This is a genomic window from Arthrobacter sp. W4I7, from assembly GCF_030816215.1.
Lineage (GTDB): Bacteria > Actinomycetota > Actinomycetes > Actinomycetales > Micrococcaceae > Arthrobacter > Arthrobacter siccitolerans_A.
The window spans coordinates 4,524,616-4,755,301 of sequence record NZ_JAUSXU010000001.1 but is presented as its reverse complement, the minus strand read 5'-3'; the positions used below and the strand labels follow the sequence as shown (position 1 = coordinate 4,755,301).

Annotated in this window: 203 protein-coding genes, 3 tRNA genes and 6 pseudogenes (2 of these 212 running past the window's edge); 91 read left to right on the top strand and 121 right to left on the bottom strand. The window is 64.2% G+C overall.

From position 1 onward, the window contains the following. Both QF047_RS21610 and QF047_RS21605 read right to left on the bottom strand, forming a co-directional pair. Nucleotides 1–240 carry the 5' end (the start) of a shikimate dehydrogenase gene (locus QF047_RS21610; RefSeq protein WP_307281369.1) on the bottom strand. Its footprint begins 642 nt before the window's first position, so only the first 240 of its 882 coding nucleotides appear in the window; the start codon lies at nt 238–240; its stop codon lies off the left edge, out of view. A 173-nt stretch (nt 241–413) separates the two neighbouring features. Beyond that, nucleotides 414–1,241, bottom strand: a complete 828-nt coding sequence (locus QF047_RS21605; protein WP_307281366.1) for an IclR family transcriptional regulator — start codon at nt 1,239–1,241, stop codon at nt 414–416. Between the two features lie 232 nt (nt 1,242–1,473). Between QF047_RS21605 and QF047_RS21600 the strand changes: the two genes are divergently transcribed. Next, nucleotides 1,474–2,793, top strand: a complete 1,320-nt coding sequence (locus QF047_RS21600; RefSeq protein WP_306636784.1) for an MFS transporter — start codon at nt 1,474–1,476, stop codon at nt 2,791–2,793. Nucleotides 2,794–2,909: 116 nt separating this feature from the next. Here QF047_RS21600 and QF047_RS21595 read toward each other — a convergent pair whose 3' ends face one another. Both QF047_RS21595 and QF047_RS21590 read right to left on the bottom strand, forming a co-directional pair. Then, nucleotides 2,910–3,986, bottom strand: coding sequence for an ATP-dependent DNA ligase (locus QF047_RS21595; protein WP_307281362.1), 1,077 nt, complete (start codon nt 3,984–3,986; stop codon nt 2,910–2,912). A gap of 57 nt (nt 3,987–4,043) precedes the next feature. Further along, nucleotides 4,044–4,967 (bottom strand): AEC family transporter, encoded by a 924-nt coding sequence (locus QF047_RS21590; RefSeq protein ID WP_307281359.1) that lies wholly within the window; start codon nt 4,965–4,967, stop codon nt 4,044–4,046. A gap of 170 nt (nt 4,968–5,137) precedes the next feature. Here QF047_RS21590 and QF047_RS21585 point away from each other — a divergent pair, with 170 nt between their 5' ends. From QF047_RS21585 to QF047_RS21570, 4 genes are all read left to right on the top strand, one after another. Then, nucleotides 5,138–6,166: a TIGR03885 family FMN-dependent LLM class oxidoreductase gene (locus QF047_RS21585; protein ID WP_307281357.1), complete on the top strand. Its 1,029-nt coding sequence runs from the start codon at nt 5,138–5,140 to the stop codon at nt 6,164–6,166. Further along, nucleotides 6,163–7,857: an alpha-amylase family protein gene (locus QF047_RS21580; protein WP_307281354.1), complete on the top strand. Its 1,695-nt coding sequence runs from the start codon at nt 6,163–6,165 to the stop codon at nt 7,855–7,857. Before QF047_RS21585 ends, QF047_RS21580 begins: the two co-directional genes overlap by 4 nt. Nucleotides 7,858–7,896: 39 nt before the next feature. Continuing rightward, nucleotides 7,897–9,123 carry a pyridoxal phosphate-dependent aminotransferase gene (locus QF047_RS21575; protein ID WP_306636794.1) on the top strand — a complete coding sequence of 409 codons (1,227 nt, stop codon included), beginning with the start codon at nt 7,897–7,899 and terminating at the stop codon, nt 9,121–9,123. 184 nt (nt 9,124–9,307) lie between these two features. Next, on the top strand, nt 9,308–9,544 hold the full coding sequence (locus QF047_RS21570) for a hypothetical protein (RefSeq protein WP_306636796.1): 237 nt from the start codon (nt 9,308–9,310) through the stop codon (nt 9,542–9,544). Nucleotides 9,545–9,640: 96 nt separating this feature from the next. On the opposite strand, the gene QF047_RS21565 is transcribed toward QF047_RS21570, so the two are convergent. Genes QF047_RS21565 through QF047_RS21555 form a run of 3 tightly spaced genes read right to left on the bottom strand, consistent with a single transcriptional unit; the run spans nt 9,641 to nt 11,284 of the window. Then, nucleotides 9,641–9,961 carry a MoaD/ThiS family protein gene (locus QF047_RS21565; RefSeq protein ID WP_373427042.1) on the bottom strand — a complete coding sequence of 107 codons (321 nt, stop codon included), beginning with the start codon at nt 9,959–9,961 and terminating at the stop codon, nt 9,641–9,643. Beyond that, the gene (locus QF047_RS21560) at nt 9,921–11,027 is read right to left on the bottom strand and encodes an exo-alpha-sialidase (protein WP_307281345.1); all 1,107 of its coding nucleotides are present in this window, start codon (nt 11,025–11,027) and stop codon (nt 9,921–9,923) included. Before QF047_RS21560 ends, QF047_RS21565 begins: the two co-directional genes overlap by 41 nt. Nucleotides 11,028–11,083: 56 nt before the next feature. Further along, the gene (locus QF047_RS21555; RefSeq protein WP_306636800.1) at nt 11,084–11,284 is read right to left on the bottom strand and encodes a hypothetical protein; all 201 of its coding nucleotides are present in this window, start codon (nt 11,282–11,284) and stop codon (nt 11,084–11,086) included. Between the two features lie 276 nt (nt 11,285–11,560). Here QF047_RS21555 and QF047_RS21550 point away from each other — a divergent pair, with 276 nt between their 5' ends. The 6 genes from QF047_RS21550 to QF047_RS21525 all read left to right on the top strand — a co-directional run bounded on the left by QF047_RS21550 (nt 11,561) and on the right by QF047_RS21525 (nt 17,021). Beyond that, entirely contained in the window at nt 11,561–12,280 is a 720-nt protein-coding gene (locus QF047_RS21550; protein WP_307281342.1) for a hypothetical protein, read from the top strand. A 114-nt stretch (nt 12,281–12,394) separates the two neighbouring features. After that, nucleotides 12,395–13,150 carry a class F sortase gene (locus tag QF047_RS21545; RefSeq protein ID WP_307281339.1) on the top strand — a complete coding sequence of 252 codons (756 nt, stop codon included), beginning with the start codon at nt 12,395–12,397 and terminating at the stop codon, nt 13,148–13,150. Nucleotides 13,151–13,203: 53 nt separating this feature from the next. Then, complete coding sequence (locus tag QF047_RS21540) at nt 13,204–13,722, top strand: universal stress protein (RefSeq protein WP_306636806.1); 519 nt, start codon at nt 13,204–13,206, stop codon at nt 13,720–13,722. A gap of 305 nt (nt 13,723–14,027) precedes the next feature. Continuing rightward, nucleotides 14,028–14,387 carry a metal-sensitive transcriptional regulator gene (locus QF047_RS21535; RefSeq protein ID WP_306636808.1) on the top strand — a complete coding sequence of 120 codons (360 nt, stop codon included), beginning with the start codon at nt 14,028–14,030 and terminating at the stop codon, nt 14,385–14,387. A gap of 88 nt (nt 14,388–14,475) precedes the next feature. Continuing rightward, nucleotides 14,476–14,715 (top strand): heavy-metal-associated domain-containing protein, encoded by a 240-nt coding sequence (locus QF047_RS21530; RefSeq protein WP_306636810.1) that lies wholly within the window; start codon nt 14,476–14,478, stop codon nt 14,713–14,715. A gap of 35 nt (nt 14,716–14,750) precedes the next feature. Further along, nucleotides 14,751–17,021, top strand: a complete 2,271-nt coding sequence (locus QF047_RS21525; RefSeq protein WP_307281332.1) for a cation-translocating P-type ATPase — start codon at nt 14,751–14,753, stop codon at nt 17,019–17,021. Between the two features lie 10 nt (nt 17,022–17,031). Here the strand turns inward: QF047_RS21525 and QF047_RS21520 are convergent, their stop codons facing one another. After that, entirely contained in the window at nt 17,032–17,304 is a 273-nt protein-coding gene (locus QF047_RS21520; protein ID WP_306636814.1) for a DUF2277 domain-containing protein, read from the bottom strand. 213 nt (nt 17,305–17,517) lie between these two features. On the opposite strand from QF047_RS21520, the gene QF047_RS21515 reads away from it, so the two are divergent. After that, nucleotides 17,518–17,784, top strand: a complete 267-nt coding sequence (locus tag QF047_RS21515; RefSeq protein WP_307281328.1) for a WXG100 family type VII secretion target — start codon at nt 17,518–17,520, stop codon at nt 17,782–17,784. Nucleotides 17,785–17,884: 100 nt separating this feature from the next. Here the strand turns inward: QF047_RS21515 and QF047_RS21510 are convergent, their stop codons facing one another. Then, nucleotides 17,885–18,925: a DMT family transporter gene (locus tag QF047_RS21510; protein WP_307281326.1), complete on the bottom strand. Its 1,041-nt coding sequence runs from the start codon at nt 18,923–18,925 to the stop codon at nt 17,885–17,887. Nucleotides 18,926–18,996: 71 nt separating this feature from the next. Between QF047_RS21510 and QF047_RS21505 the strand changes: the two genes are divergently transcribed. Next, entirely contained in the window at nt 18,997–19,542 is a 546-nt protein-coding gene (locus QF047_RS21505) for a CGNR zinc finger domain-containing protein (RefSeq protein ID WP_306636817.1), read from the top strand. 7 nt (nt 19,543–19,549) lie between these two features. Here the strand turns inward: QF047_RS21505 and QF047_RS21500 are convergent, their stop codons facing one another. The 3 genes from QF047_RS21500 to QF047_RS21490 form a co-directional block, all read right to left on the bottom strand. Beyond that, a complete protein-coding gene (locus tag QF047_RS21500; RefSeq protein ID WP_307281322.1) occupies nt 19,550–19,909 on the bottom strand; it encodes a hypothetical protein in 360 nt (119 codons plus the stop codon). A gap of 105 nt (nt 19,910–20,014) precedes the next feature. After that, a complete protein-coding gene (locus tag QF047_RS21495; protein ID WP_307281320.1) occupies nt 20,015–20,605 on the bottom strand; it encodes a hypothetical protein in 591 nt (196 codons plus the stop codon). 25 nt (nt 20,606–20,630) lie between these two features. Further along, nucleotides 20,631–21,983, bottom strand: coding sequence for an MATE family efflux transporter (locus QF047_RS21490; protein WP_307281318.1), 1,353 nt, complete (start codon nt 21,981–21,983; stop codon nt 20,631–20,633). 109 nt (nt 21,984–22,092) lie between these two features. On the opposite strand from QF047_RS21490, the gene QF047_RS21485 reads away from it, so the two are divergent. The 3 genes from QF047_RS21485 (at nt 22,093) to QF047_RS21475 (ending at nt 28,524) form a co-directional block, all read left to right on the top strand. Next, on the top strand, nt 22,093–22,527 hold the full coding sequence (locus tag QF047_RS21485) for a DoxX family protein (RefSeq protein WP_142041690.1): 435 nt from the start codon (nt 22,093–22,095) through the stop codon (nt 22,525–22,527). Nucleotides 22,528–23,013: 486 nt separating this feature from the next. Next, nucleotides 23,014–27,408, top strand: a complete 4,395-nt coding sequence (locus QF047_RS21480; RefSeq protein ID WP_307281315.1) for an SGNH/GDSL hydrolase family protein — start codon at nt 23,014–23,016, stop codon at nt 27,406–27,408. A 144-nt stretch (nt 27,409–27,552) separates the two neighbouring features. Further along, on the top strand, nt 27,553–28,524 hold the full coding sequence (locus QF047_RS21475) for an acyl-CoA thioesterase (protein WP_307281313.1): 972 nt from the start codon (nt 27,553–27,555) through the stop codon (nt 28,522–28,524). 42 nt (nt 28,525–28,566) lie between these two features. Here the strand turns inward: QF047_RS21475 and dnaB are convergent, their stop codons facing one another. After that, nucleotides 28,567–29,958, bottom strand: coding sequence for a replicative DNA helicase (dnaB, locus tag QF047_RS21470; protein WP_306636825.1), 1,392 nt, complete (start codon nt 29,956–29,958; stop codon nt 28,567–28,569). Between the two features lie 663 nt (nt 29,959–30,621). Between dnaB and QF047_RS21465 the strand changes: the two genes are divergently transcribed. Together QF047_RS21465 and QF047_RS21460 are read left to right on the top strand one after the other, a co-directional pair. Then, complete coding sequence (locus tag QF047_RS21465; RefSeq protein WP_306636826.1) at nt 30,622–30,894, top strand: hypothetical protein; 273 nt, start codon at nt 30,622–30,624, stop codon at nt 30,892–30,894. A gap of 2 nt (nt 30,895–30,896) precedes the next feature. Next, nucleotides 30,897–31,469 carry a hypothetical protein gene (locus QF047_RS21460; RefSeq protein WP_307281307.1) on the top strand — a complete coding sequence of 191 codons (573 nt, stop codon included), beginning with the start codon at nt 30,897–30,899 and terminating at the stop codon, nt 31,467–31,469. 147 nt (nt 31,470–31,616) lie between these two features. On the opposite strand, the gene QF047_RS21455 is transcribed toward QF047_RS21460, so the two are convergent. The 6 genes from QF047_RS21455 to rpsF all read right to left on the bottom strand — a co-directional run bounded on the left by QF047_RS21455 (nt 31,617) and on the right by rpsF (nt 36,516). Further along, complete coding sequence (locus tag QF047_RS21455) at nt 31,617–33,275, bottom strand: DNRLRE domain-containing protein (RefSeq protein ID WP_307281302.1); 1,659 nt, start codon at nt 33,273–33,275, stop codon at nt 31,617–31,619. Nucleotides 33,276–33,752: 477 nt separating this feature from the next. Further along, nucleotides 33,753–34,379 carry an FMN reductase gene (locus tag QF047_RS21450; protein ID WP_307281299.1) on the bottom strand — a complete coding sequence of 209 codons (627 nt, stop codon included), beginning with the start codon at nt 34,377–34,379 and terminating at the stop codon, nt 33,753–33,755. A gap of 344 nt (nt 34,380–34,723) precedes the next feature. After that, on the bottom strand, nt 34,724–35,176 hold the full coding sequence (rplI, locus tag QF047_RS21445) for a 50S ribosomal protein L9 (RefSeq protein WP_306636830.1): 453 nt from the start codon (nt 35,174–35,176) through the stop codon (nt 34,724–34,726). A gap of 17 nt (nt 35,177–35,193) precedes the next feature. Then, nucleotides 35,194–35,433 carry a 30S ribosomal protein S18 gene (rpsR, locus tag QF047_RS21440; RefSeq protein WP_003800144.1) on the bottom strand — a complete coding sequence of 80 codons (240 nt, stop codon included), beginning with the start codon at nt 35,431–35,433 and terminating at the stop codon, nt 35,194–35,196. Between the two features lie 125 nt (nt 35,434–35,558). Beyond that, nucleotides 35,559–36,137 (bottom strand): single-stranded DNA-binding protein, encoded by a 579-nt coding sequence (locus QF047_RS21435; protein ID WP_306636831.1) that lies wholly within the window; start codon nt 36,135–36,137, stop codon nt 35,559–35,561. A gap of 73 nt (nt 36,138–36,210) precedes the next feature. Continuing rightward, a complete protein-coding gene (gene rpsF, locus QF047_RS21430) occupies nt 36,211–36,516 on the bottom strand; it encodes a 30S ribosomal protein S6 (protein ID WP_015939036.1) in 306 nt (101 codons plus the stop codon). Nucleotides 36,517–36,933: 417 nt separating this feature from the next. Between rpsF and QF047_RS21425 the strand changes: the two genes are divergently transcribed. Together QF047_RS21425 and QF047_RS21420 are read left to right on the top strand one after the other, a co-directional pair. Further along, the gene (locus QF047_RS21425) at nt 36,934–39,627 is read left to right on the top strand and encodes an AAA family ATPase (protein WP_307281293.1); all 2,694 of its coding nucleotides are present in this window, start codon (nt 36,934–36,936) and stop codon (nt 39,625–39,627) included. 222 nt (nt 39,628–39,849) lie between these two features. After that, complete coding sequence (locus tag QF047_RS21420) at nt 39,850–40,500, top strand: NeuD/PglB/VioB family sugar acetyltransferase (protein ID WP_307281290.1); 651 nt, start codon at nt 39,850–39,852, stop codon at nt 40,498–40,500. Nucleotides 40,501–40,513: 13 nt separating this feature from the next. Here the strand turns inward: QF047_RS21420 and QF047_RS21415 are convergent, their stop codons facing one another. The 12 genes from QF047_RS21415 to QF047_RS21360 all read right to left on the bottom strand — a co-directional run bounded on the left by QF047_RS21415 (nt 40,514) and on the right by QF047_RS21360 (nt 58,087). Continuing rightward, nucleotides 40,514–41,815 (bottom strand): M18 family aminopeptidase, encoded by a 1,302-nt coding sequence (locus QF047_RS21415; RefSeq protein ID WP_307281286.1) that lies wholly within the window; start codon nt 41,813–41,815, stop codon nt 40,514–40,516. Between the two features lie 10 nt (nt 41,816–41,825). Then, nucleotides 41,826–43,235, bottom strand: coding sequence for an amino acid permease (locus tag QF047_RS21410; RefSeq protein WP_307281284.1), 1,410 nt, complete (start codon nt 43,233–43,235; stop codon nt 41,826–41,828). Between the two features lie 260 nt (nt 43,236–43,495). Beyond that, nucleotides 43,496–44,383 carry an ABC transporter permease gene (locus QF047_RS21405; protein ID WP_307281281.1) on the bottom strand — a complete coding sequence of 296 codons (888 nt, stop codon included), beginning with the start codon at nt 44,381–44,383 and terminating at the stop codon, nt 43,496–43,498. A 14-nt stretch (nt 44,384–44,397) separates the two neighbouring features. After that, entirely contained in the window at nt 44,398–45,345 is a 948-nt protein-coding gene (locus QF047_RS21400; protein ID WP_307281278.1) for an ABC transporter ATP-binding protein, read from the bottom strand. Between the two features lie 166 nt (nt 45,346–45,511). Further along, nucleotides 45,512–47,008 carry a bifunctional phosphatase PAP2/diacylglycerol kinase family protein gene (locus tag QF047_RS21395; RefSeq protein WP_307281275.1) on the bottom strand — a complete coding sequence of 499 codons (1,497 nt, stop codon included), beginning with the start codon at nt 47,006–47,008 and terminating at the stop codon, nt 45,512–45,514. 63 nt (nt 47,009–47,071) lie between these two features. Beyond that, nucleotides 47,072–48,265 (bottom strand): MFS transporter, encoded by a 1,194-nt coding sequence (locus QF047_RS21390; RefSeq protein WP_307281273.1) that lies wholly within the window; start codon nt 48,263–48,265, stop codon nt 47,072–47,074. Nucleotides 48,266–48,511: 246 nt separating this feature from the next. Beyond that, nucleotides 48,512–50,194, bottom strand: coding sequence for an ABC-F family ATP-binding cassette domain-containing protein (locus tag QF047_RS21385; protein ID WP_306636840.1), 1,683 nt, complete (start codon nt 50,192–50,194; stop codon nt 48,512–48,514). 36 nt (nt 50,195–50,230) lie between these two features. Continuing rightward, complete coding sequence (locus QF047_RS21380; RefSeq protein ID WP_307281270.1) at nt 50,231–52,219, bottom strand: penicillin-binding transpeptidase domain-containing protein; 1,989 nt, start codon at nt 52,217–52,219, stop codon at nt 50,231–50,233. 65 nt (nt 52,220–52,284) lie between these two features. Then, entirely contained in the window at nt 52,285–53,733 is a 1,449-nt protein-coding gene (locus tag QF047_RS21375) for an NAD(P)/FAD-dependent oxidoreductase (protein ID WP_307281268.1), read from the bottom strand. Beyond that, nucleotides 53,726–55,186, bottom strand: coding sequence for a glycosyltransferase family 87 protein (locus tag QF047_RS21370; RefSeq protein ID WP_307281265.1), 1,461 nt, complete (start codon nt 55,184–55,186; stop codon nt 53,726–53,728). The genes QF047_RS21375 and QF047_RS21370 overlap by 8 nt, the downstream gene beginning before the upstream one ends. 814 nt (nt 55,187–56,000) lie before the next feature. Continuing rightward, nucleotides 56,001–56,585, bottom strand: a complete 585-nt coding sequence (locus QF047_RS21365) for a histidine phosphatase family protein (RefSeq protein WP_306636844.1) — start codon at nt 56,583–56,585, stop codon at nt 56,001–56,003. Next, on the bottom strand, nt 56,582–58,087 hold the full coding sequence (locus tag QF047_RS21360; protein WP_307281258.1) for a CCA tRNA nucleotidyltransferase: 1,506 nt from the start codon (nt 58,085–58,087) through the stop codon (nt 56,582–56,584). The genes QF047_RS21365 and QF047_RS21360 overlap by 4 nt, the downstream gene beginning before the upstream one ends. A gap of 207 nt (nt 58,088–58,294) precedes the next feature. On the opposite strand from QF047_RS21360, the gene QF047_RS21355 reads away from it, so the two are divergent. The 5 genes from QF047_RS21355 to trxA all read left to right on the top strand — a co-directional run bounded on the left by QF047_RS21355 (nt 58,295) and on the right by trxA (nt 64,290). Further along, on the top strand, nt 58,295–58,795 hold the full coding sequence (locus QF047_RS21355; RefSeq protein ID WP_050057127.1) for an NUDIX hydrolase: 501 nt from the start codon (nt 58,295–58,297) through the stop codon (nt 58,793–58,795). 61 nt (nt 58,796–58,856) lie between these two features. Beyond that, a complete protein-coding gene (gene murJ / locus QF047_RS21350; protein WP_307281257.1) occupies nt 58,857–60,995 on the top strand; it encodes a murein biosynthesis integral membrane protein MurJ in 2,139 nt (712 codons plus the stop codon). A 164-nt stretch (nt 60,996–61,159) separates the two neighbouring features. Then, nucleotides 61,160–62,719, top strand: coding sequence for an ABC transporter substrate-binding protein (locus QF047_RS21345; protein ID WP_307281254.1), 1,560 nt, complete (start codon nt 61,160–61,162; stop codon nt 62,717–62,719). A gap of 250 nt (nt 62,720–62,969) precedes the next feature. Continuing rightward, nucleotides 62,970–63,926: a thioredoxin-disulfide reductase gene (trxB, locus tag QF047_RS21340; protein ID WP_307281251.1), complete on the top strand. Its 957-nt coding sequence runs from the start codon at nt 62,970–62,972 to the stop codon at nt 63,924–63,926. Nucleotides 63,927–63,963: 37 nt separating this feature from the next. Beyond that, nucleotides 63,964–64,290, top strand: a complete 327-nt coding sequence (trxA, locus tag QF047_RS21335) for a thioredoxin (protein WP_104043843.1) — start codon at nt 63,964–63,966, stop codon at nt 64,288–64,290. Between the two features lie 4,750 nt (nt 64,291–69,040). Here trxA and QF047_RS21330 read toward each other — a convergent pair. From QF047_RS21330 to rpmH, 8 genes are all read right to left on the bottom strand, one after another. Beyond that, on the bottom strand, nt 69,041–70,378 hold the full coding sequence (locus tag QF047_RS21330; RefSeq protein WP_307281248.1) for a ParB/RepB/Spo0J family partition protein: 1,338 nt from the start codon (nt 70,376–70,378) through the stop codon (nt 69,041–69,043). Between the two features lie 66 nt (nt 70,379–70,444). Beyond that, complete coding sequence (locus tag QF047_RS21325; protein WP_307281246.1) at nt 70,445–71,512, bottom strand: ParA family protein; 1,068 nt, start codon at nt 71,510–71,512, stop codon at nt 70,445–70,447. 89 nt (nt 71,513–71,601) lie between these two features. Then, nucleotides 71,602–72,252: a 16S rRNA (guanine(527)-N(7))-methyltransferase RsmG gene (gene rsmG / locus QF047_RS21320; protein WP_307281244.1), complete on the bottom strand. Its 651-nt coding sequence runs from the start codon at nt 72,250–72,252 to the stop codon at nt 71,602–71,604. A gap of 21 nt (nt 72,253–72,273) precedes the next feature. Then, nucleotides 72,274–72,840, bottom strand: coding sequence for a R3H domain-containing nucleic acid-binding protein (locus QF047_RS21315; protein ID WP_306636857.1), 567 nt, complete (start codon nt 72,838–72,840; stop codon nt 72,274–72,276). Continuing rightward, nucleotides 72,840–73,808: a membrane protein insertase YidC gene (yidC, locus tag QF047_RS21310; RefSeq protein ID WP_307281241.1), complete on the bottom strand. Its 969-nt coding sequence runs from the start codon at nt 73,806–73,808 to the stop codon at nt 72,840–72,842. Before yidC ends, QF047_RS21315 begins: the two co-directional genes overlap by 1 nt. A 15-nt stretch (nt 73,809–73,823) precedes the next feature. Further along, complete coding sequence (yidD, locus tag QF047_RS21305) at nt 73,824–74,216, bottom strand: membrane protein insertion efficiency factor YidD (protein ID WP_307281238.1); 393 nt, start codon at nt 74,214–74,216, stop codon at nt 73,824–73,826. After that, nucleotides 74,209–74,616, bottom strand: coding sequence for a ribonuclease P protein component (gene rnpA, locus QF047_RS21300; protein ID WP_306636863.1), 408 nt, complete (start codon nt 74,614–74,616; stop codon nt 74,209–74,211). The genes yidD and rnpA overlap by 8 nt, the downstream gene beginning before the upstream one ends. A gap of 40 nt (nt 74,617–74,656) precedes the next feature. Beyond that, the gene (gene rpmH, locus QF047_RS21295) at nt 74,657–74,794 is read right to left on the bottom strand and encodes a 50S ribosomal protein L34 (protein WP_003800212.1); all 138 of its coding nucleotides are present in this window, start codon (nt 74,792–74,794) and stop codon (nt 74,657–74,659) included. A 468-nt stretch (nt 74,795–75,262) separates the two neighbouring features. Between rpmH and dnaA the strand changes: the two genes are divergently transcribed. The 12 genes from dnaA to QF047_RS21235 all read left to right on the top strand — a co-directional run bounded on the left by dnaA (nt 75,263) and on the right by QF047_RS21235 (nt 88,578). Continuing rightward, entirely contained in the window at nt 75,263–76,684 is a 1,422-nt protein-coding gene (dnaA, locus tag QF047_RS21290; protein ID WP_091419371.1) for a chromosomal replication initiator protein DnaA, read from the top strand. A 523-nt stretch (nt 76,685–77,207) separates the two neighbouring features. Beyond that, nucleotides 77,208–78,332 carry a DNA polymerase III subunit beta gene (dnaN, locus tag QF047_RS21285; RefSeq protein WP_091419638.1) on the top strand — a complete coding sequence of 375 codons (1,125 nt, stop codon included), beginning with the start codon at nt 77,208–77,210 and terminating at the stop codon, nt 78,330–78,332. A 126-nt stretch (nt 78,333–78,458) separates the two neighbouring features. After that, nucleotides 78,459–79,343: a phosphogluconate dehydrogenase (NAD(+)-dependent, decarboxylating) gene (gnd, locus tag QF047_RS21280; protein WP_306636866.1), complete on the top strand. Its 885-nt coding sequence runs from the start codon at nt 78,459–78,461 to the stop codon at nt 79,341–79,343. 45 nt (nt 79,344–79,388) lie between these two features. Continuing rightward, nucleotides 79,389–80,591, top strand: a complete 1,203-nt coding sequence (gene recF / locus QF047_RS21275) for a DNA replication/repair protein RecF (protein WP_307281229.1) — start codon at nt 79,389–79,391, stop codon at nt 80,589–80,591. Next, complete coding sequence (locus QF047_RS21270) at nt 80,584–81,141, top strand: DUF721 domain-containing protein (protein WP_306636870.1); 558 nt, start codon at nt 80,584–80,586, stop codon at nt 81,139–81,141. The genes recF and QF047_RS21270 overlap by 8 nt, the downstream gene beginning before the upstream one ends. 380 nt (nt 81,142–81,521) lie before the next feature. Beyond that, complete coding sequence (gene gyrB / locus QF047_RS21265; protein ID WP_306636872.1) at nt 81,522–83,612, top strand: DNA topoisomerase (ATP-hydrolyzing) subunit B; 2,091 nt, start codon at nt 81,522–81,524, stop codon at nt 83,610–83,612. A gap of 54 nt (nt 83,613–83,666) precedes the next feature. Next, nucleotides 83,667–86,345, top strand: coding sequence for a DNA gyrase subunit A (gene gyrA / locus QF047_RS21260; RefSeq protein WP_306636873.1), 2,679 nt, complete (start codon nt 83,667–83,669; stop codon nt 86,343–86,345). After that, entirely contained in the window at nt 86,338–87,039 is a 702-nt protein-coding gene (locus QF047_RS21255) for a DUF3566 domain-containing protein (protein WP_307281223.1), read from the top strand. The genes gyrA and QF047_RS21255 overlap by 8 nt, the downstream gene beginning before the upstream one ends. Nucleotides 87,040–87,136: 97 nt before the next feature. Continuing rightward, nucleotides 87,137–87,210, top strand: a tRNA-Ile gene (locus tag QF047_RS21250). A gap of 8 nt (nt 87,211–87,218) precedes the next feature. After that, complete coding sequence (locus QF047_RS21245) at nt 87,219–87,395, top strand: DLW-39 family protein (RefSeq protein WP_373427786.1); 177 nt, start codon at nt 87,219–87,221, stop codon at nt 87,393–87,395. Nucleotides 87,396–87,467: 72 nt separating this feature from the next. Further along, a tRNA-Ala gene (locus QF047_RS21240) sits at nt 87,468–87,543 on the top strand. A gap of 87 nt (nt 87,544–87,630) precedes the next feature. After that, nucleotides 87,631–88,578: a DMT family transporter gene (locus QF047_RS21235; protein WP_306636878.1), complete on the top strand. Its 948-nt coding sequence runs from the start codon at nt 87,631–87,633 to the stop codon at nt 88,576–88,578. Nucleotides 88,579–88,610: 32 nt separating this feature from the next. Here QF047_RS21235 and QF047_RS21230 read toward each other — a convergent pair. Together QF047_RS21230 and QF047_RS21225 are read right to left on the bottom strand one after the other, a co-directional pair. Next, a pseudogene (locus QF047_RS21230) lies at nt 88,611–89,487 on the bottom strand (glycosyltransferase family 2 protein). A 124-nt stretch (nt 89,488–89,611) separates the two neighbouring features. After that, nucleotides 89,612–90,562 carry a hypothetical protein gene (locus QF047_RS21225; protein WP_307281217.1) on the bottom strand — a complete coding sequence of 317 codons (951 nt, stop codon included), beginning with the start codon at nt 90,560–90,562 and terminating at the stop codon, nt 89,612–89,614. A 155-nt stretch (nt 90,563–90,717) separates the two neighbouring features. Here QF047_RS21225 and QF047_RS21220 point away from each other — a divergent pair, with 155 nt between their 5' ends. From QF047_RS21220 to QF047_RS21210, 3 genes are all read left to right on the top strand, one after another. Beyond that, nucleotides 90,718–91,263, top strand: coding sequence for a peptidylprolyl isomerase (locus tag QF047_RS21220; protein WP_306636884.1), 546 nt, complete (start codon nt 90,718–90,720; stop codon nt 91,261–91,263). Nucleotides 91,264–91,272: 9 nt separating this feature from the next. Beyond that, nucleotides 91,273–92,151 (top strand): rhomboid family intramembrane serine protease, encoded by an 879-nt coding sequence (locus QF047_RS21215; protein ID WP_307281212.1) that lies wholly within the window; start codon nt 91,273–91,275, stop codon nt 92,149–92,151. Nucleotides 92,152–92,745: 594 nt separating this feature from the next. Further along, nucleotides 92,746–93,213, top strand: coding sequence for a carboxymuconolactone decarboxylase family protein (locus QF047_RS21210; RefSeq protein ID WP_307281211.1), 468 nt, complete (start codon nt 92,746–92,748; stop codon nt 93,211–93,213). 186 nt (nt 93,214–93,399) lie between these two features. Here the strand turns inward: QF047_RS21210 and QF047_RS21205 are convergent, their stop codons facing one another. Continuing rightward, nucleotides 93,400–94,011, bottom strand: a complete 612-nt coding sequence (locus QF047_RS21205) for a DNA-3-methyladenine glycosylase I (protein ID WP_307282115.1) — start codon at nt 94,009–94,011, stop codon at nt 93,400–93,402. Beyond that, nucleotides 94,008–94,259 (bottom strand): cell division protein CrgA, encoded by a 252-nt coding sequence (locus QF047_RS21200; RefSeq protein WP_306636890.1) that lies wholly within the window; start codon nt 94,257–94,259, stop codon nt 94,008–94,010. The genes QF047_RS21205 and QF047_RS21200 overlap by 4 nt, the downstream gene beginning before the upstream one ends. 174 nt (nt 94,260–94,433) lie before the next feature. On the opposite strand from QF047_RS21200, the gene QF047_RS21195 reads away from it, so the two are divergent. Genes QF047_RS21195 through QF047_RS21185 form a run of 3 tightly spaced genes read left to right on the top strand, consistent with a single transcriptional unit; the run spans nt 94,434 to nt 96,033 of the window. Beyond that, a complete protein-coding gene (locus QF047_RS21195; RefSeq protein ID WP_307281208.1) occupies nt 94,434–95,222 on the top strand; it encodes a class E sortase in 789 nt (262 codons plus the stop codon). Nucleotides 95,223–95,224: 2 nt separating this feature from the next. Then, nucleotides 95,225–95,395, top strand: a complete 171-nt coding sequence (locus QF047_RS21190) for a hypothetical protein (RefSeq protein ID WP_307281204.1) — start codon at nt 95,225–95,227, stop codon at nt 95,393–95,395. After that, the gene (locus tag QF047_RS21185; protein WP_306636896.1) at nt 95,392–96,033 is read left to right on the top strand and encodes an aminodeoxychorismate/anthranilate synthase component II; all 642 of its coding nucleotides are present in this window, start codon (nt 95,392–95,394) and stop codon (nt 96,031–96,033) included. The genes QF047_RS21190 and QF047_RS21185 overlap by 4 nt, the downstream gene beginning before the upstream one ends. A 29-nt stretch (nt 96,034–96,062) precedes the next feature. Here QF047_RS21185 and pknB read toward each other — a convergent pair whose 3' ends face one another. The 7 genes and pseudogenes from pknB to QF047_RS21150 all read right to left on the bottom strand — a co-directional run bounded on the left by pknB (nt 96,063) and on the right by QF047_RS21150 (nt 105,572). Then, entirely contained in the window at nt 96,063–97,961 is a 1,899-nt protein-coding gene (gene pknB / locus QF047_RS21180; RefSeq protein WP_307281200.1) for a Stk1 family PASTA domain-containing Ser/Thr kinase, read from the bottom strand. Nucleotides 97,962–98,024: 63 nt separating this feature from the next. Continuing rightward, nucleotides 98,025–99,743 carry a serine/threonine-protein kinase gene (locus QF047_RS21175; RefSeq protein ID WP_307281198.1) on the bottom strand — a complete coding sequence of 573 codons (1,719 nt, stop codon included), beginning with the start codon at nt 99,741–99,743 and terminating at the stop codon, nt 98,025–98,027. After that, a complete protein-coding gene (locus tag QF047_RS21170; RefSeq protein WP_306636902.1) occupies nt 99,740–101,200 on the bottom strand; it encodes a penicillin-binding protein 2 in 1,461 nt (486 codons plus the stop codon). The genes QF047_RS21175 and QF047_RS21170 overlap by 4 nt, the downstream gene beginning before the upstream one ends. Further along, nucleotides 101,197–102,587: pseudogene (locus tag QF047_RS21165) on the bottom strand (FtsW/RodA/SpoVE family cell cycle protein). The gene QF047_RS21170 and the pseudogene QF047_RS21165 overlap by 4 nt, the downstream one beginning before the upstream one ends. After that, nucleotides 102,584–104,347, bottom strand: coding sequence for a PP2C family serine/threonine-protein phosphatase (locus tag QF047_RS21160; RefSeq protein ID WP_373427785.1), 1,764 nt, complete (start codon nt 104,345–104,347; stop codon nt 102,584–102,586). The pseudogene QF047_RS21165 and the gene QF047_RS21160 overlap by 4 nt, the downstream one beginning before the upstream one ends. A gap of 2 nt (nt 104,348–104,349) precedes the next feature. Continuing rightward, nucleotides 104,350–104,832 (bottom strand): FHA domain-containing protein, encoded by a 483-nt coding sequence (locus QF047_RS21155; protein WP_306636906.1) that lies wholly within the window; start codon nt 104,830–104,832, stop codon nt 104,350–104,352. After that, on the bottom strand, nt 104,829–105,572 hold the full coding sequence (locus tag QF047_RS21150) for a DUF3662 and FHA domain-containing protein (RefSeq protein ID WP_307281189.1): 744 nt from the start codon (nt 105,570–105,572) through the stop codon (nt 104,829–104,831). Before QF047_RS21150 ends, QF047_RS21155 begins: the two co-directional genes overlap by 4 nt. Before the next feature lie 375 nt (nt 105,573–105,947). Between QF047_RS21150 and QF047_RS21145 the strand changes: the two genes are divergently transcribed. After that, a tRNA-Leu gene (locus QF047_RS21145) sits at nt 105,948–106,030 on the top strand. A 163-nt stretch (nt 106,031–106,193) separates the two neighbouring features. Here the strand turns inward: QF047_RS21145 and QF047_RS21140 are convergent. From QF047_RS21140 to QF047_RS21085, 12 genes and pseudogenes are all read right to left on the bottom strand, one after another. Then, on the bottom strand, nt 106,194–106,892 hold the full coding sequence (locus tag QF047_RS21140; protein WP_307281186.1) for a FadR/GntR family transcriptional regulator: 699 nt from the start codon (nt 106,890–106,892) through the stop codon (nt 106,194–106,196). Nucleotides 106,893–106,902: 10 nt separating this feature from the next. Further along, on the bottom strand, nt 106,903–108,030 hold the full coding sequence (locus QF047_RS21135) for a mandelate racemase/muconate lactonizing enzyme family protein (RefSeq protein ID WP_307281183.1): 1,128 nt from the start codon (nt 108,028–108,030) through the stop codon (nt 106,903–106,905). 193 nt (nt 108,031–108,223) lie between these two features. Further along, complete coding sequence (locus QF047_RS21130) at nt 108,224–109,432, bottom strand: DUF3604 domain-containing protein (RefSeq protein ID WP_307281181.1); 1,209 nt, start codon at nt 109,430–109,432, stop codon at nt 108,224–108,226. 480 nt (nt 109,433–109,912) lie between these two features. After that, nucleotides 109,913–111,283 carry a sulfatase gene (locus QF047_RS21125; RefSeq protein ID WP_307281178.1) on the bottom strand — a complete coding sequence of 457 codons (1,371 nt, stop codon included), beginning with the start codon at nt 111,281–111,283 and terminating at the stop codon, nt 109,913–109,915. A 186-nt stretch (nt 111,284–111,469) separates the two neighbouring features. Next, nucleotides 111,470–112,846 (bottom strand): extracellular solute-binding protein, encoded by a 1,377-nt coding sequence (locus QF047_RS21120; RefSeq protein ID WP_307281175.1) that lies wholly within the window; start codon nt 112,844–112,846, stop codon nt 111,470–111,472. 42 nt (nt 112,847–112,888) lie between these two features. After that, complete coding sequence (locus tag QF047_RS21115) at nt 112,889–113,725, bottom strand: carbohydrate ABC transporter permease (protein WP_307281174.1); 837 nt, start codon at nt 113,723–113,725, stop codon at nt 112,889–112,891. Continuing rightward, complete coding sequence (locus QF047_RS21110) at nt 113,722–114,498, bottom strand: carbohydrate ABC transporter permease (RefSeq protein ID WP_307281171.1); 777 nt, start codon at nt 114,496–114,498, stop codon at nt 113,722–113,724. The genes QF047_RS21115 and QF047_RS21110 overlap by 4 nt, the downstream gene beginning before the upstream one ends. A gap of 350 nt (nt 114,499–114,848) precedes the next feature. Further along, nucleotides 114,849–115,865: a LacI family DNA-binding transcriptional regulator gene (locus QF047_RS21105; protein ID WP_307281169.1), complete on the bottom strand. Its 1,017-nt coding sequence runs from the start codon at nt 115,863–115,865 to the stop codon at nt 114,849–114,851. Between the two features lie 124 nt (nt 115,866–115,989). Continuing rightward, nucleotides 115,990–117,025, bottom strand: a pseudogene (locus tag QF047_RS21100) (formylglycine-generating enzyme family protein). A 200-nt stretch (nt 117,026–117,225) separates the two neighbouring features. Next, entirely contained in the window at nt 117,226–117,630 is a 405-nt protein-coding gene (locus tag QF047_RS21095) for a YidH family protein (RefSeq protein ID WP_307281168.1), read from the bottom strand. Nucleotides 117,631–118,202: 572 nt separating this feature from the next. After that, a complete protein-coding gene (locus QF047_RS21090; protein ID WP_307281166.1) occupies nt 118,203–119,159 on the bottom strand; it encodes a fumarylacetoacetate hydrolase family protein in 957 nt (318 codons plus the stop codon). 282 nt (nt 119,160–119,441) lie between these two features. Further along, a complete protein-coding gene (locus tag QF047_RS21085) occupies nt 119,442–120,914 on the bottom strand; it encodes an aldehyde dehydrogenase (NADP(+)) (RefSeq protein ID WP_307281163.1) in 1,473 nt (490 codons plus the stop codon). A 163-nt stretch (nt 120,915–121,077) separates the two neighbouring features. Here QF047_RS21085 and QF047_RS21080 point away from each other — a divergent pair, with 163 nt between their 5' ends. Beyond that, nucleotides 121,078–121,833 (top strand): IclR family transcriptional regulator, encoded by a 756-nt coding sequence (locus QF047_RS21080; RefSeq protein ID WP_306636918.1) that lies wholly within the window; start codon nt 121,078–121,080, stop codon nt 121,831–121,833. A 31-nt stretch (nt 121,834–121,864) separates the two neighbouring features. Here the strand turns inward: QF047_RS21080 and QF047_RS21075 are convergent, their stop codons facing one another. Further along, nucleotides 121,865–123,079, bottom strand: coding sequence for an alpha-hydroxy acid oxidase (locus QF047_RS21075; RefSeq protein ID WP_306636920.1), 1,215 nt, complete (start codon nt 123,077–123,079; stop codon nt 121,865–121,867). A gap of 291 nt (nt 123,080–123,370) precedes the next feature. On the opposite strand from QF047_RS21075, the gene QF047_RS21070 reads away from it, so the two are divergent. The 4 genes from QF047_RS21070 to QF047_RS21055 all read left to right on the top strand — a co-directional run bounded on the left by QF047_RS21070 (nt 123,371) and on the right by QF047_RS21055 (nt 128,562). Beyond that, the gene (locus QF047_RS21070; RefSeq protein WP_306636922.1) at nt 123,371–124,852 is read left to right on the top strand and encodes an MFS transporter; all 1,482 of its coding nucleotides are present in this window, start codon (nt 123,371–123,373) and stop codon (nt 124,850–124,852) included. Between the two features lie 45 nt (nt 124,853–124,897). Beyond that, on the top strand, nt 124,898–125,809 hold the full coding sequence (locus QF047_RS21065; protein WP_307281156.1) for a dihydrodipicolinate synthase family protein: 912 nt from the start codon (nt 124,898–124,900) through the stop codon (nt 125,807–125,809). A 152-nt stretch (nt 125,810–125,961) separates the two neighbouring features. Beyond that, nucleotides 125,962–126,927, top strand: coding sequence for a C-terminal binding protein (locus QF047_RS21060; protein WP_307281155.1), 966 nt, complete (start codon nt 125,962–125,964; stop codon nt 126,925–126,927). A gap of 60 nt (nt 126,928–126,987) precedes the next feature. Beyond that, on the top strand, nt 126,988–128,562 hold the full coding sequence (locus tag QF047_RS21055; protein WP_307281152.1) for a UxaA family hydrolase: 1,575 nt from the start codon (nt 126,988–126,990) through the stop codon (nt 128,560–128,562). Here the strand turns inward: QF047_RS21055 and QF047_RS21050 are convergent. Continuing rightward, entirely contained in the window at nt 128,559–129,614 is a 1,056-nt protein-coding gene (locus tag QF047_RS21050; protein ID WP_307281150.1) for an LLM class flavin-dependent oxidoreductase, read from the bottom strand. The genes QF047_RS21055 and QF047_RS21050 overlap by 4 nt on opposite strands. A 63-nt stretch (nt 129,615–129,677) precedes the next feature. Then, nucleotides 129,678–130,433 (bottom strand): TetR/AcrR family transcriptional regulator, encoded by a 756-nt coding sequence (locus tag QF047_RS21045; RefSeq protein WP_307281146.1) that lies wholly within the window; start codon nt 130,431–130,433, stop codon nt 129,678–129,680. 139 nt (nt 130,434–130,572) lie between these two features. Between QF047_RS21045 and QF047_RS21040 the strand changes: the two genes are divergently transcribed. Both QF047_RS21040 and QF047_RS21035 read left to right on the top strand, forming a co-directional pair. Next, the gene (locus QF047_RS21040; protein ID WP_307281143.1) at nt 130,573–131,958 is read left to right on the top strand and encodes an NAD(P)/FAD-dependent oxidoreductase; all 1,386 of its coding nucleotides are present in this window, start codon (nt 130,573–130,575) and stop codon (nt 131,956–131,958) included. A 91-nt stretch (nt 131,959–132,049) separates the two neighbouring features. Further along, the gene (locus QF047_RS21035) at nt 132,050–132,532 is read left to right on the top strand and encodes a pyridoxamine 5'-phosphate oxidase family protein (protein ID WP_307281141.1); all 483 of its coding nucleotides are present in this window, start codon (nt 132,050–132,052) and stop codon (nt 132,530–132,532) included. A gap of 18 nt (nt 132,533–132,550) precedes the next feature. Here QF047_RS21035 and QF047_RS21030 read toward each other — a convergent pair whose 3' ends face one another. Both QF047_RS21030 and QF047_RS21025 read right to left on the bottom strand, forming a co-directional pair. After that, a complete protein-coding gene (locus QF047_RS21030) occupies nt 132,551–133,150 on the bottom strand; it encodes a hypothetical protein (protein ID WP_306636938.1) in 600 nt (199 codons plus the stop codon). Nucleotides 133,151–133,223: 73 nt separating this feature from the next. Then, on the bottom strand, nt 133,224–133,823 hold the full coding sequence (locus QF047_RS21025; protein WP_307281137.1) for a hypothetical protein: 600 nt from the start codon (nt 133,821–133,823) through the stop codon (nt 133,224–133,226). Between the two features lie 165 nt (nt 133,824–133,988). On the opposite strand from QF047_RS21025, the gene QF047_RS21020 reads away from it, so the two are divergent. Beyond that, nucleotides 133,989–134,369 (top strand): VOC family protein, encoded by a 381-nt coding sequence (locus QF047_RS21020; RefSeq protein WP_307281135.1) that lies wholly within the window; start codon nt 133,989–133,991, stop codon nt 134,367–134,369. A 94-nt stretch (nt 134,370–134,463) separates the two neighbouring features. Here the strand turns inward: QF047_RS21020 and QF047_RS21015 are convergent, their stop codons facing one another. Then, nucleotides 134,464–134,859 (bottom strand): DUF5997 family protein, encoded by a 396-nt coding sequence (locus QF047_RS21015; RefSeq protein ID WP_306636944.1) that lies wholly within the window; start codon nt 134,857–134,859, stop codon nt 134,464–134,466. Here QF047_RS21015 and QF047_RS21010 point away from each other — a divergent pair. After that, nucleotides 134,822–135,658 (top strand): LysR substrate-binding domain-containing protein, encoded by an 837-nt coding sequence (locus tag QF047_RS21010; protein ID WP_307281130.1) that lies wholly within the window; start codon nt 134,822–134,824, stop codon nt 135,656–135,658. The genes QF047_RS21015 and QF047_RS21010 overlap by 38 nt on opposite strands. Nucleotides 135,659–135,767: 109 nt before the next feature. Here QF047_RS21010 and QF047_RS21005 read toward each other — a convergent pair whose 3' ends face one another. The 3 genes from QF047_RS21005 to QF047_RS20995 are packed head-to-tail and all read right to left on the bottom strand — an operon-like array spanning nt 135,768 to nt 137,712. Then, the gene (locus tag QF047_RS21005; RefSeq protein WP_307281127.1) at nt 135,768–136,430 is read right to left on the bottom strand and encodes a DUF3618 domain-containing protein; all 663 of its coding nucleotides are present in this window, start codon (nt 136,428–136,430) and stop codon (nt 135,768–135,770) included. Beyond that, entirely contained in the window at nt 136,427–136,858 is a 432-nt protein-coding gene (locus tag QF047_RS21000; protein ID WP_306636949.1) for a phage holin family protein, read from the bottom strand. Before QF047_RS21000 ends, QF047_RS21005 begins: the two co-directional genes overlap by 4 nt. Continuing rightward, nucleotides 136,855–137,712 carry a hypothetical protein gene (locus QF047_RS20995; protein ID WP_307281123.1) on the bottom strand — a complete coding sequence of 286 codons (858 nt, stop codon included), beginning with the start codon at nt 137,710–137,712 and terminating at the stop codon, nt 136,855–136,857. Before QF047_RS20995 ends, QF047_RS21000 begins: the two co-directional genes overlap by 4 nt. Nucleotides 137,713–137,983: 271 nt before the next feature. On the opposite strand from QF047_RS20995, the gene QF047_RS20990 reads away from it, so the two are divergent. Continuing rightward, a complete protein-coding gene (locus tag QF047_RS20990; RefSeq protein WP_306636953.1) occupies nt 137,984–138,517 on the top strand; it encodes a MarR family winged helix-turn-helix transcriptional regulator in 534 nt (177 codons plus the stop codon). A 111-nt stretch (nt 138,518–138,628) separates the two neighbouring features. Here the strand turns inward: QF047_RS20990 and QF047_RS20985 are convergent, their stop codons facing one another. From QF047_RS20985 to QF047_RS20965, 5 genes are all read right to left on the bottom strand, one after another. Then, nucleotides 138,629–138,943, bottom strand: coding sequence for a hypothetical protein (locus QF047_RS20985; RefSeq protein WP_307281118.1), 315 nt, complete (start codon nt 138,941–138,943; stop codon nt 138,629–138,631). Between the two features lie 45 nt (nt 138,944–138,988). Then, entirely contained in the window at nt 138,989–140,125 is a 1,137-nt protein-coding gene (locus QF047_RS20980) for a Vms1/Ankzf1 family peptidyl-tRNA hydrolase (protein ID WP_307281116.1), read from the bottom strand. After that, nucleotides 140,122–140,337: a hypothetical protein gene (locus QF047_RS20975; protein ID WP_306636959.1), complete on the bottom strand. Its 216-nt coding sequence runs from the start codon at nt 140,335–140,337 to the stop codon at nt 140,122–140,124. The genes QF047_RS20980 and QF047_RS20975 overlap by 4 nt, the downstream gene beginning before the upstream one ends. A gap of 107 nt (nt 140,338–140,444) precedes the next feature. Then, the gene (locus tag QF047_RS20970; RefSeq protein WP_306636961.1) at nt 140,445–140,780 is read right to left on the bottom strand and encodes a hypothetical protein; all 336 of its coding nucleotides are present in this window, start codon (nt 140,778–140,780) and stop codon (nt 140,445–140,447) included. Nucleotides 140,781–140,814: 34 nt separating this feature from the next. Further along, nucleotides 140,815–142,071 (bottom strand): D-arabinono-1,4-lactone oxidase, encoded by a 1,257-nt coding sequence (locus tag QF047_RS20965; RefSeq protein WP_307281111.1) that lies wholly within the window; start codon nt 142,069–142,071, stop codon nt 140,815–140,817. A 189-nt stretch (nt 142,072–142,260) separates the two neighbouring features. Here QF047_RS20965 and QF047_RS20960 point away from each other — a divergent pair, with 189 nt between their 5' ends. Together QF047_RS20960 and treS are read left to right on the top strand one after the other, a co-directional pair. Then, nucleotides 142,261–142,422: a hypothetical protein gene (locus QF047_RS20960; RefSeq protein WP_307281109.1), complete on the top strand. Its 162-nt coding sequence runs from the start codon at nt 142,261–142,263 to the stop codon at nt 142,420–142,422. Between the two features lie 228 nt (nt 142,423–142,650). Continuing rightward, a complete protein-coding gene (gene treS, locus QF047_RS20955) occupies nt 142,651–144,897 on the top strand; it encodes a maltose alpha-D-glucosyltransferase (RefSeq protein WP_306639198.1) in 2,247 nt (748 codons plus the stop codon). A gap of 55 nt (nt 144,898–144,952) precedes the next feature. Here treS and QF047_RS20950 read toward each other — a convergent pair. Next, nucleotides 144,953–145,781 (bottom strand): annotated as a pseudogene (locus tag QF047_RS20950) (DUF4113 domain-containing protein); the annotation flags it as partial. 226 nt (nt 145,782–146,007) lie between these two features. Between QF047_RS20950 and QF047_RS20945 the strand changes: the two are divergent. Then, complete coding sequence (locus QF047_RS20945; protein ID WP_307281107.1) at nt 146,008–146,355, top strand: hypothetical protein; 348 nt, start codon at nt 146,008–146,010, stop codon at nt 146,353–146,355. Here the strand turns inward: QF047_RS20945 and QF047_RS22420 are convergent. From QF047_RS22420 to QF047_RS20920, 6 genes are all read right to left on the bottom strand, one after another. Then, nucleotides 146,315–146,614, bottom strand: a complete 300-nt coding sequence (locus tag QF047_RS22420) for a LexA family protein (RefSeq protein WP_373427825.1) — start codon at nt 146,612–146,614, stop codon at nt 146,315–146,317. The genes QF047_RS20945 and QF047_RS22420 overlap by 41 nt on opposite strands. An 11-nt stretch (nt 146,615–146,625) precedes the next feature. Continuing rightward, a complete protein-coding gene (locus QF047_RS22415) occupies nt 146,626–146,805 on the bottom strand; it encodes a hypothetical protein (RefSeq protein ID WP_373427784.1) in 180 nt (59 codons plus the stop codon). 74 nt (nt 146,806–146,879) lie between these two features. After that, nucleotides 146,880–147,584 (bottom strand): alpha/beta fold hydrolase, encoded by a 705-nt coding sequence (locus QF047_RS20935; RefSeq protein ID WP_307281105.1) that lies wholly within the window; start codon nt 147,582–147,584, stop codon nt 146,880–146,882. A 163-nt stretch (nt 147,585–147,747) separates the two neighbouring features. Beyond that, nucleotides 147,748–148,935 (bottom strand): ribosome small subunit-dependent GTPase A, encoded by a 1,188-nt coding sequence (rsgA, locus tag QF047_RS20930; protein WP_307281102.1) that lies wholly within the window; start codon nt 148,933–148,935, stop codon nt 147,748–147,750. Between the two features lie 337 nt (nt 148,936–149,272). Beyond that, nucleotides 149,273–149,965, bottom strand: a complete 693-nt coding sequence (locus QF047_RS20925) for a DUF4386 domain-containing protein (RefSeq protein ID WP_307281101.1) — start codon at nt 149,963–149,965, stop codon at nt 149,273–149,275. Next, entirely contained in the window at nt 149,962–150,612 is a 651-nt protein-coding gene (locus tag QF047_RS20920; RefSeq protein ID WP_307281098.1) for a hypothetical protein, read from the bottom strand. Before QF047_RS20920 ends, QF047_RS20925 begins: the two co-directional genes overlap by 4 nt. 91 nt (nt 150,613–150,703) lie before the next feature. On the opposite strand from QF047_RS20920, the gene QF047_RS20915 reads away from it, so the two are divergent. After that, entirely contained in the window at nt 150,704–151,354 is a 651-nt protein-coding gene (locus QF047_RS20915; RefSeq protein ID WP_307281096.1) for a TetR/AcrR family transcriptional regulator, read from the top strand. Here QF047_RS20915 and QF047_RS20910 read toward each other — a convergent pair. Further along, nucleotides 151,351–151,587: a zinc-ribbon domain-containing protein gene (locus tag QF047_RS20910; protein WP_306636973.1), complete on the bottom strand. Its 237-nt coding sequence runs from the start codon at nt 151,585–151,587 to the stop codon at nt 151,351–151,353. The genes QF047_RS20915 and QF047_RS20910 overlap by 4 nt on opposite strands. A gap of 138 nt (nt 151,588–151,725) precedes the next feature. Between QF047_RS20910 and QF047_RS20905 the strand changes: the two genes are divergently transcribed. Beyond that, nucleotides 151,726–152,877 carry a GGDEF domain-containing protein gene (locus QF047_RS20905; RefSeq protein ID WP_307281089.1) on the top strand — a complete coding sequence of 384 codons (1,152 nt, stop codon included), beginning with the start codon at nt 151,726–151,728 and terminating at the stop codon, nt 152,875–152,877. Between the two features lie 64 nt (nt 152,878–152,941). On the opposite strand, the gene QF047_RS20900 is transcribed toward QF047_RS20905, so the two are convergent. Next, a complete protein-coding gene (locus tag QF047_RS20900; protein WP_307281087.1) occupies nt 152,942–154,342 on the bottom strand; it encodes a SulP family inorganic anion transporter in 1,401 nt (466 codons plus the stop codon). Nucleotides 154,343–154,715: 373 nt separating this feature from the next. Here QF047_RS20900 and mptB point away from each other — a divergent pair, with 373 nt between their 5' ends. Continuing rightward, a complete protein-coding gene (mptB, locus tag QF047_RS20895) occupies nt 154,716–156,299 on the top strand; it encodes a polyprenol phosphomannose-dependent alpha 1,6 mannosyltransferase MptB (protein ID WP_307281086.1) in 1,584 nt (527 codons plus the stop codon). A 71-nt stretch (nt 156,300–156,370) separates the two neighbouring features. On the opposite strand, the gene QF047_RS20890 is transcribed toward mptB, so the two are convergent. After that, nucleotides 156,371–157,594 (bottom strand): glycosyltransferase 87 family protein, encoded by a 1,224-nt coding sequence (locus QF047_RS20890; RefSeq protein WP_307282108.1) that lies wholly within the window; start codon nt 157,592–157,594, stop codon nt 156,371–156,373. A 61-nt stretch (nt 157,595–157,655) separates the two neighbouring features. Further along, nucleotides 157,656–158,990 carry a glycosyltransferase family 87 protein gene (locus QF047_RS20885; protein ID WP_307281084.1) on the bottom strand — a complete coding sequence of 445 codons (1,335 nt, stop codon included), beginning with the start codon at nt 158,988–158,990 and terminating at the stop codon, nt 157,656–157,658. 312 nt (nt 158,991–159,302) lie between these two features. On the opposite strand from QF047_RS20885, the gene QF047_RS20880 reads away from it, so the two are divergent. Continuing rightward, nucleotides 159,303–159,506 carry a hypothetical protein gene (locus QF047_RS20880; protein ID WP_050057060.1) on the top strand — a complete coding sequence of 68 codons (204 nt, stop codon included), beginning with the start codon at nt 159,303–159,305 and terminating at the stop codon, nt 159,504–159,506. 6 nt (nt 159,507–159,512) lie between these two features. On the opposite strand, the gene QF047_RS20875 is transcribed toward QF047_RS20880, so the two are convergent. The 4 genes from QF047_RS20875 to QF047_RS20860 form a co-directional block, all read right to left on the bottom strand. Next, the gene (locus QF047_RS20875; protein ID WP_307281078.1) at nt 159,513–160,694 is read right to left on the bottom strand and encodes a glycerate kinase; all 1,182 of its coding nucleotides are present in this window, start codon (nt 160,692–160,694) and stop codon (nt 159,513–159,515) included. A 1-nt stretch (nt 160,695) separates the two neighbouring features. Continuing rightward, nucleotides 160,696–162,186: a C4-dicarboxylate transporter DctA gene (gene dctA, locus QF047_RS20870; RefSeq protein WP_307281076.1), complete on the bottom strand. Its 1,491-nt coding sequence runs from the start codon at nt 162,184–162,186 to the stop codon at nt 160,696–160,698. A 214-nt stretch (nt 162,187–162,400) separates the two neighbouring features. Next, complete coding sequence (locus QF047_RS20865; RefSeq protein WP_306636989.1) at nt 162,401–163,498, bottom strand: tartrate dehydrogenase; 1,098 nt, start codon at nt 163,496–163,498, stop codon at nt 162,401–162,403. Nucleotides 163,499–163,708: 210 nt separating this feature from the next. Then, nucleotides 163,709–164,605, bottom strand: a complete 897-nt coding sequence (locus QF047_RS20860) for a LysR family transcriptional regulator (protein WP_307281070.1) — start codon at nt 164,603–164,605, stop codon at nt 163,709–163,711. A gap of 169 nt (nt 164,606–164,774) precedes the next feature. Between QF047_RS20860 and QF047_RS20855 the strand changes: the two genes are divergently transcribed. Then, nucleotides 164,775–166,274, top strand: coding sequence for an FAD-dependent monooxygenase (locus QF047_RS20855; RefSeq protein ID WP_307281067.1), 1,500 nt, complete (start codon nt 164,775–164,777; stop codon nt 166,272–166,274). A gap of 29 nt (nt 166,275–166,303) precedes the next feature. On the opposite strand, the gene QF047_RS20850 is transcribed toward QF047_RS20855, so the two are convergent. From QF047_RS20850 to QF047_RS20840, 3 genes are all read right to left on the bottom strand, one after another. Continuing rightward, nucleotides 166,304–166,762 carry an SRPBCC family protein gene (locus QF047_RS20850; protein WP_307281066.1) on the bottom strand — a complete coding sequence of 153 codons (459 nt, stop codon included), beginning with the start codon at nt 166,760–166,762 and terminating at the stop codon, nt 166,304–166,306. A gap of 70 nt (nt 166,763–166,832) precedes the next feature. Then, nucleotides 166,833–167,222 carry a VOC family protein gene (locus QF047_RS20845; protein WP_306636997.1) on the bottom strand — a complete coding sequence of 130 codons (390 nt, stop codon included), beginning with the start codon at nt 167,220–167,222 and terminating at the stop codon, nt 166,833–166,835. Between the two features lie 75 nt (nt 167,223–167,297). Next, nucleotides 167,298–167,873 carry a GNAT family N-acetyltransferase gene (locus QF047_RS20840; RefSeq protein ID WP_307281063.1) on the bottom strand — a complete coding sequence of 192 codons (576 nt, stop codon included), beginning with the start codon at nt 167,871–167,873 and terminating at the stop codon, nt 167,298–167,300. 243 nt (nt 167,874–168,116) lie between these two features. Here QF047_RS20840 and QF047_RS20835 point away from each other — a divergent pair, with 243 nt between their 5' ends. From QF047_RS20835 to QF047_RS20815, 5 genes are all read left to right on the top strand, one after another. Next, a complete protein-coding gene (locus QF047_RS20835; RefSeq protein ID WP_307281061.1) occupies nt 168,117–168,635 on the top strand; it encodes a flavin reductase family protein in 519 nt (172 codons plus the stop codon). A gap of 289 nt (nt 168,636–168,924) precedes the next feature. Next, on the top strand, nt 168,925–169,362 hold the full coding sequence (locus tag QF047_RS20830; protein WP_307281059.1) for a hypothetical protein: 438 nt from the start codon (nt 168,925–168,927) through the stop codon (nt 169,360–169,362). 500 nt (nt 169,363–169,862) lie between these two features. Next, nucleotides 169,863–170,456, top strand: coding sequence for a hypothetical protein (locus tag QF047_RS20825; RefSeq protein ID WP_307281057.1), 594 nt, complete (start codon nt 169,863–169,865; stop codon nt 170,454–170,456). 148 nt (nt 170,457–170,604) lie between these two features. Then, nucleotides 170,605–170,910, top strand: a complete 306-nt coding sequence (locus tag QF047_RS20820) for a hypothetical protein (protein WP_307281054.1) — start codon at nt 170,605–170,607, stop codon at nt 170,908–170,910. Between the two features lie 73 nt (nt 170,911–170,983). Then, a complete protein-coding gene (locus QF047_RS20815; RefSeq protein WP_307281051.1) occupies nt 170,984–172,351 on the top strand; it encodes a ferredoxin reductase family protein in 1,368 nt (455 codons plus the stop codon). Between the two features lie 57 nt (nt 172,352–172,408). Here QF047_RS20815 and QF047_RS20810 read toward each other — a convergent pair whose 3' ends face one another. The 12 genes and pseudogenes from QF047_RS20810 to QF047_RS20755 all read right to left on the bottom strand — a co-directional run bounded on the left by QF047_RS20810 (nt 172,409) and on the right by QF047_RS20755 (nt 184,506). Next, nucleotides 172,409–173,134 (bottom strand): SDR family NAD(P)-dependent oxidoreductase, encoded by a 726-nt coding sequence (locus QF047_RS20810; RefSeq protein WP_307282105.1) that lies wholly within the window; start codon nt 173,132–173,134, stop codon nt 172,409–172,411. 28 nt (nt 173,135–173,162) lie between these two features. Next, the gene (locus QF047_RS20805) at nt 173,163–173,735 is read right to left on the bottom strand and encodes an MOSC domain-containing protein (protein WP_307281047.1); all 573 of its coding nucleotides are present in this window, start codon (nt 173,733–173,735) and stop codon (nt 173,163–173,165) included. 5 nt (nt 173,736–173,740) lie between these two features. After that, nucleotides 173,741–176,135 (bottom strand): annotated as a pseudogene (locus QF047_RS20800) (ATP-binding cassette domain-containing protein). A 92-nt stretch (nt 176,136–176,227) separates the two neighbouring features. Next, the gene (locus QF047_RS20795; RefSeq protein ID WP_306637017.1) at nt 176,228–176,650 is read right to left on the bottom strand and encodes a VOC family protein; all 423 of its coding nucleotides are present in this window, start codon (nt 176,648–176,650) and stop codon (nt 176,228–176,230) included. Further along, a complete protein-coding gene (locus QF047_RS20790) occupies nt 176,647–177,096 on the bottom strand; it encodes a helix-turn-helix transcriptional regulator (protein WP_307281042.1) in 450 nt (149 codons plus the stop codon). The genes QF047_RS20795 and QF047_RS20790 overlap by 4 nt, the downstream gene beginning before the upstream one ends. A gap of 149 nt (nt 177,097–177,245) precedes the next feature. Continuing rightward, complete coding sequence (locus tag QF047_RS20785; RefSeq protein ID WP_307281039.1) at nt 177,246–178,373, bottom strand: Gfo/Idh/MocA family protein; 1,128 nt, start codon at nt 178,371–178,373, stop codon at nt 177,246–177,248. Continuing rightward, entirely contained in the window at nt 178,358–179,056 is a 699-nt protein-coding gene (locus QF047_RS20780; RefSeq protein WP_307281037.1) for a ThuA domain-containing protein, read from the bottom strand. The genes QF047_RS20785 and QF047_RS20780 overlap by 16 nt, the downstream gene beginning before the upstream one ends. A gap of 33 nt (nt 179,057–179,089) precedes the next feature. Further along, nucleotides 179,090–180,094, bottom strand: a complete 1,005-nt coding sequence (locus QF047_RS20775) for a sugar phosphate isomerase/epimerase (protein ID WP_307281035.1) — start codon at nt 180,092–180,094, stop codon at nt 179,090–179,092. 38 nt (nt 180,095–180,132) lie between these two features. Further along, nucleotides 180,133–181,326: a Gfo/Idh/MocA family protein gene (locus QF047_RS20770; protein WP_307281034.1), complete on the bottom strand. Its 1,194-nt coding sequence runs from the start codon at nt 181,324–181,326 to the stop codon at nt 180,133–180,135. Between the two features lie 12 nt (nt 181,327–181,338). Then, nucleotides 181,339–182,244 carry a carbohydrate ABC transporter permease gene (locus QF047_RS20765; RefSeq protein WP_306637023.1) on the bottom strand — a complete coding sequence of 302 codons (906 nt, stop codon included), beginning with the start codon at nt 182,242–182,244 and terminating at the stop codon, nt 181,339–181,341. 1 nt (nt 182,245) lies between these two features. After that, complete coding sequence (locus QF047_RS20760; protein ID WP_306637024.1) at nt 182,246–183,181, bottom strand: carbohydrate ABC transporter permease; 936 nt, start codon at nt 183,179–183,181, stop codon at nt 182,246–182,248. After that, entirely contained in the window at nt 183,178–184,506 is a 1,329-nt protein-coding gene (locus tag QF047_RS20755) for an extracellular solute-binding protein (protein WP_307281030.1), read from the bottom strand. Before QF047_RS20755 ends, QF047_RS20760 begins: the two co-directional genes overlap by 4 nt. Nucleotides 184,507–184,744: 238 nt before the next feature. Between QF047_RS20755 and QF047_RS20750 the strand changes: the two genes are divergently transcribed. From QF047_RS20750 to QF047_RS22410, 3 genes and pseudogenes are all read left to right on the top strand, one after another. Beyond that, the gene (locus QF047_RS20750; protein WP_306637026.1) at nt 184,745–185,788 is read left to right on the top strand and encodes a LacI family DNA-binding transcriptional regulator; all 1,044 of its coding nucleotides are present in this window, start codon (nt 184,745–184,747) and stop codon (nt 185,786–185,788) included. A 191-nt stretch (nt 185,789–185,979) separates the two neighbouring features. Beyond that, nucleotides 185,980–187,167: a mandelate racemase/muconate lactonizing enzyme family protein gene (locus QF047_RS20745; RefSeq protein WP_307281026.1), complete on the top strand. Its 1,188-nt coding sequence runs from the start codon at nt 185,980–185,982 to the stop codon at nt 187,165–187,167. 15 nt (nt 187,168–187,182) lie between these two features. Next, nucleotides 187,183–187,858 (top strand): annotated as a pseudogene (locus tag QF047_RS22410) (fumarylacetoacetate hydrolase); the annotation flags it as partial. Here QF047_RS22410 and QF047_RS22405 read toward each other — a convergent pair. The 5 genes from QF047_RS22405 to QF047_RS20715 form a co-directional block, all read right to left on the bottom strand. Next, nucleotides 187,783–188,034 (bottom strand): hypothetical protein, encoded by a 252-nt coding sequence (locus tag QF047_RS22405; protein ID WP_306637029.1) that lies wholly within the window; start codon nt 188,032–188,034, stop codon nt 187,783–187,785. The pseudogene QF047_RS22410 and the gene QF047_RS22405 overlap by 76 nt on opposite strands. Before the next feature lie 62 nt (nt 188,035–188,096). After that, nucleotides 188,097–190,460, bottom strand: a complete 2,364-nt coding sequence (locus tag QF047_RS20730) for a glycoside hydrolase family 3 N-terminal domain-containing protein (RefSeq protein WP_307281018.1) — start codon at nt 190,458–190,460, stop codon at nt 188,097–188,099. 2 nt (nt 190,461–190,462) lie between these two features. After that, complete coding sequence (locus tag QF047_RS20725; RefSeq protein ID WP_306637033.1) at nt 190,463–191,281, bottom strand: carbohydrate ABC transporter permease; 819 nt, start codon at nt 191,279–191,281, stop codon at nt 190,463–190,465. After that, entirely contained in the window at nt 191,282–192,235 is a 954-nt protein-coding gene (locus QF047_RS20720) for a carbohydrate ABC transporter permease (protein WP_306637035.1), read from the bottom strand. It abuts the gene before it with no gap. A 10-nt stretch (nt 192,236–192,245) separates the two neighbouring features. Beyond that, nucleotides 192,246–193,544, bottom strand: a complete 1,299-nt coding sequence (locus QF047_RS20715; RefSeq protein ID WP_307281013.1) for an extracellular solute-binding protein — start codon at nt 193,542–193,544, stop codon at nt 192,246–192,248. A 139-nt stretch (nt 193,545–193,683) separates the two neighbouring features. Here QF047_RS20715 and QF047_RS20710 point away from each other — a divergent pair, with 139 nt between their 5' ends. After that, a complete protein-coding gene (locus QF047_RS20710) occupies nt 193,684–194,706 on the top strand; it encodes a LacI family DNA-binding transcriptional regulator (RefSeq protein WP_306637038.1) in 1,023 nt (340 codons plus the stop codon). Nucleotides 194,707–194,908: 202 nt separating this feature from the next. Then, nucleotides 194,909–195,652, top strand: a complete 744-nt coding sequence (locus tag QF047_RS20705; RefSeq protein ID WP_307281008.1) for an aldose-1-epimerase — start codon at nt 194,909–194,911, stop codon at nt 195,650–195,652. A gap of 78 nt (nt 195,653–195,730) precedes the next feature. On the opposite strand, the gene QF047_RS20700 is transcribed toward QF047_RS20705, so the two are convergent. Then, on the bottom strand, nt 195,731–196,897 hold the full coding sequence (locus QF047_RS20700) for an endo-1,4-beta-xylanase (protein ID WP_306637040.1): 1,167 nt from the start codon (nt 196,895–196,897) through the stop codon (nt 195,731–195,733). A gap of 186 nt (nt 196,898–197,083) precedes the next feature. Here QF047_RS20700 and QF047_RS20695 point away from each other — a divergent pair, with 186 nt between their 5' ends. The 4 genes from QF047_RS20695 to QF047_RS20680 all read left to right on the top strand — a co-directional run bounded on the left by QF047_RS20695 (nt 197,084) and on the right by QF047_RS20680 (nt 200,972). Continuing rightward, the gene (locus tag QF047_RS20695) at nt 197,084–198,112 is read left to right on the top strand and encodes a LacI family DNA-binding transcriptional regulator (RefSeq protein ID WP_307281005.1); all 1,029 of its coding nucleotides are present in this window, start codon (nt 197,084–197,086) and stop codon (nt 198,110–198,112) included. Nucleotides 198,113–198,249: 137 nt separating this feature from the next. Next, nucleotides 198,250–198,945, top strand: coding sequence for a polysaccharide deacetylase family protein (locus QF047_RS20690; protein ID WP_306637043.1), 696 nt, complete (start codon nt 198,250–198,252; stop codon nt 198,943–198,945). 112 nt (nt 198,946–199,057) lie between these two features. Then, a complete protein-coding gene (xylA, locus tag QF047_RS20685) occupies nt 199,058–200,245 on the top strand; it encodes a xylose isomerase (RefSeq protein ID WP_307281001.1) in 1,188 nt (395 codons plus the stop codon). Nucleotides 200,246–200,558: 313 nt separating this feature from the next. Then, a complete protein-coding gene (locus tag QF047_RS20680) occupies nt 200,559–200,972 on the top strand; it encodes a hypothetical protein (protein ID WP_307280996.1) in 414 nt (137 codons plus the stop codon). Here QF047_RS20680 and QF047_RS20675 read toward each other — a convergent pair. Next, nucleotides 200,947–202,233 carry a glycoside hydrolase family 1 protein gene (locus QF047_RS20675; protein ID WP_307280993.1) on the bottom strand — a complete coding sequence of 429 codons (1,287 nt, stop codon included), beginning with the start codon at nt 202,231–202,233 and terminating at the stop codon, nt 200,947–200,949. The two genes, QF047_RS20680 and QF047_RS20675, sit on opposite strands and share 26 nt — an antisense overlap. Nucleotides 202,234–202,452: 219 nt before the next feature. Here QF047_RS20675 and QF047_RS20670 point away from each other — a divergent pair, with 219 nt between their 5' ends. From QF047_RS20670 to QF047_RS20645, 6 genes are all read left to right on the top strand, one after another. Next, a complete protein-coding gene (locus QF047_RS20670; RefSeq protein ID WP_306637050.1) occupies nt 202,453–204,009 on the top strand; it encodes an ABC transporter substrate-binding protein in 1,557 nt (518 codons plus the stop codon). Between the two features lie 65 nt (nt 204,010–204,074). After that, nucleotides 204,075–205,028, top strand: a complete 954-nt coding sequence (locus QF047_RS20665; protein ID WP_306637052.1) for an ABC transporter permease — start codon at nt 204,075–204,077, stop codon at nt 205,026–205,028. After that, nucleotides 205,025–207,100, top strand: coding sequence for a dipeptide/oligopeptide/nickel ABC transporter permease/ATP-binding protein (locus QF047_RS20660; protein WP_307280988.1), 2,076 nt, complete (start codon nt 205,025–205,027; stop codon nt 207,098–207,100). The genes QF047_RS20665 and QF047_RS20660 overlap by 4 nt, the downstream gene beginning before the upstream one ends. Then, entirely contained in the window at nt 207,097–208,107 is a 1,011-nt protein-coding gene (locus QF047_RS20655; protein WP_307280986.1) for an ABC transporter ATP-binding protein, read from the top strand. Before QF047_RS20660 ends, QF047_RS20655 begins: the two co-directional genes overlap by 4 nt. 65 nt (nt 208,108–208,172) lie before the next feature. After that, nucleotides 208,173–210,464 carry an alpha-L-rhamnosidase gene (locus QF047_RS20650; protein ID WP_307280984.1) on the top strand — a complete coding sequence of 764 codons (2,292 nt, stop codon included), beginning with the start codon at nt 208,173–208,175 and terminating at the stop codon, nt 210,462–210,464. Between the two features lie 129 nt (nt 210,465–210,593). After that, nucleotides 210,594–211,172: a hemerythrin domain-containing protein gene (locus QF047_RS20645; RefSeq protein ID WP_307280982.1), complete on the top strand. Its 579-nt coding sequence runs from the start codon at nt 210,594–210,596 to the stop codon at nt 211,170–211,172. A gap of 27 nt (nt 211,173–211,199) precedes the next feature. Here QF047_RS20645 and QF047_RS20640 read toward each other — a convergent pair whose 3' ends face one another. Further along, nucleotides 211,200–212,039: a helix-turn-helix transcriptional regulator gene (locus QF047_RS20640; protein WP_307280980.1), complete on the bottom strand. Its 840-nt coding sequence runs from the start codon at nt 212,037–212,039 to the stop codon at nt 211,200–211,202. A gap of 87 nt (nt 212,040–212,126) precedes the next feature. Here QF047_RS20640 and ilvD point away from each other — a divergent pair, with 87 nt between their 5' ends. Then, nucleotides 212,127–213,992, top strand: coding sequence for a dihydroxy-acid dehydratase (ilvD, locus tag QF047_RS20635; RefSeq protein ID WP_307280977.1), 1,866 nt, complete (start codon nt 212,127–212,129; stop codon nt 213,990–213,992). A gap of 123 nt (nt 213,993–214,115) precedes the next feature. Continuing rightward, nucleotides 214,116–214,580 (top strand): phage tail protein, encoded by a 465-nt coding sequence (locus QF047_RS20630; RefSeq protein WP_307280976.1) that lies wholly within the window; start codon nt 214,116–214,118, stop codon nt 214,578–214,580. Between the two features lie 232 nt (nt 214,581–214,812). On the opposite strand, the gene QF047_RS20625 is transcribed toward QF047_RS20630, so the two are convergent. The 4 genes from QF047_RS20625 to QF047_RS20610 form a co-directional block, all read right to left on the bottom strand. After that, nucleotides 214,813–215,124: a hypothetical protein gene (locus tag QF047_RS20625; protein WP_307280974.1), complete on the bottom strand. Its 312-nt coding sequence runs from the start codon at nt 215,122–215,124 to the stop codon at nt 214,813–214,815. A gap of 93 nt (nt 215,125–215,217) precedes the next feature. Further along, nucleotides 215,218–215,859, bottom strand: coding sequence for an RraA family protein (locus QF047_RS20620; RefSeq protein WP_307280972.1), 642 nt, complete (start codon nt 215,857–215,859; stop codon nt 215,218–215,220). A 30-nt stretch (nt 215,860–215,889) separates the two neighbouring features. After that, a complete protein-coding gene (locus tag QF047_RS20615) occupies nt 215,890–216,879 on the bottom strand; it encodes a hydroxyacid dehydrogenase (RefSeq protein WP_307280971.1) in 990 nt (329 codons plus the stop codon). Between the two features lie 10 nt (nt 216,880–216,889). Then, nucleotides 216,890–218,206 carry an MFS transporter gene (locus tag QF047_RS20610; RefSeq protein WP_307280969.1) on the bottom strand — a complete coding sequence of 439 codons (1,317 nt, stop codon included), beginning with the start codon at nt 218,204–218,206 and terminating at the stop codon, nt 216,890–216,892. Between the two features lie 157 nt (nt 218,207–218,363). Between QF047_RS20610 and QF047_RS20605 the strand changes: the two genes are divergently transcribed. After that, nucleotides 218,364–219,959, top strand: coding sequence for an IclR family transcriptional regulator (locus QF047_RS20605; protein WP_307280967.1), 1,596 nt, complete (start codon nt 218,364–218,366; stop codon nt 219,957–219,959). A gap of 12 nt (nt 219,960–219,971) precedes the next feature. Here the strand turns inward: QF047_RS20605 and QF047_RS20600 are convergent, their stop codons facing one another. Beyond that, nucleotides 219,972–220,706 (bottom strand): AraC family transcriptional regulator, encoded by a 735-nt coding sequence (locus QF047_RS20600; RefSeq protein WP_307280965.1) that lies wholly within the window; start codon nt 220,704–220,706, stop codon nt 219,972–219,974. A 314-nt stretch (nt 220,707–221,020) separates the two neighbouring features. Between QF047_RS20600 and QF047_RS20595 the strand changes: the two genes are divergently transcribed. Continuing rightward, a complete protein-coding gene (locus tag QF047_RS20595) occupies nt 221,021–221,341 on the top strand; it encodes a hypothetical protein (RefSeq protein ID WP_307280963.1) in 321 nt (106 codons plus the stop codon). 759 nt (nt 221,342–222,100) lie between these two features. Here the strand turns inward: QF047_RS20595 and QF047_RS20585 are convergent. Then, nucleotides 222,101–222,628, bottom strand: a complete 528-nt coding sequence (locus QF047_RS20585) for an RNA polymerase sigma factor (RefSeq protein ID WP_307280962.1) — start codon at nt 222,626–222,628, stop codon at nt 222,101–222,103. A 383-nt stretch (nt 222,629–223,011) separates the two neighbouring features. Between QF047_RS20585 and QF047_RS20580 the strand changes: the two genes are divergently transcribed. Continuing rightward, nucleotides 223,012–224,724 carry an Hsp70 family protein gene (locus QF047_RS20580; RefSeq protein WP_307280959.1) on the top strand — a complete coding sequence of 571 codons (1,713 nt, stop codon included), beginning with the start codon at nt 223,012–223,014 and terminating at the stop codon, nt 224,722–224,724. Between the two features lie 1,955 nt (nt 224,725–226,679). Continuing rightward, nucleotides 226,680–227,297, top strand: a complete 618-nt coding sequence (locus QF047_RS20575; RefSeq protein WP_307280956.1) for a neutral zinc metallopeptidase — start codon at nt 226,680–226,682, stop codon at nt 227,295–227,297. Between the two features lie 346 nt (nt 227,298–227,643). On the opposite strand, the gene QF047_RS20570 is transcribed toward QF047_RS20575, so the two are convergent. Beyond that, nucleotides 227,644–228,171, bottom strand: coding sequence for a sigma-70 family RNA polymerase sigma factor (locus QF047_RS20570; protein ID WP_307280954.1), 528 nt, complete (start codon nt 228,169–228,171; stop codon nt 227,644–227,646). A gap of 107 nt (nt 228,172–228,278) precedes the next feature. Between QF047_RS20570 and QF047_RS20565 the strand changes: the two genes are divergently transcribed. The 3 genes in view from QF047_RS20565 to QF047_RS20555 are tightly spaced (at most 35 nt apart) and all read left to right on the top strand, a layout consistent with a single transcriptional unit that may run on beyond the window. Beyond that, on the top strand, nt 228,279–228,569 hold the full coding sequence (locus tag QF047_RS20565) for a hypothetical protein (protein ID WP_307280952.1): 291 nt from the start codon (nt 228,279–228,281) through the stop codon (nt 228,567–228,569). Further along, complete coding sequence (locus QF047_RS20560) at nt 228,451–230,418, top strand: dynamin family protein (RefSeq protein WP_307280950.1); 1,968 nt, start codon at nt 228,451–228,453, stop codon at nt 230,416–230,418. The genes QF047_RS20565 and QF047_RS20560 overlap by 119 nt, the downstream gene beginning before the upstream one ends. A 35-nt stretch (nt 230,419–230,453) precedes the next feature. Continuing rightward, nucleotides 230,454–230,686, top strand: partial view of a C39 family peptidase gene (locus tag QF047_RS20555; protein WP_307280948.1) — the 5' portion only. 985 nt of this gene lie beyond the right edge of the window; the window shows 233 of its 1,218 coding nt (coding positions 1–233); its start codon is at nt 230,454–230,456; its stop codon lies off the right edge, out of view.

The window sequence follows — 230,686 nt, the reverse complement described above, 5'->3', positions numbered from 1 at the left end:
CAGCACCAGCTGCTTGCAGGGGTGCGTGATGTTCAAGCCGTTGAAGCCCAGGCTGCGGGCGCTGTGAAGCAGCTGGCCGACGGACTCGCCGGGAAGGCCCAGCTCCAGGAGGTCAATGGGGCGGTAAAGGTAGCGCAGGCCCTGCACGTCCCCTTCGCGTTCGTGCATGGGCGGGGTGAGTGACGGCATCACACCATCGCCGACCAGTCCCACCAGGTAGGACTCAGTTCGATTGCTCATCCGTGCAGCTCCTTTGATACGGCACCGGCCGGGCGGCGCAGCCTTGGCATACGCAACGGGACCGGTGATAGGGATTACAGTACAACACTTGTTCACATCTTGCACTCTTGTTCTAGATACGAACAGGAGCCCGAAAGCGGCCTCCCACAGCCGCCGAACTTCAGCCCGTTCCGCTAACGCAGTGGAAGCCTGGCCGAGAGTTCGGCGGCAGCTTCCTGCAGCAGCGGCACATGGGCAACCAGCGCCTCGACGCTAAGGCGGAAGACGGGGACGGCGGTGGCCAGTGAGGCGAAAGCGTGGCCCTGGGAGTTGAAGACGGGCACGGCAACAGCGCGCATGCCGAGTTCGTTCTCCTCATCCATCAAGGCGTAGCCGCGGCTGCGGACCTGCTCGATTTCCGCCCGGAAGGCGTCCCGGTCCGTGATGGAATACTCCGTCAGCGGCTCCAGCTCCAGCTCCTCCACCAGGCGCTGGCGCTCGGCGTCGTCAGCGAAGGCCACCAGCGCCTTGCCCACCGAGGTGGTATGCAGCGCACCCAGGTGCCCGGGGTCGCTGGTCACCCGGAAAGTGCGGGGCCCGTCCACCTTGTTGACGGTGAGGTGGTGGTGGCCGTCGCGGACGCTAAGGATGGTGGCCTCACCGGTCTGCTCGGTGACGCGGCGCAGCACGGGCAGGGCGGCGCCGGCGAAACCGTGATGGTTGGAGACGCGCTGGCCCAGCTGGAAGATCCGCAGCCCCAGGTGGTAGCGGCGACCGTCGGGCTCGTAGTCGACGAAGCCGTCCCGGGTCAGCGAACCCAGGAGGCGGTAGGTGGTGCTGAAGGGCAGCTCCGCCCTGCGCGAGATCTCCGCGGCACTGGCGCCCCGGGGCTCGTCGCCCAGGAGGACGAGCAGGCCCAGGGCCTTGCCCACCATGTCCGTGCGGTCCGCCTTCGCAGCCTTGGAGTCCATCTTGGGGTCAGCAGAAACGCCATTGTCCGCTGTGGCTTGATTCACACTCATGCCGTCCATGTTGCCACATGGTGGGAACTATTTCTAGATGGTGATTATTTTCTTGACAGGTGACTCCACTCACAGTCATCATTGCTGTATTGCACAAGTAGCTCCCACCATGTGGCTACTGTCCGGGTCCTCCCGCCCCTGCAGCCGTGCCGACCAAAGCCAACACCCAGGCCGTGCCGGCTGAAGCTCCCCCGATCCATCCGCGACAAAGTCGTCACATCTAAGGAACTCCATGAGCCAGATACTTCCGTCCGCCGAGCCAGGCATCGCTGCCCCGGCCGGGACGCCGAAGAAGGCAGCCCTCGCCAGCTTCCTGGGCAGCGCCGTCGAATACTACGACTTCTTCATCTTCGGTTCCGCCGCCGCCCTCATCTTCCCCAAGGTCTTCTTCCCGGATGCTGACGCGAACGCGGCCATCATGTCCTTCGCCACCTTCGGGTTCGCCTACGTCGCCCGTCCGATCGGCGCCGTCATTCTGGGCCACTTTGGCGACAGGGTGGGCCGGCGGAAGGTCCTCATGTTCACCCTTCTTCTGATGGGTGCCTCAACCTTCATCATCGGCTGCCTGCCGGACTTCAACACCGTCGGCTGGTGGGCTCCCGCCCTGCTGGTGCTGGCCCGCCTTTGCCAGGGACTCTCCGCCGCCGGAGAGCAGGCCGGCGCCTCCTCCATGACGCTGGAACACGCCCCGGACAACCGCCGCTCCTTCTTCACTTCTTGGACCCTCACCGGCACCCAGGGGGGCCAGATCCTCGCCGCGCTCGTCTTCATCCCCGTCCTGGCCCTCCCGGACGAGATTAAGTACGGCATCGGCTGGCGCATCCCGTTCTGGCTCAGCGCGGTCGTTGTTGTGGTGGCGTTCTTCATCCGCCGCACCCTGCACGAACCGCCGGCCTTCGAGGAAGCCCAGAAGTCGGCCCAGATCTCCAAGCTCCCCGTCGCAGACCTGCTCAAGGGCCACTGGCGCGACGTCCTGCGCGTCATCTGCTGTGCCTTCATCGCCGCAGTCTCCACAGTTTTCGGCACCCTTGCCATCAGCTACGCCAAGACCGTTGCCGGCGTTGACGGCACCACCACACTCTGGCTCGTGGTGGGCGCCAACCTCGTAGCCCTGGGCACCCAGCCGCTGTTCGGCATGCTGGCGGACAAGATCGGCCGCAAGCCCGTCTTCATCTACGGCGCCCTCGCCAGCGCCGCCCTGACGCCCGTGTTCCTGCTCAGCCTGGAATCCGGCAGCGTGCCGCTGATGTTCCTGGCCGCCATCGGCTTCTTCTCCTGCGGCTACGCCGCCTCCAACGCCGTCTGGCCGTCCTTCTACGCCGAGATGTTCAGCACCAAGGTGCGCTTCTCCGGCCTGGCCATCGGCACCCAGCTCGGCTTCCTGATGGCAGGTTTCGCCCCGGCCATCGTTGCAGCCATGGGCGGTATCAAGCCGGGCGGCTGGGTCCAGATCAGCATCTTCACCGCCATCATCTGCGCAGTGGCAGCCATCTCCGCGCTGACCGCCAAGGAATCCTTCAAGGTTCCCACCAAGCAGCTCGGCCTGAAGTAACCTTCCGCCGGACCGGAAGCACATTCCAGCCCGGTTTTCAGACCGGAAAGCCCGCCATTCCCCCAAATGGCGGGCTTTCCTTTTCCAAAACCAGGCTGTTCCGGCACCCCGCGCCCCTAAGGCCGCCCGGTCTCCAGCACCGACGCCAGGTCGAAGCTGACAGGTTCCTCCAGCTGCGCGTAGGTGCACGATTCCGGATCCCGGTCCGGGCGCCAGCGGTTGAACTGGGCGGTGTGCCGGAACCGGTCGCCCTCCATGTGGTCATAGCGGACCTCCACCACGAGGTCGGGCCGGAGCGGCACGAAGGACAGGTCCTTGCCGGCGCTCCAGCGGCTGCCTTCGGAGTTCCGCGGCGTCCGTTCGCCTTCCTCCTGCTTGGCCCAGGCCCACGGATGGTCCTCGAAGTCGGTGACGAGCGGCTGCAGCTGCTCGAACAGCTCCTGGCGGCGCTTCATCGGGAAGGCGCCGATCACGCCCACGCTGGCCAGGCCGCCGTCGTCCTTGTACAGGCCGAGCAGGAGCGAACCGATGGCGTCCGGCCCGCTCTTGTGCAGCCGGTAGCCGGCCACCACGCAGTCCGCGGTGCGCTCGTGCTTGGTTTTGAACATCACCCGTTTGTCCGGCTCGTACCGTCCGTCCAGGCGTTTGGCCACCACCCCGTCCAGCCCGGCGCCTTCAAACTGCTCAAACCACTGCCCGGCCGTGTCCTTGTCCGTGGTGGCCGCGGTGAGGTGGACGGGGGCTTTGCTGGCGGCGAGCGCCTTCTCAAGTGCCGCCCGCCGCTCCGTGAAGGGCCTGTCCCTGTAGTCGTCTTCGCCCAGGGCCAGCAAGTCAAACGCCACGAACGAGGCCGGGGTCTGCGCCGCGAGCAGCTTCACCCGGCTGGCCGCCGGGTGAATCCGCTGCTGGAGGGCGTCGAAATCCAGCCGGTCGCCGGACGGGCCGATCAGGATAATCTCGCCGTCCACCACGCACCGGGGCGGCAGGTTTTCCCTTAAGGCTTCCACGAGTTCAGGAAAGTAGCGGGTCATGGGCTTTTCGTTGCGGCTGCCGATCTCCAACTCGTCGCCGTCGCGGAAGATGATGGACCGGAAGCCGTCCCACTTGGGCTCGTAGCTGAGATCGCCTTCCGGGATGCCGCTGACGGCCTTGGCGAGCATGGGCGGGACGGGCGGCATCACGGGAAGTTCCATGCTGCCCATTCTTGCCCGGCGACCGCCCCTGGCGGAAGACCAGCGGAAGACCGGTGCTCAGCCGGCCAGCAGCCAGACGATCAGGATCAGCGCCGGGGCTGCTGCCGCCGTCGAAAGGAGGATGGTTTCCCGGGCCACCGCCACCCCGCGGCCGTACTTGCCCGCGAACAGGAACACGTTCTGGGCCGAGGGGAGCGCTGCCATCAGCACCACGCCCAGGAGCATGTGCTGGTCCAGGTTGAACAGGAAGCGTCCGACGACGAAAGCCACCATGGGCATCACCGCCGACTTCAGTGCGGTGGCAGTCAGGATTTCCGCGGTATGCCCGCCGCTTTGCAGCATGCGCGAGCCGTGCAGGGACATGCCAAAGGCCAGCAGCACCACCGGAACGGCCGCCCCGCCCAGGAGCGTCAGCGGCGCCATCACCGGGCCGGGAAGCTCCACCTTGAACGCCGCCAGGACAACGCCCAGTAGAGAGGCGATGATCATGGGGTTCCGGAACGGTTGGGTCAGCAGCAGGCGCGGAGAAAACCGGCCGGCGGCGGAAAGGTCCAGGAGAGTGAGGACCAGCGGCGCGAACAGGAGCAGCTGGACCAGCAGGACCGGCGCCACCGGGGTTGCGTCGCCCAGCGCGTACAGCGTGATGGGGATGCCGATGTTGTTGGCGTTGACGTAGGAACTGGCCATGGCCCCAACGGCGGTTTCGGCCAATGGCCGCCGGAACCACAGCCGGCTCGCCGCCACATACAGCAAAGCAGTCGCGGCAGCCGTGATCATGGCCAGCGGAACGTAGGCGGAAAAGACCACAGTGAGGTCGGATTCGAGGACCACCGTGAACAGCAGCACCGGGTTGGTGATAAAAAAGGCGGTGCGGGTCAGCGCCGAAACGGTCGGCTCTCCGCCCAGTCCGCACCGCGCGGCAATGTAGCCCACCGCAATGACGACGCCGATCACCGCCAGCCCGATCAGCACACCGCCCACAAGAGGTACTTCCTTCCAGTTCCGCCAGCTGCGCAGGACCGCAGCGGGCGCAGTGTTACAAGTTACAAACTTATCTGACAAGTGGCAGGCCGGCTGCACCGGTGCCGCATTCCGCCAACCGCCCGGCCGAAACCCTCGACAGGGCACGCGCCGGACGGTAGAGGTTAACGATGGTTACTGTCGGCTTCCACGCTTCACACGAACAGATCAGCCCCGCCCGGCTCCTCAGGGACGTCCAGCACGCGGAGCGGGCGGGCTTTGACGCGGCTATGTGCTCGGACCACATCGAGCCGTGGTCCGCCCGGCAGGGACACTCCGGCTTCGCCTGGTCCTGGCTGGGAGCAGCGCTGGCCACCACCAATCTCCGGTTCGGGGTGGTCACGGCGCCCGGCCAGCGGTACCACCCGGCCATCATCGCCCATGCCTCGGCCACCCTGGCCGGCATGTTCCCGGGCCGGTTCTGGATGGCCACCGGCAGCGGGGAGAACATGAACGAGCACATCACCGGGGATCCCTGGCCGCCCAAGGACATCCGCCAGCGCCGGCTGGAGGAAAGCGTGGAGGTGATACGGCGCCTGCATCGCGGCGAGGAGGTCACCCACCGCGGCCTGGTCACCGTGGAACAGGCGAGGATCTGGGACGTTCCGGACAATCCCCCGCCGCTCATTGCTCCCGCGGTCAGCGTGGACACCGCCCGGCGTGCCGCAGCCTGGGCGGATGGCCTGGTCACCGTGAACCAGCCGGCCGACAAGCTCAAGGACATGGTGGCGGCCTACCGGGACAACGGCGGGCAGGGGAAGGCTGTCCTGCAGGTCCACCTTTCCTGGGCCGGGAACGAAGAGGAAGCTGTTGCCGTTGCGCTCGACCAGTGGCGCACCAACACCTATGATCCGCCCATCCCTTGGGATTTGCCCACCGCCGGACACTTCGACCTGGTGGGCGAACACGTGACAGCGGAGCAGGTCCGCAAAACCGTGAACGTCTCGGCGGACCTGGACCAGCATACGGAGTGGCTGGCCGAATACGCAGACTTGGGCTTCGACGAGCTCTACCTGCACTTTGTGGGCCAGGAGCAGGCTCCCTTCATCGACGCGTTCGCGGCGGAGGTCCTCCCGCAGCTGCGCATGCCGGGCAGCACCCCGGCGGTCCCGCAGCTTTCTGCGGCCGGTGCCGAACCGGCGTCGGGCGCTTCGGCATGAGGATCGCCGAAACCTCCGACCTCTGGTGGAAAAACGCCGTGATCTACTGCCTGGACGTCGAGACATTCTTTGACGACGACGGCGACGGTTGCGGCGACTTCGCCGGCCTCACCCAGCGTGTGGACTACCTGGCCGCCCTCGGCGTGACCTGTATCTGGCTGATGCCGTTCTATCCCTCCCCGGACCGGGATGACGGCTACGACGTGACCGATTTCTTCACCGTTGATCCCCGGCTTGGGACCTTGGGTGATCTGGTGGAGTTCGTCCGCGCCGCCCGGGACCGGGGCATGCGCGTAATCGCGGACTTCGTGGTGAACCATACCTCGGACCAGCACCCGTGGTTCGTGGAGGCCCGGCAGTCAAAGGACAACCGGTACCGGGACTACTACGTGTGGCGGACCGACACACCACCGGACACGTCCTCGGAGGTGGTGTTCCCCGGCGAGGAAACGTCCTTGTGGAACAAGGATGAGACCACCGGCGAGTGGTACCTGCACATGTTCGCCAAGTACCAGCCGGACCTGAACGTGACCAACCCCGGCGTACGGAACGAGATCGCCAAGGCGATGGGCCTGTGGCTGGAACTCGGGTTGGACGGTTTCCGGCTGGACGCCGTGCCCTTCTTCCTCGAAACCCGCGGCCAGCCCAAGGACGAGGCCGCCAACCTGGATCCGCACGGCTACCTCGAGGCCCTGCGGAGCTTCGTGAACCGCCGCAACGGCAGCGCGGTGCTGCTCGGAGAGGTAAACCTGCCGTACAAGGAACAACTGGAGTACTTCGGCGGCCCCGACGGCAACGAACTCAACATGCAGTTCGACTTCCTGTCCATGCAGCACCTCTACCTGTCGCTCGCGCGGCAGGATGCCCGGCCCCTGGCGGAAAACCTGAAGAGCCGTCCGCCGCTGCATCCGGACAACCAGTGGGCCATGTTCGTGCGCAACCATGACGAACTCACCCTGGACAAACTCACGGACGGCGAACGCGGCGAGGTCTTTGCCGCTTTCGGGCCCGAGAAGAACATGCAGGTGTACGGGCGGGGCCTGCGCCGCCGGCTTCCCCCGATGCTGGACGGCGATCCGGAACGCCTCCGGATGGTGTACTCGCTGATGTTCTCCCTGCCCGGCACCCCGGTGCTGTTCTATGGGGAGGAGATCGGCATGGGTGAGGACCTTCGGCTCAAGAGCAGGGCCGCCGTGCGCACCCCCATGCAGTGGAGCGACGGGAAAAACGGGGGCTTTTCCACGGCCAAGGCTGCGGACCTGGCTGTCCCGCTGACAAGGGGAGAGTACGGCCCGGACCACGTCAACGCGGCAGCCGCCAGGCGGGACCCCGATTCACTCTTCAACTTCATGGCAACCCTGATCCTGCGCTACCGGGAGAACGCGGAGCTGGGGTGGGGCGGCTTCGCCCTTATCGACCAGCCGGAGCGTGCGGTGTTCGCACACACCTGCAGCTCCGACGGCGGCATGCTGGTGCTCCTGCACAATCTGGGCGAGGATCCGGTGACGATCAGCGCCAACGCCGCCCGGGAGGATAGCCCGCCGCAAGCCTTCAAGGACGCCGTCCTGCTGGACGTGTTCGACGGCGGGAGCGTGCCTTTGGAGCCCGACGGCGGCTTCACCGTGGAGCTGGGCCGTTACGGTTTCCGGTGGTTTCGGCTGCACCGGAAGGGCGACCGGCTGGCACCCTGACAGGGACGCCCGGCGCCGTCCTTTATGAAAAGATCAACCATGCGCGCCATGCAGCATTCCAGCAAACTCCAGAACGTCCGGTACGAACTCCGCGGGCCGATCCTCCAGGCAGCCAAGAACATGGAGGCCGAGGGGCACCGGATCCTGAAGATGAACCTGGGCGATACGGCCCCGTTCGGCCTGGAAACCCCGGAATCGGTGGTGGTGGATATGATCCACCACCTGCGGGGCGCGCAGGGCTACAGCGACTCCAAGGGAATCTTTTCCGCCCGGACCGCCATCTCGCAGTACTACCAGACCCGCGGCCTGATGCAGATCGGCGTGGAGGACATTTTCATTGGCAACGGGGTCAGCGAATTGATTTCCATGTGCCTGCAGGCCTTTATGGAAAACGGCGACGAGATCCTGGTCCCGGCACCGGACTACCCGTTGTGGACGGCGGCTGTGACCCTGACCGGGGGCACGCCTGTCCATTACCTGTGCGACGAGGAGGAAAACTGGTGGCCGGACATGGCCGACGTCGAGGCAAAAATCACCAGCCGGACCAAGGGCATCGTGATCATCAACCCGAACAACCCCACCGGCGCCGTTTACCCCCGCTACATCCTGGAACAGTTCACCGCCCTGGCCCGGAAGCACAACCTGGTCCTCTTCTCGGACGAGATCTACGAGAAGGTGCTGTACGGGGAAGCCGTGCATATCCACACGGCCGCCGTGGCTGAGGACGTCTGCTGCCTGACGTTCAGCGGCCTGTCCAAGGCCTACCGGATGCCCGGCTACCGTGCCGGCTGGGTCGCAGTCACCGGGCCGCTGGCCGCCACCGCCGCGTACCGGGAGGGGCTGGAGCTGCTGGCGTCCCTGAGGCTGTGCCCCAACGTTCCTGCCCAGCATGCCATCCAGACATGCCTGGGCGGCTACCAGAGCATCGAGGCACTGGTGCGCCCCGGCGGCCGGCTCCGGGAACAACGGGACCTCGCGCACAAGCTGCTGACCGCCATTCCGGGCATCACCTGCGTGCCGGCAGAGGGCGCCATGTACCTGTTCCCGCGCCTGGACCCGGAACTCTACCCGATCGCCAGCGACGAACAGTTCGTCCTGGACCTGTTGAAGGACCAGAAAATCCTGGTGTCCCACGGCTCGGCGTTCAACTGGCCCACGCCTGACCACTTCCGCTTTGTGATCCTCCCGTCTGTCCTGGACATCGAGGAAGCCGTCCGCAGGATCGCAACGTTCCTCGCCGCCTACCGCAACCGCGAGGCAGCGTAGCCAGCGGCTGCCCAGGAAGACCTCTGCCTTGGGTGCCACGCCGCCGGCAGACCCTTGGCGGGAAACAGTTCCGGCTCAAAGAACTAACCGGCGCCTAACCATCAGGAAACCAAGGCGCAACATTGCCACTCCACACTGGTAGTGCAGGCAAGAGCCGGCACCAGCTCCAGCCAGGAGGCCCCCCATGTTAAAGAGAGCAGCAGCCCATGTAACCAGAGTCCGCGCCCTGGACCAGCTCCGCCGCGGCGACGAGATCGAAGCCCGCCTTTCCATTGGCCCTTCCTACGATGACGTAGTGATCCGCCGGGGCAGGGTCCAGGAGACGGCGCCGGGAATCGGAGTGGTGTGGATCCTGGACAGGATGACAGGCCTGCGGAAAGCAATCAATACGGACGAATGCAGCGTCTGGCGGGTTGCCTGAACCGGACGCGCGGCGGCGCCGGAAATGCCGGGCTGCGGCAGCGGGTGCAGTCAGTAAGGACTGCCCGCTGCAGGAGCCTGGCCTTCCGGGCCGGTATCAGCCGCCCGCCACCGACTGGATGACCAGCACCTCCTGGCCGGGTGCAACCTCCGTGTCCAGGCCCTGCAACCGCCGCACCTCGTCACCATCCACGTAGACATTCACGAAGCGCCGCAAGGCTCCCGTCTCGTCCCGAAGCCGGCGGGCAAGGACAGCGAAGTCGGCGGTGACGGAATCCAGCAGTTTTGCCACGGTCACAGGTCCGTCCGCGGGCGCAGTCAGAACGGACTGCCCGCCGGCCAGTGGCTGCAGGATGCTGGGAAGTACTACCGATATGTCAGGCACCGGCCACCACTGCCGCCCGGACGCACAGGACATCCGGAAGATGTGCCACCACTTCCGAGAATGTCTCCCCTTCGTCCGGGCTGGCATAGACACTGCCTCCGCGCGTGCCGAAGTACACGCCGGACGGTTCCGCCGAATCCACGGAGGCTGCGTCCCGCAGGACGCTGTTGTACTCGCCCGTGGGCAGCCCGTTGCTGAGCCTCTTCCAGCTGGCGCCGGCGTCGTCTGTGCGGTGGACGGCCAGTTCACCGTTGGGCGGGATACGCTCGCCGTCGGCTTTGAGGGGGACAACCCAGGCTGTACCTTCCCGCCGCGGATGGGTCAGCATGACGAACCCGAAGTCGGCCGGCAGGCCCTCCGCAATTGACGTCCAGCTCTCCGCGTTGTCGTCCGTGCGGTACACGCCGTGGTGGTTCTGCGCATAGAGGCGGCCGTCGACGGCGGCATCCGCAGCGATCTTGTGCACGCACTGTCCGAACTCAGGGTTCGGGTCGGGCATGAAGTAGGCGGAGATCCCCTTATTGCGGGCCTCCCAGGAGGTGCCGCCGTCGAGCGAGCGGTAAACGCCCCCGGTGCTCATGGCGACGTGCACGGTTTCGCCTTCGGGGTGGACCACGATCGAGTGGGCAGCGGCGCCGCCGTAGCCGGCGCCCCAGTCGCTGCGGTGCGGATGGTCCCAGAGGCCCCTGTTCAGCTCGAAGTGTTCGCCGCCGTCGGTGGACTTCCACACCGAGATGGGCTCCGCCCCGGCCCACACCACTCCCGGCCGGGCCTCGGCGTCAGGATAAATCTGCCAGATGCGTTCCAGGGCCGCGCCCGTATCTTCGGGGAATTTGATGGCGCCCTGCTCGGGTTCGGACCAGGTGGCGCCAAGATCGTCCGAGTGGGCCACCGTGGGGCCCCAATGCTCGTTCCGGACCCCCACCATGATCCGGGTGCGGCCTTCCCTGGTGTCGATTCCGATGCTCGGAATCTCACTCATCAAAAAATGCGGGCCGGTGAAGGACCATTCCCGCCTGTCCGGGCTGGTGGCCAGCCACAGGCCCTTTTTGGTCCCGATTGCTAAGACAAAACTTCCTTGGGTTGCCATGCCCACCATGCAACCACCGCCCCGGGCAGGCTGCAACGGTTTTGGCTGAAAGAGGGCGGCGAGGGTTAGTCCACAAACTCCGACTGAGTCTCGATGAAGTCCCAGTCCGCGTCCGTAAGCACTGCCGTCGGGTTGTCCGGGTGGGGTCCACCCGCTTCAGCGATCCCCTGCAGCACCGGAAGGGGAAGTTCCCCGGCCCGCAGATTCTCCCGCAACCATTCCTTGCTCCCGAGGTCCAGGTCCAGCCACCACATAAAAATTTGCATGCCCTCACGCCCTTTCTCGAATTCAACGTTAGGCGCGGGCGGTGCCGGCTACAAGGTACCCGCGGCCTGGACAAGTACCGCTGCGGGATTTTCGGGTACCCGCAAGTAACAGGTCCAGCGGAAGCCTCCGAAAGACGAGTACACCCTACTCGCGACCAGTTGCGGGCCCGCACCTAGCCTGAAAACTCAAGCAAGCTGACCGTGCTGCTGGGGCATTCGGCGTAACCGCTGTTCCTCCTCATCATGGTCCGTTTCAAACATACTGGGGAGAGAACAATGAAACGCACTTTTGCCGCCCTAGGGGTGGTGGGGCTGGGACTGATCAGCATCACGGCACCGGCCATGGCAGCGTCCGAAAAAGTCACCGTCTGCCATGACGACGGGACATCCTGGAAGCCGCTGGAATTCAGCGTCAACGGGATTGGCGGCCACGACGAGCATCCTACGGACATCATCCCGCCCACCCCGAAGGCGCCGGACGGAATGAACTGGACGAACGCCGGAAAGCTCACCTACATTGCCAAATGCGATGATCTGCCGGCCGGTGAAACGCCACCCGTGGTTGAGCAGCCGCCCGTGGTGACTCCACCGGTGGTGGAGCAGCCCGTGGTGAACCCGCCGGTGGTCGAGCAGCCCGTGGTGAACCCGCCGGTTGTGGTTCCGCCTGTGGAACAGACGGTGGTTCAGGCACCTGTCGTTGAAACGCCCGTAGTGGAGACTCCCGTGGTCACTGCTGCCGTGATTCCACCCGTCCAGCAGCCCGCTGTGGTTCCGCCGGTGACCGTCCCGCAGGCGGCAGCCACGGTCGTCGTCCCTGAACGGACTGCTGCTGGTGCCGCGGCCACAAGCTTGGGAACCAACCAGGGGTTCAACGCCCAGACGGCCGTGGGCGGCTCCAGCAGCCCGTCCTGGCTGGCAGGTGTGGGCGCCCTGGTGGCAGCCGGCGCGGCAGTGGCTTTCCGCCGCAACCGCCGCACACTGCCCCTGGCCGACTGATACCGGCTGCGCCGCAACCCTCGGCGCCATCAAGGGCCCCACGACAGGAAGGCGTCCCGCCAGTGCCCGGCGGGGCGTCTTCCTTCCTTTCATCCGCAACTGCTGAGGAGCAGCATGTCCAAGGAACGCAGCCGGCACGCGGCTCTCAAGGACCGCAGGCGGAGACGCTGGAACCGGGGAGACCTGGCCATCCTCCTATGCGGGGTTCTGGCCTTTCTGTCCATGACCTTCGGTACACCCCTCTTCCACCAGATGGACGTGTCCGCTGGCGGAGACAGTGCGGGGATCGTGTCTCCGGCACCTGGGGCCATATCCCGCCAACCGGCACAATTGGCCGGGACGGCGGCAGATGCAACGGGGACGGCCGGGCCAGGCCAAGTGCCGGTTCCGGCCGCTCCAGCTGCAGCACTGCCGGCCCCTGTCCTCCCGGCAGCGGCTGAACCAGTACGCATCCGCTACGGCGCCGCCGCGTTCGATGTTCCGGTCCACGCGCTGGACCTGGACGCTGCCGCGCAGGCCAGCCAAACGGTGGAGCCACCTGAAACCAAAGACGGCTACTGGCTGACGCCCTTCGGGACTCCCGGGCAGGGGTCGGCGAACACAACCTACGTGATCGGGCACAGCTGGGAAGGTGCAGACGCACCCTTCAACCATCTGAGTTCATCGGCGGCTGTGGGCGACAGGTTCGAAGTGGACACCGCAACCGGCACCATCCCCTACCGGGTGGACAGCGTGACCACCTACCTGAAGTCCAGCCTCAAGGACAGTCCCATCTGGGACATCGTGCCGAACCGGCTGGTCCTGATCAGCTGCTTCACTGAAGATCCCTGGGGGAAGAACGTGGTGGTCACGGCATCACCCGCGCCGTGACGGACCACAGTAAGCACCCTGTTCAAGCGCGTAGGGGAGGCCGAGAATAAGCTATGACATCAGACCCATTCAGCGGTACGTCACCCCTGCTGGCAGGCATTGCACCAAAGCAGCACCCTGAGGTCCTGCAGACCGCAGCCCTCCTCGCCGCCCGGCTGGGAAGACCATTGCTCTGCGCTTACGTTGACGAGGCCAGCTACCTGGTGGAATGGGACCCCGCACGGTCCGCCCACCGGCTCTCCCTCCACCCGGACGCGGACGACGAGGACATCCGGGCCGTGGCTTCAGAGCTGCGGGCATCCATAGAAGCGGCGGTAGCCAAAGTACCGGCGGAAGCCGGGCACACGGAATGGACCTTCCGGATCCTCGCCGGCGATCCCGCCCGGGCGCTGGCACGGTTGGCGGCGGAAAATAATGCCCCGATGATCGTCGTCGGCACGTCAGAGCGGGGTTTCTCCCACCGGCTCAGCGAAGCCCTGAACGGGGCAGTTGGCACCTGGCTGGTCCACCACCAGAGCCGCCCTGTCCTGGTTGTTCCCTACCGGATGCCAGCCCACGAGGACCAGCCGTGACCTTCGGCAGCCTGTTACTGGAGCCGAATTAAGAGCGGAGAAAGTAAAGCGAAAGTAGTTATTCGAGGTGCTGGCGGAGGGGAGTACCAGCCAGTAAGCTGATTCAAGCAGGCCGGTTCCGCCGAGGTGGACGCCGGGTTTGCCCAAGAGCTGCTCCGGAGTGCGTATCCCCCAATAACGCACTCCGGAGCTTTTTTGGTGCCCCCGCTCCTACTGCCCCAGCCTCGGCGGCTAGCTGAGACGCACGCGCGTATACCCCCACGGGGTACTTGACCGTATACCCCTCGGGGGTATACGGTCAACGCATGAGTACAACCGGAGAAGCAGTCGCGCGGATAGCGGTTGAAGCTGATGCGGGCCCTGAGGGGCCGCAGCACGGCTACACGGGAAACAAGGACGCCTACCTGCGCCGCCTCAAACGCATCGAAGGCCAGGTGCGCGGAATTGCCCGCATGGTGGATGAGGACAAGTACTGCATCGACATCCTCACGCAGGTCTCCGCCGTCACCAAGGCCCTGCACGCTGTCAGCCTGGGACTCGTGGAAGAGCACATCGGCCATTGTGTGGTGGGAGCAGCCTCGGAGCCGGACCCCGCAGTGCGGGCAGAAGCCATCGATGCCAAGGTCAAAGAAGCTGCCGATGCCATCGGCCGCCTTCTCCGCTAATCGCGGACTTCCAACTTAAACGGCCGTCCGGCCGACGCCGGACAATGACCGCCGGCCCACCATGCCGGCCAAACAACAAGGAGCAGCCATGAGCACCACCTCCCCTACCACCACCACGGTGAGCGTCGCCGGAATGACGTGCGGCCATTGCGTCTCGGCCGTCAGCGAAGAACTTGAGTCCCTCGCGGGCGTAGAGGCAGTGGACGTCGAGCTCAACGCCGGCGGCGTCTCCACCGTCACCATCACCTCGAGCAACGATTTGTCACCATCGGAAATCGGCGAGGCCGTAGCGGAGGCCGGCTACCTGGTCGTCGCCAACGAAGCCTAAGCACCTGCCCTGACACAGCACGGATAGGGGGCCACATGAGCAACCAGGATCTACTCCAGCCAGGAACCCGGGTGGTGGAGCTCGACATCGAGGGCATGACGTGCGCCTCCTGCGTCAACAGAGTGGAAAAGAAGCTCGGCAAGCTCGAAGGCGTGCAGGCCCTGGTCAACCTCCCGCTGGAATCCGCCCACGTAACAGTGCCGCCAGGCATTACCAACGAGCAGTTGGTGGACACGGTCAACGCGGCAGGATACAAAGCTACGGTCCACCAGCCCACCCCGGCTCCGGAGGCTGCCCCAGCGGAGAACCTGCTCCCGCGCCTGGTCCTGGCCGCCCTCCTGACGGTGCCCGTATTTCTGATCTCCATGGTCCCGGCGTTCCAGTTTCCGCAGTGGGGCTGGGTAGCGGCCGCGCTGGCCCTGCCCGTGGTCACCTGGGCCGCCTGGCCGTTCCACCGCGCGGCCGCCATCAACGCCCGCCACTTCGCGTCCACCATGGACACGCTGGTGTCGATCGGTGTCGCCGCCGCCTACCTGTTCTCAGCCTGGCAGCTGCTCTCCGACCCCCTGTTGACCGAGCACCCGGGCATGGAGGAAATGGAGCAGGCAGGCCTGTACTTTGAGGTGGCAGCCGTCGTCACCACATTCCTGCTCCTGGGCCGCCACCTCGAGGCCAACGCCAAACAAAAAGCGGGCGACGCCCTGCATGCCCTCCTGAGCCTGGGCGCGAAGGATGCCACCATCCTGCGTGACGGCCGCGAGCAAAGAATTCCCGCTGGGCAGCTGGCGGTTGGCGACATCCTGGTGATCCGCCCCGGTGGGAAAATCGCCACCGACGGCGTAGTCGTCGACGGGACGTCTGCTGTTGACGCCTCCCTGGTGACCGGCGAGTCTGTGCCCGTGGAGGTTGAACCCGGCAGCCGGGTCACCGGCGCCACCATCAACACCTCCGGCCGGCTGCTGGTCAAGGCCACGCGCGTAGGCTCGGAAACTACGCTGGCGCAGATGGCGCGCCTCGTGTCCCAGGCGCAGACGGGCAAGGCTCCCATCGCCCGCCTCGCAGACCGCATCAGCGCCGTGTTCGTTCCCGTGGTCCTGGCCGTCGCCGCACTCACGTTTGTGCTCTGGCTGCTTGTTGCGGGTGCGGGAGCCACGGGCGGGGGGCTGCGCGCTGCCTTTACCGCCGCCGTCGCCGTCCTGGTGATCGCCTGCCCGTGCGCGCTGGGACTTGCCACTCCCGTTGGCCTCCTGACCGGGACGGGCCGGGGCGCGCAGCTGGGCATCCTGATTAAGGGCCCGCAGGTGCTTGAAGACACCCGGACCGTGGACACCATCCTCTTGGACAAGACCGGAACGGTCACCACCGGGGTGCTGGCAGTGGATTCCACCCTTGCCTTCGAAGGGTTTGGGGAGCGCGAGGTCCTGCGGCTGGCCGGAGCAGTCGAGGCAGCATCGGAGCATCCGGTAGCCCGCGCGATTGCCGCCGCTGCTGCGGCCCGGGAAGCGCGCCGGGGTCGCGAATCAGCGCACGACGGCGGGCACCTGCCGCCGGTGAAAGGGTTCAGGTCGGCGCCGGGCGGCGGCGTCACGGGAACCGTTGAGGGCAGGCTGATCGTTGCCGGTCGTACCGGCTGGCTTGAGGAGAACGGTATCGCCATCACTCCACACCAGGCGCGGGCCCAGACAGCGGCAGAAGCCGCCGGCGCCACGGCTGTCTGGGTGGCAGTGGACGGGACCGTTTCCGGGATTGTCAGCCTTCGCGACACCGTCAAGCCCGGCTCCCGCGCCGCCGTCGAACGGATGAAAGCGCTGGGCCTCCGCCCCCTCCTGCTGACCGGAGACAACGCGGCCGTGGCTGCTCAGGTGGCTGCCGCCGTCGGAATTGATCCCGCAGGCGTTTACGCAGGTGTATTGCCCGAGGGCAAGGTGGAAGTGGTGAAAACACTGCAGGCCGCCGGTGCCACCGTGGCCATGGCCGGCGACGGCGTCAACGATGCCGCGGCGCTGGCGCAGGCTGACCTCGGCATCGCCATGGGATCCGGCACGGACGTGGCCATCGAGGCTGCCGACCTGACGGTGATGGGCAACGACCTGTCGCAGGTGGTCCAGGCCATCGAACTCTCGCGCAGGACCCTGGCCACCATCAAAACCAACCTGTTCTGGGCGTTCTTCTACAATGCCGTGGGCATTCCGGTGGCCGCCCTGGGCCTGCTGAACCCGATGATCGCCGGCGCCGCGATGGCGGCGAGCTCGGTCCTGGTCGTTGCCAACTCGCTGCGTCTCCGCAATTTCGGACGGAAGGCCTAGGACTCAGGGCTCAGGCCGCGCCGTACCGTACGGCTGCGCGCGCCCTCGCCTTCGCAGCCTCGGCGTCGCGGTCCTTGGGCGGAGCCTGCGTTACCAGTGCCTCCAGGAGGTGCTGGGTGATGTGGGCGATCTCGTGGACTGCCTCCTCAAAGGCCTCCTGGTTGGCCTTGGACGGCTTGGTGCTGCCGCTGACCTTACGCACGTACTGCAAGGCCGCGGCATGCACCTCCTCCGAGGTGGCGTGCGGTTCAAAGTTGTGGAGGGTTCGAATATTCCGGCACATAACGCCATGCTAGGCTCTGGATCGCCACGGATCGACCCCTCTACAGAACATCGCGGAACTCCTGTCCATGCGGAGCACGGCATGGGCAGGGGTGCCCATCGACACTGTTTTGCGGGCCGGGATAGGTTTGAGGCATTGGATCTTCCGGACAAGCCGGGGGGCCGCGGGGGATGCCGACCTGGTTCGGATCCACGATCTTACGAGGAGAAACTCATGGCTATTTGGGGTGCAGACGTTGAGCAGCTTCGTCAGCTCGGAAACAAGCTTCAGCACGGTGCGTCCGAGATCGAGACGCAGAAGTCCGCTCTGACCAAGCTTCTGCACGGCACCGACTGGAAGGGCCCGGACGCGGACAAGTTCAAGGGGGAATGGGACGGCCAGCACGTCACCATGCTGACCAAGGTTGCCGAAGCCCTGAAGGAAGCCGGCAGCAAGGCCACGCGTAACGCCCAGGAGCAGTCCCAGGCCTCAAACGGCTAGAGGCTTTGGCGGCAAACATTGACGCCGCAACGGCCCGGGCACCTCAGGGTGTCCGGGCCGTTGCCTTTAAGGGAGAGGGGCTTTTAAGGGACGTGTTCCGTTAGGGGACGGGCTCGACGTCGTTCGCGTGTTCCAGCGGGGACGCCGCCTTGGGTGCCGGGCCGGCCGCCCCGCCGCGCCTGTCCACGGGGCTCCGCAGTTCATCGAGCCGGACCAGGATGACGCCACCGACGATCAGCATCCCGCCCAGGAGCTGGATGGCGCCGGGAAGCTCGCCCAGGAGCAGCCAGGCCCAGATTACGGCAAAGAGGACTTCGGTCAGCGACACGAAGGACGCCACCTTGGAGCCGAGGGCCCTGGCCGCCACGATGCCGGACACGTAGGCCAGCACGGTGGCCAGGATGACGAGCCCCGCCAGCGATACCCACCAGGGCGTAACCCAGGGGCCCAGCGTGGTGTCCGCAGTACTGAAGGTCATGGGCAAAAGTCCGGTTGCTGCGGCGAGCCACATCACGGCAGCGCCCACCAGGAGCCCTCCCGAAGCCAGCACGATGGGTGGCAGGGAGTCGTTCTCCTTGGCGGTGATAAAGAAGTAGATGGCAAGGCAAACTGCGGCTGCGATGCCCCAGAAGACACCCACGAGGTCAATTTTGACCGCGCCCGCGAGGTCAAGGACCAGGACCAGGCCGGCCAGCGAAAGCAACGTTCCCCCGATGGTCAGCACCCTGGGGCGCTTCCGGCTGGCCGTCCAGAGCCACAGCACGATAATCACAGGTGCCAGGTATTCAAGCAGCAGGGCGACCCCCACCGAGAGCCTCGCCACGGCGTTGAAGTAGAACAGCTGGCACGCCGCGACGCCGATCAGCCCGAAGAGCAGGATGGTCACCCAGTTGTCCCGGAGTTGATGCCACCGGCCGCGGAGCGCGGGAACCGCCGGCACTGCGAGGATCAGGGCGGCGCCGGTGAGCCGGGCAGTCACTGCCGCGCCGGGAGACCAGCTTGTTTCGAGCAAAGCCTTGGCAAAGGATCCGGAGAGGCCGAAAACGGCGGACGAGAACAGCGCAATACCCAGGCCGGAGGCGAGGAAGCTGCGCTTGGCCCGGACCCCCGGCTTCGGGGCGGGTTGGGGTGCGGCAGGCATCGTCGCCTCCTGTCAGGAGTAAAGTGGGGTAATGGTCATGACAGTACGGGACGGCGCTGTAAGGAGTCAAGATGGTTTTTGCCCCTGACACCGAGGTGGCCCTGCGCACGGTGGTTAATCTGATCAATTCAGCGGCGAACGCAAGTGAGGGACTGGCGTCCGCGGCGGACCTGGACCAGTTCCTCGCGGCTGAAGGCTTCACGGGATCGCGTACCCGGGATGAGAGCGAGCTCACGAGTGTGCGCCGGCTTCGTCAAGAACTCGCAGCGCTGTGGACCGCGGATGAAGGCTCCGCCGTCGAGACTGTTAACCGCCTGCTGCGGGACGCCAATGCCCTGCCCCAGCTGGTCAAGCACGATGACTGGGACTGGCATCTGCACGCCACCACTCCGGAGGCCCCGCTGGTGGACAGGATGAGCACCGAAGCCGCCATGGCCCTGGCCGACGTGATCCGCGGCAAGGAGATGGACCGGATGCGCATCTGCGGGTCTGAGGACTGTGATGCTGTGGTGCTGGACCTCAGCAGGAACCGGTCAAAGCGTTACTGCGATACAGGAAACTGCGCGAACCGGGCGCACGTGGCCGCCTACCGGGCCCGTCAGGCAGCATCTGCCTAGAACGTGGTCAGCGGCTGCCGGGGTTGTCCGGATCATCGGGGGAACCGGCAGGGTCCTGCGGGCCCGGAGAGCCAAAGCCATGGGACGGCTTGGGGGCCGAACTGAGGTTTACCCCCGATCCCTTGCCCAAGTGCTCGGCGTTCTCCTTGTGGCTCATCGAGAGCATCGCCGCGATCACGAGGGTAACGATGAAGGCAATGCCGGCAGCGGTGAAAGCAAGGTCGAAACGGGGTGCGTGTGCACTGCCGCCGGAAGCGAAGATCACCACGGCCACAAAGGCAACAACGGCCCAGAACGCGGAGAACATCAGCGGGCCTTTCACCGAGGTCCGCACCTTGCGCGGGTGTCCTGGTTGCTGGTCTGCCACGGTGATTCCTCCCTGCAGGCGGCATGCCGGCCAGCCTGGTTCTGCATAGTGCGTCGTGAGTCCGGACCAATTTTCTACGAGAAGTAGAACCGGACACTTCCTAGTTTACGGCGTTCCTGCGTTGCTGCGGGCATCGTGCCGGATCGTCAGCCCGGCAAGTGCCCACAGCACACCGGAAATGATGGCCCCGCCCCCGGCCACGCCGAGCAGGGCATGGGCGCCCAGGCTGACGAAGAACGGCAGGATGGCTGCGGTGCCCAGGCCGATGATACCCGAGGCTATCCAGTCGCGGGCCAGCACATGCCTGCCGCGGAATTTCAGGCCGCAGAACAGCTCGAGGGCTCCGGCCACAGCCAGGCCCAGGGCGGCAATGACTCCAAACAGCAGGTCCCCGTGGAGCAGAAGCAGCGCGGCCCCTGCACCGGCGAGAACCGACCCGGCCGAGGAGTGCAACTTGCCCGGTACGCTCTCCTTCGCAAAACCTGATGCGCGGATACCCCACAGCAGGAGGAGGCCGGTGGATAGCAGGTACAGGCCGCCCGACCATCCCATCACCTCTACGGATGGTGCCGCCCAGAAAATGGTGACAGCCCCAAACACCAGCGCAACTGCGGAACGAAGGAGGACCGGCTTCCACAGGTCAGCCCTGGGAGCCATTCCGGGAGCAACGCCTGAGGGGGTTTTGGGTTGGGTCACCGGTCCAGTTTAGTGGCGGTCCACGCTAGGGCGAACCCAACACCATCCACCGGTCGGAACGGGCACGCAGGCCAAGCGTGACGGCACGGGCAGCCATGTACGCGAGCGCGAAGGCGGCCCACAGCCAGGCCAAGCCGGCCGCGCCCACCGCATGTGACAAGCCCACGGCAATCAGAAGCGGCACATATACGGCCAGGTTCACCACACCGGCCAGCGCCAGGTATTTGGCATCCCCGGCACCGATCAGCACCCCGTCAAGCACAAAGACATATCCCGCGATGGGCTGGCCGGCGGCGAGGACCCACAAAGCAACCGCCAGCACCGACTGAACCTCCGGATCGGACGTAAAAAGGGCTCCGGCCCAAGGGGCGGCAACCGCCAAAAGCGCCCCGGTGACTACGCCGAAACCGAGTCCCCAACGGGTCATGGTCCGGGTCAGCAGCCGTGCCCTGCCGGGGTTGGAGGCCCCCAGCTCCTTGCCGATCAGCGCCTGGGCAGCAATGGCGAGGGCGTCCAGGGCGAAGGCCAGGAAAGAGAAGATGGTCATGGCCAGCTGGTGGGCGGCGAGGTTGACGGCGCCCTGCGCGGTGACCACAAGAACGGTGGCCAGGATGGCAATGCGCAGGCTGAGGGTGCGCAGCATCAGCCACGAGCCAACCCGCGTCATGCTCCTGATGCCGCTCCAGCTGGGCAGCAGGCTTATGCCGTGGATTCCGGCATTCCGCTTCACCATCACCAGGTAGACGGCGGCCATGGCCCATTGGGCCACGCTGGTGCCGGCGGCCGAGCCGGTGACGGACCAGCCCAGTCCGTAGACCAGCCACAAGTTCAGGACAATGTTCAGGGCAAAACCCGCCGTCGCCACCACCAGGGGCGTCCGGGTGTCCTGCAGGCCGCGGAGAAGTCCGGTGCCGGCGAAGATGAGCAGCATGGCCACCAGGCCGGGCATGGACCATCGGAGGTAGTCGACGGCGAACGCGCGCACCTCGCCTTCCGTTCCGAGCAGGCCGATCAACGGGCCGGCCGCCAGGAATCCGGTCACGGCCAGAAGCGTGCCCAGCAGCAGCGCCAGCCACACGCCGTCGCGCCCGGCGGCCAGGGCCTTGCCCGGTTGCCCGTCACCCATCGCACGGGCCACTGCGGGGGTGGTGGAATAGGCCAGGAAAACCATCAGGCCGACGGCGGTGTGCAGCACTGCGGTTGCCAGCCCGACGCCGGCCAACTGCGCTACGCCGAGGTGGCCCACAATCGCCGAATCCGCGAGCAGGAAGAGCGGTTCGGCCACGAGGGCGCCAAAGGCGGGAACTGCCAGCCGAAGGATCTCGCGGGCATGTCCTTTCAGCGGGGCGGCTGGCGCCGGGGCAGGTAAGTGGGGCACCTTGCCAGCCTAATCGGGCGTTCGGCTGCCTCCATGCCGGCATGATAAAGCCCACATTGTGACGCTATTAGTTGACAGTTCAACCATCGTCCGGGAAGACTTAATGCCCATGAACCAGTCACGACTTACCACCACCGCCATCACCGCCCTCCGCATCATCCTGGGCTTCCTCTTCGCAGCGCACGGTTGGCAAAAGTTCAACGAGTGGACCATCGCCGGCACACAAGCATCCTTCGCCAAGATGGGCGTTCCTGCAGCGGAAGCAGTCGCACCGGCGATTGCCGTGCTGGAACTGGCCGGCGGCATCGCCCTGATCCTCGGCATCCTCACCCGGGTGGTTGCAGCACTCCTGGTCCTGGACATGCTCGGCGCCCTGTTTATGGTGCACGCATCCGCCGGCGTTTTCGCCGCCAACGGCGGCTACGAACTGGTCCTGCTCCTCGCTGCAGCCGCGTTCGCCCTGGCACTGACCGGCGCTGGCCGCCTTTCCGTGGACCGCGCCCTCTTCGGCCGCAGCAACTCGAAGCTGGCCGCCCTGGCCTAACCCCTGCACTCCTCCAGCGGCCGCCGGCTACGGCCGGAACCGCTCGACGGCGGATGGGCACCTCGGTGCCCGTCCGCCGTCGGCCTTTAACTACCCGCTGTTCACGTCCTACCCCTCCCTGCCGGATTCGCCGGAAGACTGCGGACTCGCCGTTGGGGAACGGCGAACCGGGGGCTTTCCGGCGATCCCGGCGCCAGGACCTTCAGTTGTCCGCCGTCCGGAGCTTCCAGGTGGAACACTCCGGAACAATTCCCATCAGAACAGCCCGTGGGAAAGTTGGGAAAACGCTTGCCAAGATCCTTCGCGGGCTGATAAACCAGTGAGTGCTGCAGCGAGAGCTGCATCACCATCCCAGGTCTCAGCTACTCCCGAATCATCACTCGGAACCCTCAAACCGCCATGCTCCGCCGTTGGTGCGTCGCGTGTTTGAATCGTTCCAACCTTCCTGGGTTACCGCTTTGCCACCGCTCATCGAAGGAGATGTCCGTGAACAAATCCCCGCAATCAACCCCACAGCCCCAGCAACCACCACCACTCCGGCAGCGCAGGATCCCTGCTGGTGCCAAAGCCGTGACAGCCGCCGTGGCCTCAGCTGCCATCGCCTTCACCGGGCTCCCGGCGGTCCAGGCCGACACCGCGCTGCCGCCGGTGGGAAGCGGGTTCAAGTTCGACTTCGGCCCCGGCGCCACGGCGGACGGGTACACGGCTGTAGCCGCCGGCACGCAGTACTCGGCGGCCACGAAATATGGCTTTACCGACACGTCGGGCACCTCCGGCGTGGACCGCGCCACGGGCGATCCGCTCCGTTCTGACTTTGTCCAAGCCCAAGGAAGCACCTTCCTGGTGGACTTGCCCAACGGCGACTACACGGTCAAGCTCATTGCCGGCGACGCCGCGGAGGCCACGAACATCGCCATTACTGCCGAAACCATGGCGAAGGTGCAGGCCACGGACAAGGCCGCCGGCCAGTACCTGGAAATGGAATTCCCCATTTCGCTGGTGGACGGCCAGCTCAACCTCGATTTCAGCGGCACGGCGGCCAAGATCAATTCGCTGGTCATCTCCGCCCGCGCTCCCCGCACCGCCACCACGGACCCCGGCGTCTATCTCGCCGGTGACTCAACGGTGCAGACCTACGACCCCGGCTTCGCCCCGCAGGCAGGGTGGGGCCAGATGATTGACCGCTACTTCGATGACAAGGTCTCCTTCAAGAACCACGCCATTGGCGGGCGCAGCTCCAAGAACTTCATCACCCAGGGCCGGCTGGACGAGATCCTGAGGGTCATTAACCCCGGCGACTACCTGATGGTCCAGTTCGGGCACAATGATGCCACGATCGGCGTCGACGACCGCTATGCCTCCCCCGCCGACTACAAGGAATACCTGCGCACGTACGTGAACGGTGCGCGCCAGCGCGGCGCAACCCCCGTCCTGGTCACCCCGGTGGGACGCCGGGACTACGACGAAGCCACTGGCAAGTTCAACGTCAGCTTCCCCGAGTACGTGGCGAAGATGCAGGAACTCGCCAGCGAGGAGAACGTGGCCCTGGTGGACCTCTCCGCCTCGAGCCGCGCCTACTACGACGCCATCGGTCCGGAGGATACCAAGTCCGTCTTCCTGCACGTCGATGCCGGCGTCTATCCCAACCGGCCCACCGGCACGGTGGACAACACCCACTTCCAGGAATACGGTGCCATCCAGATCGCCCGGCTCGTGGCCGGCGGAGTGAAGCAGCTCAGTGTTCCGCTGGCCGCACGCGTCAAGGAGGTCGCACCGCCGTCGTCCGTTCCTGCCAAGCCGCAGGGCCTGGTGGCCGGCAGCGTTTCCAACGCCGGGGCACTGCTGAAGTGGCAGGCTGTTGAAGGCGCGGACATTTACAAGGTCTACCGGAAGCTGGCCTCCGAACCGGACAGTGCATTCAAGCTGACAACCACCGCCACGGTGCCCACCGCCAACCTGGCCGGGCTGGCCGAAGGCACAGCCTACAGCGTCCGGGTGGCAGCCATGAACGGTAAGGGACTCTCCGAGCCGAGCGACACCCTGAACGTCACCACGAAGCAGGCGAAATACAAGTTCGATTTTGGGCCGGTGGGAGCACCCCTGGAACCCGGCTACACCGAAGTCAACCGCACCATGGCCTACACCCCCGAGCGGGGCTTCGGCTTCAAGGACATCTCCGGGCTGAGCGACCGGGACCGCGGCGCCGTGACCAGCAACCTCCTGCGCGACTTCGTCCTCAGCAGCACCAGCTTCGAATTCCAGCTCGACGTCCCCAACGGCACCTACGCCCTGAAGACCTACCACAGCGACTGGATCGGCTCCACCCGGACCGACGTCGCCGCGGAAGGCACTCCCTACGGCCAGGTGTCCTCGAGCAGGGCGTCATCGGCAACCAAGATCATCAATCAGGTGCTGGTCTCCGATGGACAGCTGAACCTCGCCATCAGCGGCTCCGGACAGCGGCTCAACGGCCTGGAAGTCACCCCGCTGCTGGTGGGACCCACCAACCTGCACACCTCTGCCGTCAATGCCGCTTCCGAGCCGCCCACCGTTGACCTCGCCTGGGACGCAGTGGCGGACGCCGCCAGCTACAAGGTGTTCCGCCAGGCCTCGTTCGAAGCCGAACCCCGGCTGATTGCGGAGAATGTCTCAGCCGCGGCTTTCCAGGACACCACCGCCTTCGCCGGCCTGAAGTACAATTACTTCGTCACCGCGCTGGACAGCACAGGACTCGAATCGGTCCCCTCCAACACAGTGGAAACCGCCCTGGTGGATCCCAATACCCCTGTCCCGGCGGCCACTGGGAAGGTGGACGTCAAGGCAGTGGAGAAGACAAGCGTCACGCTCAAGTGGCAGAAGGTGGCTGGCGCAGCCGCCTACCAAGTTTACCGGTCCACCTCCCCCGACGGTCCTTTTGACTACGTGGGCCGGGCCACCGAGGTGAACTACACGGACTTCACCGTGCTGACCACCATCAAGTACTACTACCGTGTCACCACGCTGAACAAGGGCGGCGAATCCGCGCCCTCTCCGGTGGTGGGAACTGAAAAGGTCACGGTGGTGAACCGGCAGATGGAGAAGCTGGACCGCGCCCCCGTGGCATTGCTGACCGCCGAAGGCGTCCGTGTGGGCTGGCGGATGCTCGGCCTTGATCCGGAGCAGATCGGCTTCCATGTGATCCGCGACGGCGTGCAGCTCACCGATGAGCCGATCCGCAGCAGCACCACCTTCCTTGATCCGGACGGAACCGCATCCTCCAAGTACGTCGTCAAGACAGTGGGCAACGGCGGAGACCAGCTCACCGCGGAGTTCACGCCGCTGGCCCAGGACTACCTTGCCATCAAGCTGGACAAGCCTGCCGACGATTACACCAAGGACGGCCAGCCGTACAGCTACTCCGCTGGCGACTCGAGCGTGGCTGACCTGGACGGCGACGGCACGTACGAAGTCCTGCAGATGTGGTCCCCGTCCAACTCCAAGGACAACTCGCAGGCAGGCTACACCGGCACTGTCTACGTGGATGCCTACAGGATGGACGGCACCAGGCTCTGGCGCATCAACATGGGCCCGAACATCCGTGCCGGCGCCCACTACACCCAGCTGCTCGCCTACGACTTCGACGGCGACGGCAAGGCTGAAGTTGCGATGAAGACGGCGGACGGTACGCGTGACGCGGCCGGCACCGTGATCGGCAACCCGAGCGCCGATTACCGCAACAGCAGCGGGTACGTGCTCACGGGCGACGAGTTCCTGACCGTGTTCCACGGTGCCACCGGCACGGTGATGGACACGGTGAAGTACGACCCGCCGCGCGGAGACGTGGGCGCCTGGGGTGACACCTACGGAAACCGGGTGGACCGCTTCCTTGGCGCCGTGGCCTACCTGGACGGCGAACACCCTTCCATGATGTTCAGCCGCGGCTACTACACACGGGCGGTTCTGGCCACCTACGACCTGGTGGGCGGCAAGATCATCAAACGCTGGGTCTTCGATTCGGATATCGCCGGCGCCCAGTACCGGGGCCAGGGCAACCACAACCTGTCCGTGGTGGATGTGGACGCTGACGGCAAGGACGAGTTTGTCTTCGGTTCCATGACCATCGACGACAACGGCAAGCCGCTGTACAGCACCGGCCTGGGCCACGGTGATGCTATCCACACCAGTGACCTTGACCCGTCCCGTCCCGGGCTCGAGACGTTCGCCGCCCACGAGGAAATGGGTTCCAGCGGCAACAGGGGTGCCACCTTCCGCGATGCACGTACCGGCGAAGTGCTGTGGAGCATCCCGGCCACCAAGGACACCGGACGTGCTGCGGCGGGAGACATCGACCCCCGTTTCCCGGGTGCGGAGGGATGGGCCATCGGCGGTGACGCTGCCTGGAACTCCCCGGTGGGTGAACTGCGGTCCGCCAAGGGCCAGCTGATCGCGAACAAGATCCCGGCAGCCAACTTCCTTGCCTGGTGGGACGGCGACCTGCTGCGTGAGATCGTGGACCACGACTGGAATGCATCGGCCAACACGGGAACACCGAGCATCGCCAAGTGGAACTGGGAGACCCAGTCCAGCGACCGGCTGCTGACCGCCACCGGCGCGAAATCCAACAACAGCACCAAGGGCACGCCCGCCATCCAGGCAGACCTCCTGGGTGACTGGCGCGAGGAAATCGCCTGGCCTTCGGCCGACAGCACGGAGCTGCGGATCTACACCACCACCGCAGGCACCGACGTCCGGCTCCGCACGCTGATGCATGATCCGGCGTACCGCCTCTCGGTGGCCCGCGAGAACATCTCCTACAACCAGCCGCCGCACCCCAGCTTCTATATTGGGGAGGGCATGGAACGCCCGGCCCAGCCGGACATCATGTACACCCGCGCCGGCTAGCCTTCTGATCCACCGCTGCCCCGTCCGCCTTCCGGCGGGCGGGGCAGCTTCAATTAACTGGATCCTCCCCTCAGCCGCTTGCCCCGCCTGGCTTTGTTGCAGGCCCGACCGGCCGGTAACCGGAAGCGTCAGTATGATCGCAGCATGACTGAGACCGGCACCCCCAACTCCGTAACCCTCCGCTTCCTGGCCGCCCCCATGGACGTGGGCCACAGCGGATCGGTGGACGCCGGAACGGTGCTGGAGTGGGTGGACAAGGCCGCTTATGCCGCGGCAGTGGGCTGGGCCAAGTCCTACTGCGTCACGGCCTATGTGGGGAACATCCACTTCGCTGATCCGGTGAACAGTGGGGACATGGTGGAAGTTGAAGCCACCATTGTCTACACCGGGCGCTCGTCAATGCATATCCGCACCGTTGTGTCCTCCGGTGATCCCAAAGGCGGCCCTGCCACCATGCGCAGCCAATGCATGGTGATCTTTGTTGCTGTCGGGGAGGATGGAAAACCCATCCCGGTCAAGCAGTTTGAGCCCGTCACGGTTGAAGAGATCGAGCAGCGGGACCATGCGCTGGCCCGCGTCAAGATCCGCGAGCAGATCGTGGAAGCCATGAACCGGCAGGAATATACCGATGCGGGCACCGCCGAGCGGGTGACCCTCCGGTTCATGGCCGCTCCCACGGACGTGAACTGGGGCGGGAAGGTGCACGGAGGCATCGTGATGAAGTGGATCGACGAAGCCGCCTACGTCTGCGCCTCCCGCTACTGCGGAATGGACACGGTGGCCGTGTTCTCCGGCGGCGTCCGCTTCTACCGCCCGCTGCTGATCGGCCACGTCGTGGAGGTTGAGGCCCGGCTCGTGTACACGGGAACCAAGGGCATGCACATCGCAGTCCACGTCCGCTCCGGGGACCCCAAGAGCCGGGACATGAACCTCACCACCTATTGCCTGACGGTGATGGTGGCGCGCGACGCCGAGGGCACCTCGGTGCCTGTCCCCGCCTGGGTGCCGGTCAGCGATGAGGACAAGCGGCTCCACGCGCATGCCCGCGAGCTGCTGGAAATCAGGGGCCAGGCGCCCGGGAACCGGCTGCCCAACCACCTGCTCGCGCAGGGCTGACCCAACAAAGCGCTGAGTCTGGACCCACGCCGGGCGAGGGCTTTAGAAGCCGCCGCCACCGCTGCCACCCGCGTCGCCCGCCATATTGGCGAAGCGGGAATAGTGGCCCTGGAAGGCCACCACGATGTCCTTGGTGGGACCGTTACGATGCTTGGCCACCAGGATGTCCGCTTCTCCGGCGCGGGGGGATTCTTTGTCGTAGACGTCCTCGCGGTGCAGCAGGATCACCATGTCCGCGTCCTGCTCAATGGAGCCGGATTCACGGAGATCGGAAACCATGGGCCGCTTGTCCGAGCGCTGTTCCGACCCACGGTTCAGCTGGGACAGGGCAATGACGGGGACCTGGAGTTCCTTGGCCAGCAGTTTCAGTGCACGGGAGAATTCGGAAACTTCCTGCTGCCGCGACTCTACCTTCTTGCCGGAGCTCATCAGCTGAAGGTAGTCGAGGATTACCAGCTTGAGATCATGCTGCTGCTTCAGCCGGCGGCACTTGGCCCGGATTTCCATCAGGGACATATTGGGACTGTCATCGATGAACAGCGGGGCATCGTTCATCCGGCCCATGGTGGTGGCGATCTTGGACCACTGCTCATCCTTGATGGTTCCCTTGCGGAGGTCCTGCAGCCCAATGGTGGCCTCGGCGGAGAGCAGGCGCATGGCAATCTCGTTCCGGCCCATTTCGAGCGAGAACATCACGGTGGCCAGGTTGTTCTTGATCGCTGCGGAGCGGGCGAAATCCAGGGCGAAGGTTGACTTACCTACGGCGGGGCGCGCGGCAATAACGATCATCTGGCCGGGGTGGAGCCCGTGAGTGAGCTCATCGAGCTCGTAAAAGCCGGTGGGGACACCTGTCATGCCTTCCCCGCGGTGTCCGGATGCCTCGATCTCATCCACGGTGGACTCCATGACGTCCTTGAGCACCACATAATCCTCGGCGGTGCGCCGCTCGGCCACGGCGTAGACCTCGGCCTGGGCCTGGTTGACCAGGTCCTCCACTTCGCCGTCCGAGCCGTAGCCCAGCTGGACGATCTTGGTGCCGGCATTCACGAGCCGCCGGAGGACAGCGCGTTCGGCAACGATCTCGGCGTAATAGCCGGCGTTTGCTGCGGTGGGAACGGTCTGGATCAGCTCGTGGAGGTAGGCGGGACCGCCGATCCGGTTGATCTCGGCACGCTTGGTGAGCTCGTCGGAGACGGTGACGGCATCCGCGGGCTCACCCCGGCCATACAGGTCAATGATGGCCTCGTAGATGGTTTCGTGCGCGGGGCGGTAGAAGTCCTGGCCGCGGAGGATTTCAACGACGTCGGCGATGGCGTCCTTGGACAGCATCATGCCGCCCAGAACCGACTGCTCGGCGGGAATATCCTGCGGAGGCTTCCGGCTCGCGTCCGATCCTCGGGTGGCCTCGACCGGGTCCAGATGCGCTATAGACAAAGCTGCCGTCCTCCATTGTGTACCGGGAACCTGGGTGCCCGGTGACTAACCATCCTGCTAAGGCGTTGCGTGGCAAAGCCGCGCTCCGCCACCTGTCCAGGTCTACCGGCGGGGTCTGACAATCCTGCCCACCAGCCTCCGCATCGGCTGCCGGCTCAGAGTTATCCCCACTATCCACAGGTTTTCCACAACGGATGCTTCCTGCAGGATGAGCGGTTTTCTCCAGCCCCGCCGAATGCTCTCTGTGAGCCGGCCCGGGCGCCGAAGAACAGGTACCCCGCTACGCTAGCCGCCAAGGGTCCAGCCGCAAAGCCAGTAGGCGTCGAGGGGTGTGGATAACCTGTGCAGTACAGGGCATAGCTTGTGCACAGCCTGTGGGGAAACCTGTGGATACAAAAAAAGTTTACCCGCATGCAAGGCGCTGACCAGCGAAAACGCCGGTCCGGACGTGTGGAGTAAATATTTCTTCTGTGGAATTTCATCCACAGCGCGTGTCGCCCGAGGCTGCCAGAGAAACGCCCGCCATCGGTCCCAGCGGGGGCTGCGGCAGCTTTGTGGCCGCCCTCATATTCCACCAGGGACGTTAGCCCCGCTTCAAGCCGGCCTCCATGCGGCGAGGTGAATATTGCTGTGGATAAACCGGATCTGGCATAAGCTCTATGCATGGGCGAACTACTGCTGGTCCTGTTGCCTGCGATCGTTTTGGTGGCGCTCATCTGGGGTCTTTTTACGGCCCTGAGGCCGCGCGACTCGGGAATGTCTGACGCCGAAAAATACCAGCGCCACCTGGCGGAGCGTTCTGCCCAGCATTACGCGGCGCAAGTCCAGGCTGCCACCGCTGCCCGGGCCCAGCTCGAGCGGAACACCATGCCCAGCCAGAACTCCCAGGCATCATCGGACCTGGCTGCTGCCAGGAAGCACATAGAACGGCGTTAGACATGGAATCCCTTGTGGCCCCGGTCCTTATCCTCCTTGCAGTGGTAGCCGGAGTAATACTGGCCATCCGGACCATCGGCAGGCGGAAGGCCGCCCGCGGGGCTGAACCGGCAGCACCTGCCCCCACTCCCGCGGAGTTGGCGCGGACAGCCGCCGCCAGACTCTCGGAAGAGGAACATCGCAGGCTTTATGCCCTGATCGCCCAGGGGCAGGCGATGGCTGCGATCAAGCTGTACTACGAGGCCACCGGAGAGGGCCTTCGGGCGTCCCGTGATGCGGTGGGTGCGTTGGCGGCCCACCCCCAGCCCTACCGGGGTCCTGAGGCGCCTCCTGCCGCCGTTGAAGATGACGACGACGACGAGCCGCAGCGCTTCCCCTACCGCTACCGGGCCATCGCCAGCAAGGGCGACGTGACCCGGGAAGTCAGCAGCAACATGCTCAACGACGAAATCTACGGCCGGATCCGCACACTGGCCCGCAATGGGGACACAGAGGCTGCGGTCACAGCGCTCACCCGGCATTCTGATATTTCCATGAAGCAGGCCCGGGAGTTCATCGAACTGCTGGACGACTGATTTCTCGTTCCGTGATTTCTCGTTCCGTTTGTCCGGTTGGACGGTTTACCCGGCACCGCGGAGCGCTTTGAGGCCAGCACGCAGAAGGTGGCCGGGACGGCATCCTTACGGATACAGTCCCGGCCACCTCAGTCGCTTCTGCCGGACCTAACCGAAGGTGAGCACCAGCGTGGGTGCTTTCCCGATAACCTCCTTGGAGTTGAGGTCCAGGCCGTCGCTGCTGCTGGAGTCCATACCCAGCGAGAGCTGCTGGCCGAGCTCGCTGGCCACGCCCCCGACCGTCAGGGGAACGTCGTAGCTCGTGTTGATCGCTGTGGGGCCGAGCGTGCCGATGCTGGTGCCGAGTGCCGGGCGGTTGTTGTACGTGATCCCGCTCTCGGTCCAGGTGTCATCTGCGACCAGTTTGATATTTTGCTTACCGGTCGATGAATTCCCACCGCTGCCCAACCGCAGCGCCGCACTCTGCAGCGTTCTGCCCGCATAGGCCGACAGGTCGAACTTCAGGTACGTGTTCTCCACCGAACTGGCATCCACGCCCAGCGTGGTGCTCGCGCCAAAGTTCGTCGCCGTCGCCCCGCTTGACACGTAGGTGTCAGCGCTGGCCGGGACTGTGACGGTCTGCGACGTGCCGCCAGTCGGGGGAGGCGTGGTAGTGCCAGTCGGGGGAGGCGTGGTACCGCCAGCACCGCCCGTGGAGTCGTAATAGTGCCAGTACCGGCTCGTGGCGTTCACATCGGCGAGCACCAGCAGGCCGCTGTTGGCCGTGCGCGACGTATTACTGTTGAGATTCTGCTTGGTCGAGGTCACGTTGTGGACGTACTGGTCGGCGTCCACGATGCGAGCCGTCTTCGTTGTAGTGAAGTTGATGTTGTTCAGCGGCGTTGACTTCTCGTAGATCGCACCCCCCGAACTGGTGCAGACACCAGCATTCGTGGTGCTACCGGGTTTCGGGTAGGTGGCGAAGGTACGGATCTGCTGGGCGGCCTCGTCGATCAAGACGATCACCCGGTTCGGGCACTCCGCCACAGTCGCTATCGTGTGGGCCGACCACGATGCGGCCGCCGTATCCAGGGCCAACAGTTGGATCAGCGGCAGGGATGCTGACGTGTTCGACGTTTTGACAGCGGCGAAAACCTTTCCACTCGTCGTTGTGTCCAGCCACTTCAAGTTCATGTGGTCATCAGCGCTGCGCTGCCCCTTCACGGCCGCCACAGGAGTGGTCCAGGCGTTGTTCACGGCTCCGTCAACGTGGTAGCTCCAATACATGCCGTCGGTAGCATCACCCACCTGCCGGCTCCACATCACGCCCATCTTCCCGTCGAACGCAATCACAGCCGACGTGTCGTCCACAGACACGTTGCTCAAGGACGCCGGATGCGCAAACGGTGTCCCCCACGTCTTGCCATCCGTGGCAGTGGCGTTCATGAAGATACGGTTTCCCTGCTGCCACGTGGCCCATACTCGACCGGTCGAGTCCTTATCGATGGTCAGTACCTCAACCTTTTGGTTGTTAATTGTTTCAGAACCCAGCAGCGTGTATTTCTTTGCAACCGGGTCATAGCTGTAGCGCCGCATCGTTGTCGGGAAATTCGGCTCAGACGGCAGTCCGTCATTGACGAACCGGTAGCTGGCCACATACAGCGTGTTCCCGTCCCACAGGACGTCCTGATGGCTGCTGGCCCGCGTCTCCGTCACCACGCCGGTATCGGCCCACGAGCTCGTGGTGCCATTGAACTTGAAGACATGGAAATCCGAACTGGCAGTGTCCCACAAACTCCCCCACCAGATCCCGTCGTTGAACCACAAGGCGCTGATCGCCCGTTTTGTGCCCGTCGGTGTCCCTGTCCCTGAATGCGACGGACCCTCTACTCCAACATCACCGGTAGCCGCCGTCGCAACCGGCGCCACCAGGGCAGCCAGGGCAACCAGCAGCGCAGTCAGCAGTGCATGGAGCCGAAGATTCGGCCACCTGCGTGGATGAGGACCGGTTGGGTGATCAACTCCCCGCCTTACAAAAAGCCAGGAACTCCTGGGGCCTGTATCACGCTCGCCATTGTGTAAAAACGGATAATTTAACAACTTTACTCCCCGGAGTTGAATGTCAGAGCCACTCCCCAGTTCGTTTAGTGTCAGCGGGCAGGGCATTCAAAAACAACCCCCGGGTCCCCCCTATTTGTGATGCCCCTAAACCCCCATTTATTGCTGCCCCGGGGCAGATCGCGGCGGAAACAACCCTCCGTCGACACATCAAAACAGCGGTTTCTCCGGGCCCTGCGGCTACCCTCAGCCGTTCCCGGAGATGTCGGCCAGCAGTTGCTCGAAGGGCAGGGACTCCATCGGAGCGGGCTTACGGCCGGGCTGGGGTCCCTCCAGCAGCCGGGTGAACTCCCCGGCAGCGCGGTCGATCCGGCCGGCAAGGGAGAAACGGCCATCTTCAGTGCTTCCCCAGTCTTGCGGGCCGGCGAAGACCCCCGTAACGGCCGTCCGGGTACGCAGGTAGTTGAACAGCGGGCGCATGGCAAAGTCGAGGACCATCTGGTGGCGGTCCGAGCCGCCGGTGGCCCCGAGAAGGACCGCTTTTCCGTCCAGGGACTTGGGGTCCAGGACGTCAATGAAGGACTTGAACAGGCCACTGTAGGACGCGCTGAACACAGGGCTCACGGCGATGATGCCATCGGATGCTTCAACGCCGGCAATCACCTCTGCCAGCCGGGGTCCGGCGTACCCGGTCACGAAGTTGTTGGCGATGTCCACGGCGAGATCCCGGAGTTCGACGGTGTCCACCGTCACGTCGTAACCTGCCGCGCGGAGCTGCCGCTCGGCTGACGCTGCAAGCTGGTCAGCCAACAGTCGGCTCGACGACGGTACGCCAAGTCCGGCGGAGAGGACTGTGATGCGGCGGGTTTCCATGGCGTTTCTCCTGTTGCTCGTTCATTCCATCGTACATGCATATGCATCTATATCCTGAACGGGGCCGCGCGCCGGAGTATTCCCGGCCGGCTTTACTGAATGAATGCAGGCGCTTTTTACAGCTGGGCTGTGCCGCGGATTCCCTTCCGGTCACCGGGTCCTCCGTCATGGCACCGCCGGGGACAAAGGTGGGGACCTCGTAGCCAGCGTCCGGATCTGGTGCGTGCGGGCCGATGACGCCAATCATGGCGGAACGCCACAGCCCCTGACTCAACGTCGTCCGGGCAAACGAAAGACCCCCGCCGCCGGAATCCGGCAACGGGGGTCTTTCGTGCAGTCAGAAACTACTTGCTTGCCACTACGTCGAGTTCGATCACAGCAGCAACGTCGTCGTGCAGACGGACGTTGGCCTGGTAGGAACCAACCGACTTGATGTGCGCCGGCAGTTCAACCTTGCGCTTGTCGATGCGGCCAAGGCCAGCGGCCTCAACAGCGTCAGCAACGTCGCCCTGCTTGACGGTGCCGAACAGGCGTCCGGTCTCGCCAGCCTTGACAACGAGCTTGACCGGCTTGGCGGAGAGTGCAGCAGCCTGCTTCTGAGCGTCTTCCAGGGAAGCGTGCTCGCGGGCGGCACGGGCAGCCTTGATGGACTCAACCTGCTTCTCGCCACCCTTCGACCAGGACAGGGCGAAGTTGCGGGGGAGCAGGTAGTTACGTGCGTAACCGTCCTTGACCTCAACAACGTCGCCAGCAGCACCGAGACCGGTTACTTCGTGGGTCAGAATGAGCTTTGCCATGTTAGTTAATCCCTTCCTTAGCCGCGGCCAGCGCCGGAGTAAGGCAGCAGGGCAACTTCGCGGGCGTTCTTGATTGCCTGTGCGATCTTGCGCTGTTCCTGCACCGTGACGCCAGTGACGCGACGGGCGCGGATCTTGCCGCGGTCGGAGATGAACTTGCGCAGCAATGCTACGTCCTTGTAGTCGATGACAGTGATGTCAGCGGCCTTCAAGGGGTTGGACTTTGGTTTGGGCTTACGGAGTTCAGCCTTAGCCATCGTGGAGCTCCTATTCTAGGGAGCCCGTGGATATTGATCCACGGGATGGTGGTGGTCCGGCGGCGGCTTCCGCCCTGCGCCTTACGGCGCTTTGGGCAGTCCCGGCGTCGGGCCTTTATTGGTTGTTAGAAGGGAGGTTCGGAATCAGGGCCGTTGCCCCAGCCGCCCGCGTTGGAGACACCGGGCGTAGCCCAGGGATCGTCCTGTGCAGCCTGCTGGTTGCCGCCACCCCAGCCTCCGCCGGCGTTGCCACCCTGGTTTCCACCAGAGTTGCCGCCGCCGAAGCCACCGCCGCTGTTGCCGCCGCCGAAGCCACCTTGTCCACCCTGTCCGCCGGAGCGCTGGGTGCGGTTGACCTTGGCATTGGCGTAGCGCAGGCTCGGGCCGATTTCGTCGACCTCAAGCTCGATAACGGTGCGCTTCTCGCCTTCTTTGGTTTCGTAGGAACGGCTCTTCAGGCGCCCGGTAACGATTACGCGCATGCCCTTGGTGAGGGACTCGGCGACGTTCTCGGCCGCTTCACGCCATACAGCCGCGCGAAGGAACAGGGTTTCCCCGTCCTTCCACTCGTTGGACTGGCGATCAAAGGTGCGGGGGGTGGAAGCGATGGTGAAGTTCGCTACTGCTGAACCGGACGGTGTGAACCGCAATTCCGGGTCATTGGTGAGGTTACCGATGACCGTAATGGTGGTCTCGCCTGCCATCTACTGCCTCCTTGTTCGATCCTGGGTGAAGAGTTCGTTTCCTGCGGGGTAAAGAATGAAAACCGGTGCTGAATTACTCAGCAACAACCTTCTGCTCTTCGGGGCGGGTGATCTTGGTGCGCATGATGGTCTCGTTAAGAGACAGCTGGCGGTCAAGTTCCTTGGCGGTTTCCGGCTTGGCGGTGAAGTTCACCACGGCGTAGATACCTTCGGACTTCTTCTTGATGTCGTAAGCCAGCCGGCGACGGCCCCAGATGTCAACCTTTTCGATGGTTCCACCATCGTTGGTGATGACGTTCAGGAACTTCTGAAGCGACGGCTCAACGGTACGCTCTTCGACCTCGGGGTCGATGATTACCATCAATTCGTAAGGACGCATATGTGAACCCACCTCCTTTGGGCTAAGCGGTTACGGCATTTCCGTAACAGGAGGTTCATTTGCGGTGCCATGCGATGCCCCGCCGCCAGGAACGGAAGCAGGACGCAGCACAGACTTCAATATCTTAGTGCATTTGGACTGGATAGGCGATTCGTCTTGACTCCAAGGCTATGCCCGTGGTCGCGCCGGCGGCAGAACAGAACCGGCTATGTGGAAAACCGGCAACGGCTCGGCACGGCAGCTGCACAGCGTTCAGGAAAAATCTTGATGGAATCCAGCGTCTGGGCCCGTATTGCCGCCCACAGCCGTGGGCTATATTGACTCCACGGCTGGGTAGGGGCTTGACGCTGTAGGCGGACGGCCTTGGTGGAACTGAAATGCAGGAAAGTGGTCTCCTTCTTCTACGGACGGGGACCCATGTCATTATTTGGCAGAAGCAAGGAACTCGACCGGATCCTGTCCGTGATCAGGGGCCCCAAGGAAGCAGCCCTCGCCGTCGTGGGTGCACGTGGGGCTGGAAAGTCAGCGCTTTTGGGCGAGATCCCGCGGCTCTCGGATTACCGCACGGTGTTCCTGAGGGCCAGCGCTTCGGAATCGGACTGGCCCCTGTCCGGGCTTACGGCCCTCCTGAACGGCTTGGACGATCCGGCGGTCAACCGGATCGCCGATGAACTTCTTCAGGACCATTCCGGCTCCCTCAATGTGGCCGCCTTTTCAACCGTGCTGCTCGACGCGCTGCATCAGCGCTCATCGTCCCGCACCATTGTGGTGATCGACGACGCCGACCAGTTGGACCCGGACAGCCAGGCCATTATCGGCTTCCTTTCCCGGCGCCTCGCGGGGACGGACCTCGTCGTCTTCGCCAGCCTCCGTGAAGGCACGGCGGACAGCCCGCTCTCAAGCCTGCCCGTGCTGCAACTGGCAGCACTGGGCTACAGCGAGACCGTCCGCATGCTGGAGTCCATACCGGCACGCCATACCGCGACGGCGGCAGTCCATGCAGTTGCCGCAGCCTCGCAGGGGAACCCGCTGGCCGCCGTCGAACTCTACACCGCCCTGGTCGAACGCCAGGCGGAGGGAAAGTACGCCCTCCCGGTTCCGTTGCCCTCCGGGGGCAGCTTCGAAGCCGAATTTGCCGCCACCCTGGGCGGGCTCACGCCCGCTGCACGCGCGGCCCTTGACCTCTTGTCGCTCTCCTTCCGGAGTGACATAGCTACCCTCGAAAAGGTTCACACCGATATCTGGACGGCTGCGGACGAACTCCTGGTCTGCGGCTTGGTGAGCCGGACTGGGCCGTACCTGCGCATCCGCAACCAGTTGCTGCGCGGCCATGTCTTCGCAGCGATGACACCAGCCGCCAGAACCGCAGGCCACCGCGCACTGGGCGACGCGGCTGACCCTGCGGATCCTTTTGCCCGGAGGTGGCATCGAAGCTTCACGGCGCTTGAACCTAAGACCCCCTTTGGCCTCCTCCGGTACGCCATGGACCTGATCCGGGACGGAGAGGTGTCTTTCGCGGTCGAATGCATTGAGCGTGCCCTCACGATCAGTCCAAGGGAAGCGGAGATGGCGGCAGGCCTGACTACCGTGGCCGAGCTCCTGTTCAACCGTGGCGAGTTCGTTTTCGCGCGGCGCTACCTCGGCTGGGCACGGCAGGTGGCGCGGGACCCTGCGCTGATACTCCGGCTGGCGGGTCTCTCCTTCGAAGTCGAGTTCCTCCAGGGCGGTGCGGCGCGGGCCAGCATGGTGCTGCGGCTGGTGAAAGAGTCCGGACAGCATGACCCGGCGTACGCAGCAAATCTGCTGGCAGTTGGGGCCTTGTACTTTGCCGAGCGCTGGGAGCTGAAGGATGCTCTCGCGCTCCTGCGATGCGCGGAGGATTTCCGGCACCCGGCGTCATCCCAGGGCCTGACCAAGGCTGACCATGCCCGGCTGCTCATTGACTCGATCACCGGTAAGGCGGAGAACCTCCGCCGCAAGAACGATTTTGCCGGACCTGCCAAGATGGCGGGTCTTCTGGTGCATGCCCGTGCCCTCAGCTACGCAGAGCATCATGGGCCCGCCCGGGAGGCTTTCGCCATGATGCGGAACGCAGCAGGACCCGGCAATATCAACTGGCGTGAAACCGCAGCTTTCCTGGCCGTGGATAACGAGATCCGGGCCGGCAATGTCCGGACTGCGGTAAAGCTCATTGAAGACCTTGAGCTCAACGAACCTGAGATGAAGTACCACCGCGGAATGCGGCACGTCTTCCGCGTATGGCGGGCGTATGCCCTCGGTGACCACGCATTGGCACGGGCCTGTGTGGCGGACGCGCAGCGCTTCTATGGCGCAGAAACCCATCGGTCCATCGCTGCCCGGCTTGCAGCTACCCAGGGCCACTTCGAACTCATGCGGGGCAACCTTGCTGAGTCGCTTGCCCAACTGACGCGCGCGGCAGAGCTCGGGATGGAGTTCGGAAACCCCACGCTGCTTCGATGCGAGGGGGACCTCGTGGAGGTCCTGGTGAGGCTGGGTCGGCATCGGGAAGCTACCCAGTCGCTCTTCCACCTGGAGAGCCGGTCGGTGGGGCTGAGGTCCCCCTGGCTCATGATGGCTGTTGCCCGGAGCCGGGCAATGCTGGCCGACGGCGACCAGTCACTCCAGCTTTTCAGCCAGGCTCTGGAAGGCACAACTGCCCACGAATCCGTTCTGGAACGCGCCCGCACCCTCCTCTGCTATGCGGAGCGGCTCAATGCGTTCGGCCGGGTCCGTGATGCCCGCGACGCCATGCTGCGGGCGAAGGTGATGTTCGATGAGGTGGGCGCCGACGCATGGACGCAGCACGTCGATGCCCTCCTGGTGGACGAACGGGTGGAACCTGCCGGTCCACAGGGCAACCCGGCAATGCTGATGCTCGCCGGCCACGAACGAGCCCTCGCGAAGATGGTGGCGCGGGGAATGCGCAATAAGGAGATTGCAGCCACGCTTTACGTGTCAGTACGGACGGTAGAGGTGCGGCTCACAGCCATCTACCGCAAGCTTGGGGTTGAGTCGCGCGCCCAGCTGACTGCCCTCGCCGCCGGCAAGGAAAACAAGGCTGCCGAGCCATACGTGCTGCCCGTACTTTAGGCGCCGAGTCCCTGCCTTGCAGGTACCCGCAGTATCCGCACAGTTCCCTCCAAGGACCCACAAAGCCGTTCTCCACCGCCTCACAACGGCTTCTTGTGAAGCTAGTTTTGCTTCACGGTCAGAGCACACAGGCGGACACGCCGGGAAGGAGACTGCATGGCCGAGACGGACAGCTCTTCCCATGGCCGAGGCGCAGCATGGGGGACTGGCAGATGAGCGAGTTTGATCCTCATCGCCGCCAGCGGCCTCGCACGCGAGGTCCTGGCCATGGTCCGCGCCAGCGGACAGTACGACGTTGCGGGTTTGCTGGACGACGATGAGGAAATAAACGGGGTCAGCGTGGACGGCGCACCCGTCCTGGGCAGCATCGACGACGCCCCTTATTACACCCACGCTCTCCTGCTGGTGTGCCTTGCTTCCGGCAGGGCACGTGAATCGATTGTGGAGAGGCTGACCGCAATGGGCATTCAGAACTCGCGTTACGCCACAGCTGTCGATCCCTCCGTGCAATACCCCGAGGGGTGCCGGATCGGGCGGGGAAGCATCCTGCTGCGGAACGTGACGTTGACTGCCTCAGTGACTTTAGGTTCGCACGTGGTGGCGATGCCGTCAGTCACGTTCACCCATGACGACGACGTAGCAGATTTTGCTTCATTCGCTGCAGGTGTCTCGCTTGGCGGCGCAGTCCGAATCGGCCGGGCAGCCTCCCTCGGCATGAACTCCTGCGTCCGGGAAAGGACATTGGTGGGCGACTATACGACAGTCGGCATGGGTGCAGCCGTTCTCAGTAATGTACCCAACGGCGAAACGTGGGTTGGTGTTCCGGCCCAGGAAATTGATCGGCCGGCCTTCACGTTCGGCGCCGGTAGGTGAAACTGCCGATTCCCTACACCGGTGTCCCGTAAAACAGTTCCGTGACGGCAGCCAGCCGCCGCGGATCCTCCACACCGCACAGCTCCCGCGCGGAGTGCATCGAAAGCAGCGGAACCCCGACGTCCACGGTCCGGATCCCCAGGCGCGTGGCGGTCAGCGGACCAATCGTCGAGCCGCACGGGATCGCGTTGTTCGACACGAACTCCTGGTACGGCACATCCGACTCCGCACACAGGCGCGCCCACAAAGCCGCGCCGGCCGCGTCCGTGGCGTAGCGCTGGTTCGCGTTGATTTTGAGCAGCGGGCCGCCGTTGAGCACCGGGTGGTTGACGGGGTCGTGCCGCTCGGCGTAGTTGGGATGGACCGCGTGCCCGGCGTCGGCGGAAACGCAGAACGACGCCGCCAGCGCCTGCCGCCGCTGGCTTGCCGACGCACCAAGGCCGTCGGAGATGCGCACCAGCACATCCTCCAGGATGGGCCCGCAGGCCCCCGAACGGGAGTTGGAGCCAATCTCCTCGTGGTCAAAAGCAGCCAGCACGGCGATGGGTGCGCCGGCTTCGGCCCGGGAAGCGTGTGCTATCAGTGCCACCAGCCCCGCATGGGTGGCGGAGAGGTTGTCCAGCCGCCCTGACGCGAAGAACTCGCTGTTCCCCCCGAAAACCGCAGGCGCCTGCGTGTCCGCAATAACGACGTCGTACCCGCCAACCAGTGACGGATCCACGGAGGCGCCCGGCACATGCGAGGCCAGCACGGCAAGCAGGTCAGAATCGCCGGGATTCCCCAGCCCCCACACCGGATTCATGTGCCGCTGTTTGTCCAGGGCCAGGCCGTCATTGACGGCCCGGTCCAGGTGGATGGCCAGTTGCGGGAAGCGCAGCATGGGCCCTGTGGCGGTCAGGTGCTCGGTCCCGTCCAGCATCACCAGCCGGCCGGCGAGCTGCAGTTCGCGGTCCAGCCACGAATTCAGCAGCGGCCCGCCGTACACCTCCACACCCGCCTGCAGCCAGCCGTGTGCACCAAGGGTGGGCTTGGGCTTCAGTTTAAAAGAGGGCGAATCCGTGTGCGCCCCCAGGATGTTGAACCCGGTAGTGGGTCCGGCCGCCTCCGGCGCAACCCACGCGATCAGCGCGCCATCACGGATCACAAAAAACGAACCTACGCCGCCCTCCCAGGGCTCCAGCTCATCAAGCCGGACAAAGCCGGCCTCCAGCAGCCGCCGCCCCGCTTCATGCACCGCGTGAAAGCTCGACGGCGACGCGCTGACATAGGCGCCAAGGTCCTGGATGTGCTCTGCGGCGGAGGATAGAGAAGGCATGGTCCCGAGTCTAGCGCCGGGATTCCTCCACGGGCGTCCGCTGTGCCGGGGCCGGCAGGCCGGCGGCCGTTGCACCCTGGCGGCGATAGCGGAGCACCCCAACGGCCACCACTACGGCTGCCAGCGCCAGGGAGAGCAACAGCGATTCGCGGGTCGACTCCACGATCACCATGCCGATCAGCAGCGCCACGATGCTGATGATGGCAGCCCACGTGAGGTACGGGAAAAGCCACATCTTGAGCTGCAGGTCTTTTGCGGCAGCGCCCATCCGGCGGCGCAGGATCAACTGCGAAGAGGAGATGACCAGCCACACGAACAGTGCGATGGCGCCGGAGGTGTTGACCAGGAACAGGAAAACCGTGTCCGGGGCGACGTAGTTCAGCCCGACTGTGACAAAACCAACCACTGTGGAGGCAAGCACGGCTGCCGCAGGGACCCCCCGCTTCGAGATGCGCGTCCAGGAGCGCGGAGCATCCCCTCGGGTGGAGAGCGAGAACAGCATCCGGCTGGCGGTGTAGAGCCCGGAGTTCAGGCAGGAAAGCACCGAGGTCAGGACGACGACGTCCATAATGGTTCCGGCGCCGGGGATGCCGAACAGTTCGATGACTGCAACGTAGGGGCTCTTGGCGACGGAGGCCGAGTTCCAGGGCAGCAGGGTGACCACCACGGCGATGGAGCCGATGTAGAACACCAGGATGCGCCAGACGGTGGATTTGACGGCCTTCTTCACGGCATCCACCGGGTTTTCGGATTCACCGGCAGCGATGGTGGCTATCTCTGCACCGAAGAAGGAGAAGACCACCACGAGGATGCCGGCCAGGACGGCACCTGGCCCGTTGGGCATGAAACCGCCGTTATTGATCAGGTTATCCAGGCCAGGTGCGGGAACACCGGGTACGAGGCCCAGGATTGCGGCGGCACCGAACACCAGGAAGAGGACAATTGCTGCCACCTTGATCGACGCGAACCAGAATTCGAACTCACCGTACGACTTCACGGAACCAAGGTTGGTCAGCGTCAGCAGCACCATGAGAAGCAGCGCCCACACCCACTGATCGATGCCGGGCACCCAGCGGTGCATAATGGCAGCCCCGGCGGTGGCTTCAATGCCGAGGACAATAATCCAAAACCAGGCGTAGAGCCATCCGATGCTGAACCCGGCCCAGCGGCCCAGCGCCTTGTCCGCATATGTCGAGAAAGAGCCGGTTTCAGGATTGGCAGCCGCCATCTCTCCCAGCATGCGCATGACAAGGATGACCACCAGCCCGGCTGCTGCGTAAGCGACGAGTATGCCCGGGCCGGCCTGCTGGATCGCGGCCCCCGAACCTACGAACAGGCCTGCGCCGATGACCCCGGCGATGGCGATCATTGACAGGTGCCTGGGTTTCAGGGACTTTGATAGTTGCTGCTCAGCATGCATGGAGGTGCCGTCCTGTAGGGAAATCGCCTGGGGCATGGGTCTTGATGTGGAATGCAGTGACCACTGGAAGAAATGTGATCCATCCCACCGCCGTTGTTTTACCCTAGGCCGCTTCCAGGTGTGGCGCCTTGTGCATTTCACCAGAAACGATGATCGGGGACAGGTCGGGGCTCCAGGCAGCTACCCTTGCCTGCATCAGAAGTTTTCTGTTAGGCAAATTCGTCATGTGCCGGAAACCTCGACCGTCCCAGGGCTTCGTTTTATACGTCGCGTTTCTTCAGCACAATCATCGCCGGGACCAGGAACAGCAGCACGTAGCCCAGGAAGATCAGGCCGCCGTGCCAGGGATCAATGATGCCGTCCGTGTGGCCAATCGAGAGGAACCGTCCGCCGGCTTCGCTGGGAATGTACTGCGGGACGTACTTCCAGAACTCGCCGGGGATGAGGTTCATAAAGCCCGCGGCGATGGACAGGACGAAGAACATAGCCACCAGGAGGGTGATGCCGCCAGCGGAGTTGCGGAGCAGCGTTCCCAGGGACAGGCCGATCAGGGCAACGCCGGCCACGTAGAGGCCACCGGTGAAGACGCTGTAGAGCACGCCGTCGGTGGACCAGTCGAGGTCAAAGCCCATGCCCTGGAACACCGGCATGGCGATCAGGAAGGTGGCCGCACCGGCAATGGTGGTGATGACATAGGAAATGACCGCGAGGATGATCGCCTTGGCCGCAAAAGCGGGGGTGCGCCGCGGGACGGCGTTCATGGTGGAACGGATCATTCCCGTGGCGTACTCGGAGGACATAAAGAGGACCGCGAGCGAGCCGAGGATCAGGATCCCGATCTGCAGCCCGGCGTTCGGCAGGTTGTACAGGTCGAAACCGGAGCCCGGGGGAAAGGACTTTTCCAGCATGTCGGGGGTCATCGTCTGGCCCTGGTCCCTGGCCCGGCTGATCATCTCGTCCAGGTAGGTGTAGCGGATCAGGACCGCCAGCGCCCCTACGCCGATGATGGCAACCAGCGTCAGCAGCAACAGGATGCGGGTGGACAGCAGGGACCACAGCTTGATCCATTCGGACCGGAGCACGCCGGCAAAAGTCACGCCGCGTGAACCTGCGGAGGAGCGGGTGGGGGCGGTACGGGTTTCAGTCATGCTGCTCATCGTCCTTACTTTCCTGCCACTGCCGGGGCGGCCAGGGCAGGCCCGCCGGTGAGGTGTGAGTGGTATTCCACTTCGTCCTTGGTGAGGTCGAAGTACGCGTCTTCCAGTGATGAGAGCTGCGGGGTGAGCTCATAGAGCAACACCTGGTTGTCGAGGGCGATCTGCGCGATCTGCCGGGAGTCCATCCCTGACACTTCCAGGGTTTCAGGCTCGCTCTGGTGCACGCTGATCCCGTCACCGGCCAAAAGGGCAGACAGTTGCAGTGCGGCGCCCGTGCGGACCAGCGTCTTGGCCTGCCGGGTTCCGGCGATGATCTCCTTCACCGGGGCATCGGCGATGATCCGGCCGCGGCCAATAACGATCAGGTGGTCCGCCGTCTGGGCCATCTCACTCATCAGGTGCGAGGACAGGAAGATGGTTTTGCCCTGGTTGGCAAGGTGCCGGACCAGGTTCCGGACCCACAGCACACCTTCCGGGTCCAGGCCATTGACCGGTTCGTCCAGGATGAGGGTCTGGGGGTCGCCCAGCAGCGCCGCGGCAATGCCCAGCCGCTGGCCCATGCCCAGGGAGAACCCGCCGGCCTTCTTGCGGGCCACAGCCTCAAGCCCGGTCATTTCGATAACTTCCCGGACCCTGGCTTTTGGAATGCCGTGGGTGGCGGCCATGGCGAGCAGGTGGTTGTACGCACTGCGGCTCGTGTGGACGGCTTTGGCATCCAGCAGCGCGCCAACCTCGTGCAGCGGCGCCTTGTGGTGTGCGTAAGGCAGTCCGTTGACGGTGACGGAGCCCGACGTCGGCCGGTCCAGTCCCATCACCATGCGCATGGTGGTGGACTTGCCGGCGCCGTTCGGCCCCAGGAAGCCTGTGACGAGCCCTGGTTGCACAGTAAAGCTGACCCCGGCCACAGCGGTTTTTCCGCCATAAACCTTGGTCAGGCCTTTTGCCTCAATCATGGATTGTTTCCTTCGGACGGCAGCATGCGCTGCGGGAAATGTTGCTCGGACGGTTGTCTATTTCCCACGCTACCGATCCGCCTGCCCGAATTCGCCGGTCTCAGGGATGATTCAGGGGTTAACCGGGGTAGTCCCCCTGGATGACCGCCAGTTGCAACGCCCGAGGTCAGGGGCGCGGAGAGTAATACGCCAGTGCCCGGGGCCGTACGCTGTACTCCACACTGCGTACGCCAGCCACCGCCTCGCCGTCCACGGCCAGTGCCATGGGTGACCCGCCTGCTTCGATCCGGACGCGCGTCGCCTCTGTCAGATGGGTGATGCGTGAGGTGGCCACGGTGCCGGTCAGCACCGACCAGAGGAGGCGGAGCCGGGCAAAGGATTCGTCTGCCGTGATCATGCGGACATCCAGGATGCCGTCGTCCAGCAGAGGCCGGAACAACGGTGCATGGTCGCGGGGGTAGTAGCGGCCGCGTCCCACGTAGGCGATCCACAACTTGTGGCGCCTGCCGTCCACCGTCAGGATGGTGGGGGTGCCGGCCGCGAAGGTGCGGAACATGGCCACCACTCCGGCGAGGGGTTTCCCCAATGCAGGCTGCAGGTGTTCCCTGCGCCGCACGAGGTTCGGATAGAGCCCGATGCTCGAGGTGTTGAGCATAACCACTTCCGCAGTTTCCGGCTTGCCGGCCAGCCCGCGTTCCACGGTGACAATGCCGACGTCGGCCAGGGCAGCTTCGCCTTTGGACGCTGCCGCGAGTGCCTCCTTCAGGCTGCCGGTTCCGGCGTCCCGGGCGAAGTGGTTGAGTGTTCCGCCGGGCAGCACCAGCAAGGGGAGGGAACGCTCGACGGCGGCCGTGGCCGCTGCTCCCACGGTTCCGTCGCCGCCCCACACCCCGAGGGCGAGGGTGCCTGGCTGTTGCGCTGTCTGCTCGATTGCCGCCAGAAGATCTTCCTCCGGCTCCACGGTCTTTATGTACGCCTTTGGGAATACTTGCCGGAGGGCGTCTGCTGTCTCTTCCTTAAAGGACCCGCCGAGGGTGTTCACTACGATGCTCAGTCCGTCCCCCTCCGGTAACTCGGGTGCTGACGTCCATCTCCGGGTTGTTGGGGGAAAGGGCGGCCTGACCGGCCACCACCGCCTCGTGACCAGGGCCGCGCCGGCTCCGATGGCCGAACCGAAAAGCACATCGGAGGGCCAGTGGGCACCGGTGTGCACGCGGGAGTAGGCAACTCCGAGTGCCGCCGGGGCCAACGCAAATCCGAGGGACGGCTTGACCAGGCCCACTCCCACCGCAAACGCTATTGCGGAGGCAGAATGCCCCGATGGCATGGAGGAGCTCTTAGGTTGCGGATGCACGAACCGGAAAACCGGCAGGTGTTCCGGCAGCGGGCGGGCGCGGGGCAACAGCGTCTTGAACACGCCGTTGGTCACAGCGGAAGCCACTGCCTGCGCGATCAGTCCGTGAAGGGCGGCGCGGCGGGGCCTGCCCGGAATGGTGGCGATGACGGCTGCCGCACCCATCCAGAGTTTTCCGTGGTTCGCGGCAGCGGAAAGCCGCCGGAAGAAGTCGTCATGGTTTCCGCCGGGCAAACGGGAGACATGCCGGACCAGGTACCTGTCAGTGCTGGTGATCCATCGATGGCTCTGGCGCCATTTGCTCTGCATGCCCTCACCCTACCGCCGGAAGCAACGCGGCAGCGCAGCCGCCCCTTCGTCGGGCGTTACGGTCTAGCTGGCCTTCAACGGCCTGGCCGCGCCTGCCAGCAGGAGTGCCACGAGGATGGGCGCAAGGATGGCCAGCAGTGCGTGATGGATTCCGGTGAGGTCACCCAGGTAGCCCAGCAGGGGAGGACCGGCCAGGAACGAGATGTATCCCAGGGTAGACACCACGGAAACCCGTGCTGCGGCGCGCTGGGGGTCGTCAGCGGCAGCGGACATGCCCATCGGAAATGCGAGGGCAGCCCCAACGCCCCAGAGTGCGGCTCCGCCTGCGGCCAGCCAGGCATTCCCGGCGAGCACGAAGAGGCAGAGCCCGGCGGCGGCTGCGGCCATGCTGGCGCGGAGGACGGCAACCCGGCCGTACTTGTCGATGACGCGGCCGCCCAGGAAGCGCATCGCCGTCATTGCCAGGACAAAGAGGGCAAACATCAGGGCGCCGGTGGATTCGGTGGTGCCCAGGCCGTCCACTGATGCCTTGGCGATCCAGTCGTTGCCTGCACCTTCCGTCAGGGTGGCGCCAAGCACAACGACGCCGATCAGTACAGTCCTGCTGTCCCGCCAGGCAGAGGGGCCTTTGGCAGCCTTCGCGCCCTCCGCGGGAGCCGGGATGGCGACGTGCGGGAGGAAGTAACGGGGCGCGGCCATGGTCACCACCAGCACAATGCCCACAATGACCAGCAGGTGCAGCGGCAGGTCAACACCGAGGTTTGACAGTCCCGCGCCGATGAGCGCACCAAGAAAGGCGCCACCGCTGAACGCAGCGTGGAACTGGGGCATGATGGTGCGCCGCAGCTTGTGTTCCACGTCGGCACCTTCGATGTTCTGGGACACGTCCCACAGGCCAATGGCTATTCCGAAGAAGAACAGGGAAACGGCTGTGCCGGGGATGGATGCGGCGGCCAGCGAGAGCGCAATGCCCACCCCGGCGGCCGAGGCCAGCAACCCGCCCAGACGGACGGTGTTGGCCGTACCGAGCCGCCCTACCACCCATCCGGCAGTGGGCAGTGCGAGCAGTGAGCCGACGGCGGTGCACAGCAGCAGGGTGCCCATTTGTCCGGAGGTGATCTGCAGTGTTTGGGTGACAGCGGGAATCCTCGCCGCCCAGCTGGCGAAAACCAGTCCGTTGATGCCAAAGACAACAAAAGTGGCAGCCGCGGCTGCCTTAAGTCCAGCCTGTTGTGCCGTACCGGTGTTGATGCTCATACATTCACTACTTCCACAGAGTTGTCATCAAGTCGTCGTCGTTCGTCCGGGCTGAACTGCTTGTCCGCCACCATAATGTCCACACGGTCCAGGCCGGCCACAAGGGCCCTGGCCTGTGCTTCCCATTTCGCCGCGGCAGCCGGGCCCCAGACCCTCTCTCACTTAACGCACCTTAAGCACCGACCCTCTCGCACCGGTGCGAGAGGGTGAGCGAAAAACGCGCATTAACTGAGAGAGCGTTGGGGGTCAGCGGGCGCGCTCCACCCGCTTCTCATCCCACACCGGCTCGTCCGATTCGTAGACCTTCCCGTCGGATCCGAACACCAGGAAGCGGTCGAAGGTCCGGGCAAACCAGCGGTCGTGCGTCACCGCCAGGACGGTGCCCTCGAAGTGGTCGATGGCCCGTTCAAGGGCCTCGGCGGAGTGCAGGTCAAGGTTGTCCGTTGGTTCGTCGAGGAGCAGCAGCGTGGCGCCGCTCAGTTGCAGGAGCAGGATCTGGAACCGTGCCTGCTGCCCGCCGGACAGGGATTCGTACTTCTGCTCTGATTGCCCGGCCAGCCCGTATCCGTCCAGCGCGCCCGCTGCTGCCTCACGGCCCAGCCCGGACCGGTGTTCGTCGCCGCGGTGCAGGATTTCCAGGAGGGTCTTGCCCAGCAGGTCCGGCCGCACGTGCGTCTGGGCGAAGAAGCCCGGCCGGATACGGGCGCCGAGTTTCACCGTGCCCTCATGCGGCACTTCGGCGATTTCGACGTCGGACACGGGCACGTGCTCCCGCTCAGGATCGGTCCCTCCTGTGGCCAGCAGCCGGAGGAAGTGCGATTTGCCCGAGCCGTTGGACCCCAGGACGCCCACGCGGTCGCCGAACCATACTTCCGTGGAGAACGGCTTCATCAGGCCGGTCAGTTCCAGCTTCTCGGCAACGATGGCGCGCTTGGCGGTCCGGCCGCCCTTGAGCCGCATCTGCACGTTCTGCTCAATGGGCAGCGCTTCGGGCGGCCCGATCTCCAGGAATTTCGCCAGCCGGGTCTGGGCCGCGTGGTAGCGGTTGGCCATGTCGGAGCGGAACGCGGCCTTGTTTTTGTACATGTTGACGAGTTCCTTGAGCTTGACGTGCTCCTCGTCCCAGCGCTTGCGAAGTTCCTCGAAGCGGGCATTCCGGTCCGCCCGCGCCTCCACGTAGGAGCCGAAGCCGCCACCGTGGATCCAGGCTCCCGCCCCGTTGATGCCGGGCTCAAGCGTCACGATGCGGCCCGCGGCGTTGTTCAGCAGTTCCCGGTCGTGGCTGATGAAGAAGACAGTTTTTTTGGATTCATTCAGCTTGTCCTCAAGCCAGCGCTTGCCCGGCACGTCCAGGTAGTTGTCCGGTTCGTCGAGCAGCAGCAGGTCGTCAGGGCCGGCAAAGAGCGCTTCGAGGACCAGCCTTTTCTGCTCGCCGCCGGAAAGGCTCGACGCCGGGCGGTGCTGGGCGCGGTCAAAGGGGAGTCCCAGCGCGGCCATGCAGACCTCGTCCCAGACGGTCTCGACGTCATAACCCCCGGCGTCCCCCCAGTCCACGATGGCCTGGGCATAGCGCATCTGGCTGGGCTCGTCGTCGTGCTCCACCATGGCCAGCTCGGCGTCGTCCACCTCTTGGGCTGCGGCGGCCAGGGCGGGCGGGGCCGCGGACACCAGCAGGTCACGGACGGTGGATCCGTCGCGGACCTGGCCCACGAACTGCCGCATAATGCCCATGTTGCCCGACCGGCCGACCACGCCTTCATCGGCAGTCAGGTCGCCGGCGATAATCCTGAACAGCGTGGTTTTGCCCGTACCGTTGGGCCCGATGAGGGCCGTCTTGGTGCCGTCCGGAACCTTGAAGGTCACTCCGTTGAGCAGTTGGGTGCCGTCGGAGAGGAAGTAATCGATACCGGAAACGTCAATATGGGCCACGCAGTCCATCTTCCCACGGAGCATGCTCCCGGATTTTTAGCCGGCGGCGGTGAGGAACTTCTGCAGCAGCGGGCCGGAGGTTGTTGCGCCCAGGCCGCCGTCCTCCACAAACACAGCCACGGCAAGGTCGCCATGTACGGCCACGATCCAGGCGTGCGTCTTGGGCGGGTTCTCGTTGCCGAACTCGGCGGTGCCGGTCTTGGCCCCCACGGGTGCGCCGGGGACGCTGGCAAGGAAGCCGGCATGTCCGGATGTCACGACGGCACGCATCATGTCCGCCAGCTTCGTGGCTTCCTCAGGGGTAATGGGATTCCCGGAGGCCTGGGATGGTGCCTCAGCACTGGCCGTGGCAGAGGGCTGGGCTGCCGGAACAGAGGCTCCGCTGGTGGTTCCTTCGGCGGCAGCGCCGGCGTCGGGATTCAGCACAAGCTGCGGCGCTACCGGGGCGCCCTTGGCAACCGAGCCGGCCATCATGGCAGCGGCCAGAGGGGACAGCAGCACCTTGCCCTGGCCGATCATGGAGGCGGCGTGCTCGGTGCCGGCGGCCTCGCCGGGGACGGAGCCCAGGAAGGCATCCGCGCCGAGGGTCGGCGCTTCGACGGCGATCCCCATCGCCAGGGCTGCTGCCTCGAGCTGGCTCTGGGAGACGGTATCCCGCGCCGCGATAAAGGCCGTGTTGCACGAGTGTGCGAACGCATCGCGAAGCGCCACCGAACCCAGGGAGCTCTCCGGGTACCCCTCAGAGTTCTTGAAAGTCCGCCCGTCCACAGTCAAAGTGGGCGTGCACTCAACCTTCGAATCGGGGGTCAGGCCCTTCCGGAACATCGCCAGCGAGTCCACCATTTTGAAGATGGAACCCGGTGCGTACTGGCCCAGCATTGCTGTGTTGTAACCGTTGCTTCCCGGCCCTGAGGCCGCGGCCAGGACAGCCCCGGTGGAAGGACGCAGCGCCACAATCGCGGAGGCCGGTTTAACGCCTTCCAGTGTGGTCTCGGCCAGTGATTGCAGCGTAGGGTCCAGGGTGGTCTTCAGCGGCGTTCCGGGCGTGGGCTTCACTTCGAAGAGGACCCGGCGCGGATCCGTTGCGGCGGACTGGATCTGTTCCCTGGTCAGGTCAGCGCGCTGGGCACGGATGACGACGGCGTCCGTCCCCCTGAGCTGTTCGTCGTACTGTTGCTGCAGCCCGCCGATGCCCGTGACAGCTCCCGCCGTCAGCTCACCTGCGGATCCTTCGATCTGCTCGGCCGTGGCCTCGCCGACGGAGCCGAGGACGGCGCGGGCAAAGGTGCGGGTGGGAGCCAGCGGCATGGAGGCGGGAATCGCACGCGCCCCGGGAATGGCTGCAATCTGCTCGTTCGTGATGGTGCGGCCTTCATCGCGCAGCGTTATGGCAGACACAAAAGCCTCGGCGCCGGCGGCCTGCACCTGCTGGCTGTAAGCTGCGGGATCCACCCCCACGAGGGCAGCGAGCTTGCCGGCGGAATCACCGGGATCCGCGGCCCCCAGTTGCGGCTTGTCGATGCCGACATTCACCACGGGGCGGTATGTCACCAGGGGCACATCGCCGGCACCCAGGATGTCCGCCCGCTGGGGTGACTGTGATCCCTTGGTCAGGATCTCGCTGTCCGCCAGGCCCGGTGCCAAGGTGGCAGGGTCCCAGACGGTCAGCCACTTGTCCCCGGACTTCTTGAACTTCGCGGACAGGGTGTACTTCCATTCGGCACCCCCGAAGTTCCAGGTGTAGTTCAGCGGTGCTGCGGCGTTGTCGCCGTCCAGGGTCAGCTCTCCGGCTTCAACGGCCGGCTTCTCGGGGTCGAGTGCGGCGAAAACGCTCTTCAGCTGATCATTCGCGGCTGCCGGATCTTTGCCATCGAAGGGCACCGAGCCCACATCCAGTTCGGAAACCGCAGTGGCGAACTGTTTAACGGCGGCTTCGGCGCCGCTCCTGCCGTCATCGCAGGCCACCAGCGATGTTCCAAGAATGACGGCAGCGATGCCCAAAGACAGTTTTGTAGATATCCCCATCGCGCCATTATCCCCCGGTTTTTGACTGCGGCTTGCCATTGCGGAGTGAGCGGGCCGGGCAGGGATTAGGCCGCGTCACGGGCCAGTGACGGGACTCCGAGGCCAAATATGTCCTGAAGGGCATATCTGGCGGCATGGTAGCCCGGCATGCCGGTGACGCCCGGACCGGGAGGTGTGGAGGAGGAGCAAAGGTAGACCCCGCGCAAGGGCGTCCGCCATGGCACCGGAGACACCACGGGCCGCTGGACAAGGTTCAGCATGTCCATGGTTCCGGCGCTGAAGTCCCCGCCCACGTAGTTCCGGTTGTACTCGGCCAGCCCTGCGGCCGTGATGGCCCTGGACTCCACCACCAGGTCCCGGAAGCCCGGCGCAAACCGCTCCACCTGGGCGGTTACCGCTTCCGTCATGTCCCTCGTTGATCCGGCCGGTACGTGGCAGTAGGCCCAGAGGGTGTGGTGTCCCGCAGGGGCGCGGCTGGAGTCGAAGCGGGACTGCTGGGCCACCAGCACGTAGGGCCGTTCCGGGTGCCTGCCGGCACTGACTTCGTTCTCAGCGCGGGCAACCTCTGCCCGGGTGCCGCCCAGATGGACGGTTCCGGCGTTGGCCAGTTCCTGCGCAGTCCACGGCACCGGCCCGGACAGAATGAAGTCCACTTTGCATGAGCCGTTCCCGTACCTGAAGGACTCCAGCGCTCCCCGGTAGCGCGCGGGAAGGGCGTGGCCCGCCATGTTCAGCAGCCCCTGCGGGGCCACGTTCAACAAGGTGGCACGTGCAGCGGGAAGGTCCTTGAGCCGGTCGATCGGCGCATTGGTGTGGATCACCCCGCCGTGGGCAGTAAGGTCCTGGGCCATGGCCGCAGCTATGGAAGCTGATCCGCCCTCAGGAATGGGCCACCCTCCGGCATGTCCCAGTGCCCCCAGCATCAACCCGGCGCCGGAAGCGGCGAGGGACGGCTGGTGGGAGATGGCATGGGCAGCAACGCCGGAGAGCAAGGCAGGCGCCAGCTCTTCCTTGAACCGGGCGTTCCACAGGCCCGATCCCTGTTCCAGGGTCCTGAGCCCGAAGATCCCCGCCGCCACGGGGTTGCGCGGGAGGCGGAGGAGTTGGTTCTGGGTGAAGTCCATGACGTGGTCGATGCGCCGGACAAGCGGTGCCATGAGCCGCCGGTAGGCGTCGCCGTCGCGGCCCAGCGCCTCAACTGTCCGGTCCAGAGACCGGTAGGCCAGGGCGGCCCTTCCACCGTCCAGGGGCGAGGCGTAGGACAGGTCGGGCGTGATGAGGTTGACCCGCCGAAAAAGTTCGAAGGCCTTGAAGAAGGGGGACGCTACTGCCATGGGATGCACGGCCGAGCAGACGTCGTGGAAGTGCCCGGGCTGTATCAGTTCACTGGTGCGGGTGCCCCCGCCGATCGTGGAGCCTGCCTCGAAGAGTTCCACCGACAGGCCCGCCCGTGCCATTACCACTGCGGCTGCCAGTCCGTTGGGTCCCGCACCCACCACCACAACGTCAGGCATTGGCCCCTGCTTTGCACGGGAGGACAGAGGAACCCCCGGGGCCCAACCGGAACCCGTCCGGTGCGCCGGCGAAAGGACCGCCATGGGGGTCGTCCAGGTGGTGCCGCCGGATGGGATCGTAGCGGGGGTTGTAGATGTCCCGCGTCACGCGCAGCATAAGGTAGCCCACCGCGGCCATGTGCGCAGCCACGGCCAGGACGTAGTACGGCATATCCAGGTTGTGCTGGGAAGAGCCTGCGCTGGTCACCTGTCCAAGGTACATCCACACCGCTGCCCAATGCAGGCCTTCGATGCCCTGCCAGATCAGGAAGTCCCGCCATCGCGGCCGTGCCAGTGCAAGCAGGGGGATCAGCCACACCACAAACTGCGGTGAGTAGACCTTGCCGGTGAGGATGAACGCCGCCACGATGAGGAAGGCAAGCTGGGCCAGGCGGGGCCGGCGCGGGGCCGTCAAGGCAACAGCCGCAATCGCGGCGCAGGACAACACAAAGAGGCCAGGGGACAAGAGGTCGACGGCGGCCGGGCTGAGTTCCGTCCACCGCACCCGCTCTGCAACGAGGTTGTAGGCGAACCAGGGCGAGCCGTACCCGGCATCGCGGTCGGCGCTGAACTGGAAAAAGTAGACCCAGCCGGCGGGGTTGGCCGCGGCGAAGGGGAGATTGGCGGCCAGCCAGGATGCAGCGGCTGCCCCCGCCGTGACCAGCAGGGGACGGAACCGTCCGGTGCGGAGGGCAAGGAGCAGGACGGCGCCCAGCACCAGCAGCGGATAGAAGTTCATGGCCGCGCCCAGTCCAATCAGGACACCAGCAAGGACCAGCCGTTGCCGCGAGAAGAAATACATGCCCAGGGCGAGCATGGCTACGGCCCACATGTCCCAGTTAATGGTCCCGGCCAGCACGATGCCCGGGGCCAGGGCCACCATGGCAGCGTCCCATGGCCGACGGCCTGTCATCCGGGCTGTAGCAAGGACCGTCACGACGGTGACCGCCGCCAGCAGCGTGAGGTTGATGTCGAAGTAGGCGAGCACCCTCGCATCCGATATGCCGCTCCCGGGGACCAGCCAGGCCGTCACCCCGGCAATCAGGGCGGTCAGGACGGGGTACTCGAACTGGCTTCCGGAACCGAGGACGGGAAACGTCCCCTCTGCCAGTCCCCGGTTCCGGAACAGATCGGGAAAGTCCGAATAACAGGTGGCATAGAACTGTGTGGGGGATTCCCAGCCATTGACCCGGCAATAACCCTTCACCAGGATCCCTGCCAGGGCAGACAGAACCGTCAGAAGGATCAGGACACGTTCAACGGTGAAGATCCCGGGCGAGACTATCCCCGGCGCGGAACGTGATCCAAGGGGCCCGCCGATGACTTCGGTGAAGTTGCGCAGGAGGACATCGCTGCGGCTGGGGACTACGAGGCGGGACCGCCCTCGATGCTCCGGCGGCTGGTTCTCCTGCATGCCATCGAGCTTACCGTCGCCCCGCCCAGGTGCTGGAAAGGACGGGACAAGGAGCCCACGCGCCGCCGCGTGGGCTCCTGTACCGCATCGAAATTTTTCATTGTTTTCTCCCGGACTCCGGCATGTGGGTCAGCGCAGGCCGCCCATTTGCTGGTGCATCAGGACGAAAACGTCTTCCCGCTGCTTGTCCAGCAATGGGCGGTTGAATTGGGCTCGGCTCCTGCGCCTTCCCCGTTTCGGAAGCAGGAGCTGTTGAAGTTTCTTTATCATGCGGTCACCTCCTTTCGAATTGCTTGGCCCGCAGAATGGGCGCGACAATTGAGCCCGCTTCGCACCGCACTTGGATGCGGATTTGGGCATAGGAATGCACGGTAATAGGCAGAATGGTTTATGCGCAGGGAATTATCACTAAAAGCCCAAGGCCGAAAGCCGCGAAAGTAATTAGCCAGGGCTAAAGAGACTTATCCCGCGTTGAACGCAGTGGACGCAAGGGTACTGACACCTGTGCACACAACTGCCGCCGCGCCGCCGGTTTCAGTGCCGGCAGGAAAGGCGAAGGCTAGGAGCCGGAATTACCCCTAAACGGGCGCGCGAAAGCATCAGAGGCCTGGGCTGCGGTGATGGTCATCTTCCATCCGCTAGTCAAAGTAATCATTTTCCCAACCTCCTTTTCTGCTCTGCCGTTGCTCAATGCTGAGGCAACGTGCGCCGTGACCCCGGCAAAAGGCTCTGGGGTCAGGAATAAAGCTACACCACGAATATGCCGGCTGGCTACCTAATCCGCGGTACTTTCCAAAAGATTTGGAAATGCTGCTTAAAGGCCCCAACGGACAATTGCCGGAGTCCTCTTGTCCCAGCCCAGGGTGCACACTTTCGCGGTGCCGAGAATAAAGTGCCTGCCTTCGGCGGGCGGAAGTTCAAGCCAGCGCGCCGTGAGGATCCGGGAGAAGTGCCCGTGGGCCACAACAAGCACGTTATCCATTCCCGATTCGAGCACGCGGCCGATGATTTTGTCCGCCCTCGCCGCCACCTCATCGAGCGTCTCACCGTTCGGCACGCCATGCGTCCAGATCAGGTAATCCGGGTTGTCCTTGCGGATCAGGTCCGAGCTGATCCCTTCGTAGTCACCGTAATTCCATTCGACAGCAAGCGGCTCGTGCTGGGCGTCGGGGAAGCCTGCGAGTTCGGCAGTACGCCGGGCCCGCCGCAAAGGCGATGTCAGCACCAGATCGAAGTCGACAGGATCCAGCACCTTCCGGGCCTCCACCGCCTGCTGTTCACCTTCCACCGTGAGGGGCAGGTCGGTGAGCCCGGTGTACTGCCCGCTCTTGGACCACTCGGTCTCGCCGTGGCGCAGGATCCAGAGCTGGGGGCGGGGGGCAAGGGCGGGATTGGTCACTTGGACTCCTTAAAGGAAGGGTCGACGGCGTCAGGAGAGGTTCCAGCCCGGGCTCCGGCAGGTGCTGATTCAGGCTGTTCGGCCCACCAGCGAAGGAGCCTGGCCTCCGCTTCCTCGACAGGCAGCGGTCCGTGTTCCATCCGCTCGTTGAGCAGGAACTTGTAGGCCCGGCCCACCACCGGACCCGGTTTGAGGCCCAGCAGGGCCATGATGCGGGCACCATCCAGGTCGGGGCGGACTGCATCCAGCGACTCCTGTTCGCGAAGGGCTGCGATCCGGTCTTCGAGGTCGTCGTAGGCGAAGGCAAGCCGTTCGGCCTTCCGCTGGTTGCGCGTGGTGACGTCGGAGCGGGTCAGCCGGTGCAGCCGTTCCAGCAGCGGCCCGGCGTCGGTGACATAGCGGCGGACCGCCGAATCGCTCCAGCCTGCCTCCCCGTAGCCGTAGAAGCGCATATGGAGTTCCACCAGGCGGGCCACCGCCTTGATGCTGTCATTGTCGAACCGCAGCTTCTTCATCCTCTTGGTGGTGAGCTTGGCGCCCACCATGTCGTGATGGCGGAAGCTCACCGCGCCGCCCGGTTCGAAGCGCCGCGTAGCCGGCTTGCCGACGTCGTGCATCAATGCTGCGAAACGCAGCACAAAGTCCGGCCCCGGCACAGGCCCCTCGGCGTCCGTTTCGAGCTCCGCCGCCTGCTCCAGCACCTGGAGCGAGTGCTGGTAAACGTCCTTATGGCGGTGGTGTTCATCCGCTTCAAGCCGCAGGGCGGAGACTTCCGGCAGCACGAATTCCGCCAGCCCGGTTTCCACCAGCAGGTCGATGCCCACCCGGGGGCGGGCCCCACAGATGAGCTTGACCAGTTCGTCCCGCACCCGCTCGGCGGAGATGATGGTGATCCGCTCGGCCATCTGCGTCATGGCCTGCCGCACGTCGTCGTGGACGGAGACGCCCAGCTGCGCCGCGAACCGGGCCGCCCGCATCATCCGCAGGGGATCGTCGGAGAAAGACGCCTCGGGGGCGCCGGGTGTGGCCAGGACGGAGGCGTGCAGGTGCTTTACGCCGCCGAACGGGTCCACCAGTTCCAGGGCCGGCAGTTTGAGGGCCATAGCGTTGATGGTGAAGTCCCGCCGGAGCAGGTCGTCAGTCAAGGAGGAACCGAAGGCCACCACAGGTTTCCGGGATTCAGGATCGTACGCCTCGGCCCGATAAGTGGTGATCTCGATCTGGAAGCCGGCCTTGCGCATACCGATGGTGCCGAACGCCCGCCCGATCTCCCAGTAGTTGTCCGCCCACCTCTTAATAAGGGCCACCGTCTGGTCCGGCGTGGCGTCCGTGGTGAAGTCCAGATCGGGGGACGTCCGGCCCAGGAAAAGGTCACGCACCGGACCGCCCACCAGCGACAGTTCATGGCCGGCGTCCACAAAGCGCTGGCCGAGCTCCAGGACCACCGGGTCCACCTGGAAATCGACGGTGTGGGATTCAGTCTTGTGATGTGCGTGCGCCATAGTTACTTAAGCTTGTCAGAAACCAGCCGCACCGCAGGCCAAAATACTGTCAAGATCGTGCTGATTGGGTCCGCTCCCGGCAAAGTGCGTCATATGCCGTCCATGTTGGTGTCATGTTCCGGTCATCACGAACGGGCAACAGTCGTTAGAGTGGACTCCATGGCCCATCCAGTACCGAGCGCTCCCGGCAGGAGGACGAACGCACCGTTGCCGTCGGCAATCGGTGCGCACGTTGCGCCTGCCCAGCATTCGGCGCCGGCTTCGCTGCCCACGGTTGAGGAAGTCTCCGCCGGCGGCGTCGTGGTGGACACGTCCGACGCCGAACTGAGGGTCGCGATCATCGCCCGCCTTAATCGCGGCGGACGTTTGGAATGGTGCCTGCCCAAGGGGCATCCGGAGGGCAAGGAAAACAACGAGCAGGCCGCGGTCCGTGAGATTGCCGAGGAAACCGGCATCGAAGGGGACATCCTCGCGCCGCTGGGAAGCATCGACTACTGGTTTACCGTCAGCGGCCACCGCGTCCACAAAACGGTTCATCACTACCTCCTCCGGGCCACGGGCGGCGAGCTCACCATCGAGAACGATCCGGACCAGGAAGCGGTGGACGTTGCCTGGGTTCCCATCCAGGAACTCGCCCGCAAGCTGTCCTTCCCCAATGAACGGCGCATCGCCGACCTGGCCCGGGAAGTCCTGCCCGAACACCTTTAGTACCGCACCGCCGGCCCCTGCCGTGCGGTAATAGGCTGCTGCGGGTGAGACGATGAACTCGATGTCAGCTTCCAACTTTCCTTCCGACAGGTCCAGCCGGCCCGACGACGCGGCGCCCGACGGCGTCCCACCGGAACCGGCCGCCCCGGACGTTGCCCAGCCAACCCCAGCAGGTGCGAGTGAAACCCGCTCCAGCGCCATCATGGCCGCGGGAACGCTGGTTTCGCGCTTCCTGGGCTTCGGCAAGACCTGGATGCTGGGCACGGCCCTGGGCCTCGGGTCCACGGTCAACGACACATTCATCAACGCCAACAACCTGCCCAACCTGATCTTCCTGCTGGTGGCCGGCGGCGTATTCAATGCCGTCCTGGTGCCGCAGATCATCAAGGCCAGCAAGGCTCCGGACAGGGGAGCGGATTACATCAGCCGGCTGCTGACGCTGGCTGTCCTGCTCCTGCTGGGGCTGACCGCCCTGGTGACCCTGGCAGCGCCGTGGGTCATCGAACTCACCACCCAGGGGTACTCGCCGCAGCAGAAAGCGCTGGCAGTGGCTTTTGCCTTCTGGTGCCTGCCCCAGATCTTCTTCTACGGCCTCTACGCCCTCCTCACCCAGGTCCTCAACGCCAATGGCGCGTTCGGGCCTGCCATGTGGGCGCCCATCCTTAATAACGTGGTGGCCATCGCCGGGCTCGGCATGTTCATCTGGATTTTCAGCACCAACGAGATCAGTCCCCATACCCTGGACAACTGGGGTGCCACCCAGACCCTGTTCGTGGCCGGCTTCTCCACCATCGGGGTGGTGTCGCAGACCGCCATCCTGATGATCCCGGTGATCCGGCTGAAGCTGGGGCTCCGGCCGCGGTTCGGCTGGCGCGGCGTGGGACTGGGCCAGGCAGCCAAGCTGAGCGTCTGGACCCTGCTGACGGCCGCCGTCGGGCAGCTCGCCTTCCTGTACGTCATGCGCATCGCGACGATCCCCGGTGCGGAACGTATCCGCCTGAAGCAGGCGGGCGATCCCGCTGCGGAGATGCTGCCGGGCAACGCGGTGCTGGAGGTGGCCAGCCAGCTGTACCTGCTGCCGCACTCCATCATTGCCCTGTCCCTGGCCACCGTCCTGTTCAACCGGATGACCCGCGCGTCCCAGGACGGCAACCGGGCCGAACTGCGCGATGCCCTGTCGCACGGCTTGCGCACCATGGCCGTCGCCACAGTGTTCGGAGCCCTGGCACTGTTCGCCCTCGCAGGTCCACTGGGTATGTTTTTCTCCGGAGGCCTGCGCCAGGACGGGGTGATGCTGGCACAGACCTTGACCATCCTCGCGCTCAGCACCCCGTTCATGAGCGCCAACTTCATGATGTCGCGGGTGTTCTATGCCAATGAGGATGCGCGCACCCCGTTCCATGTCCAACTGCTGCTGGCCGTTGTATACGTGGCCGGGGCATTTGCCATCCAGTTCCTGCCCGTCAACCAAATCATTTACGCCATCGCTGTCCTCTATATGGTGGGCAACATCCTGTCGGTGGTCATCAGCGCGTTCTTCCTGCGCCGGCTCCTGGGCCACCTGGACGGGCCGCGGATCGCCAACTCCTACATCCGCATGGGCTACGCAGCGCTCGGTTCCGCCATCGCGGGCGCGGGCGCACTCTGGCTCATGGGCAGCTACAGTCCGGACGGTTTCGCCTGGCAAAACCGGCTGACGGCGCTGATCACGGTTGTCGTGGTGGGCCCCGTCATGCTGGTGGTCTACTTCTTCCTGCTCAAGTTGTTCCGGGTGTCTGAACTGCGGGACCTCCTCCGGCCCCTGATGGGACGGTTGGGGCGCGGGGGACCCGCCGCGCCTTCCACGGAAGGTGGGGCGCCGCCGTCGGACTCTTCACCCGGTGGGCCCTCCGGCGACGACCGGCCACCTGCGCCGGAACGCGCCACCACCTCTGTGGATACAGGCCTCATTCCCCGGATTTCCGGGGAGTTCGATGCCGTCTCCTTCCGTGCAGGTCCTGCCCCGCAGGAGTCCCCGCAGCGGCGTTCCGATGGCGGCACCGGCCAGTCCGACGGCGGGTACCTCCCCGCCGAGGACCAGCCCAGTACCGCGAGGGGCGGCGTACTGCGTGAGCAGGTGCCGCTGCCCGGCCGGCGGACCTTCCAGGGGAAGGCCGGGGAGAACCCGTATTTCAAGCCGCGGCGGCCACGAAAAAAGTGATGCTGCGGCGCTCTGCCGCTGCCTTCGTCCACGGTGCGCCGGGCTCAATCGGCTAGGATCGAAAGGGAACAGGGGTAGTTGCATTCAAGGGTCGCCTCGCGCCGGCCCCTGAACGGTGGTTGCGTCATCCAAGCCGGCAATACCGGACAGTCTAGGAGGAACACGTGTCCAACCCGATCGATGTCGGATCAGTACTGGGCGGCCGCTACAAGGTCACAGCCACCGTATTGGCCTCGCACGACCACGATCTGGTGCTGGATGGTGTGGACCAGGTGCTCAACCGGCCGGTCAGCATCCTTGTTGCCGGACCCAATAACACAGAGCAGGTTGCCCAGAGCGCCCGCGAGGTTGCCACGGGGGAGCGCCCCGGCAACGTCCAGGTACTGGACCTTGGCGTCACCGCAGCGGCAACGTATCTCATCACCAACCACACGTCCGCCGCGGACCTGCTGGATCTCGTCGTGGCCTCGAACCCTCCGTATGTGGAGCCGTTCTTCACGGACACCCTGGGCAGCGAAATTTTTGGCCAGGCCCGGTCCCATGAACCCGAACCTTACGACGACGAAGATGAGAACGTCGACGCCGGCTACATCAGTTACTCGGACACGCATCCCAGCCAGGTTAATCCTTACCGCAGCGCGCCCGTTGTGCCGCCCAGGCCGCCGGCACGCCCCGCGGCGACGCCCGCGGCCGGACGCAAGCCCTCTGGTGCCTCCGCTCTGGGTGGCGCCGCCGGTGCCGCCGCTTTGAGTGGGTCGGAGCGCCCCGGTAACCCGTCGCCGCAGTCTGAAGAGCCGGCGACTGCCAGTTTCGACTCCAGCCCGAAGAGCCAGGAGGCGGCGCCTGCGTCCGGGAAGCCGAAGGTCTCCCTGTGGTCCGAGGACGACTATGCCAATTCCGGTGACCAGGAGCGGTATGAAGATGTTCCGGTGGAAGAAGAACCACGCCCTGCCAAGAAAAAATCTTCCGTCTTTGCGCGGCCAGCAGCCGCCGGCGCTGCTTCAGGCGGCGTTTCGGGTGCCTCCTACGGCGGCCAGGACGGCTACGATGACGACGACCAGGATGCCCCGGAACGTGAACCACGCTCCATGCGCTGGCTGGTGGGCGGTCTCCTGGCAGTGGTCCTGATTGCCGGCCTCGTATTCGCTGTGACCAATCTTGGCAGCCTGTTCTCTTCCCAGCCGCAGGCCAACCCGACTGCTGCCGCCCCGAACAGCAGCGCCCCCGAAGGGTCCCCTGCAGCGACCCAGGCGACTCCTTCCGCGCCGCCCGCTGTCCCGCCCGCCATTGAGGGGGTCAGCCGCCAGGGTGACTTCGACTTTGCCGCCACATTCGACGGTGACCTGGTGAAGGCCTACGACGGCAACGCTGCCAGCTACTGGTCGGACATGGAATTTGCTAGCGAAAACTGGGGCGGACTCGCGCCCCAGGGTGTGCCGCTGGTGGTGAAGCTGAAGACTCCCGCCACCGTCTCGTCGATCACGCTGTCACAGCTGGGCGGCTCCGGTGGAAACATCACGGTCTACACCAACGATCGGCCCTCCATGGACGGGGCCAAGGCAGTGGGAACAAACAGCTTCACGTCCACGGACCTGAACATCCCGCTGGCAGAGCCCGTGCGGGCGCAGTACGTGATCGTTTCGATCAACGCGCTTCCGCGGCTGGCCGCTCCCAAGACCCGTTATGGTTACGGACTCCGGCTGGCAGAAATCAAGGTCCAGTAGCTTCAGATGCACCGGTGGTGTGTCTTGAGGCCCATCCGGTGAAGTGCCGCCGACCAGGCTGACTGGTCGGCGGCACTTGCCTTTGCCCCGGGACGGTAGTCTGGAAAGAGCGCCTAACGGAGGTGGCCTAGTGCTGCCTGCCGGTTTTCCGCTCTGGTGGGCGCCGGAATATTCAGCCAGCAGTATCAGTTGTGCCATGTGGCCGGCCTCCAAGGCGGGCGCGTCTAATAAGGAAGAGGTTCACCGTCCAGTGACCATCGCAGAAAACACCGCGTCGGACGTACGTGATGTCATCATCGTCGGCTCAGGCCCGGCTGGTTACACGGCAGCTGTCTACACTGCCCGCGCCAACCTGAAGCCCCTGATGCTGGCAGGTTCCGTCACAGCCGGCGGTGAACTGATGAACACCACCGATGTGGAGAACTTCCCGGGATTCCCGGAAGGCATCATGGGACCGGACCTCATGGAGAACTTCGAGAAGCAGGCAGCACGCTTTGGCACGGAGATCCAGTTCGAAGACGTCACGTCGCTTCAGCTCGAAGGACCGGTCAAGAAGGTCACCATCGCCACGGGTGAGACTTTCCAGGCGAAGGCCGTGATTCTCTCCACCGGTTCTGCCTACCGCGAGCTTGGCCTACCCAATGAGAAGCGGCTTTCAGGACACGGCGTCAGCTGGTGTGCAACCTGCGATGGTTTCTTTTTCAAGGACCAGGACATTGCAGTTATTGGTGGGGGAGACTCCGCCATGGAAGAGGCGCTGTTCCTGACCAAGTTTGCGAAATCCGTAACGGTTGTTCACCGCCGTGATTCCCTGAAGGCATCCAAGATCATGGCCGACCGGGCGCTGGCGCACGAGAAGATCAGCTTCATCTGGAACAGCACGGTTGATGATGTGGTCGGTGCAGACAAAGTCACCGGCTTGAAGTTGAAGAACCTTGTTGACGGTTCAGTTTCCGATCTCGCGGTCACGGGAGTTTTCGTGGCCATCGGTAACGATCCGCGGACCGACCTTGTCAAGGACGTCCTTGAGCTGACGCCCGAGGGCACCATCGCCGTTCAGGGGAGGAGTTCCAGGACCAGCCTGCCCGGTGTCTTTGCCGCCGGCGACGTCGTGGATCCGACCTATCGCCAGGCCATCACTGCGTCGGGTTCGGGCTGTGTAGCAGCCATCGACGTGGAGCACTACCTCGCAGACCTGCACGCATAAGCCCCCCTTTAGCGACATCGAAGAGAGAGACAAGGTTATGAGCAACGCAAAAGATGTAACAGACGCAAGTTTCGGCACGGACGTACTGTCCTCTGACAAGCCGGTTATCGTTGATTTCTGGGCAGAATGGTGCGGTCCCTGCCGCAAGCTCGGTCCTATCCTCGACGAGATCTCAGTTGAGTACAGCGAGAAGGTTGATGTCGTAAAACTGAATGTTGACGACAACCCTGGCATTGCAGCTGAGTACGGCATCACCTCTATTCCCGCCGTTTACCTGTTTCAAGGTGGCGAAGTGAAGAGCACCGTTATTGGCGCGAAGCCGAAGCAGTTCTTCGAGAAGGAATTTGCTGACGTCCTGTCCTAGCGTGCGGATGTTGTTGGAGGTCGAGCAACCATAAGAGGTGGCCATCGCTCTAGGAGCGGTGGCCGCTTTTTTGTTTGCCCTCGAAGGTGAGGGTAGCGTTTCACGTGAAACGGCGTAGGCCTCTCTATCGTCCTGATGAGGAGGATTGTTGTGTGCTGCTTAGCGACGTTCCTGGCCAATCGGCGCCGGCAAAATGGGGCATCTGCACATCAGAAGGCGGCTCTTTCAAGCCTCAAGTCTTTCTGTCTCGGGGATGACTAGTTCCAGTTCTCCTAGGTCGCCCCGCCTGCGGCGTTCGACAAAGACTATGCGCCAGATCGAGGTCCAAACGTTCGCTCAGTGGTCGCGCCAGAAACGACGAAATTCGACGCCCGACGTCATTTCGTCCTCCCCAGGGGTCGGATACCCGGGAGCCAGAGTCTGCAGGACAAACCCGGCTTTCGCAGGGGTCCGCCCGCACCGCCATAGCATCATGCGTGAAAGGTCCGCAATCTGCAATGCGGGAGTCGGCATCGCATTGCGTAGGTGTTCGCCAAAAGGACCGTACTCGTCCATGCGCGGCTGAAGCGGATGGATAACCCGGTTTAGTGATCGCTAAAGTTCGATCGGCAGTAGAGCACGAAATGGCGGAGGCCGTATTACCTGGATGACATCTGCTTAGCTACGACTTGTTTCACGTGAAACAGAAGCGCGGCTGCCTGCACGAATGCAGTTGTTGGGCCGCGAGGATGAAGAGATCCATTGCTTCCCATTAGCGAGGCACAGCCTTGTGGGTTCTCTGGCTATATCGGATGTATCCACATCCCAGGCACGGAGATCTGCCCCTCTGAGAAGGTCGGTGAGTATTGGCCGGGAGGCAATCCGGCGAGAACTCATCATTTCTACAGTCAGCCCACACCAACTGACAACGGAGCCAACCGCGACTGCCGCTGGCATATGACGGGCCCCCATCCATAGTCGTCGACGCATGTTGGACTACAGGTCTCAGGGCTCCTTCCGACCAAGGCGTCGTAAGACTTTCCGAGAATGGGACGTTTAGAAGCGGACAGGCCGATAGTTCCGCTGGCTGCTGGATCTGCTTACCAGGAGAGGCCATCAGGGCCAGGGGGAGGCACTGTCAGCGTTCACCGACAAAGAGGGAAGGTCCGAACAGGACGGGCGGCCGCCCAGGACAGACGTCCGGGCAGCTCATCGGCGTCGGAGTAGTAACGAGCGGGCTCAGCACGCATCGAGGTCAAGAGGAGGTCGAGCCTGGGTGTCGGCTACTGCTGACGGTCACCATTCGGAGGAAAAGTCATCCAACTCCGGGCCTCCTACCGGCCGGCTAACGGGCAGTGCCGTCCTGATCAGGTTCCTGTTTCACGTGAAACAGGACCGACCAGCCCTCCTATCGTCAGTCAGCTGCCTATGGCAACTATTCACTTGGCGAAGGCACACGCCCGCGTCATCGGATCGCCACATCCGTCGCTCAGACTACAGCAGGGGAACCAACGGGCCCGAGCGCCGGCCGAAGCTAAGCCTCCTTACCATCGAGCCCAGCCCCAAGGGCGGAAAACAAACGAAAAAACAATAGCATCGTCAGGCTACGGGCATTCATCCCTTCCTCACGTGCAGAGCGCTCCAGACGGTGAACGGCATCAGCCAAGACTAGTCATTGGCGAGGCCGCCCAGCTACCTTCGAACAGTGCCATGGATGGGACGGGATGAAACGGGTGTTTTGGCGCTGTAGTCTGCGCTGGATGCATGGAGCTGCAGAGAGCCCACCCTTCCAAGGTCGAGCGCCAGTAGAATGCAAGCCGCGTCTGGCCATAGCGTGCTGTGCCCGTCCCGCTAGTGAGACTGGGAACAGGGAGCGGAACGCGATCGGCGCAATAGCAGCGTCCAGCTGGCGCATCGTCCAGGGATAAGGTGTTTGTTTGAATGACACGTTGTCTGTGTGCAACCCACAGTTGAGTTACTGCCGACCGGCGTTGACTGGTGCTGGCTATAAATTCGACGATCCCTTTGTGTGGAGCCGGGTGACCTGTAACCCGGCTTGCCCGCACACGAGCACCTGACGGCAACGTCCCGTGCCTGGGGGAGCAGCGGACCACGGGCCCAAGGGCCAAGCCTAGGAGCCGGGCACAGGAACGAGCCGGAGCCGCCGGGAGTAGTCCCAGTTCAAGTGCCCGCGCGCGTCGGTTGAACCAGGTTATCCCCAGTTTATCCACAGCACTCGGTCCCCGTTATCCACACGGTTATCCACAGCGCCTGCACCCAGGGCGAGCCCATTTCTAACAGCTGCGGTGACTACGATAAGGGCTGGCCCTCCAGAGGAGGCAGGCAGTTGCCTAAGGGGGACCACGTATCAGGCCGAACCGAACCCTGCGGGCATCCTGTATTGCCCATAAATAAACCAGAAACGGCCGCTGACGCGAGGAAGCAGCGCCAATATAGGCAGCACGGTGCGATGTCACTGACGGCCGGGCCGTTTCACGTGAAACCGGAGACACGACCGCCCCTCCGACTCCGGACAGCCGCTGCAGCTGCCGACCGGATGCTGACCTGAGATAGCCCTCACATCCACAGGGAAGGCCGCGATTATCCACACAGTTATCCACAGCCTTATCCACCGTCGACTTACCTATTAATCACACCACTTTTGAGCTGCCCGCTGATCAGTCCAAGCAGCGTCATCCCCTCGGCGCGAGGCTGGCGTTGGACGCAGCAATGTGCATCTCCTGATCCCGGACACTCAACCGATGCGACGCTGAGGCGAGCCGCGTGAGGAGTGTCTGACTTTTTGGCGCGATCACAGTATGAATTGCAATTCCTTCCTCCCTGGCTCTCCTGCCCGCACCGTCTCAAAGGTTAGACAACGCAGTGCGATTCCTTCGCTCGCCCGCAAGCAGCGACGAACGTACGGCTGTCGAGGTCCTGTCAGGATCTGATGGCCGGCGGACGGCATGTTGAATTGTCACCGGGCAAAAGGCAACGCGCGGGGCGTGCAAATATCCAGTAGTTCGACCAGCATTCGCTAGTTCCTAGAGGCCCATCAGTTCGAGCCACATCTGATGCTTTCAGGGGCTTGGTAACTCATTGCCTCACTGGAACCCGCCTATCACTCATTCAGCCTAAGAGGGGGGGTGACCGAGCTCCAAATCCACCCGAAGGCGAACTGGCGCCAAGCCAGCACGTTTCACGTGAAACAGCTGGCAGCATTGAGCTGCTCCTGCGCCGCTCCGCGTTCACGAACGTGGGCCTCCAGTAGAAGGGCTCGAGGGATTCAGTCGGCATCAGCTGCTGCGCTGCGTTTCCCCATTGCAGGTGCGCTTCTTCCCATCTCAACGCGACATCGGCCCGCTGTTAGCTGGACGCCGCGACTTCAGGGGCGCCCTGCCGTAGGCAGGGTATGGCCAATCCACAAAGGGAAGAGAAGATTTGGGCCTGGCCGATCAATCGAGGTCGGCCAGTTGCAAACACAAACAAACCCAAGGAACACGAATACCGGAGGACGCGTTTGCTAAGCCAGACTTCTTCGAGCATCGGGACATCGACACTTTCGGGCTTCAGGTACTACGAATAGCCGGGAAGGGCAGAGCCATTCGGCCACAGGACCCCAGATTCTATCCAGTCGGTCGGAATCACTGGCAGCGGGGCCATGTCATAGCGCCTACGCCTACTCCCATGTCACAATAGCCAAGGTGTCTCAGCACGCACGACAACAAGGCTAGGACGCCGATGTGAACAGGCCCCTTATTGAAAAGGACGCGACAGCATCTGGCCTTTGCCGGGTCGCACTGTCTACCTGGCAGGGAACAACCCCTAACGCCATGTGGTGCCGCGCTCATCCCCACCGCCAAGGCTCCTGTGAACGACCCTGGTCCAAGCCATGTCCCAACCCGTCTCAGCCTGGGTCGCACCGTTTCACGTGAAACCGGAACGCGAATGGAAGTGGCTCATATTATGTTGGACCACTAGGCCGTTCGGAACGAATCGTGCGGTGGCGTCCGGGCTCCACCAGAAGGCTGCGCACAGTCGGCCAGAAGGGATGAATACATGAACATACCCGAGTTAGGGTGCGTGACCCTACCCGGCTTCTGACGAAAAATCACCTATTCGGCAATTCTTGAAGCGCGCTTGGCAAACATAGCGACGCCGTCGGAACACAGTCTCAAGCCGCGACTGATGCTCAAGGCACAAGACCGAGGGTTCCCCTTAGCGCCCCTTGCTCACCCCGAGGGGAGCGACTGGGCCCCGGTTGGTGTAGGCGTTGGAGAGGACGAATTCGGGTTCGCCCAGCAGCAGTTTCGCCCTCAGGCAGGCAATTCCGAGGTTTACTTCATCACAAAGGAGTACCCGACCGGAGCTGGGTGTGAGTCTCGAACGAATCGCACCAGAGGTCCACCAACAAGGACGACAAAAGAATGAGGGGGACGACGGCAACAAGCCACCCCCGCGGTCCATGTTCCACGTGAAACACAATGAGCACCGACGAAACCCAGTCGGGCGCAGGCAGTGAGCTAGTCCACCAACCTAGACCAGAATGTATGGCAAGGACAGGCGCAACATAGGCATCAGGATTAGCAACCTCCCAGGATCATCTCCCCGCAACGCGGCGGCTAAAACGGTTGCTGGGCCCACTAGAAACAGCCCAGCGGATGCCTAAGAAACTAGCGATGCATACGAAAACGGAGGACCCGTGGGACAGCAGCGCAGCTGAAGTCTAAGACTCAGTGTGTAGCAACGAACTGTGGGGCAACCGCGCTGGTTAGTTCTCTGCGCCCGGTGCGAGAACGTCCATGATTCGGTTGAGATCCTCGACGCTGGCAAATTCGATGCTGACCCGCCCCTTACGGACACCAAGCGAGATCTTGACGTTGGTATCCAGGCGGTCGGAGAGCGAAGAGGCCAAATAGTCGAGACGCTCGTGGCGCGCACCGGGACGGGGGATGTTGTTCTTGGCGGGCTTCGCGGGATCCTGGTACAGCGCGACTGCTTCTTCAGTGGCACGCACGGACATTCCTTCAGCCACGATGCGCTGGGCAAGACGTTCCATTGCAGCGGCGTCCGGCAGGCCCAGGAGGGCACGGGCGTGGCCTGCGGAGAGCACGCCAGCAGCCACCCTGCGCTGAACCAGGGGAGGCAGCTTCAGCAGCCGCAGGGTATTCGACACCTGCGGACGCGACCGGCCGATGCGGTCAGCCAGTTGCTCGTGCGTAGTACCGAAATCCTCAAGAAGCTGCTGATAGGCGGCGGCTTCTTCCAGCGGGTTCAGCTGGCTTCGGTGCAGGTTTTCGAGCAGTGCGTCACGCAGGAGATCATCATCGGTGGTGTCCCTGACGATTGCGGGAATAGTTTCCAGCCCCGCGGCCTGTACTGCACGCCAGCGGCGTTCGCCCATAACGAGCTCATACGGTTCCCCACCGACTTCGGTTGAGTTCCGGACAACAATTGGCTGCAGGACACCTATTTCGCGAACAGAGTGAACAAGCTCCGCCATGTCGTCTTCATCGAAGACAGAACGGGGCTGTTTGCGGTTCGGGTGGATGTCCGTCACGGAGATCTCGGCGAAGCGGACGCCTGGAACCTCTACGAGATCGACGCCGTTGTCCGTTATCGATGCATCGCTGGGTTCAGCGGGAGGGGCTGCCGGAACCGGAGTGGGCTCGGTACTGGGTGCCTCAGGTGCCTCGGGAGAGTTCTTGGCCGAGGTCGCCGGCTTGCCGGCACCATTGGCGCTGGCGTTGGTCTTTGTAGCCGACCCGTTGGAATTGGACGTTGCTGATACCGACGTGCTCTTTGCCGTCGAGGACCTTGTGGCGGAGGGGTTGACGGAGCCGTTGCCTGCCGTGGTGGAAGCTGATTTCCTGGTGGCTGTGTCCGCCCGCTCAGCTGTCGAGGACTTCGCAGTTGTGCCGGCCGCCGGCTCTTCCGTTGCGGCTGAATCAAGAACAGCGTCCGAGGGATCAGCCTTCCTGCGTCCCTCGGGGAAGAAGAGATCGACCGGGCGCGCCACGGCTGTACCGTTGCCCGCCCCATTAGCACCGGCGGAACTCGGAATCAGTGCGCCAAGACCGCGGCCTAAGCCCCGTCGCTTCTCGCTCATGGGTAAATCCCTCCAGTGGAAGAGCCAGGACCAGCCGGGCTCCAGTTGTTGCAGTTCTTGAAGATTTTAGCGTTCTGCTATTTCGGCGGCGGCTTCCAGGTAGGACAGGGCGCCGCTGGATGAGGGGTCGTAAGTCATTACTGTCTGCTGGTAGCTCGGAGCTTCCGAGATGCGCACCGAACGCGGCACCACGGCAGAGAGGACTTGTTCCGGGAAATGCTGACGGACCTCGGCGGCAACCTGTGCGGCAAGATTGGTGCGGCCGTCGTACATGGTGAGCAGGATGGTGGAGACCACGAGGTCGGCATTGAGGTGCTTCTGGATCATCTCGATGTTCTTGAGCAGCTGGCTCAAACCTTCCAGGGCGTAGTACTCGCATTGGATGGGGATGAGGACTTCGTTGGCTGCACAGAACGCGTTGACCGTCAGAAGGCCAAGGCTTGGCGGGCAGTCGATGAAGATGTAGTCCAGGCGCTGTTCGCCGTTTTTCTGACGGACCTTCGCGTAAACATCGATAGCGCGGCGGAGCCGCTGCTCGCGCGCCACCAGGGACACCAATTCAATTTCGGCACCTGCCAGGTGGATGGTGGCCGGCGCGCAAATCAGGTTTCCGATGTCCGGGCACTGCGCCACAACGTCAGCCAGGGGGACATCGTTAATCAGGACGTCATAGATGCTGTCGACATCAGCATGGTGTTCGATTCCCAGAGCTGTTGACGCGTTGCCCTGGGGGTCAATGTCGATAACCAGGACATTGAGCCCGGCTGCAGCCAGGGCCGCGGCGATGTTAACGGTGGTGGTGGTCTTGCCGACGCCACCCTTTTGGTTGGAAACGGTGAAGATGCGAGTCTTCTCCGGACGGGGCAGCTGGCGGCCCACCAACCGTTCGCGCCGACGGGTCTCATGCGCCAGCTCCCGTGCAATGGGACTGGAGTCATCAATAGCGTCCATGATGTTCCCCCTACCCGTCGAGGTTGTTTCACGTGAAACGAATAAGGGAGAGGAGCTCGCTACCGCACCAGGTTGATTTCCAAGTACACCGGAGGCGCCCGAGACAGTCCCAGCGAAAGAACGTGCTGACCCCAAAGACACAAACGGGGGTATCCGTTGTGTGGAGGCTTCGCTACTGGTCACTGGGGCACACTCACTCTCGTTCAGCTATTTTTGCTGCCGTTGACTAGCCTAACTGCTTACCCCGGCAGACTGCGGCTGCCGGGCCTACACTAGGGCTTCTTTTGGGACTTGTTTACAACGATGCGTACTACGGTGGTGGGCTCTTCGAGCAGGTTGTCGCCAACCGTTACGACGGATGTCTCAACACCGTCCAGCTTCCGGATAACTTTGGCGGCCTTGTCGATTTCCTCGGCCGCGCTGCGCCCCTTGATGGCAACTACCTCACCCTTGCCTGCAAGCAGGGGGATGGTGAGGCCAGCAAGGTTGCTCAGTGCCGAGACAGCACGTGCGGTCACAACATCGGCGTCAACGTGCCCCACTGCCAGCTCAGCGCGGGTGCGCATGATTGTGACGTTGTCCAGGCCGAGATCGTCCACCACCTCCTGCAGCCAGATCACCCGGCGTTCGAGCGGCTCGATCAGGGTCAGTTCCAGGTCTGGGCGGGCGATGGCGAGGCACAGACCCGGCAGTCCAGCGCCGCTTCCGACGTCGGCAACATGGCTTCCCTGCGCGATCTCGCTTTCGATGACGGCACAGTTGAGGACATGCCGGCTCCAAAGCCGGGGAATCTCACGTGGGCCAATCAGGCCACGTTCAGTTCCCGAGGTGGCAAGGTGCTCTACGTAACGCTTGGCCAAGTCCAGGCGGTCACCGAAAATCTTCTCAGCTGCCAAAAGCTCAGCCGGCGTGATGTCAACCATGATCAGCGAATCAGCAATTCTCTAGTTCGCGGAAACAACAATGTGGCGTCCGGCGCCTTCGCCCTCGGACTCGCTCACCAGGCCGAGGTCCGCAACGGCGTCGTGGACGATCTTGCGTTCGTAGGCGCTCATCGGTTCCAAGGCCACTGCCTCGCCGGTCTTCTTCACAGCGGCTGCAGCATCTTCGGCGATCTTCTGCAGGTGGCCGGTACGCTCCTGCCGGTAGCCGTTGATGTCCAGTACCAGGCGTGAACGGTTCTCCGTAGCGGACAGCACCGCGAGGCGGGTCAGCTCCTGCAGGGCTTCAAGGACTTCGCCGTCCTCGCCCACCAGGCTGTCCAGGCTGTCCGACTCCTCCTCGGTGACGATGGAGATGTAGGTGCGCCCGTTCCGGACCTCAATGTCGATGTCGCCATCGATGTCCGCAATGTCCAGCAGCTCCTCGAGGTAATCGGCTGCGACGTCTCCTTCTTCCTCCAGACGGCTCGCTGATGAAGCCTTGGGGGAGGAAACGTCGTTGTCCACGGACTCGTCCTGCTCGTCGATAATCTCTTCAGAAAGGGCCTGTTCGGTACTCTCGGCTGACATTACTTCTTCTTCCTGTTCTTGCGTTGTGGCTGAATGCGCTGACCTTTTGCCTCTATCACGGCAGCAGCGGCGGCGGCGTCCGCAGCCTCGTCCTTCTTACCGGTCAGGATCGAAAGGGTCGGAAGGCCCTTGGCGGCACGGCGCTCGGCGAGGGCCTTCGCTGCGGGGGATCCCGGCGTCGGCATGCGGCGGATGACAAAGAACTGCTGGCCCATGGTCCAGAGGTTGGTGGTGGTCCAGTAGATGAGGACACCAATGGGGAAGTTAATGCCGCCCACGCCGAAAACGAGGGGCAGGATGTAGAGCATCATCTTCTGCTGGCGCATGAAGGGGCTGGCCATGGCTTCTTCAGACATGTTCTTGGCCATGATCTGTTTCTGCGTGATGAACTGCGACGCCGTCATGGCCAGGATCATCAGGATGCTCAGAACAACGACGGCCACGTTGGTGGCGCCGCCGTGAAGCAGTGCGGCAGACAGCGGAGCCCCGAAAATGCTGGACTCGTCGAACTGCACCACCTGCTCCTGGCTCATGGCACCGATGCCTTTGCCTTGGGTCTTGGCGGAACTGATGCCGGACAGCACCTGGAACAGGGCGAAGAAGAAGGGCATCTGGATCAGCATGGGCAAGCAGGCCGAGAACGGGTTGGTCCCGTGCTTCTTGTACATGGCCATCTGCTCCTGGGCCATGGCCTGGCGGGACAGCTGGTCGGTTTTGCCCTTGTACTTGTCCTGGAGCTTCTTCAGGTCGGGCTGGAGCAGCTGCATGCCGCGCTGCGCCTTGATCTGCTTGACGAATACGGGAATCAGGGCAGCGCGGATCACCAGCACCAGGCCGATGATGGACAACGTCCACGTCCAGCCCGATGCCTCCGGCAGGCCGATAGCGCTCAGGCCCTCATGGAAGCCCACCATAATGACGGACACAAGCCACTTGAACGGAAACATGATTGTTTCAAAGAAGTCCATACTTATCCCTATTCGTCAGGCCGCCGTGCGGCCTTCTCCATCAGTCCGAGCAGCCAGGTATTTGTCCGGGTTGTTCAGCACAACAATTGTGGGGGTATGGCTGGCAGGCCATTCCCGGTGCCCGGCGGGGACGTGGTCCACACCGCCGGCATTCCATGGGTGGCAGCGGCCAAGGCGGCGCACCGCGAGCCAGCTTCCCTTGACGGCGCCATGGACGGTAATCGCTTCAAGGGCATAGGCCGAGCATGAAGGAAAGAATCTGCAGACCTGGCCGTACAAGGGAGAAACCACCTTGCGGTAGGCCTTAAGCAGAAGAATGAGGATGTTTCGCGGCAGGTTCCAGAGGAACAGCGCCACTGCGGCCACAACAGGATGAAGATGGGCGACGACGGCGGTGGTGTTACGCACGCGGTGTCCCCTTCTGTGTTGTACCGGCCGAACCGTTGGCGGCTGCGCGGGGGCGGCCGGCCAGCCGGGTCATTGTCGACTCCAGTGCAGCGTTGTAATCCGCCAGCAGCTGGTCCCAGCTCGCGGACGCGGACGCAGGCAGCGCCCTGACCACTATGGCGAACCCGGTACCGTACTCGCGCAGCGAGGCAGCACCGGCTTCCCTCAGTCTCCTCTTAACGAGGTTCCTGACCACAGCGTTCCCGACACCCTTGGAAACAATGAACCCGATCCGGCTGGGTTCGTCGGCAGCAATAGCTGCCGCATATAACACTACGTTCCGGCGTCCATTGCGGACACCGGAACGTACAGTTGTTGAAAAATCGGTTGCAGTCCTCAAACGGTTGCGGGTGGCCAGCACCTTAAACTCGCAAAGAAACGTCTACCGACAAGTCAGTTATTTACGCCGACAGCTCGGTACGGCCCTTGCCACGACGGGCTGCCAGGATGGCGCGGCCGGCACGGGTACGCATACGAAGGCGGAAGCCGTGCTTCTTGGCTCGACGGCGGTTATTCGGCTGAAAAGTCCGCTTGCTCACGTTAGTTACTCCAGTGGATCAAAGGTGCGCCCACCCGATCAATATGGGGAAGAACTGGCCGACGCTAAGTTTTGTATATGCACGCTTCCCCCGGCTGCTCACACGCACTGCGTCTGAGAGATTCAGATGGGGCCAAAAAGCGGACACAAAGGACTTCACAACGTTAGGGCAATTCAGGGCCCCTAGTCAAACCGGAGCAGGCCACCGGCACTATCCCCAGCTGTGGCAAACCTGCCCTTCGAGCCTGTGGATGAAGTGCCTCACAGGCTGCTTTTTAGAACCACAACAGTGTAATTATCCACAAGCTACTGGCCAGCTATCTTCTAGGCTTTTCATCCCCTAGAGTTGCCCAGTAGCCGATTATCCACCTGCTGTGTATAACCCTGTGGATGAAGCTGAACCTGATCCTGGTTCCGCGCTTGCGGCTGCAGGCAATGCAGGCAAAGCAAGTTTTGAGGGAACCCATTGATGACAGTAGACGAAGCCAACCACGCCAATACTGTCGGAAGTTCCTGGCGGCGCGTTGTCAGCCTGCTCGAGCAGGACCACCGCGTTTCACCGCGGCAGCGTGGCTTTGTCATCCTCGCCCAGGCCCAGGGCCTGATCGGTTCCACCCTGCTGGTGGCAGTACCCAACGAACTCACCCGCGAAGTGCTGCAGACCCAGGTCAAGGACGCACTGGATGATGCACTGCACAGCGTCTTCTCCGAAGACATCCGCTGTGCCATTGACGTGGACACGGACCTGGTGCCCATCCACGAAGAGCCCGAGCCCGTCGTCGAGCCTTCCTTCTCGCCGGACCAGCTGATCGAGCAGAAGCCGCAGCCCATGCTGCCCAGCACCTCCCACGAGTTCGGCCGGCTCAACCCTAAATACGTCTTCGATACCTTCGTGATTGGTTCGTCCAACCGCTTTGCCCACGCTGCGGCCGTCGCCGTGGCGGAAGCGCCGGCCAAGGCCTACAACCCGCTGTTCATCTATGGCGACTCGGGCTTGGGAAAGACCCACCTCCTGCATGCGATCGGGCACTATGCCCGGCGGCTCTACAGCGGCATCCGGGTCCGGTACGTCAATTCGGAAGAATTCACCAACGACTTCATCAACTCCATCCGTGACGATGAAGGCGCCAGCTTCAAGACCACCTACCGCAACGTGGACGTCCTGCTGATCGATGACATCCAGTTCCTGGCCGGCAAGGACCGGACGCTGGAAGAGTTCTTCCACACGTTCAATTCGCTGCACAACAACAACAAGCAGGTGGTCATCACCTCGGACCAGCCGCCCAAGCTGCTCGCCGGGTTTGAGGACCGCATGAAGTCCCGCTTCGAATGGGGCCTCCTGACGGACATCCAGCCTCCGGAACTGGAAACCCGTATCGCCATTCTCCGCAAGAAGGCCCTGAGCGAAGGTCTTTCCGCTCCGGATGACGCCCTCGAGTACATCGCGTCCAAGATTTCCAGCAACATCCGTGAACTTGAAGGCGCCCTCATCAGGGTCACAGCGTTTGCCAGCCTCAACCGCCAGCCCGTGGATGTGGCCCTGGCGGAGATGGTGCTGAAGGATCTCATCACCGACGACGGTGCCCAGGAGATCACGTCCAGCCAGATCCTGCAGCAGACGGCCGAGTACTTCAAGCTCAGCATGGAAGAGCTCTGCAGCAAGTCCCGCACCAGGACCCTGGTTACCGCGCGCCAGATCGCCATGTACCTGTGCCGCGAACTCACGGACATGTCGCTTCCCAAGATTGGCCAGGAACTCGGCGGCCGCGACCACACCACGGTGATCCACGCTGACCGCAAAATCCGTGAACTGATGGCAGAGCGGCGTGTGATCTACAACCAGGTGACCGAGCTGACCAACCGGATCAAGCAACAGCAGCGCGATTCCTGACGAAGCATCTATACCTTATTAACAGGTGCATGTGGATAAGGCTGTGGATACTTAAGGGGACAACCGCGGTTAATGGGCTTAAAACCCTTAAGCCGCCTGTGGATCGGGAAAAGCGCCAAAATTTTTATCCCCATCCACACCCTGTTTAAAACCTGCTCCGCCCACAGTCCATGAACAGGGCTTAACCGCCGGATCCCGCGGCCGGAGGCAGTTATCCACAGTTTCCACAGCAGTTATTAACACTACTAATCCCAAAAAATTGAAGTCCCTCAAACAACAAGATCGATTCGCCCGTTCCGCACCGAGGGGCCACCGGCCCCAAGGGGCCAGCGCCGCAAAGTGGGGATGGGTTAATCGCGGATCTTCCGGCTAAGCTGTCAGCAGCGGTCCCATCCTTGGGTTTCTGCGTGGTTCAGGCAGCACGGACCATGCAGGTTCAGGACGCGGGGCATCCCTTTACGGGGCTTCCTGCGGGAAGTTTCGAAGAAACCAATGCAGCAGCAATGAAAGGCGGCACCCTTCCGTGAAGTTCAGAGTCGATCGGGACGTCCTGGCAGAAGCCGTTACCTGGACAGCCCGCTCGTTGTCTCCGCGGCCGCCCGTTCCCGTCCTTTCCGGCCTCCTTTTGAAGGCTGAAGCAGGCACAGTCAGCCTCTCGAGCTTCGACTACGAAACCTCCGCACGCCTGGAGATCGCCGCGGACATCCGGGACGAGGGGACCATCCTGGTCTCCGGCCGCCTTCTCGCGGATATCTGCCGCAGCCTGCCTTCGGCACCGGTCGACGTCGAAACGGACGGCAACAAAGTCACGCTCACCTGCCGCCGAAGCAGCTTCCACCTGGCTACGATGCCCGAGGCGGAATACCCGCCGCTTCCGGCCCTGCCCACCGTCAGCGGAACAGTCCCGGGTGACTCTTTTGCCCAGGCCGTCTCCCAGGTAATCATTGCCGCGAGCAAGGACGACACCCTGCCCATCCTCACCGGCGTGCGGATGGAGATTGAGGACGACCTGATCACGCTGCTGGCCACTGACCGTTACCGCCTGGCCATGCGCGAGGTGCCGTGGAAGCCCGTCACTCCGGGCATCTCCACCAGCGCGCTCGTCAAGGCAAAAACCCTGAACGAAGTGGCCAAGACCCTGGGCAACAGCGGAGACATCCAGTTGGCCCTCTCGGACGATGACAGCCGGCTTATCGGTTTCGAAAGCGGCGGCCGCACCACCACATCCCTGCTGGTGGACGGCGACTACCCGAAGATCCGGTCGCTTTTCCCTGACTCCACGCCCATCCACGCAACGGTCCAGACCCAGGAACTCGTGGAGGCCGTCCGCCGCGTCTCGCTGGTGGCAGAGCGCAACACCCCGGTCCGCCTGGCATTCACCCAGGGCCTGCTCAACCTGGACGCAGGCACCGGCGAGGACGCCCAGGCCTCCGAGGAACTCGAAGCCCAGCTTTCGGGTGACGACATCACGGTGGCCTTCAACCCGCACTACCTGGTGGAAGGACTGAGCGTCATCGAAACCAAGTTTGTCCGGTTCTCGTTCACCACGGCACCGAAGCCGGCCATGATCACGGCGCAGGCAGACGCGGACGGCGAAGACCAGGATGACTACCGTTACCTCGTCATGCCGGTCCGCCTCCCCAACTAGTCCCCAGCGCCCCCCTCGCCTTGCAAGCCCGGCCAGGGAACCCTGGCGGCGTGGGCCCAGACAGTTGTTGTCGTTCCGGGCCCCAAAACGACAACCGACACCCAATGCAGAAAGAGAAACCGCATCATGCATATTGGACTGATCGGCCTTGGCAAAATGGGATTCAACATGCGCGAACGCCTGCGCAAGGGCGGCATTGAGGTCACCGGTTATGACCGGAACCCGGAGGTCACGGACACCGGCTCCATTGATGAGCTCATCGCAGCCCTCCCCACGCCACGGCTCCTTTGGGTGATGGTGCCGGCTGGCGACATCACGGACGCCGTCGTCAAGGAACTCAGCGAAAAGCTGGACGAGGGTGACCTGGTGATCGACGGCGGCAACTCCCGCTTCACCGAGGACCAGAAACACGGCGAACTCCTCGCCGCCAAGGGCATCCACTTCGCGGACTGCGGTGTGTCCGGCGGTGTGTGGGGGCTGCAGAACGGTTACGGCCTGATGGCCGGCGGAGATGCCGCGGACATTGAACGTGCGCTTCCCGTCTTTGACGCCCTTCGCCCTGAAGGCGAACGGGCTGACAGCTTTGTGCACGTGGGCGGGATCGGCGCAGGCCACTACGCCAAGATGGTCCACAACGGCATCGAGTACGGCCTGATGCAGGCGTACGCCGAGGGCTACCAGCTACTCGCGTCCAAGGACATCATCAACGATCTGCCCGGAACCTTCCGGGCCTGGCAAAAGGGCACCGTGGTCCGGTCCTGGCTGCTGGACCTCCTCGTCAAAGCGCTGGACGAGGATCCGGGACTGCAGAACATTGACGACTACGTCGAGGACTCGGGCGAGGGCAGGTGGACTGTGGAAGAAGCCATCGCCAACGCCATTCCCGCACCGGCCATCACGGCCGCCCTGTTTGCCCGCTTCGAGTCCCGCGAGGACAGCTCGCCGGCCATGAAGATGGTGTCTGCCCTGCGCCACCAGTTCGGCGGGCACGCAACCCGTCCCGCCAAGTAGCAGCCAGCGGGGACCTGCCCGGTTCCCAGAATTGCCTAAAACCGCGTGTACATAGAACACCTCTCGCTGACTGATTTCCGCAGCTATGCCCAGGTTGACCTTGCCCTGGGCCCGGGCGTCACCGTCCTGGTGGGGTACAACGGCATTGGCAAGACCAACCTGATGGAAGCCATCGGGTACCTCGCCACCCTCAGCTCGCACCGCGTCAGCTCCGACGGGCCGCTGCTGCGGTTCGGCACCGACCGCGCCCTGGTCCGGGCCCGGCTGGTCCGGGGCGGGCAGGTCACGGTCCTCGAACTGGAAATCAACGCGGGCCGGGCTAACCGCGGCAGGATCAACCGCAGCAATCCCGTCCGCGCACGCGATCTTCTGGGCATCTGCCAGACGGTGCTCTTCGCACCGGAGGACCTGGCCCTGGTTAAAGGCGATCCGTCCAACCGCCGCCGGTTCCTGGATGAGCTCCTCGCCAGCCTGATCCCGCACCACGCCGCCACCCGCAGCGATTACGACCGGGTGTTGAAACAGCGCAATGCGTTGCTGAAGTCTGCCCGCTCGGGCAAATTCACGTCAGCGCATGAAGCGACGCTCGATGTGTGGGACCAGCATATGGCCAGGGCCGGTGCGGAACTGCTGCACGCCCGGCTTGAGCTCGTGGAACGCCTCCGGCCGCACCTGGCAACTGCATACGCCGGGCTGACAGATACCTCCAAGCCCGCCGACGCGGTCTACCGTTCCACCCTCCAGAACCAGATGGACGACGACGGCGCCCCGGAGTTGCGTGCTGCCGGCAACGGAGACGGAGGTACTTCCGCCGAAGCCGAGGACCTGCGCCGGCTCACTGTGGAGGAGCTCACTGGGCGGTATGTTCGCGCCTTCGCCGACGCCCGGCGGAAGGAACGGGAACGCGGCATCTCGCTGGTGGGTCCCCACCGCGACGAACTGGAACTGATCCTCGGCCAGGCACCCGCCAAGGGGTATGCATCCCACGGTGAAACGTGGTCCATGTGCCTGGCACTGCGGCTCGCTTCGTATTACGTCATGCTGGACGATGCCCGGACCGGCGGCTCCGCACCCATCCTGATCCTTGATGACGTTTTTGCCGAGCTGGACGTGCAGCGCAGGCGTAAACTGGCCGCAATAGTCTCGGGTGCGGAACAGGTCCTGGTGACCGCCGCCGTCGACGCCGATATCCCGGAAGAGCTGTCCGGACGGCGGGTGAAGGTCATCGCGGGAGGAATCGATGAGTAGGGACGAAAAAGACGCCGGACGGCAGCCCGGCCGCGAGCCCGACAACATCGATGCGCCGCAGGCAGCCCTGAACAGAATGCGCGAGGCCGCCGCCGCCCGTGGCGAAATCCGCAGGGCCGCAATTCGGCCCGGGTCCCAAAAAGCCAAACGCAGTATCCGGGACACCCGCGGTTTCAGCCAGTTCCACTCCACCGGCCGGGATCCCCTCGGACTGGGCAAGGTAGTGGGCCGCCTGGTGGCCGAACGCGGCTGGACCTCCCCGGTTGCCGTCGGCTCAGTGATGGCAGAATGGGCCACCCTGGTGGGGCCTGAAATTTCAGCACACTGCACACCCGAAAGCTTCACGGACACCACGCTGCACGTCAGGTGTGATTCAACGGCCTGGGCCACGCAGCTCCGGCTCCTCAGCCTGAGCCTGCTAGAGAAATTCCGGGTGGAGCTGGGTGACGGTGTGGTCACCAGCATCCAGGTCCTCGGCCCCACCGCACCGAGCTGGCGCAAGGGCGGCCGGACAGTCAACGGACGCGGACCGCGGGACACTTACGGGTAGCCCGGAGCCGGACTCTTGAAAATCCCCTGATGGGCGTGTAGCGCCCTGGAAGGGCCGGAGGGTGTATAGGCACCCGCAGGCCGGAGTTTCGGAGCGCCAAAGGCGCAGTCTGTGGCTCGCAGCGGGCACATTGCCCGCCATCCACGGCCCTGGAATGCGGGAATCAGGGCTGTTTCACGGTAGAATCGATGTAGATAACTGGGCGTCGGTGAAACGTTGACTGAGTCCGTTCTCCGCACGCTTCCAGCACGCGGATCGCGGATCCCACCATCAGCTAGTAGCCGGCGCCATAAGTTTGCGCCTGTTGGCGGACTGCTTTTCCATGCCTGGAAGAGCTTTCCAGCCGGCCATCATCGAGAACAGAGGAGTCGACAGCGCCTGTGGCTAACGACAATACAGATATTCTGGCAGTTGAACCCGCAGTCGAGGATGCCCGCACGCCTGACACCCCGGCAGAAGCAGCCACACCGCGCGAGTACGGTGCCAGCGACATTACCGTCCTTGAGGGCCTGGAAGCTGTCCGGAAGCGTCCCGGTATGTACATCGGCTCCACCGGACCCCGCGGACTCCACCACCTGGTCTACGAAGTGGTGGACAACTCCGTCGATGAGGCCCTGGCCGGCTACTGTACACATATCGAGGTTGTGCTGCAGGCCGACGGCGGCGTGAAGGTTGTGGACGACGGCCGCGGCATCCCCGTGGACATGCACCCCACTGAGCACAAACCCACGGTTGAAGTGGTGATGACCATCCTGCACGCCGGCGGCAAGTTCGGCGGCGGTGGCTACGCCGTGTCCGGCGGCCTGCACGGAGTGGGTATCTCCGTTGTCAACGCCCTCTCCAGCAGGGTGGACACCGAGGTCCGCCGGCAGGGCCACGTCTGGCGGATGTCCTTCGCCGACGGCGGCAAGCCCCAGGGCAGCCTGGTGCAGGGCGAAGAAACGGATCTCACCGGGACCACCCAGACGTTCTACCCCGACGCCTCAATTTTCGAGAGCACCGAGTTCGATTTCGAGACCCTCCGTGCCCGCTTTCAGCAGATGGCCTTCCTCAACAAGGGCCTGCGCATCACGCTGACCGACGAGCGCACGTCCGCCAGCGATAACGAAGCCGATGCGGATCTGGACCTGGACGGCGTTGTCACCGAAGGCGAAGTCAGCGCCGAGCACCGCACCGTGGTCTACCAGTACAACGAGGGCCTGCTGGACTACGTCAAGCACCTGAATTCAGGAAAGAAGGTGGAAGTAGTCCACGAGGACGTCATCGCCTTCGAAACCGAGGACACGGAACGCAAGATTGCCCTGGAAATGGCGATGCAGTGGACCAATGCCTATTCCGAGAGCGTCCACACCTACGCCAACACCATCAACACCCATGAGGGCGGTACCCACGAAGAGGGTTTCCGCGCTGCCATGACGTCACTGATCAACCGCTATGCGCGTGAAAAGGGCATCATCAAGGAGAAGGACGACAACCTCACGGGCGATGACATCCGTGAGGGCCTCACCGCCGTCATTTCCGTCAAGCTCGCAGAGCCCCAGTTCGAGGGCCAGACCAAGACCAAGCTGGGCAACTCCGAGGTCAAGGGTTTCGTCCAGCGTGTGGTGACCGACGGGCTTGGCGACTGGCTCGAACGCAATCCCGGCCCCGCCCGCGACGTCATCCGCAAAGCCATCTCGGCAGCGCAGGCCCGCATGGCTGCGCGCAAAGCCCGTGACAACGCGCGCCGTAAGAGCCCGCTGGAGTCCTTCGGCATGCCAGGCAAGCTGTCCGACTGCTCCTCCAAGAACCCGGAGAAGTGCGAGGTCTACATCGTGGAGGGTGACTCGGCCGGCGGTTCCGCCAAGCGCGGCCGCAACCCCGAGACCCAGGCCATCCTTCCCCTCCGGGGCAAGATCCTGAACGTGGAGCGTGCCCGCCTGGACAAGGCCCTGGGCAACACCGAAGTCCAGTCCATGATCACGGCCTTTGGCACCGGCATCGGGGAGGACTTCGACCTCTCCAAGCTTCGGTACCACAAGATCGTTTTGATGGCCGACGCCGACGTGGACGGCCAGCACATCACCACGCTGCTGATGACGCTGCTGTTCCGCTACATGCGGCCATTGATCGAAAACGGTTACGTCTACCTGGCCCAGCCGCCGCTGTACCGGATCAAGTGGTCGAACGCTGCGCACGATTACGTGTACAGCGACAAAGAACGTGACGCCAAGCTCCTCGCGGGACAGGCAGCCGGGCGCCGCATCCCGAAGGACAACGGCATCCAGCGCTACAAGGGCCTCGGCGAGATGGACTACACGGAACTGTGGGACACCACCATGGATCCGGACAACCGCACCCTGTTGCAGGTCACCATGGACGACGCATTGGCTGCCGACCAGATCTTCTCCGTCCTGATGGGCGAGGACGTGGAATCACGCCGCAACTTCATTCAGCAGAACGCCAAGGACGTCAGGTTCCTGGATATCTAAAGGTAATTCCCTTCGTATTCCAGAGCTGACATATACCTGAAACGGAAATAGAAAATGAGCGACGAAACACCCGAGAACCCGGCCCCCGAAGCCGGGAACCCGGACACCGTTCTTGAAGGCGACGTGCTGGTGGACCGCGTGGAGCAGGTGGACCTGCAGACGGAAATGCAGCGGTCCTACCTGGACTACGCGATGGCCGTCATCGTGGGCCGTGCCCTCCCTGACGTCCGCGACGGCCTTAAACCCGTACACCGCCGGGTGCTGTACGCCATGTTCGACGGCGGCTACCGCCCCGAGCGATCCTTCAACAAGTGCGCCCGCGTGGTGGGCGAGGTCATGGGCCAGTACCACCCCCACGGCGACACCGCGATCTACGACGCCCTGGTACGCCTCATCCAGGACTGGACCATGCGCTACCCGTTGGCCCTGGGCCAGGGCAACTTCGGTTCGCCGGGCAACGATGGCGCCGCTGCGCCCCGTTACACCGAAACCAAGATGGCCCCGCTGGCCATGGAGATGGTCCGCGACATCGATGAGGAAACCGTCGATTTCCAGGACAACTACGACGGCAAGAACCAGGAACCCACCATCCTGCCGGCCCGGTTCCCCAACCTGCTGGTCAACGGCTCCTCGGGCATCGCCGTGGGTATGGCCACCAACATCCCGCCGCACAACCTCCGCGAGGTGGCCGACGGCGTGCAGTGGTACCTGGCCAACCCCCAGGCCACCCGCGAGGAACTGCTGGAAGAACTCCTGCTGCGGGTCAAGGGCCCCGATTTCCCCACCGGTGCCACCATCCTTGGCCACAAGGGCATCGAGGACGCCTACCGCACCGGCCGCGGCTCCGTCACCATGCGCGCCGTGGTGAACGTGGAGGAACTGCAGGGCCGCACCTGCCTGGTGGTTACCGAACTGCCGTACCAGGCCAACCCGGACAACCTCGCCATCAAGATTGCCGAACTGGTGAAGGACGGCAAGATCCAGGGCATCGCCGACCTGCGGGATGAAACCTCCGGCCGCACCGGCCAGCGGCTGGTCATCGTGCTGAAACGCGATGCCGTGGCCAAGGTGGTGCTGAACAACCTCTACAAGCACACCGAACTGCAGAGCAACTTCTCCGCCAATATGCTGGCGATCGTTGACGGAGTGCCCCGGACCCTGAGCCTGGATGCCTTCATCCGGCACTGGGTCACCCACCAGATGGACGTCATTGCCCGCCGCACCAGGTACAGGCTGCGCAAGGCCGAAGAAGAAGCCCACATCCTGCGGGCACTGCTGAAGGCGCTGGACATGCTGGACGAGGTCATTGCCCTCATCCGTGCTTCCAACACCACCGAAGCCGCCCGCGACGGCCTGATGGAACTGCTGGACATCGACGAACTGCAGGCCCGGGCCATCCTGGACATGCAGCTGCGCCGCCTTGCGGCCCTGGAACGCCAGAAGATCCAGGACCGGCATTCAGAGCTCGAGGCCCTCATTGCCGAGTACAACGCGATCCTCGCCTCCGAGCAGCGCCAGCGCGAAATCATCAGCACCGAGCTTGGCGAAATCGTGGACAAGCACGGCGATGACCGCCGCACGAAGATCCTGATGGGCTTCGACGGCGACATGTCCATGGAGGACCTCATCCCCGAAGAGGAGATGGTGGTCACCATCACCCGCGGCGGGTACGTCAAGCGGACCCGGAGCGATAACTACCGTTCCCAGCAGCGCGGCGGCAAGGGCATCAAGGGTGCCCAGCTGCGCGGGGACGACGTGGTGGAGCACTTCTTTGTCACCACCACCCACCACTGGCTCCTGTTCTTCACCAACCTTGGCCGGGTTTACCGCGCGAAGGCCTACGAGCTGATGGAAGCCGGCCGTGACGCCAAGGGCCAGCACGTGGCCAACCTGATGGCGTTCCAGCCCGATGAGCACATCGCCCAGGTGCTGGACCTGAAGGACTACCAGCAGGCGCCCTACCTGGTGCTCGCCACCAAGCGCGGGCTGGTCAAGAAGACGCGGCTGGAGGACTACGACACCAACCGCTCCGCGGGAGTGATCGCCATCAACCTCCGCGACGGCGATGAACTGGTGTCCGCCCAGCTGGTTTCCGAAACCGACGACCTGCTCCTCGTGTCCCGGAAGGGGCAGTCCATCCGCTTCACCGCCACCGAGGACGCCCTGCGCCCCATGGGCCGGGCAACCTCCGGCGTCACCGGCATGAAGTTCCGCGAGGACGACGAGCTGCTCGCCGCCAACGTGGTGACCGACGGCTCCTTCGTGTTCATCGTGACCGAGGGCGGCTACGCCAAGCGCACCGCCGTCGAGGAGTACCGCCTCCAGGGCCGCGGCGGGCTGGGCATCAAGGTTGCCAAGCTCGCCGAAGAACGCGGTGACCTGGTGGGCGCGCTTATTGTCCAGGAAGAGGATGAGGTGCTGGTGGTCATGGAGGGCGGCAAGGTTGTCCGCTCCTCGGTGGCCGGCGTCCCCGCGAAGGGCCGCGACACCATGGGCGTCATCTTCGCCAAACCGGACAAAAACGACCGGATCATCGAGGTGGCACGCAACAGCGAACGCGGCATCGAGGGCGAGGAATCGCTGGAGGATGACGTAACGTTGGCTGAAGATGGCGGTTCCCCTGGGGAAGCCGCAGAGTCAGCACTGGCAGATGAATCACCGGCCGTTGAGTCAGAGGACGCCTCGGGCGACGCTGAGCCGAACGAAGACAACACGGAGGTAACGAATGAGTAATCCCGACTCATTTCCCAAGCCGAACACTTCAGCTCCCGAGGGAAGCCGGCCCTCGGCTGCACCCCGCGTGAACGCTCCTGTTCGTCCGCAGCAGCGGCCAGCCGCGCCCGCGGCAGCTCCCGGACAACGCCCGGCAGTCCCCGGCCAGCGTCCCCTCCAGGGTGAACGGCCGACGCCGGGACAGGCCGCACCGCGCACGGCTGCGGGACCATCCGTCTCCGGCCAGCGTCCGGCACCGGGCCAACGCCCGATGCAGGGAAACCAGGGCCAGGGAGGCCAGCGGCCGGCCCTGGGGACACCGGGACTCGTCAAGCCCGCCCCTAAGGCCAAAGTGCGGCGCGCGCGGCTGCTGATCAGCAAGGTGGACCCATGGTCCGTCCTGAAGATGGCCTTCCTGCTGTCCGTGGCGCTGGGAATCGTCACGGTGGTCGCCGCCATCGTCCTGTGGACCGTCCTGGACCTCACCGGAATCTTTGACCAGGTGGACAGCCTGCTCGGTACCCTTGCCGGCTCCGAAGGCGGCGGCTTCGAACTGAAGAAGGTTGCCTCCCTCGGCCAGGTGGCCTCGTTCGCCACCATCATCGCCGTGGTGAACGTGGTCCTGCTGACCGCGCTCTCCATGCTCTCTGCCGTCCTGTACAACATTGCAGCCACCCTGGTGGGCGGCATCGGCGTTACCCTCACCGACGATTAGGTCCCTGCTTTCACCGGCAAATTTGCGGTGAAAGCGCCCGATTTGAGATCGGGCCGGGATGTGCTGTAAAGTCATGTCTCGGCCCGATGAGGTATCGGGGCGTATAGCTCAGGCGGTTAGAGCGCTTCGCTGATAACGAAGAGGTCCCAGGTTCAAGTCCTGGTACGCCCACGGAACCTGTGCAGGTTCAAGTGGAGGTTTGGTCCGCATCACAGCGGCCGGACCGGAACGGGGAGCATGTGAAGAAGTTGCTTGTACTGGCAGCTGCAATCGCAGGCGTCCTGGTCTACCGGAAAGCACAGGAATCCGAAGCCCGGAAAACAGTCTGGAGCAAGTCCACCGATTCGGTTGGCTAGGCCGGACGCCCCGCTCTGGGGCTGGTCAGCAGCCCCAAGGTTCTAGGGTATGATGGACGGGTTGCTTCTTATGGGGGCATGGCGCAATTGGTAGCGCACCTGCTTTGCAAGCAGGGGGTTCGGGGTTCGAGTCCCCGTGCCTCCACCATAAGAGAGTCCCGGTTCAGCGGAAACGCTGGCCGGGACTTTTGTTTTGCCCGAGACATATAGGCCTGAGAAATATAGGGGTGGATGGGTGGCCTACTTTATTGCAGCTCTTGGCGTGCTGGGTGTTGCCTCCTCCGGTCCCCTGATAGCAGCCACGCTGGGAGCCACCAGTGTCAGTGCGCTGGCCATAGCCTTCTGGCGCAACGCCATCGGCGCCGTCGTGATGGCCACCCCTACCCTCATCCGGGAGCCGGCCTTGTTCGGCAGGGTGACCCGGAGGGAGTTCCGCTGGTCGCTGCTCGCCGCCGTCGCCCTGGCCCTGCACTTTGCCTGCTTCATCACCTCGCTGCAGCTGACGTCCGTTGCTGCGGCCACGGCCCTGGTGTGCCTCCAATCGGCATGGATTGCCGTCTTCCAGCTCTTCAGGGGAACCAGGCACCGCTGGCAGGTGCTCGCCGGCCTGGGCATCGCCTTTGGCGGAGTCGTGGCCATCACCGGCTTCGACATGGGATCTTCCCCGGAAGCCCTCGCAGGTGACTTGCTGGCAGTGGCCGGCGGAGCCCTGGCCGGGCTGTACACGCTGGCGGGTGGCAAGGCCCGGCAGAGCATGACCACCGGGACTTACACCACGCTCTGCTACGGAATGTGCGCTGCCCTCGTGGCCCTCCTCGCGCTGCTGGGCGGACAACCGCTGGTGGGCTTCGACGCTGGCGGCTGGCTCGGTATCGCGGCAATCACTGTGTGCGCACAACTGGTGGGCCATACCGCGTTCAACCACCTGCTCGCCACGATGGGTCCGCTGCTGGTGTCCATGATCATCCTGCTGGAAATCCCCGGCGCGGCGCTCCTGGCAGCCATGTTCCTGCAGGAAACACTTCCCGCAGGCACCTACGCAGGGCTGGCCCTGATCCTGGTGGGGCTCGCCGTCGTTGTACTCGGCCAAAAGCCCGCAAGGGCAGGAAGGCGGGGCCGCCCGGGAGGGTCAGGGGAACAGGATGGACCGGAACGTCCGCTGGCGGAACTCGGGACAGACTGACCCCTGGCCAGGAAAGCCCGGGAGGGAGAGGCCTACTGCCCGCCGCGGCGGGCCGGCTGTGCAGTATTAACGGTGTGGATGGCCCGCAGGAGCTTGGCCGGGAAGTACACCGAGAAAAACACCACCATCGGTGCCTTGAGGGCCATCTTCTTCACGTTGTGGGCCTTGTACGTGCGGTCAAACCGGGTGACGTAGTAGCGGTAGTCCCGGGGGGAATCCTCCAGCCGGCGCGCGGACATGCCGGACACCATCTGGGGGCAGTAGTTGATCTTCAGGTCGTGGTCGGCGAGGTGCAGCGAAAGATCGATGTCTTCATGCATCTCGTCCTTCTCGTCGCGGCACGTCTCTGGGCGGATGATCTCCCAGGCCGAAGAGCGCAGGGCCATGTTGGAGCCGAACAGGAAATGGTACTGGTGCTTGGCCAGCTTCAGCATGAGCTGGCGCATTTTGTCGTCCGCTTTGAGGCCGAAGCGGCGCATGGGCATGTCGTAGTAGACGACTGGCCCGGTGGCGGCCTGGACTGACGGGTCACCGAAGGCGCGCTGCACCTGTTCCACCCAGTCCGGTTCCACCACGGAGTCCGCGTCGATGCGGCCCAGGATGTCCCCGGTGGCGTTGTCCAGGCCGAAGTTGCGGGTGGGAATGAGCCCCTGTTCCTGGTCCTGGCTCAGCAGGACGATGGGGCTTTCCGGATACTCAAGTTGCATCTGGCGGACGATGTCAGCGGTCCGGTCCTTGGAGAGGTTGTCCACCACGATGATTTCGTGGGCGGGGCACCGACTGGTAGATGGCAGCTATAAGGCACTGCCGGATGACGCTCTCCTCGTTATATGCCGGGATGACAATGGACACGCGGGCCTGCTGTGCTGCGTCGTTCAAGGCATCCTCAGAGGATTGGTCGGCTGACATCAGTTCAAATCTAGCATCGATCCGGTGCCCTCCCGGGGAGCGCGGCGGTGTGTGGAGATGAATAAAGGGCCCCGCTCCAGTGAACTTGTCACCGAAGCGGGGCCCTCATCCAAGGCGGGGAATGCTAGGACTGGGTGGCATCCTTGTCCAGAGTGGACTTGTCCCCGTTGCCGGTGTTGGACGAGACGTTCTTGGTGGCCGTCTTGGCGTCGGTTGAAACCGGGGCTTTTTCGCCGGGAGCGTCCTCAGCCACGTGCTTGGCCTTGTCCGCGGTGTCAGCATCCTCGTCCGCCACAACGCCTGGCGCCTCGTCCGCCACAACGCCGCTGGTGGCCTCAGGAACTTCGTTCACCGTGGTTGCCGGGACAGGGGCGGGCGTGGACGTGACTGGGGAAGGAGTCTTCCAGGGGTCCTCGACCGGCTTGGAGGCCTTCCAGGCAGCCACACCGGCGGCAACGGCCGCCGCGATTACGCCAAAGACCAGCCAGCCGCGCTTCCCGGGCTTCTCCGGTTCGGCGAGCTGGGTGCCCGCCGTCCGGCCGGCTTCGGTCGCGACTACCTTGAGCCGGGGGGCGGCGGCCTGGGCCTGCTCCTGGATGGTGTGGATGATTCCCACATCGCCGAGCTTCTGCGCAATGGCGTCCACGTGGGCCGGCGTGTTTTCGAGTGTGCGGTGCACGGCGTTGGAGGCGACACCGATCTGGTCGGACAGTCGGGGCAGGTAATCCACAACGACGCGGTCGCGGGCACTGAGGACAACCGGCGTTGCTTTGTCCAGCGCCTCGTGCAGCCGCGGGGATGCTCCATCCACTGCCTCATTGATCCGCGGAGCGAGCTGCGCCAGGCCGCCCTGGATGCGGGGAGTCACGGTGGCAACGCCGCCGGCCAGGTTGTGGGCCGCTGACTTCAGGCCTTCCTGGATTTTGGGAGATGCGTTATCCAGGCTCTGCTGCAGGCGGGGAACGGCCCACTCAACGGCTGCTTCCACGCGGGGGCTTGCCCACTCCCTGGCGTGCTCCACAGCTCTGGTGACTGACAGCTCAAGGTCACGGGCAATACGATCCGATTTCTTCACAACTACCTCCCGATTAAAGTGACGGTCTGTGGTTAGCCTACGTTGGCTTGGTCTTCACCGGCTATTCCCTCTGCGGAATTTAGGCGGATTTCACCGAGCGCGGAACTGCTGCCGCAGCAGTCCCCGCCCCGGACCGCCATGGAAGAATGGGCCGTATGACTGCCATCGCAACTGCAAAAGCAACCATCCACACAAGCCTCGGCGACATCGTCGTCAACCTCTTCGGCAACCACGCGCCCAAGACGGTCAAGAACTTCGTTGGCCTCGCCACGGGCGAGCAGGCGTGGACCCACCCGGAAACGGGCGAGGATAAGACCGGTACGCCCCTGTACAACGGCACCATCTTCCACCGCATCATCAAGGACTTCATGATCCAGGCCGGCGATCCCCTGGGCCGCGGCGTGGGCGGACCGGGCTACCAGTTCGACGACGAAATCCACCCCGAACTCAGCTTCAACCAGCCCTACAAGCTGGCCATGGCAAACGCCGGCATCCGCATGGGCAAGGGCACCAACGGGTCACAGTTCTTCATCACCACCATCCCCACCGACTGGCTGCAGGGCAAGCACAGCATCTTCGGTGAAGTAGCGGACGACGAATCCAAGAAGGTCGTGGACGCCATTGAAGGTGTCCGTACCGGCATGGGTGACCGCCCGGTGGAGGACGTCACCATCAACAGCATCGACATCGAACAGCTGTAATCCCCCTCCATGAGTTACGGAATTCCGTCGGCTGAGCCGTCCGCGCAGGTTCCGGTCTGCCCCCGGCATCCGGACCGGCCATCCTATGTGCGCTGCCAGCGGTGCGGACGCCCCGCGTGCCCGGACTGCCAGCGGGCGGCCGCCGTCGGATTCCAGTGCATTGACTGCGTCAACGAAACAAGGCGTACGACGCCGGAAGTGCGGACAGTCTACGGCGGCGCCGCAACTGCCGGCAAACCATTGGTGACGTACGGCATCATCGCCGCGTGCGTGCTGGTGTACGTGCTGCAGTGGATCATCCCCGGCCAGGCCGTTTATGAACAGTTCGCCTACAACAACGTCTTCGCCACCCCTAAATACGGGGCCTTCGAGCCTTGGCGGATGCTCACGGCAGCATTCCTGCACTCACCGGATTCCGTGCTGCACATTGTCCTTAACATGTACACGCTGTGGATCTTCGGCCAGGCACTCGAGCCGCTCCTGGGCCGCATCCGCTTCCTGGCCCTGTACCTGATCTCGGCCATTGGGGGCTCGGTGGGATACCTGCTCCTGAACCCGCTGCTGGTGCCCGGGCAAGGCCTGGTGGGAGTGGTGGGCGCTTCAGGTGCCATCTTCGGGCTCTTCGGTGCCATGCTGTTGGTACAGCGGCAGCGCGGCGGAGATACCCGCCAGCTGTGGGTGCTGATCGCCATCAACGGTGTGATCGGCTTCCTTATCCCCCAGATCGCCTGGCAGGCGCACCTTGGCGGCCTGGTCACCGGTGCGCTCTGCGCGGCGGTCCTCGCCTACACTCCCCGCGGACGCAGGCAGGGCCTGGTCCAAGCAGCCGGCCTCGTAGCGGTCCTCGCGCTGCTGGTCGCCGCCAGCTGGATCCGAATTTCGCTCTAGATCCCAAGGCTGCAGCCCGCTTTACCTTCGTAGACGAAAGGCCCCGACATCCCCAACGGATGCCGGGGCCTTCTTTATCCACAGCAGTTATCCACAATGTTGGTAACTTACACGCCTGTAGTTCAGGTGCGGAAAACAACTTTCCCGCCAACTGGCACGACCTCTTCGCAATATCCCCCCAGTTAGTCCACAACTGTGGATAACTCTTGGGGATAGAACTGTGCTTAAGTGGACAAAGCTGCCCCGAAACCCTGCTTCTGTGGAAAAACACTGGGAAAGCGGCCGGGCTGGATGCTTAAGGTCGGTTTGCACCTCCCCTTTCAACAGGCTTTTGCACAGTGTTAATAACTGACAGCGACGTAGTTTCTTGTGGAAAATGCCCGGAGTACGGTGCCGGAAGGCCAGGAGCCACCCCATTTCCCCCAAGGTTTCCACAACTGTGGATAACTTGTGGGTATCCGGATGTTGGTAAGTGGAAAAGACGAGATCGTTGGTGTGCAAAGCTGGGGTTGCAACGGGCAGCCGCCTACGCCTTCACTGGAAGGTACGCCTGCCAGTTAGTCCCGCACGTTGTGTTCCGATCAGGAGAATCCTTTGAGCGCCACTACGCAGCACATCTACCTCGATAAGCAGCATCCCGCCCTGTGGAGAGCCCTTAACGGACTGGGGCTCAAGGTGCGGGAGGCCGCCGAAGCTGCAGGCCTGGACGAATCCACCGTGGAGCTCCTGCGGGTCCGCGTTTCACAGCTCAATGGATGTGCCTACTGCCTCGACCTTCATATAAGGGAAGCAATGGAGGCAGGCGAAACCGTGCAGCGACTTGCCGTACTGCCGGCATGGCGCGAGACAGCTCTCTTTACCGAGAAGGAGCGGGCCGCACTCGCACTGGCCGAGAGCATTACCGAACTGCCGGGCCACAGCCAGCAGGGGAACGAGGAGGCCTACGCCCGGGAGCACCTCTCGGAGGAGGAGTTCTCGGCGGTGAGCTGGTTGGCCATTGCCATGAATGCGTTTAACCGCGTCTCAATCACCAGCCACCATCCGGTTACCCGGGACCGGTAAACAGGCTGGCTGCACATATTCGGGTAGGTTATCCACAGGTCTTCCACATTGTTAATAACCGCATCCGTGCGGACCGCTACAGCGCTTTGGTACGGCAGGGCGCAGGATGCTGCTCCGGTCGAGGGGCCGCCAAGAAGTTTTCAACAGTGTGGATAACTTTCCCAACAGTTGTGGAAAACGGTGTTGCTAGGCGCTGGGACCGGGCCAGACTCCGGAAGATCCGCGCCGGTGGCTGTCCAAAAGATGGGTATCCACCATGCCGATGGCTTCCATCAGGGCAAACATGGTGGTGGGCCCTACGAAGGAGAAGCCCTTCTTCCGCAGCGCCTTGGACAGGGCGGCCGACTCAGGGGACTGTGTGGGGATGTCGGAGTGGACTGCCGGGCTGGGCGTCGCAGCCGGTTTGAACTGCCAGACGAACTCCACCAGGCCGCCTTCCTGCCGCAGTGCGAGCGTGGCCCGGGCATTGGTGATGGCGGAGCGGACTTTCAGGCGGTTCCGCACAATGCCTGGGTCCTGCATCAGGCGCTCAACGTCATCATCAGTAAACAACGCCACAGCGTCAGGGTTGAAGCCGGCGAAGGCCGCCCGGAACGCGGGGCGCTTCCGGAGGATGGTGGCCCAGGAGAGCCCTGCCTGGAAGCCCTCAAGGCAGATCCGCTCGTAGAGCCCGTGTTCATCAGTGACCGGCAGGCCCCACTCGGTGTCGTAGTACTCGCGCAGGAGCGGATCGACGGAGGCCCACAGAGGCCGGGCCAGTCCGTCCTCACCCACTACGGCGCCGCTGTCAGGAGCTATGAACGCCACCGTGTGGTCATGAGGAACCCGACGATCGCGATGCCGAACCCGGCCACGATGTTCCAGGATTCCCATGCCTGGACCGGGAGGCGGCCTTCGCTGATGTAGAAGGTGATGATCCAGAGGAGGCCGATGATCATCAGGCCGAACATCACCGGCTTGAACCAGACGGGGTTCGGCTTGTAGGCCTGCGACGAAGCCTGCTGGGTGGTGCTGGCGGTCTTCTTGCGTGGCTTTGACTCGGGCACTGGCTCTCCTTGGCGGGCTGAGGCAAGCTCGGCGTTCCGGGCTTGATATCCTGCAAGAAGGAAGTTGCCAGCGGTCTGCGCGATCTTGGTCAAATCTGGATTCTTACTAGCAGCCAATTCTAGTCGTAGTTCATGGGGCACCAGTGCCCGCCGCAACCGCCCGGAGGAGAACGCGTGGTACTGCAGGAGAAGGCGAGGCCGGCCGCTGCGCCGCGTGCCGGCGTCGTTTTTCTGCGCGGAACCATCCAGGTACTGGGTGAGCTGCTCATTACCGCCGGGGTTATCCTGCTGCTCTTTGTCGCCTGGCAGCTGTGGTGGACCAACATTGAATCGGACGCCAAGCAGAGCGAAGTGATCAAGGAGTTCGCCCAGGACCTCGACACCCCGGCACCAGCCGCGCCGGAAGCCCCCTCCGCCCCCGCGGCTCCCGCCGACTTCGGCCAGCCGGTAGTGGGGACCGCGCCGGGCCACGCCGGCACCATCGGCATCATGTACATTCCGCGGTTCGGCGGGAACTACACCAGGCCCATCGTCCAAGGCACCAGCCAGGATGTGTTGGACACCCTGGGCCTGGGGCACTACAGCAACACGGCCATGCCAGGAGCGGTGGGAAACTTCGCTGTTGCCGGGCACCGCCAGACGCACGGCGCCGTCCTGGACAATATCCACACCCTGGTGCCCGGGGACAAGATCTACGTCCAGACGAAGGACGGTTTTTACGTCTATGTTTTCCGCAACAACCAGATCGTGATGCCGTCCCGCACTGACGTCCTGGATCCGGTGCCCGCCCAGCCGGGCGTCGCCCCCACGGAAAGCTTCCTCACCATGACCAGCTGCAACCCCCGCTTCGGTGCCGAAGAGCGAATCATCGCCTACGCCCTGCTGGACACCTGGCGCCCCGCATCAGCCGGTCCGCCCGCGGAAATTGCAGCGCAGGTAGCCGCAGCGACTGGAAGAGGCTGATCATGTACGCCTGGATTTTCCGTCATCTGCCCGGGCCGCTCTGGCTGCGGATCGCCACCTCGCTGGTGCTGATCGCCGTCGCACTGGTATTGATGGTGCAGTTCCTTTTCCCGTGGATGTCCGAGTACACCCAGTTCACCGACTCAACGATTGGTTCCGCAAGCCAGCCATGACCACAACAAAAATCCTCGTGGTGGATAACTACGACAGCTTCGTCTACACCCTGGTGGGCTACCTTCAGGAACTCGGCGCCGAGACCACCGTGGTCCGCAATGACGACGTCACCCTCGCCGAAGCCATCGAACTGGCAGGCACCCGCGACGGCGTCCTCATCTCCCCGGGCCCCGGCAACCCTGCCGAGGCCGGTGTCTGCATTGAACTGATCAGATGGTGTGGCGAAAACAGCGTGCCCATGTTCGGTGTGTGCCTGGGGCACCAGGCGTTGGCGGAGGCGTTCGGCGGCAAGGTGACCCACGCGCCGGAACTGATGCACGGCAAAACATCCCTCGTGGAGCACATCGGCACCAGCGTCTTTTCGGGGCTCCCCTCCCCCGTCACCGCCACCCGCTACCACTCGCTGGCCGCCGTCCGGGACACCCTTCCGGATGTCCTGGAAGTCACTGCGGAAACCGCGTCCGGCGTAGTGATGGGGCTTCAGCACCGTACCGCGCCCCTGTGCGGGGTGCAGTTCCACCCCGAATCCGTGCTCACGGAGGGCGGCTACCAGATGCTGGGGAACTGGCTTGAGTCCCTGGGCATGAAGGGTGCCGCCGCCCGCGCCGCGAAGCTGAGCCCGCTCATCCAGCGTTAGGTCCAGGCAGCACTGACGCTCCCTCGAGGCTAGTCCTTCTTGGTGGACGTCGGTTTGGGAGTGGGAGTGGGTGTCGGAGTAGGTGACGGCGGCGGGGGCGGCGCCTTGGCCACCACGATGGCCACCGTCTTCCCCTGAGGCACCACGGAGTTCACAGGATCGCTTTGGTCCGTCACCCTGCCGGCCTCCACCTGTGCATTCTCCGCCTCGGTGACCGCCGGTGCCAGGCTGAGCTCCTTCAGGGCCGCCTCAGCTTCTTCCCGCGTCCGCCCACGGAGTTCGGGGACCGCCACCTTGCCGGTGGACACCACCAGCTCAACAGTGGTGCCGACGCCCACCATCTGCCCGGGGGCAGGGCTGGTGGTGATGACAATGCCGGCCGGAACGCTGGCGCTATTGGCTGTGGTGGTGGAGGGCGCTCCGACCAGTCCGCTCTGGCGCAGGATATCCCGGGCCGCGGCTTCCGTCTTGCCGGGCAGGCTGTCCGGAATCTTCACGGCGCTGGGCCCTTCGGAAATGTTCAGGACTACATCGGCTCCGGGGTCCAGGGAGGTGCCGGGCGCCGGATCCGTTCCGATGGCCGTGCCCTTGGGTACCGTGTCGTGCTGCAGGCGCACGATTTTCGGTTTGAGGTCCGCTCCATAGAGCTCCTGCAGCGCCGCGGATTCGGTCATCGTTGCCACCGCCGGGATCTGCACCTTGGGCGGCGGCGGGGCCGGACGGTTCACTGTGTTGTACACCCACAGCCCGCCCCCGGCGAGGACCAGGAGGGTGAAGACCACCAGGGTGGCTATCCAGGCACGACGGCGGGACTTCTGCCGGCCGGTCCGCTCACGCTCCGGAGGGAAGCCCAGGGGTAAGTCATCGCGGGCGGAAGGTTCGTAAACGGCGGAAGCGGTCTGTCCGCCGTCGTCCGCCAGGCTGCCTATGGCAGCCAGCCGGCCCGTCGGGGCATCATCAAGGAAGCCCGCGCCGGTGGCCGCGAACGCTTCGGTAACGGGCGCAGTGGAAGGGGCAGGGACGTGGTCATTAGGGTCGGTGGGGGCCTCGGAGGCTGGAGCTGCGGGCACCGGTACCCCCGCCCTTCCAGCCCGCAGGGCACGCTGGAAGGCGGCGGCGTCCTGGAACCTGTCGTTGCGGTTCTTCTGCAGCGCCTTGGCCAGCACGCTGTCCAGGGCTTCCGAAACTTCAGGGTTGAGGCTGCTGGCCGGGGCCGGAATTTCGCGCACGTGCTGGTAGGCCACTGACACGGGACTGTCGCCGACGAACGGCGGGCGGGAAGTCAACATTTCGTAGAGGAGGCAGGCGGCAGAGTAGAGGTCGCTCCGGGCGTCGACTGTTTCGCCCCGGGCCTGCTCGGGAGAGAGATACTGCGCAGTGCCCACCACGGCCTGCGTCTGGGTCATGGTGGCGGACGAATCGGCGATGGCCCGGGCGATGCCGAAGTCCATGACCTTGACCGAGTCCGTGCCTTCGCAGTACATCACGTTGGCCGGCTTGATGTCCCGGTGCACGATGCCGGCTTTGTGGCTGTACTCCAGCGCGCCGAGGACGCCCAGGCAGTAGTCGATGGCGTGGTTGATGCTGACCTCGTGGGCCCGGATCAGGTCCCGGATGGTCCTGCCTTCGACGTATTCCATAACGATGTAAGGCACCCGGACGTCGTCATCCGAACGGTCATGGACCATGTGCTCGCCGGTATCGTAAATTGCAACGATCGACGGATGGTTCAGCGCGGCCACCGCCTGCGCCTCACGCTTGAACCGGGCCTGGAACTGCGGATCCCGGGCAAGGTCCGGACGGAGCAGCTTGATGGCAACGGTCCGGCCCAGCCGGGTATCCATGCCACGGTAAACGTCGGCCATACCGCCGCGGCCGATGAGGGCGCCCAGTTCGTAGCGTCCGCTCAGGACACGCTGGCTATCCACCGGGAGGCTTTCCTCCCGGTGCAACGGTGTGCGCGGTGACTCGTTCACTGGTTGTCCTGGCGGTTACGGCTGGCAGGTAGGAGGCAGGCCGGGCAATTGGTTGTTTCCGCAAGCCGGCAGGGAGGACACAGCGGTCGGCGCGGCCGCAGGCGTGGTGGTGGGGGTAGGGGTGGGAGAGTTCGTGGTGGGCGCGGGCGACGGCGCCACCGCGTACGTCACCGTTACAGGTGAACCTACTTCCACCCTGCCTGAGCGGGACAGGGCGATCACCGTGTTGGGCGCCGACTTCCCATCAACCTGCGGCTGGACGCTGACGTCCAGGTTCAGTGCCGAGAGCTGCGACTGCACCGTCCTGTAGTCCTTGCCAAGGTAGGCCTCAGGGATGACGTCCACGGTCTCCGGGGTAGGAGTGGGAGTCGGTGTGGGCGTAGCGCGCGTCTGTGTGGGCGTGGCCGACGTGGTGGCGCGCGTGGGGCTTGCGGACGTGGCCGGCGAGCTGGTGGAGGCAGGGCTGGATGAGGGATTGCCGGACGGCGAGAAGAGTCCGAGCTGGCTGACGAGGAACCCCACCAGGGCAAACAGGAGCAGCAGGATCAGGGCAATCAATGGCCAGGTCCACGGGCTGCGGCCCTTGCGCCGGGGCTCATCGGCGGGCTCGTCGTCGTACGTTGTTTCTTCCGGCGTCCAATTCCGCTCCGCCGCCAGGGCGTTTGCGCGGGCCAGCGTTCCCTGCGGCTCGCCATCGGCTGCGGACGAGCCGGCGGCGCCTGCCGCCATCCCCGCCGCCGCTCCTGCGGCGCCGGCACCCAGGACCGGCAGCGCCGAGGTGGCAGCAGAAGACGAGTCCCGCTGTGCACCGATCACGCCGGTGGGTGCGGTGGCCGTGTCCACGGGTGCGGTAATGGGACCTGTGTCGGCATCAAACAGAAGCATGCCCGGGACCGCCGCGCGGGCGGCACTGATGTCACCGTTGCGGATGGCCTCCGCTGCTTCGGCAAGTTTAATGGCGTTCGCCGGCCGGTTCTTCGGGTCCTTGGCCAGCATGGACATCAGGAGGGCCCGCACCGGGGCGGGAAGCGACTCGGGCAGGGGCGGCGGGGCATCGTTGACCTGGGCCAGGGCGATGGCAATCTGGGACTCGCCGGAGAACGGCCGGTGCCCCGAAAGGCACTCGTAGCCGATGACGCCCAGCGAGTAGATGTCAGAAGATCCCGTGGCGGTCTGTCCGGTAGCCTGCTCAGGTGCCAGATACTGCGCGGTGCCCATCACCTGGCCGGTCTGCGTGAGCGGGACCTGGTCGGCAAGCCGGGCGATGCCGAAGTCGGTGACCTTCACCCGTCCGTCGGGGGTAATCAGGAGGTTGCCGGGCTTCACGTCGCGGTGCACCAGGCCCTGGGCGTGGGCAACGGACAGCGCGCGTGCCGTCTGGGCGATCATGGACAGGGTGCGGTCCGGGGACAGCACCTGCTCATGCTCGATGATGCTGCTCAGCGGCTGGCCCGGAACGAGTTCCATCACCAGGTAGGCCGAGCCCTCTTCCTCGCCGTAGTCGAAGACATTGGCGATGCCCACGTGGTTGAGCAGGGCCGTGTGCCGGGCCTCCGCGCGGAAGCGCTGAAGGAAGCCGGGGTCCCCCGTGTATTCCTCTTTCAGCACCTTGATGGCGACGATGCGGCCCAGGACGAGGTCTTTGGCTTTCCAGACTTCACCCATGCCGCCAATCGCGATCCGCGTAGTCAGCTGGAATCTGCCGCCGAGGGTGATTCCGGTTGTAGGCCTCACTTATTCAACACCGCCTCAAAAATCTTCTTCGCGTTCGGACTGGTTAGCTGCGCGCCGGTGGTGATGTTCACGCCTTCCATAACGATCGTGACTCCCACCTGCGGGTTGTTTGCGGGGGCGAACCCGGTGAACCACGAGTTGTTGACGCCATTGCCCAACTCTGCGGTTCCTGTTTTGCCGGCCACCTGAACACCGGGGACTGCTGCCCTGTTGGCGATGCCCTGGCTGACCGCGCTGACCATCCATTCGGTGATCTGGTTGGCGATCTCCGGAGTGGTGGAGGTCCGCAGCTGCGCAGGCTGCGGTTCCTCGATGACCCGCAGGTCCGGGGAGCGCAGGGCCTTGACCAGGGTCGGTCTCATTTGAACCCCGTCATTGGCGATCGCTGCCGTCATCATGGCGATCTGCAGCGGTGTGGCCCGGACGTCCCTTTGCCCGATGGCGGACTGGGCCAATCCCGGCGCGTCCAGGTCGTCGGGGAAACCGTTGCCCGGGGCGTAACCGAGCTTCAGCTGGTCGCCCATCTCCTCGCCAAAGCCGAACTTCCTGGCCTGTTCGGCGATGGCGTCCCGTCCCAGATCGAGGGCAATGCTGGCGAACGGGGTGTTGCAGGACTGCTGCAGGGCGAAAGCGAAGTCCGCGGTGTTCCGGGTGTAGCAGTTGCCGCCGGCGTAGTTGGGCAGCTTGTACTGGATGCCATCGAAGGGCATTTCAGCCGGATTGGGAAGCTCGCTGTCCTTGTTGTACTTGCCGGAGGCGAGGGCAGCGGCGGTGTCCACCAGTTTGTAGACCGAGCCGGGTGCAAGGAGCTCGCCCGTGGGCCCGGAGACGTTGGAATTGAGGTTGATGCCGGGAACCTTGACGAGTTCGTTGATGTTGGCCGATTCCTCGTCAAGGTTCTGCGTGGCCACCAGGTTCGGGTTGTAGGACGGCTTGGACGCCATGGCCAGGATGGCCCCCGTCTTGGGGTTGGTCACGACGATCGAGCCGCGCTGGCCGTCCGGGATCAGGTCATACGCGAGCTTCTGAATCTTGGGGTCGATGGTGAGTTCAACCGAGGCACCTTTGGGCTGGTTTCCCAGGAACAGCTGGCCTACCCGGTCCAGGAAGAGCTGGTCCGAATTGCCTGCCAGCTGCTGGCTCATGGCCTGTTCCAGGCCCGTGGCACCATAACTCTGGGAGAAATACCCGGTGATGCCGGCATACAGTTCAGGCTGCGGGTAGGTGCGCTGGAACTTGCACGTTTCCGAACCGCTCTCCACCGATTCCGCCACCGGACTGCCGCCCACGATGATGGCGCCGCGGTCATTGCAATAGTTCTGCAGGATGGCGCGCTGGTTCAGCGGGTTCGCCTTGAGGTCGTCCGCACCCACCACCTGGACGAAGCTGATGGCGCCGAAGAGCAGCGCGAACATGGCGACTGCCGCTACCCAAGAATGGCGTATTGCCTGGTTCACGGGTGCTTCACCGCCTCGGTAGGAGTATCAATGCCCATGGAATCCGCTTCTTTTGCGGCTGGCAGCGGAGTGGTATCCACCGGTCCGCGGGCGGTATGGGAAATCATCAGGAGCAGGCCCACGATGATCCAGTTGGCCAGCAGTGAGGATCCGCCGGCAGCCAGGAACGGGGTGGTGAGGCCGGTCAACGGAATGAGCCGCGTGACGCCGCCGATCACCACGAAGCACTGCAGCGCCACGGCGAAGGACAGGCCGCAGGCCAGCAGTTTGCCGAACGCGTCCCGCGTTCCGAGCGCGGCGCGGAAACCACGGGTGAACAGCAGCAGGTACATCAGGACGAGGGCAAACAGTCCGATCAGCCCCAGCTCCTCGCCCAGGGAGGCGATGATCATGTCACTGTTGGCAAAGGGCACCAGATCAGGGCGGCCTTGGCCCAGGCCCGTGCCCACCAGGCCGCCGTTGGCCATGCCGAAGAGACCCTGGATCACCTGCCGGCTGCCATTCTCATAAACCTCGGGGGAAAAGGCATTGAGCCATCCGAAGACGCGCTGCTGAACGTGGGAAAACACCTGCGCCGCCACGAACCCGCCTCCAAGGATGAGGGCCAGGCCGATCACCACCCAGCTGATACGGCTGGTGGCCACGTAGATCATCACGATGAAGAGACCGAAGAACAGGACCGAGGAACCCAGGTCGCGCTGGAAGATGAGCACGCCAATGCTGACCAGCCAGGCCGTGATCATGGGACCCATGTCCTTGAAACGGGGGAACTGCAGCGGCCCGATCTTCCGGCCCGCCAGCAGGATGAGGTCGCGGTTGGACGATAGATACCCGGCAAAGAATATGGCGAGGGTGATCTTTGCGACTTCGCCCGGCTGGAACGTCATGGGGCCCAGCCGGATCCACACGCGCGCGCCCAAGATCTCGCCGGCGCTGATCCCGGGAATCAGCGGCAGCAACAGCAGCAGGGCGCTGGCGGCCAGGGAGATGAACGTAAACCTTCGCAGGACCCGGTGGTCCTTCAGGAACCAGATCACGGCAATGGCAACGGCCATGGCGATGAGGGTCCACCGGAGCTGGTTGTTGCCGGTATCGTCCCCGGGGGCATCAAGGCGGTGGATCATGGCCAGGCCAAGTCCGTTCAGGGCCCCACCACCAGGGGAAGTATTATCGGGTCGGCATATTTCGCCCGGAACCGCAGCACACCGTGGAAGACCAGGGCGGCCACGGCGAGGAGGCTCGACTGGAACCAGAAATCCGAATCGAAGGCCTTTTCCTGGTCTACGCCCACCAGCATGTTGGCGCCGATGCCTACTGCGAGGGCAAGCAGGAGCAGGGCGAGTTCCACGTTCCGTCGTGGCTTGGGCGTGGTACTGAGCTGGCTCATTGGCCCACCTCGCAGGTGATTGTGGGACTGGGTGTGGGGGACGGAGCTGCCGCCGACGGGGCCGCGGGAGTGGCTGACGCGCCAGGTGCCGGTGCGGGTTCCCCTGTGGCCGGCGGGCTGGGCGGGGGCGTGGAGGCAGCAGGGGATGCCGACGGCGTGGCGCAGCCTTCTTCCGGCGAGGTGGTGCCGGTAAGTTCGAGGTTCTTCACGATGCGCTGGGCGTCGTAGAGGTCTTTGGCGGGGACCGTCTGGCGGACCCGTTGCTGCGAGAACGGTGGGAGCGAGTCCATCCGGATCTCGGTGACCGTTTCGAGGGTGGAAAGCTGGATGGGTCCGAGCCGTTGGGAGACCCCGTTGAAAATGGCCACCCGGGAGTCGGCCTCACCTATGTAGTAGCGGGTTTGGGTCCAGGCGTAGCCGAGCCAGAGCCCCACCGTCAGGACTACCAGCACGGCGGCGGCGATGGACCAGGTCACCCACCGGCGCGGCTTGAGTGGCACCAGGGTCTCTTCACCGTCACCGGCCTGGGGGTCAGCCTTGTGCGTGAGTAGGGTGGCGGCCCGCCGAGCCACGGTGCGGCCGGCAATGGTGGGGATGGATCCGGTTTCCGCAGCAGCAGCGGCTGCTCCCACAAGTTCGTGCGGGCGGGAGGCAAGTTCTTCCCGCAGTACTTCCGCCGTCAGGTGTTCGCCGAGGTGCGGGTCCGTGGAGCCGGCATCAGCGGAAGCCTGCTCGGGCGAGGGTGATTCGGGGTCTGCTTCCGAGCCTGATTTATCGCCGTTTTTGCCTGGTTCCGCCGCGGCAGGGTCCCCACCGGTACCTTTTGGCGGGTTGGCGGCAGGTGTTTGTGCTGGGGCGGCAGCAGGTGGTTCTGCGGCTGCCCCTTGAGGCGCCTTGGCTGCAAGGGGACGTGCGCTCTCCGCCGCGGCGGGGGCTTTGGTGGTTCCCGGGGGAGGAATGACTTCGACGGCGGCCGTACTGACGTCGTCGGGCGTTTCCTCAACGATCTCGAGCATCACCACGGTGACGTTGTCCGGGGAGCCGGCCTCAAGGGTGAGGTCCACCAGGGTTTCCACGCATTCGCGCAGGTCCCTGGTCTCGCGCACGGTCCGTTCAACGGCGTGCCCGGCCACGTAGTTGAGCCCATCGGAGCAGAGGAGCCAGCGTTCGCCCGGCCTGACCTCGAGTGTGTCCAGGTCCAGTTCCGGGCTGGCATCCACATCGCCCAGGACCCGCATCAGGACGTTTTTGTGCGGATGGGTTTCGGCCTCCTCGGGGCGGAGCCGTCCTTCGTCGATGAGCCGCTGCACAAAAGTGTGGTCAATGCTGACCTGCTCGAACTTGCCGTCCCGCAGGCGGTACGCGCGTGAGTCGCCGATGTGGGCGAAGTGCAGCTTCCCTTCGGCGAGCAGGAGCGCGGTGACGGTGGTGCCCATGCCGGCCAGTTTGGGGTTGATGTGCACCAGCTCGGACAGGAGGGAGTTGGCGGTCTGGATCTCGTCCGCCAGGGTGGTGCCGGCGTCGCCCTCGTAATCGCCGCGGTCCAGGTGGATCATGTCCAGCACGGTGGCAGCAGAGGCAACGTCGCCGCCCGCGTGGCCGCCCATGCCGTCGGCGACTACGGCCAGATGGCGTCCTGCGTAGGCGGAGTCATCGTTTTTCGAGCGGATTTTGCCGACGTCCGACTGCGCGGCGAAGCGCATGATGAGCGGCCGCTCCACCGGCTTGGGGTCGGTTGCGGGGCTTTGCGGTTCGGCCACGCCTATGGCCTCAATTCGATGACCGTCTTGCCGATCCTCACGGGAACGCCAGGTTCAACGGGCAGGGCGCGGGTCAGCTGCTGGTCGCCCAAATAGGTGCCGTTGGTGGAGCCGAGGTCCTCAATGAACCAGCGGCTGCCCTGGGGAAAGAGCCTGGCATGCCGGCCGGACGCATAGTCATCCTCCAGGACCAGGGTGGCCTCCTGCGCGCGGCCCAGCAGGATGGGGCTTGCGGCCAGCGGAAGCGTTGAACCCTTGAGCGGGCCTTCGACCACCACGAGCTGCCTGGCTTGCTGCTTGACCGGCTGCGGCGGCCCCTCGGCCAGTTCCGGGTTTTTCCGGACCTGGCGGGCAGTGGGGGCCCCGGCAGCGGCTTTGCGGCCCACCATGAGGTCGCGACGCATGGCCGAAACGATGCTGAAGATCAGCACCCACAGCAGCAGCAGGAAGCCGAACCGCAGGGCGGTGATGGTCAGTTCACTCATGCGGAGCCGCCAGGGCCGGCCGGGAGCAGGCGGAAGATGATCTTTGTCCGTCCCATCGTGATGGTGGAGCCGTCGGTAAGTTCGGTGCTGCCGGAAACCTTGTGTCCGTTGACGTAGCTGCCGTTGGTGGAGCCCATGTCGACTGCGCTGGTGATGCCGTTGGCCGTCCGGATTTCAAGGTGGCGGCGTGAAACTCCGGTGTCCTCGACGTGGATGTCCGCTTCCGAGGACCTGCCCAGCACGATGGACGGAGCGTTCAGTGAGTACCGCTGCCCATCGATGTCCAGAACGGGCTGCAGACGGACGGGCTGGCGGCTGGGAGCGGCGGGCACGCTGGGACGGGCAGGAGCAGTACCGGCAGCGCCCTGGGACTTTTCCGTCGAGGAAACAATCTCGAAGTCCCCGGGCCGCAATTCGGACTCGCGCCGGAAGGAAATCCGCACCGGGCCCTGCAGGATGTAGCCCTGGCTGCGCACGTGGTTGATCACCACGTCGCACAGTTCCTCGGCCAGCGCGGTGCCCCATTCCTGGGCCCGTTTGAAGTCCTCATCGCTGAGCTGGACGTCGAAAACGTTTGGCACCAGGGTGCGTCCGGCAGAAACGGTGAGGGACTTGTGGTCCACTTCCCGCCGGAGCCGGCTGGCGACCTCCACAGGTTCAACCTGGGCGCGCGAGCCGGTGGAGAAGACGCCGCGGACGGCCTTTTCGATGCCGCGCTCCACCTTGTCCAGCAGACCCATGGTTCTTCTCCTTTCCCCCCGGCTGCGGGGCAGTTTTCGTTCCGTAAGTTCACGTGCAGCGCTGTTCGCAGGCGTGCGGTGTGCCCGCATACAGCAGCCACTCCTACATCAGATACTACTGGGCAGGCCTGTGAATGACCTTAATCCACAACGGCCGGGCGCCGCCAAAAGTTCAGCTCCCTACCGTCAGCAGCGCGGTGCCGGGCCCGTTGTTTGCTGATGTGAGGGGTTCATTTGGTCCCTTGTTGCCGGCGCCAAGGAGCGGGTCCGGGGCTCAATTGGTGTTTTCCCGCCAATGTCCGTTATGCTTGATCTCGCTGCTTTTACAGGGTTGCGGATCCGGGAAACCGACCGGAATTCAGTAAAGGAAGTTGCGCGCGAGTGGCGGAACGGCAGACGCGCTGGCTTCAGGTGCCAGTATCCGAAAGGGTGTGGGGGTTCAAATCCCCCCTCGCGCACGCAAAATGAAGAGCCCCGGTCAGTAGACCGGGGCTCTTCTGTTTAACCTCAGACCGCGGGTCCTGGGCTTGGCCGCTGACCCTTGTTCGCGGATCCGGGCTTTGAAGGTTCGGATCCGCGAACAAGCTTAGGATGCGGCGCTTCGTCGGGAGGTGCCTCGGGTCAGGGGCGCGCGGAAGCCTTGAACCGTCGTCGTGAGTTGGCCAGGTGGCTGCGCATGGCAGCCGCTGCGGCAGCCTCGTCACCGTCGGCGATGGCGTCCGAGATGGAACGGTGCTCCTGGACCACCTGGTCGAAGTGGTCCCGGGCGTAATGTTCGACGCCGGTCATCAGCCGGGTGCGCGGCATCGCGATCATCGTCTGGCCGAGGGCAGCCAGGCAGTCTGAGTAATAGGGGTTGCCGGAAGCGGCGGCCACGGCGCGGTGGAACTCGAAATCGGACTTCATCGCATGCGCGGGGTGGCCGGCGCTGGCTGCGAACTCCTCGAGTGCCGCGGCGACGGCCCGCAGTTGCCGCTCGGTGTGGTTACGGGCGGCCAGCGCAGCAGCTTCGGTCTCGACGCCCATGCGGAATTCGAGCAGGTGGAGCCTGTCCTCCATGCTGGCTACCGGACGGGCCCCGGGTGCTGCCTGGGGCCCGTCCGACGGCGGGGTGAGGGCGAAGCTGCCACGCCCCCGTTCGGTTTCAACAAGTCCCTCGGCCTGGAGCCGGGTGAGCGCTGATCGGACAACCGTCCGGCTCACGCCGAAGTCGCTGATGAGCGTGTTCTCGCTGGGGAGCTTCTCGCCCGGCTGGATGACGCCGTCCACGATGCGGGTGCGAAGGTCAGCGGCAAGGTCCGCGGTGAGGTTCCGGCTCATGGCAACAAGGTTACGCGCCGAACTCCACGGACTCGGTGGTCCAGGCGCGTGCCTGGTCGGTGAGGGTGACGCCGAGGCCGGGGCGGTCCGGGACAATCATGCGGCCGTTCTTGGTTTCGAGGCGCTCGTTGAACAGGGGATCGAGCCAGTCGAAGTGCTCCACCCAGGGCTCGCGCGGGTAGGCGGCGGCGAGGTGGAGGTGGATTTCCATGGCGAAGTGCGGGGCCAGGCCCAGCCCGCGCTCGTCCGCGAGGGCGGCGAGGCGGAGGAACTGCGTGATGCCGCCGACGCGGGGGGCGTCGGGCTGGATGATGTCGCAGCCGTTGGCGTTGATGAGGCCCTTGTGTTCGGCTACGGAAGCGAGCATTTCACCGGTGGCGATGGGGGTGTCCAGGATGTTTGCGAGGTGTGCGTGGCCCTCGAAGTCGTAGGCGTCCAGGGGTTCTTCGATCCAGATGAGGTTGAATTCCTCGAGCTGGCGGCCCATGCGGAGGGCTGTGGCGCGGTCCCACTGCTGGTTGGCGTCCACCATGAGCGGGACGTCCCAGCCGATGTGCTCGCGGATGCCGGCGACGCGGCGCAGGTCTTCCTTGCTGTCCGGGAGGCCCACTTTGATCTTGATGCCGCCGATACCCTCTTCGATGGACTGCGTGGCGCGTGCCTTCACTTCGTCCAGGGTGGCGTTGAGGAAGCCGCCGGAGGTGTTGTAGGTCTGGACCGAGTCGCGGTAGGAGCCGAGGAACTTGGCCAGCGGCAGGCCGGCGCGCTTGGCCTTGAGGTCGTAGAGGGCGATGTCGATGGCGGCCAATGCCTGGGTGGCGACGCCGGACCGGCCCACCGAGGCGCCTGCCCAGAGCAGCTTGGTATAGATCTTGGCGATGTCGTTGGGGTCCTCGCCGATGATGCCCTGCGCCACTTCCTTGGCGTGGGCGTACTGGGCGGGGCCGCCGGCGCGCTTGGAGTAGCTGAAGCCGACGCCGGTGTGCCCCAGTTCGGTGGTGATCTCGGCGAAGAGGAAGACCACCTCCGTCATGGGCTTCTGCCGGCCCGTGAAGACCTTGGCGTCGCTAATGGGAACGGCGAGGGGGAGGCGGGCGGTGGACAGTTTGACGTGCCGGATCAGATCGACGGTACTCATGGGTTCTCCTTCGGGCGGGGGCTCCTTCGCCCGCCCTCTTAGGATATAAGTTTGCCACTTGTATTACAAGTAGCTTTGTCTTCTTGAGATGGATATTGGCCGCTGCTTATCTTTCGGCACACCTTCTGCCGCACGCGGAACGAGGAGCTAATGGTCCATTCCTTCCTTAGGCCGCGGACGAATCTACCGAGCTCTATTGGCTTTGGACCCAGGTCGGGGAGCTCCAGGCGTATTGGTCGTTGTGTTGCCGGACCCTTGCGTAGTACCAGTCGCGAGGGCTTCCGGATCCTTTATCCACAAGCTCGAGATTTATGTGGCGTTTGTTTCGGGGGGAGGCACGGTGCATGAGGATCGCGCCGGAAAGAAAGCCGGATGTGTATCCAGCCCGTGAACCGCGACGAAGCTCCGCGACCGAGTGTCTCATCTCGACGCCGTTGAACCTGCCAACCAGCGTTGTGCGATCATCGCCAATCACATGCAAGGCAAGCTGTTGCGTAGCGTCCGTCGTAACCGTCGGATTGCCCCTGGTTTCCGTGATAAAGACAACGCGGTGCTCATCCATTTGCCGCCAGGCTGAGAAACTGAATTTGCCCCTGATGGAGCCACTTGGCGCGACGATGTCATTGCCATGAAGCCGTGGTTCAACCGCAGTGATGACCCCGCCGAGGACTTCGAGTTCGATGTCCCATGCTTCTTTTACTCCGACTTCACCCCATCCGACGCTGACGGAGAGGATGCCATCAAAAAGTTTCTCAGGAGTGCCTGGGGGCGATGCTCGCGCAATGATTTCCCCGTTGCGTACGAGCTCCACGTAATCCACGGAGTCACCGCCTCCCACTTCTATAGCTATCTCTCTGTCGCCGTTGCTTAGGATCTCGGCCCCCATGGGATGGCCGTTGACACTTGTGGCCAGCATGATCCGGTCTCCGGTAACGGCGTAAGTGCGCCTGGCGCGTACGGCGTTCCAGATGCCGTCCCGCGTAAGCTCGTCTGCCCAAACCATTGCCCTGCCGTAACCGTGGCTTCCAGGGTGGGCACTGTGGTGATCGGTCGATCCAATGAAGCCAAAGACTTTGCCCAACTCCAAGCCGTGCTGGGCAGTGCTGCGTGTGTCCCGCGGACCCATCGTGTGCAAATACTTCCGCGGTGCCTGGTCGTGCTCTCCACACCCGTGCATGGAAACGATTTCCACCACCGGGGCAAACTCTTCACTGTACGTTCCCCAGTTGATGCCGCGACGCCCGGGTAAATAGCCGATGTGGTGTGGCACTGCAAGAGCATCCAGCCCACTGGCTTTGAGCTTCCGGAGCTCACACCGGAGTTCCTCCAGGCTATTAGCAGAGGCGGGGCTCAGGGGCCCCCGCCCCGACTTGTAGTAGATGCAGTGGTCGCCGTACGCCATGCTGTGCCACTCGAACGAGAGCAAGGATACAAAGACGCCGTCCTGATGTACGCCTTCGGTGACGTCCTGGACGTGAGCCCATTGGTCCTTAAGGCGCGCAAACCCCTTGCGGTGATACTCATTCACATCTGCTGGCCCGTCAGGCATGTCGTGCCAGTTCGCGTGGCCCGTTACGCTGCCAAAATCGAGCTGAAGTCGGGCATTCCGATAGGCGTCTTCCAAGCTCCCGTGTCCATAACTGATGTCACAGTGATTGTGGATGTCACCGGCAAAAGCGAGGGTTCCGGCATAGGCATCTAATGAAGACTGCATTCGCGGTAAGGCCATTCTCCGCTCCTAGTCTGGATTTCGAAATGAAGTAAACGAGGTTGGCATCATCGTTCAGCCGTTAGCCGAGCGAAAATGTGGTGGGACCAAGAGCGGTTCCGCAAGCAGCCGGACACCACGGCCAATATTTCCGCCGCAAGCTGGTTTATCTTTTTACGTCCTCATAGCGCCCACCTGGGTTTCGTTTACGGGTGCCGGCTGGGAATCTGTCGGGCTGGCAGCGGGTAAGTCGTCAACATGCCGGCTACGCGCAGGTGCGCTGGCAATTGGCATGTGTGCAACTGGGTCTCCGGTTTTTTCGAGCCACTTGTCGAGGAGGGCGGAATGCTGGGAACGTACGTGCTGGTATTCGGTGTTGCTAATGACGTTGACGAGTTCCGAGGGGTCAGCCCGACGGTCGTAGAGCTCTTCGGGCTCGCGGGACTCCAGATGGGCGTCTCCCATTCCTTGGCGTGTGTCGCTTGTCTCAAGATCTATGGCCAATTGGAGTTTGGGTCCTGGTTCGTAGTTGCGGATGTAGACGTAGTCCGCGGAGCGTGCAGCCCGTTTCGGATCGTAAGTGTCGTGGAAACTCTTCGAGGTGAAGATGACGCGTCCCTGTTTAGCGGCTTGTTGAGTGAGCAAGGGCATGAGTGATTCACCTTCGAGCTCTTCACTGTCCGGGGCGGCGCCTGCCAGTTCGAGAAGCGTAGGGACGAGGTCCATGTGGCTGGTCAGTTCCTTGACGCGGTGAGGCGACACGTTCCAGCTCGAAGGGGGCCGGACGATCAAGCTCACCCCGGTACCGGCGTCGTACAACGTGCTCTTGGCCCGGGGGAAAGCGACGCCATGGTCGGTGGTGAAGACGACCATAGTGTTCTCTCTGTCAAAAGCGGCATCAACGGCGGCAAGCAGCCTGCCGAACCCGGCATCGAACTGGGCTATTGCGCCGTTGAAGGCTGCGATGTCCCGGCGTGTGTGATCGTTGTCGGGCAGGAATTCGGGGACATCCACCTTGGACGGGTCAGCTGGCTTGTAGTCTTCGGGACCCCACGGCCGGTGCACCTCCCAAGTTCCGACCGTGAGGAAGACGGGCTTACGTTCACTGCGGTCGGGAAGCTGGCCCAGCCATCGTTCGGTCGCTTCGACCACCTGATTCGTCCGCGGGAGGAATCCGAGACCGGGGCATTCATCGAACCCCAGAACTGTAGGATCGACGTTTTCGTGCTGGAGGCCGATCAAGGCTGAGTGGTATCCCAGGGGGCGGAGGCGCTCGGGTGCAGTCATGACCCCCTCGCGATACCTCCATGCATTGTGCACGAGCCCCTGGACACCATTGCGGTAGGGCGAAAGCCCGGTGAAGAGTGATGCGCGGGCTGGGGAGCACAAGGGCGACGATGAATGAGCGTTTTCGAACACGATCGAGTCGACCGCGAACCGGGTAATGTTCGGGGCTGGCACATGTGGCATGCCATAGGTGGGGAGCCAACGACCTAGGTCGTGGCAATGAATCAAGACCACGTCTGGATGAGTGGGGAGGGGCATGGGTTCCTTCCGGCGCCAACGCCTGCCGCTGATGACGGCGACGCGGAGCAACAGATTCCTGTGGGTCCAGGGCTAGACGGCTCCCGTATCGACGGTGGTTGCGTGCGGTGAACGGGAGCCGGATGGGCGTATGGGTTTGGGGGCGGCACAGGCTGAATGCCATTGTTGATGCCGCCGCCATGGGTGTTATCGCGTAGGCAGGCTGGCTTTGGAGATGATGCCTTGCAGCGCGGCCTGAATCTGGTCCATACCTTCCTTGGGCGGTGTGTTTCCCGCGGCGATGTTCTGAAGCGCAGGCTCGCTGGCGTTGAGCATGTCAGTCGAGAATCCGTAGCGAAGTGACGTAGGTGTTTCCGGAAGATTCTCAGCTGTCTCCTTCATCGCTTTCAGAGCCTCTTGTTGGGCGCCAGAGACATCGGAGGGCTCGTAGGAATCACGACGGACCGGTATGCCGCCTTCTTTGGCGAACAGCGTCTGGGCCTTTTCGGAGGTCATCCAGGTGATGAAGTCCAGTGCTGCTTTTGCCCTTTCCTTCGGAAGGCCTGCCGGTATGGCCAGCGACCACAGCCCTGTGGCTGATGATGCTTCACCCGACGGCGTCTGAGGCAATGGTGCATAACCGATCTTGCCCGCGACGGAGGAGTTGGCCGGGTTCTCAAGCTGGGCGGCAGCGGCGGCCACAAGATAGCTCTGCGCAGCGTTTCCGTTTTGCATTTCCGCGATCACCTGCGCCTGGCCCATGGTTGTGGTGGCCGAGGGCCCCAGCTGGGCCAGTTCCCTTAGCCACGTTGCAGCCTGGACTCCCGAACTCGTGTTGGCGGTCGGTGTCCAGTCCGTGCCCTGTTCCTTGAACCAGGAGCCGCCGGCGCTGTTGAGCAGTGGCTGGAATTCAAAAGTGGCGCTGTAAGTACCGGGGACCCCTTGGGTGCGGAAAACCCCGCCGTACTTTGCTGCCTGTGCCTCAGCGATCTTCTTACCATTGGAAATGACTTCGTCCCATGTCTCGGGGACGTTCAGACTGAGCTTCTCGTAGATGTCTTTGCGGTACACGAAGAGGTCGACGTTGCCCAGCAGCGGGAGGTTTGTGATCTTCCCGCTGGCATCGAAGACCTTCTTGGACGCCTCCCACTTCGCCACGTTGCTGTAGCTGTAGATTTGCTCGTCCGGCTTGTAGCCGGGGTCGACGTCGTTGAAGGGCTGGACCCATTCGTTGACGTTGAACTGGGCCAGGTCCTGCTCGTTGATCTGGAAGACGTCGAAGGTGTGCTTCTGGCTTTGGATGTCGTTGACCTGCTGGGTCTTTACATCCGGGTTGGGGAAGTTACGCAACTCCACTTTGTTGCCGGTTTCCTTCTGGTATTCCTGCACGACCTTGGCATAGGCCGGATTCCAGGGCGCCTGGCTAGTGGGCACGACAAGCGTGGCGTTTTTGGCTCCTCCTCCCGGAGGTACGGGGGCGCCCGAGTCACAGGCGGCTAGGCCTACGGTTGCTGTGGCAATTGCAAGGCAGGCCCCGGCAGCGCGAGCAAGGTTGGTGAAGCGGGGTTGAGGCAATGTTTGCATAGGTATCTCCTTCGATATCGGCGGTGGGATTTGAGGCGGGGGTCAGCCCTTGACTGCCCCGGCGGTGAGTCCGGAGACGATCTGCCGGTTGGCAAAGATCGCGAGCAGGATCATCGGGATTGCAGCGACAGCTCCGGCGGCGGCAAGCTCGCCCCAGGTGACCGCGTACTGCTGGAGGAAGCCGGCAATGCCGACAGTGACCGGGGCGGTGAGGCCACCAGAGGTGAGCGTCAAACCCATGAGGAACTCGTTCCAAGCCATGATCCCGACAAACACACCAGTAGCGGCGAGGCCGGGCCGGACCAGCGGCAGCATCACCATCCAGAAAACGCGGAATTCGTGCGCGCCGTCCATGAGCGCGGACTCACGCAGCTCATCGGGCAGCGCTGAGAAATACGAACTCATCAGCAGGACGGCAAACGGCAGGTTGAACAAAGTGTTGACAAGGATCAGGCCTGGCACCGTACCCAAAAGGCCGATGTTGTTGAGCAGAACGTAGAAGCCTGGCACGAGGGTGGCCGGGGGAAGGAGCGGGATGATCCCGGCCAGCGCGAGAGCCGGCAGTGTGAGCCAGCGCGGCGGGGACAGCTTCGCCAGCGCATACCCGCTGAAGGCTCCAATGGCCAGGCATAGGATGACGGTCCCAATGACCAGTCCGACGCTGTTGAGCAGCTGGGCTATGAAGGTGCCGTCGGCAAAGATCGAGCGGAAGTTTCCGAGCCAGAACGGAAAGTCCCAGCTGCGGCTGATGATGGCCCTGTTGGGCAGGAACGCCAGCATGATTGCCCAGAGGATCGGGATAATGACAATCAACATAATGACGATGAGTGTGATTTCGACTGCTGGGTTGCTGCGGCGTACCCGCTTGTTCGCGTTCATGCGGCCCGCCTTGCCCGTCGTGCAAGTACGGCGACCAGAAGAAGGGCGACCGTCAGGACGATGACGACAAGGCTGAACGCGGCGGCATTGCCGTACTGCAAATCCTGGAAGAACCAGAGCTGGATCCGTTGCGACACAAGCGTTGTGGCCCCGTTCGGACCTCCAGCCGTCAGCAGGTACATCTCGTCGAAGACCTTCACGCCCATGACCACGCGCACCAGCGCGACGGTTCCGATGGCTGGAAGCAGCAAGGGAAGCACGATCCGGCGAAGGATGGCTCCTTCAGACGCGCCGTCGACCCGGGCGGCCTCAAGCAGTTCTTCCCCGATGCCCTTGAGAGCGGTGTATATAAACAGGAATACCACTGGGGACCAGTGCCAGATGTCCACCACGATGACACTAGTCATCGCTCCGAACTCCGTGTCCAGCCAGTTCTGCTCCGGGATGCCAAACGTTGCGAGGACTTTGTTCCATCCTCCTGCCGTGGGGCTCAGGATGAGCAGCCAGATCAGGCTGACAACCACAGGGGCAATTACTGCCGGCCAGATCATCACATTGCGGGCGATCGGCAGCAGTGCCACCGCCCGGTCTACCAGCAGGGCCGCGGCGAGCCCTGCGATCAGACTTCCAGCGACGCTTCCCATGATGAAGACGAGTGTGTTCGCGAGCGCCTGCCACGCGGCGGCGTCCGCCAGAACCGTCTGCAGGTTGGCTAACCCGGTCCAGGTGAAGTGGAATCCACTGCCTGTAATGGCCACATCGGTCAACGCCATCTGGAGCACCCTGGCGAACGGATAGGCCCCGACTAGGAGACAGAATAAGACAAACGGAGCCAAGGCGACCGCCGCCCACCCTGCCCTGCCGCGGCGACGGGACGGGCCCTTCTTGACCGGCGGCGAGGCGGCGACCGCCGTTCCGATGGCGGCCGTCATCTTTCCGGCCCCGCGGTGGGGTTAGGAGCTTCCATGCTCACCCTTCCAATTCGGATGCTATATCGATCTACCGCTGATCGCGGGGCACTCTTTTCCCAAGGGCCAAATACGACGAGGCTGACCAGTGGCCGGTTTCGGGGCTGGCTAGAGGGATCTAGCAGCGGTGATGGAGGTATATCGATCTACCACCGCTAAAAGGCTAGCTGTGACGCAGACCTCACGTCAAGGGTCTCGGTTTCCGCGCAGCCGCAGGAGCCCCTCACCTGAAGATGGGGCTCGATGGGAGCGAGCGGGGACTGAATATTTCCGTCTAAGGCGTCCAGAAGCCATTGCGCTGCGCGCCGGCCCATCTCCTCAGGGCCGACGGCTACCGACGTAACGGCAGGGTTGAACAGGGCGGACTCCGGGAGCCCGTCAAACCCGATGACGCCTACTGGTTTTCGCCCTGCTTCCTGCGTTCGGAGTGCGTGCAGGAGTGCGTAGGCGATCACGTCGCTGTGGCATAGGACCGCGTCAAAGGAGATGTTGGTGGACAGTAAACGATTTGCGAGATCTATTCCGCCTTGGGCGCTTGTCTTGCCGCGCAAGACTGCAATGAGCTCTGCGCCAGGAAATGCTGAAAGTGCTTGCTGAAGACCTTCAACCCGCTCTTGCCCTGGCACGGCCCCTTCAGGCCCGCCGAGGTAGACGAATCTTCGCGCATGATGCACCCTCGCCAAGTGGTCTGCGGCCAGAAATCCGGCCTTCACTTCTTCCAACCGAAGGCTCGGGGAGCCATCTTGGGATCGTCTGGTGATGGCCAGGGTAGGGACTGACACGGATGGAGCTGCACTCCCCAGCGCCGGGGCGTACGCCAGACCGTCCACGGGGTATTCCCGCATCGTCCGCAATACCCGCTCTTGGCGGCCGGCTTCGTCATACGTGCTGGTAACCATCGTCATGAAGCCGGCGGCGGCGGCGACTTCTTCAAAGCCCAGGGCCATCGAGGAGAAAAAGGGGTTCGATATGTCCGTCAGGACCAGCCCGAGGAGACCGCTCCGATTCGTCCGCAACGTGGCGGCACCCCGATGGTAGATGTATCCCAAGCTCTCCATGGACTGACGGACACGAATGCGCGTCTCCTCACTCAGCCGCCCCGTCTCACGGAGAACCATCGAGGCCGCAGCACGGGAGACACCTGCATGTTCAGCGACATCCTGGAGCGTCACGCGTTTCACCTAAGCAGACTAGTCCCGTACCAGCCGTTACGCCTAACAGGACTGGGTCGGCGCGCGCAAACGGTACCAGCCTGCCCGCGTTGGCTGGAACGCTTCTTGCCTGAGCATATGAGTCTTAGAGTGCTACGGTCCGGAAGCCCGTGTTTCCACTCGAGGACTCGGGGGAGTTGGAGGTGCGCGCCGCCACCCGGTACCTGTTGCAGTACGACTCGTGGCAGAGGTACGAGCCTCCCCGCATCACCCGGCCAGTACCTACTGTCGGCCCTTGAGGATTTTCAGTTGGCGACTTTTGGTAATAGCGCGGCAGGTACCAGTCCGAGCACCACTCCCAGACGTTCCCCGCTACTTCGTATAGGCCAAACCCGTTAGGAGGGAAACTTCTAACAGGAGCCGTCCCCAGGAAACCGTCTTCCACCGAGTTGAACTGCGGGAATTCCCCCTGCCAAATGTTGCACAGGTGCTCGCCTAGGGGTCCCCCGGAGGTCATTTCCCCAGGCATAACGCTTGCCCGCGAGCCCACCCCGCGCCGCGTACTCCCACTCTGCTTCCGTGGGAAGCCTCCGGCCTGCCCACGCGCAGTAGGCCTGGACGTCGTTGTGCGAAACCTGCACTACAGGGTGGTCCGCGATGGTTGACCAGTCCGAGCCCATTCCTCCGGGGTGGCGCCACTCAGCACCGCGGACGTTGAGCCACCAAGGGGCTCCATCGGCCGCCCCGATCACGTCTTTCGCGGGCGCTGCCAGCAGAAGGTGAAAAACAGCCGAGGTGCCATAGAGCTCGGCTTCCGTACGGTGACCCGTGGCAGTGACAAACGCGTTGAACATCCGGTTTGTGACTGCGGTTGTGTCGATGCGGAAGGAATTAATCGTGACCCGGTGCACTGGGGTTTCTCCGTTGACCGGATAGCCCTCCCCGAATGCGTCACCCATCTCAAAGGACGCAGCAGGCACAAGCACGTCATCGTGAAATGGCGCGGCCGCATCGCTTGTAGTGCCCGTTACAGGGGCTTTCGCCCGGGTCGTTGTTACATCCCGCCCAGCAGGAGCGCAGCAGGAGGAGGTCGGTGGCTCAAAGCCGTCAGTCAACGGAACTCCTTGAAGGCATGTATCGGCGCGGGCTTGGTCCGGGACTACCAATTCCGGGATTACCATGACGTTGAAGTCCTATATGCCCACGAGCCAGCTTATGCCCATTGAAGCTCAATACTTCCAGGAAGGCATCCTTCCGGTGTGGCAATAAGCAGCCTGCTGCCGGGCGCAGCAGGAAGACGGCGCTGACCGTCACCAATGCAATCATGGTCCTGCCCCAGGCGAGTGGTGCGTTCCGGCGGCCCCGCCAGTCTGACACCCGTTCAGCGCCAGAGGATAAAGACCAGAACCACGCCGGCGGCCAGCGCGCCGGCACCAGCAAGCAGCGGCACGATCAGGGGCAGCGGCAGCGGGGTTTTGTTGCGCATGCTGCGTTCGACCCGAAGCCATCGCACGGCAGCGCCGGCGCTCAGCAGCATCCCGAGCAAAAGCAGCAGGACGGCCAGCCCCTTCCGAACAGGCTCTAGGAACAGGTCCGAGGTAAATGCCTCGATGGCGATGCCCCCTGCCAGAAGGGCAAGGGAGGTGCGGATCCAGGCCAGGAACGTACGCTCGTTGGCCAAGGTGAAGCGAGGATCGGGTTCGGTGCCTCCGGGCAGCAGGCGTTTCGCTATCTTCCCACGCGACGTAGGCGGGGGAGTGGTGGGCCGTTGATCGCTATCAGTCACGATGCCACCCTAATGCTGCCCATCGTCGTTACAGAATGGGCCGCGTCTCGAGGGATTTCACATAGCTGTATCCGGGTTTACTCCACGCGCTGCAAGGAAACCACTTACCAGTTGCGTCCCGGCTGTTTTCGTCCCTGCCAGGGAACAGAAGTCGGGTAGGTGCCTGTGGTCTTGGTCGGCTTCCGGTCGCCAGGGGCCAGCACCAGCGGGCAGTTCGCGGGTGAGGCAACGTTGGCGATGACTGGACGTTTGCGCGTTCGAGGTTCCTGATCCAGCCTTCCACCGAAATACACGACGCCACAGACATGTGCGTTTCTGGCCTGACCACGCCGGTCATCTCAGGGACCGTCCTGCTGCCCGCGGACGGTCCCTTTAAGGGCTGCAAGCTCGTTGCTGGGGGCCGTGTCAGCGGCGGGGTGGCTGCCCAGTAGTGACTACTCGGGAGTCGCACGATGAGCGAGGGAGTAAGCAATTAATGACAGGGCTATAAGACCATGTAGCCGGTTCCGGGCATGAACCCACGAAGGCAGGGTCTAAACATCGCTTGGACCCTGCCTTCGCCGTTTCTGGTTCTAGCCGCGGCTTGAAGAAGTACTCGGCAGCAACCGGTTCTGCAGTTGTTCTTCCCGCTTTGCTGCCGAGTGGACTGGGACTTGATTAAGCCGCGACAGGTATTTCATGAGATCGCGTATGCCAAAAGTCCACGGTGGGAGGTCTTCAGTCGTGCCCGTGGTGTTGATCAGTGATCCGAGGTTGGCGCTGTGGATAGCGACTTTATCTGCTGGTTTGTGGGTGAATCCCAAGCCTTGCACGTCCCGGTCCTTTGTGGGGGCGAAAAGCGTCCCTGTAAACAGGGCAAATCCGTCCGGGTATTGGTGATGTTTGCCGAAAGCGGCACCGATCAATTCTTCGAATGGCCGGCTGATCCGCGTCAGGCTGTTCTGCCCTTCCAGCCGATATCCGTCTGCTCCCTCCACGGTTAGCGTGATGTCCTCCGTCCTCAGGGTCTCGAGGGTGAATCCATCGTGGAACAGGCGCACGAAAGGGCCGATCGAACAGGAGCCCGTATTATCTTTGGCCATGCCGAGAAGTAGCGCGCTGCGGCCTTCTACATCACGCAGGTTCACGTCGTTGCCCAGGGTTGCGCCGCGTACTCGGCCTTGTGCGTTCACGATCAGCACGAGTTCCGGTTCCGGGTTGTTCCATTGTGAAAACGTGGGTATGCCGATTTGAGCACCAAAACCGACACTGGAGAGGACCGGGGCTTTGGTGAAGACCTCGGGGTCCGGACCAAGTCCGACCTCCAGGTACTGGGACCACATTCCCTTGGACGTGAGTACCTCTTTTACCTGCCGGGCCTGCTCAGAACCCGGCTGCACTGATGCAATGTCTGCACCGAGAACGGCGAGGACGGATTCGCGAACGGCCGCGGCTTTATGGAAGTCTCCTCCGCACCGTTCTTCGATGACCCGCTCGATCATGCTGTCCACGAACGTTACACCGCAGGCTTTGACGACCTGCAGGTCCACGGGGGCCAGGAGGTGGGCGCGTTCGGGGTCCTGCGCCAATGAAGCATCGACCAGCGCAGCAAGGTCCCACCGGCGTGACTCCCGGCAGGAGGTGATGAACCCGGCTGGGTCGTCAAGGTCCATGAGTTCTGAGACGGTGCCTACATCAGCAGTATGGTCGAAGACGTCCTGCCCCCTGACGGAGACTACCCGGGGGGCCGCCGGACTCCGGGTCCCAGACGCGCCCCACCAGTAGGGCCGTGTCCGCGTCAACGGGCAGGATCTGGTCTGCAGTAGCGGTGTTCATAGGGTTTCTGCTTTCTGTCCGGCAGGTTCATGGATTCCGTCCACCCGTCTGGCGATGTTCCAGGGGTTCTCGTCCTGCAGGGCAGGCGGAAGTTGTTGAGGGGCGAAGGAGTCGTAGGCAACGGGGCGCATGAACCTTCCTATGGCTGCCGTGCCTACTGATGTCGTGGAGGCGGCGGTAGTAGCGGGGTAGGGCCCGCCGTGCTGCTGCGCATAGGTGACGCTGACTCCTGTTGGCCAGGCGTTCCACACCAGGCGTCCGCTCCGTTCACGCAGGACCGTCAGCAGTTCATCGAGCTTTTCCTCCGGCTCGCCGTGCACTGTGGCCGTCAACTGGCCCTCCAGCAGGGCGGCCAATTCGGCGAGATCGGTTCCGCGGCGGTACCGGATCAGGAGGGTGGCGGGGCCGAACATTTCCTGCTCCAGCAGCTCCGGGTTCGCCAGTACTTGCTCTGCTGTAGTGGCCAGCACGGTAGGACGTGGTGCTTCCGCGTCGTCGCCCTGAACCAGCACGTCCACTCCGGGGGCGGACTGTACTCGGTTCAGCGCTGTGTCGAATCCCTCCCGCAGCTTCGGGCTCAGGAGCGGCGCTGCGGTCTTGGTTTCGAGTTCTTGCTGGAGAAGGTCCGCGATGCCGTCGGAATCCTGCACGGGTGCGAAGAACAGCCCCGGTTTCGTACAGAACTGGCCCATGCCTGCTGTGAAAGAGGCCGCGTAGCCGGAAAGTATGGCGTCCCGGCGGGCAGTCCAGGCCTGTTCCGTGACGAATACGGGGTTGATGCTGCCCAGTTCTCCGTAGAAGGGTATGGGTTTGGGGCGACGGCAGGCCCGGTCGAAGAGCGCCCGGCCGCCGGCAGTGGAACCGGTGAAGCCAATGGCCTTGGTGAGCGGGTGGTCTACGAGGGCTTCCGCGGCCTGCCTGCCCACCACCGCGGAAAAGAGCCCCTTCGGCGCTCCTGCTGCAGCAAGGGCTTCCTCGACCACGGCGGCGGTCCGCAGCGCGAGCTGCAGGTGGCCTTCATGGATTTTGTGGACCACGGCGCAGCCTGCGGCCAGGGCGGAGGCAGTGTCTCCTCCCATGACACTGAAGGCAAAGGGGAAGTTGGAGGCGCCAAAGACGCCTACGGCGCCGAGTGGCACGTTGATTTTGCGGATATCGGGCCTTGGGCCCATTCCCCATTCGGCGTCGGCGTGGTCGATAACGGCACCAAGGTGCTCCCCGGATAGGATTTCGCTGCGGAAGAGGCGCAGTTGGAAGACTGAGCGCTTCAGTTCGAAGCGCAGCCTTCCCTCGTCCAGATGGGTTTCCTGGGTCCCGAGGCCGACGAGTTCGTCGGCGTCATCTTCCAAGGCAGAGGCGATGGCCTCCAGCCAGGAACCGCGAACGGCCGGTTCCACATCGCGGGCCTTTTCGTAGGCTGCATGGGCGGCGAGTATTTGATTCTCGACTTGCTCAGGCGTGGTTTGCATGGGGTGATCTCCTAGTTTCATCTTTTAGTCCTCCTCGTCCCGGAAAAGGGAACATTGTTAGCGGGCCAAGGCCATTGGACTTCGAACTATGTGCGATATTTCGAACGAAGCGCATAGACTGGAAGTTGCATCAGGACCAGTACGCCCAACGAAAGGACAGTAAGTGCCCCGCCTGACTCCCGCCGTCGTCAGAAGCCTTGACGTTTTGGAGCTCTTTATGGATGCCCGCCACGGGCTTTCTGCCCCTGAGGTGGTGCAGAGAACAGGGCTTCCCCGCACCACCGTCCATGAACTGCTCACCACCTTGACGGAGCGCAAGTATCTTCATCGGGACGATCCCACTGCCACGTACCATCTGGGGCTGAGCGTCTTCCGGCTGGGTAACGCGTTTGCTGAACGGCTGGATCTGCACGCCGTGGGGCTGCGCGTTGCCGAGTCCGTTGCCAGGGAGTGCGACGAGACGGTCCACGTGGGAATTCTCGACGGTGCGGATGTGGTGTACGTGTGCAAGGTTGACAGCACACAGTCGGTGCGGATGGTTTCGCGCATGGGCGGCCGGGTTCCGGCGAGTTGCACTGCCGTGGGCAAGGCCCTTCTGGCGCACCTCCCGGATGCCGAGCGCAAGCGGCTCTTCAAAAAGGGGCTCGCCAAGCTGACTGCCAAAAGCATCACGGAGCCGCATGTGCTCGCAAACGTGCTGGATGAGATCCGCGCCTCCGGCCTGGCATTTGAGTCCGGCGAGTCCAACCCGGACGTTTCCTGTGTTGCCGCGCCCGTGCGGGATCACAGTGGCGAGGTTGTGGCAGCCATGAGCATCTCCGTGCCCGACATGCGCTGGAACCAGCGGCCGGTGGCGGAGTGGTCGGCGCTGGCAGCGGAGGGCGCTGCCCGCTTCAGTACCGAGCTCGGCTTCCGCTGAAGGGCGGGGGAGGCCGGCTGCCCCGCGGCCGTCAGTGCGCCAACGCCACATGATCGCTCGAAATGCCGGCCGTGGACTTGACGCCAAGCAACTGCATTGACCGTATGTATTGGGAGCGCAGGATCTTCACGGCATGGGCAGCGCCCCGTTCGCCGCCGGCCATCAGCCCGTACAGGTAGGCGCGGCCCACCATCGCCGCGTCGGCGCCAAGGCCTACGGCAGCCAAAATGTCACTCCCGGACAAGATTCCACTATCGATAAGCACAGTGGGTTCGGTGCCCAGAGCCTCGCGGACTTGGGGGAGGATCCGAAGGATGGTGGGCGACCGGTCCAGCTGCCGTCCCCCGTGGTTGGAGAGCACAACGCCGTCGCACCCCAATTCCATCACGCGTTCCGCATCACGGACGGTTTGGATGCCCTTGACAAGCAGCTTGTGTGGCCATACCCGGCGCAGCCAGGCGACGTCCTCGAAGGTCAGGGCCGGATCAAAGACCTGGTCGGCCACCTCGGCCGAGTTTCCGCCGAAGCCCCGGAGCGAAGCGAACTCGATCGGCGGGGTGGTGAGTTTATCCAGCCACCAGGCCGGGTGAAGCGCCATGTCCGCAAACGTCTTTGGCGTCAGCGTGGGCGGGATGGTGAGCCCGTCCCGCAGCTCCCTGGTCCGGGACCCGCCTACCTGCGTATCGACGGTGACCATCAGCACTTTGTAGCCGCTGCCCAGGACACGCTCCAGGAGTCCCTCGGTTTTGCTGCGGTCCTTGGCGACGTAGAGCTGGAACCAGTTGTTTCCTTCGGGCACGGCCTCCGCAAGGTCTTCCACGGTTGTGGTGCCGACGGTTGAAAGGGTGTAAGGGATCTTGTTCCGGGCGGCTACCCGGGCCACCGCCTTCTCGCCATCGTTGTGCATCATCCTTGTATAACCGGTCGGTGCCAGGACCAGCGGGAAATCGATGGTCTGGCCGAGGAGTTCGGTGGAGGGATCCGGATCTGAGACGTCACGGAGCACTGCGGGGGAGAATTCCACGTCCCTGTATGCCTGCCGGCACCTGGCGATCGTGATCTCCTCCTCTGCGGCGCCGTCCGTGTAATTGAAGACCGCCTTGGGTGTTGTCTTCTTTGCCATCTCACGAAGGTCGGCAATCGTGAACGCCCGGGCAAGCCTGCGCTGCACCGGATCCTTCTCAAAGCTCCGGAACCGCACAAGTTCCCGAATCTCCGACCACTTGGGCAGCTGACGGTCGTCCATAAGGAACAACCCCTTTCACGTTCGAAATTTAGTACAAGGATCAAGCCTCGGACACTCTGGAGCCACGATCTGCGACGGCAAAGGAATGGAGCGCTGAGCGAAACGCGGCTGCAGAACAGCCTCTGCAGGCTACTTGAAGCGGCTAGCTTGACGGATGGGGGACGCCTCCCTAGACTCCATTGTGTTCCCGATCACCCTACCTCAGCAATCGCATGATCGCCACTTCGACCAACGTTCGAAATATCGAACAAACAAGCGCACAAAGCAGTGTGTTTTCCGAAAGGACCACCTATGTCAGCTGTTCCCAACCCTGCTGGACAACCAAGCGGGCGCCTTGTCCTGCGCTCAGCGCAGGATGTGACCAATTTGATCAACAGCGGGGGCCTGCAGAAGGGCAAGTCCTTCGCCATCACCCTCATCGCCCTGGGCGGGATCTTCCTGGATGCCTACGACTTCACGTCGCTGGCTTTCGGCATGCCCTATATCGCCAAGGACTTCGGCCTTACTCCCGGAATGCTCGCACTGGTCTCCGCCTCGATCATGGTGGGCGCCCTCGTTGGTTCGGTATTTGGCGGATACTTCGTCGACAAGCTTGGACGCTTCAAGGTCTTCATGGCAGACATGGTGTTCTTCGTCGTTGCCGCGATCGCCTGCGCACTCGCCCCCGACGTCTGGACCCTCATCATCGCGCGCTTCATCATGGGCGTGGGTATTGGCGTTGACTTCCCGGTGGCCTTCAGCTTCCTTGCCGAGTACGCCTCGCGGAAGAAAAAGGGCGGCACCGTGTCGCTTTGGCAGCCGATGTGGTACGTGGCCGTGGCCTCGACCTTCGCGCTCCTCATCCCTGTCTACTTCCTGTTCCAGAACATGCATTGGGGTGAAAACCACATGTGGCGCATCGTGGTCGGATTCGGTGCCGTACCGGCGATTCTGATCATGATCTTCCGCCAAAAGTACATGGCCGAGTCACCATCGTGGGCAGCTCAGAACCTGGGCCTTCATGAAGCAGCCAAGATCCTCAAGCAGACCTACGGCGTCGACGCGGAAGTGGCCCCGGACGCAGCAGATCCGCGCGCCGAGCGAAAACAGTTCCAAATGACCCTGACCCAGGCCTGGGGCAAGCTCGTGAGCAAGAAGTACCGCGCCCGGACCGTCCTGTCCGCCGTCATTAACGCGGGCCAGTCCATGGAATACTACGCCGTCGGCTTCTTCGTCGGCCAGATCGTGCTCGCCATGCTGCACACCCAGAACGTGATGACCAACATCATCTCCTCCCTCATCCTGAACCTCTGCTTCGGCGTGACCGGCGGACTCGTCGGGGCAAGGCTCTCCGGCAGGATCGGCCCGCGCAAACTCGCACTGTTCGGATTCTGCGGAACGTTCGTCTGCATGCTGATTGCCGGCAGCCTGAGCAACGTCGAAGGCGCCTGGTCCCTCGTGGGTGCTGTTGTCATCGGCCTCTTGATCTTCTGCCATGCCGCAGGCCCCGGGGCCCAGGGAATGACGATGGCGACCATGTCCTACCCCACATCACTCCGCGGTGCCGGCACCGGTTTCACCCAGATCGGCGTCCGGCTCGGAGCAATCGCTGGCCTCGTGTTCTGGCCCCTGGCCACAGCAGCCCTGGGCACCAAGGCCCTGCTTGTCCTCGCCGCTGTTCCTGCGATCGCCATCGTCGTCATCCTCGTCAACAAGTGGGACCCGCATGGACGTGACATCGACGCCGAGGACTACGAGACCGAAGCTGCCCCTGTCCTGGCACGAAACCACTGAACAACCAGTGGCTGACACCCATCAACAACCACAAAAGGAAACATCATGAGTGCCATCACTGGCGTAATGCCGGTAGCGCCCACTATCTTTACCGATGACGAGGGACTGGACCTTGAAGGCCAGCGCCGGGTCCTGGACTACCTCGTGGACGGCAAGTCCGACGCCGTCTGCATCCTGGCCAACTACTCGGAGCAATTCTCCCTCACCGACGACGAGCGTGAGGCAGTGCTCCGGACGACGATGGATCACCTGGGCGAACGGCTGCCGGTCTGCGTCACCACCAGCCACTTCAGCTCCGGCATTGCCCGGGAACGCAGCCTCCACGCCCAGGAGCTCGGGGCCGCCATGGTCATGCTGATGCCCCCGTTCTTCGGCGCCACCATGAAGGTCGACGACGAGGCGGTGGTCGAGTACTTCAAGCATGTCGCGGACGGTCTGGAGATCGACATCATGATCCAGGACGCGCCGATGAGCACCACACCCCTCTCCGTCGGACTCCTCGCCCGCATCGCACAGGAGGTTCCGCAAGTAAACTACGCCAAGATCGAGATGCCACAGGCCGCTGACAAGCTCCGCGCCCTTGCGGCCGCCGCCGGGCCCGCCCTTCCGGGCCTCTTTGACGGCGAAGAAGCAATCACGCTCATCCCGGACCTTGAGGCGGGCGCGAAGGGCACCATGAGCAGCTGCATGGTCCCGGACCAATTGGGGCAGATCGTGCGGGACTTCCACGCGGGCGAACGGGACAAGGCCATCCACGCCTGGGAAGACCTCCTGCCATTCATCCACTTCGAGAACCGCCAGTGCGGGCTGCGGGCAACGAAAGTGCTCATGAAAGAGGGCAACATCATCGCCAGTGACAGGACACGCGCGCCAATCGGCGAGCTGCACCCGGACACCAGGGCACAGCTTGTCGAGATGGCCAAGCGGAAGGACCCGCTGATCCTCAACTGGGCATGAGAGATGGTGGGGCCGGCCGCCCGTGCCGGGCGCCGGCCCCACTGGTCCCACACCCAGCAGAAACCCTCGCCCACCGGCGAAGGCCCGTTTTACGAAATCTGGCACATCCCGTCCGGTCTGGCCTGGCGGGCACGAAAAGGACAAAGACGAGCATGCCCCGCATAGTCATCACAGACTACGAATTCGAAACGATTGACCACGAGCAGTCCGTAGCACACGCTAACGGAATTGAGCTGGAGCGTGCGTACTGCACCACTGAGGAAGACGTGCTGAAATACGCCTCTGAGGCAGACGGCATCATCGTCCAGTACGCCCCCATCACGGAGCGCGTCCTCAAGGGCCTGCCCCGCCTCAAAGCCATCAGCCGCTACGGCGTAGGCGTAGACAACATTGATGTAGAGGCCGCAACGCAATGCGGGATTGCGGTGTCGAACGTGCCCGATTACGGTGTCGAGGACGTCAGCGACCATGCCATAGCGCTGGCCCTGACGCTCGGCCGCGGAATCCCTGACCTTGACCGTGGAATCCGGTCGGGACAAAACCTCCTCAATTCGGTCAAGCCGCTCCGCCGCTTCTCCTCACAGACGTTTGGGGTTGTTGGGCTGGGCCTCATCGGCGCGGCAACAGCTGCCAAAGCCAAATCCGTCGGTTACCGAGTCCTAGGTTACGACCCCCTCCACGCCCCGGGCACAACGACGAAGGAAGGCGTTCCGGTGGTCTCCTTTGAGGACCTCCTGGCCGAATCCGACGTCGTATCCCTGCACGTTCCGTTGAACAGCCACACGCACCACCTGATTAACCCGCACAGCCTGGGCCAGTTCAAGGAGGGTGCAACCCTCATCAACACCTGCCGCGGCGGGGTCGTGGACACCGAAGCCCTCGTTGACGCGCTGAAGATCGGTCGGATCCGGGCTGCCGGCCTGGACGTCTTCGAGGAAGAACCCCTCCCTCGCAACAGTGCGCTGCTCGATCTTGACCGCGTCGTGCTCACACCGCACAGTGCCTGGTACACCGAGGAATCGAACGACGAACTAAAGCGGCGCACCGCTGAGAACGTCGTGGAAGCCTGTTTGGGCCGACGGCCCCGCAATATCCTCAACCCCGAAGTACTCAGTTAGAAGCCCCCTTGCGGAGGGGACGCCAGCCGGCCGAAGAAAGTCAAAAGTAAAGGCACGAACATGAACAAAACCGTTGATGTGGTCAGTGACCCGCAGCTTGGCGTGGAGATCGGACTCTTGGTCCTTCATCCCGAGGACAACGTCGGTACTGCCCTGCAGAAGGTCCCCGCCGATACGCACGTGTCTTTCGCGAGTGGAAACTTGCCGTGCGTGGGGGAGATCCCCACCGGCCACAAAGCGGCGTTGCGGACGATAGCGGCTGATGAACCGATCAGGAAGTATGGCCAGATCATCGGCTTCGCAGGGCGTCGGATCGAAAAGGGCGAACATGTTCACAGCCACAACGTTGATTACCGTGAGTTCGAGCGGAACGGACAGGCCGGCACCGCCCTGCGGAAAACGGAATTCCTGCCCGAGAACCAGCGCGCCACTTTCCAGGGCTACCGCCGCGCCAACGGCTCGGTCGGTACCCGTAATTACGTCGGCATCCTAACTTCGGTTAACTGCTCTGCGACAGCGGCGAAACTCATCGCTTCCCGCATCGAAAACAGCGGCGTTCTGGATGATTATCCGAACGTCGACGGCGTCGTGGCGCTGACACATTCCTCGGGCTGCGGTACAGGCGGTGAAGGTAATTACGGCTTCGAGGTTCTGCGCCGGACCCTCCACGGGTATGCGAACCACCCTAACTTCGCCAGTATCCTCGTACTCGGCCTCGGCTGCGAAGTGAACCAGATCCAAGGACTCACGTCCGGATGGTCACTAAGCCCGGACAAGTCAGTCTCGAGCATGACCATTCAGGCGCAGGGCGGCACCCGGGCTACCGTGGCTGAAGGAGTGCGGCGCATCGAGGAACTTCTGCCCCGAATCAACAAGGCTACGAGGACGACCATTCCGGCAGCGGAACTTATCCTCGCCATGGAATGCGGAGGCTCCGATGCCTTCTCAGGCATCACAGCCAACCCCGCCCTGGGATCAGCTGCAGATTTACTTGTCAGGCACGGCGGTACCGCTGTATTCGGCGAAACCACCGAAATCTACGGGGCGGAGCACCTGCTGACCTCACGTGCGGAATCCCAACGCGTCGCAAACAAACTCATGGAACGCGTTCGCTGGTGGGAACAGCATGTGGCCATCGACGGAAGCTCCATCAACAACAACCCCTCTCCCGGTAACAAGGCCGGCGGGCTTACCACCATCCTCGAAAAATCCCTCGGCGCAGTAGCCAAGGGTGGAACAACAAACCTCGTCGACGTCGTCGAGTATGCCGAACCCATCACCGCTCGCGGCCTCGTGTACATGGACACGCCAGGATATGACCCAGTCAACGCGACCGGCATGGTCGCTGGCGGCGCCCATGTCCTTGCATTCACGACCGGTCGTGGTTCCGCCTTTGGCTGCAAACCCACGCCAAGCATTAAACTCGCGACAAACACCCCGCTGTACGAACGCATGTCAGAGGACATCGACCTGAATTGTGGAGCAATAGCGGACGGGCGGTTCACTATCGAGGAAATGGGACAGCAAATATTCGACCTCATCCTCAGGGTCGCTTCGGGCGAAGAAACCAAAAGTGAACAACTGGGCTACGGGGACAACGAATTCGTTCCCTGGCAGCTATCCACCGTTCTCTAGAGCAAGCCTTGCCCAACCGTGGCGGGGGTCCATCCCAGGGCGGGACCCAGTTTGCCGGCGATGTCGGTCAGGATCTGGACATAGTCCTCGTGGTCGAAGCTGAAGGGCAGTGCGAACGCCACCTCGTCGACTTCCTGGAATCCTGCGTGTGCGTACAGCTGCTCGGCAATGTCATTGCTGGTGCCGACCAGGTCCGGGGCGAAGAGCATGCCCTTTGGCCCCTGCGGTGTTCGCGTGCGGGGAGTACGTTCATCGACATAGCGCTGGTACTTCTCCCGCTGAGCGGGGGATGCCGAATCGGTCGGTATCACCACAAGGCCCTGCGACACCCGTGCCGGTCCATCCACTTGTGCCGCTCCGGCGGCCTCACGGAAGGCGCGAATCTGTGATTGCTGAATAAGGGCAAAGTCCGGTTCCTGGTCTGTTTCGGGGAAAACCACGCTGCTGGAGAGCAGGTTAAAGCCGTTTGCCCCGGCCCATTCGGCCGACTTCCTGCTGCCTGCCCCGTACCAAAGGCGGTCCCGCAACCCGGGTGAGTGCGGCTCGACACGGTTGGAGAACTCTTCGACCACACCTTGCCTGCCGGAGAAGTCCCGCACCGGTTCCCCTGCTATGAGACGGGCCAGCCGATCCATCCGGGCGTAGCTGAAGTCCTCCAGCTCGGAGGACTCCGGGTACAGCTCGTGCTTCACCGTGTCGTAGTGCATCGGTTCCCCCACGCTCAACCCCGGATTGATCCGTCCCCCGGCGAGCAGGTCCACCGTTGCCAAGTCCTCGGCCAGGCGCAGCGGGTTTTCCCAGCCCAGCGGGGTCACAGCGGTTCCCAGCTCGATCCGGGAGGTGCGCTGGCTGGCCGCGGCCATCATCGCGATGGGGGAGGAGATTCCGAACTGCAGATGGCGGTGGCGCAGCCAGGCACTGTCGAATCCCAGCCGCTCGCCGAGTTCGATGACCTGCAACGTGGACTCGTGTCCCGGGGCGGGGTCCGCCGGATCGAACAGGCCAATGGTGAGGAAACCAAGCTTGCGCAACGGACGTTTCGGGTCAGGCACGGAGCTCCTTCAGGATCGGGGTGTGGCTCCTCCTCAGGATATGCGCCCGGACCGGAGAAGGTCTTACCCCCGGAGGGCACCCAGCCCGGAGATCAACGCCTCCAGTCCCAGCTCGAAGGCCACATCCGCCGGCCGACCCGGCCCGCCGGAAGCGCCTTCCGGCGGGTTGGTAGCCGCGCTACGCACGGCCGCCGTGAAGTTCGGCGTCGACTCAGCCATGGACCCGGAATCGAAGATATCCTCAGGAGCCGTGACGTCGTACGCCGAGCCGAAGATAAAGGACTCCAGCGCCACAATGGACGAGACAACCCGCTCCTGGGGGAAGCCGGCGTCGAGGAAGCCCTTGCTCACGGTCTCGTACATCGCCAGTGTCTGCGGCGCGTCGGTCACCGGGAGGACGGCAATCACCGGAATCAGCGGCGTGTGCTCCGCGAAGACATTCCGGTAGCTCCAGGCCCAGCTGCGCACGGCCTCTTCCCAGGGTGCCGCACCAAAATCGGATACGTCCACCAGCGAAGTGAGATGGTCCTCCACCAGGAGCAGTACGTCGCGTTTTGAGGCCACATGGTTATAAAGGGCCGACGGCGCCACGTCCAGTTCCTTGGCCAGGCCCGCCATCGTCAGGCCGTCATAGCCCTTGCGGTTGATGAGCTCCAGTGCCGCCACCGTGATTCCGGCCTTGTCCAGCAGCGCGGCGGACGGGCGGCCCGCCCGCCTCCTGGCAGCGCCAGCGCCACCCCCGTTAGCGGCGGCACTGCCCCCACTAGCGGAGCCCGCGGCGTCCGCGGAGCTTCCCTGTACGGCTGGTACTGCCGGCATTACTGGCCTTTCTCTGGTGGTCTCCAGCATTATTCCATCCGCCACTTCCCGTCTCCGCGCCAAAAGGCTATAGTTCTAATAAATGAATGACATTCATTTAGTGCTCCCCGTCACAGAAGGGAGCTCAAGAGAGGACATCATGCTGAACCTGAACCGCGACGTCGTTGTCGTTGGAGCCGGGCCCTCGGGACTTACCGCTGCCCGCGAACTGAAGAGGGCCGGCCTGAGCGTTGCCGTCCTGGAGGCGCGTGACCGCGTGGGTGGCCGCACCTGGACCGACACCGTGGACGGCGCCATGCTGGAAATCGGCGGCCAGTGGGTCTCGCCGGACCAGACCGTACTCCTGGACCTCCTCCAGGAACTGAACCTGCAGACCTACCCGCGGTACCGCGAGGGCGAATCGATGTACATCGGGAAGGACGGTATCCCCGTCCGGTACACAGGGGATACCTTTCCCGTGGACCCGGACACCGAAGCCGAGATGAACAAGCTCGTCACCCTGCTGGACGGGCTCGCCGCCGAGATCGGCCCCACCGAACCCTGGGCCCATCCGAAATCGCGCGAACTGGACAGCATCTCCTTCCATCACTGGCTCCGGCAGCACTCAGCCAACGAGGAAGCCTGCAACAACATCGGCCTGTTCATCGCCGGAGGCATGCTCACCAAGCCCGCCCATGCGTTCTCCGCGCTGCAGGCTGTCCTGATGGCCGCGTCCGCAGGGTCCTTCACCCACCTCACGGACGAGGACTTCATCCTGGACCGGCGCGTGGTGGGCGGCATGCAGCAGGTCTCCCTGCTGCTCGCACAGGAGCTGGGGGACGACGTCGTCCTTAACTCCCCGGTGCGGACCATCAACTGGGAGTCGGACGCCGACGGCGGGCACCGCGTCATGGTCGAGTCGGAGCAGGCGACGGTGAACGCACGGTTCGTGATCATGGCCGTGCCGCCCAACCTGTACTCCCGCGTCTCGTTCAACCCGCCGCTGCCGCGCCGCCAGCACCAGATGCACCAGCACCAGTCACTGGGCCTGGTCATCAAGGTCCACGCCGTCTACAGCCGGCCGTTCTGGCGGAATTCCGGCCTGTCCGGCACGTGCTTCGGCGCGGGATCCCTGGTCCAGGAGGTCTACGACAACACCAACTTCGGCGACACCAGGGGAACCTTGGTGGGCTTCATCTCGGATGAAAAGGCCGACGTGGTCTTCGAGTTGAGTGCAGCCGAACGCAAGCGCGCCGTCCTGGAGTCCATTGCCGGCTTCCTGGGCGCGGAGGCACTGGAGCCCGAGGTCTACTACGAGTCCGACTGGGGCTCGGAGGAATGGACCCGCGGCGCCTACGCCTCCAGCTACGATCTTGGTGGCCTCCACCGTTACGGCAAGGACCAGCACGCCCCGGTGGGCCCCATCTACTGGTCCTCCTCAGACCTCGCCGCCGAAGGCTATCAGCATGTGGACGGCGCCATCCGGATGGGCCAGCGCACGGCGGCAAGTATTTGCGAAGCAGCGAGAGTCACTGTTCCGGCCTGAAGCAGTCGCGTGCGGTGGTGGATTCTAAGCATGCTTACTAATAGGCTGGGCTGTGGGGAGCGTCCCCGTATTCAGACGAACGAGGTGAGACATGACTGACACCGGGAGCATCAGCAAGGTAACGGACATCATCAACCATTCCCACATTGGAATGTTGACCACCATCAACGAGGAAGGCGCGCTCGTCAGCCGGCCGCTGGCCGTCCAGGATGTCAAGGACGACGGCGACATGTGGTTCTTCACCGGCCTCGGCACCTCGCAGGTTGCGCACGTGCGGGCTGACCCGCGCGTCAACGTTTCGTTTGGGAAGAACACCGAGTGGGTTTCCCTGGCCGGGACCGCCGAGGTGGTGACGGACCGGGAAACGATCCGCGAAAAGTGGAACCAGGCCGTTGAAGCGTGGTTCCCGGACGGTCCGGACACTCCCGAGGTGTGCTTGCTCCGCATCGATTCCGATTCGGCCGAATATTGGACCAGCCCCGGCGGAACGGCCGCCACGGTGTTCCAGTGGGTCAAGTCCAAGGTCACCCACAGCCGGATGAGCGTGGGCGAAAGCGGCACCGTAGAGCTGTAGTAACCCGGGAACCGGACGCTATGTGCCGGTCAGGGCGCCGAGGACGGCGGGCAGCAGTACGTCGTCCCGGCCCCAGGCCGGGTCCAGGATTTCCACGTACCAGGAGTCGGCCAGCAGCAGGGCCAGGTTGTCGTTGGTTTCCCCGGCCCAGTCCTGGATCTGGTCCTCGGTCACCGGGTTCTCGCTGGAGCCCAGCACCGTCACTACTTCGCCGCCGTCCAGTGTCACCGGGATGGCGGCGTTGCTGGACTCGCCGGGGGCATGGGCCACCGTCACCAACTCGGTCCGGGTGGAGAGGGCCAGGAGTTCGGCGGCAATTTCGGCACTGCAGAACGCCGTGACGTATTGCCGCTGGGAAACGCCGGCAGACTGCAGCCCGGGCTGGGACTCCTTCGTGAACAGGCCGTTCCGGTTCAGGGCAGCAAGCTCGACGGCGATAGGTGCGGTCTCGGCGTCGTACCTTGCCGTGAAGGTGGCTGGCTGGAATTCACTCTGCCCTTCGAGCCAGCGCGCGGTGAGTTCGCCCGCGCCCGCCAGCGTAGTGGCCTGGCGCCAGGCGCCCCGGTCCTCCAGCCGCCTGCCGAACCGGTCACGGTCTTGCGTTTCTTGAAGCTCCATCCTCAAACGCTACGGTGCCCGGCCGCCGGACTCCAGTGACGGCGACACAGCAGTTAACGCGCGGAACAGCAACTTAATGCCCGTTGGCAGGAATTCCTGCCGCCTGTTCAGCAGCGGCGAGGGCGCGGCGAAAACGTTCGACGGCGGGCGGGTACTCCTGGTGCCGCGCGGCCCGCAGCTGCTCGGCCTCGCGCATGGCCTTGATCACCGCAGCGGTGTGGGGCAGCCGCACATCGGTCATGGCCGGGAAATCGATGCAGTAGGCGGGATCCAGTTCGTAGCGGCGCCAGCGCTCCAGCAACAGGCTGTGCTCAATTTGCGCTGCCGAATAAAGGGGCAGGTACTCACGGCGTTGGCGCCGGTCCAGCAGCCAGGAGGCCAACCGCGGGCTGCCCCGGTAGGCGGCAACGCCCGCTGCCACCGCCGCTCCTGTAAGGAACAGTCCCGCCCAGGCGGACGCGAGAGTCGGGATGAGCAGGGCGGGCAGGGCTACCGCGGAGCCCAGGAACAGGTCCCAGAACAGCTGGTCCGAACGCTCCGGCTCCCTGCCCGCGCCAGCCAGCGCCCGCCGTCGGACCTGGAACACGGTGCCGGCCACACTCGCCACCAGCACAGACCCGCACAGCAGAAGGACCCACGCCCCCTGGAACAGGGATTCTGCGATGGCTGCCACCTTGCACCTCCACGTCCACAGGCCCGTGCGGGAACGCCGGGCTGCTCCTTCCATTGGAGCGCCTTCCCGGGCCGCGGTCAATGGCTCCGCCAGTACCGGCCGAAGCCATGCTGCAGGGGCGCCAAGGCCTTCCTGACGCCCAGCGGGCCACGTACCGTGGGACCCATGAGACTCAAAATGTGCAGCATCCACGTCCAGGACCCCGCGGCCGCCCATACCTTCTATACGGAGACCCTTGGCTTCGAGACGCTGATGGCCATGCCGGAGTACAACCTGTTCATCATTAAGGACCCCGGTGCGGACCAGGGGTCAGTGGGCCTGCTCCTGGAACCCAGCGACAACCCCATCGCCGCGGACTACATGAACGCGCTGCACAAGGCCGGCCTGCCCGCCATCGTTTTCGGCGTGCCGGACGTGCATGCCGAATACGAGCGGCTCACCAAGGCCGGTGTGACTTTCCGAGGCGGGCCCGCCGAGGATCCATCCGGCATCAGCGCCGTGTTCGACGACGGCTGTGGCAACTTCATCCAGCTGCACCAAGACTGACTTCCCTGGACACAACAGAGGCTTGTTCGCAGATCCGGCCGCCCATCAAGGTTCGCATTCGCGGACAGGCCCCGGTTTCGGGAACGCCAGAGTGTCAGGCGCGGGCCCGCTTGGCGTCCTTCTTGGCTGCTTCTTCCTTCACGCGCTGTGCTTCGGCGCGGACGGCTGCGTGGGTTGCGCGCTCGGTGACCAGCCACGCGGGGGGAGCCTGCAGCAGCGCGGTGATTTCCGCCGTCGTCAGCGCTTCCTCAACACCGCCGCGGGCGAGGCCGCTGATGGAGACGTTCAGTTTCTGCGCCACCACGGGGCGGGGGTGCGGGCCATTGCGGCGCAGTTCGGCGAGCCATTCCGGTGGGTTGGCCTGGAGCTCGGCGAACTCCTCGCGGGTGATGGTCGATTCCTGGAACTCCTGCGGTGTTGCGGGCAGGTAGATGCCAAGTTTCTTGGCAACGGTGGCCGGCTTCATGGACTGGGAGTTTGCAGAGGTCATGCTTCAAGGGTATCCGGGCGGACGGTACTGTGAAGACGTGCCCACCGACAACGCCCCCCAGCCAGACGCCGCTCCATCGGGGTCGGCCGATCCCGCCGCGGCGGACGCCCCCCGCGTCCTCCGCGTCGCCTACGTGGCGGGCGTGACGCCCGGCAAGTGGATCCGCCGGTGGGAGGAACGGGTGCTGGACATTCCCCTTCAGGCGTTTATGTCCGACGACGGCGCACAGCTCGAGGTGCTGCGTGACGGTTCCGCGGACCTCAGCTTCGTCCGCCTTCCGGTGGAGCGCGAGGGCCTCAGTGTGATCCCGCTGTACGAGGAGCAGCCCGTGGTGGTCGCCCCGAAAGGCCACGAAATATCGGTGTTCGAGGAAGTGGCCCTGGCCGACCTGGACGAGGAGGCCTTCCTCGACGTCGCCGCGCTTGGCGGTCCGGAAGCGGCGCTGCAGGTGGTGGCTACCGGCGCGGGGCTCGTGATCCTGCCCATGTCCGTGGCCCGGCACTTCAACGTCAAGGACACGGTGGCGAGGCGTCTCACGGGAGCGCCCGGCACCGAGATCGCCGTTGCCTGGCCTACCGACTCCAGCGACGAGGTGATCGAGGAATTCATCGGGATCGTGCGTGGCCGGACTGCCCAAAGCTCCCGGCAGCCCTCGGCCCAGCCCGTCAAGGTGAAGAAGGACCCCAAGCCGGACCGGCGCGGCACCGGCGCAAAGAAGGCTCCGAAGGTTGCCCAGCGCTACGCCCCCAACCCTGACAAGGGCCGGGGCAAGGGTTCGCGGAAAAAGGGCAAACGCTAGGCGGCGCCCTAAAAAAGAGCCAGAGACGCCAGGAAGGCCGGCCCCTTGCGGAGCCAGCCTTCCTGAACCATAAACGACTTATGCCGTGTAAGCCCTACGCAGTGCAGGCCTAGGTGTTTTGGACGTGGTCTTTAGCGTCAGTGGCGCGGTCTTTGACGTCGGTGACGGCGCCTTGGCCTTCGGTTTTGACGTTCTGGACACCTTCGGTGGCGGTGGCCTTGACGCTTTCCATCGCTTCCTGGGCCGGTTCCTTGAGGTCCTGGACCATGTCCTTGGCGACGTCGGTGACCTGGGTGGCCAGGGGTTCGGCGGCGGTCTTGAGCTGCTGGGCCGCTTCGCGTTCCTTCTGGCTGGCCGGGATTAGGGACGAGACGAGCATCCCGGCGCCGAACGCGATCAGGCCGGCGGCCAGGGGGTTGCCCTGGGTTTTGGTTTTGACCTGGTCCGGGGTGTGCGAGATGGCTGTGCCGGCGTCACTGAGTTTGGCGCCGATGTTGTCTTTGGCGTCGTGCAGGGTGTCTCCGGTGCTGTGCAGGGCGCCGGTGGTGTGCCCGGCGCCCGAATGGACCTTATCCTGGACCCGGGTGGTGGTGCTGTCTGCTGCTCCCATGATCCTCTCCTTCACGCCGCTGACGGCGTCTTTGACTTTGTCGGTCTGGCGGTGGACGACGTTGGAGGGGGTGACTTTGTCGGCGACCGCGTCCACGTTGGTGCCCAGGCGGGCACGGGTGGCTTCTATGTCGGCACGGATTGCGTCCGGGTTATCGCTCATCGGTTTACCTCACCTGGTTTTAGGGTTGGGGGAATTTCGGAGAGTGTTTCGCCCGTTTGGGGCATGCCCTGGATTTGCTTGAGTTCCTTGCGCCCGATCGAGGCCAGGACCGCGGCGATGATGGCCCAGATCACGGCGACGATCACAGCGGCCCAGCCCAGCGGCATCAGGGCGCCCAGGGCGAACATCAGGGCCAGGGACAGGAAGAGCAGGACGAAGTGCCCGGCCACACCGGCTCCGGCGAGCATTCCCCCGCCTTTGCCGGCCTTGGTGGCGGACTGTTTCAGTTCGGCCTTGGCCAGTTCCACTTCCTGGCGCATCAGGGTGGACAAATCCCGGGTCACATCACCCAGCAGTTCACCCAGCGACGCGTTGTCCGCTTTCACATGCGCCGCGCTCGGCGGCGTCTCCGGAATCTGGCTGCTCACAGTTGGCGTCCTTCCGTTGACCGGTAGGTGCCGTCAGCAGCGTGGTAGCTGCCGTCCTCGTCACGGTAGGGGTCATCGTCGAAGCGGAGCGGGGTGTCCTCGGCGGTCCCGGCGGGGAGCGTGGTGGTGGATACCGGCGCTCCGGTGCCGACCACCGGCTCGTCAAACAGATCGTCGGTGCCCGCTGCGTATACCGTTTCCTGGCGGAGCGGGGCTACCGGTGCGGACTGGACCGGCCGCCGGGCCTGGGTGGACTGTGCAACGCCCTGGGAATCGGGAGCCCCGGCGGTGAGGCCCCGGGTGAGGCGGCCTGCCAGGATACCGGCGCCTGCTGCGAGCAGGAGGAAGGTGCCGGGCCGGTTCCGGGCGAACCTCTGGACTTCGCCGAGCAGGTCTCCGGGCTGCTTGTTCTCCAGCCAGGAGGCGACGGATTCGCTGCGCTGGGCGGCTTGCCGGATCAGGTCGCTCGCGACGCCCTGCTGGTCGGGGGCGTCGGCCATGCTCTGCAACTGGCTGGAGATGGTCCTGATGCCTTCGGCTGCCTTCTGCTGCTGGGTGCCTGCCTGGTTGGTCAGTCCCGACTTGGCCTGGCCCAAGAGATCCTGGGCGCTGTGCTTGGCCTCGTAAGCCACGTTGGCGGCTTCTTCCTTCGCCGTGTGGGCAACCCCTTGGGCGGCAGTGGCGGCCTGGCCGGCCACATTCGAAGCCTCTTCCTTTGCCGCCCCGGTCTTAGAGGTGCCGGCCGTGCCGGCAGAGGCTGGGGTGGCGTAGGTGTCTTCAACGCCCACTTCGGAAGCGCCGTAAGGGTCCGGGATAGCAGGGTTAGGGGTCTGGGGCCATTGGTTCTCTGTCATCATGCTCTCTTTCGCAAAGGGTCAGCTGGCGATCAAGAACCAGCAATGCTGGCAGTAGTTAGTAAGCAGGGTTACTACTTAGATACTAAGCACACTTCCCATTTGGAATGCAAGGGGGTGTGTCGCGGCTTGGGTTTAAGCGGCAAGGCGTCGAGGCGGATAGTAAGCCTACTTGCGAACAGGATGCTAAGCATGCTTATTGTAGGTAGGTAGCGACGCATGAAGGGGTAATGCCACCCACACTTCGCCACCTACAGGAAGGCCGCGGCCGATGACGAGCAACCTCGATCCGGATGCACGGAACAGCTACCGCCTTATTACGCTGGCGGCGCGTCTGGTCCAACGGCGTCAGGATGATGCGTTGGCACCCCTTGGCCTGACCCGGGCAGCCGTTATAGCTCTTGAAGGGTTGGCTGCCGGACCGCTTAACCAGGAGCAGCTCGCCGAAGTTGTCCGGGTGCAGAGCCAGACCCTGGGCAGGGTACTCACCCGGCTTGAGGGCTCAGGGCATCTCACCCGCACCCGCCAGTCCACGGACCGCAGGCAGTTTAGGGTCGAACTCACGGATGTTGGCCGGGCTGCGCTCGAGGCAGCGCGGCAGGCAGAAGCGGATGCCTACCCGGACGATCCGGAGATCTCCTGGAAGGTTCTGCAGGACGAACTCACCAAGTTCATCCGGGCGCTGCCGCCCAGCCGGGACCCGGAGGTGGTTCCTTTTGTAGCCCCCGAACACCACCGCACCCCGCGCCGCCTGCCGGGCACGCGCGGCCATGGCTTCCGGGGACTGAACCATCCGCACCAGTAAAAGTCGCCAGCGGTGACACGAGCCGGCAGTGACGGCAGCGAAGGTGGCAGTAAGAGCCGGAACAAAGGTGAAGGGCAGGGCTTTGTGGCCCTGCCCTTCACTGCGTGACTGTCAGCTGTTGTCCTGGTCCTCGTTCGCCTGGGCCCCTGTGGCGTCGTTGTTGTCCAGCAGCCCGCGCTGGGCCAGATCGGCGGCCTCTGAAGACCCGTCCGGCAGCGGATCCGTCGCCGGCGGCACGTCGCTTGGTGCGTAGTCGGCAAGCCCGGCGGCAACCCGCTCCTGTTCGGCTGCTGCCGCATAGGCGTCGTCGTCAATGTCCTCGGGCATTTTGCCGTGCCCTGTCCGCGTGGGAGTCGGCAATGCATCCTCTTCGGGGATGATCACGCCGCCAGGGGCAAGGTCCTCGTTGTCATTTCCCGTTGCCATAGTCTGCCTTCCTTCCTGTCGGTTCGTTGCTTGCAGGGAGATAACTTACGACGACGGGACTGTCGGTCCCGTGGACCAGCGCAGCAGGGCTGCCACATCGGCCCCGTCCTGCAGAACCCCGCCCGGGACCAGCAGGACGCGCGCATCGGTCAGCGCGGCCGCACGCAGCAGGGCCGCCGGGGCCGGGACTTTGCCCAGCACCTTGGCACCCAGGGATTCCTCCTCGGCGGTGGCAATCCACGGCTCGGCGTCGAGTGCCAGCAGGGTCCGTTCCGAGAGGGCGCCGTCATCCAGGATCAGCACCTCTACCTGGGCCTGCTGGAGCGCATGAACCACAGCGCCGATCCCGGTAGCGGACTCCGGATTGGCCTGCCCTTCCTGCGTGGCCAGCCGGTCCATGATGTCCTGTTGCTCGGTGGCCCACTGTTCAGCGACGCGCTGGTTGACCTGGTCTTCAAGGAGGCTCGGATCAGCACCGGCTGTGTGCGTGTGGGAATCGACCACGGACACCAATGCCTGGGTTGCCTTGGAGAGTTGCTCCTGCACCAGCCTCCGCGCGTGGATGTCACCCGCAAGGACCACCAGGCGGGCGCCGCTGCTGCCCACAACGCGGTCAATTTCCCCGGCCACCTGATCCGCGTTGCGGCGCCACACATCTTCGGTGTGGTGCTGGAAGCGGAGGTGGGCCCAGCCCCCGCCCTGGAACTTCTTGATGTGCTGGCTGTCGCCCTGGATTTCCTCCGTGCTCGCCGGCGCGCCGGCTCCCGCGTAGTGCAATCGAATCTCGCCGTTGTCCCGGCTGACTTCTGCAACAACGTACGGGAACTCCTCGGGTCGGTGCTTGACCAGCGGCAGGAGGTCGGGAAGGGGATCCACCGAAATCCGTTCCGGCAGCACTCGCTCGCCGGGCAGGACCTCATTGATCTCAACGTTGCCCTGGTGCACCAGGACGAACCGGGAAACAGGGGAAGGGATTCCTGCCTCAGGCTGCAGGGCCTGCTCCATCGCATCGAGGTCCGCCGCTGAGGCTCCCTGCGCTTCCAGCGCGGCACGGACATTGCCGGGCCGGACGTCCCCCGCTTCCAGGCTGTCTACGGTGCCTGTTCCCGCGTCCACGTAGGCGGTGCACCAGGGGCCCGGGAGCCGGTACCGGTCCGCGTGCTCCTTCAGGCTTCGGGTCACTTCTCTTCCTCCTCATCGCTGATGGAATCGGGGGAAGCGACGGGATTCAGGGCCTCCTGGATTTCAGCAGGATCCGTGTCGTCGGGGAAAGGTTCAGTTTCGCGCCATTCCTCCGCGTGGGGCGGTTGGTTTGCGTGGACCGCGCCCTGGGTTTCGTGTTTCAGCTCATCATCGAGGATGGGGCCGTGTTTGGTGTTGCCGCGTTCAGCCATGACGATCTCCTTCGCTCAGTGAATTTAGTATCACAGGCTTACTAGTTCGTCACTTCACCGTAGCACCAGGAGGCGGCGGTCAAAAGAGGCAATGCTGGGGATCTCGCTCAGGCTGCGCAGGCATCCTTGAGGGCCTGGACGGACCCGGACGGCACTTGGTCTCCGGCGTCCGCAATCTCGCCCAACGGCGTCGTAATTTCAGTGGGAACGCCCGCAGTACGGGCCGCCGATACCAGCCCGCCGAGGGCCCTTTTGTCCTCCACGCTGACCAGTCCGTCCTGGACCACGGCGCAAATCTGCCGGTTCACTTCCTCCGCGGCTGCCGTGGCCACCTTCGACGCGGCGTCGCTGGCCGCATTTCCGGCGGCCTCCTCGACGGCGCCGCAGCCGCCCAGCAGCAACATCAGGGGGACAGCGGACAGGGCGGCAAGGCGGCGTTTCATGGTTCCACCCTAACAATCCGCGGCCCCTGAACTGTTAGCGGCCACTCGCCGCCGGGACGCCGAGGACGGCGTCCAGGAGACCGTTGCGGAACTTGCCCTCGGGATCGTGGGAAGAGGCAAGGGACCGGAATGCGGCGAAGCGGGGGTACAGGGTTTCCCAGTTGTGGCCGGCCGGGGAAAAGAGCTTGCCCCAGTGCGGCCGGGCACCGAAGGGCCGGAGCAGGTCCTCGAGTTCCGGCAGGAGTGCTTCCACCTCGGGCTGCAGCGGCTTCCAGGTGAAATGCAGGGCCACGCTCTGCTGCCGGTAGAAGGGGCTCAGCCAGAACTCGTCGGCCGCGCCCGTCCGGATCTCCGAGACAAACAGCAGGGGCGCCAGCTTGTCCGCCAGGCCGCGGACTGCCTGGAGTGCCGCCGGCGCGTGCTCCAGCGGCAGGATGAACTCGCTCTGGAGCTCCTCGCCCTTGCTGGGGGTGAACTCGTGCCGGAAATGTGCCAGGCGGTCCAGCCATGGCCCCGGCTCATCCAGCTGGATGGTGCAGTTCTCCGCGGACATGTCCGGCAGCGGGTGGCGGGGGCGCTTGGCTGCTGTGGCACCGAACAGATCGGCCAGCGGAGGCTCCGAGGCCAAGGCCTTGAGCCATACCTGACTGATCGTCCCGCCGGCGTAGTCGGTGAACAGGCTCACGCTGTAGGCGCTGGACACGATCTCCGGGAAGGCTGCCAGCGCCCGCTCCCACGGCAGGTTCTCCAGGACGCGCTGGCGCATCTGGAAGCTGGGCTGGACGGTCAATTCAAGGCCGGTCACAATGCCCAAAGCGCCCAGGCCCACCACGCTGGCGAAGAACTCTTCCCCGTCCGCCCGGGTAAGCGTGGCCAGTTCACCGGAGGGCCGGACCAGGTCGATGGACTCCACAGCGCCGGCAAGCGAGGGGTTGTTCACCCCGGAGCCGTGGGTTCCCGTCTGCACCGCTCCTGCCACCGAAATGTGGGGCAGTGATGCCAGGTTGTGGATGGCCATGCCGGATTGCTCCAGTGTGCGGCACAAGGCGCCGTAGCTGACACCCCCGCTGACCTTTACGGTACTGCGCTCCTTGTTGAGGACGATCTGCTGCGGCAGGGCATCGAGCAGCACATGCACCCCCTCGGTGTCCCCTACCCGGTTGAAGGAGTGCCGTGATCCAAGGGCTTTCACCAGAGGTGCACGCTCCACGATCCGCGCCAGTTCGGTTAGCGATTCCGGCCGTTCGACGGTGCCGGACGAATATTGGAGGTTTCCTGCCCAGTTCTTCAATGAATCAGCTTTCGGGTGGGGGATGGGGATGGCTCACTCAACTGTCAGCGCTCACAATCGGCATGTCAAGGCGGCTCCACCTGCTGTCACGGCACCTTGCAAAGGAATTTCAGATTCCGTTGCCCTGCCAATTTCCATCGTTGTAAGTTGGGCTGATGATTCAAGACCCTGACGGACCTGGGGCTTCTGGTGAACGGCCCTGCCCGGGACTGCGCGCAATGGCTTGGGAGCGAGGCATGGACCATCACAGTCGCCGGCATCACCCAGCTGATGGGAATGCCGGCACTGAACCTCGAGCTTCCGCCGCCTGAAGTGCATTTCTACCGCTTCACCCGGGTACGGACCTCCTGAACGCCGGTCACGTGAAATTCATCGGGCTGAAATTCATCGGGCGGCGCCGTTCGGCGTGCGCGTGAATCGTGGCAGAGTGGGATGCAGTCGAGTTGAGGGAGGAACTCAGTGTCTGATCTGGGAGAAGCAACCGCCAGCGTGTCTGAGGGCGATGCAGTGGAACAGGCCGGCGAAACCGGCAACGCGACTGTCCCGCAGGATGCAGAGGTGACGGAACCTGCAGAATCCGTGGAGGACGTGGAGGACGTGGAGGACGTGGAGGCCGCGGAGGTGCCGGAAGTTCCGGAAATCACTTTCGACGAAAAGTTCTATCCGGCACGGCCCAAGGCGCTGCGGCCCGTGGCCCGCCGTCGGCAGTACTTCGCCAACGCCCCGTCCCTGGAACTGGACGGCCTCAACAAGACCTACGTGGAGTGGCTGCGGAACCAGGCCATGCTCGGCGACGCCAATGTCATGGCCCGGCAACTCTCGGGGCAGGCGAGCATGTGGCAGCACTCGTTCGCGCACCCCAACCCGCGGGCCGCCGTCGAACGCGCTTCCGTGTGGTTTACCGCCTACCCGCTCTCCTACATGACCACCCCGGGGCAGTCGTTCCTGGGGGCGCTGGGTGACCCGGAGCTGTGGAAAACATTCCGCGAGATCGGTATCAGGGCCATCCACACCGGGCCAGTCAAGAAGGCCGGGGGACTGGAAGGGTGGAGGGAAACCCCCAGCGTGGACGGCCACTTTGACCGCATCAGCATGGCCATCGACCCGCTGTTCGGCTCGGAGGACGAGTTCCGCCGGATGTGCGAGGTGGCCGGCGAGCATGACGGCACCATCATCGATGACATTGTCCCCGGACACACCGGCAAGGGCGCGGACTTCCGCCTGGCTGAGATGAACTACCGCGATTACCCCGGCATTTATCACATGATCGACATCCCGGAATCGGACTGGCACCTGCTGCCGGACGTGCCGCCGGGCGAGGACTCGGTTAACATCAGCCCCGATGCTGAGCTGGCGCTGCAACAGGCCGGGTACATCATCGGCCGGCTGCAGCGGGTCATCTTCTACGAACCCGGCGTGAAGGAAACCAACTGGAGTGCCACCCGGGCCATTGTGGATACCACCGGCCAGAAGCGCCGCTGGGTGTACCTGCACTACTTCAAGGCCGGGCAGCCGTCCATCAACTGGCTGGATCCAACGTTCTCCGGCATGCGCCTGGTGGTGGGCGACGCGCTGCACTCACTCCTTGACCTGGGTACAGGCGCCCTGCGGCTGGACGCCAACGGCTTCCTGGGCGTGGAAAAGAGCGCCGAGGAACAACCCGGCTGGTCCGAAGGGCACCCGCTCTCCGAAGCGGCCAACCAGCTGATCGGCAGCATGGTGCGCAAGGTGGGCGGCTTCTCCTTCCAGGAACTGAACCTCACCATCGACGACATCAAGGCGACCTCGGAAACCGGACCGGACCTGTCCTACGACTTCATCACCCGCCCCGGGTACCACTACGCCCTGGTCACCCAGGACACGGAGTTCCTGCGGCTCACCCTGCGCCTGGCGATGGAAATCGGGGTGGACCAGGCATCGCTGGTGCATGCGCTGCAAAACCACGATGAGCTGACCTATGAGCTGGTGCACTTCGCCACCCGGCACAAGGACGATGTCTTCCAGCTGGCCGGTTCGGAGCTGACCGGCGCCGAGCTGACCGAACACGTGCAGGAGACACTGCGGACTGCACTGACGGGGGAGAACGCCCCCTACAACGCGGTGTTCACCACCAACGGCATCGCCTGCACCACGGTCAGCGTGATCACCGCGGCGCTGGGCATCAAGGACATCTCCTCGCTCACCGATGAACAGATCGATACTGTGCGCGAAGCCCACCTGCTGCTGGCTATGTACAACGCGCTGCAGCCTGGAGTCTTCGCACTGTCCGGGTGGGACATGGTGGGCATCACCACCCTGGACAGGGCGCAAGTCCGCGAGCTGACCTCACAGGGCGACACCCGGTGGATTAACCGGGGCGCGCACGACCTGATGGGTACCAACGCCGAAGCCACCCTCTCGGCCTCGGGGATGCCGCGGGCACGGAGCCTCTACGGCCCGCTGCCGGAACAGCTCAAGGACGAAGGATCCTTCGCGCGGCGGCTCCAGAAAATCCTCAAGGTGCGTGAGGAGTGGGGAATTGCCACCGGCGTGCTCCTGGACATTCCCGAGGTTTCACAGCGGGGACTGCTGGTGATGGTTCACCGCCTCGCGTCCGGGCAGATCCAGGTGACGGTCCTGAATTTCACGGCTGAGAGCATCACCGGCAGCGTTAACTCCAGCTACCTGGAGGCCGGCGCCGGGGTGCGGGATCTGTTCACCGAGGAGATCGTTGGCCAGGTGGATGACCTGCACAGCTTCTTCATCGAGCTGGGCGCCTACCAGGGAACTGCGCTGCTGATTGAGGAGCAGGCTATCGAGGAGGAAGACGCCCCGGAGGACCTTTAGTTCCTCCGGGTCCTGCTTGGGCTTCCACGCCAAATGGGTTGGCCGGGTTCTTTAATCACGCGGCCCTGATCAGCGGGAGCTCGTCCCAGCGAGTGCTGTATCCGGGGGGAGCGCATGCCGCGTTTCATGGTCCAGTCCGATCCGCCGCGGATCCCTGCATGGCCCAGCCCGATGGAGCCGCGGCCGTAGCGGCGGGTGATGTCTTCCAGCAGCGGCCCGATGTGCCGTTCCTCGTGCGGGTTTTCGAACGGTTCCAGCGGGTTCTGGTTGCCGCTGGCCCGCAGGTCCGTGACCATGATGCCGGCACGGGCGCACTTGGTGCCTTCGATGATGGCGCGCAGCAGCGCGTGCGCGGCCTTGATGAGGATGACGGGGTCCGCCGTCGGCATGGGAAGCGGGACGCAGACGGAGGGGAAAGACGTTTGCTGGGCGTTGAAGTGTGATGTGCCGGCGAACGCGGTGAGGAGTTTGGCCTGCAAGTTGTCTTTGGCCAGCCGCCCGCTGGCCATCTGGGCGTAGACGCTGAGGACCTGCCGCACGCCGTGGGCCGTAGTGATGGGGGCGGAGAAGGAGCGGGAAAAGATCAGCTGGTCGCGGCCGATCCGGGCCTCTTCCAGAGGGATGCCCGGTGTTCCCTGCAGTTCAAGGACGGTGCGCATCATCACCACGGAGAAGCGCTCGCGGATCCTGACCGGGTCGGCGCGTCGGAGGTCCAGGATGGACTGGATGCCCATGGCGTTCAGGCGTTTGGTGATCCGCGTTGCCACACGCCAAATTTCGATGACCGGGAGCCTTGCCATCAGGGCTTCCTGGTGTTCGGCCGGCACTGAGTCCCAGCGGCACACGCCGCCGAACGCGGGGTTGTGCTTGGCCCATTTGTTTGAGCACGATCAGCGGCTTCCCTCGAGGGACGGGTCAAAGACCCGCTCGGCGCTGGCGTAAAAGCAGTTGACGTCCACATGGGCGATCTCGGGCATCTGCCGCATGGCGGCGGGCTTGGTCACGGCCGCCCCTCATGCCGGTAAGCTGCCTTTTTCATCTCGGCGCTATTCCTCTCGCACGGGCCGGCTGGACGGCTTTTAATAGCAGAACGGAAGGTGGCTCGAGTCGATGGATCTGCGTACACTCAAGGGAGTCAGACTGCCAAAGCCGGAGGCGCAGATGCCTGCACTCTTGATCGCCCGATTTCGCGGGGACGTCGAAGAATTGACTCGCGCTTATGATCGAGCGCACAAAGTGATCATGGAGACTGGCGGACCGCCCGGAGAGCTGCGTCATCATTGCGCCGTCGATGACGACTCGCTGTATCTCATTGGAGTGTGGGAGTCCGAGGAGCTTCTGCGGACACGCTTCACAAGCGAGCGTTTCCAAAGAATCCTTGCTGAAGCCGGCTTCCCTTCGACGGATGATGCGGAGGTCACGATCCTGCGCCTGCATGCGATCGAACCCCCGCTATAAGCGGCGCACGAGGTATGGGAGACAGCGGGCATCTGCCGAGATCAGCCTCGCGTCGAGCAGAGCCGGAAAATTCGCGTTGGCCGGAAGAGCGCACATTACACATGGTGCAGGCACCTCGTGGCCACACCCAGAGGGTAATCCGCAGCCGCTTCACGGTCAGCTCCCCGTCCAGCACGGCAACCACCACTGAGCCGTCGCTGGGCTCCATCGCCCGGTTGACGATAAGTTCGTCCCCATCGCTGATGCCCGCCCGCTCCATCGAGTCGCCGGTCACCCGGACCACGAAGTGCTGGTGATGTCCTTGATCAGGTGCGCATTCAGGTCTAAGCGGCCATCAAAGTAGTCCTGGGCGGGCGATGGATAACCAGCAGCCACCGGCACTGGCGACAGCCAGGCCAGCTGCAAAGAGAGCCCCGCCTCTATCACGCGGGGACCGACAATAACGCCCACAACGCACCCTCAATCGAATATCTTCGATACCTTGAGTGTGCAGCGGCGGGCAGACAATGGGGAGGCCGGTGCAGTCAGGCTGTCCGGTCCACCGCGGCGAGAATGGCCCGTCCCAGTTCAGCGGGCTTGGTGAACTGGGGCCAGTGGCCGGTGGGCAGATCCGCGTACTCCACGTCCCGCATCCGGGCCAGTTCGGCAACGAAGGGGTGGCCGCCGTCGATCCATTCGCGAAGCATGGAGGACGGGAACTCGCAGGCGATTACTGTGGCGGGCACGCCGTAGCGGCGCTCGTCGGCCAGGTGCTGGCGGTCATAGGCAACGCCCTTTGGCTGGGGAATGGCCCGTGCGCGGAAGGCTTCGCGAAGCCCTTCGTCGAGGTCAACCAGGTCGGCGTCCTCGAACTCCTCCCACGGCGGAAGGGGTACGTCGTCGCCGTCGGCCGTTAATTCGTCGTTGATGACGCCCCCTTCGCCGAGGGGGCCGCTGTCCACATAGATGGCGCGCGCCACCCGGTCCGGACGGGCATCGAGGGCGCCGTGGATAATGGCGCCACCGCCGGAATGTCCCACGAGCACGACTTTGCCCTCGAGGGAATCCACGGCGGCAACCACGGCATCGATATGGTCGCGCAGTCCGATCCCGGCGCGGTCCGCCTCGACTGACTCGAGGCCGGGGAGGGTTAGCGGATGAGTGCGATGGCCGGCGGCGTCCAACACGGGCGTCACCTCAGCCCAGGAGGAGGCGTCCAACCAGAAACCGGGTACCAGGATGATGTCCATGACGGCACCCTACTATCCGGGCCTGACAATATGAATGCGCGCTCCCGCCCGGTTGCTTCCACGCGAACCACAGCAGTTCCGGCTGCCGGCCTGTATTTCCAAGCTGGCTGAACCGGAGGCTTGAGGCGCGACAGCGGCAACCGGGCGGGAGCGTACGTGTCGCTCAGCGCCGCTTGCGTCCCCGTCCTTCCGTTCCGGAGCCGTCCTTCCGCTCCGCCGTCTCGCGCTCCGCCCACCGCTGGGACTTTCCGGCCGACACCACCTTCTGGTGCCACTCCCGCTGGTAGGCGCGCTGGGCCGCGGCGTCGCTCCGGCGCGCCAGGGCGGCCAGTTCGCGCTGCAGCTTCAGGTAGTTGTGCCAGCGGCGCTCCTCCAGTACGCCGTCGGCTATCGCGCCCTGCACCGCGCAGCCGGGCTCGCCCTCGTGAGCGCAGTCAGAGAACCTGCAACGGGCGGCCAACACCTCGACGTCGCCGAACATCTCGCCAATGCCATCCTCGGCGTCGAACAAGCCAAAGCCCCGCACTCCGGGGGTGTCCATCAGCACCGTCCCGTTAGGCAATGGCACGAGCTCGCGCGACGTGGTGGTGTGCTTGCCCTTGAAGTCGCCGGAACGCACTTCCCCGGTGTCCTGGACATCACGGCCCACCAGTGCATTGATCAGCGTGGACTTGCCGGCGCCTGACGGCCCGAGCAGGACGATGGTACCGCCCGCCGGAATGTGCGCAAGGAGTTCGTCGGTGCCGTCACCGTTTTCTGCGGAGGTGGTCACCACGGCCACGCCCGCCGCCTGCAGGATGACTTTGCCGACGACGTCGTCCGCCACCGCGGCGAGGTCCGCCACCGCGGCGAGGTCCGCCTTGGTGATGATCACCAAGGGAGTAGCGCCGGAGTCCCAAGCGGCCACGAGGGTGCGCTCCAGCCGGTTGTGCGTGAGGGGGCGGTCCACCGGCACCACCACACCCACCATGTCCATGTTCGCTGCCAGGACCTGCGCGGCGGATGAGTCCTCGAAGGCCCGTTTGCGGCTCAGCTCCGAGCGGCGGGGGAGGACGCCAAGGATCTGGCGCCCGCCGGCCCGGTTGGCGCCGATCCACACCCAGTCGCCGGTGACTGCCGTTTCACCGGTCAGGGGGTAGGGCAGGTGCAGGAGGTCCGCGCCCGCCGCCACCAGCAGCAGGTTGCGGTCCACGCGGACCACCCGGCCGCGCTCGGTGGCGCCCTGGAGGGGATGGTTCTCGAAATGCCGGGCGACGGCGGGGGTGTAGCCGTAGAGGGACGGATGGCTGTTGTCAGTGGTGCTGCTCGTAGGGTTGGTGCTGTCCAGGGCGTGGCCTGAAGAGGAGTTCACTGTGATACCTCGGGGAAAGACCCCCTGTGCACCGGCCACTGACGGCCTTGGTGTTCGGCGCTCCGCTGGTCAGCGGGCGCAGGTGCGGTACAAGGGGAGGGTTTGGATGATGGGTGCGAAGCGCTCAAGGCGCGCGGCTGTGACAGTCATCAAAAACACCTCCCTCTCCCGCCGTAGAACCGGTATCAGGTCCCTAAAGTTTTTCCGAAGCAGTTGGCTTGCGCCTGCGCTTTTCGTGCAGGCGCCGGTCCGGTCCCCACTCTAGCCGCGGCTGCCGGTGCCTACCAGAGAAAATATGTTCTAGATTCTCCTGGCATCCCGTTCCCGGGTTGGATGGCTAGACAACCAGGAACACGCCAACGGCCACCAGCCACAGCGACCACGCGATGTACGTCGCCGGCGTCAACGCTGCGGCCAGCTTCCAGCTGTTGGGTTCAAAGGGCCCCACGAATTCCAGCGAACACAGCGCCAGCACCGCCCCCACGATGATTCCCACGATCCCGAGCCAGCCCGGCACGGCGCTGCCTTGGATCATGGCCGCCCCGGCCAGCACGCTCCACGCGCCGGTGAACAGGTAGCCCAAATGCTCGCCCACTGCCACGCCAAGATAGCGGTTGAACGACTGGAAGACCACGTCCACCGCCTCTTTGCGGGCCTCGGTGGCGCCGGGATCGGTGGCGGCCCGGGCCAGATAAGGCACCAGGAAGGGCCAGCGGATGAGGCCCAGGAACTGCACGACGGCGGCCAGCACGCCGGTTGCCGATCCCACCGAAAGCAGCGTGGCATCCGCGCCGGCCAGCGCACCGGACAGGAGCACCGCCGCCGGGGCCAGCAGAACGGCCGTCATCGCGAAGGACCACCAGAGCAGGACAAGGCTTGACCCGCCGTCGCGGAAACGTTGCAGGATTTCCTGGGTGGGCTTCCGGAGGATGTCCGGATAATCGAACTTCGCGGCCAGTGCGGCGAACGCCGCATTGAAGGCCAGCGGCAGCACTATCAGCAGCATGCCAGCCACGGCGGCGGGATTCACCGCTGCGCCCCGGCGGCAGGCCCCGCGGCGGCTGAACGCGGGGCGGTTGAAGGCACGGGGGTTGAATACGCACCAGGCAAATCCACGACGGCGGCGCTCGCCGCAAGTGCGGCGGCCAGCCCGTCGCGGCGGCCGAGAATGCGGCGAAGGACGAAGCCGGTGAGGGCAGTGACCACCAGCGCGCCGCTGGCACCAAAGGAAACGTAGCCGCTACCGGCGTCGACGATCACATTGGCCGTGGTCACCCAGCCGAGCGCCCAAGCTCCGCTCACGGCGACGGTCCAGAGCGCTACGGTCCAGAGACCCACGGTCCGCGGGCCGTGCCGGAACGCCAGGCCCTGCGCCAGTCCCACTGCCACCCCCGTGATGGCGCCTGTGGCGGCCAGGGCGGGAACTGACGTCGCCGAGCCCGTGACGGCGGCAGCAGCCGCACTGCCCACGGCCATCCCGATGGTGCCGGCCGCGATCCAGTACGGGCCGACGGCGGACCGCAGGGCGAGCCATTGGGCTGTGCCGATGACCGTTCCCGCGATGGCTCCGGCTCCAGCGGCCGCCAGCGGGCTGCCGGCTGGCCCCACCAGCAGGAACGCCGCCCAGCCGCCCCGGGGGAAACCGGGGAATGAAAGTATCCAGCGAAGGAATGACATCGAAAGCTCCTGAGGTGAAGGATAGTGTACGTCGTACGCTACGCTTAACGTACAATGTACACAAGAGGTCACAACAGAAGGTTTTGAATTGATGTCAGGAACAGTTCGCGCCCCCCGCGCCCGGCGCCCCCGTAACTCCCTCAGGCTCGACGGGATTCTCGACGTGGCCGAACGGGTGGCGGCAGGCGGGATCGAGTCGCTGACCATCCGCGCGGTAGCTGCTGAGCTGGAGTCCGCGCCTATGGCGCTGTACCGCTACTTCAGCACTAAAGACGAACTGGTGGACGCGCTCCTGGACCGTGTCCTGGGACGCATGGAGCCGCCGTCGGAAAGCGGCAGCTGGATCGAGGACCTGGGCGTCTTCGCGCGGAACCACCGCGACCTGCTCGACCGCCACCAGTGGGCGGTGTCCGGACTCTTCGCCCATCCGGCCCCCGGACCCAACGCCCTGCCCATCGGGGAGTGGGCGCTGCGGATCCTGGAACGCGGCGGGATCACCGGTGATGCGGCAGTGGCGGCGTTCAGCGGGGTCCTCGCCCTGAACTACGGCTGGTCATCATTTGTAGTGGCGCGGACGGCCGGGGCGGGGGAGTCGCTGGCTAAAGACCTCGCGGAGCCGGCCGTGGCACAGGCCTTCCCGCTCACGACCGCGGTGGCCGGGCCCATGGGCCGCTACGGCAGCGGGGACCACTACGAGCTGGTGCTCGGCCTGCTGCTCAAAGGGATGGCCGGCAACATTTAGCGTTGGAGCTCCAGCGCCCGCTTCTGCCGTGCCGAGATGCTCGACACGTAGCCGCAGTTGGTGCACGTGATCCGGTAGGACCGCGAGGTGGTGAATACGGGGATGAAGAACAGGGTGAACTTCGTGGCCCGCTCCTCAAGGTGGTGGTGCACGAAGGACCCGCAGTTCCGGCAGGTAGCGGGCTTGCCGGCCATGGCCTTGAGCACTGTCTTGAATCCGAAGAGAAGGAGCACGTTTTGCCTTTCTGGATGGTCCTGCGGGCTATCCGACAACTTTAGGCCCTGCCGGCCCAAGGGTTTGCCCTGACAGGTTCCCGGACCGGTGCCATACTTAGGCAGCACGCTATTCCGTATCGGGGGGACTTCGGCTAAATGGTTCTGGATACCGCGACCCTGCGGATCGCGTTTGGCCTGATGGCCCTGGTTTTGGTGCTCCTTTTCTACTTCTCCGCATACCGGATCACGCGCTCGCCGTACAGCGGCTGGTGGTGCCTGGCGCTGGTGTTTTTCCTCTCCGGATCCGCGTCCTTCCTGCTGGACGGTACGCCGCACCAGGTCTGGGCCAACCCGCTGGGCAACGTCCTGCTGGTCCACGGCGGCGTGGCCGTCTGGGCCGGCGCGCGCTCGCTGCGGACAGTCCCGCCGATCAAATGGGCCTTCACCGGGATCCCGCTGGTCACCCTGCTTGCCTCCGTCCTGGACAACCCGGCCACCAACACCTGGTCCGGCGGCCCCGTGTTCCTGGCGGCCATGAGCCTCACGGTCGGGCTCGCGTCCCGCGAGCTGTGGCGCCTGGAGCCCGGATATTCGCGCGTCCGGATTCCCATGGCCGTGGCGGCCGGCGGTCTGGCAGCCTTCTATTTCCTGCGCTGGCTGGTTTTCCTGGTGGAAGGCCAGAACGGCCCCACCTTCGTTACGGTCTTCGGCTCCGCCGTCACCACCCTGGTGACCATGGTGCTGCTGGTGGTCGTCTCTTTCAGCATGGCCGCCCTCAGCAGCGAACAGCAGACCAGGGCACTCCGGGTAGTGGCCTCCCGTGACGATCTCACCGGGCTGCTCAACCGGAAGGCCTTCCTGGACCTGGCGGCCGAGCAGTTAGCGGACCGCAGCACCACACGCGGCTCCGGCACCCTCATCCTGGCCGACCTGGATCATTTCAAGTCCGTCAACGACACCTACGGCCACGCCGCCGGAGACACAGCCCTGCAGTCCTTTGCTGATGCCTGCATGGCCACCGTCCGGTCCACTGACCTGGTGGGTCGGTACGGCGGCGAGGAGTTTGTCCTCTTCCTGCCCGGAACCAACGCGGAACGGGCAGAGAACATTGCCGAGGAGATCAGCCGCCGCTTGGCCGCTGCCCCCACGGTGGACGGGATGGAGATGCCCACCGTCAGTTACGGGATCTCCACCTACGACGCCGGCACTACAGACGTGGACGGCCTCATCGCCGCCGCGGATGACGCCTTGTACATGGCCAAGTCACTGGGCAGGAACCGTACGGCGCGCAGCGACATGACCCGCTAGGAACCGCCTGGACCGTCTACGGAATCGGCTGGGCGCCGCCGGCCATGTCCGCTCACCAGACCGGTCAGGCCCCCAAGTGTCCGGTGAGGCGGCGGTGGAAGCCGGTGCTGCGCTCATCAAGCCCTTGGATGGTGACGGTGGCCCCGTGGGCTGCGTATTTCGTTTCGATGGAATCCAGGGCGGCGACAGTTGAGGCGTCCCAGATCTGGGCGCGGCTCAGGTCGATGGTCACGGTGCCCGGGTCGTCGGCGTATGCGAAATGCTCCACGAGGTCATTACTGCTCCCGAAGAACAGCGGCCCCACCACGTCGTAGCGCACGCTTTCACCGTCGCCGGCCACGGTCCGGTCAACGCTGATGACGTGGGCCACCCGGCGCGCGAACAGGACCATCGCCAGGACGACGCCGACGAGGACGCCATAAGCGAGGTTTCCGGTGAGCACCACTACCGCGACGGTGACAACCATGACGATCGTCTCCGGAAGGGGCATCCTTTTCAGGGTGGCCGGCTTCACGCTGTGCCAGTCGACGGTGGTGACAGCGACGACCATCATGACCGCGGCAAGGGCCACCATGGGGATTTGTCCCATGACAGAGCTGAGTCCGGTTACAAGTGCCAGCAGAAACAGCCCCGCCGCGAATGTGGAAATCCGGGTACGTGCCTGGCCGGTTTTCACATTGAGGACAGTCTGGCCAATCATCGCGCAGCCGGCAATGCCGCCGTAGAAGCCGGCAAGGATGTTCGAAACGCCCAAGGCCCACGACTCTCGGCCCTTGGGCGAGGGCGTATCGGTGATGTCATCGACGAGTTTCGCCGTGAGGAGGGTCTCCATGAGGCCGACGAACGCCACACTCAGCGCAGTGGGCAAGACCAGTTGGAAGGTCGCGAGGTTCAGCGGAAACAGGAAAGGGGTGAGCCCGGGCATCTTGCCGGTGAGCGGGCCCTCGTCCGAAACATTTGGAACGGCGAGGCCGGCAACTATGACAATCGTAGTGACGGCGACGATGGCAACCAGCGGCGACGGGACCACCTTGGTTAACCGCGGAAGGATGAAAATAATGGCCAATGTCAGGGCGAACAGTATGTAGGCGAGCCACGGGACGTTGAGTACGTGGGGCACCTGCGCCATGAAGATCAGCACACCCAGGGCGTTGACGAACCCGATCATCACCGATCGCGGGATGAACCGCATCAGGCGTGCAAGGCCGGCGAATCCAAAGACCACCTGGATCACACCAGCCAGGAGCACCGCCGGTAAAACATACTGGACACCGTGCTCATGCACGAGCGGGGCGATCACGAGGGCAACGGACCCTGCTGCCGCGGTAACCATTCCGGGCCGCCCGCCAAGGATCGACATGGCCAGGGCCAACACGATGGAGGCCACAAGACTCACCATGGGATCAACCCCGGCAACGATCGAGAATGAAATCACTTCCGGGACCAAGGCCAGGGTGGTGACCATTCCGGCAAGGACTTCGCGGGAAAGTTGCCGTGGCGAGCGAAGGGCCGTGCGAACCGTGATCGGTTGCCGAAGGGGGCGGGGGCGGTCGGCGACAGCCAAGGAGCGGCTCCAGGGGCTCGGGTCTCTGTAAAGAGCGGTGTGGGGGATCGCTGCACGCCACATTGCGTGCGGTCCAGCCCCGTCAAGGAAGAGAGCCGGGGTGCAAAGGGGATGCGCCGGTGACTTTCGGCTGCGGGTTCAAGATTACCCTGACGCGAGAACGGGGACGTCATCCGGGAGCACGCTGAATCCCGGCTGATAAAATGGCCAGGTTGCAGGGCGGCCTTTTTCGCTGGTGCAGCCAGCGCCGTAACGAAGTAGGGGACCAACACACATGACGGCAGGCGGTGCACACCTCGGGACGTCGGAAAGCCAGCCTGGCGCGCCGGCCATGGCGGTCGCCGCGCCTGCAAAGCGCCGGGCCTACGTGGCAACCATTGAAGGATTCCTCGGCGCCCTCATGATGTTCGTCGGTTCGATCGGCACCGGCTGGATCGCCAACGGCTCGCCTATGATCCGCCAGCCCGTCGTCATCGCACTGCGCACCGAGGGCTGGGGTGTAACAGTGTCCACGGTGCTGCTGACGGTGGGTGCCATGGTGCTGATGCGTTCGTGGCTTCGGCTGGGGCAGCGGCTTTCCGACTGGGGCGCGTCGTCGCTGCGGTCCGTTGTGATCGCCATCTCCGCCTGGTCCCTGCCGCTGCTCTTCTGCGTGCCGGTCTTCTCCCGTGACGTCTACGCTTACACCGGCCAGGGCCGGCTGGTGATGGAAGGCCAAAACCCCTACCAAGTGGGCATCTCCACACTCAACAACTGGTTCGCGCTCGGCGCGGACCCCGCCTGGGCCGAAAACAGGACCCCCTACGGCCCCTACTTCCTGTGGCTGGCACGTGCCGTCGTCGGCCTGACCGGCGCGCAGCCGGACGCGTCCGTACTGCTCTTCCGGCTCCTGGCCGGGGTGGGCGTCCTGCTCTGCGTGATCTACGTGCCCAAACTCGCGGAACTGCACGGCATCAACGGGGCGCGCGCACTCTGGATCGCCGTGGCCAACCCCCTGTTCCTGATCAGCTTCATCGCCAGCGCCCACAACGACGCACTCATGGTGGGGCTCGCCGTCGCCGGCGTCTACGTCGCGGCCACCCGCCGCTACGTGCTGGGCATCCTCCTGGTCACCGCCTCCATCGGCATCAAGCCCATCACCGTGCTCCTGCTGCCGTTCATCGGCGTCATGTGGGCAGGCCCCTCCGCGTCCTGGCCGCGAAAGTTCCTGGTCTGGGGTGCGACGGCAGGGATCAGCTTCGGCGTGCTGGCCGTCAGCGGGATCCCCTACAACCTTGGACTGGGCTGGACCTGGGCCATCATGGACGGCACCCCCGGCTACACGGGCTACTCGCCGTCGGGGTTCCTGGGCCAGCAGGTGGAGTTCCTGGCCAATGTGCTGGGGCTGCCCGGCGGCACGTTCGCCACCCTGCTGCGGACCGGGATGAAATATGCGGCGATCGGGCTGGTGCTGCTGCTGATGTTCCGCGGTGACTACTCCCGGGCGGTGCGGCGGATGGCGCTGGCGTTCACCGCCGTGGTGATGCTCTCGCCCATCATCCAGCCCTGGTACATCCTCTGGTTCGTGCCGTTCCTGGCCGTCACCGGCATCCGGGACGACTGGCAGATCAGGTCCTTCTACGTGGCCGTCACGTTCTTTGTGGTGTTCGGGGCGCAGGACCAGCTCTCCGTGTGGTCCTTCGTGGAACTGCCCATCGACGCGTCGTCGCTGGCGTTCATTACCGCCCTGGCATTCACGTTCTACCTTCTATTCCTCGACGCGCATACACGCAAGCTGCTCATCGAGGCCAAGCCCTGGGACCTGGCCAAGCGGGGCTGGAACCGGGTTCTCGACTGGCGTGCAGCGCGGGCCGGCTGACCAGCCGGGCTGAACCAGTAGGCCAGTACCAGCCGGGCTCAAACAGGCGGGCCTGAAGGAGCCTGCTTGGGCTAGGCGCCTGCAGGCACCGCTGCCGGGGACTTCCGGCCCAGTTCCGCGGTCCGTTTGACCGACCACCACAGCAGCACCACCAGGAGCACGTTGCGGGTGGTGAGGATGGCGGCCATCACCGGGTGGGCGTGGATGAGCGGGGTGTAGAACAGCGGGTAGATCACGAAGGTGGTCATGGCGATCCCCATCAGCAGCGCCGCCGGGACCTTCCACCGGTTCCAGTCGTGGGTGAGGCCGGCGATGATCACCGGCGCCAGCCAGATGATGAACTGCGGGGAACCCACCTTGTTGAACACGATGAACGCGGTGACCATCATGAGGGAACCCTCAAGGAACAGTTCCTCCCGCTCGGCGCCGCGGTTCAGGGCGCGGACCAGCAGGATGGCGGCTCCCACTGCGGCCAGGATCAGCAGCGGCTGCATCAGGAAGGCTGCCGTGCCGGCGCCCGGACCGTAGACCTCCGTGGAGTTGATGGCGGTGTTGTCCGCCATTTTGGAACCCGCAATGTTGAAGACACTCAGCCACACCCATGGCGTGGAGAAGGTGGCCTCGAGCTGCATGCCGCGCTCGCCCTGGTTCAGGAGGAAGTCCAGAACGTGCCGCAGCCCGCCGGACAGCCAGGTTCCGAGCGTCACCACGGCCGTCACGGCGACGCCGGCGAGGACCACCTGGATCCGCTTCCGGCTGGCAATCACGATGGGCACCAGGACGGCTGCCGGCCACACTTTGATCCAGGTGGCGATGCTGAGCAGGACAGCGGCCACGACGGGCCGCTGCGCCGCATACAGCAGCGCGATCAACACGATCGGGGCTGTGATGCCTTCCACGCGCGCGAAGCTGAGGTAGCCCATAAACACGGTGAAGAAGAGCCACCACCAGGCCGGGGCGATGCCGCTCGCTTTCCGCGGCCCGCGCGTCAGGAAGGCAAGTCCGACGGCGTTGAGGGCCGTGATGATCAGGAACCACACCAGCAGGTACAGGCTTGGCCCGGCGATGTTCGCGAGGAAAATGGGGAGCTGGGCCAGTACCGGGTACACCCAGGGGCTGATTTTTCCGTCCAGGTCCTGCGGGTTGTAGCCGTCCTGGGCCCATTGGCGGTACTGCTCGGTGTCACTGAAGGTGCCGCCGTTGAGGAAAAAGGACGCCATCCAGCCCAGGAAGTAGAGATGGACGACGGCGAAACCCCACCACACGCTCGATGGGCGGGCAAACCAGTCCACCACCTTGGCGGGCACGACTTTGGTGCGGGCGGTGACCAGGCGGTCAAAGAACTTCGTGGAAATCTCAGGACTCCTTGAGCGCGGGAGTGGCTGCGGGCGTCTTTTTGCCCAGCAGGTAGAGGCGCCGGACGCTCCACAGGAACAGGACCACCAGGAGGATGTTGCGGATGGTCAGCACCAGGGCCATCCACGGGTTGTTGTGGCTGAGGGCGTCGTAGAACAGGGGGTAGATGAAGTAGGTGGCCACCGCGATAACGATCAGCATGGCGGCCGGGACCCGCCATTCACGCCAGTTGTATGCCAGGCCGACGGCGACTGCAGGGCCGAGCCACACCATGAACTGGGGGGAACCCACCTTGTTGAAGACCACGAACGCGGTGGCGAGGGTGAGGGCGCCGGCCAGGAGCAGCCCGGTACGGTCCACCCCGCCGCTGATTTTTCCGTTATGCAGCGCCCAGAACGTCAGGCCGGCCACCAGCAGCGCCGCCAGGACCAGGAGGGGCTGCATCAGCACGGACATCAGCGCCGTGCCGGGGCCGTCTACCTGCATGGAGTTGATGTCGGTGTTCATGTACATCCGGGAGCCGCCCACGTTCAGGACGGACAGCCAGAGCCACGGGGTGGTGAAGGTGGCCTCGAGCTGCATGCCGCGGTCGCCCTGCTGAGTGAGGAAGTTCAGCAGCTTGGGGACGCTGCCCAGTGCTGCTGCCAGCGCCACCACGCCCGCCGTCGTCGTTATTCCGGCAAGCACCACCAGGATCCGGTTCCGGACCACGGCGAACAGGGCCAGCATGATGGCGGCAGGCCAGACCTTCACCCAGGTGCCCACGGCCAGCAGGATGGAGGCGATGAACGGCCGGCCCACACCGTAGGCGAGGGCGACGAGGACCAGGGGGGCGGTGAGGCCGTCGACGCGGGCGAACCCGAGCCACCCCATCAGAAACGTGAACACGAGCCACCACCAGCCGGCGGGAATGGCGTTTTGGTCGCGGCCGCGGTTCGTCAGCTTCAGCAGTGCCCAGGCATTGAGCAGGGTGGTCATCAGGACCCACAGGAAGAAGAAGGGTCCCGGCCCGGCGATGCCGGCGATGGCCATGGGGATCAGCGCGAGGATGGGGTAGACCCAGGGACTGGGGCCGCCGGTGAGGTTGGCGTCGTTGAAGCCGGCCAGGGCCCAGTCGCGGTAGATGAAGGTATCGCTGAACGCTTCGCCGCGCAGGGAGAGGGAGGCGGCGAAGACCAGGAAGACCAGGTGCACCACGATGAACCCGCCCAGCAGTCCGCGCCCGGTGTTCAGCAGGTTCCGGGCGGGCTGGGGAAGGATGACGTTGCGGATCCGGGTGAGATTGCCGAAGAAAGCGTCCGTGGAAATGGCGGGATCCTTGTCAGGTCGTGGCACGCGTATGGTGTTGTGCTGGTGGCTGGGTTCTGCCGCTTGGCGGGGGTTCAGGGGCATCGGAGCCGTCCGGGAACAGCTTCCACTCCTGCCCAACTCTAATTCACGGTGCTTTGGCGCCCGTAATTGCAGCGCAGTGGTCCCTTCGCCGGGCTTCTGACCTGCAGTAACTTTTTAGTTGATAATTCAAGTTGCTGGTGCTGCGTTGGTGGGGCATCATGAACTGGGCAGTAACATGCCCACCTTCGCCTGCAGCCTTTGGGGAGCGCAGGTGTTAGATCCACCCCCTACCCCCAACCAACAAAGGCTAGACCCATGAATTTTCCACTGACCCTCACCGTTGCCGACCGCCAGAGCATGGACAGCGAACTCGACGCCGCCGTGACCGCTGCCAAGGCGCACGCACTTGCAGAGAAGCGGCACGGCATCCTGGTCACCCGGCACGGCGTTGACAAGTTCACCGTTGCCCTGAGCGAGGCCGTTCCCTTCGGTCTGACCCGCGAACACCAGGCCTGGTAAGCGCCGCTACAGCAGGCTTTCGCCAATATCCCGCCCGATCCGGTGCAGCAGTTCTGCTGAGAGTTCCGGATCCTTGGACGAATCCTGGTCCGTGTACTCGGCCAGGGTATAGACCCGCGCCAGGGCTATTTCGGACCAGCGCTCCCGCGGGAGAAGTGAGCGCCCGGCGACGGCGATGATCGGCCTGCCCCCGGAGCGGCGGGCGACGGCGGCCGGCAGCTTCCCGGCCAGCGTCTGTTCGTCGATGCTGCCCTCGCCCGTGATCACCACGTCGCAAGTGTTTTTGCGGGTGTTGAAGTCCAGCAGGTCCAGGAAGTAGTCCGCGCCGGAAACTTGCCGGGCCCCGAGCAGCAGGCACGCGTAGCCGATGCCGCCTGCGCTGCCTGCGCCCTCGTGTTCCGCCAGCGCCGCAGCCTCAAGGAACCCTGCTTCGGACAACTTCGCCACGAAGTGCCCCAGCCCCTCATCCAAAGCCGCAACCTCAGCGGCACTGGCACCTTTCTGCGGCCCAAACACTGCGGGAGCGCCGTGCGGGCCACGGAGTGGGTTATGGACGTCGCTCGCCACGATCAGTTCCGTATCACCCAGTTCCGGAAGCGCAGTCCGCTCGATGCTGTCGATCTGCGTCAGCGCCCGCCCGCTGCCGTAGAGCTGCCGGCCGTCCCTGTCGCGGAAGCGGTAGCCGAGGGCCGTGAGCATGCCCATCCCGCCGTCGGTGCTGGCGCTGCCGCCCAGGGCCAGGATGATCCTGGCCGGGTTGAGGCTGAGGGCAAACAGGAAGGCTTCGCCGAAGCCGCGGCTGGACGCCTCCAGTGGTTGCAGCTTTCCGCCGGGAAGCAGCCCCAGCCCGCAGGTGTTCGCCACCTCCACAACTGCCGTGACGCCGTCGAACGCGATGCCCGCCTGGGCCGGCTGGCCGGTGGGGCCTGCCACGGTGTAGCTGCGGCGGCCGAAGCCGGAGGCGACGGCGGCATCAACGCTGCCGTCACCTCCGTCCGCCAGCGGGAGCAGTTCGCAGTGAACGGTGCCGGTGACCGTGCCGCTGGCCGCGGAGAAGCCGGCCGAACCCTTGGCCGAGCGGAGTCCTCCGGCCAGGGCGTCAGCCACTTCGCCGGCGGTGAGGCTGCCTTTGAACTTGTCCGGCGCGATGAGGGCCCGGATGGTGTGCGGGGCGGTTGCTGCGGTCATGTCACACAGTTTCCGAGTAGGCGGGGCGGCGGTCTGCGGATCCGGCGGGTCCGACGGCGGCAGGCGCCGTGGGTGCCAGGCCGTCAGTTCCAGCGTGCTTGGGTGCGTGGTGGCCGTACTCGGCGAGGTCGTCGTCAATGTCGGTGACGTCGTCCAGGTGGACGGGGTCCTCGGCGGGCATGGGCTCCACGGTTTCGCCGGCGAAGACGCGGCGGGCGCGGTCCACGTCCAGGGTGCGGTCCCACCAGGCGATGAATAGGGTGGCAACGGCATTGCCGGTGAAGTTCACCAGGGCCCGGCATTCGGACATGAACTTGTCGATGCCGAAGATGAGCATGATGCCGGCGGCCGGAATAGTACCGATGGTGGTGAGCGTGGCGGTCAGGGCGATGAAGCCGCCACCGGCCACTCCTGCTGCGCCCTTGGAGGTCAGCAGCATCACGGCGAGCAGGCCCAATTGCTGGCCGATGGTCAGGTCCGTGTTGGTGGCCTGGGCGATGTAGAGGGCCGCGAGGGACAGGTAGATCGCGGCGCCGTCCAGGTTGAAGCTGTAGCCGGTGGGGACAACCAGGTCCACGGTTTCCTTCTTGACGCCGGCGTGCTCGAGCTTGCGCATCAGCCCGGGCAGGGCGGGTTCGGCGGTGGAAGTGCCCAGGATGAGCATGTACTCCTCCTTGAGGTGCCGGATCATCCGGAAGATGTTCAGCTTCAGGAAGGCCATCACTGAACCGAGGACCACCACCGCAAAGAGGAAGGAGGTGACGTAGAAGAGGGCGATGAGTCCGCCCATGCTGGTCAGGGACGAGACGCCGTACTTGCCTACAGCGAAGGCCATGGCGCCGAAGGCACCCAGCGGAGCTGCTTTCATGATGAAACTGAGGATCTTGAACATCACAGCCGTGAGCCGCTGCACGCCGTCCAGGACCGGTTCGCCCACCTTGCCCATGGCGTTCAGGGCGATGCCGAACACCACGGCGATGAAGATGATCTGCAGGATGTCGCCTTCAACGAAGGGACCCACGATGCTGTTCGGGATAATGTGGGTGAGGAACTGCCACCACTCCTGGTGCTGGCCGGCGTCGATCAGCTTGGCGGCGGAATCGGACGTCTTGATGCTGCTGGCGTCCGCGTTCACGCCGTCGCCCAGGCGGAAGATGTTGATGGCCACCAGGCCGAAGATCATCGCGAAGATGGTGCCGATCTGGAAGTAGGTCAGGGCTTTCAAGCCGGTCATGCCGACCTTTTTCAGATCCGCGACGCTGGCGATGCCGCCCACGATGGTCAGGAACACGATGGGGCCGATGAGCATCTTCATCGAGTTCACGAACGTGGTGCCGATGGGCTCCATGGCGATGCCGGCGGTGGGGGCCAGCCAGCCGACAAGGATGCCGATAACAATTGCTGTCAGTACCCAGAAGTAAAGCTGCCGGTACCAACGGGTTTTGCGGGCCGGCGCCGAAGCTGCCGTGCCGGCTGAGCTGATGTGATCCATGATTCCTACCTCGTTGTGGAATGTCGCTGGACGCGGAGGTCCCTTCCCAACACTCGCAAGCTCGTGTCGGGCCCTCGGGACGCCGCTTATAAGTATGGGGGACGTTCGACGGCGGCCCTCCCGCCGCCCGCGGAGGTCCCTGCACAACGCTCGCAAGCTCGTGTCGGGGCCCTCGGGACATCGCTTAGCTTGGGACCTCCGCGGAAAAGACTTGCTAGACGGCGGCGGGGGCGAGGGTCAGCGCCTTGATGATCGCCTCGGTGACGTCGTCGGTTTTCGCGTTGCCGCCGACGTCGCGGGTCAGGTGGCCCGAGCCGGTGGCGGCTTCGATGGCGGCTTCGACCCGGCGGGCTTCCTCGTGCAGGCCGAAGTGGTCCAGCATGAGCGCGGCGCTGGCGATGGCGCCGATCGGGTTGCTGATGCCCTGGCCGGCGATGTCCGGAGCGGATCCGTGGACCGGCTCGAACATGGACGGGAAGCGGCGCTCCGGGTTCAGGTTGGCGCTCGCGGCCAGGCCCAGGCTGCCGGCAAGTGCGGAGCCCAGGTCGGAGAGGATGTCCGCGTTCAGGTTGGACGCCACCACCACGGACAGGTCCTCGGGCTTGAGGATGAACTTCGCGCTCATGGCATCCACCAGGACACTTTCGGTCTGCACGTCCGGGTAGTCCAGGGCCACGCGGTTGAAGACTTCGTCCCAAAGGACCATGCCGTACTGCTGGGCGTTGGACTTGGTGACGGAGGAAACCTTCTTCACCGTGCGGGTCCTGGCCAGGTCGAAGGCGAAGCGCATGATGCGCTCGCAGCCCTTCTCGGTGAACAGTGCGGTCTGCAGTGCCACTTCGTTGCCGGGGCCGCGGCCGCTCAGGTTCCGGCCGCCCAGGCCGGCGTATTCGCCTTCGCTGTTCTCGCGGACGACAACCCAATCGAGCTCTGTATTGTCAGCCTTGCGGAGCGGGGACTGGATGCCGGGCAGGAACTTCACGGGGCGGATGTTGGCCCACTGGTCGAAGTTCTGGGTGATGTTCAGGCGCAGGCCCCAGAGGCTGATGTGGTCGGGGACGTTTTCCCAGCCGACGGCGCCGAAGTAGATGGCGTCGAAATCCTTCAGGGCTTCCAAGCCCTTGGGGTCCATCATCTGGCCGGTCTTTTCGTAGTAGCCGCAGCCCCAGGGGAACTCGGTCCAGTCGAAGGCAAACTTGCCGTCGGAGTTCTGAGCCAGGGCGTCCAGGACGCGGCGGCCGGCGGAAACAACTTCCTTGCCCACGCCGTCGGCGGGAATTGAAGCGATGCTGAATGTCTGGGTGGCGCTCATGCCAGCCTCCTCGTTGAGTGTTTGCAGTGGGCCTGTTAGTGCGGTCACACTGTCCTTCCTCTTCAAGTAGACGGCCCGCGGGCAGGCAGCGTCCAAGACTTAGTTTCGATACGCCTGATAGGACACACCTATCTGTTTCCTCCATCGACTGCTGAGATAGCGCCGTTTTGGGGACCCAAAACGGCGTTATCGGAGCAACCGATGCGGTGGTTACTGCCTGTCTTCCGTGTGCCTCGCTGCGACGCCAAGGAAGGCTTTCGCTGCCGGCGTCAGGTTTTCCTTGCGGCTCAGGACGGCCACGTCCAGGTGGTGTACCGGTTCGATGAGCAGCGTGCGGAGGCCCGCCTTGTGGGCTGTTGGAGCCCACGACGACGGCATCACCGCATGGCCCACGCCCGCGAGTACCAGCGGCAGGATGGAGGTCCGGTGGGCAACTTCGACGACGATTTCCACCTCGACACCGTGCGCGAGGGCGTCGTCGACCAGCCAGCGCATCAGGGACCCGCGCTGGCTGGCGATGATGCGGTGGCCGCCGAGATCTTCGCGCTGGATGGCTTTTCCGTCCGCCGGGAAGGTGTCTGCCTGCGGGTTGACGATGAGGATCAATGGCTGGCGTTCGAGCTCCAGGACTTCGACGCCTGGGACCCGGATGGGTGTGGGGGAGCCTGCCAGGCCGATCTCCGTGCTGCCGCTGCGGACGGAGTCGATGACTTCCTCGGGTGTGAAGGCGGCGCCAACGTTCAGCCGGACGGAGGGGTGGAGCCTGGTGAACTCGGCAATCATCGACGTGAGCGGCTCGATGCCTGGCGAGGGCATGGTGATGATGTCCAGCCGCCCGCTGCGGATGCCGCGCAGTGCCTGGACCGCGGACTGGGCGGCGTCCAGGTCCCGCATAACCAGGCGGGCCGGACCCACGAGCTCCTTGCCGGCTTCGCTCAGCACCGCTCGCCGTCCGATGCGGTGGAAGAGCGGGACGCCCAGTTCCTTCTCCAGGCTGGCGATGGTCTGGCTCAAGGACGGCTGGGCGATCAGTAGATGCTCCGCAGCACGGTTGAAGCCGTCGTGGTCCACCACCGCGAGGAAGTACTTGAGTTTGCGGGTATCCACGCCTGCTCCTTTTGCCGGTTGGGCCTGACCGGGTGGAACGGCAGACGGAAGGGGACGTTGATGCACTCCTTCCATTTCCAATGTATCGCCCCGGGTGGGGCTTGCCGCAAGGCCCGGTGGGGGCCGGATAATCGCAGAGGCCTCAACCGGGAGAACGGGAGCAGACGCGATGACTGAGCATGCGGTAGTGATTGTGGGCGGGGGCCCCACGGGATTGATGCTGGCCGGGGAGCTGGCACTGGCAGGGGTTGATTTGGCCATCGTGGAGCGGCGCCCCACCCAGGAGCTTGCAGGTGCGCGGGCAGGTGGGCTGCACGCGCGGACTCTTGAAGTCCTGGATCAACGGGGCATCGCCGAACGGTTCATCGCCGAGGGGCAGATGGCCCAGGTGGCAGGATTCGCGCAGACCCGCCTGGACATCAGCGACTTTCCCTCCCGCCATCCCTACGGACTGGGGCTGTGGCAGAACCATTTCGAACGCATCCTGGCAGGCTGGGTCGCGGAGCAGGCTGCGACGTTCTACCGCGGCGAGGAGGTGACCGGCCTCGCGCAGGATAGTGCCGGCGTCGACCTTTACCTTGAGGACGGCAGGACGCTGCGGGCCGACTACGTGGTGGGGTGCGACGGCGGCAGGAGCCTTGTGCGCAAGGCGTCCGGTATCGGTTTTCCTGGCTGGGATCCCACCACCAGTGCGTTGATTGCCGAGGTGGAGATGACCGGGCAGCCGGAGTTCGGTGTTCATCAGAATGCTTTCGGCATCCACTCCTTCGGGCGGCGCGAGTACAAGATTGTGGACGGCAAGGTGGTTTACGCGGACAGCGGGCCGGTGGGGGTGATGGTGACCGAGGAGCACGTGGGTCCGTCGAAGGAACCCACCCTGGCCGATCTCAGCGCGGCCCTGATTGCCGTCTGCGGCACCGATTACGGGGCGCATAACCCCATCTGGATCTCTCGGTTCACGGACATGACCCGGCAGGCGGACGCCTACCGCAAGGGGCGGATTTTGCTGGCCGGTGACGCCGCTCACGTCCATGCCCCGGACGGTGGGCAGGGCCTGAACATCGGGGTGCAGGACGCGGTGAACCTGGGCTGGAAACTGGCCCGGGTCGTCAAAGGGACAGCCCCGGAAAGCCTGCTGGATACCTACCATGCCGAGCGGCACCCGGTGGCTGCCCGGGTGCTGCGCAACACCATGGCCCAGAGCGCACTGCGCCGCCCGGACCCGCGGATCAGGGCGGCAGGGGAGGTGGTTTCCGAGCTCCTGGGCATGGAGGAGCCACGGAAGCGGTTCGCCGGAATGCAGTCCGGCCTGGACGTCCACTACGGCCTGGGCGAGGGGCACGCGCTGCTCGGACGCCGGATGCCCGACGTCGACCTTGTCACTCCCGAGGGGCCCCGGAGAGTCTTTTCGCTGCTGCACGACGCACGTCCGCTGCTGCTGAATCTCGGGGAGCCGGGGGCGTTCGAGACTCTGCCGCGGCCGGAGGCGGTGAAGCTGGTCGACGCCAAGTACGGCGGGCCCTGGGAACTGCCGGTTCTCGGGGAGGTCCCTGCTCCTGTGGCCGTTCTGGTCCGGCCCGACGGCTATGTGGCCTGGGTGGGGGACGGAAGCGACGCGGGCCTCAAAGAGGCGTTCGGGGCATGGTTCGGGTGGTCTGCTGCCGGATAGGACCCGAGCAGGGGTGTGCCCGGCGCCGGTTAGCTCGGCCCCTTGGCTTCCAGCCGCTTCAACCCCATGCGCAGGGAGCCTGTCACGGGCGCGCCCCTTGTCGCGACGATCAGGAACGCGGCGACCCTGCCGGCCAGGCTTGTCGGGGTCCGGTTCCAGGTGATGTGGATGCGCGATCCCCCGGATCCGGCCGGCGTGATCCGCGCACTCACGTAGCTTCCCGGTGCGCAGAAATTGCTTTCGCGGACGGTCCACGTCACTGTGTCCGGATCTGACCAGTCGTAGTGTTCCTTGGCCCAGATAACTCCGCCGGGAACTTTGCTGCCCTCCCTGATGTCCGCGTAGGTGTCCCCCACTTCGTACACCTCGTACAGGGGCGCATAAATGCCGGGCCAGCTCTCCGGCCGGCCTGGGCTAAAGTCCAGCAGGCCTTCCCGCACTGTTTGTGGCGGGAGAGGGGATTCGACAACCGCTTCCACTTTCGGCATGTCCAGCTCCTTACAGGATGTTTCCAGTGTGACCTTTTACGGCCGGGGCACAAGGGAGCCGGGGGAGCCGCTATAGGTGCGCCTCCCTGACGTCCGGCGGCGTGGCGCCCTGGAGGACCCAGCGGTTGCCGTCCGGATCGGCGAAGTGGGCAAACAGCACGCCGCCCATGTCCTGGACCTCGCTGATGTCCGCACCCCGGCGCACGAGTTCGTCGCGGGTAGCGCCCATGTCAGGCACCACCAGCTGCAGCCCCTCCAGGCTGCCCGGCGGCATGGCCGTCATTCCAGTACCAATAACGATCGAAGCAGCCGAACCCGGCGGCGTCAGCTGGACCACCCTCATCCCGGGAACGTGCTCCACATCGTGGTCCAGCACGAAGCCCAGATTCTCCGTATAGAAGGACTTTGCCCGGTCAACGTCGGACACGGGTACCTGCACAACCTCAAGGCGCATCTCCATCCGCCCACAGTATCCTTCGGAGACCCTTTCAGGGGCGGGACAGGCAGGAGTTTCCTGCGGCTTCCGTCGACAGCATCAGACGACGGCGTTGTCCCGGCTTTCAGTGGCTGCACCTCGACGCGAGGCCGCGGCAGCTGGGCCGGAGCGGTGCGGCAGGTCGAGGGTGAAAACGGAGAGCGGGACTTTGGGTGGCTCACGGTGGACGTCCCGCTCAGGCCGGTGTTCAAAACCGAACCGGACGTAAAGGCGCTGCGAACGCAGGTTGTGCTGCCCGGTATCCAGGACCAACCGTTCGGCGCCCCACTCCGCTGCAATCTTGGCGCCTTCCGCAAGGAGCGCAGCACCCAGCCCCTGTTTCCGGGCTGCCGGGAGGACGGCGAGCAGCCGCAGCTCCGCTTCACCCGCACGGGCCTGGCGGGCGTAGGGGACGCCGTGGGGAAAGATGCTTGCAGTGCCCAGGAGCCCGCCGTCGGTGCCCTCGGCAACCAGCAAAACTCCCTGGTGGTCGCGGCCCTCGGCGTCCAGAAGCAGGGCGAGGCGTTCCTCGTCCGGGAGGGAAGCGCCGGGTTCCAGGTGTCCGAATCCGGCCAGCGTGAGTTGCCCGATGTTCCCGTATTCGTCGGGGCGTGCCCGGCGCACAATAAAAGTCATCGGTCCACGGTACGGCCCAGCATCCGGCAGCCCTAAAGCCGTTGAGCTGTGTTTCCCGAGGTTGCGCCCTGTGTACCGCTTCCTTAATTCCCGCGCCGTCGGTGCTGGTCAGGAGCCCCTTTCGTTACTCCATGCGGCGGGCCATGACCGCGTATTGCGTACGGCGTCAGTGCGTTTCGCGTCCGATTGAACAGCACGCTGACGGGTGGTTGGTTGGAACCACCGGTCTCGAAAGGAAAGAACATGACGGAACACTTTGATCTCACCCCGCACCGCCTGCGCCACGTCCTGGGCCACTTCGCCTCCGGGCTGACCGTCATCACCGCAGCCACGGACAACGGCCCCGCCGGCTTCACCTGCCAGTCCTTCTCTTCCCTCTCGCTGGACCCCGCCCTGGTCACCTTCAGCCCGGCCCGCAGCTCCAGCACCTGGCCGCAGCTGCGCAAGGTGGGCCGCTTTACCGTGAACATCCTGCCCGCGGAGCACCAGCACCTGGCAGCCCAGTTTGCCCGCTCCGGCACTGACAAGTTCGCCGGCGTGGACTATTCTGCTTCACCGCTGGGCAACCCGGTACTGGGCCAGGCGCTCGCCTGGGTGGACTGCGAGCTGCATGAAGAGTATGACGGCGGCGACCACACCATCGTGGTGGGTGCTGTCCGTGCCCTGGGGGCACGGGAAGGCGCCGAGCCGCTCCTCTTCTTCAAGGGCACCTACTTCGAAGGAGTGGAACCCCGCGCCCGCCGGCTGGAGGAGGCCGCATGACAGGGGCCAGGTCCCGCTCGCGGGGACGGGTCCGGCGGCCGGGCCCCGCAGCCGCCGTCGGACTTCAGCTGGAGGAGGCCCAAAACGTGTACACCGCGCAGGACTGGTCCGCCATCGCCGTCGGGTCAGCCGTTGAGGTCATCCTGCCGGAAGGGCCAGCGTACCGGGGCCGCGTTGATGCCAAAACCCCCGACTCCCGTTGTCTGGGTGGTCAGCCTGGGCGGAACGGGCCGCCAGATGCACGGCAACCGGGACGGCGTCCGCCTGCATCCGGCAGGAGCGTGACGGCATGATCAGCACACTCACCCGCAGGATCCAGGCGACCTGCGCCGACGAGCTTTCCCTGCTCCGACGCCAAATGTACTCCCTGGCGTGGCAGGAGATCCGGGAAGGCGGAGTGGAGGGCGCCGCGACAGCGATGGCCCGCAAAGCCTCGTGCGTCAACCACGGAGTCAGCGTGGACGTTGTCTGTTTCGCCCAGAACGCCACCCTCGAGGACGCCCCTTTTATGATTTCCGTGGCCATGCACCTCCACCCGGACCGCCGGTCCGGTGACGTGTACTGGGAGGAAGCGGATGCGTGGGCCCACGCGGTGGCAGGCCACGAATGGTTCAGGGTTGAACCGCGCGGCCGCCTGGAAACCCTGGATGGTCGGGTCTTCCACTACGCACTGACCGAGAAGGCGCCCGCGGCTCAGATCGTTCCGCTGGAGACTCCCGCGGTGTAACGCCAAAAAGCCCGGGAGCCGCCGTCGGGGTCCCCTGGGGAGGAATTACGACGACGGCTGCCGGGCTTTGTCTTGGCTGGAGCCGGGTTGCCGCTGACGGTTAGACAGCTGCTTGGACGACGGGGCCTGTGGTGGTGACGCCGGCGTCGCGCAGGGCCAGGAAGCCGCCGGCGACATGCACGGCCTGCGAGTATCCGAGCACCTTGAGCTTCTGCGCCACGGGGCCGGAGCCATTCACGGACCCGCAGAACACCACGATTTTCTATTGGCGGCTTGGACATGGCATGACCCTACGGATCTCCCGCCCGTCCCGCACCCCGGCCGTCACCGGACTCAACCTCGCGAAACGCCGGGTAACGCAGGCCAAAACTGGTTCATAAGTGACGCAATACGAAAGCACTCACAGCGTGCGCACAGCACGGTGAAAGAGCTCGGACAGGTTCCGGTTTGAGGATAGGAACAGCTTCGAAGTCCGGAGCGGATCCAGAAGGAGCATCATTGTGAACAAGGTCCGGAAAATCGCGGCAGGCGCTACCCTGATCGGCGCCCTCGTCGGCGGCGGAGCCCTCACCGCCATGGCACTGCCTGCCAGCGCTGCCACCACCACTACGTCAACCACCGCAGTCGACAGGTCAAAGCATGTGCAGGAAACCGAACTGACCGGGGAGACCGCTACCAAGGTCCACGAGGCGGTTCTGGCTGCCAACGCCGGCGCCACCGTTGACCGCATGGAAACAGAGGGCGACGGCACCGCCGTGTACGAGGCCCACATCACCAAGGCTGACGGCACCCACGCCACCGTCAAGCTCGACGCGAACTTCGCCATTACCGCCACTGAAACCGGCGGAAAGGGCGGCCACGGGCACGGGCAGGGTGGAAACGAAACCGAACTGACCGGAGACACCGCTACGAAGGTCCAGGAGGCGGTTTTGGGCGCCAATGCCGGTGCCACCGTTGACCGCATGGAAACCGAGGGCGACGGCACTGCCGTGTACGAAGCCCACATCACCCAGACTGACGGCACCCACGCCACCGTCAAGCTCGACGCCAACTTCACCATCACCACCACCGAAACCGGCAAGGGCGGCCACTAACCAACCCGATTCCTCTGGCGGAGGCAGCACTGCTGCTCCCGCCGGAGGAGTTAACCGCGTTGGCTCCCGAACACCCGCCATTAGGAGGACCATTGATCATCTGCCGCCCCATCGCCCGGGCGAGGACCAGGGCCCGGAGCTTCCGGCAATGAGCACCCCAGCCGCGGCGCGTCCACGGTTGAGGGCGCCGGGGGTGCCCCCAAGCGGCCGGGCCGGGGCATGGGCATGGCTCCAGCGGGCACTGTCCATCACGGTAATCGGCGCCGCCGTCATTACCGGTCTGCAACTCGGCCTGAACGCACCGGCGGTCTCGCCCGTTCAGCAGGCAACCGTCTCCGCGGAGACAACCACGGGCAACCCACCGGCGCTCACACCGCCCCTTCAACAGCAGGTCCTGCCCGCTCCAGCCAGGGACAGGACGGCCCGCGGCCGGGACCAGGGGCGGGGGAGGTAGCGGACGACTGTCCCTCAACATAACAAATACGCGGTGGCGGGCTCTTTGTCCGCCCCGAAGGAAGAAGACGACGATGACAGTATCAGCCGACCGCACAGGGAGCGGGCCGCCATATGCCGGTTGGCCCGACGTGAGTGGTTCGCGGATCATTTCGCCGGCTGCGGTGCTCTGGCTGGTCGCTGCCGGCGCTGTCGCGGCCACTGCCCTGGCCGCAATCAGCGCCCCTCAGCCATTGCGTTGGAACCTGCCGCTCCTGGCCCACACCTCCGGCCTGCTCGCCGGATACGGGGTCACAGTCATGGTTGCCCTCATGTCCCGCGCCCCTTCGCTGGAACGGGGCGTCGGCGCCGACCGGCTGGCCCGATGGCACGGGATGGGCGGCAAGGCCATCTTCTGCCTCATCCTGATCCACGGCTTCGCCGCGACCGCCACCTGGGCAACCAGCCAACGCACCACGCTGTGGGCGGCTGCCACCGACGTCCTCCGCATGCCCGGCCTTATCGCAGCCACTACGGGCACCGTGATCTTCCTGTCCGTCGGCATCATCTCGGCCCGGAGCGTACGCCGAAAGCTAACGTACGAAACCTGGCACTTTCTTCATCTGATGACGTATGTGGCCATCGCCTTGTCCTTTTCCCATGAACTGGCGGGGCCGGACCTCGCCGGACTACCGCTCGTTCAGGTGGCGTGGAGCCTCCTGTACACGTTCAGCTTTGGGTTGATACTGCGGTACCGGGTCCTGGCTCCGCTCACGCAGCTATTGCGCCACCGCCTTCGTGTCGATCATGTCCTCGACGAGGGAAACGGAGTGGTCAGCATCATCCTTCGCGGCCGTCACCTCAACGAACTAAACGCCGAATCCGGACAGTTTTTCCGCTGGAGGTTCCTGACCAGCGCCACCTGGCAGTCCTCCCACCCTTTCTCACTCTCCGCCCCGCCGCACGACCAGTTCCTGCGCATAACCGTCAAAGCCGTGGGTGATGGCACGAGGTTGATCCACTCAGTACGAGCCGGTACACGAGTCCTGGCGCAAGGCCCGTACGGCGCCATGACCAAAGAGCGCCGCCAGGGCCGCGGAGCACTGCTCATCGGCGGAGGGGTGGGAATCACCCCCATGCGTGCCCTCTTCGAGACACTGCCGGTACCCGGACAAGACCTGACCCTGCTATACAGGGCATCCTCTCCGGAAGAGGTGCTCTTTCGTGACGAACTCGAACACATCGCCCGGCATCGTGGAGCGCAATTGATCTTCCTGACCGGACCAGCGGCCGACCCGCGAAACGCGATCACCGCCCAGAGCCTGAGGACAATGATCCCTGACCTTGCAGCCCGCGACGTATACATCTGCGCATCCCCCCGCTTCTCCGCCGCCGCGAGAGCAGCCCTGACCCAGGCCGGGCTGCCGCGCCGGCAACTGCACCAGGAGGAATTCACCTTCTAGGTCCCGCAAGGCCCCCACTTCAGCTATCGAACGGAGCAGCCGGGTGGTTGGACCTGGTCAGGCCAGCCGCTCGCCGGTAATATCGGCCAGGCGGTCCAGGAGTTCGTTCTGGAGCCGCTCGTCCCGAGCCGCAGGATGCGGCTTCTCCCGGTGCTGGTGGAACCAGTAGCCGCCACTGGTCAGGGCTGCCGGGTCATCGCTGGTGGCGAGCCATTCCTGCGTCAGGTGGCCGAGCCGCAGGTCGTCCGGGGCGCCGGCGCCGCCCATCCTGGTGGGCACCCAGCCAGGATCCACGGCATTACTGAGGACGTCCGGCCATAAACGGGCGACGGCGGCTGCAAGGGCTGTGAGGTAGAGCTTGCTATCCGAGTAGGTCACCTTCCCCGTGCCTCCTTCGAGCCTGCTGAGATCGGCGTGGCCGCCGCGGTGCATGCCGCTGCTGAGGTAGACCAGCCGCTGCGGCCGGTTGATGAGCGCAGTGAGCAGATAGGGTGCCGCAACGTTGACCTGAAAGATGTCCCGGCTGTGCAGGACCCCCGCGTTGTGGATGACGGCGTCCACCGGACCAATCGCGTTGACTTTTTGGGCGACGCCACGCGTCTGTTCCAAGTCGGAGAGGTCGCCCACCACGGCTGCGACCCCGCGATCCACGAGATCATTTACCGCGCCCAAACGGGCAGTATTCCGGGCATGGACAATAACGTCGTGGCCGTTGTCCAAAAGGGTCTGCGCCGTAGCCCGTCCCAGACCATCAGCGGAGCCGGTGACAAAAACACGCATGATTACTCCTCCTCCTATCGCACAGACGCAACTATGGCAGCCGGCCCGGCCGCAGCAGTGACGGAACCCCCGCCTGCCCGGGATCCAGCGGAACAGGGCTGACCAGCACCGCAGGGCCGCGGTGCAGAATCCCATCGGAGAGTGCCCGGCAACGGATGCCGCCCCGGCCGCGCATCGCGGCATGGGCCCCCGGTGCCAGGACCTCGTTCATCCAGGCGCACGGGTGCGCGGGGCGGCCGCCATGGAACCCAACCACCGAGCCGCCGGATTCCAGCGCGAAGTCCTGCCCCAGCAGCGGAGTCAGGTGCGCGCCGCGGAGGATCACGTTCCGCCGGGTTGCCAGGGGATCAAACGGCCCGGCTTTCAGTTCCGTGGCCATGGTTTCCAGGGCCTCGACGGCGAACAGGGTCACCGCAGCGTCCATGTGCGCGGCCTTGCCGAAGAACCGGTCACCCACAATGCCCTTGCCGGCCACCACCTCCGCGGTCTCGGCGTCGAACGTTGGCACGTCTGCAGCGCCGTCCCGGGCCCGGCCAAAGTAGGCATGAGCGGGTGACACCAGCAGGTGCAGGATCTCGACGTCGTACCTATAGGTTTCCGTCATGCCGCCTAAGCACCAACATACGCAGCCAGGTGCTTGCCGGTTAACGTGGAGGCGTCGGCCACCAGCTCAGCGGGAGTGCCCTCGAAAACGATGCGCCCGCCGTCGTGCCCTGCTCCCCGGGCCCAGGTCGATGAGCCGGTCCGCGTGCGCCATCACTGCCTGGTGGTGCTCAATGACGATCACGGACTTGCCGGAATCAACCAGCCGGTCCAGCAGGCCCAGCAGGTTCTCGACGTCGGCCAGGTGCAGGCCGGTGGTGGGCTCATCGAGGACGTACACGTCGCCCTTCTCGGCCATCTGGGTGGCGAGCTTGAGCCGCTGGCGCTCGCCGCCCGAAAGCGTGGTGAGCGGCTGGCCGAGGCTGAGGTAGCCCAGGCCCACGTCCTCGAGCCGGTCCAGGACGGTACGCGCCGCCGGGGTTTTGGCCTCGCCTTCGGCGAAGAAGGCGGCGGCCTCGGTCACGGACATGGCCAGCACGTCGGCGATGTTCTTGCCGCCGAGGGTGTATTCCAGCACGGAGGCCTGGAAGCGGCGGCCCTCGCAGTCCTCGCACGGGGACTCCACGGTGGCCATCACGCCCAGTTCGGTGAAGATGACGCCGGCGCCGTTGCAGGTGGGGCACGCGCCCTCGGAGTTCGAGCTGAACAGTGCCGGCTTCACCCCGTTGGCCTTGGCGAACGCCTTGCGGATGGGCTCCAGCAGGCCCGTGTACGTGGCCGGGTTGCTGCGCCGGGACCCCTTGATGGCGCCCTGGTCGATCACCACCACGCCCTCGCGCTTGGCCACCGAGCCGTGGATCAGCGAGCTCTTGCCCGAGCCCGCCACGCCGGTAACCACCGTCAGGACACCCAGGGGGATGTCGACGTCCACCGCCTGCAGGTTGTGCGTCGACGCCCCTCGGACTTCCAGCGCGCCGGAGGCCATCCGGACCGCTTCCTTGAGTGACGCGCGGTCTCCCAGGTGGCGCCCTGTGATGGTGTCGCTGGCCCGGAGGCCCTCGACGCTGCCTTCAAAACAGACAGTGCCACCGGCGGTGCCGGCCCCGGGACCGAGGTCGACGACGTGGTCGGCGATGGCGATCGTTTCCGGCTTGTGCTCCACCACCAGCACGGTGTTGCCCTTGTCCCGCAGCTGCAGCAGCAGCTGGTTCATGCGTTCGATGTCGTGCGGGTGCAGCCCGATCGTGGGCTCGTCAAAGACGTAGGTGACATCGGTGAGCGAGGAGCCCAGGTGCCGGATCATCTTGGTGCGCTGGGCCTCGCCACCGGACAGCGTACCGGCGGGACGGTCCAGGCTCAGGTAGCCCAGGCCGATGTCGGAGAACGAGTCCAGCAGGTGCTGGAGCCCCTTGAGCAGGGGAGCCACCGAGGGGTCCTTGAGACCGCGGATCCACTCGGCGAGGTCGCTGATCTGCATCTGGCACAGCTCGGCGATGTTCTTGCCGTTGATCTTCGAGGACAGCGCCTGCTGCGTCAACCGGGTGCCGTGGCACTCCGGACAGGTCTGGAACGTCACGGCCCGCTCCACAAACCGGCGCACGTGCGGCTGCATGGCCTCGGGGTCCTTGGACAGCATGGACTTCTGGATCTTGGGGATGATCCCCTCGAACGTCAGGTTGACGCCCTCCACCTTGATCTTGGTGGGCTCCGCGTACAGCATCGTTTCCAGCTGCTTTTTGGTGAATTTGGCAATGGGCTTGTCCATGGGCAGCCCCATGCCCTCGAACAGGCGCCCGTACCAGCCGTCCATCGAGTAGCCCGGAACGAGCAGCGCTCCGTCACCGAGGGACTTGTCGTCGTCGTACAGGGCCGTGAGGTCGATGTCGCTGACCGCCCCCATGCCCTCGCACCGCGGGCACATGCCGCCCAGGTAAACGGCCTGCTGGACGACCGCTTTCTCCACCCGGCCGCCGCTCTTCTCCGTGGACATGACGCCGCTTGCTTTGCGGGTGGGCACGTTGAAGGAAAAGGCCGTGGGCGGCCCACCATAGGGGGAGCCCAGCCGGCTGAAGAGGATTCGCAGCATCGCGTTCGCGTCGGTGGCCGTGCCCACGGTAGAGCGCGGGTTGGCGCCCATCCGCTCCTGGTCCACGATGATCGCCGTGGTCAGGCCCTCCAGGAAGTCCACCTCGGGCCGGGCCAGCGACGGCATAAAGCCCTGCACGAACGCGCTGTAGGTTTCGTTGATCATCCGCTGCGACTCAGCAGCGATGGTGGCAAACACCAACGAGCTCTTGCCCGAGCCGGACACACCCGTGAATACGGTCAGGCGGCGCTTGGGCAGCTCGACGCTGACGTCCTTGAGGTTGTTTTCCCGCGCGCCTTGCACACGGATCAGGTCGTGGGCGTCGGCAACGTGCAGCCCGTTGGTCCGGGGATCAGTACTGGTGTCCGTGCTCATCGGGTCTCCATCTGTTGGGCTGCGGTTTGTCGTGCCGGGGGAGACTGCGCCGGCAGCCTCCCCCCGGCGCCACTGGTTTCAATCCTCCCAGCTCAGGGCTGCTGGTTGATGCGGACGGTGTTGCCTGCCGGGTCGCGGAAGGCGCAGTCGCGGATTCCGTAGGGCTGGTCGACGGGTTCCTGGACGACGTCGGCCCCGCTCGCTTCCACTGTGGCGAACGCGGCGTCCACGTCCGGGGAGGACAGCACGACCGTGGCGTAGGTGCCCTTGGCCATCATCTCGGCGATGGTGCGGCGTTCGTCGTCGGTGATGCCCGGATCCACGGCCGGCGGGTGCAGGACGATGGACACGTCCGGCTGCCCGGCAGGGCCCACGGTGATCCAGCGCATGGTGCCGCGGCCAACATCGTTGCGGACCTCGAAGCCCAGGGCGTCGCGGTAAAACGCCAGGGAGGCGTCGGGATCGGTATGCGGAAGGAACGTTGAGGAAATGCTGATCTTGTTCATGAACGTCATGCTAGTTGCGGCTCCGGCGCGGGCGCTTCTCGATTCCTGACCGGTCTGGTGACCTGTTTCGCCACGCACGCCGGGATGCCCGCCGTCTGCACGGCTGCCTCCTGTTTATAGACGCTGGGCGGCATGCCCACCAGTTCCGTGAAGCGGGTGCTGAAGGTCCCCAGCGAGGAACAGCCGACGGCGAAACACACCTCCGTGACGGAAAGGTCACCGCGGCGCAGCAGCGCCATGGCCCGTTCGATGCGCCGGGTCATGAGGTAGCTGTACGGCGATTCCTGGTAGGCGAGCTTGAACCTGCGGCTCAGGTGACCGGCCGACATGTGGACGCCGCGGGCCAGGGATTCAACATCCAGCGGCTGCGCGTATTCCCGGTCGATCCGGTCCTTGACGCGGCGAAGGTCCCGCAGCTCACGAAAGCGCGCATCGGAGAGGGGGCTGGTGGTCACACCTCAGATCGTGCTACGCGGCGGGGGAGTTGTCCAGAGGGGCAGGACGGGAGCGGGCCCGGACGGCAGCACAATGCCGGGCAGGGAACGCAGTTTGCGAACCCTGCCCGGCATCGGACAGCGGCTTCCCGGGCCGGCCGTAAACCCTTCTAGGAAGCGGCCCCCTGCGCCTGGAGCCTGTCCATCCCGTCGGTCAGGACGGTCAACTCGACGCTGTCGGGCCGTTCCACCGTGCTGCTGATGCGCACGGCGGAACCGGTGCGGGCTGATTCGAGCACCGATTCCATGACTTCCAGGGCATGGTAGGCCAGGGCTCCGCCCGCGCGGGGCTCTGCGCCTTCGGGGGTGGAGGCGAGGTCTGCGATGCCGAAGCCGCGCCCCGAATCAACGTACCCGGCGGAGACCGGAAGGGTCTCCCAGGCCTCGGCGCCCAGGGAGAACAGCTGGACCTCGCCATCGAAGTGGTTGGGGTCCGGCACAACCAGCGATCCGCGTTCCCCGTGGATCTCGATGTTCGGCGACTTGGACTTCACGGCGTCGAAGCTCATGAACAGGGTGGAGAGCGCACCGGAGGCGTGGACCAGGACGCCGGTGACGTGGGAGTCGATGTCCACGGGGACCTTTTCTCCCTGCCGGGGGCCGGAACCGATGGTCCGTTCATTGCGGGTGTGGCTCGCGGCGCCCATCACCGAGACCACCGGGCCCAGCAGCGTTACCAGGGCGGTGACGTAGTAGGGGCCCATGTCCAGGAGCGGGCCGCCGCCGGGCTGGTAGTAGAAATCCGGATTCGGGTGCCAGCGCTCGTGGCCGGGTGTCACCATCGTGGCGGAGGCGGAGATGGGCGCACCGATCAGCCCGTCATCGATTGCCTTGCGGGCGGTCTGGATCCCGGTGCCCAGTACCGTATCCGGAGCGCAGCCGACGGCGACGCCTGCCTCGCGTGCTGCCTCCAGCACCTGGCGTGCCTCCGCAGTTGTCGCGGCAAGGGGCTTCTCGCCGTACACGCTTTTGCCCGCGGCGATGGCCTTCAGCGCCACCTCGGCGTGCGCGGCGGGGATGGTGAGGTTCAGGACCAGTTCGACGTCGTCCGCCGCGAGGAGCTCGTCCACGGAAACGGCGCGGACGCCCTCATACTGCTCCGCCACAGCCTTGGCGCGTGCAGGATCCAGGTCCGCTACCGCCACCAGCTCGATGTCCTCAAGTTTCCGGAAGTTGGTGAGGTACTGCGCGATGATGGCTCCGCAGCCGACGATTCCTACTTTCAACGGCTTGCCCATAGCAGGCCCCTTTCGATGATGGTGCGGATGTTGGTGTCCTGGAGGATTTCGACGCGGTGGCCGGGGGTGGTGACGAAGATGCGGCCTTTGCCCCATTGGCGGGTCCAGATGGCGGGGGAGGTGACTTCGCGGTTCCAGGGGTCCCATTCCCGGGCTTTCTGGGTGGTGGTGGCCAGGACGTCGATGTAATCGTCGGAGAGGACCCAGTACTGTTCGGTGACCAGGTCAAAATCCTCAAGGTCCTTGGTGATGGGGTGTTCGGCGGCTGCGGGGAGCATGTTGACGGTGTAGGGCATGTAGTTGTCTGACTGTTCGCCGGTGCACTCGTCCGGGTGCTTGCCGGGGTGGCAGGCGAACTGCCCGCCGATCAGGTGGAGGTAGTCGGAGTTGTTCCGGTAGGAATCGGCGATCCCGCCGTGCCAGCCGGCCAGGCCGGTGCCGTTTTCGACGGCGGTGCGGAGCCCGGCGAGTTCGTCTTTTTCGATGGTGGTCATGGTCATGCATTGCATGATCAGGTCCACGCCTGCCATGTAGTGGGTGTCGGCGTAGACCTTGGGTGATTCTTCGATCCGGACGTCGTAGCCGTTGTCTTTGAGGTAGGGGATGAAGAGCTCGGTGGCTTCGTAGGGCTGGTGGCCGTCCCAGCCGCCGCGGACCACCAGGGCGGTCTTATTCTCGGTCATGAAGTGGTTCCTTAATTGTGGGATGGTGGCGTTTTAGTGGCTGGTGAAGGCGGCGTCGAACGCGGCTGTGGGCGGGGCGATCCGGGCGAGTTCCTGGACCATGGCCAGTGCCTGCGGGGCGCCGGTGAGGCGGTCCATGCCGGCGTCTTCCCATTCGATGCTGGTGGGGCCGTTGTAGCCGATGGCGTTCAGGGTTCGGAAGATCCGGTTCCATGGCACGTCCCCGTGGCCTGCGGTGACGAAGTCCCAGCCGCGGCGGGGATCTGCCCAGGCCAGGTGGGAGCCGAGGCGTCCGTTGCGGCCGTCGAGCTGGCGGATGGATTCCTTTACGTGGACGTGGAGGATGTGTTCGGCGAAGTCCTGCAGGAACATTACCGGGTCCAGGTCCTGCCAGATGAAGTGGGACGGGTCGAAGTTCAGCCCGAAGCTCTTGCGGTGTCCGATGGCTTCCAGGGTGCGTTTGGCGGTCCAGTAGTCGTAGGCGATTTCGGAGGGGTGGACTTCCAGGGCGAACCGGACGCCTTGTTCGTCGAAGACGTCCAGGATGGGGTTCCAGCGGTCCGCGAAGTCCTGGTAGCCGGCGTCGATCATGGCTTCGGAGGCGGGCGGGAACATGGCGACGGCTTTCCAGATGGAGGAGCCGGTGAACCCGGTGACGGTGTTCACGCCGAGGCGGGCGGCTGCCCGGGCGGTGTCCTTCATGGATTCGGCGGCCCGGCGGCGTACTCCTTCGGGTTCGCCGTTGCCCCAGATTTCGGTGGAGAGGATGCCTTGGTGGCGTTCGTCGATGGGGTCATCGCAGACGGCCTGGCCGGTGAGGTGGTTGGCGATGGCGAAGACGCGCAGGTTGTTTTTTTCCAGGATGTCCAGCCGGCCCTGGAGGTAGTTGTCGTCTTCCGCGGCGCGGCGGGGGTCCAGGTGGTCGCCCCAGCAGGCAATTTCGAGCCCGTCAAAGCCCCACTCGCCGGCGAGCCGGGCCACCTCCTCAAAGGGCAGGTCGGCCCACTGGCCGGTAAAAAGCGTGATTGGTCGTGTCATCAGGTTTCCTTGGTTGTACTGGCGCCGGTCGGTGTTGCTCAGACTTTTTGCCACTGGCTGGAGTTCACGGCGCTGGATTCCACGGCCGCGAGGACCCGCTGGACCTGGAGGGCATCCGTGAATGAGGGTTCCGGTTGACGTCCTTCACCGATCGCGGTGACGAGGTCCACCACCTGGTGCGTGAAGCCGTGCTCGTACCCCAGTCCGTGGCCGGTGGGCCACCAGTTCCCGACGTAGGGGTGCTCGGGCTCGGTGACGAAAATCCTGCGGAAGCCGGCGTCGGGGGACTCTGCCGCGTCATAGAAGGAAAGGACGTTCATTTCCTCGAAGTCGAAGGCCAGTGAGCCCTTGGTTCCGTTGACTTCCAGGCGCATGGCGTTCTTCCGGCCCAGTGCATAACGGGTGGCTTCAAAGACGCCGACGGCGCCCGCTGACGCAGTACCACCGTCGAACCGTGCGCTGAAGATGGCTGCATCGTCCACGGTGACATGTCCGCGGGGCGCGTCGCTGCCGACGTCACCGTGCCCGCCCAGGCCCACCAAATCGCCAGCGAGAGGGCGCTCCGGGACGAAGGTTTCGAGCAGCGCCGAGACGCCGGTGATGTTCTGCCCGGTGACCCACTGGGCGGCGTCGATGCTGTGCGCTCCGATGTCGCCGAGGGAGCCGGACCCGGACTTGCTCTTGTCCAGCCGCCAGGTCATGGGGGCATTCTCGTCGGACAGCCAGTCCTGCAGGTACTGGGCCCGGACGTGCCGGATGTCCCCGAGCCTGCCCTGCTCGACAAACCGCTTGGCCAGTGCCAGTGCGGGGGTACGGCGGTAACTGAAGCCGCACATCGAGGCGGTGCCCTGCTTCGCCGCGGTCTCCGCAGCGAGGACCATCCTTTCCGCCTCTTCCACAGAATTAGCGAGGGGTTTCTCGCACAGCACATGCTTGCCGGCCTCAAGGGCGGCGATCGCAATTTCAGCATGGGTGTCGCCCGGCGTGCAGATGTCAATCAGGTCAATGTCGTCGCGCTCGATCAGGCGGCGCCAGTCCGTCTCCACCGACTCCCAGCCAAGCTTGTCCGCCGCGGCCCGGACGCCGTCGGCGTTCCTTCCGGCCACGGCAGCGAGCTGAGGCTGCAGCGGCAGGTCAAAGAACCGGGGCGCGGTGCGCCAGGCGTGGGAGTGGGCCGCACCCATGAAGGCATAGCCCACCATGCCGACGCGCAGGGGTTTGGTTCCGGTCATGAAAGTTCCTTTCTACTTGCTGAAGCCGGCGGTGAGGCCGGCGAGCAGCTGGCGGCGGCCAATGACGTAGAGCACCAGGATCGGCAGCGTGCTGAGCACCACTGAGGCAAGCACGGCCGGGATGTTGACGCTGAATTCTCCTTGGAACGTCCACAAACCCAGGGGAAGGACGCGCAGGCCGGGGCTCTGGGTGAGGACCAGCGGAAGCAGGAAGCCGTTCCAGACATGCAGGCCGTTGTAGATCGCGACGGTCACGATCGCAGGGCGGGTCAGCGGCAGGGCCAGCCGCCACATGGTCTGCCATTCACTGCAGCCGTCCAGCCGCATGGATTCGAACAATTCGTTCGGCACGTCGCGGATGAAGTTGGACAGGATCAGCACCGTCAGCGGGATGGCAAAAGCAATGGACGGCAGCATGAGCGCGAGCAGGCTGTCATACAGGTTGAGCCGGATGATCATCAGGTAGATCGGGATGATCGTGGCTTGAAGCGGGATGGCCAGGCCCATGAGGAACATTCCGTTGACCAGCTTGAGGAACCTGCCGCTGCCCCGGACGATGGCAAACGACGCCATGAAGGAAATCAGCACGGTGGGAATCACGGAACCGAGCGTGACAATGGCACTGTTCATGAAGTACGTGGCGAAATCGGCCTCGAGAACCATCTGGTAGTTCTCCAGCGTGGGTGACGTGGGCACCGCCAGGGGATTCTGGCCGAAGTACCCTGCCTGCGTCTTCAGGCTGGTGATCACCACGTAGTACACGGGAAGAATGATGATGGCCAGCCAGATCCAGCCGCCAAGGCCGCCGGGAATGTTGAGCCGCCTCATGCGGGAACCGAGTCCACGCTTGGGGCTTGAGGCGTTGGCGGGGGAGCCGGAGGCAGCCTCCTTCGTGCTGCTTTTCAATACGGTGGTCACCCTACAAACCTTCCAATTGGCTGCCCTGCTTGTCCTTGCCGCCAAGACGCTGGAGGAACAAGGCAAGAGCAAGGCCGATGATGACGAGAATGACGGCGATGACGCTTGCGGGGCCCATCAGGTTGGCCCGGAAGCCCCGCAGGTACATGTCCAAAGCCAGGATCCGCGTGGAGTTTCCCGGTCCGCCGCCGGTGAGGACGAAGATCAGGTCGAAGTACGTCAGCGATCCGACCACCATCAACGTGGACGAGGTAATGATGGTGTATTTCAGCTGGGGGAGGGTGATGTGGAAGAACTGCTTGACGGTACCCGCCCCATCGATCTGGGCTGCTTCATAGAGCGACTTGGGGATCTGCCGCACGCCGCCCTGGTAAATGAGCGTATGGAACGGGACAAACTGCCAGGCGATCACGAAGATGACCAAGCCCAGGGCCAGGTGCGGGACACCCAGCCAGTCCTGGGCAAGGAAGGGCAGTCCAAGGCCGGTGGCCAGGCCGAAGTTCGGATCGAGCAGGGCCTTGAAGGCAATGGCGACTGCAGCGGACGAGAGCAGCAAGGGCAGGAAGTACAGGACGGCGAGGGCAGCCCGGTAGCGCTGGCTTCCTGCGGTGAAGACCCCCAGGAGGAGGCTGATCGGTGTCTGGACGAGCCAGGAGACGATCATGATCAGGAAAGTCAGCCCCAGGGCGTTGTACAGTCCAGGGTCCGCGAGTACCGAGAACCAGTTGCTCAGGCCCGCAGCCCCGATGGCACCGATGCCGTCCCAGCTGGTGAAACTCAGGATGAGTACACCGGCCAGGGGGACCACAGCGAAGACCACGAAGAAGAACAAAGCGGGCAGTGTCAGCCAGGCGAGTGCGGCCTTACGCTTGTCGGTTTGCTCCATACCCGTTCTGGCGGTGGCAGTCCTGGCAGCGGTGGATACGGCGTTACTCATTTGCCGAGGGTGGCATTCATGTTCTCGGCGAACTGCTGCGGCGTGATCGACTTCAGGAACAGCTGGTCGATGTTGTTCAGCAGGGCCTCGGCTGCCGTGGGGCTCAGGGCCTGGTCCCACGACTGCTGGAAGGTCGGGGCGTTCTTGGCCAGGCCGTAGACGAAGTTGAGGAAGTCCTTGTCCGGAGACTTTGAGAGCTTGTCTTCGATTCCGTTAACAATGGGAACAGACCCGGTGTTGATGTAGGTATCGATCACCGTTTCGGTCAGGATGCCGTCCTTGAAGAACTTCTTCGCGGACTCCTTTTCCTTGTCAGTGGCCTTGGAGGAGATTGACATGTACTGGGCCGGGTTTCCGACGCCGTTCTTGGGGTCGCCCTTGCCGCCCGGAACCGTGGGGAACTGAACGAAGCCCAGTTTTCCGTCCTGGACGAAGTTCTGGCCGTTCTTCTTCATACCGCCGTAGGTCCAGGTACCGTGCAGCATCATGGCTGCCTTGCCCGTGAACAGGAGGGCCTGGTCAGCGTTGGAGTCTGCGGTGATCGAGGAGAAGCCCTTGATGAACCCTTCGGCTGAGACGAGTTCCTGGATCTTGGTGCCGGTCTCAATCACAGCCGGGTCCAGCCAGGCATTGGGCTTGCCTTCGAAGATGGCATTGAAGACGCCGGGGCCGCCGATACGGTCCAGCAGGTATTCGAGCCACATCATGGAGGTCCAGCGCGACTGTCCTCCGAGGGAGAAGGGTGCCACTCCCATGTCGTTGAAGGTCTTGACCAGTGACATGACGTCGTCCCAGGTCTTCGGCGGCTGGACGCCGGCCTTCTCGAACAGTTCCTTGTTGTAGAACAGGACGATCGGGGCGACGTACTGGTTGGGCAGCGCGTAGATCTTTCCGTTGACGGTTGCCGCACCGAAGGAGGACGGGAAGAACTTTTTCTTCAGGTCCGGGTTCTCGTCGAACCAGCTGGTCAGGTCGTCCACCTGGTTGGCCTCGACATAGGTCTTCAGGCCGCCGCCGCCCCAGCCGTAGATGATGGTCGGCGCCTGGCCGGCGCCGATTGCGGTTTTGATCTTGGTTTTGTAGGCGTCGTTCTGGAAGTACGTCACCGTGATCTTGTCGTTGGGGTTCGCCGAACCGAACGCATCCACCGCCTTCTGCATGGTGGTTTGGTTCGGTTCACCCGAGAGGTACCACATACTGGCCCCCCCACTGCCGCTGGAGGCACCCGGTCCCGATGTCCCGCAAGCGGTGGTCGCCGCAACGGCGAAGGGAGTGAGGGCAGCAAGGGCGAGGAAAGAGCGGCGGGAGGTCTGGGGCTGCTTCATTGCTTCTCCATCTGGGTTTGCTTCTTTGCAAGTTAATTGCGCGGAGCCGCTAGCTCCGCGATCCAGTCGAAACATTTCGAATGGGTGATTTAGGTCACGGTATAAACTAAAGCCCATGTTTGCTTGGCGTCAAGGGGAAGTTGTGAGATTTTCCGTCCATTCCGAAAGTGCTTGACCATATGGCGCGGCGTTCTAGAGAATGAGATCTCCGAAACATTCGAAAAGATTGCGAACTCTGATGGCAACGAAGATCTCCCAGCGGCCCAAGCCGACCCTGGCCATGGTGGCGCGGCAGGCGGGAGTGTCGGCGCCGACGGTCTCGAAGGTGGTTAATGGCCGCGAAGACGTGTCTGCGGAAACGCGGGCCCGCGTGCTCGCGGCACTGGAGCAGGCGGGGTATCAATCCCCCCTGCAGCGGCGCTCCGCCGCAGAGACGGGCACGGTGGTGGAGGTAGTCATCGACGTTCTTGACTCCGCCTACATGATTGAAGTCCTCAACGGGATACTGCAGTTCGCCGCAGCAGCCGACGTTGAGATCCTGGTCAGTGTCACTGGCCCGGCACTTTCCAACCTGCGCAGTCCGGAGCGCCGCGCCCAGCGCATGCTGGACGAAGGCAGGGCGGGGATGATCGTGGTGACGTCGGCTTTCAGCGAGGCGCAGCTGCAGGCGTTCCGGCGCCGCAAGATTCCCGTCGTCGTTATCGACCCCCTCAACCCGCCGTCAGCGGATGTAGTCAGCGTAGGAGCCACCAACTGGGCCGGCGGCAAGGCCGCCACCGAACATCTGCTGGATTTGGGGCATCGGCGCATCGCCTACATCGGCGGCATCGAGAAGGCTGAATGCAACCAGGCACGGCTGCACGGCTACATGGCCGCCCTGATGGCCCGCGGCATCACGGTGGACCCCCGGTACATCATTTCCGGCGGCAGGTTCCGCAGGGAGAGCGGGGTTGCCGGACTGCAGGCTCTGCTGCAACTGGACCAGCTTCCCAGCGCGATCTTTGCCGCAAGCGACGCGATTGCCATGGGTGTTCTTGCCGAAGCCGGACGCCATGGCATCCGGGTTCCGGAAGACATCAGCCTGATTGGCTTTGACGGGACAAGGCAGGGTGAGGAATCCGTCCCGTCGCTCAGTTCGGTCGCCCAGCCATTGGAGGAGATGGGGCGGGCAGCGTTGCGGTCACTCCTTCGCCAGGCGCGGGGGGAAATCCTCGATTCCCACCGCGTAGAACTGGCCACCCAGCTGATCGTGCGGGGCTCGACGGCGGCTCCCGCAAGCTGAGCTGTGGCGTGGAGTCCTATCGCGCGGCCGATTCCGCAGTACTGATGCCCGGGCTGCCGATCGGCTCTTCAAAGCATCATGGCCGTCGGACTCCTGTTCACCCTCTCGGCCGTCGGCTTCTATCTGTTCGCACAACGTTATGTCGTCAGCGGGATGACCGCGGGCGCTGTTAAGGGATGACACCTCCACCTATGAAAATCACCAACCTCGACACTGTTGTCGTCGACTTCTACCGGACAAACCTCATTTTCGTCCGGCTGAGCACCGACTCGGGCCTCACCGGCATCGCAGAGGCAACCCTCGAAGGCCAGGAGCACGCGGTCCGCGGCGCCGTCGCCATCCTCGCCGACGCCGTCCGCGGCAAGGACCCAACAAGGATCAGCCAAACCATTTACGAACTCAACCGCGACGCCTATTGGCGCGGCGGGCCTGTGTCAATGACGGCTCTCAGTGCCCTTGAAATGGCCATGTGGGATGTTTCGGCCCGCGCCCTGGGTGTCCCTGTCCACCGCATGCTGGGCGGACAGGTCCGCGACAGGGTCCGCGCTTACGCCAACGGCTGGTTTTCCGGGGCCAAAAAACCGGAAGAATTTGCCGAGGCAGCAGTACAGACGGTTGCCCAAGGCTTCCGGGGACTCAAGTGGGACCCGTTCGAGGCGGCGGACCTTACCCTGGAGCCGCGGGACCTGCGGCGCATGCTTGAGCCCGTTGCCGCCGTGCGGGAGGCCGTGGGCGATGACGTTGAGATCTTCATTGAAGGACATGGCCGGTTCGACGTCCCGACAGCCATCCGGGTCGCCCGGGAGATCGAGCAGTTCCAGCCGGTGTTCTTCGAGGAGCCGTGCCCGCCGGACGGAATAGATTCCCTCCTGGAAATACGATCGAAGTCTCCAGTAGCCATCGCTGCGGGCGAACGGTGGATGGGACGGAACACCTTCGTTCCCGCCCTCTCCCGGAAGGCAGTGGACTACATCCAGCCCGACGTCACCCACGCCGGCGGCCTGCTGGAACTGTCCTTCATCTCCACGCTCGCCGCAGCTCATTACATTCCGTTCGCCCCCCACAACCCGAGCGGTCCGCTCAGTACCGCCGCAACCCTGCAGTTGGGCGCCATGCTGCCCAACTTCCGGTACCTGGAAATCATGGCCACGGACGTGCCCTGGCGGAGCGAGATCTCGAGCGAGCGCCTGCAGCTGACCGACGAGGGCGACGTCCTCATTCCCGAAGGGATCGGGCTGGGCATTGAACTCAACTTCGACGCCATCGCGGAGCACCCATACACACCGCACCCGATGCGGATCTTCAGTGACGTCGTCGCAGACATCCGGCCGCCGGACGCCCGCCCCTACTTCAACCTCGAGCGCACGCACGTCAGCTGAACACGATGATCACATCGGGCGGCGCAAGTCCGCAGAACCGTCGGCGAGGCCCTGGGGGAAGCCTGGATACCCTTCGCCCCGGCTCGGAGGAGGCGCCCGAGGTCAAGAAGCTGCTGTCGGCCGAGGGGATGTGGTCGCAGTACCTTGAGGTGGGCCTGGGCCCCGACCCCGAAGTGTTCACTAAAGCCTCCGTGCTGTCCTCCGTGGGCTTTGGTCCGGCGTAGGCATCCCGGGCTTCTCCTCGTGGAACAACCCCGAGCCTGAACTGCTGCTCATTGCCGACTCAGCCGGAAAGGTTCGGGGCGCAACCTTGGGGAACGACGCCAACCTCCGGGACGTGGAGGGGCGCAGCGCACTCCTCCTCTGCATGGCCAAGGACAACAACGCATCCTGTGCCATCGGCCCCCTGATCCGGCTCTTCCACGAGGATTTCACCCTGGAGTCCCTGCGGACGGAGGAAATCACCCTCACCGTGGAAGGCACGGACGGCTACCGGCTGGAGGGCCGCAACAGCCTGGCCCGCATTAGCAGCCCGCAGCTCGGGGCATTGATCAACCGGACTCAGAAGACCGAGGACATGGAGCCTTGGACCTTCGGGACCACGGCCTTCTTCAACTACCTGACGGAGCTGGAGACGTGGGACTCCCCATCAAGGGCCGTGAACCGCAGGGATTCCCACGTCTCCCCGTAAGGGACCTGATCGTTCAGTTCGACGGTAAAGCGGCCCGGGCCGTGCTTGGTGACGAGGATGCCCCGTACGGGGTTTTCCTGGGCCAGGGCCAGAAGCCGTTGGATGGAGGAGTTCAGCTTCTCATCAGCCTCAGACCTGGTCGTGGCCACGATCGCCAGGCAGTGCGGTGTTCCCATGGAATTCCTTTCAGGGCCTGCAGGGGGCCGTACGGTTTACGCACGGCCCCCAGTCTGTGGGCTTAGTTGCCTGCTGCCACCATGACGCGGCAGTGCAGGCTGCGGGTGTGGTCGACGATCCGCGTTTCACCGGTAAGGGTGATGCTGGCGGTAAGGCGGATGTCCCCGCTGGAAGCTCCGAAGCGCAGTTCCAGGTCACCGGCCTCAACGATCCGCTTGCCATCCCGGCCGGTGAATGATGTGACGTCGGCGGGCACCGTGAAGGAAACCCGCGCCGAATCTTTAGGCTCGAGCGGCACACGGGCATAGCCCACCAGTTTCTGCACGGGGCGGACCACTGAGGCCACCGGATCGTGCAGGTACAGCTGGACAAGTTCGACGCCGGCCCGGTCACCGGTGTTTGTCACGGTGATGCTTGCCTTTGCGGCGCCGTCCACTGCAACTGTCGACGCCCCCTCCAGTGCCAGGCCGCCCCATTGGAAGGTGGTGTAGCTGAGGCCATGGCCGAAGGGGAAAGCGGCGGCAGGATCGATGTTGGAGACGCTGCTGGCCTGGGCCAGCGGGGGAGCCAGGTAGGTTGACGGCTGCGCGCCCGGCCTGGCCGGAATGCTCACCGGCAGCCGTCCGCTGGGGTTGACGCTGCCGCTGAGGATCTTCGCCACCGCCGGGCCGCCTTCCTCGCCCGGGAAGAATGCCTGCACTATGGCGGCGGCATTTTCGACGGCAGATCCCACCGCATAGGGACGGCCAGTCAGGAGTACCAGCACCACTGGCACGCCGGTTTCGATCAGCCGGTCCAGCAGTTGCTGCTGGGCGCCCGGAAGCACCAGGGATTCCACGTCGCAGCCTTCACCGCTGGTTCCCCTGCCAAACAGGCCGGCGCGGTCGCCCAGAACGGCGATGACGACGTCGGCGGCGGTGGCGGCAGCAACGGCGTCGTCGAATCCTTCGGTGGAAGCGCCGTCAATGGTGCAGCCGGCGGTCACCGTGATGGCGCTTTCGGGGAATTCGGCCCGCAGGGCCTGGGCCACGGTGGGCAGCTCAATGCCAACCGGGACGTCGGGGTGCTGCCCGCCGACGTGTGCCGGGAAGGAGTAGCAGCCGAGGAATGCCTGCGTGTTGTCCGCGTTGGGTCCGACGACGGCGATCCGGCCGGGATTGAGCAGCGGCAGGATCCCGTTGTTGCTGGCCAGGATGATGGATTGTTCGGCAATCCGGGCGGCAAGCTTCCGGTTGGCCTCGGAGTCCAGGTTGATGCTGCCTTCCAAGCCCGCAGTGCTGCGCGGATCTACGTTCTGCAGGGCAGGCGGAACAGCAGACCAGTCCTCGTCCAGCAGGCCCAGTTCGATTTTCTGCACAAGCACCCGGCGCAGGGCGCGGTCAATGAGGTCGACAGGGACGCGGCCGGCCTCGACTTCGGTGATGAGGTGCTCGCCGAACGCGTGCACTGTGGGAAGTTCGACGTCGACGCCCGCGGCCAAGGCGGCTGCTGCGGCCTGACCCAGGGAACCGGCGATCCCGTGAAGGTTCTTGAGGAAGGCGACGCCGAAGTAGTCGGCCACCACCGTTCCGCTGAATCCCCAGGTGTTGCGCAGGAGATCGGTCAGCAGCGATGCGTCTGCAGCGGTGGGGACGCCGTCCAGGTCCGTGTAGGCGTGCATCACGGAGCGGACGCCGGACTCGCGGACAGCCATCTCGAAGGGCGGAAGCAGGACGTCTGCCAGTTCCCGGGCGCCAACGGAAACCGGGGCAAGGTTCCGGCCTGCCTTGGAGGCCGAATAGCCCACAAAGTGCTTCAGCGTGGCCACGATACCGCTGCTTTCCAGGCCCTGGATGTAGGCGGTTGCCAGTGTTCCGATCAGGTAGGGATCCTCGCCGATGGTTTCCTCCACCCGGCCCCAGCGCGCGTCGCGGACCACGTCCAGGACAGGGGCGAGGCCCTGATGCACGCCAAGTGAACGCATGTCGGCCCCTATCGCAGCCCCCATCGTCCGGATGAGGTCAGCGTTGAAGGTGGCACCCCATGCCAGGGGTACGGGGTAGGCGGTGGCCTGCCACGTAGCGAAGCCTGCGAGGCATTCCTCGTGGACCAGGGCCGGGATGCCGAAGCGGTTGGCCGCGGCAATGCGCTGCTGGGTCCGCTGCAGGGACAGGGCGCCCAGTGCCGGGTCCACCGGCGCGGTTCCGAACGGCCTGGTGAGCTGTCCCAGGCCGTCGGGCAGGATCTGGTCGAGGTCCACGTCCGGGTTCATCTCATTCTGGTGCGGCGCTACTTCGCCGCCCTCACTGGAAGCCCCCACCCACACTCCATAGAGCTGCGCGGTCTTCTCCCGCAGTGTCATGGCTGCAATGAGGCTGTCGGCGCGCTCTTGCGGGGTGGAGGCGGTGCTGCGCCAGGGAGCGCTGTGGGTTGTTGTTTCTGTCATGATTACTTTCCGCCAGCGCCCATAAGGCCCTGGACTAGCGCGCGGCGCGCGAAGAGGTAGGCGAGCAGTACCGGCACCATGGAAAGCGTCACGGCCGCCAGGAGTCCGGGGATGTTGATGCCGAACTGTGTCTGGAAGTTGAACAGGCCCAGCGTGACCACACGCGTGGATTCGGACTGGGTCAGGATCAGCGGGAAGAGGAAGCCGTTCCACGCCTGGAGCGCGGAGAACACGGCGATGGTGGACAGGCCACCCTTGGACAGCGGCAGTACCAGGCGCAGGAAGGAACGGGCGGGGGAGGCGCCGTCCATGGCCATGGCCTCATAAAGTTCAGGAGTGATGTCCCGCATGGTGCCGCTAAGGATGATCGTGCAGATGGGGAGTGCGAAAGCAGCCGTCGGGAGGATGACGCCGAGCAGGTTGTCATAGAGGCCCACGGTATTGATCAGGTAGAACACCGGAACGATGACTGCCTGGGCGGGAATCGCCAGGCCAAGCAGGAACAGGCGGAAGATGGCCGTTGCCGCGCGGCTCTCGCTCCGGACAATGGCGTAGCTCAACGGGGGAACCAGGAGCAGCACCAGGCCGACAACCCCGGCAGTAACGATGATGGTGTTCACGAAGTACCGGCCAAAGCCGCTGGTGATGGCATCCACATAGTTCTGCAGCGTGAAGCTGGTGGGGAACGACAGCGGCCCGTTGTCGCCGAACTCGGCGCGGGTCTGGAAGGTCGCGGACAGCATGACGTACAGCGGAACAGCGACGATGGCCAGCCAGATGAAGGCGCCGATGCCGGCAAGGTAATTCGGACGCGTTTTCATTTAGAGCCCCTCCATTGAACTACGCATTTTGTCGTATCCGGAAACGCGCACCACCGCGAAGGAGATTGCGGTGGAGATGACGACGAGTACGAGCGCTATCGCGCTGCCGGTGCCGAAATCGAACCGGCGGAACGCTTCCTGGTACATGTGGAAAGCAGTGATGGTGGTGCCGGTTCCCGGTCCGCCGTTGGTCAGGATGAGGACTGTTTCAAAGGTGGTCAGGCCGCCCACCACCATGAGGATCACAGATGTGATGATGCTGTTCTTCAGCTGCGGCAGCGTGATGCTGACGAACTGCCTGACGGTCCCGGCGCCGTCGATGGACGCGGCCTGGTACAGAACCGGGGGGATCTGCCGAGCAGCTCCCTGGTAAATCAGGGTATGGAACGGCGTGAACTGCCACATGCCCACGAAGATCAGTACCGCAATGGCACCGTTCTGGCTGCCCAGGACGTTCCCGTCCCCAAACAGCCAGGACATCTGGCCGGGGATTCCGAAGTTGGGGTCGAGCAGGGCCCGCCACAGGACGGAAATCGCAGCCGAGGACAGGAGCAGGGGAACGAAGTAGATGGCGCTCAGGATGGCGCGGTTTTTTTGGTTGCCGGCCGCCCAGACGCCCAGCAGGATGCTCAGCGGAGTCTGGGTGACGATGCCGAGCACAATGAAGAGCAGGCTGAGCCAGAGGCTTTGAAGCATGACCGGGTCTGCGAAGAGGGCTTCCCAGTTCTTCAGCCCCACGAATTTAGGGTCGCCGAGGCCGCTCCACCGGGTGAAGGACAGCACGGCCACCGCGATCAGCGGGACCAGCGCGAAGAGTCCAAAGAAAATGCTGGCAGGAAGGGCCCAGACAAAGCCGGGGCGGCTCGCGGAGGAGCCGCTCCGGCCTGCCGGGCGGCCCTGTTGGGGGCCGCCCGCACGTGCCGGGCGCCTGCGTTTTGCAAGCGTCGTCGTCATGGTTATTTTCCTAGAGGCTCTGCATGGCCTTGATGAAGCCGTCTTCATCGATCTGTCCGCTGAAGAACTGCGAGACGGCGGTAAGGATGGTTACGGTTGCTTCCGGCGGGTACGCCTGGTCCCACGAAAGCTGGAAGGATGGAGCCTCTTTCACCAGGTTGAACTGGTACTTGGCGTATTCAGGATCTGCTGCCTTGTCCAGGAACTTCTCTGTGTTGGTGGTGGTGGGCAGGTTTCCAATGGCTACCTGCTCCTGGACAAACTGGTCCGAGTACATGAGCTTCAGGAAATCGCGGGCTGCTTCCGGGTAGCGCGTGTTCTTGTTGATCGAGTAGAAGTTGTTCGGGTTGCCTACCAGGTTGTTCGCGTCGCCAATCCCGCCCTCGATCTTTGGGAACTCGCTGTAGCCAAGGATGTCGGCCGCGAACGCTGCATTGTTGCTCTGCTGCGTGGAGTACTCCCAGGACCCCATGAGTTCAAAGCCCGCCTTGCCGCTGGCCAGCAGGGCAGGCGCTCCGCCGTCGGTGAACTTAACGGAGTCGAAGTTGGTGCCGAAGGCACCTGCATCAACCAGTTCGCGAAGCATGCCGAGGGCTTTCCGGCTTTCCGGAGATGCCCAGACGCCTGTGTCGCCCTGCAGCGCCTTCTGGAACAGGCCTTCGCCTGCGACGCGGTCGTAGATGTACTCAAACCACATCAGCGTGGGCCACCGGTCGCCGGCACCCAGGGCGATAGGCGTGATGCCCTTGTCCTTGAGGATCTTCACGTCCGCCAGCAGTTCCTCCCAGGTGGCCGGAGGCGCGGCGATTCCCGCGTCGGCGAGGACCTTTGAGTTGTTGAAGAGCATGACGGGCTGTGTTCCGCGCATGGGAACGCCATATGCTTTGCCGTCGATAACCGCTTTTTCGAACACCGAGGGCAGGAAGGCATCCTTCAGTTGGGGATCTTCCTTAACGAAGTCGTCCAAAGGAAGAACCAGGTCGGCATCGACAAAACTCTTAATGCTGCCGCCGCCCCAGTTGAAGAAGATGTCAGGTGCGGTGGGGGTGTCAATGATCGTCTGCAGCTTCGACTGGTACTCGGCGCCCGGGATCTTATCGAGGACCACCTTCACCTGGGAGGTGGCGTTGAAGGCGTCAATCATCTTCTGTTCTACTGTGTTGCCTGCATCGCCGTACATGGCAACGTGGATTTCGTTCTCAGGCCGGCTCGACGCGCCGGACCCGCCAGAGCAACCGGCCATCGTCAGGCCAAGGGCAAGAGCCGCACCGCCGGCAATGCCGCGGGCGACCCATCCGTGCTTGTTCATCTTCGAACGCCTCTCGAAAGTTTCGATATTTTGATCGAAAGTTATGTGATGCCTGCCAGTGTAAGTTGCGTTACACGGAGGGCGCAAGGCGAGACAATCCTCGACGCCAACGTGCCAAACTCCGGCTATGCTGGTCCTCATGTCCAGCCCTGTATCGTCCGACGCGCGCGTTACCCTCGCCCAACTGGCGGAGGAGGCGGGCGTATCGCTGTCCACTATTTCGAAGGTTCTCAACGGACGCTCCGACGTTTCTCGTAAAACACGTTCGAAAGTTGAGGAGCTCCTTGAGGAGCACGGCTATAAGCGGCGAAAGACGTCGGCGTCTAAGTCAGCACTCCTGGAGCTTGTCTTTCATGAGCTCGAAAGTGCCTGGGCGCTGGAGATCATCCGCGGCGTCGAAAATGTCGCGAAGGCAAACGGCTTGAGCGTCATTCTCACTGAGAGCGGCACCAGGCACGCGCCCGGAGCGGATTGGGTGGAGGGCGTGATGGCTCGCCGGCCTGCGGGAGTGGTCCTGGTCTTTTCTGATCTGCCGCAGGAGTACCGGCAACAGCTGGACGCCCGCTCCATTCCCTTCGTTATCATCGATCCCGCAGGCGACCCCGCCCCCGATGTGCCTTCGGTTGGTTCGGCCAACTGGGCCGGCGGCATGATGGCAACGCGCCACCTGATTGAACTTGGCCATACCCGCATTGCCGCCATTTCCGGGCCTGAGGACATGATGTGTTCACTGGCACGGATTGACGGCTACAGTTCCGCTCTGAATACGGCCGGCATTCCCATCGACCGGACCCTGATCCGGTACGGCGACTTCCGGGTGGACGGAGGCCGGAGCAATGCGCTTGAGCTGCTGCAGATGGAGCACCCGCCAACCGCCATTTTCGCCGGCAGTGACCTGCAGGCCCTTGGAGTGCTTGACGCCGCGCGCCAACTGGGGATTCCTGTCCCGGCCAGGCTGTCCATTGTGGGATATGACGATCTCCAGGTGGCCCGCTGGTCCAGCCCGGCGCTGACCACCGTCCACCAGCCGCTGATAGAAATGGCTGAGGAAGCCGCGCGGATGGTCCTGCGCCTGCAGGACGGGGAGCGGCCGAACAACCTGCGCCTCGACCTCGCAACGTCGCTTGTGGTCCGCCAAAGCACTGCCATCTGCCCCGACTGATGGTCGGGGCACCACCTTCCTGAAAGGAATGCCATGTCATCCATTGCCGGGCCCAACGGAGAGCTGACCGTCCTCCGGGCGGGAGACTACGAGGCAACTGTCGCCAGCGTCGGAGCGGGACTGGTGAGTCTCTCCTTCCGGGGCCCGTGACATTATCCTGCCCTTCCCGGCGGATGAACTGCCCCCGGCGTATGCAGGGAAGGTGCTTATGCCGTGGCCCAACCGGGTTGCCTCCGGCGCCTACAGCTTTAACGGGCAGCGTTACGAGCTGCCGGTGAACGAGGCAGCCACCGGCAGTGCCCTGCATGGGCTTGCGCTGTGGAGCGGATGGCAGGTGGAGCGGCGCGGGGATTCTGAGGTGGTGTTCACGCATTTGCTACACGGAGAGCCGGGTTATCCGTTCCAGCTCGCGCTCTCGGCCCGTTACGCACTGGATGCAGACACCGGGTTGCATGTAGAGCTCGGTGCCATGAACTGTGGCACCGCGGAGGCGCCTTACGGCACTGGCTCCCACCCCTACATCACCGTGGGCGGTGAGGACATCTCCACCTGTGAATTGAGTTTCCGGGCCGGCAAGGTTCTCCAGACAGACGAAAAGCTTCAGCCCACTGAGCTCCTGGAAACTCCGGATACGGACTTCGACTTCTCGCAGCCCCGGGTACTGGCGGGGCAGTCGTTCGATCACGCTTTCACGGACTTGCCGGCGGGCAGATGGGACGTCACCCTGCGCAACCCCGCCCTCGAGCTTTCGGCAGTCGTGGAATCCACGGGTACCCAGGCGCCATGGATGCAGCTCTACTCCGGAGAGCTGCGCGGCCGGAGGGGGCTCGCTGTTGAGCCCATGACCTGCCCGCCGGATGCCTTTAATTCAGGCCAGGACCTGGTTGTCCTCAAACCCGGCGGGTCGCACTCCCTCACCTATCGCATCCACGCCGTGCAGGGCTAGCAGCAGGAGGCAGTAAAGCGGCCCGGAACCAGTTCAAAACTGGTTCCGGGCCGCTTTGTCAGTATTCGGGGAAGTTTGTTACTGCTGATAGGCGGGGTGGTGGACGTCGCGCTGCTCTCCACCCGGGGTTGCCTTGAGGAGGGTGGACTGCAGCGCGTAGTACGACGGCTTGCGGGTGTAGTCCTCCCACATCACGGTTGCCTCGCCCTCCTGGGCGAAGAAGACGGGAACCCAGGAGTACTTGTCGTTGAAGCCCCAGATAGTGAAGGACTTGCAGTCCTCCACATTCAGGCAAGCTTCGAGGGCCCGCTGGTAGTAGGTGGCCTGTTTCTCCAGTTGTGCCGCGGTGGGCTTGGTTCCTGCCGGGACGTCCATCCGTACGTCGATCTCGGTGATGGACGTTTCCAGTCCCAGATCGTCGAAACGCTGGAGGTTGGCCTGCAGGTCTCCGGGGAAGCCGTACCGTGTGCTGAGGTGTCCCTGCACTGCGAAGCCGTCCACCTGGACGCCCTCGGCCTGGAGCTTCGGAATGAGCGCCAGGTACGCGTTGCTTTTCGCGTTGACGCTTTCCACTCCGTAGTCGTTGAAGAAGAGCTTGGCGTTCGGGTCTGCTTCGTGGGCCCAGCGGAAGGCATCAGCGATGATCTCCGGCCCGAGTTCGCGGATCCAGATGTTGTCTGTGGTCCTGAGGGTGCCGTCGCCGTTGAAGATTTCGTTGGCGACGTCCCACTGCTGGATCTTGCCCGCGTAACGGCCAACAACGGTGGTGATGTGGTCCTTCAGGATGGACCGGAGTTCTTCCTTGTTGAAGCCCCCGTTCTCCAACCAGGCCGGGTTCTGGCTGTGCCAGAACAGGGTGTGGCCGCGAACCACCTGGCCGTGCTGCTGTGCGAACTCGACGATGGCATCCATCTCGGCGAACCGGTACTGGTCCCGCTGGGGGTGGATGAATTCCCACTTCGCCTGGTTTTCCGGTGAGACGGAACTGAACTCCGCGGCCAGGACCTCCCGGTACTGCTGGTCATAGGTGAAGGGGTTGGGGTAGGGCATGGTTTCGTGGTGGCCGCCGCCGGCAACTGCGGTGCCTATCTTGACGTCCTTTGGTGCGGCCCAGCGCAGGGTGTCCTGTTTTGCAAGGCCAGGTGGCTGCGAGTGGTCATTCGCGTCTGCGAATGCCGGCAGTGCCGTGGGAAGGACAAACGTCGACGCCAGGACGGTGGCGGCGACAAGTTTGGCAACCTTCATTGAGAGCTCTCCTTTGAGGTACGAGTAATCGGCCGATAAGCCAGACCGAACCGCTTCCGGAACTTTCCGGAAGGCAGTCGTTGTAGATTAGGAAGATTCCGGAGCATGCGTCAAGGGTTTCGGTAAAAGTTTCGCTCCGGGGCCGAGCGTGAGAGCGTAAACTTGCAGCGAAACCAGGAGGAATGCGTGCACGAGGCCCAGCGTCCGGCAATCACAATTTCGGCAATTGCCGCCGAAGCGGGTGTGTCGGTGCCCACCGTGTCACGCGTGCTTAACGGCCGCGGTGACGTTTCCCCCCGGACCCGGGAGCGGGTGGAAACCCTGCTACGGGACCATGGCTACCAGCGGCGCGGCGCCCGTCCCTCTGTGAGGTCGGGGCTCATCGACCTCGTTTTCAATGACCTGGACAGCCCCTGGGCTGTGGAAATCATCCGCGGCGTGGAGGAAGCTGCCAATGAAGCCGGCGCTTCCACTGTGGTCTCGGCTATCCACCGGAGCGCAAATCCAACGTCCACCCGGCAGTGGCTTGACAATGTCGGCGCCAGGGCCAGTGATGGCGCCATCCTCGTCACCACGGACCTGGATTCCTTCCTGCGGGCCGAACTGCAGCGGCTGGACGTGCCCGCCGTCGTAATCGACCCCGCAGGCGTGCCGGAGCTGGACGTTCCCACCATTGGTGCCACCAACTGGACCGGTGCCGTGGGGGCGACGGAGCATCTCACCGGCCTCGGCCACCGGCGGATCGGTTTCGTTGCCGGGGTGCCCGGCCTGTGGTGCAGCAGGGCACGTTTGGACGGCTATCGCGCAGGCCTTGATGCGGCCGGCATTCCTTTCGATCCAGAGCTGGTGCTTGAGGGCGACTTCGACTACGAGTCGGGGTTCCGCGCCGGTTCCGCCCTGCTGGAGCTGCCCGCGCCGGTCACTGCTGTCTTCGCCGCCAGTGACCAGATGGCCCTGGGAGTGTATGAAGCTGTGCGCAAGAAAGGCCTGCGCGTGCCCGAGGACATCAGCGTTCTGGGTTTTGACGACCTTCCGGAGGCCCGCTGGGCATCTCCTCCGCTGACCACCATCCGGCAGCCGCTCGCCGAGATGGGCAAGCTCGCCGCGCGCACTGTGCTTCGGATGCTGAAGGGCGAGGGCGTCGCAAGCCCCCGCGTGGAACTGGCCACCAGGCTCGTCGTCAGGGAGAGCACGGCAGCCCCCCGTCAGGCCTGATCCAGCCGTTCCACACCCTTGACGCGGCATCGGGCACAAGCCTACGCTGAAGCGCATTCCGGAAAGTACCGGAAATTTTCCGCGACTACAGCGAGGTAGCCATGAATTTCCCATTCCAACGCTCTGCAGTTTTTGGCATGGCGGCATTGCCGGTCTCTGCCACCGTGCTGGCATTGGGCGCGGTCATCCCGGCTGTCCTTGCCGGCGCTGCACCCGCCTTGGCGGACCAGACAACCACCGCCATTGTGGATTCCACCCGGCACGAGGGCAAATACGTGAGCCTGACGTTTGACGACGGCCCTGACCCCGTCAACACGCCCAAATTGCTGGCCGTTCTTGAGAAGCACCACGTTAAGGCAACCTTCTGCCTCTGGGGGGACCACGTAAAGCAGTATCCGGAGATCGTTCGGCAAATCGCGGACGCGGGACACATGTTGTGCAACCACACCATGCACCACGATGACATGGGAGCCTGGAGCGCCGAGGCCATCAGGGCTGATCTTGAAGAGACCAGTGGCGCTATCCGCCAAGCGGTTCCGGAGGCCGAGATCAACTACTTCCGGGCACCTTACGGAAGCTGGGGCCAGACTCCGCAGGTGGCTGCAGACATGGGGATGCAGCCTCTGGGGTGGGCCACGGCCATCGGAGACTGGGAACCGCCGGGAACGGCCGAGCTGGTCCGGCGGCTGAAAGAAGGCATTACGCCCGGAGGTGTTGTGTTGATGCACGACGGCGGCGGGGACAGGACCCAGACCGTTGAGGCAGTGGACCAGATCATTCCCGAACTGCGGTCCGACGGGTGGCGCTTCGACAAGCCCGCCCGACGGGGCTGACGTTTCACGCCGGCAGCAGCCGCTCTTGACCTTCGAACACTCATCCTCATATAGTTCAAAGCATAAACTAATTGACCGCAGGCCATCACGAATCCCATTGCAAGGATGCATCATGACTCTTTCCCCCACCCCCGCCGACAAGTTCACCTTCGGTCTTTGGACTGTTGGCTGGACCGGTGCTGACCCGTTCGGCGTCGCCACCCGTCCCGCCCTGGATCCGGTGGAGGCCGTGCACCGCCTGACTGAACTGGGCGCTTACGGCATCACCTTCCACGACAACGACCTGATCCCGTTTGATGCCACCGCGTCCGAGCGGGACCTGATCCTGAAGAACTTCAAGGCAGCCCTGGCCGAGACCGGCCTGAAGGTCCCCATGGTGACCACCAACCTGTTCAGCCACCCGGTCTTCAAGGACGGCGGGTTCACCTCCAACGACCGCTCCATCCGCCGCTTCGCCCTGTCCAAGGTGCTGCGCAACATTGATTCCGCCGCAGAGTTCGGCGCCGAGACGTTCGTGATGTGGGGCGGCCGCGAAGGCAGCGAATACGACGGCTCCAAGGACCTCGCCGCCGCCCTGGACCGGATGAAGGAAGGCGTGGACACCGCCGCGGCCTACATCAAGGACAAGGGCTACAACCTGCGCATCGCCCTGGAGCCCAAGCCCAACGAACCCCGCGGCGACATCTTCCTGCCCACCGTCGGCCACGGCCTGGCGTTCATCGCCCAGCTTGAGCACGGCGACATCGTGGGCCTGAACCCCGAAACCGGGCACGAGCAGATGGCCGGGCTGAACTTCACCCACGGCATCGCCCAGGCCCTCTGGTCCGGCAAGCTCTTCCACATCGACCTCAATGGCCAGCGCGGCATCAAGTACGACCAGGACCTGGTCTTCGGCCACGGCGACCTGACCAGCGCGTTCTTCACCGTGGACCTGCTCGAAAACGGCTTCCCCAACGGCGGCCCCCGCTACGAAGGACCCCGCCACTTCGACTACAAGCCCTCCCGCACGGACGGCTACGACGGCGTCTGGGAATCAGCCAAAGCCAACATGGCCACCTACCTGCTCCTGAAGGAACGCGCCCTGGCCTTCCGCGCCGACCCCGAAGTCCAGGCCGCCCTCGCAGCCTCCGGCGTCGGCGAACTCGGCGAACCCACCCTCGCCGCCGGTGAAACCACCGCGGACCTGCTCGCAGACACCACCGCCTTCGAGAACTTCGACGCCGACAAGGCCGCCGAACGCTCCTTCGCGTTCGTCCGCCTCAACCAGCTCGCCATCGAACACCTCCTCAACGCCCGCTGACAGGAGAAATTCCTTCGCCCTGTGCCTGTGGGCCTGGACGCATAAACGGGAATCCGGATCGACCCTGGTCGACCCGGATTCCCGTTTTGTGTGCGCGGATTAAAAGGCTCCCGCCGCAGAGTATGATTATCCCGCCGACCAACAAACGAGGTCCTCGCCCGCCCGGGCTCGAGTCAACGGGTTTGTCCGGCAAAGCCTGATCCAACCAGCTGATCCAGCCCTGGACTCCGGCAAAAAACCAAACCTCCGCATAACCCTCGTCAACACCCCTGCCCGGCTTCTCCCTGCCGTGCACCACTCCTGAAAGGACACCATGGAACTGCTGTGGGAAATCGCCGGCTGGGCCGGCGCGGTTGCGATCCTCAGTGCATACCTCTCCGTTTCCATGGGCTGGCTGAAGGCCGGCAAGGGCTTCCAGACCGCAAACCTGCTCGGCGCCGTCGCCTTCATCATCAACGGAACTGTCCACGGGGCCTGGCCTTCCGTGGTGACAAATGTCGCCTGGTTCCTCATCTCGGCCATCGCGCTTTTCCGCATGCGCTCGGCCGCTCCCCAGCCGGTGGTGCCGGCTGAGGAGCCGCAGGTTCAATTCCCCGGCGTTCCGGACACCACCGGCCAGCTCGCCGTTGTTGAGGTCCTCACCGGTTCTGTTCACGGTGAGGCGGACGGGCACCGTGCGTCCAATGAATGCACGACGGCGGTCAGGCCGGTTGGGGTGCCCTGCTGACCTCGGCGTCGCCTGCCTCCGCCGCGTGCAGCTGCGCCTGGCGTCCCAGCCAGTGTGCGCTTTCCTTGGGCGTCCGTTCCTGGGTCACCCGGTCCACAGCGATGAGGCCAAACTTCGGCACGTAGCCGAACACCCATTCGTAGTTGTCGAAAGCCGTCCAGGCGATGTAGCCGCGGACGTCGATGCCGTCCGCCAGGCAGGAGGCCACGCAATCCACGGCGGCGCGGAGGTACTCCACCCGCTGGGTATCGTCCTCGGTGGACAGTCCGTTTTCGGTGACGATCACCGGGATTCCGGCGATGCGGTGGGCTTCCCGGATGGTCACCTCGAGGGCCTGCGGGTAGATCTCCTCACCCATCTGGTTGGTCACCGCACCTTCCGGAGCGGGGGCGTGGCCGTTGGGGCCGTAGATGGTGCGGCCGTAGGTCTGGATCCCCACAAAGTCGTCGCCGCGGGACGCCTCGAGGAAGCGTTCGTTAACGTCGCGGCGCACCTGGGCTGCAAGTTCTTCGCCGCCTTCGATGGACTGGATGTCCGAGTTGGCGAGCGTCCAGCCCACCAGGAGTTCCGGCCGGTGTGCCTTGATGGCAGCGGTGCCCGCGCGGTGCGCCGCCAGCTTTACCTCGTACGCGGCCTCCGTGGAGCAGAACTGGAACGGGGCCACCGTGCTGGCATCCACGCCCAGCCGCTCGGCGGCTGCGGCCCACACCGGAACCGAACCACGGTTCTCCGGGGCCTCACCGCCGATGCCGAAGGACTCCAGCAGCCACGGCAGGTTGGGTTCGTTCAAGGTGCAGGCAACGCCGATGAGGTCGCCCAGGTGAGCCATCACCCGGTCGCAGTAGCGGCCAAAGAGTTCAGCCGTGCGGGACCCTTCCCAGCCGCCGAGGGCCAGGAGCCAGCGCGGGGACGTGAAGTGGTGGAACGTGACCACGGGGGTGAGGCCGTGCTCGTGGCAGGCCTCCAGCATGCGGCGGTAGTGGTCCAGCTCCGCCTGCGAGAACAGTCCCTCTTCCGGCTCAATACGGGCCCACTCGATGGAAAAGCGGTAGCTGGTGAACCCCAAACCGGCGATCAGGGCGATGTCCTCGCGGTAGCGGTGATAGTGGTCCACGGCATCCCCGGACGGCTCGGAGAACATGCTGCCCGGGAGGTGTTCCAGGAACCAGGTGTCACTGTTGACGTTGTTCCCCTCCACCTGGTGGCCGGCGCTGGCGACGCCCCAGACGAAATCCTGCGGGAATGCTGATTCGGTGGTCATGTGGGTTCCTTTCGTTCAGCGCCTGAAGACAGCGCACGGGGCCTCTCTGCCCTGGCTTCCAATCCTTTCCTGCCGCGTGACCGGGGCCACAATACTTTTTCAATGAATGACATTCTCATGTGAGCGGCCAAGGCGCCCGGCTGATGCTGGTGGGGAGCCGGCGAGCAGCCAGCCCCAAGACATTCCTCCGTTACACATCAGAATGCAAAGGCGCACTACATGAAACTCCTGAACTCCACCGCCCGTGCGAGCTCCGCCGTTCTGGCCGGAGCACTCCTGCTGGGATCGCTGACCGCGTGCGGCGGCGGCTCCAGCCAGGCCACCGCCAAAGCGGACACCAGCTCCCTGACCCTCGCCATCGACAGCGACTCGGCATCGTTCGGCTTTGACCCGTTGCGCGTCTCCGCTGCACAGCGGCAGTTCTTCGAGGGCCTCTACGAGAGCCTGATGACGCTGCAGCCGGACGGTACGGCAGGTCCGGGCCTGGCCAAGGAGTTCAGCTACAACGCCGACAACACCGTCCTGACGCTCACGCTGAAGGAGGGTGTGACGTTCACCGACGGGTCCAAGCTCGACGCCGAATTGGTCAAGGCGAACCTGGACCGCCGCTCCGATCCCGCACTCAGCGCCTATTCCGCCGTCGCCAAGGGCGGTGCCCAGGAGATCGCTTCCGTGGATGTCGTCAGCCCCACCCAGGTGGCCCTGACGTTTGCCAAGGCGCAGCCCGGGTTCGAGAAGAACCTGGCCTCCACTACCGGCATGATTGTCGGCAAGAACGGCGTCACGGACACCGCAAGCCTCGCCGCCACCCCGGACGGCTCAGGCCCCTACACGCTGGATCCTTCCACTGTGAAGGGCAACAAGTACGTCCTGGTGAAGAACGAGAAGAGCCCGGAGGCGCCGAAGTACGCCTTCAACAAGGTCATCTTCAGCGTGGTCCTTGACCCGCAGGCACGGGCCAACGCCCTGGTGTCCGGCCAGGCAGACGTCGCCATGCTGACCTCGAACACCGTTGACTTCGCCAAGTCCAAGGGCGTGGGGGTCACCCAGATCGGCGGCACCGTCAACACCATGATCTCCTTCGACAAGATCGGCAAGACCGCCCCGGCGTTCGCCGAGGAGAAGGTCCGCCAGGCCATCCAGTACGCGATCAACCGCCAGGCCTTGGTGGACGCGCTCCACAAGGGTGACATCCCGGCCTGGAACGCCCTGCCCAAGGACTCCGCAGGCTTCAGCAAGGACATTGAGACCAAGTTCGCCTACAACCCCGACAAGGCCAAGAGCCTGCTGGCCGAAGCCGGCTACCCGAACGGCTTCGACTTCACCATCATCGCCGGCGCCCAGACCCAGACGGACCTGCAGGCAGTCCAGAAGGACCTCGCCGCCGTCGGAATCACCATGAACGTGAAGATGGCCGCCTCCACTGACGAGGCCTTCGCCGCCGTCGCCACCACACCCCTGGGTTACGCGCCGCTGAACTGGGACAACCCCGTCGGCGTGATGTACGGAGCCATCCTCAACGGCTTCACCAACGTGCAGAAGGCCACCGATGAGCAGCTCAGCGCCGCCACCGGCGAGCTCGCAGCCGCCAAGGATGACGCCGCCGCCAAGGCCGCGGCCACCAAGCTGAACACCCGGCTGGTGGAATCCGGCTGGATGATCCCGCTGTACGAGGCCCTCACCAACCAGGGCTACAACACCAAGAAGGTGGCACCGGTGGAGTTCGCCGGCACCAACGCCTACCCGCTCCTCTCGTCCTACAAGCCGGCCAGCTAATACCCGCACCTGCCGGGCGGTCCCTCCTACCAAGGGGGAGGGTCCGCCCGGCAAGGGCCTGACCGATGGAGGTCACCATGGCACTATTCATCACCAAGCGCCTGCTGATGGCGCTGGCCACCGTGCTGGTGGTTGCGGTGCTGGCATTCATGCTGGTACACGCAATGCCCGGCAGCCCGGGCGCCGTGTCCCTCGGGGCCGGCGCCTCCCAGGAAGCCATCGACGAAGTCAACCGGCGCCTTGGCTGGTCGGATCCCCTAGTGGTCCAGTTCTTCACCTGGCTCGGCTCAGCAGTCCAGGGTGACCTCGGTATTTCACTGATCGACGGCCGGTCCGTCAGCGCGGACCTGGCCAGCAGGCTTCCCGTCACCGCCTCCCTTGCCGCCGGAGCCACTTTTCTCAGCGGGATCCTCGGCATCGCGCTGGGCGTGACCGCCGCGGTCCGGGGCGGCATCGTGGACCGCATCATCGGCGGCGTCGCCGGCATGGCCGTGGCCCTGCCGGCCTTCTGGATCGGCATCATCTTCGTCTACCTGCTGGCCGTCCAGTCCTCCGTCTTCCCGGCCACCGGCTACGTTCCCTTCGAGGTTTCCCCGCAGGACTGGGCACTGTCCCTGGCGCTGCCGGTGATCACCCTGGCCGTGGGCGGCGGGGCGTTCATCGCCCGCCAGACCAGGGCTTCCATGCTCGAGGCGCTCCAGCAGGAACACATCCGTACTCTCCGTGCCACCGCCACCCCCACCTGGAAAATCCTCTACGTCCACGCCCTGCGCTACGCCAGCCTCCCCATCGTGGCCGCCATCGCACTGCAGTTCATCCAGCTTTTCGGCGGCTCCGTCATCGCCGAGCAACTGTTCGCCATGCCGGGCCTGGGCCAGGCCGTCCAGAACTCCGTCAGCACCCATGACGCCCCGTCCGTCCAGGGCGTGGTGGTGATCGCCACGGTGGTGGTGGTCGCCGTGAACCTGGTGCTGGAACTCGCCACCAAGTTCCTCGACCCGAAGTTGCGTGCCTCATGATCCCCAACGTTGCCCCCGCACCTGCAGACTCCGCGGAGCCGACGGCGGCTGCCGTCCTTCACAGGGCCCCGCGCCAAAGTGCCGCAAAGAAATTCTCCGGCAGCAAGCTGTTCGCCTCACCGGCGAGCATCGCCGGCGTGATTTGGCTGGCCGCGCTTGTGGTTGCCTCGCTCACCGCACCGCTGTGGCTGCCCTTCAAGACAGAGGACCAGGACTTCACCGCCGTCCTGTCCGGACCCACCTCCGCACACTGGCTCGGCACCGACGAACTGGGCCGGGACCTCCTGAGCCGCATCTTCGCCTCGGCAGCCGGCACCCTGGGGACGTCCATGATCACGGTGATTGTCGCCGTCGGCCTCGGAACCCTCCTGGCCATGCTGGCAGCAGCCGGCGGTGAACGCGTGGAAAACGTCATCAGCCGCGCCACCGAAATCGTGATGTCCCTGCCCGGCACGGTGATCATCCTGGCCGTGATCGGTGCCGTGGGAACCAACATTCCGATGATCATGGGGATCCTGGGCGTGCTGATCTCTGCGGGCATCTACCGCGTGATGCTGGGCCAGGCGAAGTCCCTGCAGTCCCAGCTCTACGTGGACGCCGCCAAGGTGGACGGCATGGGCACGGCCGGCATCAGCTTCCGCCATGTGCTGCCCGGCCTGACCAACACGATTGTGGTCCAGGCGGCCCTGATCTTCGCCGTCGGCATGCTCATCCAGGCCGGTTTGGCGTTCATCGGCTTCGGCCCGCCGATCCCGCAGCCCAGCTGGGGCGGCATGATCCAGGGCGCCTCGCAGCACGTCTACGACGCCCCCTGGCTGATGGTTCCCACCGGTGCTGTACTGGCCCTGACAGTCCTGGCCGCCAATGCCATCGGCAACGCCCTCGGCAAGTCACCGAATGCCACCGCCTCACACTTGCCCTCCGCCGCAGCCCGGCGGCAGCGGGCGAAAGCCGTCGCCGCAATCGCCGCGGCCGCGCAGGCTCCCAAGGACGCCGCGCAGGACACACTGAGCGTCCGCAACCTCTCCGTTGGTGTGGACTCTGTTGGTGTGGGCAAGGGAGTCCGCCTGGTCACGGACGTCTCCTTCGACGTCGAACCGGGCACCGTCCTGGGCCTCGTGGGCGAATCCGGCTGCGGCAAGACCATGACGGCCCTGTCCCTCCTGGGCCTGCTGCCCTCCGGAGTGTCCGTGACCGGCGGCCAGATCCTCTGGAACGGCAAGAACCTGGCCGCGGCCACGGACAAGGACATGGAAGGCATCCGCGGACGCGGGATCGCCCTCATCTCGCAGGAACCCATGCGGGCACTGGACCCCATGTTCACCGTGGGTTACCAGCTCACGGCCACCATCCGGCGGCTCCGCGGGACGGGCAGGGCCGAAACAAAGGCCGAAGCCCTCGGCCTGCTGGAAAAAGTGGGCATCGTGGACGCCGCGCGCATCCTGAAAACCTACCCCCACCAGATCAGCGGCGGCATGGCCCAGCGCGTGGCCATCGCCCTGGCACTCGCCGGCCGACCCCGCCTCCTGGTGGCAGACGAACCCACCACCGCGCTGGACGTCACCGTCCAGGCCGAGATCCTCTCGCTCCTGCGCAGCCTAGTGAAGGACACCGGGATGTCCGTAGTGATGGTCACCCACGACCTTGGCGTGGTGGCCGACCTCTGCGACCAGGTGGCCGTGATGTACGCCGGCGAAGTAGTGGAGAACGGCCGGACGGACAGCATCCTGGACAACCCGCGCCACCCCTACACCCTGGCCCTGCTGGCAGCGGATCCGCACGCCAACCATGCTGCGGACATGCCGGAGCGCCTCGCCACCATCAGCGGCCAGGTTCCCCAGCCCAAGGACTGGCCCAGCACCTGCCGGTTCGCCGCACGCTGCCAGTTCGCCGGGTCCGCCTGCCTCGTGCCCATCCCGCTGCTTCCCTCCGGTACCGGCGACGGCGTGGTGCGCTGCGTCAAAGCGGACGAACTCGCCGTCGAAGGCCTGGACTGGGTGGCCACCGACATACCCAGCCACCACATTCTGAACCTGTGCGAAACCAGGACTGTCGAAAAGGATCCAGCATGAGCACCGCAACCTCGGTCCGCCCGGAAGCACCGCTGCCCGCTGCCGCCCAGCCTCTGCTGGAAGTCAAGGACCTGGTGGTCCGGTACGGACGTGGCCGCAAGGCAGCCGCCGCACCCGCCGCCGTCGACGGTGTCAGCTTCAGCATCGCCCCCGGGGAAACCGTGGGGCTGGTGGGGGAGTCCGGTTCCGGCAAGTCGACCATCGGCAAGGCCATCCTGGGCCTGCAGAAGGTCTCCGGCGGGTCCATCACCTACCAGGGCAAGGACATCACCTCCGCGGGCGCATGGCAGCGCAGGGCGTTGGGCGGGGAACTGCGGGCCGTCTTCCAGGACCCCAACTCCTCCCTGAACCCCCGCAACACCGTGGGCTCCTCGCTGGCAGAACCGCTCCGGCTCCGCGGCGTGAACGCGGCCGAGGCCCGGCAGCGCGCCGAGGACATGCTCGAACGCGTGGGCCTGCCGCGCGAGGCCGTTGACCGGTACCCCAGCCAGTTCTCCGGCGGCCAGCGGCAACGCATCTCCGTGGCCCGCGCCCTGATCTGCGACCCCAAGCTGGTGGTCTGCGACGAAGCCGTGAGCGCCCTGGACCTCTCCACCCAGGCGCAGGTGCTGAACCTCCTGGCCGACCTGCGGGACGAGCGGGGCCTGGGCTACCTGTTCATCGCCCACGACATCGCGGTGGTCCAGTTCCTGGCCCAGCGCGTGGTGGTCCTTTACCGCGGGCAGGTAATGGAAAGCGGACCCGCAGCCGCGGTCACCGAGAACCCCAAGCATCCGTTTACCCAGGCCCTCGTGGCCGCGTCACCCGTGCCGCGCCCCGCGGAGCAGGCCGCGCGCCGGCAGGCCCGCGAGTCGCTCGGCGTACGCACGGGCGCGGCCGCGGTGCCCGAGCCCGGCGGCTGCCCCTTCCGGCTGCGCTGCCCGTTTGCGACGGATCTCTGCGCCGCCGAACGCCCGGCACTTCGCACGGTGGGCGGCTCCGACGTCGCCTGCCACTACGCCTCCTGACCGCCTTTCCATAAGCAACTTTCCTTCCGCCACCTCGTGGCGGCCAGCAGAACGGAACACACCACATGCCACTGGCACCCTGGCAAGCAGCCATGATCACCCCCGACGAAGAGTTCGACGGCGCCCCACTGCTCCGGAAGGAATTCCGCCTGGCGGAGGGGCACGGCGCAGTCGCCAAGGCGAAGCTGCGGGCCGCGGCCTACGGCGTTTACGAGGCACTGATCAACGGCGTCCCGGTGGGTGAGGATGTGCTGAGCCCGGGCTGGAGCTCGTACGAGTGGCGGCTCCGCTTCCGCAGCTACGACGTCACGGCGCTGGTGCAGCCTGCCACGGTTATCGGGGTGTCCCTGGGCAACGGCTGGTACCGCGGGCGCCTTGCCTGGCACGGCATGTCCGGGCTGTACGGCGACAAGCTGGGTTTCTTTGGCCAGTTGGATGTTGAGTTCGAGGACGGTTACGTCCAGTCCGTCGCCTCGGACACCACCTGGCAGTCCGGCCCGTCGGCCACCACTGCCAATGACCTCTACGACGGCCAGACCATTGACGCGCGCCGGAACCAGATCGGTTGGGCCGAGCCAGGCTTTGACGCCGGCACGTCTGCCGGGTGGACAGGGGTGCACACGCTCGAGTTCGACGTCGACCGGCTGGCCGAGCCGGTGGGCCCGCCCGTGGTGCGCACCGACGTCGTCAAGGCTGAGAAGGTCTTCACGTCGCCCAGCGGCAAGACACTCGTGGACTTCGGCCAGAACCTGGTGGGCTGGCTTCGGTTTACCGTCCAGGGCGAGGCCGGGCACGCCATCACCGTCCGCCACGCCGAAGTGCTGGAGGACGGCGAGCTGGGCGTCCGCCCGCTGCGCTCCGCCAAGGCCGCAGACACGTTCATCCTCTCCGGCGGCGAGGACTTCTTCGAGCCCACCAAGACATTCCACGGCTTCCGCTACGCCGAGGTGTCCGGCTGGCCGGGCACGCTGACCGGGGATTCACTGGAAGCGGTGGTGGTGCACTCCGAACTGGAGCGCACCGGCACTTTCGAGTGCTCCAACGAACTCGTAAACCAATTGCACCGCAACATCGTCTGGGGCCTCCGGGGCAACTTCCTGGACCTACCCACGGACTGCCCGCAGCGTGATGAGCGGCTCGGCTGGACCGGCGATATCGGTGTTTTCGCGCCCACCGCGGCATTCCTTTACGACGTCAAGGGATTCCTGCAGGACTGGCTCCTGGACCTGGCTGCCGAGCAGAAAGCGGCTGACGGCCTGGTGCCCATCACGGTCCCGGATGCCCTCAAGTACTGCCCGCAGCCAGCCGAGTTCCCGTCGCCGGAATCGTCAGCACTGTGGAGCGAAGCCTCCGTCTGGGTGCCGTGGGCGCTGTGGGAGGCCTACGGTGATGACACGGTGCTGAAGAACCAGTACGCATCGATGTCCTCGCACACCCGCCGCGTGGAAGGCCTGCTGTCTCCCACCGGTCTTTGGGACCAGGGCTTCCAGTTCGGTGACTGGCTGGACCCGGATGCCGATCCGGACAAGCCGTGGGATGCGAAGGCGGACACCGGCGTGGTGGCCACCACGTGCATGTACCGCACCGCCTCCATTACCGCCAAAACCGCGCGGCTGCTGGGACACCAGGAGGACGCCGAGTACTTCGAGCAGCTGGCGGCACGCGTCCAGGCCTCGTTCCTGGAGCACTATGTTGCCGCCGACGGCACCATCCAGAGCGACTGCACCACCGTCTACGCGCTGGCGATTGCCTTCGGCATCCTTCCCGGCGCCGAGCATGTTGACTTCGCCGGGGAACGCCTCGCCGAGCTGGTCCGGAAGAACAACTACCGCGTGTCCACCGGTTTCGCCGGCACCCCCTTCATCACCGGTGCCCTCACGGACACCGGTCACAGCGCGGAGGCGTACAGGCTGCTGCTGGAACAGGGCTGCCCGTCCTGGCTGTACCCGGTGACCATGGGCGCCACCACAGTGTGGGAGCGGTGGGACTCCATGCTTCCGGACGGCACCATCAACCCGGGCGAGATGACCAGCTTCAACCACTATGCGCTGGGCGCGGTGGCGGACTGGCTGCACAAGACTGTCGGCGGCATCAGCCCGCTCGCCCCGGGGTGCAGCAAGGTCCGGATTGCGCCGGTCCCGGGCGAAGGCATCGACTGGGCCAGGACGTCCCTGAAAACGTCGCACGGAACCATCCGCGTGGAGTGGAAGCTCGACGACGGTGAGTTCCACCTCGAGGCGACGGTACCTGGGGGAGTGGAGGCCGACGTCGTCCTTCCGGGCGGCGGGCAGCACACCGTCGGCGCCGGAACCCACAGCTTCACGGCTCCTGCTCTGGCTGTGCCGACCAGGGTGTAGGAAGGGCTGGGAGCCAGGGCCGAGTATCCGAAGCGCTGCTCCCCGCACCTCTGGATCGCGTTGTTGCCGCGTGGTACTTTGACCCTCTTACGTCGCTTACAGGGAGCGATCCAGGAGGAGGGCCAGCTCATGAGTGATACCAATTCCGCCGGAACGAACGTGGACGTCGTGGACATCCTCACCAGCGATCACCAGGACATGATTGCGCTGATCGGGCAGATTAAGAGTGCGTCCGAGGACAGCCAGCGCAGGGATTTGGCGGACACTTTGATCGCGGAGGTGATGCGTCATGCCGTTGCCGAGGAAATGTACGTGTACCCCGCCATTGAGGACCACGTGCCCAACGGCAAGGACGAAGTGGAACATGACAAGAAGGAGCACGACGAGATCGTCAAGCTGATGAAACGGCTGGAAAAGGTGGAGCCTTCGGACCAGACCTTCCTGGAACTGGTCCAGGAGCTCGAAGACCAACTGAGCCATCACGCCAACGATGAGGAAACCGAACAGTTTCCGAAGCTCCGCCTGCACATCCCGCGCGAAAAACTCGTCGACATCGGCGAAAAAGTGGAGAAAGCGAAAAAGCTGGCACCGACACGGCCGCACCCGAGCGCGCCGCATTCGGAGTTGTTCCACAAGACCCTTGGGCCAGGCGTCGGTATGGTGGACCGGATCCGCGACAAACTGACCGGCAGGCACACGGACTCGTAGAGCGGGTGGCTGGGCAGCTGGTTGTAGTTAGCTGCCCGCTGAGAGGAGCCGCTGGATCTGCTCCGCGGCGTCACTGTCCGGCGCGGGGGTGTACACCACGATGTGGAGGTCGGGCCGGTCCGAGGGTGACACCTGGTGGTGTTCCAGCCGGAGGACGCCCACCGCCGGGTGGTGGAACAGCCGTTCACGGGATTCGAAACCGAGGATGTCGTACCGGTCCCAGCCCTCCTTGAACTCCGGGCTGGTCTCCTTGAGCCGCTCCACCTGGTACGCCACGTCCGGATCGCCGAGCCGCTGCCCTGCTTCGGCCCGGAACTCGGCAAGGAACCGCCTGCTGGTGACGTCCCAGTCAGGGAGCAGCTCCCGGACGTAGGGGTCCGTGAAGACCAGCCACAGCAGGTTCCGTTCCGGGGCGGCAACGTTGGCGATGTTGGGATACAGAGCGGCGTAGGCCCTGTTCCAGCCCGTAACGCTCCAGTCCGGTGCCAGCGCGAAGGCCGGGTTCGGGCCGAGGGCATCGAGAAGCCGCTGGATGTGGGGAGGGGCGTCAGCAGCCACGGGCCCTGCGGTTATGGGCGAGGAATAGCCGGCGAGGGACAGGACATAGGAGCGCCCCGTCTCCGAGAGGTGCAGGGTCCGGACCACGGCTTCCAGGACTTCCCGGGAGGGCCTGATGTCCCGACCCTGCTCCAGCCACGTGTACCAGGTGACGCTCACTCCGGAAAGGAACGCAACCTCCTCGCGCCGAAGCCCCCGCTCACGCCTGCGGGCAACGGGCGGCAACCCATACTCGGAGCGCAGGGCCTGATCCCGGCGTGCCCGCAGGAACAGGCCCAGTTCCTTGCGCTTGTCGCCTGCCTCTTTCACGGCACCTAACACTAGTACCCAGGTACTCCTACTACTAGTATCAGCACTGTCTTCCGCCTTTTGGCCGGGCAGGGCAGGATCGGTAGCATGCCCGCACTCCGCTCCAGAACTGTCACCCACGGCCGCAACATGGCCGGAGCCCGCGCACTGCTGCGCGCCTCCGGCGTCGCCAACTCGGACATCGGCAAGCCGATCATCGCCGTCGCCAACTCCTTCACCGAATTCGTCCCCGGCCACACGCACCTCGCCCCCGTGGGCCGGATCGTCTCCGACGCGATCCTCGCCGCCGGCGCCGTGCCGCGCGAGTTCAACACCATTGCCGTGGACGACGGGATCGCCATGGGCCACAGCGGCATGCTGTACTCGTTGCCTTCCCGCGACCTGATCGCCGACTCGGTTGAATACATGGTGAACGCCCACTGCGCCGACGCCTTGGTGTGCATCTCCAACTGCGACAAGATCACTCCGGGCATGCTCATGGCGGCGCTGCGCCTGAACATCCCCGTAGTGTTCGTCTCCGGCGGCCCCATGGAGGCCGGCCGCGTGACCCTGACCGACGGCTCCGTGCGCTCCCTGGACCTGGTGAACGCGATTGCCGACGCCGTGGACGAGTCCATCTCCGATGCTGACATCAACCTCATCGAAGAGAACGCCTGCCCCACCTGCGGTTCCTGCTCCGGCATGTTCACCGCCAACTCCATGAACTGCCTCGCCGAGGCCATCGGCCTGGCCCTGCCGGGCAACGGCTCCGTGCTCGCGACCCACACCGCCCGCAAGGCGCTGTACGAGAAAGCCGGTTCCACCGTCGTCGAGCTGGTGAAGCGCTATTACGACGGCGACGACGACTCGGTGCTGCCCCGCTCCATCGCCACCGCGAAGGCCTTCGACAACGCCATGGCCCTGGACATCTCCATGGGCGGCTCCACCAACACCATCCTGCACCTGCTGGCCGCTGCCCAGGAAGCGGGCGTGGACTATGGCCTGGCCGAGATGGACGCCAAGTCCCGCCAGGTGCCCTGCCTGGCAAAGGTGGCCCCGAACGTCGCCAAGGACAAGACCTACTATATGGAGGACGTGCACCGGGCGGGCGGCATCCCCGCCCTGCTGGGCGAGCTGAACCGCGGCGGGCTCCTGCACAAGGACGTCCACTCCGTGCACTCCGCTGACCTGGACGGCTGGCTGGATGACTGGGATATCCGCGGCGGCAAGGCCACCGAAGAAGCGAAGGCCCTGTGGCATGCTGCTCCCGGCGGCGTCCGCTCGTCCAGCGCGTTCTCCCAGTCGAACGAGTGGACCTCCCTGGACACCGACGCCGCAGAAGGCTGCATCCGCTCCGTGGAGCACGCCTACTCGAAGGACGGCGGACTGGCCGTGCTCCGCGGCAACGTGGCCGTCGACGGCGCCGTGGTGAAGACCGCCGGCGTGGACGAGTCCATCTGGACCTTCGAGGGCCCGGCCGTGGTGTGCGAGTCCCAGGACGAAGCCGTGGAAAAGATCCTGAACAAGGCCGTCAAGGAAGGCGACGTAGTGGTCATCCGCTACGAAGGCCCGCGCGGCGGTCCGGGCATGCAGGAAATGCTCTACCCGACGTCGTTCCTCAAGGGGCGCGGCCTGGGCAAGAAGTGCGCCCTCATCACGGACGGCCGCTTCTCCGGCGGCACCTCCGGCCTGTCGATTGGGCACATCTCCCCGGAGGCTGCCTCCGGCGGCACCATCGCCCTGGTGGAGAACGGCGACATCATCAGCATCGACATCACGACGCGCAGCCTCCAGCTGGAGGTCTCCGACGAGGTCCTCGCCGAGCGCCGCGAAAAACTGGAAGCCAACGGCGGTTACAAGGCCAAGAACCGGGACCGCCAGGTTTCCCCGGCACTGCGGGCCTACGCCGCCATGGCACTGTCGGCCGACAAGGGCGCGGTGCGGGACGTCTCACTGGTGGAGAACCTCGTCTAGGCTGCGCTGCCTTTTGGGCCAACGCGCCCGGCACCGGCTTATTTCGATACCCGGGCGCGTTTCCGGCAGTGGGTACGGCGTGCATCTGCGAGGATGTGCGAAGGAAAATTCCCAGGAGGATGCATGCCGTACACCGTAGATTTCAAGAACGTGTCCACAGTGGGCCTGGAATCGTCACCGGTCGCCGAGGCGCTGGCGGGGCTGCGCGCCAACGAGGCGCGGTATTACAAGAACAAGTACAACCACAATTTCACGGTCACGCCCGCGGATGAGGCGCCCTCGACGCTTGAGTATGTGCACCACATCCTCTCCGCCGAGCGCAATCTCGCCATTTCGTCCCGTCCGCTTGAGGTTTCTTCCTTCGAAGTGGACGGGTTGCGGATGGCGTACGTGTTCTACGAGTCAGGCCTGGCCATCAACGTGATGTACGGCCTCGACGAAGGTGGCAAACGGGCGGTTGGTTTCAAGCTTTCCGACGGCATGGAGATTCCCGAGGAACTGGCGTCCAGCTTCAAGTTCGCGCGCCAGAAGTCGAAGCTCGCCGGCGTGATCCGCGGCTCCTACTTCGTGATCAAGGGTCAGTACTGAGGCGGGGAGGCCTTTACGGCACGTTGTCAGGTTAGGGTCTTGACGGTTCACGCGGGAGTGTAAGCAAGGGCCTGAGGGGCCCTATCCTGACGCTGGATGGGCGGGCTGGCTGACGTCATGTTGGGGTGTGGCCTATCAGTTGCCCCAGTTCCAGTGTCGAGAGGATTCGACCGGCCCTACAGGAGGGCACTTGACGAGCTACCGGTTACGACTGGCCCCACCAGGCGGTTGCCTAATGCTTCACGGAGCCGTTTTGGAGTTCTCTTCCTGCCGAGTTGCCGAAAATCCGAGTCGCTGTCATGCGGTAATTGAGGTCGCCACTGAGCTCCTGCAGTGTCACCCAAACTTGATGGCCTTGGGCGGCTTCAAACATCTGACGAGGATGTGCGGCGTCGGCCGCGAGCCAGAGTACGGAGGAGTCGGGCATGGCGTCTTCGACGAACCCGGTTCTGATCACCTGGCCGTTTTGGCGGACTTCCACCCGAGCGTTGATCAGCAGGCTCCAGTCACCGTGTTTACGCGGTGTTGCTCGGTTCAGTGTCATGGGCTTTCCGGTTCTGGTCTAAAAGAGTGGCAGCGGCCCATTTGTCGGGCCTCTGCCACTCTTGTCGGGGGGGAGGGAGCCGTGTGGTGGCCTCTAGGAGGCGACGGCTTCTTTGATCCGGTCGCGGATCTGGCGTTCGAGGTTTTCCTGAGCGGGGAGGGCCTGAAGTGTTTCGTTGAGTTCGGATTGGGGGATGACGACGATGCCGTCCTGGTCGCCGATGACGACATCACCTGGGTTGCAGACGACGTTGCCGCAGGCGACCGGTTTGCCGACGTACCCGGGTCCGTTTTTGGAGGGCCCGGCGGGTACTACGGCGCGGGCGAAGACGGCAAGGCCCATCTCGTTCATCTCTTCGATGTCCCGGACGGCCCCGTCGACGATCACGCCGGTGACGCCTTTATGGAGGCAGATCTCGGCGAGGATGCCCCCGAAGACGGACCGGTTGGTGACGCCGTTCCCGGAGATGACCAGGACGTCCCCGGGTTTGGCTTCATCGAGGCCGCGGTGGATGGCGAGGTTGTCGCCTTCCCAGATCTGGATGGGGAGGGCGGTCCCGGCCAGTCGGGCGCCGGGGGTCAGGCAGCGGATGTCTGCTGACATCATGTCCAGGCGTTTGCGCACGTCACCGATCAGCGCCGGGGGGTAGGCCGCGAGGGACTGGACGAGGTCCTGGGAGGGGCGGGGCCATTCGGGGTAGACGGTAATGTTTTCGGCGGAGGCGTTGATATACACGTGTGGTTCCTTGGAGTGTGGTGTGCCGGGTCAGGCGGGGACTTTGCGCAGGTCGTTGGCGTTGACCGGGAACGCCGGGGGTTCATCTGCCAGGACGGCGCGTACTTCTGACCAGGAGCGGGTGCCGGCTTCCTGGAAAGCTTCCTGGGTCTGACCGGCGATGTGGGGGGTGACAAGCAGGTTGGGCACTTCGTGCAGGGCCACCCTGTTGCTGGTCAGCGGGTCCTTCATGTCGATGCTTTCGGCTTCGAGCACATCAAGGGCAGCACCGGCAAGGGCGCCGTTTGTCAAGGCCGTGACCAGTGCGTCCTCATCGATCAGGCCACCGCGGGAGGTGTTGATGACAATTGCGCCGGATTTCATCAGGGCCAGTTCACGGGTCGAGATCATGTGGCGGGTGCCGGGCAGCAGCGGGGCGTGCAGGGTGATGATGTCCGCCCCGTCATACAGGGTGTCCAGTTCAACCAAGTCCGCGCCCGCGGCTGCGACGTCGGCGGCCTGGGCTATCGGGTCTGCGGCGAGCACCCGCATCCCGAAGCCCCGGGCAACAGTTGCGACGCGCTTGCCGATGGCTCCGAAGCCCACGATCCCAAGGGTGCGGCCGGAGAGTTCGAAACCAACCAGGTCCCCGCGGCCCTCGGCCCAGGTGCCGGCCAGGACACGGTTCGCCGCCGGGACGATCTGGCGGGTCAGGGAGAGCAGAAGAGCGAAGACGTGCTCGGCGACGGCATTGCTGTTCGAGCCCGGGGTGCTGGTGACCCAGACACCATTCTCTGACGCTGCCGGAATATCGACGTTGTCGGTGCCGACCCCGTGCCGGGCAATGATCTTCAGGCGGGGGGAGGCTTCGATCATTTCGCGGGTGAAGGTTTCCGCCCGCAGGATCACTGCGTCAATGTTCTCGCTGACGTCGAGGTAGTTGACCTTGTCGGGGCCGTAGCCGACGTGCACGAGGGCGTTCTTACGGATGTCCGCCAGGACGTCCTCGTGGATGACGTCGGAGATGTAGATCGCGGTCACAGTGCGGCGCCTATCGGTAGAGGTGCGAGGAGGGATCGGAGTTGGCCCGCACGGTGAGGCCGACAACCAGCAGTCCGAGGGCGCCTGCGCCGACGAGGATGAAGGCGGGCACGAAGGTGTTGCCGGTCAGGTCAATAAGCCAGGTGGCGAGGTAGGGCCCGGCGCCGCCGCCGATGACTGCTCCAACGCTGTGGCCGAACGCGACGCCGGTGTGGCGGACGCGGGTGGGGTAGAACTCGAGCATGGCGCCGTAGGTTCCGGCCTGGCAGAGGGCGTAGGGGATGATGCCCAGGCCAAGGCCCAGGAGCGCCAGCACGAAGGAGTGCTGGTTCATCATGGCGAAGGACGGGATGGTGACCGCGACGTAGGCGACGTAGGACCAGAGCAGGACTTTCTTGCTGCCGATGCGGCTGCCGAGCTGGCCTGCCATGGGAATCAGGAGCGCCGCGAAGAGTACCGCCAGGAGGACGATGGTGGAGGCTTCGCCCTTGGTGAAGCCGAGGACTTCGCTGAAGTAGACGGCGACGAACACGGTGCCGATGTAGGTGCCGAGGTTCTGCACGAGGGAGATGGAGGTGACCTTGGCCAGTGCCTTGGGGTACTTGGTCAGGACTTCCTTGAACGGAGCCTTGGAGGTGCCCTCTGCGGTTTTGTTGATGGCCTGGAATTCCGGGCTGTCTTCGACCTTTAGGCGCATGACCAGGCACAGGATGCCCAGGGGAAGGGCGAGGAGGAACGGGATGCGCCAGCCCCATGCTGCCAGGTCAGCTGCCGGCATCATGGCTGCGGCGAGGGCGGCCAGGCCGGCGGCCAGGCCCTTGCCGAGCTGGGCGATGCTGGGAATGAGTGAGACGAAGAGGGAGCGGCGGTTCGGCGCGGCCCATTCATGGATGTAAGCGGCGGCGCCGCCGATTTCCCCACCGGTGGAGAAGCCCTGCAGCATGCGCAGCAGCACCAGCAGGATCGGGGCGAGCACCCCGATCTGCGCGTAGCCCGGCAGCAGGCCCGTCAGGGTCGCGGCGACACCCATGCAGGTGATGCTCGCGATCAGGCTGGTCCGGCGGCCCTTACGGTCACCCAGGCGGCCGAAAAACACAGCGCCGAGCGGGCGGACGATGAACGCAGAGCCGAACACCAAGAGGGTGTTCAGCAGACCGATGACCGGGTCATCGCCGGGGAAGAAGACGATTGCCAGCGTCGCTGCCACATAGCCGTAGACGCTGAAGTCGTAGTACTCGATGAAGGTACCGAAAGCTGCAACGCCGGTCGCCTTCTTGGCTTTGGTGCGCCGGGCAGCATCTGGAACTGCCAGTGTGGGGATAGTCATCCGAAGACCTCTCTGTCTTTAGGTTTAGAAAAGTGGGACAGTGTCTCACTTGGGGGTTGGTTCAAGAATGCCTGTGTTCCACGCCACTGTCAAGCGGTGGAGGCAGGGTTCACAAGGAGGAGGGCAGCGGGTGCGGGTGCCGTGGGATACTGCAAATATGGAGCAACTGGACCAGTCGGAACAGCGGGACGGCTCTAAAGAAGTCGTCGCCGTCATCGAGGCTGTGATCAGCCGTGCAGGCTACGGGTGGGGCGTCCGGGAGTTGGCCGAGGAACTGGGCGCGAGCCGAAGCACCGTCAACAGGATCCTCAGCCGGCTGGTTGAGGAACGCCTGGTGTCCAGGGACGTCAGTGGCGCCTACATCGTCGGACCGCGGCTGAAGGTCCTGTCCGCTGCGCTGCAGGAAGGCCATCCTCTTTTTGCCGAGGGGACGAAAATTCTTGGGCGCTTGAGCCGGGCGTCCGGGGCGACAGCTCTGATGGCTATCGAAAGCGGCAACCCGGAGCAGTGCTTCGTCCTGGCCTCCGTGGAACCTGATGCGCCGGTCCGGTACACGCTTCCGCCGGGTACGAACCTGCCCACCCATGCCGGTGCCCTTGGGCTGGCTATCCTTACCCGCCGTGGAACGGCTGGACTGCCGGAGGAACTGAAGAAGTTCACCGAAGCCTCGCTCGACAGCAGGACACGGATTGAGAATGCGCTGCAGAGCTACGCCACTGTGGGCGCAGTCGTCAGCATCGGCCAGCATATTCCCGACGCCGCCGGCATCGGCGTGCCGTTCACCGTCAACGACCGGCTGTTCGGGTCCCTGTCATTGTCCCGGCCGCGGAACGAATTCAAGGAATCAGACATCGAAGCCGGCGCGGAGCTGCTCAGCGAAGCTGCCCGGGAACTCGAGTCCCTGCTCACCGAGCGCACCGGCAGCAGGAACACCGCCCAGGTCCTGCCTGAAGCGGAATCGTCCGCACTCATTCAACGGATCGCGGCCATCATCGCGGCGTTCTGTTCCGAGCCGATGGCCGAGCTGTCGCTGCAGGACCTTTCGAGTTTGTGGGGAACCCGGTCGGTGGCTACCCGCCGGCTTGCTGAATCAGCCCGCGATGTGGGGCTGATGACCACACTGGACAACGGAGCCTGGATAGCCGGCCCGACGCTGCTGCGCTGGTCATCCTCGCTCGGCTCCGGCCACGACCTTCCGCAACTGGTGGACGAGGACCTGCGCGGACTCAGCGGGCAAACGGGCGAAACCACCACCCTGGCCCTCTACGACGCGGACACCGAAGTTGCCCACATCGGACGAACAATCGCCGGAGCCCGGAATGTCCGCTACGTCCTGGAAGAAGGCGAAGAAATTCCATTGACCGCCGGAGCTGCAGGCAAAGCCATCCTCGCCCACCTGCCCGAACACGTAAGCGCCAGGATAGGCAAAGAAGCGGGAGTTTCAGAACAAGAGCTTGAGGATATCCGCTCCCAGGGCTGGGCTGCCACCGACAGTGAACGAGTCCCTGACGCCCACGGCATCGCCGCACCATTCTTCGTCAACGGCATCATTCGAGGGTCGGTCACCGTCACGGTCCCCAACCACCGCGTAGCCGGAACCCCACCAACAGAGCTCACCAGCGCCGTAGTCTCCACGGCCCACCGACTCTCACGCCTGCTCACCGTCAAAAGCGCAACGCTCCCTGCCGGCCGTGAAGGCAACCCCGGAGAGCTGGAATCTGAACCCGACGCCGTCTTCGCTGCCGCGCAATAAGCCATGACTGGTTCACGGCGCGAAAAAGTCCGCTACAGCTGAAGTCAGTGCGGCTCTAGCGGCTAAACCACGTGGAGCGGAGAAGCAGTTCCTACCGCTTCTGCAGCCCGCCAAGAGCGTTTTTGTCAGGTTGGGGTGTGCTCCAACTGGGCACCAGAAAAGTGTGGTTCTGGGGAGCAAGCCTGACGCTGACTGCTGGATGCGTTGGCGGTAGTTCCGCGGGGTTTCTCCCGTGTCGTTGAGGAAGTGTCGGTTGAAATTGGAGAGGTTGGTAAAGCCGACTTCGTAGCAGATGTTGAAGATGGGCTTGTCGCTGCGTTTCAGCAGGCGCCGGGTGTGGGCCAGGCGAAGCTTGCGGACCAGGTCGCTGAAGTTTTGGCCGGTGGCGCGTTTGAAATACTTCGAGAAGGAAGCTTCCTGCATTCCTGCCATCGCCGCTGCCTCGGACATCTTGACGCTGCCGGCATGGTTGCTGAACACGTACTCCAGTACGATGTCCACCACTGCCGCGGCCCGGCCATCAAGTTGCGGCCTTAACCATTCCTCCGCCAGGTAGCGGCGGTTTTCCTCGGGGGCAATGGACAGGACCCTGAACAGGGAGAAAAGGTGTGGAAGCCGCTCCAAACCTTTTGAGGCCCCCATCGCCTCAATGGCTGTTGCGGCGTCCTTGGCCGAAACTCCAACGAATTCGATGCCCCGCGCCGACTGCTCCAGCAAGGGTCTGACCTCGGCCGGCTCGGGAACCACGGAAGCGGCCTGCCCGACCCAACTTCCCTCGAATTGGATGACGGCGTCCGGTTTTCCAGCACTTCCCCGGGCTCCAGGTCACTGACCCAGTCGTGCGGCAGCCCGGATCCCATCAGGGCAACGTGGCCGGCCTCGAAGGTGCCGATGTGGTCTACGACGATGAATTTCCGGTGCCCTTCCGGATGAGGTGGATCTCGTACTCGGGATGGTAGTTCCACCTGCGCGCAGCATGTACGTTGATGATATGGCCATTTGGGACCACTCTTGCAGTACGCGGACGGCAGGGTTCACGTCATCCTTGGAAGGTCCTCATAATGCCCGGCGTTCTTGACTTTCGCGTCCAAGTCCTGCTCTCCTTCCAACGAGCACTCTGGGACATGGTTACGCCGCCCTTGCGTGGCGTCGCGATCCGGCTTGCCGAACCATTGATCGAAGCCAGATTTATCTACGAACACGAGCCCGCCGAGGACGAAGTTCAGATTGTCGCTGAGGTCGAGACCTACGTCATCGCTGACTTCACGCCCCCCACGAACGTCAGCTTCAAGGCAGTTGGGGTATTGCCCCCGGCACCTCGAGAGCTTCTCTCCAGGGAGGAGTGGATTTATCTTCGCCGCGAAGCTGGTATCAAGGCGTGAAAGGGTTCGACATCTAAATCTGCGGTCTTAGTGGTGGGTTCGAGCTGCACCGGTATGTAATGGCCGCTTTCTCTTCGATCCTCTCTTCAGGTGGCGAACGTCCCGGCAAAGGTTGCAGCTGCGCACGACGGGCGGCTCCCTGCGGGCACCGGCCCTCTGGTGGCCGGATGGACCCTCACTCTGGTGATGCGCATAGCTGGCCGCAAAACTTACCTGACCAGCTCGACGGCCCAGCCGTGCCGATCCTCCGGCCGCGCCTCCAGGGCACCGTAGCCCGAACCACCACTGACCAAGGCCCCAGATGAACCGGTCAAGAAGGAGCGCGTCCCGTAAGCCGGTCCTGAAGCGGAACCCTCAGCAGCGCTCCTTCTGTGGCGGACGGCGGGGAGATCGCAGTGTTTGGGGTGTACCGCGACGCCGTGCGCGCCCAGGAAGCCTGCACTCTGTCTGCCGAATCCAGGGCCGGGACGGCGTCCTAATCGGCGGCCGCGGCGAGCGTAGAAAGCACGTCCCCGGTGGCGGGATCGTGGACATCGAACGTGCCTCCCTCAGACGCGTCCCGTTCTTCCGCAACCGGGCGTCTTTACACTGGCGCGAGCCTGCTTGAGGAGGATATGGGTGGAGAACATGTCCCGGGGCTTGCACCGAGTCCCTTGTCCACGTCCGTCCGGCAGCGGGTCGTCATCGAGGTGGCGGGAACAATCCTGGGGTTCCTCGCATCGAATCATTCATGGAAAGGAAACCGCTACAACAAGCTCGTCATTCGACGGTGAGGGCGGCCCGTACCGCCGAACGGGCACGATTCAGCCGGGACTTTACTGTCTGTATCGGGATCCCTTGATGCTCGGCAATCTCCTCGTAGGTGAGGCCGCCGTATTCGCGGAGGACGAGGGCGACACGGAAGTCTTCGGGAACCTTCCGCAGAGCCGCCTGAATTTCATCGTGCAGGGCGATAGCGTCCTCGAAGCCGGGGTTAGGTGGGAGATCAAAAATTTCTTCGACGGGGACTTCCCTGCGTCGGCGAACGATGCCGAGCGCGGCGTTCGCGGCGATCCGGTAAATCCAAGTCGAGAACTGCGACTCGCCTCTGAACCGCGGCAAACCACGCCAGATTGCGACCATGCACTCCTGCACCGCGTCCTCAGCGTCGGCGGGATGTCCTGTCACCCTTACGCACACAGCCCAGAGTTTGTCTCGGTGCGGGCGAAGCAGTTCCTCAAAGGCCCGGGCATCCCCGGCACGGGCGCGATCGATCAAAGACACTTCCGATGCATCATCGTTGATCATCGAAGGCACCCCTCACTTCGGCAGCTATGCAGGGTAAAACTTCTCCGGCCGGATTTACGGCAGACTATAGCGCACACCGCAAGTGACGAGGAATAAGGAGAAGGCTCAATGATGACCGAAATACCGGAGACTGACACCGATCCCGACTACGCCTTCGATGATGACTACATCCTGGGCCCCCCTCCAAAATGAGGGCCACCACGGTTCCTCCGCGGCGGAACTGCGACTCTCGAGTTCGTTTGCGCCGGTGCCGAATACGCGATGGTCGCCGAGCCCCCTATCTACATGGGATGCAGCAGGGCAACCAATGACATCTCATGGGGCTTCGATGCGCTCACCAGAAAAGGTCCAGCTAGTTTTTATGCCAGCGTAGGGAGCAGCTCATGACCAACCACGCGGGCGCCTGGATATTGGCAATTGACTTCGGGACATCGAACACTGCAGCCGCTATCCGCAGCGGGGGAAGAAACGACGTCTTGGAGCTGTCGCGCGGATCACGGACGATGCCCTCGGGAGTAATCCTTGACACCGGAAACGGACCCTTCGTCGGGGAGACGGCAGAGCGTCTCCGAGCCATCTACCCACACGCCTATGAGGAAAGCCCAAAACGTCTGGTTGGCATGCCCCCTAAAATATATGACGGCCGTCCCATCCTTGCCGAAGAATTCGTCGCGGAAATCTTCCGGGAGGTCAGACGGGTTGCTTTGGACCGGAAAGCAGGGGTGAAACCGGCCAAAGTTGTCCTTACTCATCCGTCCGCATGGGGCGGACGACAAAGGCAACAGCTACTCCGCGCCGCTGAAAGCGCCGGGTTCGATCGGCGTACTATCGTGCTCGTGGAGGAACCGATCGCCGCCGCCCACTACCATGAGTCAGTCGGACAGCCGATTCCGGTAGGGGGCCAGGTTCTGGTATGCGACTTCGGTGGTGGGACCCTCGATTTAGCCTTGGTGGAGCAAACCGACGATGGCGAGTTCGAGGTGAAGGACGTCGAAGCGATTGAAAACCTTGGTGGGAACAATCTCGATGAAGCGTTGTGGGATTGGACCCTAGCCCAAATCGAGGCCAAGCACCCCGAAGCGATCACCCGCCTCCGCAGCCCCCAAGGACGCCGGGAAGAAGCGAGGCTACGTGATCAAGTCCGTAAGGCCAAGGAGGAACTCTCATTCCGTCCGGCCACAGACATCCCTGTGCTTATTGGAGACGACTACGACGACGCGTACCGACTGACCGCTGAGGAATACGAGACGCTAATTCGTCCCCTCGTTGAACAGGCAGTCGCCCTAACGAGGACATTGCTGGACCGCAACGACACATCCAAAATCGTCAAGTTCTACCTCACCGGCGGGTCGACGTTGACCCCACTTGTCGCCAGGGCGTTAGCACAGGCCACGGGAATCACCCCCACCCGTCTCGAAGACCCGAAAACGGTGGTCGTCGACGGTGCACTGTCAGCCGTCGCGGCAGTACCGGCACAACCCCTTGAACCCGAATGGGAACACTTTGAGTTCCACAGCACCTTGCAGCTCGCATCGGTGCGTTGGGCGTTTACCGGGGCGGCGCTCCTTTGGGTCAGCGGAATCCTGTTATTCATCTCTCTTCAAGTCCTTGCCAGCAGCGGAAATGGCGTACCGGGAGTCATCATCGCTTTTCTGAGCCAAGCTGGCGCGATGGCTGCTTTGTTCGCTCACCACCTAACCCGACCGTTGAAGGAAGGGAGGGTGGTGGTTTATATTTACGCAGGGTTGGTGGCCACTAGTCTCATGATGGCCCTGTCGGTTCAAAACGCCGCTCTATACGTTTTCGCCCATGCAGGGTTGTTCGGGGGCTGCCTAGTCTTTGTTGGTGTGCGGCTGTGGATCACAGCCCGGCAAAGCATTAGCCCCTATGTCCAGAGTCTCAAAGCTCCGAGTCTGTGGTTGATCGTGTCCGGGGCACTACACATCTTGACCCTGATGTCGATTATCGCTTCCGAATGGTTCTTGTTGGATTGGGTGTGGCCCGCAGCCATTGTTGGCGTAGGCGTCGGATATAGCATCTCAGCGAAGAAACTGAAGCGTGAGCTAGGGCCTTGGCCAAATCGCAGATTCAGATAAAGAGGATGGATTTCGTTCCCCTTGCCTCCTTTCGGCCAAACTCCTGCCGGGGTGGTTCTACAAGGATTCCTACACATTCCTCGCACCAGACGGGCAGGCTAACGTAATAATCTCGACAGAAGGCCTCAGCGAGGATATGGACACGCAAACTTATGCGGATACCCAGGGGTCCCTTCTTGAGAACGAGTTCCCAGGGTACGAAGAACTTGCCATGGAACCATATGTCGTTTCCGGCGTAGTTGGTCATGGCTGGCTACGAGAGTTTATTGGACACCGCCGGACGGAGCCCCGGTGCAGCAAACGCAAATTTACGTAGTTCTATTTGGGCGTGGCTTCGTTGCTACGGCCACTTCGCCAGTTTCGGAATACGAGAGTAACCCGGCTGACCTTTCTGCAATTCTGGTAAGTATCAGAGTTCACGCCGATGCCACGGAACGATTACAGCGGTGGTTAAGCGATGACACCTAATAGATGTCATCAGGTGCCGCACACTCACATGAGGTCATGCTTTCCCGACGGTTAAGTGACTGATTCCGCTATTTCATATGAGTTCTACGCTGGTGGGGGAGTGGTGGCCGTCGCTCGATAGTCTCGTAGACAAGGGCTGTTGCGTCGCCGAGGGCCAGGAATGCCGGCCGTATGGAGTGAAGATCTTCTTTTCGCCAGCCTCCAAGTCCCTTTCTCCTTCCAACGAGCTTGGCACATGATCACCCGCCCTCGCGCGGCGTCGCGATCCGGCTCCAGCTGTAGAGGTTCAACTACGAACACGAGCCCAAAAGGACGAGGTTCAGATAGTCGCTGAAAGTCGAGACCTATGTCTGTTGCTGCGCGACTATTAATGACATGGTGCAGGTCCTCCACCGTCGACCTCATTCGCGTTTGGAAGGTCCGCCTGCCGGATTGGTAATTCAGTAAGAGTGGTGACGCCCATGAGTTGCGAAAAGTTAGACAGCGGGCAGTTGGTATTTCTCAAGGACCAAGTCGGTCTTTTCCGTAGCGACCAGCTGCCTGACCTGGCTGCGGACCTGCTTGTCCGCGGTTACGATTCTCCTTCTCTTCGTGAGCTGGCCGGGCGCCCCCGGAATGATCCGGCAGGGGCCCGCGATCTGTGGCTGCAGGTAAGGGCAGAGTTGAACAGACCGGTTGAGGATGACGACTTGGCCCGGCGCCGCCTAATCCGATATTGGCTGTGCCAGATAGCTGATGGGATTGACCCAATTTCCGCTGCAAGCCTCCTATACACGCACGGATGGATGGCCTTGGACCGCCCTGAGTTCCTGAAAGTTCTTGTCGATCATTTGGATAATTGGATTGACATGCCCCAAATCAGCGAAGAGGAGATGAGCCGCAAGCTCGCGGCGGCTGCACGTGCCATCCTTCAGCGGTGGTGATGACCGCTTTTGGAGACGCCCGCAGCTTAACCCTTCAAGCTTGTTCTCCCGCCCTCTGTAGGGATAAAGGAAGCTGATTGTCCATGCCGGTGCCCTGCAAGAGGGTAGCTGAATTGTATGGACAGGCGCTGCCTTGGCTCCTATCCTGACCGTTGAAGGGGAGTTCTCATCAGGCACCGTTCTGGTCTCGTTAGGCCAGAGGAGTTTGCCGTGAACCGATTCTTAGCCTCGATTGCTATTTTCTTCGCTGCCGCTATGGCCCTCGCCTCGTGCAGCTCAGGAGCAGGCCGCGGTAGCCCATTTGTTGAGGCAGATCCGGAATCGCCGGCTCGGAGTGCCCCTGTCAGTCTCCCTCAGACGCCAGTTACTACTGCCCCCACCCCTGGATCCTCGACGACGGCGGTGCCCCGGACAACTGCCGCTACCCCGCCGGCCGCTCCTAGGACGACGGCAGCCGCACCCCCGGAGACAGCTGAGCCAACTCCAGCTCAAGGTCAGGATGCGCACCCGGACACCATGTACTGCCCGGGCGGATCGCATGAAGGATGCCACACCAAGGCTGACATGGAGACTTTCCTTGACCATATGTTGGCGCTGATTGCCCCTATGTATGACGAGGTCTATGGGGTGTCGAACCGGCCGGCCAACTTCTACTTCGTGGGCACCGGTCGAGCCGGCCTCCCCGCGCCTTGTACGGATACAAAGGGCAATAGCCTCCTAACCTCCGACCAGGACTTCTACTACTGTCCAACCGATCAATCTATCTACACGGGCCAGGAACAGTTATGGAGGTACTACTACGACATCGGTGATGCCGCACCCTTCGTCGCGTATGCCCACGAGTGGGGGCACCACATCCAGACAATTAGTGGAGTGCATAATGACCTTGCGGATAATGCGACAGCTGAGCAAGTACGAGTGCATTCGATCCGTCTGGAGAACCAAGCGGATTGCTTTGCGGGGGTGTGGCTCTTTTACGCCGACACTAAAGGGTGGCTTGAGTACCCTGACGACGCTGGAGACATCGGGCAGATTTTGCAGGAGATTGCGTCCAGCGACGCCAACCCGGAACGCGATCACGGAAATCTCGAAGAGAGAACGGCGTCGCTTCTGCATGGGTACAACCAGGGTCTTCGGGGCTGCAACGCGTTTTTCCCCAACACGCCCATTTATCAGGGCTGACCTCCGGCGCGGCAACCGACCGTACGCTGTTGTTTCTGGTCGGCTCGTATCGCCGTCTGATCAGATCCTGCTGCCCCCCCGTTGTCGGCTCGTTCGCCCTTTTACCAGCTCTTACGGCAATGACGGGGCCAGAGGCGCCCGTGACCGGTCCCAAGCTGGCGTTGCTCATGGCAACGGGCGCGAGCCTGCTTGAGGAGGATATGGGGTGAGAACGTGTTAACCGGGCGTGCATCTGGTTCGTTGTCCACGTCCGTCCGGCAGCGGGTCGTCGTCGAGGTGGCGGGAACAATTTTGGGGTTCCTCGCATCGAATCATTTATGGAATGGAAACCGCTACAACAAGCTCGTCATTCGACGGTGAGGGCTGCCCGTACCGCGGACCGGGCGCGGTTCAGCCTGGACTTTACTGTCTGTATCGGGATCCCTTGATGCTCGGCGATCTCCTCGTAGGTGAGACCGCCGTATTCGCGGAGGACGAGGGCGACGCGGAAGTCTTCGGGAACATTCCGGAGAGCCGCCTGAATTTCATCGTGCAGGGCGATAGCGTCCTCGAAGCCGGGGTTAGGTGGGAGATCAAAAATTTCTTCGACGGGGACTTCCCTGCGTCGGCGAACGATGCCGAGCGCGGCGTTCGCGGCGATCCGGTAGATCCATGTCGAGAACTGCGACTCGCCTCTGAACCGCGGCAAACCACGCCAGATTGCGACCATGCACTCCTGCACCGCGTCCTCAGCGTCGGCGGGGTGTCCTGTCACCCTCACGCAAACAGCCCAGAGTTTGTCTCGGTGCGGGCGGAGCAGTTCGTCAAAGGCCCGGGCATCCCCGGCACGGGCGCGATCGATCACAGACACTTCCGATGCATCATCGTTGATCATCGAAGGCACCCCTCACTTCGGCAGCTATGCAGGGTAGAGCTTCTCTGGCCGGATTTACGGCAGACTATAGCGCACTCGCAAGTGACGGGGAATAAGGAGAGGGCTCAATGATGACCGAAATACCGGAGACTGACACCGATCCCGACTACGGCTTCGATGATGACTACATCCTGGGCGACCCTCCAGCGATGCCTGACGAAGTTTGGGAATCCTCGCTGGCTGCCGCCTTAAACTGGGCAGACGTGGACGAGTCCCTGTACCCGGAGGACATAGTGACAGATGTCAGTGGAGCCGAGGGGTTGCAAATTGACCTCGATGATATTGGCCCTGCTGGCTTCTACAGCGGGCAGGAGCCGGAGCGCTCAGAGAACTGGAACGATCATGATGACGGCCACTGACGCAGTCGAGACGTCCGCCGAAACGGCGCTGAACCAGGCGCTGGCGGCACTCCGCAACCGAGGCTCTAGCCTGGATGCTGACGCGATCGTCGAGTACCGAAACTGGTTCACCTCCCGGTCTGCGACCGTTGCCGTGGTCGGGGAGGTCTCGCGCGGGAAAAGCAGTGTAGTAAACGCCCTCATCGCCGACCCCACCTTCGCGCCGGTGGGCGAGGACGAGACCACAACAGTGTCGTTGTCATTCTGCCCGCCGACGGAGCGGCTGCCTGCCGGCTCGATCCATCTGGAGTTTCCCGGCGGCGAGCAGGCGATCAGTCGGGAGGAACTGTCGGACTGGGTGACCGCCAACGGGACGTATACCGGCACCGATGTCGGAGCGGCGCTTCTCGGTGTCTCCGCCGGTCACCATTCCCCCGGCCTTCCCGGCGTCATCGTGGTCGACACCCCCGGCGCCGGCGGACTCAGCGAGATCCACGCCCGACGTGCCGTCGTCACCGCGGAGCGCGCCGCAATCCTGCTCGCTGTCACCGACGCCAGCGGCCGGCTTAGCGCCCCCGCTATCCACTTCCTGGAGTCATGCACGAAGTTCACCCGCGCCGTGATCGTCGTGGTGAACAAAATCGACCGTAACCGGTCCGGTTGGGAGAAAGTGCTCGACGATAACCGGGCAGCGATCGCCTCCCATCTCGCCGCTAACCCCGAGGTCAGGTTCCCCCACGTGGAATTTGTCGGAGTCAGCGCCTTGTTCGCGTTGAAAGGGATAACCACTGGAGATAACCGTTGGACAGAGCAGAGTAGGTTTCCGGAACTCCAATCGGTGATCACCAACATCCTCGAAGGGGTGGACCGGTACGCGCTGGCGACTGCGCTGACCCAGGCGATACAAGTTTTGAACCGGATGAGTGAGCGTTTGCGGCAGGAGGAACAAGCAGCCAGTGGCACTGACGATGTTATTGATGATCTGAACCGGCACCGGTCGCGGGTGGCCGAACTCAGCAAAAAGATGAACCGCTACCAGCACCACATCTCCCAGCAGCTCACCCATTTACAGCTTGAAGTGGAAGGTGAATTAAGTGAGCGACTTCGCATGCTCGACGATCAGTGGCGGGCTTGGCTGGGGAAAAAGATCACAGGGATGTCGAAAGCGGATTTCGCGAACGCGCAGTCATCCATCGTCGCGGAACTGGACACAATCAGCAGCGAAATCCAACAAACCCTGGAAGAACGAGTCAGCTCCATCATCAAATCAATGTTCGAGTCCGCGGACCTGGACATACCGGTTGCGCTGATTGATGGGCCGGAGACGGAGGACCCTTCGCCGTTGAACATCCGCGGAGCTACCGGCACAGACCTGCGCAGCATTGGATTCCTTCTTATGGGATCCAACCTTGGCAGGGCAGCGTCGGCCCCACTGTCCGGTTTCATGGACAGAGCGCTCGGCGGAGGGCTCGGCGGAGGGTTCAGCAGCGTAATGTCGCTGGCCGGGATTGGTGTCGGGCTGATGTTCGGTGGCCGGATTCAGAAGCGACAGGCACTACTGGACGGTCTGCCACGTGCCTCCGCCGAACTGAAGGAGCACTTCCGCCGCAACCTCACCCGGTCGGTGTCTGCTGTTCGGGACGGTGCAGTACTCGAGTTCAAGGACGCGATCGATGAGGAGGTGGAACGGCTGAACAAGCTAATGGCGGACGCCCGTGCCGCGAAGCAACAATCCGACGAAGAGCGCCGGAAAGCAAAAGCAAACCTTACCAACGAGCGACGTGTGCTCGACGGGCTTCTCAAAGCAACAGAACGAGAACTGGCCCGGTTGACCCCTACCGGGAACCAAATGGGAATAACGCGCCTCTAACCCTCATTACACCATCTACGAAAGGCTCGATCATCATGACTGACATCGACAACGGAGTCCCGGACCCGGCCGAGGAGCCCACCCCTACCGCCACCCAATGGCAAGAAATTGACGCGACAGGGGACGGTGAGATTGACGGCGTGATGGGATGGTTGGAGGACTGGGGCAAGGTTGCACTCATCGACACAGACGGAGACGGCAACCTGGACGTTTTTCAGGTCGATACAAACGGCGATCAGATGGTCGATTTCAGCGTCGTCCGGGACGG

Coding starts and splice junctions, on each gene's coding strand:
- QF047_RS21605 (WP_307281366.1), bottom strand. CDS start 1,241: ATGAGTGTGAATCAAGCCACAGCGGACAATGGCGTTTCTGCTGACCCC.
- QF047_RS21600 (WP_306636784.1), top strand. CDS start 1,474: ATGAGCCAGATACTTCCGTCCGCCGAGCCAGGCATCGCTGCCCCGGCC.
- QF047_RS21595 (WP_307281362.1), bottom strand. CDS start 3,986: ATGGAACTTCCCGTGATGCCGCCCGTCCCGCCCATGCTCGCCAAGGCC.
- QF047_RS21585 (WP_307281357.1), top strand. CDS start 5,138: ATGGTTACTGTCGGCTTCCACGCTTCACACGAACAGATCAGCCCCGCC.
- QF047_RS21580 (WP_307281354.1), top strand. CDS start 6,163: ATGAGGATCGCCGAAACCTCCGACCTCTGGTGGAAAAACGCCGTGATC.
- QF047_RS21575 (WP_306636794.1), top strand. CDS start 7,897: ATGCGCGCCATGCAGCATTCCAGCAAACTCCAGAACGTCCGGTACGAA.
- QF047_RS21570 (WP_306636796.1), top strand. CDS start 9,308: ATGTTAAAGAGAGCAGCAGCCCATGTAACCAGAGTCCGCGCCCTGGAC.
- QF047_RS21565 (WP_373427042.1), bottom strand. CDS start 9,961: ATGTCCTGTGCGTCCGGGCGGCAGTGGTGGCCGGTGCCTGACATATCG.
- QF047_RS21560 (WP_307281345.1), bottom strand. CDS start 11,027: ATGGTGGGCATGGCAACCCAAGGAAGTTTTGTCTTAGCAATCGGGACC.
- QF047_RS21555 (WP_306636800.1), bottom strand. CDS start 11,284: ATGCAAATTTTTATGTGGTGGCTGGACCTGGACCTCGGGAGCAAGGAA.
- QF047_RS21550 (WP_307281342.1), top strand. CDS start 11,561: ATGAAACGCACTTTTGCCGCCCTAGGGGTGGTGGGGCTGGGACTGATC.
- QF047_RS21545 (WP_307281339.1), top strand. CDS start 12,395: ATGTCCAAGGAACGCAGCCGGCACGCGGCTCTCAAGGACCGCAGGCGG.
- QF047_RS21540 (WP_306636806.1), top strand. CDS start 13,204: ATGACATCAGACCCATTCAGCGGTACGTCACCCCTGCTGGCAGGCATT.
- QF047_RS21535 (WP_306636808.1), top strand. CDS start 14,028: ATGAGTACAACCGGAGAAGCAGTCGCGCGGATAGCGGTTGAAGCTGAT.
- QF047_RS21530 (WP_306636810.1), top strand. CDS start 14,476: ATGAGCACCACCTCCCCTACCACCACCACGGTGAGCGTCGCCGGAATG.
- QF047_RS21525 (WP_307281332.1), top strand. CDS start 14,751: ATGAGCAACCAGGATCTACTCCAGCCAGGAACCCGGGTGGTGGAGCTC.
- QF047_RS21520 (WP_306636814.1), bottom strand. CDS start 17,304: ATGTGCCGGAATATTCGAACCCTCCACAACTTTGAACCGCACGCCACC.
- QF047_RS21515 (WP_307281328.1), top strand. CDS start 17,518: ATGGCTATTTGGGGTGCAGACGTTGAGCAGCTTCGTCAGCTCGGAAAC.
- QF047_RS21510 (WP_307281326.1), bottom strand. CDS start 18,925: ATGCCTGCCGCACCCCAACCCGCCCCGAAGCCGGGGGTCCGGGCCAAG.
- QF047_RS21505 (WP_306636817.1), top strand. CDS start 18,997: ATGGTTTTTGCCCCTGACACCGAGGTGGCCCTGCGCACGGTGGTTAAT.
- QF047_RS21485 (WP_142041690.1), top strand. CDS start 22,093: ATGAACCAGTCACGACTTACCACCACCGCCATCACCGCCCTCCGCATC.
- QF047_RS21475 (WP_307281313.1), top strand. CDS start 27,553: ATGACTGAGACCGGCACCCCCAACTCCGTAACCCTCCGCTTCCTGGCC.
- QF047_RS21465 (WP_306636826.1), top strand. CDS start 30,622: ATGGGCGAACTACTGCTGGTCCTGTTGCCTGCGATCGTTTTGGTGGCG.
- QF047_RS21460 (WP_307281307.1), top strand. CDS start 30,897: ATGGAATCCCTTGTGGCCCCGGTCCTTATCCTCCTTGCAGTGGTAGCC.
- QF047_RS21450 (WP_307281299.1), bottom strand. CDS start 34,379: ATGGAAACCCGCCGCATCACAGTCCTCTCCGCCGGACTTGGCGTACCG.
- rplI (WP_306636830.1), bottom strand. CDS start 35,176: ATGGCAAAGCTCATTCTGACCCACGAAGTAACCGGTCTCGGTGCTGCT.
- rpsR (WP_003800144.1), bottom strand. CDS start 35,433: ATGGCTAAGGCTGAACTCCGTAAGCCCAAACCAAAGTCCAACCCCTTG.
- QF047_RS21435 (WP_306636831.1), bottom strand. CDS start 36,137: ATGGCAGGCGAGACCACCATTACGGTCATCGGTAACCTCACCAATGAC.
- rpsF (WP_015939036.1), bottom strand. CDS start 36,516: ATGCGTCCTTACGAATTGATGGTAATCATCGACCCCGAGGTCGAAGAG.
- QF047_RS21425 (WP_307281293.1), top strand. CDS start 36,934: ATGTCATTATTTGGCAGAAGCAAGGAACTCGACCGGATCCTGTCCGTG.
- QF047_RS21415 (WP_307281286.1), bottom strand. CDS start 41,815: ATGCCTTCTCTATCCTCCGCCGCAGAGCACATCCAGGACCTTGGCGCC.
- QF047_RS21410 (WP_307281284.1), bottom strand. CDS start 43,235: ATGCATGCTGAGCAGCAACTATCAAAGTCCCTGAAACCCAGGCACCTG.
- QF047_RS21405 (WP_307281281.1), bottom strand. CDS start 44,383: ATGACTGAAACCCGTACCGCCCCCACCCGCTCCTCCGCAGGTTCACGC.
- QF047_RS21400 (WP_307281278.1), bottom strand. CDS start 45,345: ATGATTGAGGCAAAAGGCCTGACCAAGGTTTATGGCGGAAAAACCGCT.
- QF047_RS21395 (WP_307281275.1), bottom strand. CDS start 47,008: ATGCAGAGCAAATGGCGCCAGAGCCATCGATGGATCACCAGCACTGAC.
- QF047_RS21390 (WP_307281273.1), bottom strand. CDS start 48,265: ATGAGCATCAACACCGGTACGGCACAACAGGCTGGACTTAAGGCAGCC.
- QF047_RS21380 (WP_307281270.1), bottom strand. CDS start 52,219: ATGGGGATATCTACAAAACTGTCTTTGGGCATCGCTGCCGTCATTCTT.
- QF047_RS21375 (WP_307281268.1), bottom strand. CDS start 53,733: ATGCCTGACGTTGTGGTGGTGGGTGCGGGACCCAACGGACTGGCAGCC.
- QF047_RS21370 (WP_307281265.1), bottom strand. CDS start 55,186: ATGCAGGAGAACCAGCCGCCGGAGCATCGAGGGCGGTCCCGCCTCGTA.
- QF047_RS21360 (WP_307281258.1), bottom strand. CDS start 58,087: ATGGCGCACGCACATCACAAGACTGAATCCCACACCGTCGATTTCCAG.
- murJ (WP_307281257.1), top strand. CDS start 58,857: ATGTCAGCTTCCAACTTTCCTTCCGACAGGTCCAGCCGGCCCGACGAC.
- trxA (WP_104043843.1), top strand. CDS start 63,964: ATGAGCAACGCAAAAGATGTAACAGACGCAAGTTTCGGCACGGACGTA.
- QF047_RS21330 (WP_307281248.1), bottom strand. CDS start 70,378: ATGAGCGAGAAGCGACGGGGCTTAGGCCGCGGTCTTGGCGCACTGATT.
- rsmG (WP_307281244.1), bottom strand. CDS start 72,252: ATGGTTGACATCACGCCGGCTGAGCTTTTGGCAGCTGAGAAGATTTTC.
- QF047_RS21315 (WP_306636857.1), bottom strand. CDS start 72,840: ATGTCAGCCGAGAGTACCGAACAGGCCCTTTCTGAAGAGATTATCGAC.
- yidC (WP_307281241.1), bottom strand. CDS start 73,808: ATGGACTTCTTTGAAACAATCATGTTTCCGTTCAAGTGGCTTGTGTCC.
- dnaA (WP_091419371.1), top strand. CDS start 75,263: ATGACAGTAGACGAAGCCAACCACGCCAATACTGTCGGAAGTTCCTGG.
- gnd (WP_306636866.1), top strand. CDS start 78,459: ATGCATATTGGACTGATCGGCCTTGGCAAAATGGGATTCAACATGCGC.
- QF047_RS21270 (WP_306636870.1), top strand. CDS start 80,584: ATGAGTAGGGACGAAAAAGACGCCGGACGGCAGCCCGGCCGCGAGCCC.
- gyrA (WP_306636873.1), top strand. CDS start 83,667: ATGAGCGACGAAACACCCGAGAACCCGGCCCCCGAAGCCGGGAACCCG.
- QF047_RS21255 (WP_307281223.1), top strand. CDS start 86,338: ATGAGTAATCCCGACTCATTTCCCAAGCCGAACACTTCAGCTCCCGAG.
- QF047_RS21220 (WP_306636884.1), top strand. CDS start 90,718: ATGACTGCCATCGCAACTGCAAAAGCAACCATCCACACAAGCCTCGGC.
- QF047_RS21215 (WP_307281212.1), top strand. CDS start 91,273: ATGAGTTACGGAATTCCGTCGGCTGAGCCGTCCGCGCAGGTTCCGGTC.
- QF047_RS21190 (WP_307281204.1), top strand. CDS start 95,225: ATGTACGCCTGGATTTTCCGTCATCTGCCCGGGCCGCTCTGGCTGCGG.
- QF047_RS21185 (WP_306636896.1), top strand. CDS start 95,392: ATGACCACAACAAAAATCCTCGTGGTGGATAACTACGACAGCTTCGTC.
- QF047_RS21155 (WP_306636906.1), bottom strand. CDS start 104,832: ATGAGTGAACTGACCATCACCGCCCTGCGGTTCGGCTTCCTGCTGCTG.
- QF047_RS21150 (WP_307281189.1), bottom strand. CDS start 105,572: ATGGGTCTGCTGGACAAGGTGGAGCGCGGCATCGAAAAGGCCGTCCGC.
- QF047_RS21140 (WP_307281186.1), bottom strand. CDS start 106,892: ATGAGCCGGAACCTCACCGCGGACCTTGCCGCTGACCTTCGCACCCGC.
- QF047_RS21135 (WP_307281183.1), bottom strand. CDS start 108,030: ATGAGTACCGTCGATCTGATCCGGCACGTCAAACTGTCCACCGCCCGC.
- QF047_RS21130 (WP_307281181.1), bottom strand. CDS start 109,432: ATGGCGTACGGCGACCACTGCATCTACTACAAGTCGGGGCGGGGGCCC.
- QF047_RS21125 (WP_307281178.1), bottom strand. CDS start 111,283: ATGCCCCTCCCCACTCATCCAGACGTGGTCTTGATTCATTGCCACGAC.
- QF047_RS21120 (WP_307281175.1), bottom strand. CDS start 112,846: ATGCAAACATTGCCTCAACCCCGCTTCACCAACCTTGCTCGCGCTGCC.
- QF047_RS21115 (WP_307281174.1), bottom strand. CDS start 113,725: ATGAACGCGAACAAGCGGGTACGCCGCAGCAACCCAGCAGTCGAAATC.
- QF047_RS21110 (WP_307281171.1), bottom strand. CDS start 114,498: ATGGCGTTGACCGATGTGGCCATTACAGGCAGTGGATTCCACTTCACC.
- QF047_RS21085 (WP_307281163.1), bottom strand. CDS start 120,914: ATGCAAACCACGCCTGAGCAAGTCGAGAATCAAATACTCGCCGCCCAT.
- QF047_RS21075 (WP_306636920.1), bottom strand. CDS start 123,079: ATGGACGACCGTCAGCTGCCCAAGTGGTCGGAGATTCGGGAACTTGTG.
- QF047_RS21070 (WP_306636922.1), top strand. CDS start 123,371: ATGTCAGCTGTTCCCAACCCTGCTGGACAACCAAGCGGGCGCCTTGTC.
- QF047_RS21065 (WP_307281156.1), top strand. CDS start 124,898: ATGAGTGCCATCACTGGCGTAATGCCGGTAGCGCCCACTATCTTTACC.
- QF047_RS21060 (WP_307281155.1), top strand. CDS start 125,962: ATGCCCCGCATAGTCATCACAGACTACGAATTCGAAACGATTGACCAC.
- QF047_RS21055 (WP_307281152.1), top strand. CDS start 126,988: ATGAACAAAACCGTTGATGTGGTCAGTGACCCGCAGCTTGGCGTGGAG.
- QF047_RS21045 (WP_307281146.1), bottom strand. CDS start 130,433: ATGCCGGCAGTACCAGCCGTACAGGGAAGCTCCGCGGACGCCGCGGGC.
- QF047_RS21040 (WP_307281143.1), top strand. CDS start 130,573: ATGCTGAACCTGAACCGCGACGTCGTTGTCGTTGGAGCCGGGCCCTCG.
- QF047_RS21035 (WP_307281141.1), top strand. CDS start 132,050: ATGACTGACACCGGGAGCATCAGCAAGGTAACGGACATCATCAACCAT.
- QF047_RS21030 (WP_306636938.1), bottom strand. CDS start 133,150: ATGGAGCTTCAAGAAACGCAAGACCGTGACCGGTTCGGCAGGCGGCTG.
- QF047_RS21020 (WP_307281135.1), top strand. CDS start 133,989: ATGAGACTCAAAATGTGCAGCATCCACGTCCAGGACCCCGCGGCCGCC.
- QF047_RS21015 (WP_306636944.1), bottom strand. CDS start 134,859: ATGACCTCTGCAAACTCCCAGTCCATGAAGCCGGCCACCGTTGCCAAG.
- QF047_RS21005 (WP_307281127.1), bottom strand. CDS start 136,430: ATGAGCGATAACCCGGACGCAATCCGTGCCGACATAGAAGCCACCCGT.
- QF047_RS20995 (WP_307281123.1), bottom strand. CDS start 137,712: ATGACAGAGAACCAATGGCCCCAGACCCCTAACCCTGCTATCCCGGAC.
- QF047_RS20990 (WP_306636953.1), top strand. CDS start 137,984: ATGACGAGCAACCTCGATCCGGATGCACGGAACAGCTACCGCCTTATT.
- QF047_RS20985 (WP_307281118.1), bottom strand. CDS start 138,943: ATGGCAACGGGAAATGACAACGAGGACCTTGCCCCTGGCGGCGTGATC.
- QF047_RS20975 (WP_306636959.1), bottom strand. CDS start 140,337: ATGGCTGAACGCGGCAACACCAAACACGGCCCCATCCTCGATGATGAG.
- QF047_RS20970 (WP_306636961.1), bottom strand. CDS start 140,780: ATGAAACGCCGCCTTGCCGCCCTGTCCGCTGTCCCCCTGATGTTGCTG.
- QF047_RS20945 (WP_307281107.1), top strand. CDS start 146,008: ATGGATCTGCGTACACTCAAGGGAGTCAGACTGCCAAAGCCGGAGGCG.
- QF047_RS22420 (WP_373427825.1), bottom strand. CDS start 146,614: ATGGAGCGGGCGGGCATCAGCGATGGGGACGAACTTATCGTCAACCGG.
- QF047_RS20935 (WP_307281105.1), bottom strand. CDS start 147,584: ATGGACATCATCCTGGTACCCGGTTTCTGGTTGGACGCCTCCTCCTGG.
- QF047_RS20920 (WP_307281098.1), bottom strand. CDS start 150,612: ATGTCATTCCTTCGCTGGATACTTTCATTCCCCGGTTTCCCCCGGGGC.
- QF047_RS20915 (WP_307281096.1), top strand. CDS start 150,704: ATGTCAGGAACAGTTCGCGCCCCCCGCGCCCGGCGCCCCCGTAACTCC.
- QF047_RS20905 (WP_307281089.1), top strand. CDS start 151,726: ATGGTTCTGGATACCGCGACCCTGCGGATCGCGTTTGGCCTGATGGCC.
- QF047_RS20900 (WP_307281087.1), bottom strand. CDS start 154,342: ATGGTCACCACCCTGGCCTTGGTCCCGGAAGTGATTTCATTCTCGATC.
- mptB (WP_307281086.1), top strand. CDS start 154,716: ATGACGGCAGGCGGTGCACACCTCGGGACGTCGGAAAGCCAGCCTGGC.
- QF047_RS20880 (WP_050057060.1), top strand. CDS start 159,303: ATGAATTTTCCACTGACCCTCACCGTTGCCGACCGCCAGAGCATGGAC.
- QF047_RS20875 (WP_307281078.1), bottom strand. CDS start 160,694: ATGACCGCAGCAACCGCCCCGCACACCATCCGGGCCCTCATCGCGCCG.
- dctA (WP_307281076.1), bottom strand. CDS start 162,186: ATGGATCACATCAGCTCAGCCGGCACGGCAGCTTCGGCGCCGGCCCGC.
- QF047_RS20865 (WP_306636989.1), bottom strand. CDS start 163,498: ATGAGCGCCACCCAGACATTCAGCATCGCTTCAATTCCCGCCGACGGC.
- QF047_RS20855 (WP_307281067.1), top strand. CDS start 164,775: ATGACTGAGCATGCGGTAGTGATTGTGGGCGGGGGCCCCACGGGATTG.
- QF047_RS20850 (WP_307281066.1), bottom strand. CDS start 166,762: ATGCCGAAAGTGGAAGCGGTTGTCGAATCCCCTCTCCCGCCACAAACA.
- QF047_RS20845 (WP_306636997.1), bottom strand. CDS start 167,222: ATGGAGATGCGCCTTGAGGTTGTGCAGGTACCCGTGTCCGACGTTGAC.
- QF047_RS20840 (WP_307281063.1), bottom strand. CDS start 167,873: ATGACTTTTATTGTGCGCCGGGCACGCCCCGACGAATACGGGAACATC.
- QF047_RS20835 (WP_307281061.1), top strand. CDS start 168,117: ATGACGGAACACTTTGATCTCACCCCGCACCGCCTGCGCCACGTCCTG.
- QF047_RS20830 (WP_307281059.1), top strand. CDS start 168,925: ATGATCAGCACACTCACCCGCAGGATCCAGGCGACCTGCGCCGACGAG.
- QF047_RS20820 (WP_307281054.1), top strand. CDS start 170,605: ATGAGCACCCCAGCCGCGGCGCGTCCACGGTTGAGGGCGCCGGGGGTG.
- QF047_RS20815 (WP_307281051.1), top strand. CDS start 170,984: ATGACAGTATCAGCCGACCGCACAGGGAGCGGGCCGCCATATGCCGGT.
- QF047_RS20805 (WP_307281047.1), bottom strand. CDS start 173,735: ATGACGGAAACCTATAGGTACGACGTCGAGATCCTGCACCTGCTGGTG.
- QF047_RS20795 (WP_306637017.1), bottom strand. CDS start 176,650: ATGACGTTCATGAACAAGATCAGCATTTCCTCAACGTTCCTTCCGCAT.
- QF047_RS20785 (WP_307281039.1), bottom strand. CDS start 178,373: ATGGGCAAGCCGTTGAAAGTAGGAATCGTCGGCTGCGGAGCCATCATC.
- QF047_RS20780 (WP_307281037.1), bottom strand. CDS start 179,056: ATGACCGAGAATAAGACCGCCCTGGTGGTCCGCGGCGGCTGGGACGGC.
- QF047_RS20775 (WP_307281035.1), bottom strand. CDS start 180,094: ATGACACGACCAATCACGCTTTTTACCGGCCAGTGGGCCGACCTGCCC.
- QF047_RS20770 (WP_307281034.1), bottom strand. CDS start 181,326: ATGACCGGAACCAAACCCCTGCGCGTCGGCATGGTGGGCTATGCCTTC.
- QF047_RS20760 (WP_306637024.1), bottom strand. CDS start 183,181: ATGAGTAACGCCGTATCCACCGCTGCCAGGACTGCCACCGCCAGAACG.
- QF047_RS20755 (WP_307281030.1), bottom strand. CDS start 184,506: ATGAAGCAGCCCCAGACCTCCCGCCGCTCTTTCCTCGCCCTTGCTGCC.
- QF047_RS20750 (WP_306637026.1), top strand. CDS start 184,745: ATGGCAACGAAGATCTCCCAGCGGCCCAAGCCGACCCTGGCCATGGTG.
- QF047_RS20745 (WP_307281026.1), top strand. CDS start 185,980: ATGAAAATCACCAACCTCGACACTGTTGTCGTCGACTTCTACCGGACA.
- QF047_RS22405 (WP_306637029.1), bottom strand. CDS start 188,034: ATGGGAACACCGCACTGCCTGGCGATCGTGGCCACGACCAGGTCTGAG.
- QF047_RS20730 (WP_307281018.1), bottom strand. CDS start 190,460: ATGACAGAAACAACAACCCACAGCGCTCCCTGGCGCAGCACCGCCTCC.
- QF047_RS20725 (WP_306637033.1), bottom strand. CDS start 191,281: ATGAAAACGCGTCCGAATTACCTTGCCGGCATCGGCGCCTTCATCTGG.
- QF047_RS20720 (WP_306637035.1), bottom strand. CDS start 192,235: ATGACGACGACGCTTGCAAAACGCAGGCGCCCGGCACGTGCGGGCGGC.
- QF047_RS20715 (WP_307281013.1), bottom strand. CDS start 193,544: ATGAACAAGCACGGATGGGTCGCCCGCGGCATTGCCGGCGGTGCGGCT.
- QF047_RS20710 (WP_306637038.1), top strand. CDS start 193,684: ATGTCCAGCCCTGTATCGTCCGACGCGCGCGTTACCCTCGCCCAACTG.
- QF047_RS20700 (WP_306637040.1), bottom strand. CDS start 196,897: ATGAAGGTTGCCAAACTTGTCGCCGCCACCGTCCTGGCGTCGACGTTT.
- QF047_RS20690 (WP_306637043.1), top strand. CDS start 198,250: ATGGCGGCATTGCCGGTCTCTGCCACCGTGCTGGCATTGGGCGCGGTC.
- xylA (WP_307281001.1), top strand. CDS start 199,058: ATGACTCTTTCCCCCACCCCCGCCGACAAGTTCACCTTCGGTCTTTGG.
- QF047_RS20680 (WP_307280996.1), top strand. CDS start 200,559: ATGGAACTGCTGTGGGAAATCGCCGGCTGGGCCGGCGCGGTTGCGATC.
- QF047_RS20675 (WP_307280993.1), bottom strand. CDS start 202,233: ATGACCACCGAATCAGCATTCCCGCAGGATTTCGTCTGGGGCGTCGCC.
- QF047_RS20670 (WP_306637050.1), top strand. CDS start 202,453: ATGAAACTCCTGAACTCCACCGCCCGTGCGAGCTCCGCCGTTCTGGCC.
- QF047_RS20665 (WP_306637052.1), top strand. CDS start 204,075: ATGGAGGTCACCATGGCACTATTCATCACCAAGCGCCTGCTGATGGCG.
- QF047_RS20660 (WP_307280988.1), top strand. CDS start 205,025: ATGATCCCCAACGTTGCCCCCGCACCTGCAGACTCCGCGGAGCCGACG.
- QF047_RS20655 (WP_307280986.1), top strand. CDS start 207,097: ATGAGCACCGCAACCTCGGTCCGCCCGGAAGCACCGCTGCCCGCTGCC.
- QF047_RS20650 (WP_307280984.1), top strand. CDS start 208,173: ATGCCACTGGCACCCTGGCAAGCAGCCATGATCACCCCCGACGAAGAG.
- QF047_RS20645 (WP_307280982.1), top strand. CDS start 210,594: ATGAGTGATACCAATTCCGCCGGAACGAACGTGGACGTCGTGGACATC.
- ilvD (WP_307280977.1), top strand. CDS start 212,127: ATGCCCGCACTCCGCTCCAGAACTGTCACCCACGGCCGCAACATGGCC.
- QF047_RS20630 (WP_307280976.1), top strand. CDS start 214,116: ATGCCGTACACCGTAGATTTCAAGAACGTGTCCACAGTGGGCCTGGAA.
- QF047_RS20625 (WP_307280974.1), bottom strand. CDS start 215,124: ATGACACTGAACCGAGCAACACCGCGTAAACACGGTGACTGGAGCCTG.
- QF047_RS20610 (WP_307280969.1), bottom strand. CDS start 218,206: ATGACTATCCCCACACTGGCAGTTCCAGATGCTGCCCGGCGCACCAAA.
- QF047_RS20605 (WP_307280967.1), top strand. CDS start 218,364: ATGGAGCAACTGGACCAGTCGGAACAGCGGGACGGCTCTAAAGAAGTC.
- QF047_RS20595 (WP_307280963.1), top strand. CDS start 221,021: ATGCCCGGCGTTCTTGACTTTCGCGTCCAAGTCCTGCTCTCCTTCCAA.
- QF047_RS20585 (WP_307280962.1), bottom strand. CDS start 222,628: ATGATCAACGATGATGCATCGGAAGTGTCTTTGATCGATCGCGCCCGT.
- QF047_RS20580 (WP_307280959.1), top strand. CDS start 223,012: ATGACCAACCACGCGGGCGCCTGGATATTGGCAATTGACTTCGGGACA.
- QF047_RS20575 (WP_307280956.1), top strand. CDS start 226,680: ATGGAGACTTTCCTTGACCATATGTTGGCGCTGATTGCCCCTATGTAT.
- QF047_RS20570 (WP_307280954.1), bottom strand. CDS start 228,171: ATGATCAACGATGATGCATCGGAAGTGTCTGTGATCGATCGCGCCCGT.
- QF047_RS20565 (WP_307280952.1), top strand. CDS start 228,279: ATGATGACCGAAATACCGGAGACTGACACCGATCCCGACTACGGCTTC.
- QF047_RS20560 (WP_307280950.1), top strand. CDS start 228,451: ATGTCAGTGGAGCCGAGGGGTTGCAAATTGACCTCGATGATATTGGCC.